Source organism: Micromonospora sp. NPDC047644 (assembly GCF_040704315.1).
In the GTDB taxonomy this organism is placed as follows: Bacteria; Actinomycetota; Actinomycetes; order Mycobacteriales; family Micromonosporaceae; genus Micromonospora.
Genome location: NZ_JBEYSY010000003.1, coordinates 218,188 through 384,457 on the forward strand (window position 1 = coordinate 218,188; position 166,270 = coordinate 384,457).

The 166,270-nt window shown below is 68.4% G+C and carries 143 protein-coding genes and 2 pseudogenes (1 of these 145 cut by a window edge); 62 read left to right on the plus strand and 83 right to left on the minus strand.

Annotated features, from left to right (window positions below):
* A protein-coding gene (locus AB0877_RS07060; RefSeq protein WP_366607414.1) for an HNH endonuclease crosses the window boundary here: on the plus strand, nt 1-239 show its end. Its footprint begins 889 nt before the window's first position; 239 of the gene's 1,128 nt are visible here — the last part of the coding sequence; its start codon lies off the left edge, out of view; it ends in the stop codon at nt 237-239.
* Here AB0877_RS07060 and AB0877_RS07065 read toward each other — a convergent pair.
* Both AB0877_RS07065 and AB0877_RS07070 read right to left on the minus strand, forming a co-directional pair.
* Nucleotides 209-622, minus strand: a complete 414-nt coding sequence (locus AB0877_RS07065) for a very short patch repair endonuclease (RefSeq protein WP_366607686.1) — start codon at nt 620-622, stop codon at nt 209-211. The two genes, AB0877_RS07060 and AB0877_RS07065, sit on opposite strands and share 31 nt — an antisense overlap.
* A gap of 395 nt (nt 623-1,017) precedes the next feature.
* Nucleotides 1,018-2,322, minus strand: a complete 1,305-nt coding sequence (locus AB0877_RS07070; protein WP_366607415.1) for a DNA cytosine methyltransferase — start codon at nt 2,320-2,322, stop codon at nt 1,018-1,020.
* Between the two features lie 145 nt (nt 2,323-2,467).
* Between AB0877_RS07070 and AB0877_RS07075 the strand changes: the two genes are divergently transcribed.
* Nucleotides 2,468-2,890, plus strand: coding sequence for a DUF4259 domain-containing protein (locus AB0877_RS07075; protein ID WP_366607416.1), 423 nt, complete (start codon nt 2,468-2,470; stop codon nt 2,888-2,890).
* Between the two features lie 230 nt (nt 2,891-3,120).
* Here the strand turns inward: AB0877_RS07075 and AB0877_RS07080 are convergent, their stop codons facing one another.
* Nucleotides 3,121-3,567 carry a hypothetical protein gene (locus AB0877_RS07080; RefSeq protein ID WP_366607417.1) on the minus strand — a complete coding sequence of 149 codons (447 nt, stop codon included), beginning with the start codon at nt 3,565-3,567 and terminating at the stop codon, nt 3,121-3,123.
* Nucleotides 3,568-4,889: 1,322 nt separating this feature from the next.
* Here AB0877_RS07080 and AB0877_RS07085 point away from each other — a divergent pair.
* Complete coding sequence (locus AB0877_RS07085; protein WP_366607418.1) at nt 4,890-5,984, plus strand: PD-(D/E)XK nuclease family protein; 1,095 nt, start codon at nt 4,890-4,892, stop codon at nt 5,982-5,984.
* A gap of 239 nt (nt 5,985-6,223) precedes the next feature.
* The gene (locus AB0877_RS07090) at nt 6,224-6,778 is read left to right on the plus strand and encodes a hypothetical protein (RefSeq protein ID WP_366607420.1); all 555 of its coding nucleotides are present in this window, start codon (nt 6,224-6,226) and stop codon (nt 6,776-6,778) included.
* Here AB0877_RS07090 and AB0877_RS07095 read toward each other — a convergent pair.
* Nucleotides 6,775-7,809 carry an ImmA/IrrE family metallo-endopeptidase gene (locus AB0877_RS07095; protein WP_366607422.1) on the minus strand — a complete coding sequence of 345 codons (1,035 nt, stop codon included), beginning with the start codon at nt 7,807-7,809 and terminating at the stop codon, nt 6,775-6,777. The two genes, AB0877_RS07090 and AB0877_RS07095, sit on opposite strands and share 4 nt — an antisense overlap.
* 706 nt (nt 7,810-8,515) lie before the next feature.
* Nucleotides 8,516-9,286 carry an META domain-containing protein gene (locus AB0877_RS07100; protein WP_366607424.1) on the minus strand — a complete coding sequence of 257 codons (771 nt, stop codon included), beginning with the start codon at nt 9,284-9,286 and terminating at the stop codon, nt 8,516-8,518.
* 946 nt (nt 9,287-10,232) lie between these two features.
* On the opposite strand from AB0877_RS07100, the gene AB0877_RS07105 reads away from it, so the two are divergent.
* The 3 genes from AB0877_RS07105 (at nt 10,233) to AB0877_RS07115 (ending at nt 21,384) form a co-directional block, all read left to right on the plus strand.
* A complete protein-coding gene (locus AB0877_RS07105; protein WP_366607426.1) occupies nt 10,233-13,787 on the plus strand; it encodes a LamG domain-containing protein in 3,555 nt (1,184 codons plus the stop codon).
* Nucleotides 13,788-14,021: 234 nt separating this feature from the next.
* The gene (locus AB0877_RS07110) at nt 14,022-20,897 is read left to right on the plus strand and encodes a polymorphic toxin-type HINT domain-containing protein (protein WP_366607427.1); all 6,876 of its coding nucleotides are present in this window, start codon (nt 14,022-14,024) and stop codon (nt 20,895-20,897) included.
* A 28-nt stretch (nt 20,898-20,925) separates the two neighbouring features.
* Complete coding sequence (locus tag AB0877_RS07115) at nt 20,926-21,384, plus strand: SMI1/KNR4 family protein (protein ID WP_366607429.1); 459 nt, start codon at nt 20,926-20,928, stop codon at nt 21,382-21,384.
* A gap of 366 nt (nt 21,385-21,750) precedes the next feature.
* Here the strand turns inward: AB0877_RS07115 and AB0877_RS07120 are convergent.
* From AB0877_RS07120 to AB0877_RS07145, 6 genes and pseudogenes are all read right to left on the minus strand, one after another.
* Nucleotides 21,751-21,999, minus strand: a pseudogene (locus AB0877_RS07120) (transposase family protein); the annotation flags it as partial.
* A 231-nt stretch (nt 22,000-22,230) separates the two neighbouring features.
* Nucleotides 22,231-23,811 carry a hypothetical protein gene (locus AB0877_RS07125; protein WP_366607431.1) on the minus strand — a complete coding sequence of 527 codons (1,581 nt, stop codon included), beginning with the start codon at nt 23,809-23,811 and terminating at the stop codon, nt 22,231-22,233.
* Between the two features lie 1,276 nt (nt 23,812-25,087).
* Complete coding sequence (locus tag AB0877_RS07130) at nt 25,088-26,785, minus strand: hypothetical protein (RefSeq protein WP_366607433.1); 1,698 nt, start codon at nt 26,783-26,785, stop codon at nt 25,088-25,090.
* Nucleotides 26,782-27,438, minus strand: a complete 657-nt coding sequence (locus tag AB0877_RS07135; RefSeq protein ID WP_366607434.1) for a hypothetical protein — start codon at nt 27,436-27,438, stop codon at nt 26,782-26,784. Before AB0877_RS07135 ends, AB0877_RS07130 begins: the two co-directional genes overlap by 4 nt.
* A 66-nt stretch (nt 27,439-27,504) precedes the next feature.
* Nucleotides 27,505-27,798, minus strand: coding sequence for a hypothetical protein (locus AB0877_RS07140; RefSeq protein WP_366607436.1), 294 nt, complete (start codon nt 27,796-27,798; stop codon nt 27,505-27,507).
* Nucleotides 27,785-31,099, minus strand: a complete 3,315-nt coding sequence (locus AB0877_RS07145; RefSeq protein ID WP_366607438.1) for a CHAT domain-containing protein — start codon at nt 31,097-31,099, stop codon at nt 27,785-27,787. The genes AB0877_RS07140 and AB0877_RS07145 overlap by 14 nt, the downstream gene beginning before the upstream one ends.
* Before the next feature lie 505 nt (nt 31,100-31,604).
* Between AB0877_RS07145 and AB0877_RS07150 the strand changes: the two genes are divergently transcribed.
* The 4 genes from AB0877_RS07150 (at nt 31,605) to AB0877_RS07165 (ending at nt 34,096) form a co-directional block, all read left to right on the plus strand.
* A complete protein-coding gene (locus tag AB0877_RS07150) occupies nt 31,605-32,285 on the plus strand; it encodes an RHS repeat-associated core domain-containing protein (RefSeq protein ID WP_366607440.1) in 681 nt (226 codons plus the stop codon).
* A 101-nt stretch (nt 32,286-32,386) separates the two neighbouring features.
* The gene (locus tag AB0877_RS07155; protein ID WP_366607442.1) at nt 32,387-32,725 is read left to right on the plus strand and encodes a hypothetical protein; all 339 of its coding nucleotides are present in this window, start codon (nt 32,387-32,389) and stop codon (nt 32,723-32,725) included.
* Between the two features lie 16 nt (nt 32,726-32,741).
* Nucleotides 32,742-32,930: a hypothetical protein gene (locus AB0877_RS07160; RefSeq protein WP_366607444.1), complete on the plus strand. Its 189-nt coding sequence runs from the start codon at nt 32,742-32,744 to the stop codon at nt 32,928-32,930.
* A gap of 878 nt (nt 32,931-33,808) precedes the next feature.
* Nucleotides 33,809-34,096 carry an NIPSNAP family containing protein gene (locus AB0877_RS07165; RefSeq protein ID WP_366607446.1) on the plus strand — a complete coding sequence of 96 codons (288 nt, stop codon included), beginning with the start codon at nt 33,809-33,811 and terminating at the stop codon, nt 34,094-34,096.
* On the opposite strand, the gene AB0877_RS07170 is transcribed toward AB0877_RS07165, so the two are convergent.
* Nucleotides 34,091-37,615: a WD40 repeat domain-containing protein gene (locus tag AB0877_RS07170; RefSeq protein WP_366607448.1), complete on the minus strand. Its 3,525-nt coding sequence runs from the start codon at nt 37,613-37,615 to the stop codon at nt 34,091-34,093. The genes AB0877_RS07165 and AB0877_RS07170 overlap by 6 nt on opposite strands.
* Before the next feature lie 443 nt (nt 37,616-38,058).
* Here AB0877_RS07170 and AB0877_RS07175 point away from each other — a divergent pair, with 443 nt between their 5' ends.
* Nucleotides 38,059-38,727, plus strand: coding sequence for an HNH endonuclease family protein (locus tag AB0877_RS07175; protein ID WP_366607450.1), 669 nt, complete (start codon nt 38,059-38,061; stop codon nt 38,725-38,727).
* 52 nt (nt 38,728-38,779) lie between these two features.
* Here the strand turns inward: AB0877_RS07175 and AB0877_RS07180 are convergent, their stop codons facing one another.
* The 4 genes from AB0877_RS07180 to AB0877_RS07195 all read right to left on the minus strand — a co-directional run bounded on the left by AB0877_RS07180 (nt 38,780) and on the right by AB0877_RS07195 (nt 40,685).
* Entirely contained in the window at nt 38,780-39,031 is a 252-nt protein-coding gene (locus tag AB0877_RS07180) for a hypothetical protein (protein WP_366607452.1), read from the minus strand.
* Nucleotides 39,032-39,160: 129 nt separating this feature from the next.
* Nucleotides 39,161-39,394, minus strand: a complete 234-nt coding sequence (locus tag AB0877_RS07185) for a hypothetical protein (protein ID WP_366607454.1) — start codon at nt 39,392-39,394, stop codon at nt 39,161-39,163.
* Nucleotides 39,394-39,552: a hypothetical protein gene (locus tag AB0877_RS07190; RefSeq protein ID WP_366607456.1), complete on the minus strand. Its 159-nt coding sequence runs from the start codon at nt 39,550-39,552 to the stop codon at nt 39,394-39,396. Before AB0877_RS07190 ends, AB0877_RS07185 begins: the two co-directional genes overlap by 1 nt.
* A gap of 152 nt (nt 39,553-39,704) precedes the next feature.
* Nucleotides 39,705-40,685, minus strand: coding sequence for a DUF6745 domain-containing protein (locus AB0877_RS07195; protein WP_366607458.1), 981 nt, complete (start codon nt 40,683-40,685; stop codon nt 39,705-39,707).
* A gap of 522 nt (nt 40,686-41,207) precedes the next feature.
* Here AB0877_RS07195 and AB0877_RS07200 point away from each other — a divergent pair.
* From AB0877_RS07200 to AB0877_RS07230, 7 genes and pseudogenes are all read left to right on the plus strand, one after another.
* A pseudogene (locus AB0877_RS07200) lies at nt 41,208-41,459 on the plus strand (hypothetical protein); the annotation flags it as partial.
* Nucleotides 41,414-41,671, plus strand: a complete 258-nt coding sequence (locus tag AB0877_RS07205) for a hypothetical protein (protein WP_366607460.1) — start codon at nt 41,414-41,416, stop codon at nt 41,669-41,671. The pseudogene AB0877_RS07200 and the gene AB0877_RS07205, both read left to right, overlap by 46 nt.
* 224 nt (nt 41,672-41,895) lie before the next feature.
* Nucleotides 41,896-42,228, plus strand: a complete 333-nt coding sequence (locus AB0877_RS07210; RefSeq protein ID WP_366607462.1) for a hypothetical protein — start codon at nt 41,896-41,898, stop codon at nt 42,226-42,228.
* Between the two features lie 606 nt (nt 42,229-42,834).
* A complete protein-coding gene (locus tag AB0877_RS07215) occupies nt 42,835-44,574 on the plus strand; it encodes an Hsp70 family protein (RefSeq protein WP_366607464.1) in 1,740 nt (579 codons plus the stop codon).
* Between the two features lies 1 nt (nt 44,575).
* The gene (locus AB0877_RS07220) at nt 44,576-46,675 is read left to right on the plus strand and encodes a hypothetical protein (protein WP_366607466.1); all 2,100 of its coding nucleotides are present in this window, start codon (nt 44,576-44,578) and stop codon (nt 46,673-46,675) included.
* 433 nt (nt 46,676-47,108) lie between these two features.
* A complete protein-coding gene (locus AB0877_RS07225) occupies nt 47,109-50,153 on the plus strand; it encodes a BTAD domain-containing putative transcriptional regulator (protein ID WP_366607468.1) in 3,045 nt (1,014 codons plus the stop codon).
* Nucleotides 50,154-50,362: 209 nt separating this feature from the next.
* Nucleotides 50,363-51,682, plus strand: a complete 1,320-nt coding sequence (locus tag AB0877_RS07230) for a hypothetical protein (protein ID WP_366607469.1) — start codon at nt 50,363-50,365, stop codon at nt 51,680-51,682.
* A gap of 293 nt (nt 51,683-51,975) precedes the next feature.
* Here the strand turns inward: AB0877_RS07230 and AB0877_RS07235 are convergent, their stop codons facing one another.
* From AB0877_RS07235 to AB0877_RS07280, 10 genes are all read right to left on the minus strand, one after another.
* Entirely contained in the window at nt 51,976-56,439 is a 4,464-nt protein-coding gene (locus AB0877_RS07235; protein ID WP_366607470.1) for a hypothetical protein, read from the minus strand.
* Between the two features lie 379 nt (nt 56,440-56,818).
* Nucleotides 56,819-57,280: a DUF4262 domain-containing protein gene (locus AB0877_RS07240; RefSeq protein ID WP_366607472.1), complete on the minus strand. Its 462-nt coding sequence runs from the start codon at nt 57,278-57,280 to the stop codon at nt 56,819-56,821.
* A 16-nt stretch (nt 57,281-57,296) separates the two neighbouring features.
* Complete coding sequence (locus AB0877_RS07245) at nt 57,297-57,665, minus strand: hypothetical protein (protein ID WP_366607474.1); 369 nt, start codon at nt 57,663-57,665, stop codon at nt 57,297-57,299.
* Between the two features lie 105 nt (nt 57,666-57,770).
* Nucleotides 57,771-58,310: a hypothetical protein gene (locus AB0877_RS07250; RefSeq protein WP_366607476.1), complete on the minus strand. Its 540-nt coding sequence runs from the start codon at nt 58,308-58,310 to the stop codon at nt 57,771-57,773.
* Nucleotides 58,307-58,918 (minus strand): hypothetical protein, encoded by a 612-nt coding sequence (locus AB0877_RS07255; protein ID WP_366607478.1) that lies wholly within the window; start codon nt 58,916-58,918, stop codon nt 58,307-58,309. The genes AB0877_RS07250 and AB0877_RS07255 overlap by 4 nt, the downstream gene beginning before the upstream one ends.
* Nucleotides 58,919-59,187: 269 nt before the next feature.
* Nucleotides 59,188-60,825 carry a VWA domain-containing protein gene (locus AB0877_RS07260; protein ID WP_366607480.1) on the minus strand — a complete coding sequence of 546 codons (1,638 nt, stop codon included), beginning with the start codon at nt 60,823-60,825 and terminating at the stop codon, nt 59,188-59,190.
* A 32-nt stretch (nt 60,826-60,857) separates the two neighbouring features.
* Nucleotides 60,858-62,018 (minus strand): AAA family ATPase, encoded by a 1,161-nt coding sequence (locus AB0877_RS07265; protein WP_366607482.1) that lies wholly within the window; start codon nt 62,016-62,018, stop codon nt 60,858-60,860.
* Nucleotides 62,019-62,512: 494 nt separating this feature from the next.
* On the minus strand, nt 62,513-62,773 hold the full coding sequence (locus AB0877_RS07270) for a hypothetical protein (protein WP_366607484.1): 261 nt from the start codon (nt 62,771-62,773) through the stop codon (nt 62,513-62,515).
* Complete coding sequence (locus AB0877_RS07275) at nt 62,766-63,908, minus strand: DUF4314 domain-containing protein (protein WP_366607486.1); 1,143 nt, start codon at nt 63,906-63,908, stop codon at nt 62,766-62,768. The genes AB0877_RS07270 and AB0877_RS07275 overlap by 8 nt, the downstream gene beginning before the upstream one ends.
* 68 nt (nt 63,909-63,976) lie before the next feature.
* Complete coding sequence (locus AB0877_RS07280) at nt 63,977-64,648, minus strand: hypothetical protein (protein WP_366607488.1); 672 nt, start codon at nt 64,646-64,648, stop codon at nt 63,977-63,979.
* Between the two features lie 206 nt (nt 64,649-64,854).
* Between AB0877_RS07280 and AB0877_RS07285 the strand changes: the two genes are divergently transcribed.
* Nucleotides 64,855-65,694, plus strand: coding sequence for a DUF4253 domain-containing protein (locus tag AB0877_RS07285; protein WP_366607490.1), 840 nt, complete (start codon nt 64,855-64,857; stop codon nt 65,692-65,694).
* Here the strand turns inward: AB0877_RS07285 and AB0877_RS07290 are convergent.
* From AB0877_RS07290 to AB0877_RS07360, 15 genes are all read right to left on the minus strand, one after another.
* Nucleotides 65,654-66,799, minus strand: a complete 1,146-nt coding sequence (locus AB0877_RS07290) for a M23 family metallopeptidase (protein WP_366607492.1) — start codon at nt 66,797-66,799, stop codon at nt 65,654-65,656. The two genes, AB0877_RS07285 and AB0877_RS07290, sit on opposite strands and share 41 nt — an antisense overlap.
* 114 nt (nt 66,800-66,913) lie before the next feature.
* Entirely contained in the window at nt 66,914-67,327 is a 414-nt protein-coding gene (locus tag AB0877_RS07295) for a hypothetical protein (RefSeq protein WP_366607494.1), read from the minus strand.
* Between the two features lie 715 nt (nt 67,328-68,042).
* On the minus strand, nt 68,043-68,663 hold the full coding sequence (locus AB0877_RS07300; protein ID WP_366607496.1) for a hypothetical protein: 621 nt from the start codon (nt 68,661-68,663) through the stop codon (nt 68,043-68,045).
* A 101-nt stretch (nt 68,664-68,764) separates the two neighbouring features.
* Nucleotides 68,765-69,442 carry a GGDEF domain-containing protein gene (locus tag AB0877_RS07305; protein WP_366607498.1) on the minus strand — a complete coding sequence of 226 codons (678 nt, stop codon included), beginning with the start codon at nt 69,440-69,442 and terminating at the stop codon, nt 68,765-68,767.
* A gap of 94 nt (nt 69,443-69,536) precedes the next feature.
* Entirely contained in the window at nt 69,537-70,451 is a 915-nt protein-coding gene (locus AB0877_RS07310; RefSeq protein WP_366607499.1) for a MarR family transcriptional regulator, read from the minus strand.
* 150 nt (nt 70,452-70,601) lie between these two features.
* The gene (locus AB0877_RS07315) at nt 70,602-70,994 is read right to left on the minus strand and encodes a hypothetical protein (RefSeq protein ID WP_366607501.1); all 393 of its coding nucleotides are present in this window, start codon (nt 70,992-70,994) and stop codon (nt 70,602-70,604) included.
* On the minus strand, nt 70,991-71,650 hold the full coding sequence (locus AB0877_RS07320; RefSeq protein ID WP_366607503.1) for a hypothetical protein: 660 nt from the start codon (nt 71,648-71,650) through the stop codon (nt 70,991-70,993). The genes AB0877_RS07315 and AB0877_RS07320 overlap by 4 nt, the downstream gene beginning before the upstream one ends.
* A 401-nt stretch (nt 71,651-72,051) precedes the next feature.
* On the minus strand, nt 72,052-72,768 hold the full coding sequence (locus AB0877_RS07325) for a hypothetical protein (RefSeq protein ID WP_366607505.1): 717 nt from the start codon (nt 72,766-72,768) through the stop codon (nt 72,052-72,054).
* Between the two features lie 480 nt (nt 72,769-73,248).
* Nucleotides 73,249-74,121 carry a replication-relaxation family protein gene (locus tag AB0877_RS07330; protein WP_366607507.1) on the minus strand — a complete coding sequence of 291 codons (873 nt, stop codon included), beginning with the start codon at nt 74,119-74,121 and terminating at the stop codon, nt 73,249-73,251.
* A gap of 209 nt (nt 74,122-74,330) precedes the next feature.
* Nucleotides 74,331-76,850, minus strand: a complete 2,520-nt coding sequence (locus tag AB0877_RS07335; RefSeq protein ID WP_366607509.1) for an ATP-binding protein — start codon at nt 76,848-76,850, stop codon at nt 74,331-74,333.
* Complete coding sequence (locus AB0877_RS07340; protein ID WP_366607511.1) at nt 76,847-78,637, minus strand: DUF87 domain-containing protein; 1,791 nt, start codon at nt 78,635-78,637, stop codon at nt 76,847-76,849. Before AB0877_RS07340 ends, AB0877_RS07335 begins: the two co-directional genes overlap by 4 nt.
* Complete coding sequence (locus tag AB0877_RS07345; RefSeq protein ID WP_366607688.1) at nt 78,634-79,557, minus strand: PrgI family protein; 924 nt, start codon at nt 79,555-79,557, stop codon at nt 78,634-78,636. The genes AB0877_RS07340 and AB0877_RS07345 overlap by 4 nt, the downstream gene beginning before the upstream one ends.
* Nucleotides 79,558-79,592: 35 nt before the next feature.
* A complete protein-coding gene (locus AB0877_RS07350) occupies nt 79,593-80,507 on the minus strand; it encodes a conjugal transfer protein TrbL family protein (protein ID WP_366607513.1) in 915 nt (304 codons plus the stop codon).
* A gap of 4 nt (nt 80,508-80,511) precedes the next feature.
* Nucleotides 80,512-80,892, minus strand: coding sequence for a pilin (locus tag AB0877_RS07355; RefSeq protein ID WP_366607515.1), 381 nt, complete (start codon nt 80,890-80,892; stop codon nt 80,512-80,514).
* Nucleotides 80,893-81,634: 742 nt separating this feature from the next.
* The gene (locus AB0877_RS07360; RefSeq protein ID WP_366607517.1) at nt 81,635-82,513 is read right to left on the minus strand and encodes a hypothetical protein; all 879 of its coding nucleotides are present in this window, start codon (nt 82,511-82,513) and stop codon (nt 81,635-81,637) included.
* A gap of 833 nt (nt 82,514-83,346) precedes the next feature.
* On the opposite strand from AB0877_RS07360, the gene AB0877_RS07365 reads away from it, so the two are divergent.
* The 8 genes from AB0877_RS07365 (at nt 83,347) to AB0877_RS07400 (ending at nt 89,421) form a co-directional block, all read left to right on the plus strand.
* Nucleotides 83,347-84,282, plus strand: coding sequence for a hypothetical protein (locus AB0877_RS07365; protein ID WP_366607519.1), 936 nt, complete (start codon nt 83,347-83,349; stop codon nt 84,280-84,282).
* Nucleotides 84,266-85,255, plus strand: coding sequence for a DNA methyltransferase (locus AB0877_RS07370; protein ID WP_366607520.1), 990 nt, complete (start codon nt 84,266-84,268; stop codon nt 85,253-85,255). Before AB0877_RS07365 ends, AB0877_RS07370 begins: the two co-directional genes overlap by 17 nt.
* Nucleotides 85,252-86,118 (plus strand): hypothetical protein, encoded by an 867-nt coding sequence (locus AB0877_RS07375; RefSeq protein ID WP_366607522.1) that lies wholly within the window; start codon nt 85,252-85,254, stop codon nt 86,116-86,118. Before AB0877_RS07370 ends, AB0877_RS07375 begins: the two co-directional genes overlap by 4 nt.
* Entirely contained in the window at nt 86,115-86,666 is a 552-nt protein-coding gene (locus tag AB0877_RS07380) for a DNA cytosine methyltransferase (RefSeq protein WP_366607524.1), read from the plus strand. Before AB0877_RS07375 ends, AB0877_RS07380 begins: the two co-directional genes overlap by 4 nt.
* Nucleotides 86,635-87,354, plus strand: a complete 720-nt coding sequence (locus tag AB0877_RS07385) for a hypothetical protein (RefSeq protein ID WP_366607526.1) — start codon at nt 86,635-86,637, stop codon at nt 87,352-87,354. The genes AB0877_RS07380 and AB0877_RS07385 overlap by 32 nt, the downstream gene beginning before the upstream one ends.
* A gap of 106 nt (nt 87,355-87,460) precedes the next feature.
* The gene (locus tag AB0877_RS07390; protein WP_366607528.1) at nt 87,461-87,841 is read left to right on the plus strand and encodes a helix-turn-helix domain-containing protein; all 381 of its coding nucleotides are present in this window, start codon (nt 87,461-87,463) and stop codon (nt 87,839-87,841) included.
* Entirely contained in the window at nt 87,829-88,965 is a 1,137-nt protein-coding gene (locus tag AB0877_RS07395) for a tyrosine-type recombinase/integrase (RefSeq protein WP_366607530.1), read from the plus strand. Before AB0877_RS07390 ends, AB0877_RS07395 begins: the two co-directional genes overlap by 13 nt.
* A gap of 18 nt (nt 88,966-88,983) precedes the next feature.
* The gene (locus AB0877_RS07400) at nt 88,984-89,421 is read left to right on the plus strand and encodes a hypothetical protein (RefSeq protein ID WP_366607532.1); all 438 of its coding nucleotides are present in this window, start codon (nt 88,984-88,986) and stop codon (nt 89,419-89,421) included.
* 145 nt (nt 89,422-89,566) lie between these two features.
* Here the strand turns inward: AB0877_RS07400 and AB0877_RS07405 are convergent, their stop codons facing one another.
* Nucleotides 89,567-89,818 (minus strand): transcriptional regulator, encoded by a 252-nt coding sequence (locus AB0877_RS07405; protein WP_366607534.1) that lies wholly within the window; start codon nt 89,816-89,818, stop codon nt 89,567-89,569.
* A gap of 53 nt (nt 89,819-89,871) precedes the next feature.
* Between AB0877_RS07405 and AB0877_RS07410 the strand changes: the two genes are divergently transcribed.
* The gene (locus tag AB0877_RS07410) at nt 89,872-90,519 is read left to right on the plus strand and encodes a hypothetical protein (protein ID WP_366607536.1); all 648 of its coding nucleotides are present in this window, start codon (nt 89,872-89,874) and stop codon (nt 90,517-90,519) included.
* Between the two features lie 9 nt (nt 90,520-90,528).
* Here AB0877_RS07410 and AB0877_RS07415 read toward each other — a convergent pair whose 3' ends face one another.
* The 4 genes from AB0877_RS07415 to AB0877_RS07430 form a co-directional block, all read right to left on the minus strand.
* A complete protein-coding gene (locus AB0877_RS07415; protein ID WP_366607538.1) occupies nt 90,529-91,278 on the minus strand; it encodes a hypothetical protein in 750 nt (249 codons plus the stop codon).
* Between the two features lie 36 nt (nt 91,279-91,314).
* Nucleotides 91,315-91,632 (minus strand): hypothetical protein, encoded by a 318-nt coding sequence (locus AB0877_RS07420; protein WP_366607540.1) that lies wholly within the window; start codon nt 91,630-91,632, stop codon nt 91,315-91,317.
* Nucleotides 91,625-92,281, minus strand: a complete 657-nt coding sequence (locus AB0877_RS07425) for a hypothetical protein (protein ID WP_366607542.1) — start codon at nt 92,279-92,281, stop codon at nt 91,625-91,627. The genes AB0877_RS07420 and AB0877_RS07425 overlap by 8 nt, the downstream gene beginning before the upstream one ends.
* Nucleotides 92,282-92,587: 306 nt before the next feature.
* Nucleotides 92,588-92,971: a hypothetical protein gene (locus AB0877_RS07430; RefSeq protein ID WP_366607544.1), complete on the minus strand. Its 384-nt coding sequence runs from the start codon at nt 92,969-92,971 to the stop codon at nt 92,588-92,590.
* A gap of 297 nt (nt 92,972-93,268) precedes the next feature.
* Between AB0877_RS07430 and AB0877_RS07435 the strand changes: the two genes are divergently transcribed.
* Complete coding sequence (locus AB0877_RS07435; protein WP_366607546.1) at nt 93,269-93,880, plus strand: hypothetical protein; 612 nt, start codon at nt 93,269-93,271, stop codon at nt 93,878-93,880.
* Between the two features lie 49 nt (nt 93,881-93,929).
* Here the strand turns inward: AB0877_RS07435 and AB0877_RS07440 are convergent, their stop codons facing one another.
* Together AB0877_RS07440 and AB0877_RS07445 are read right to left on the minus strand one after the other, a co-directional pair.
* A complete protein-coding gene (locus tag AB0877_RS07440; RefSeq protein WP_366607548.1) occupies nt 93,930-98,141 on the minus strand; it encodes a trypsin-like peptidase domain-containing protein in 4,212 nt (1,403 codons plus the stop codon).
* Between the two features lie 32 nt (nt 98,142-98,173).
* Complete coding sequence (locus AB0877_RS07445) at nt 98,174-98,485, minus strand: trypco2 family protein (RefSeq protein ID WP_366607550.1); 312 nt, start codon at nt 98,483-98,485, stop codon at nt 98,174-98,176.
* A gap of 1,389 nt (nt 98,486-99,874) precedes the next feature.
* Here AB0877_RS07445 and AB0877_RS07450 point away from each other — a divergent pair.
* From AB0877_RS07450 to AB0877_RS07465, 4 genes are all read left to right on the plus strand, one after another.
* Nucleotides 99,875-101,293 (plus strand): hypothetical protein, encoded by a 1,419-nt coding sequence (locus AB0877_RS07450; protein WP_366607551.1) that lies wholly within the window; start codon nt 99,875-99,877, stop codon nt 101,291-101,293.
* A complete protein-coding gene (locus AB0877_RS07455; protein WP_366607553.1) occupies nt 101,286-104,018 on the plus strand; it encodes a hypothetical protein in 2,733 nt (910 codons plus the stop codon). Before AB0877_RS07450 ends, AB0877_RS07455 begins: the two co-directional genes overlap by 8 nt.
* Before the next feature lie 825 nt (nt 104,019-104,843).
* Entirely contained in the window at nt 104,844-105,089 is a 246-nt protein-coding gene (locus AB0877_RS07460; protein WP_366607554.1) for a hypothetical protein, read from the plus strand.
* A gap of 419 nt (nt 105,090-105,508) precedes the next feature.
* Entirely contained in the window at nt 105,509-106,465 is a 957-nt protein-coding gene (locus AB0877_RS07465; protein ID WP_366607556.1) for a hypothetical protein, read from the plus strand.
* An 801-nt stretch (nt 106,466-107,266) separates the two neighbouring features.
* Here AB0877_RS07465 and AB0877_RS07470 read toward each other — a convergent pair.
* From AB0877_RS07470 to AB0877_RS07490, 5 genes are all read right to left on the minus strand, one after another.
* Nucleotides 107,267-108,085, minus strand: coding sequence for a CPCC family cysteine-rich protein (locus AB0877_RS07470; RefSeq protein WP_366607558.1), 819 nt, complete (start codon nt 108,083-108,085; stop codon nt 107,267-107,269).
* A 204-nt stretch (nt 108,086-108,289) separates the two neighbouring features.
* Nucleotides 108,290-109,477 (minus strand): HEAT repeat domain-containing protein, encoded by a 1,188-nt coding sequence (locus AB0877_RS07475; RefSeq protein ID WP_366607559.1) that lies wholly within the window; start codon nt 109,475-109,477, stop codon nt 108,290-108,292.
* Between the two features lie 147 nt (nt 109,478-109,624).
* Complete coding sequence (locus AB0877_RS07480; RefSeq protein WP_366607561.1) at nt 109,625-110,203, minus strand: hypothetical protein; 579 nt, start codon at nt 110,201-110,203, stop codon at nt 109,625-109,627.
* A gap of 148 nt (nt 110,204-110,351) precedes the next feature.
* A complete protein-coding gene (locus AB0877_RS07485; RefSeq protein ID WP_366607562.1) occupies nt 110,352-110,735 on the minus strand; it encodes a hypothetical protein in 384 nt (127 codons plus the stop codon).
* Between the two features lie 16 nt (nt 110,736-110,751).
* The gene (locus AB0877_RS07490) at nt 110,752-111,210 is read right to left on the minus strand and encodes a hypothetical protein (RefSeq protein ID WP_366607563.1); all 459 of its coding nucleotides are present in this window, start codon (nt 111,208-111,210) and stop codon (nt 110,752-110,754) included.
* Between the two features lie 134 nt (nt 111,211-111,344).
* On the opposite strand from AB0877_RS07490, the gene AB0877_RS07495 reads away from it, so the two are divergent.
* From AB0877_RS07495 to AB0877_RS07510, 4 genes are all read left to right on the plus strand, one after another.
* Nucleotides 111,345-112,076 (plus strand): class I SAM-dependent methyltransferase, encoded by a 732-nt coding sequence (locus tag AB0877_RS07495; protein WP_366607564.1) that lies wholly within the window; start codon nt 111,345-111,347, stop codon nt 112,074-112,076.
* Between the two features lie 71 nt (nt 112,077-112,147).
* On the plus strand, nt 112,148-112,531 hold the full coding sequence (locus tag AB0877_RS07500) for a hypothetical protein (protein WP_366607565.1): 384 nt from the start codon (nt 112,148-112,150) through the stop codon (nt 112,529-112,531).
* Between the two features lie 424 nt (nt 112,532-112,955).
* Complete coding sequence (locus AB0877_RS07505) at nt 112,956-113,555, plus strand: nucleoside monophosphate kinase (RefSeq protein WP_366607567.1); 600 nt, start codon at nt 112,956-112,958, stop codon at nt 113,553-113,555.
* Nucleotides 113,556-113,970: 415 nt separating this feature from the next.
* Nucleotides 113,971-115,167 (plus strand): helix-turn-helix transcriptional regulator, encoded by a 1,197-nt coding sequence (locus tag AB0877_RS07510; protein ID WP_366607569.1) that lies wholly within the window; start codon nt 113,971-113,973, stop codon nt 115,165-115,167.
* Between the two features lie 1,412 nt (nt 115,168-116,579).
* On the opposite strand, the gene AB0877_RS07515 is transcribed toward AB0877_RS07510, so the two are convergent.
* The 7 genes from AB0877_RS07515 to AB0877_RS07545 form a co-directional block, all read right to left on the minus strand.
* Nucleotides 116,580-116,837, minus strand: coding sequence for a hypothetical protein (locus tag AB0877_RS07515; RefSeq protein WP_366607571.1), 258 nt, complete (start codon nt 116,835-116,837; stop codon nt 116,580-116,582).
* Between the two features lie 22 nt (nt 116,838-116,859).
* Nucleotides 116,860-117,474, minus strand: a complete 615-nt coding sequence (locus AB0877_RS07520) for an EndoU domain-containing protein (protein ID WP_366607573.1) — start codon at nt 117,472-117,474, stop codon at nt 116,860-116,862.
* A gap of 22 nt (nt 117,475-117,496) precedes the next feature.
* Nucleotides 117,497-118,222 (minus strand): hypothetical protein, encoded by a 726-nt coding sequence (locus AB0877_RS07525; protein ID WP_366607574.1) that lies wholly within the window; start codon nt 118,220-118,222, stop codon nt 117,497-117,499.
* Between the two features lie 19 nt (nt 118,223-118,241).
* Nucleotides 118,242-118,556 (minus strand): hypothetical protein, encoded by a 315-nt coding sequence (locus tag AB0877_RS07530; protein WP_366607576.1) that lies wholly within the window; start codon nt 118,554-118,556, stop codon nt 118,242-118,244.
* The gene (locus tag AB0877_RS07535) at nt 118,556-118,948 is read right to left on the minus strand and encodes a YbaB/EbfC family nucleoid-associated protein (protein WP_366607578.1); all 393 of its coding nucleotides are present in this window, start codon (nt 118,946-118,948) and stop codon (nt 118,556-118,558) included. Before AB0877_RS07535 ends, AB0877_RS07530 begins: the two co-directional genes overlap by 1 nt.
* 272 nt (nt 118,949-119,220) lie before the next feature.
* On the minus strand, nt 119,221-120,129 hold the full coding sequence (locus AB0877_RS07540; protein WP_366607580.1) for a PhzF family phenazine biosynthesis isomerase: 909 nt from the start codon (nt 120,127-120,129) through the stop codon (nt 119,221-119,223).
* Nucleotides 120,130-120,276: 147 nt separating this feature from the next.
* Nucleotides 120,277-120,564: a helix-turn-helix domain-containing protein gene (locus AB0877_RS07545; protein ID WP_366607581.1), complete on the minus strand. Its 288-nt coding sequence runs from the start codon at nt 120,562-120,564 to the stop codon at nt 120,277-120,279.
* A gap of 147 nt (nt 120,565-120,711) precedes the next feature.
* Here AB0877_RS07545 and AB0877_RS07550 point away from each other — a divergent pair, with 147 nt between their 5' ends.
* The 5 genes from AB0877_RS07550 (at nt 120,712) to AB0877_RS07570 (ending at nt 124,497) form a co-directional block, all read left to right on the plus strand.
* Nucleotides 120,712-121,716, plus strand: coding sequence for a nitronate monooxygenase (locus AB0877_RS07550; RefSeq protein WP_366607583.1), 1,005 nt, complete (start codon nt 120,712-120,714; stop codon nt 121,714-121,716).
* Nucleotides 121,716-122,405: an HAD-IA family hydrolase gene (locus AB0877_RS07555; RefSeq protein ID WP_366607585.1), complete on the plus strand. Its 690-nt coding sequence runs from the start codon at nt 121,716-121,718 to the stop codon at nt 122,403-122,405. Before AB0877_RS07550 ends, AB0877_RS07555 begins: the two co-directional genes overlap by 1 nt.
* A gap of 192 nt (nt 122,406-122,597) precedes the next feature.
* On the plus strand, nt 122,598-123,212 hold the full coding sequence (locus AB0877_RS07560) for a hypothetical protein (RefSeq protein WP_366607586.1): 615 nt from the start codon (nt 122,598-122,600) through the stop codon (nt 123,210-123,212).
* 59 nt (nt 123,213-123,271) lie between these two features.
* Complete coding sequence (locus tag AB0877_RS07565; protein ID WP_366607588.1) at nt 123,272-123,703, plus strand: DUF6196 family protein; 432 nt, start codon at nt 123,272-123,274, stop codon at nt 123,701-123,703.
* A gap of 89 nt (nt 123,704-123,792) precedes the next feature.
* Nucleotides 123,793-124,497, plus strand: a complete 705-nt coding sequence (locus AB0877_RS07570; RefSeq protein ID WP_366607589.1) for an HAD-IA family hydrolase — start codon at nt 123,793-123,795, stop codon at nt 124,495-124,497.
* A 73-nt stretch (nt 124,498-124,570) separates the two neighbouring features.
* On the opposite strand, the gene AB0877_RS07575 is transcribed toward AB0877_RS07570, so the two are convergent.
* The gene (locus tag AB0877_RS07575) at nt 124,571-124,801 is read right to left on the minus strand and encodes a holin (protein ID WP_366607591.1); all 231 of its coding nucleotides are present in this window, start codon (nt 124,799-124,801) and stop codon (nt 124,571-124,573) included.
* A gap of 321 nt (nt 124,802-125,122) precedes the next feature.
* Here AB0877_RS07575 and AB0877_RS07580 point away from each other — a divergent pair, with 321 nt between their 5' ends.
* Nucleotides 125,123-125,740, plus strand: coding sequence for a hypothetical protein (locus AB0877_RS07580; protein ID WP_366607593.1), 618 nt, complete (start codon nt 125,123-125,125; stop codon nt 125,738-125,740).
* Nucleotides 125,737-126,144, plus strand: a complete 408-nt coding sequence (locus tag AB0877_RS07585) for a nitroreductase family deazaflavin-dependent oxidoreductase (RefSeq protein WP_366607595.1) — start codon at nt 125,737-125,739, stop codon at nt 126,142-126,144. The genes AB0877_RS07580 and AB0877_RS07585 overlap by 4 nt, the downstream gene beginning before the upstream one ends.
* Nucleotides 126,145-126,230: 86 nt before the next feature.
* Here AB0877_RS07585 and AB0877_RS07590 read toward each other — a convergent pair whose 3' ends face one another.
* On the minus strand, nt 126,231-127,058 hold the full coding sequence (locus AB0877_RS07590) for an SAM-dependent methyltransferase (protein ID WP_366607597.1): 828 nt from the start codon (nt 127,056-127,058) through the stop codon (nt 126,231-126,233).
* 312 nt (nt 127,059-127,370) lie between these two features.
* Here AB0877_RS07590 and AB0877_RS07595 point away from each other — a divergent pair, with 312 nt between their 5' ends.
* Nucleotides 127,371-128,564: a cellulose binding domain-containing protein gene (locus AB0877_RS07595; protein WP_366607599.1), complete on the plus strand. Its 1,194-nt coding sequence runs from the start codon at nt 127,371-127,373 to the stop codon at nt 128,562-128,564.
* A 9-nt stretch (nt 128,565-128,573) separates the two neighbouring features.
* Nucleotides 128,574-129,713: a glycosyl hydrolase 53 family protein gene (locus AB0877_RS07600; protein ID WP_366607601.1), complete on the plus strand. Its 1,140-nt coding sequence runs from the start codon at nt 128,574-128,576 to the stop codon at nt 129,711-129,713.
* Between the two features lie 71 nt (nt 129,714-129,784).
* Here AB0877_RS07600 and AB0877_RS07605 read toward each other — a convergent pair whose 3' ends face one another.
* Nucleotides 129,785-130,171, minus strand: a complete 387-nt coding sequence (locus AB0877_RS07605; protein WP_366607603.1) for a hypothetical protein — start codon at nt 130,169-130,171, stop codon at nt 129,785-129,787.
* Nucleotides 130,172-130,271: 100 nt separating this feature from the next.
* Between AB0877_RS07605 and AB0877_RS07610 the strand changes: the two genes are divergently transcribed.
* The gene (locus tag AB0877_RS07610; RefSeq protein WP_366607605.1) at nt 130,272-130,529 is read left to right on the plus strand and encodes a DUF6221 family protein; all 258 of its coding nucleotides are present in this window, start codon (nt 130,272-130,274) and stop codon (nt 130,527-130,529) included.
* Nucleotides 130,530-130,581: 52 nt separating this feature from the next.
* On the opposite strand, the gene AB0877_RS07615 is transcribed toward AB0877_RS07610, so the two are convergent.
* Nucleotides 130,582-131,877 carry a GAF domain-containing protein gene (locus AB0877_RS07615; RefSeq protein WP_366607607.1) on the minus strand — a complete coding sequence of 432 codons (1,296 nt, stop codon included), beginning with the start codon at nt 131,875-131,877 and terminating at the stop codon, nt 130,582-130,584.
* A 194-nt stretch (nt 131,878-132,071) separates the two neighbouring features.
* Complete coding sequence (locus AB0877_RS07620; protein WP_366607609.1) at nt 132,072-132,584, minus strand: MarR family transcriptional regulator; 513 nt, start codon at nt 132,582-132,584, stop codon at nt 132,072-132,074.
* Nucleotides 132,585-132,669: 85 nt separating this feature from the next.
* On the opposite strand from AB0877_RS07620, the gene AB0877_RS07625 reads away from it, so the two are divergent.
* Nucleotides 132,670-133,260 (plus strand): NAD(P)H-dependent oxidoreductase, encoded by a 591-nt coding sequence (locus AB0877_RS07625; RefSeq protein ID WP_366607611.1) that lies wholly within the window; start codon nt 132,670-132,672, stop codon nt 133,258-133,260.
* A gap of 106 nt (nt 133,261-133,366) precedes the next feature.
* On the opposite strand, the gene AB0877_RS07630 is transcribed toward AB0877_RS07625, so the two are convergent.
* The 4 genes from AB0877_RS07630 to AB0877_RS07645 all read right to left on the minus strand — a co-directional run bounded on the left by AB0877_RS07630 (nt 133,367) and on the right by AB0877_RS07645 (nt 136,594).
* A complete protein-coding gene (locus tag AB0877_RS07630; protein WP_366607613.1) occupies nt 133,367-133,726 on the minus strand; it encodes a hypothetical protein in 360 nt (119 codons plus the stop codon).
* Between the two features lie 166 nt (nt 133,727-133,892).
* A complete protein-coding gene (locus AB0877_RS07635; protein ID WP_366607615.1) occupies nt 133,893-134,756 on the minus strand; it encodes a TIGR03620 family F420-dependent LLM class oxidoreductase in 864 nt (287 codons plus the stop codon).
* Between the two features lie 87 nt (nt 134,757-134,843).
* The gene (locus AB0877_RS07640) at nt 134,844-135,491 is read right to left on the minus strand and encodes a response regulator transcription factor (RefSeq protein ID WP_366607617.1); all 648 of its coding nucleotides are present in this window, start codon (nt 135,489-135,491) and stop codon (nt 134,844-134,846) included.
* Nucleotides 135,488-136,594, minus strand: coding sequence for a histidine kinase (locus AB0877_RS07645; protein ID WP_366607618.1), 1,107 nt, complete (start codon nt 136,592-136,594; stop codon nt 135,488-135,490). Before AB0877_RS07645 ends, AB0877_RS07640 begins: the two co-directional genes overlap by 4 nt.
* A gap of 138 nt (nt 136,595-136,732) precedes the next feature.
* Between AB0877_RS07645 and AB0877_RS07650 the strand changes: the two genes are divergently transcribed.
* Together AB0877_RS07650 and AB0877_RS07655 are read left to right on the plus strand one after the other, a co-directional pair.
* Nucleotides 136,733-137,326, plus strand: coding sequence for a CDP-alcohol phosphatidyltransferase family protein (locus AB0877_RS07650; RefSeq protein ID WP_366607620.1), 594 nt, complete (start codon nt 136,733-136,735; stop codon nt 137,324-137,326).
* Nucleotides 137,323-137,793 (plus strand): hypothetical protein, encoded by a 471-nt coding sequence (locus tag AB0877_RS07655; RefSeq protein ID WP_366607621.1) that lies wholly within the window; start codon nt 137,323-137,325, stop codon nt 137,791-137,793. Before AB0877_RS07650 ends, AB0877_RS07655 begins: the two co-directional genes overlap by 4 nt.
* 69 nt (nt 137,794-137,862) lie before the next feature.
* Here AB0877_RS07655 and AB0877_RS07660 read toward each other — a convergent pair whose 3' ends face one another.
* Nucleotides 137,863-138,705, minus strand: coding sequence for a LysR family transcriptional regulator (locus AB0877_RS07660; RefSeq protein WP_366607623.1), 843 nt, complete (start codon nt 138,703-138,705; stop codon nt 137,863-137,865).
* A gap of 72 nt (nt 138,706-138,777) precedes the next feature.
* On the opposite strand from AB0877_RS07660, the gene AB0877_RS07665 reads away from it, so the two are divergent.
* Nucleotides 138,778-139,989: an MFS transporter gene (locus AB0877_RS07665; protein WP_366607625.1), complete on the plus strand. Its 1,212-nt coding sequence runs from the start codon at nt 138,778-138,780 to the stop codon at nt 139,987-139,989.
* On the opposite strand, the gene AB0877_RS07670 is transcribed toward AB0877_RS07665, so the two are convergent.
* Complete coding sequence (locus AB0877_RS07670; protein WP_366607627.1) at nt 139,986-141,188, minus strand: MFS transporter; 1,203 nt, start codon at nt 141,186-141,188, stop codon at nt 139,986-139,988. The two genes, AB0877_RS07665 and AB0877_RS07670, sit on opposite strands and share 4 nt — an antisense overlap.
* A gap of 130 nt (nt 141,189-141,318) precedes the next feature.
* The gene (locus AB0877_RS07675; RefSeq protein WP_366607628.1) at nt 141,319-142,188 is read right to left on the minus strand and encodes a fructosamine kinase family protein; all 870 of its coding nucleotides are present in this window, start codon (nt 142,186-142,188) and stop codon (nt 141,319-141,321) included.
* A gap of 98 nt (nt 142,189-142,286) precedes the next feature.
* Between AB0877_RS07675 and AB0877_RS07680 the strand changes: the two genes are divergently transcribed.
* Complete coding sequence (locus tag AB0877_RS07680) at nt 142,287-143,333, plus strand: serine hydrolase (protein WP_366607630.1); 1,047 nt, start codon at nt 142,287-142,289, stop codon at nt 143,331-143,333.
* 21 nt (nt 143,334-143,354) lie between these two features.
* Here AB0877_RS07680 and AB0877_RS07685 read toward each other — a convergent pair whose 3' ends face one another.
* From AB0877_RS07685 to AB0877_RS07700, 4 genes are all read right to left on the minus strand, one after another.
* Nucleotides 143,355-144,209 (minus strand): DUF4253 domain-containing protein, encoded by an 855-nt coding sequence (locus AB0877_RS07685; protein ID WP_366607632.1) that lies wholly within the window; start codon nt 144,207-144,209, stop codon nt 143,355-143,357.
* A 17-nt stretch (nt 144,210-144,226) separates the two neighbouring features.
* Complete coding sequence (locus AB0877_RS07690) at nt 144,227-144,817, minus strand: DinB family protein (RefSeq protein WP_366607633.1); 591 nt, start codon at nt 144,815-144,817, stop codon at nt 144,227-144,229.
* Between the two features lie 71 nt (nt 144,818-144,888).
* Nucleotides 144,889-146,094, minus strand: coding sequence for a cellulose binding domain-containing protein (locus AB0877_RS07695; RefSeq protein ID WP_366607635.1), 1,206 nt, complete (start codon nt 146,092-146,094; stop codon nt 144,889-144,891).
* 283 nt (nt 146,095-146,377) lie between these two features.
* Entirely contained in the window at nt 146,378-147,337 is a 960-nt protein-coding gene (locus tag AB0877_RS07700; RefSeq protein WP_366607636.1) for a PaaX family transcriptional regulator C-terminal domain-containing protein, read from the minus strand.
* A 93-nt stretch (nt 147,338-147,430) separates the two neighbouring features.
* Between AB0877_RS07700 and AB0877_RS07705 the strand changes: the two genes are divergently transcribed.
* From AB0877_RS07705 to AB0877_RS07720, 4 genes are all read left to right on the plus strand, one after another.
* Complete coding sequence (locus tag AB0877_RS07705) at nt 147,431-147,928, plus strand: YcxB family protein (RefSeq protein ID WP_366607638.1); 498 nt, start codon at nt 147,431-147,433, stop codon at nt 147,926-147,928.
* Nucleotides 147,929-148,048: 120 nt separating this feature from the next.
* Nucleotides 148,049-148,423, plus strand: coding sequence for a cupin domain-containing protein (locus tag AB0877_RS07710; protein ID WP_366607640.1), 375 nt, complete (start codon nt 148,049-148,051; stop codon nt 148,421-148,423).
* A 65-nt stretch (nt 148,424-148,488) separates the two neighbouring features.
* A complete protein-coding gene (locus tag AB0877_RS07715) occupies nt 148,489-148,701 on the plus strand; it encodes a hypothetical protein (protein WP_366607642.1) in 213 nt (70 codons plus the stop codon).
* Between the two features lie 99 nt (nt 148,702-148,800).
* Entirely contained in the window at nt 148,801-149,217 is a 417-nt protein-coding gene (locus tag AB0877_RS07720; RefSeq protein ID WP_366607644.1) for a VOC family protein, read from the plus strand.
* Between the two features lie 92 nt (nt 149,218-149,309).
* On the opposite strand, the gene AB0877_RS07725 is transcribed toward AB0877_RS07720, so the two are convergent.
* Complete coding sequence (locus AB0877_RS07725) at nt 149,310-150,764, minus strand: alkaline phosphatase PhoX (RefSeq protein ID WP_366607646.1); 1,455 nt, start codon at nt 150,762-150,764, stop codon at nt 149,310-149,312.
* Between the two features lie 341 nt (nt 150,765-151,105).
* Nucleotides 151,106-152,584, minus strand: a complete 1,479-nt coding sequence (locus AB0877_RS07730) for an arabinofuranosidase catalytic domain-containing protein (RefSeq protein ID WP_366607648.1) — start codon at nt 152,582-152,584, stop codon at nt 151,106-151,108.
* A 205-nt stretch (nt 152,585-152,789) separates the two neighbouring features.
* On the opposite strand from AB0877_RS07730, the gene AB0877_RS07735 reads away from it, so the two are divergent.
* A complete protein-coding gene (locus tag AB0877_RS07735) occupies nt 152,790-153,803 on the plus strand; it encodes a LacI family DNA-binding transcriptional regulator (protein ID WP_366607650.1) in 1,014 nt (337 codons plus the stop codon).
* 10 nt (nt 153,804-153,813) lie between these two features.
* On the opposite strand, the gene AB0877_RS07740 is transcribed toward AB0877_RS07735, so the two are convergent.
* The 4 genes from AB0877_RS07740 to AB0877_RS07755 form a co-directional block, all read right to left on the minus strand.
* A complete protein-coding gene (locus AB0877_RS07740) occupies nt 153,814-155,526 on the minus strand; it encodes a trehalase family glycosidase (RefSeq protein ID WP_366607652.1) in 1,713 nt (570 codons plus the stop codon).
* A gap of 56 nt (nt 155,527-155,582) precedes the next feature.
* Nucleotides 155,583-156,407 carry a carbohydrate ABC transporter permease gene (locus tag AB0877_RS07745; protein WP_366607654.1) on the minus strand — a complete coding sequence of 275 codons (825 nt, stop codon included), beginning with the start codon at nt 156,405-156,407 and terminating at the stop codon, nt 155,583-155,585.
* Entirely contained in the window at nt 156,404-157,267 is an 864-nt protein-coding gene (locus AB0877_RS07750) for a sugar ABC transporter permease (protein WP_366607656.1), read from the minus strand. Before AB0877_RS07750 ends, AB0877_RS07745 begins: the two co-directional genes overlap by 4 nt.
* 122 nt (nt 157,268-157,389) lie before the next feature.
* Nucleotides 157,390-158,628, minus strand: a complete 1,239-nt coding sequence (locus AB0877_RS07755) for an extracellular solute-binding protein (protein WP_366607658.1) — start codon at nt 158,626-158,628, stop codon at nt 157,390-157,392.
* A gap of 338 nt (nt 158,629-158,966) precedes the next feature.
* Between AB0877_RS07755 and AB0877_RS07760 the strand changes: the two genes are divergently transcribed.
* Together AB0877_RS07760 and AB0877_RS07765 are read left to right on the plus strand one after the other, a co-directional pair.
* Nucleotides 158,967-160,763, plus strand: a complete 1,797-nt coding sequence (locus AB0877_RS07760; protein ID WP_366607660.1) for an RICIN domain-containing protein — start codon at nt 158,967-158,969, stop codon at nt 160,761-160,763.
* Between the two features lie 193 nt (nt 160,764-160,956).
* Nucleotides 160,957-162,534 carry an arabinofuranosidase catalytic domain-containing protein gene (locus tag AB0877_RS07765; protein ID WP_366607662.1) on the plus strand — a complete coding sequence of 526 codons (1,578 nt, stop codon included), beginning with the start codon at nt 160,957-160,959 and terminating at the stop codon, nt 162,532-162,534.
* 81 nt (nt 162,535-162,615) lie between these two features.
* Here the strand turns inward: AB0877_RS07765 and AB0877_RS07770 are convergent, their stop codons facing one another.
* Nucleotides 162,616-163,935: a PHB depolymerase family esterase gene (locus tag AB0877_RS07770; protein ID WP_366607664.1), complete on the minus strand. Its 1,320-nt coding sequence runs from the start codon at nt 163,933-163,935 to the stop codon at nt 162,616-162,618.
* Nucleotides 163,936-164,188: 253 nt separating this feature from the next.
* Between AB0877_RS07770 and AB0877_RS07775 the strand changes: the two genes are divergently transcribed.
* Both AB0877_RS07775 and AB0877_RS07780 read left to right on the plus strand, forming a co-directional pair.
* Nucleotides 164,189-165,196 (plus strand): PaaX family transcriptional regulator C-terminal domain-containing protein, encoded by a 1,008-nt coding sequence (locus AB0877_RS07775; protein WP_366607666.1) that lies wholly within the window; start codon nt 164,189-164,191, stop codon nt 165,194-165,196.
* Between the two features lie 457 nt (nt 165,197-165,653).
* A partial coding sequence (locus AB0877_RS07780; RefSeq protein WP_366607690.1) for an endo-1,4-beta-xylanase occupies nt 165,654-166,270 on the plus strand: 617 nt, incomplete at its 3' end.

Below are 166,270 nucleotides of genomic sequence, written 5' to 3' on the forward strand. Positions count from 1 at the left end.
GACCGCCACTGGCGGAGTCCCTTCTACTGCCTACGACCGCGCCGTCTTCGCGGGCAAGGTATCTGAACTGGCACCACCTCCATGTCTACGGAGGCACGCCACCGATGGCGCCCAGTGAACTCCGTCCGCGCGCGCGGGCGGAACCCGCTGGCTTTCCGTCGCCAGTATCTGCCCGCGAGCTGGCGAACCACTCGCGCCAGGCGCGAGATCAAGACGACGGAGCGGACCGTTCCAAATGAACTCGTCGACTGGCCGCCCCCCGAACGGCGGCCGCGACGCGGTTGACAGCCTCGTGCGGATCCTCGTGCTCCCAAATCCTGATCACGGTCCAGCCGGCTTCGGTGAGCACTCCGTTGGTCTCCGCGTCACGGGCGCGGTTCCCAGAGATCTTGTCACTCCAGAAGCGGTCGTTGGCGCGAGCGGGGCGGTAATGCTCGGTACAGCCATGCCAGTAACAACCATCAATGAACACCGCGACGCGGGCCGCAGGAAAGACGACGTCAGCGGTCCGACGCAGGCCAGTCAGTGGTCTTGCGTTGACTCGATACCGCAAGCCCATCTTGTGCAGAAGCGAGCGTATTCGTCGCTCTGGGCCAGTGTCACGAGCCTTGTTCGCCTGCATGACCGTCCGCACGGCCGGGCTCTTCGCCCAGGACGATGAAGCGGTGTCTAGTGGGATGAGGAGCCCTCGGTCCCAGGCCAACCGCCATCCCTCGGCCAGGTTGGCGGCCCGGGTGGCGTGTTCGACCTCGCCGAGGTATCGAGCGGGTGAGCGGCCTCTGTCAGACCATCGCAAATAGGCCCGAATACGGCGAGTTCGAGGGAGCAGTTTGAGGTCCACGGAGGCGCGGGCTCGACGTCCATCGCCGAGGTCGACCCACCGCCGGTCGGGGCCGCCGGCGGCGCGGTCCTGCTCGAGGGATGCCGCCTTCCGGCTGCGGCCACGCCGGCCCCTCCATGCTCTCGAGTCTGGGGGCTTATCCGCCCAGGGACTCTCGGATCTGGCGGCAGTGGTGGTCACCGTTGGCTCTCGGCCTCGTCGAGGGCTGTGGCAATGGCTTTGGCGAAGAACTCGCCGAGGAGGACGGGTACAGCGTTGCCGAGCTGGCGCATCTTCTCGCCCCGGGGACCAGCGAGCACCCAATTGTCCGGGAAGGTCATGACGCGTGCCGTCTCCCGTACGGTCATGTATCGATGCCGGCAGGGGTATGGATTGTCGCCGGCCGGTTCAGGCCACAGGTCGTCGGTCAAGATCACGGATTCGCCGCCAGGGACACCATGCACCCCTGCCTTGACTGTCTTGGCAGGTCGGTCCAGCTCGTTGGGTGTGTGCCCCGCGTAGATGCGCGCGTCTGGCCAGCCAATGTGGTCGGTGAACCCACCGAGATTGTGCTCTCGCCGATCGAGGTGGTCCCACGGCACGGGCGGAAGGGAGGGCTGCCCGTCAAGTCCTTGAAGGGCATCCCGCAGGGTTCGCCACGGCAGTCTGCCGTCATCCTCGGGAGGGGTGGTTGGTAGTCGTGACATCACGCGCTCGCGTACATGTTCGGGCACCTGGGGATGCCTTTGCCAGTAGGTGCCGTCGAGCATCGATCGAATCAGCGCGGCCTCCGAGAACCGCGGACGCACCGACCGCTTGAAGCGTTCGATGTCGACCCCCAGGTCCGATCGAAACGCCACGATGATGATCCTGTTGCGGATCTGCGGAACGCCGTAATCGGCGGCGTTGACCGTGGTGGTGACGACGTCGTACCGCCGCTTGGGGTCGGGCGGTTCCTCGGCCAGACGTTCCTTGAGTACCTCGTCATGGTCGCGCCACGTCGAGTCGTTGCCACGCTCTTCGAACGGGAGCTGCAACTCGCGCTCGATGTACTCGAAGTACGGTCGGAAGGAGGGGCGCAGGAGGCCTCGTACGTTCTCGCACATGACGGCCTTGGGTTGGATCTTGCGGGTGGCGCGAAACATCTGCGGGAACATGTTCCGCTTGTCCTCGTCGCCCCTCGCGACGCCGCCCAGGCTGAATGGCTGGCACGGGGGCCCCCCGGCGAGGAGATCTACCCGATCCCATAGGTAGTCGAACTTGACCCTGCTGACGTCGCCCCGAACCAAGGGCCACCTGTCGCCGGGGGTGGGCACATGCTCGGTCTCGCCGCGGTCGATAGCGGCGTTGGCCTCAAGCGTGTCGCACGCATACTTCATTAGTTCGTTGACTAGGAGAGGGCGAAAGCCTGCGTGGTGAACAGCCATCGCCAAGCCGCCGCCGCCCGCGAAGAGTTCCACCGACGTGCGGTCCCTGACCTGCTCTCCGGGCGGCTCAGACATGGGGGAAGCATACCGCGGAGTTGTAGATCTTGAAAGCCATACCGCGCGTCGCGGGTGCCTTGACTCGGTGGCGCGTGACTCCGACCGAGCCGCGACATCCGCGCGACCTGGGGTGTGGTTGGGTATCGCCAACGTGAGGAGGGTGATGGCAACCTGGCAGTTCGGCCCGTTCGACAACGACGACGCGGTCGAGTGGTGCGACGCCCTAGAGGCCGCCCCGCTCGACCAACGCGTCGAACTTCTGCGCGACACCCTGGAGGTGGCGGCGGCCGGGCGGGCCCTTACGGCGGGGGAAGCCGCTCGAGCCGTAGCGGCGGCCGCCACGGCGCTCCAATTGCTCAGCGGCGTGCCGGTCTCGAACTCGGCATACACTCCACGCCTCCTGTTCGACAGAGAGGTCATGGCAGTCGATTCATCAATTCGAGACTTGGCCGTGGAGGCGCTCGGTGAAGTGCTCGCGGAGGGTTCAGCCTGGCGGCTGCTATGGGCTGACGACATCGAGGAAGAAGAGGCTATCGCCATCATTCAAAGTCTTCGGAGTCACCTGGTCTCGGCAGTGACGCCGTAGTCACTCATCGGTGGGTATGTTCTCACCGGTAATCAATGCGCCGCCCCGCAAACGAACTCGCCGCATTTGATACGCGCTCTCCCGCCAGTCGACGGCTGCGGGCCAGTAGCCGGCTCTCGCTAGGCGCCGCCGACGAGATCGCGATGCCGCCGCCGGGCTCGCAGGGTTCGTCACCCCGCACGTCTTGCGGGAGCCCCGGACCACCTGTAAGTGGTCCGGGGCTCCCGTCGTCACGCGTCCGAAAGCTGGTCGGGGGTGGTGGCCTCGGAGTTGCGGCGCAGCAGCTGCTGCCACTCGGCCTCGCGACGGTCATGCAGTTGGGCGATGGTGAGCATCAGGGACTCGGCGTCCTTCCTGGTGTACCCGTGCAGGTCAACGACCATGCGGTCGCTGACCTCCACCCGGACCCGCCTACCCACGTGTCGACCGATGAACGCCCCCACGGCCCCGCCCACCGCCGCCCAGACCTCCGGGGTGCTCACCGCGACGGAAATTAGTTCCATCGCGGCGCTGCCGGCAGAGAACTCGATCCCCATGCTGTTGTCGACGTCGGCCTCGGTGAGCAGGCCCTGCAACTGCTCACGGTACCCAGGAGAGACGCGGATCTTCGCGTACCCGGTGCCCGCCCACGGCTCGATCCGGACCACGACGTCGGCATCCTGATGGGCAGTTGTCATGCGCTCCAATGTGGCAGGCCGGTGCGACGACATCCGCGCGCTACCTGCCCAGCGACGGCCTGTGGTCGATGTTCAGCCGCAGCGAGAGCCGCCTGGGCGGCTTACCTACCGTGACCAGCCGGGCTGAGCGCAAGAGCGCGCGCACCGATTGAATACGCACTTCTACCAGTCCGGTCGTGGAATAAACTGCAACCCATTCGGCCGCCTCCGCCCTCGTCGCCTGCTTGAGCGCTCTCGTGAGACGTCCCTCTGGCGGCACGATGCTTGAGCGGGACCATCGGTTTGCTCAGTCGCAACTCCCTTGGAGAGGTAACAGAATAGTGGCTCTTATGCATCGACGCCTCGACGCAGGCGTACGGCCAGGTCAGACACGGTGACCCGCCACGCTGGGCATAGACGACTCCGAGATGGAGTTGCCGAACGGTTCCGGTCGGTGGTCGGCTGAGGTGGGATGCCTTCCCGTCAGCCACCGACCCAGGCGAGCCGAGCAGGCCAGGGTCAGGGCGACAAGGTCGTCCGGTAGCCCGCTCCACCTTGTCACCCTGACTCTGGTCCGCTCCACGGTGTATGGGTCGGCGGCAGATGGGATGGCATGAGTTGGTCCGGTGGGAGCCCGGATTGAGCTAGCTCTGCCAGATGACAGCATCGAACATCCGTTCTAGAAGGACACACTCGCTTCCGGGCCGGAATCTATGCCTCTACAATGCACCTCAGAGCACTGCCTGAATAGATCATGGGAGCGCTGGCCTAGTAATGGGGGCCGTCAAGTGCCGAACGAGTCAGGATCGCCTTTGGTCTGGAAACCCGGAATCCCGCTCAGGCGGGACGAGCCGGTCTACCGAGTCAGTGCAACTGATGCGGAAGCTGCCGCGAGTGCCCAATCGTGTCCGTTGGCGCTGGCGCTTAAAGTGCGTCCCCAAACCAGCCCTGACACGGGGGAGTGGGTCCGGCGCCGCGGCCCCTTCGTCCTCGGTGTTTTGGCCGACGCTATCCAGGACGTCGGGCGGCGGGTCAATCACGGTTACGACCTATGGGAGGCAGTTCGGCGACAGGCACGCCGCTTTGAGTCTCAGCATGAGGGCGTCCGCCAGTTCTTTGATCACGCACTTACGCAATTCTTCGAGTACCATGAGGCTCGCGAAGAGGAGATCGGCGCACTCCGATTCTTGGACGGATGGCCCGACATTCAGAAGGGGCCGAGGGCGTCCCTGTTTGCTTGGTCCCTGTTGTACGAGACAGACACGGGCTGCCGAGAGATACGCCGCATACGAGTCGCGACGGCAAACAGTAAGCTGACACCCTGGGCGTATGTCGCAGCCCACTTGGCGGCGAAGTATCAGACCGGCACCGAGCCGCAGCGGATCTGGGTAACCGAAATCGGGCTGAACGATGGGATTGAATTTCACCTTATTTCAGGGGAATCCCCCGATCGAGTGGAGGAGCTATACCAATCAGGCGGCCGAGATTTCGTCCTCGCAGCCACTAAAGGCGAGGAACGTGTTCCCGGACGCGCCTGCGGCAGCTGCGAGTACCTCGGCGGCTGCGACTCCCTGATCCCGCTTAACGGCTTTCTCCAAGCTAACAGCCCTGGTCCGTGGACGAGATCTGTCTCGGCATCCGACCTTGTTCTCTACGAGGCATGTCCATCGCGCTGGTACATGGAGCGCGAAATTCACCTACCGAGAGTGGAGGAGGGCAGCGAACCTCTTCTCCGCGGATTGGCCACGCACCAATGGCTCGCACAAGCGCACGGGCGAGCCAAGGCGTGCTCTGCTGATGAGTTACCAGACCCAGCGGATATCGACCGTCTGGGAAGCGTAGGAGAGGCAGCAGTAGATCCTGGCGACTACGAGTTGGCGTATCCGTTTCTGCGCTCGCATCTTGACTGCTGCCCGTTACATGATGAATCGATTAGATCGTTGACGGCTGAGCGGACGCTCTACGCGTTCGACGCCCAGGCAGACGCGGTAATCGCAACAAAGGCCGATGCCTTCTGGCTTCGCGGTGACACTCTTATTATGCGGGAAATCAAGACGGTGCAGGCACAGCCCGAAGCCGATAAGGACGAAATTTTCAGCGCCTTCCTCGCCGTGGCGTGGGACCTTGTGGCATTGGACACGGGGTTCATTGGGCACTTCGGTGCGGCAAGGGGCGAGGTCCAGCTTGAGATACTTTCGCCCGATGCTGCCGTCGTTCACACGTACTCAACTGACGACGCGGCTCTCATGAAGATGGCGCGCGGACGGATCCGTCGGCTTGGTCGAGACTGGTTGGCCGATGTCCAATGGACGCCAACGCCCAACCCGGGTTGTACGCATTGCAGCGTGCGCCGATGGTGTGGGGTCAGGGACGCATGGGCGCACGCTGTAGCCACTAAAGTAGCCGCAGGGGCTGAAGACATCTCCCTCGCCTCTTGAGGCTCCGAGGAGGACTCGTGACACCTGGTGGGCGGCGCATTTCACCCAATATGATCCCCCATCGCACTAGGTCGGTGCCTCCAGCCAGCGCAATGCCAAACCGTCGGCATGCCTTCAGCGCAGGAGTGCCGCAGCGCGGCTGGCCGAACTCGACCGTCTTCGCCGACACTGGGATCCTTCTGAGCGCAGGGCGAAAGCGGGATTGCGTCCCCAAGTTCACAGGCCACTACGCTGGCCGCTTGTACGTGGCCGAGAACGTCGCCATGGAAATTGCACGGATGGCTGCGCCAGGCGCCGGGAGGTGGGCCGATGGCAGGGCACACACGGCAGCCGCAGTCGCAAAAACCTCCATAGTGGACGCGGGTAGATGCATTGTCGATGCGGAAGAGTATGACAGCAAAGTCTTCGACGAGGTGCTACTCAAGCTTCAGAACCTGCCTAAGAAGGGTGACGGGGAGCACCATGAGTTCGCGCACCTAGGGGAAGCGGCGTCGATCGCCCTATGCGTTTTAAGAATTGCCGAGGGGCGGCGAGTGGTCTTCCTTGTCAATGATGGAGGTGCGAGCCTCGTTGCGTCCCAGCACGGTGTCCCTGCGCGTCATTTCGGACATGTGCTCTCCGAACTGTCGTGCGCAGGCCACTACACCAGCGAGGAAGCGTTTGATGTCTTCGCTTACGCGGCCGCCGTTAGCGGTATCCCTGTTGATTCGGCACCGACGGGGGCGAAGGACTTGGAGTGTCGCGGGAATTCAGGCTCGTGTGGCATCTGCGACAGCCTGGTGGGAGAGGCCTAGCGGAAGTCCGGCGATTGCACGCTCTGCTGGTACCCTGCCGCTTCTAGTTCCTGCTTGACTCCGGTGACGTCGTCTGAACGTCCAAGCACTCTCGCCACCACTTCTGAGGAGACAAGTCCGTCCCGGTAGGCATCAAGGGCCATGGAGAGCGCCCAGTGTGATGCCGACGGCTCGCCTTGGGCAGAACATGCGCGTTCCCATTCGTCCTGAAGCCGCGCCTGCCGCATGAGTTGAGATATTCGAACCTGCGTGTAAGCCTCAAGGTGGCTTCGCGGAACCCCAGCAGCTTCGACAAGGGTCTTGATACTAGCTTGGCGGCTTAGCCCGAAGCGCATCATGAACTTAGCCAGCGGCACGCCATATCCATCTATCGGCTTTTTTGGCCCGTGCTCGGCCCAGAATTGTCGGACTGCGAAGTCGGGAGCTAGGAAATGTCTCGCGAAAACTTCTGCTCGGATTTCTTCCAGATGGCCGTCCGGGTAGTCTTTCCGATTCACGAACAGTGACCGATCGTCCTGGTACAAGAAGTGGCAGAGTTCATGTGCCATTGTGAAGCGCTGTCGACCCCACCAGGTGTGATTGGTGTTAACCATGATGGCGGATCGCCAGGAGCTTTGCGAAGGGTCGCGCAGGGTAATTCCTTGAACCGTCTTGGGCATCGAATCAAAGATTACGGCTGCACCCAACGACTCAATGAACTGGGCGATATCTCCAACGGGCTCTTCGTCGCCCAGCTCTAGGTAGTCACGTAAGCGCTCAGCTGTCCTGGCGGCGGCACGCTTGTGATAAGCGTCGTGCGCTACGGCCCGACGGGCTTCCATTGCAAGAGCGCTCGTGCGGGCACCTTCCTGCGGATACCATGAGAGCAGCAGTTCAAGGTCCCGCAAAGAACTTTCGGCTCGCCGTGCGACTACGTCGATGTCGTCGTCGGTGGCTAGAACCCCTGCACGGAGGGCTACGGCAAGGCTTCGCTGAACTGGTGTATCTCCAACCAAGACGGCTAAGGGCACACCGGAGCAGACCGCCAGCATGGCGAGTTGGGACCGGCGAGGCTGCACTCGCCCCGCTAAAGCGTCGCCCAACCAGCCACCGTCCTCGGGCTCCCCGAGTGCTGCGTAGATATTACTGACCGAGGCATCCGCTCCCGCGAGCGCTTGGTGTAGGCGCTCAGCCCAATCTGGCAGTTGAGGGTACCTCGACATCGCTACCTCTCGTCTCGATGGTTACGTGGGGTAGTCGTCTTGTAGCTCTCTTGCGTCCATAGCATACTCGGCACCCCTGACAAAGACAGTCCGACTGGCGTGTCAGGCAAGGCGTGTGGGCAACGAAAGGCCACAACCAGCACGTTGTTCTTTAGCTCGAAGGATTCAGGGGAGGTGGATCGGCTGCGCGACACTGCCGCCGACCGGCTCGGCCGTCACTGACAGTCGCGCCGCATCCCCCGCCAGACGCTGGCCGAACCTCGGCGGTCGGGATCCTACTCAAAATCGGCCTTTTGAATCCGGTAGAACCAGATTCGCGGACTATGCAGGTACTTGTCACCTTGCTCTATATACGCCTTATCTGTCCAGGCCATGAGCCGAACATGGGGAGTGTTCTCAAGGCCACCGACCTGGTCACTCAGTACTGGAACAGCTGACCCCGCACGGGGAACACCATAGTGACCCTTATGCAGGCTCTGTTCACCGTTCGGAATCCTGTGCTGTCCCACAGCAGCGGCCGCTTGCAGGACGGCTTTCAGTTCGTGCGAGTTAGCCGGCCTGTCTCGTCGCCTCGGGCGTCGAGAAGCACCAGAACTTTACCGTCAAGACCGGCTCGTCTGGCCGTCGTGACCCATTGCCCGATCGGCACGCTACCGGTGCAGAACGCTAGCGTGATCGGCCTCGCGGTGGCGAGCAGGGTGCCGCCAGCAGCGGCGATCCACCGGCCGCTCTCGTCGTTGCAGCCATCGGACCCGCGCCACTCACCGTCTGCCGCGAACTCCAGGTACGCCGCCTTGTGCCCGCGTGCGGGTACCCAACGGCCAACCACCTGGCGCTGGTCTGCGGAAACTAGCGTCGCCGGTAGTGCGACAGCCGGTGCCAGGGCTCGTCGAGCTTCGTCGGTAATCACCGGCGGTTCCAGCACGGAGTCGGCCATGTCGGGCTCGGGGATCGGTGTCGCCCCGGGGATCAGCCGGGCGACAACGTGGTTGTGCCCGTTGAGGAGTACGGGTAGTCCGGCACCGTCAAACTGGTAGGCCGTCACGCGTCGTAGCCACTCCGGTGTTTCCTGGCTAGCCTGCTCGCAGCCAGGGATGCCTTCGACGGCGGCCGTGGAAGCCGTCGAGATGTCGGCGAGGAAGGTGCCATCGCTGTTGGCCTGCCAGGCCCCGCCCAGGGTGCCGCAGTGGCTGCCCATCAGGTGCAGAGTTCCGTGTGCGAGGTGCAGGATCTTGCCCGCGCCGGGGTCGGCAACGTCGACGAGCGTCCAGGAGCCAATCAGCGACTCCGGCGCCAACGGCGTCACCCGTCCTGTCGTGCCCGCGATCGGCCTCGGGTCCGCGGGCTCCGAGTAGCCCTGTCGATCGCATCCGGCGAGCAGTACTCCTGTCACGACCAGGGTTACGAGGCGGCCTTGATATGCCATTCGGCTCCCTATCCGGCGGTCTTCCGGCTCCTCCAGGCACCATCGGGGGCTGGAGACCGGGCGGCATACGGCAAGCAGATGCGCCTGCTCATTCAACGGCTAGTAGGGGTGTTGGATGTGCCCGCAAGTCTGCCGGACTGCCACTCCCCGAAGGTGACGCGAGGACGCTCTTGGCCCGGGTGTGGGCCTGCGCGCGTCCGGTCGTTCGTTGAGGTGGAGCCGCTCGCTACACGGCTGGCTGGTGGCTCCTGGCGACCGAGGACGAGCTGGGCCACACATTGTGTGCGGCCCAGCGGCCCGGCGGCCGGAGGACTCCGGTGCCGGTTTTGTTAGCCAAGAAGGGCTGCTACAGGTTCGTTAAGTACGCATGCCGTGAGGCGGGCACGGCACGCTGGCAGGGCTAGCGGGGCCGATCAGACCTGGCGGGGTTTCGTGTGGACTCCCCGTTTATCCCCCGAAAACCCCGTCCGATCATCGGCGAAAGGTGCCAAGGGCTGATCAGCTCCTGGCAGTGCCTCTACTGGCGGCGTCTGGCTACTTTCGGTCATCTTGATGTCGGACTGACAAGCTGCTGTCCGTTTCCTCCTGGCAACTTGTAACCGCTCTTTACAGCTGATCATCAAGCTTCCTACAGTTCGGCCGTTCATCGGGCGTGATCAACGGGGGCCTTGCGGTGGTTGCTGCACATGTACGTGTCGGGGCGGGGTCCGATGGGCGGGTAGGGCGACGCGCCCGACAGTTCGCGGGGCCTGGGCTTAGCCGACTGATGGCATGTCTGGGTTTGCCGGCAGCCTTGGTGATTGCCGCTGCCGGGGTTGTGCTATCGGTGGCGGCCGCACCTGCTGTGGCGGCGTGTGCGGGCGAGGCGCGGACGGAGTCGGCGGCTGCGGTGATGGCCGCCGCTTGTGACCAGGCGGTGGTGGTCGATGCATCGCGGTCTGAGTACGCGCGGGTTGTTGCGCAGCCGGACGGGCGTATGACGTTCGAGTCGGCTGTGGTGCCGCAATGGACCCGCAAGGCCGGCGAGTGGACCGACATCAACCTCGAGCTGTTTCGTGACACCGACGGTCTGTTGCGGCCACGGGCCTCCGCTGCCGATGTCACCTTTAGCAACGGCGGGTCCGGCCCGCTCGTGATCGTGAAAAACGCGGCCAAGACGATGACGATGTCGTGGTCGGGCGGGAGCCTGCCGGAGCCGGCAGTCGACGGAGACTCAGCTACCTTCCTGAACGTTCTGCCAGACGTCGACCTGGTGCTGAGGGCCACACGCGTCGGCTTCACTCACGTCCTTGTCGTCAAATCCGCCGCGGCGGCGTCCAATCCCGCAGTACGTCAGATCCGCCTCGACCTGGGCGGCGACGCGCAGGTGCGTCACAGCCCAAGTGGAGCCTTGAAAGCGACCGCCGGCGCGGTCGTGGTCGCCTCGGCGGAGCCCGCGGCAATGTGGGACTCGCGGCCCTCGGCGTTACCGGCCAACGCGACCGGTCGGAGCCAGTCGGCCGGTGACGAACCGTCGTCCGACGTATCCGCTGGCGACGCCGCGCAAGTAGCCCCGGTGGCTGCGCAGATCACGGGCAGCGGCGACCTCCTGCTGACTCCGGACCCGACGTTACTGGACTCCCCGGCCGCCCATTTCCCGATCTACATCGATCCCCAGTGGCGCTGGTCAGATCTACGCAACAAGTGGGCGTACTCCACCAACGACGGGTCGTCGAACAGCGACCACAGCGTGGCCCGGGTGGGGTTGAACCCGGACACCGGCGCCATCTACCGGTCGTACTTCGAGTTCCCGACCGTGGCTGACAACGGGGTGTCACTGAAGGGAAAATTCATCGCCGACGCGCGGGTCGAGATGAAGGTGGACCACACCCACTCGTGTGACGACACCCCGACCTGGATGTACCTGTCGCCGGCGATCGACAAGACGATGCGGGCAACCTGGTCGAAGATGGGTTTGTCGACGATGCTCACCGCCGCGGGCAGCCACGCCAACGAGGCGGGTGGATGCGACGCGATCCAGCCGGACATGACGGTGCAGTTCGAGAGTTCGGCGGTGACCACCCAGCTCCGAGCGGTGGCAGGCAACAGCTGGTCAACGATGACGCTCGGGTTCAGTGCCGCCGGAGATAAGAACGGCAGCGGCGAGTCGACGCAGAGCCGCTGGAAGAAGTACTTCCCGGGAAACGCCAAGCTGTTCGTGGACTACGACAGCAAGCCCGGCGCTCCTGCAGGCTTGCAGGTCGCGGGCGTGGCATGCAACAGCGGTGTGCTGATGGTCGGCGCGTTCACGCCGACGTTGCGGGCGACGTTCCCGGACGCCGACTCGTGGGACTCCCTCACGGCCCACTTCGAGTGGATCGAGGTGCCATCCGGTGGCATGGCCACGGTGACTGACACCTCTCCGGCACGCAAATCGGGACCCGGCGACAAGACGGGAATCACCCCGAACACGGTGGCGACCAGCGTCGCGTTGTCCGGATTAGTGAAGGACAAAACCTACGCGTACCGGGTGAAGAACACCGACACCTACTTCCAGTCCGCGTGGTCGCCGTGGTGCCGGTTTGCGGTAGATAACACGAGACCTCCGGTGACGGTGAGCATGGTGACGGCACCTTCTGGCCCTGGGCGGGCGGGCAGGTTCCGGATCGAGTCGTCGGATACGACGGTGGCGACGTTCACCTACGGCTGGGGCAGCGCGGGGGAGTTCTCCAAGCCGGCACAGGGCACCAGTCCGAAGTACGTCGAGGTGGACGCGACCGCTCCGAGGTATGGCCGGAACGTGTTCAAGGCCAAGGCCATCGACGGAACCCTGAACGAGAGCAACGAGTTCGGGTTCTCATTCACGGTGGGCCACCCGTCGCCGGCCATCGCCCAGTGGGGCTTGGAAACCTATCCAGGCATCGACCAGTCGGCGGCGCTGGCGGACAAATCCGGGGTGGGCGCGAGCACGCCGTTGACTGCCAACAGCGTCGGGTGGACTGATGACGTGCGGATGGTCGACGGGAAGACCGCGACGTTCAACGGTTCCAGCAGCCAGGCGGCATCGTCGGGGCCGGTGGTGGACACCACCAAGTCGTTCACCGTGGCGGCGTGGGTCCGACCGTCGTTGATCGATACTTCCAATGACCGCAACGTGGTGGGCCAAGACCCGGCGATGACCACCGATAGCACCATGGCAGGGGGGTTCTATCTGGGCGTCCGCCGCGACTCCCAGGGACCCCACTGGTCATTCCATATGCGGAACTCGGTGGACAAGAACAGCAGCGGCACGACGATCTACGCCCCCCCGACGCTGGGCAGCGCGGACATCGGAAAGTGGGTGCATATCGCCGGCGTTTACGACGCTGCGGCAAAGACGATGCGCCTCTACGTCAATGGCGAGGATGCTGGCGAGACGTCACGTGCGGCCACGCCGTGGGCCGCCACGGGCCGCTTCACGGTCGGGCGCACATTCTGGGGTACCGCAGGCAGTTGGTGGCCCGGCAATATCGCCGACGTTCAGGTGTTCGACCGAACGATCGTCCCGCATGACTTCACCGGAATCCTCAAGGAGGACCCCAACTCGGGCGGGTTCGATGAGCCGGGCATGCTGACGCCGATCCAGGTTGGCGGCTGGGGATTCGAGAGCGATCCTGAAGGCGCGTGCTGGGACCCGACGATCGTGAACTCGTGCGAGGCCAAAGACACCACGACGGCATGGGATCGGTGGCTGGCCTTGTCCAAGGGCGTCGAGATCGGCACCGGGCGCGGTGGGGACGGCAGCGCTGGCCTGCACTTCGACACTGGGTTGGATGACGACGCTGACCCGAACACTCCGCCTGCGCTGACAACCGAGTTCGGGCGCTCGGCCTACAAGCTCAATCCGATAGGTGAGGTGGCGCAGTGGCAGGCAACGCCGGTGCTGCGGACCGACCAGTCATTCACTGTGTCCGTGTGGGTACGGCTGGAGCACACCGATGACTACCAAACTGTGATGATCCAGAACGGGACGGCCGTCAGCGGCTTCTATCTGTACTACGGCAATGACAACGGTGGCGTGTGGAAGCTCAAAATGCTCGACACCGCGGCAACGCCAGACGACGGCAGCGGAGCCACGTTCGCGACGGCGCCAGCACCGAACGTCGGTGACACCTGGCAGCACCTGGTCGGTGTCCTGGACGCCGACCGCCGGCAACTCAAGCTCTTTGTCAACGGCGAACGCAAGGCCACGACCGCGCTCCGGACATCCTGGCGACCCTGGCAGGCAAACGGTCCGTTGGTGGTGGGTAGGAACGGCAACTGGCACCCGCTGCAGGGCACAGTCGACGACCTCAGCCTCTATCAAGGCGCGATGACAGACGCCCAAGTCCTGGCCCTACACGAAGCCCAGGAAGCCAACTAAGCCGGCTGTAGGTGCTGTGGTGGTGGTGACCAGCCTCCAGCACAGCACCCGCACGCATCGACCTTCGGCGGCCACGGTGCGCGCCGTCCTGTTGCACCAGTCCTCTACTCGAGTGGCTTTCGGTTCCTGGGAAGGGAACACATGTTGACGGGGTCCTCTCTTCGCCGGCTGCACCGGCGGATCTTCGGTACGCCAGCCCGCCGCCTGTCAGTGGCGGGGTCTCTAGCCGCCACGGTGGTCGCGTCGCTCCTGGTGGGTGTGCCCGCCGCCCAGGCCCAGCCCAATCGGCGGCCGCATCCGGTGCCGGCCGAGAAGTTGGACAACGACGGCGGGCCGGTCGCGGGTAAGGGCTGGGAGCAGCAGCGGGTGCAGTACGCGCCGGCGCCCGCGCCAGTGTGGCCGGGCGCCGGGACCGCCCACGTGGAGCTTGATACGACTGGTGCCCGTGTGGCCGGTGGCCGTGGGGCGAAGGCGGGTGATTTGCCCGTCTGGGTAGACCGCGCCGCAGGTAAGGCCGGCGAACGCCTCGCCGCGGTCGATGTGCAGGTAATGGACCGGGCGGCAGTGCCGCAGTCGTGGCGTGACGGACTTGTCATGAAGCTGAGCACCCCCCGCGACGAAGCAGCAGGCACGGCCAAGATCTCGGTGGACTACAGCAAATTCCGGTACGCCGCCGGTGGCGAGTGGGCGTCACGGCTGAAGTTGTGGCAGGTACCCGAATGCGCGTTGTCCACCCCGGATGACCCGCGGTGCCGGTCTTTCCCACTGCGCACCGCCAATGACCTCGCCGCCGGTGTCGCGACGGCGGAGGTCGCAGTGACCGCCGCGCGTCCACCGTCGGTATCCAGGACCGGCGAACGACCGTCGGGCGGTGCCGCGATCGAGCAGCAGGCGGCGTCGTTCGTGGTGTTGGCCGCAGGCGCCTCGGGCAAGGACGGTGACTTCACCGCCACCAGTCTGACTGCCTCATCATCGTGGTCCTCCGGCGACTCATCAGGCGACTTTTCCTGGTCGTATCCGGTACGCACCGCGCCGGCGACCGGCCCCGCGCCGTCGGTGACGCTGGCCTACTCGTCGTCGGCCGTGGATGGGCGATCGGAGGTGACCAACAACCAGCCCTCGTGGATCGGTGAGGGCTTCGACTACTCGCCCGGCTTCATCGAGCGCCGCTACGTGCCATGTTCCGAAGACATGAAAAACAGCGCGAACAACACCCAGCGCACCGGCGACCAGTGTTGGCGATCCGACAACGCCACCCTGAACCTAAACGGCGGCGGTGGCGAGCTCGTGTTCCAGGCGGGCAAGGGCTGGCACTCCCGCTTCGAGGACGGTGCGAAGATCGAGAAGCTGACAGGCGCGACCAACGGCGACAGCGGTGACTCGACCTACGGTGACGTGGGGGAGTACTGGAAGGTGACCACCACCGACGGTACGCAGTACTTCTTCGGCATGCATGCCCTACCAGGTCAATCGGCTAAGACGAACTCGACGCTGACCATGCCAGTGTTCGGCAACCACTCAAGCGAGCCCTGCCACCAGAGCACCTTCACCAGCTCCGACTGCGTCCAGGCATGGCGGTGGAACCTCGATTACGTCGTTGACGTACGAGGCAACACCATGTCGCTGTGGTACGGCAAGGAAACCAACAAGTACGCCCGCAACGTCACCGACTCCGACGACGTGTCGTACGACCGGGCCGGCTACCTCACCCGCATCGACTACGGCACCTACGACCGGACCGCGGCGACACACGGCGTCACCCAGCGCAACACCACGCCCTACGCCCAGGTGGTGTTCGACACCGACATGCGCTGCTTCTCCAATTGCGGCACCGAGGCGAGCCCAGTCAAGGACTCCTGGAAAGACACCCCCTGGGACCAGGAATGCAAAGCGTCCGCCACGTCGTGTCCGCAGCAGTACTCACCGACCTTTTGGACCACCAAGCGCCTAAAGACGATCACCACGAAGGTCTACGACACCACCGTGCCAACTCCTGACTGGCAGAACGTCGAGTCGTGGACCCTGAACCACACGTTCACCGCCACCGCAGACTCCACGCACACCGGCTTGTGGCTCGACAAGATCGACCACGCCGGGCACGTCAACGGAACCGTCAACCTGCCGCCGGTCACGTTCACCGCGACCACGCTGGCGAACCGGGTGCTGACCGAGCACGGCACATCGGACAACTGGCTGCGGATCTCCGACATCAAGACCGAAACCGGCGCAATCATCCACGTCGACTACAGCGACACCGAGTGCACCGCGGCCAACACCGAATCGCTGGCAGCCCACACGAACACGAAGCGCTGCTACCCGGTGCTGGTACCGGACCCGGACGACCCCAGCGGCGATCGACTCGTCACGCAGTGGTGGCACAAATACCGGGTCGAGCACATCGCCGAAAACGATGTGCAGCTCAAAGACAGCCGGCAAGCAGACGCCACCCACACCTGGTACGAGTACCCGGGCGCGCCCGCGTGGCACTACGCCGACGACGACGGGCTGTCCAAGCCGGACCGCAAGACCTGGTCGCAGTGGCGAGGCTACGCCCAGGTCAACACCCGCGTCGGGTCTGATCCGGCCACCCAGAGCTTGACCGCCACCAAATTCATGCGGGGTATGCACGGCGACAAGGCCAGCCCGTCCGGCGGAACACGCACCGTGACCGTCCCCGCTTCCGTCGGCTCGGAGACCGTCTACGACGAGGACCAGTTCGCCGGCCAGATCCGCGAACAGGTCGACTACAACGGGGTCGCGACCAAGCCGGTGTCGAGAACCGTGAACGTGCCGTGGCGGTCCCCGCCGACCGCCAGCCGGACGATCAACGGCGACACGGTTGAGGCGCGGTTCGTAAACACGCAAGCCACCTACACGTCCATCGCGCTTGGTGTGGACGGCGGGCGGGGCTGGCGTACCTCAGGGCAGACGACGAGCTTCGACGACACGTACGGCACGCAAAGGTGGTCACAAGATGATGGCGATATCTCGAAGACCGGCGACGAAAAATGTGTCAGCTTCAGCTACAACCGCAATCTGAGCAAGAACCTCACGGAAACGGTTAAACAAACGACTACCACGGCGCTGGCCTGCGGCAAGAACCCGGCCGGCGTCGATGACGTGATCTCCGACGTCAGGCTTTCCTACGACGGCGCGAGCAGCGCCGACACCCCACCAACGTTCGGTGCCGTCTCCAAGAACGAACAGCTCAAGGGCTGGGCATCGGACACGGGCACGGTATGGCAGACGGTCTCCCAGTCCACCTACGACCTCACGGGTCGGGTGCTCACCGCCACCGACATCAAGGGCAACGTCACCACCACCGCATACACCCCCGCGGTCGGAGGCCCAGTCACCAAGTTGGCCACGACAGGCCCTACATCGTTCAACTGGACCTCGTTCGCGGAAATGAACCCCTACTGGGGGTCCACCACCAAAACCACCGACCCCAACGGCAAAGTGACCGCTCAGGTGCAGTACGACGCCTTGGGCCGCACCTCCAAGGTGTGGAACCTAGGCTGGTCGATCGAAAGCAACCCGACCAAACCGTACGCCCAGTACACCTACAACTTCGCCTCCAACCGGGACACCTACCCGTACGTGACCAACCAGGTCCTCAACGCCGACGCCAACTACGTCACCTCCTACCAGATTCTCGACGGCCTGCTTCGGCCCCGACAAACGCAAAGCCTGTCTATGAGCGGTAGCGGTTCCCGGGTCGTCACCGACACCATCTACGACGAGTTCGGCCGGGCCGCCACCACCTACGCGGCCCACGCCGAACCAGGCACCCCGTCCGGAGCCCTTTGGTGGGAGCCGGAATGGTCCGTACCCTCGGTATCCAAGACCCTGTTCGACCGGGCATCCAGAGCCACCACCAGCATCTTCCTGGCAGGCGATGGCGAGATCAACCTGGTGGAGAAGTGGCGCACCGTCACCTCCAATGAGGGTGACCTGAGCACGGTCACCCCGCCGGCCGGTGCCACCCCCACCACCACCCTGACCGACATCGAGGGCCGCACCATCGCACTGCGGCAACACAACACCCCCGCCGGGGTGACAGGCGGCTATCTGGAAACCCGGTACGAGTTCAACCGCAAGGGCCAGGCTGTCAAGAACGTTGACCCTGACGGCAACCAATGGGTGTATGAGTTCGACGCCAAGGGCCGCAAATGGCGGACAACCGACCCCGACAAGGGCGTCACGACTACCACGTACAACGACGCCGACGAGCCGATCAAGACCGTGGATGCACGCGGCGAGGCGCTGTGGTACGTCTACGACGCTCTCGGCCGGAAGAAGGAACTGCGAGACGATTCCTCGACGGGCGCGCTGCGCGCGGAGTGGAAATACGACACCCTGTATACCGGTCAGCCTGGGTACAAGGGCCAGTTAACCCAGGCCATTCGGTACGAGCCGGCGGGTTCGGCGAACGCCTACAAGTGGCAGGTGCGCAGCTTCGACGCCCGGTATCAGCCCAAGGGCTTCCACTATGTGATTCCTGCGGTCGAGGCGGACCTGGACTCCACCTACGTCTACGGCTACGAATACGCCGACGCCACCGGCGCGCCGGTATCGCTCTCTTACCCGGCTGCTGGTGGTCTGGTCACCGAGCAGATCACCACCGACTACAACGCCACCACCGGCATGCCGACGAGCATCAACACCAGCCTGACCGGCTCGGTGGGCACCATGGCCACCGCCACCTACACCACTTTCGGTGAGCGCGACGGTTCGGTCTACAAAATGCCCAACGGTGTCTACACCCAAGACACCGTCTACCGGGATGAGGCGACCCGCAGGATCAAGCGCACCACCATCGAACGGCAAAATGTAGCGGGCACCGTCTCGGATCGCAACTTCGACCACGACGACGCCGGCAACATCACCTCGATCGCAGAAACCCCGCAAGTTGGTAACACGGACATCCAGTGTTTCCGCCAGGACGAAATCGGACGACTCAAGACCGCTTGGACGCCGAAGGTGGGGGTGGGCTGCAAGACCGACCCAAGCGTGGCTAATCTCGGCGGTCCGGCACCCTACTGGCAGGACTGGACGTTCACCACTACCGGCTCCCGGGTGACCGAGACCAGTCACACCGCCTCAGGGGAAACCATCCGCTCGTACGCCACGCCCACGGGAGGCCAGAACGTCGTACGCCCGCACGCCGTGACGGCCATGACGACGCGGGCCTCGGGTCAGAGCGAGGTAATCAACAGGTACGCCTACGACAACACCGGCAACACCACCTGCCGTCCGGCCGGCAACACCGCCAACGACTGCGCCACCGGAACTAACAGCCAAACCCTTGGCTGGAACGCCGAGGACAAACTAGCCACCGTCAGCTCCGGCGGTAAGAGCATCGAAACCAACATCTACGACGCCGACGGCGTACGGCTCATCCGACGCGACACCACCGGCACCACTCTGTACCTACCCGGCCAGGAAGTTCGTCGTCAAGGCGGCGTCAACACCGGCACCCGCTACTACAACCTCGCCGGCACGACGGTCGCTAGCCGCACCGCAGGCTCAGCGATCACCAACCTGACCTGGCTCTACAGTGACCACCAAGGCACCCAACAGATCGCCATCAACGCCGGCACCCAGTCCGTCACCACCCGCCGCCAAACCCCCTACGGCACCCCACGCGGAGCAAACCCCACCTGGCCCAACAACAAAGGCTTCGTCGGCGGCGATAACGACCCCACCAACCTCGTCAACATCGGCGCCCGACAGTACGACCAGGTGCTAGGCCGGTTCGTCTCCGTCGACCCGATCATGGACGTCGCCGACCCGCAACAGTGGAACCCCTACACGTATGCCATCAACTCGCCGGTCACGCTCAGCGACCCGTCGGGCCTGCTTTGGATCAATGACGGAGCCGGCACCTATGTGCCGCCTTCCCCCGCGACACCGCCCTCGAAGCCCAAGAAGAGCTTCTGGGGCAAAATCGGCAGCGGAATGCTAACTGGCGCGAAACGTGCAGTGATCGACCCCATCACCGCGACGGCGGTGCGGATCAAAGATTCGTGGGCCTCCGTCTATAACGACTTCAACGCCGTGATGGACGGCAAGATGTCGATCACGACCGCGCTCGGTAACGCAGGAAAGACCTACGCCTCAAACTGGAAATCCGCAGTAACTTCGCTGCCGATGGCTGTCGTCAACACCTACAAGGGGTTCGGAAATACCTGGAGAAGTGTTGCCAACGGAAACTGGGAAGACGCGGCGGCAAGCTGGACAGAGTCAGGCATCACGGCAGTATCAATCGCGGCGGGCGCGCGGACAGGCTTTAAGGGCAAGGGCGGGTGTTTGCACAGCTTCGCACCCGCCACCCCAGTGCTCCTCGCTGACGGCACCTCCCGTGCGATCGGTAATGTCGGGGTCGGCGACCTCGTCCTCGCCACCGACCCGGAAACAGGCGAAACCACCGAGAAGCCGGTCACCGACCTCCACGAGAACCAAGACAATGACCTCACCGACCTGACCGTACTAGACGAGAACGGTAAGACCGCCACCCTCCACACCACCCAGCACCACCCATTCTGGAGCAAAACCCGCAGAAAATGGACCGACGCGAAGGACCTCCAACCTACCGAGCGGCTACACAGCGCGACCGGCGAGGTGATGACCGTTGCCGCAGTCCGCAGCTTCACTGGCGACCAAACCATGCGGGACCTCACCGTCGCCGACGTTCACACGTACTATGTGGTGGCCGGCAAAACGCCGGTGCTGGTTCATAACTGTGGCGACACTCCTCCGGGTGTCAGCTGTAGTTGTTTCCCGGCGACGGGTGCGGGTCCGAATGTGCCGCCGATTCGGATTGAGGGGCCGTGGACTCGGGGCGATATTGGCCGCGGGGCGCATGGGCTGCGTCCGAGGCATCTAGGTGATCGTCCCGAAATTCACCACGCCGACCAAATGCCTGGATCGCCAATTCATGAACTAGACCAGGTTACGCACAGAGGGCCGGGTTCCCAGCTTCACCCGAATGCAAATAATCAAGGCGTCAGCGGTGCGATGCGGTCTGAAGACACGCAGTTACACTGGTGGTATCGCTCTCAGGAGCAAGGTTGGGGACATTATGGCCCTGACCTTTGGTACGACTAACCTTGCTGGAATAGCGAAGAGGTGAGTGATGGAGTTCGAAGAGCTTGAGGCTCAGGTTGAATCCTTCCGCGCGGGAATAGCAGGTAGGCAGTATCCGCCAGGGTTTCAACTCTTCGACTCCATGATTGCGACAGATGCGGAGCTCGCTGCCGTGGAGGCGGCGTTAGGGACGCAACTGCCGTCGAAATATAAGCGCTTCATGCAGGTGTTCGGTGGTGGCGTTTTCTCGTTCGTTGAACTATTGCCGGTCAGGTCCTCCGATGGTTCTGATGAAGATCTGTTCTCCGTGAATTTGGGCGCATACGCTGTACCGGACTTTGTTGCGGTTGCGCCGGTTGGCACTGGTGACTGGTGGGGATTCGTTTCTGAGAAGGGGGTGTGTCGCGAACAGGTAGATTTCCTCGACCACGAGGATGGCACCGTTCATTTCCAGTTCAGTGACTTTCTTCAATTTGTACTTGTAAAAGGGCTTCGCGTAGCGAGTTGACGCTGGCCGTCGAGATTGTCTCGCCGCCGTCGCCAGGACCTTAGAGGCACTACGACGCTGCGATGTCAGGTCCTGATCGACTGCGGCTGTCAATCCACGTTGCCGTCACGGTTGCTGTCGGTGGTGGTAATCCATTAAGGCTCTTCTGGATTAAATCTCCTTGTTCGCCGCGACGGCTGCCTCGGCAACTACCGCGCCGTGACGCTAGCCGCCGCCGGTGGCGGCGTCGCCGTGAGCGTGACGCCATCCACCAGAAGACGACAGCGCGAGTCGTGGCAGATCAGCGCACCTGATCTTGGCGATCGGCGGTTGGCTAAGGGACGTCTCGTAACTTGGTGAAGGCGTTGCCCGGCATCACGCCGGTGTTCAACCGGCGAGGATGATGTTGTGGAGGTTAGCGATGCCGGAGGCGGCGTCGGCCAATGTGTGGGCGGCGCGGCGGTAGTCACGCAGGATCTCGAAGCACTTCATCCTGGCCAGGGCATGTTCGACTCCTGCCCGGACGGTGCGGTGTTCGACGTTGAGGGCTTGCTTCCAGGCGGGCAGGTCGCTGCCGTCGGCGGGCTTGCGGTACGGCATGATCACAGTGGGGTTGCCCCGGTAGCCGCCGTCGGCCGCGGACGGTGGCAGCTCGGAGGTCGCGCTACGACCGAACCGCTGCCACTGCCTACCGACGAGCACCAGGAGTGGATGAGGCGTGCCTTCGGGTACCTGCTGAAGCAGGTTGCCGCACGTGCCGGGTACAACAACGAGACGACATAGTGGCATGCCGCGCATGCGCGCCCTTGACGGGGCAAGGCGGCCTGGTCGGGCCGGGCCGATTTACAGCAGCTCGCGACCCGCTCGTCATCGGCGCGGCATCGCCAGCTCAGCGGTTCGCGCGTCCAGGGCCAGATAGGTGTCCTCGGTCGCCGCTTCCAGTACATCTTGTCCAGGTTCTGGGGTGAGTCGCGCCGGACGGTCGATCAGCGACCACCAGTTGCGGCTCTGCGCCGATTCGAACGCTTCGCGCGTACGGTTTCGTGCCTCGGACCTGCCCACCTCTTGGTAGAGCAATTGCCTCCGTGCGGCATTGATCTGATCGGCGACGTCGTCAGCCTCGTCGCGGTGCGGGCGCGGGATCTCCTGATCCACCATCACCGCGATCTGATCCTGTTGCCGCGCTAGTTCTTCGCACGCGGCGTACAAGCGCCGGGACATGCCGAGCACGAGGTCGGTGCCGGGTACGGCGCCGGTGAGCATGTCGAGTCGATCTTCGCCAGGCCGCTGCAGATAGCTCGAATCCTGGCGAGCTCGCTGACGCTCCACGTGTGTGGACTCGTCGTCCTCAAGGAGCGTGACAGTGGCAGCGCTGCCGCGTCGGCTGCGCCGATCCTCGACACCCGGTCCGATCGGTAGAATCCGCAGTGATTCCGCCGGCAACGCTCGCAGCGAAAAGTATGTCAACATGCGTGACTGGGCAAGCATGAGAATCCGATCGGTAGCTGCGGCATCGGCCTGCTCCGGCCACGGGGACATCGCCGGATCATGATTCTCGACGTCGATTGTCATGAACAGTCGATCGGTGAGGCTGGTGCCGCACAGAACTTTGACGTGCGGCCCCGTCATCAGGCCGGGCCGGCAGAGCTGCGCCGCACCTTCGCGCAGACGTGGTAGACCGAGCCGGCGTCCTCCTTTGGCCTCGACGATCCAGGCAAGCCCGGTCGCGGGGTGATATCCGATGAGGTCCGGCAGGCCGAGCGACGGGGTCCACGCCGGTCCATGCCCGACTGGGGCCCGAGCCTCCGCGTGTAGCGTCGGCCCTAGGCTCATCAGGCCACGACAGGCCCACTCCGCCATCGTCATCCCGATGCGATATCCGAATGCGGACTGGGCTGTGTCCTCCGTACCGCTTGTGTAGATGACGTTTGGTTCGACGATGTGCCGGGCTACCGCGCCCGCGGACAGAATCTCGCTGCGGCAGAGGTAGGCGACCAGCGGCGATCTGCGGGCCACGATCTCGGACCAGGCAAGTGCCGGTACGGCGGTGAGCCATGCTGTCGGATCCCGGCCGACCGACAGCGCCGCGTCAAGAACATCCCGCCAAGTTGTGGTGGCCAGGTAATCGCCGCCGGCCGGGATCTGCGACCCTTGGCCTGGCCAGGGACGCCATGCCCTGGCAACCCGCGAGGGCATAGGTCGACGTGCCGGTTTAAGATCCGGGCCGGACCAGCGTATGAAGACCGGCACGTCGAACGAATCCTTGGCGGCGATGGGACTTCCCGAGGCTCCCGGCGGCGGCAACATCCCCGCATGATCGCAGGAGTTGACGGTCGTGCGCGAAGTCCCGATCTTTCGGCGGTCTCCGCCTGCCGTCTCGTCAATCTCGACGAGGTCCGCCGGGTCGACTGTTTCTCCGGCCGATTGGTCCAGCGTGTTGGGCGTCAAAGGTGATCAATCATCGTCGCCCGGGGCGGGATACACCTGTGGAGCATTGGTCTCACGCAACCCCAGCACCCAGGCCGCATGACCGGATATGCTGTCCGGCAAGTGTCCACCCCTCCGGGTGGCGTCCGCCCGTCTGGCGATGCTTCACGGCGAACTCCGGATCCGACTACCGGACGAACCACCTATAGATGATGCCAGACGGGAACACGAGCCGAATACATAGCGGTAGCTACACAGAGCGCGTGTGTCAGAGCAGCAAAGGCTTCTGCTAGTCGGAGCAGGACCTCAGTAATTGGCCCATAGGCGGCCGGGCTGAGTCCTGCGCGTCTCCCGCTCGGTCACGAACCGTAGGAGATCGTTGTGGAGAGCCACATTATGCAATCAAACCCGTTCCCCTGGGCCACCCTCATCGTGGTCGGCGTACCAGTGGCCGGTGCCGTAATAGTAGCTACCCTTGCCCTCCGAGGCTCTGACTCGGGAGACCGAGCGGACATCATCAAAGCGGCGGCCGGGTTCGCTGCGTTGACGTAGCCAGCTGGCCCACGGCAGGGCCGGGCGGCCCCCCATCTGCCCACACCGGACCTAGCCGCGCTTGCCATGCCTCGAACAGCGCCGCCCCCACGATCGTTGGGTGCGCTGCCTGCATGCAACAGCTCGAACCGATCGCGGCCGGTCGCCCCCTGACAGCCGCCGGGCACCGACCGCAACCGGGCCGCGCAGTAGCCCAACCGGCTCGTTCTTCTGATTCACCGCGCCCGAAAGGAACGCCGCCGCCTGCGCCCCGCCGAACGCCGCCGGCCCAGCCGCTAGGATCACGCCGCCGAGCAGACTGTCCAGAGGGTCAGCGCCTTCGAGTTGTGCCGGCCGAGCAGACACAGGGCGCCCTGATAAGTGAGAGCGGGGACCATCCCTGAGGCCACAACCTACCCCCACCCTCACCAAGACATGTGTCGACGCCGGCTTCGAAACCGCCTCGTCGGACACGGCGCCCAGCTCGGCATCGACGTCGACGTCGACGTCGTTAACAAGGACCCAGAGGTCAAGGGCTTCAGGATCGGGGCATCGCACCACGGCTGGGTGCTCTTCGGTGTTGAGATTCGGTGTTGAGACCTGCCGGTAGATGGGTTGCGACGGCACATTCCCGTGCCGAACCTGCCCGGCTGCTCCTGCGTGGCCACTTGATCTATTGCCGAGTAGCCGGCGTGGGGCGCAACGACCGGCTGATTGCCAGCCCGGCCAACACCGCCATGACCCGCGCGACGCAGCCCGAGGCTTTTCACCGCCAGTAGGTCGCGTTCATCAGTGGATCAGGTTCAAGATTATCTAGGCCGACCAGCGGTCGCCTGGTCTCGGCGCACCATGATTTCAACCGCCCGGTCGCCGCGTTCAGCGACTCGCATTGCGTTGGCGATAGGTAGAACGCGAGTTCGTGCACGGCGTCCCAGGCTTCGAAGATGTCGGCGAACACTGGCGGGCGCCTATCGGCGAATCGGATGTAGCGCTGGACTGCGCCGGCGACGTGCCGTCGATTCTGTCTGGGTCGCAGGTCGGGGAGAATATCCACGCCACCGTCAGCGCTGTACACAATGACGATCGTGGCTGGCGGATCGCTGTCGAGGTAGCGGACAGGATTGTTGTACCGGCTGCCCCGGGCCGGGTCGCCGTGCCCGGCCGCGACGCCGTCAAGGATCACCCCGATGGCATGGCACCGGCCGTGCGGATCGAGGAGGATCGCCCCGTCCATCGCGGTGAGCCGGGCTAACAGAGCAGTCGGTACCGGGTCCGGACGCACGGCAATGGCCTGTGGGGACAGCCGCGCCGCCTCTCCGGCAGCGTCTTGCGAGATCACTAACATCGCGCCGTGAGAGTGCTGACCAGCGGCCAGCGCGAGCTCGGTCAAAGCGCCGGTGTCGGCGTCGGGAAACAGGCGCTCGGCGAGTTCCCTGAGCCGCCCAAGGTCCAGGGCAGGAGCCGGCAGCCGCGCCTCGCCGTCGCGAATGCTGAGCAGCGCGCGATCGCCATAGCGCAGTTCCCAAGACGCGCGGCCGCGGAACGAGATCAGCAGGCCGGGCTGTTGCGATTCCCCGGTGAGCCGCCCGATGCCGTAGACCCTCGCCTCGTCGTCGAGCAGTAGCGCCGTCTCGGGGGAACTCGCCTCCATCAGCTTGCGGATCGTGCGCTTGTCCCGCAGTCCGACCGGCGTGTGCAGTTGCAGTTCGACGTCGACCATGTCTGGTTCGGGCGCGAGTAGCAGGGTGGCCTTCGCTGGGCGTCCCTCGTAAGGCAGGACCGAGAGGGCATTGAACAGAGCGTCGGGCTGACCTCCGTGCCGACCGACCACGCTGTGCAGTGTCGTCCGGATGAAGCGGGCGGCGGCGGCCCGTACGATGTCGGATTCCAGTGCTCGTAGTGGTAGAAGCAGGTCCCCGTCGATCGGAGCGCGCAGCGCGTTGCGCAACCGCTCCAGGATCTCCTCAGCCAGGGCGTGTATCAGGGACCGGTCGTGGTCACCGGACGGCAGGTGCGGGACCTTCTTGAGCGATGCGGCCTCGGTAGCCAGGACGACCTGCGTGTCGAGGCTGTCGGCGAGCACCGGACATCCGGCGAAGAACGCCCACCCGGCGCTGTCCGGGACTCGCTCGAAGACCTCCGTGATCGCTCGGCCTTGCAGCGAGTCCCGCAGGCTTCGGAGTCGACCCTCGGCGCTGGCCGCGGCCATGTGCACCGGGTGCGGGTCGGCGGCCTGCTCAAGCAGCTCGGTCACCCGATCTGGAACTGCAGCGAACATGGCCGGCTGGTAGGGGCCGTGTGCGGGCACAACTCGCGCTTCGCCGTCCCCGGACGGGAAGCCGACAAGCAGTACCTTCCAGTCGGCGTTGAAACCCACGGAGGCGCAGGCCGCCCGTATCGCTTCGCGAACCGAGGCGCGGTAGTGCTCCGGACGGGCCCATAGCAGACGGCCGGTATCACTCACGGTTGCGACCGGCGCTGGACAAACGGTCGCGGCCGGGCGAAATCGGTGGCCTGCAGTGCCGCCTCAGCGGTGCCGTAGCGGGTGGCGCTCCATTCCTGGAATCTGATCTCGCCCCGGGTGAGACGGTCGGTGTAGTAGCTCCCGACGAGCGCCTCGTCGTTCCGGGCACCGACGGCGGCGCTGGCGGAGCCACGGTGCGGTTCGCTGTGGCCTCGGTGCTCGGTCCGCGGTGTGTTGTCGTACGACCAGGTCAGCTGCCATCGCTTGTCTGGAAGCCGGACGAGACGGGCCTCCGTCGACAGCGACAACGACTCCTCGGTCAGCATCGTGATCGTGATCGTAGATGCGGTCTGGGCCACCTGAATGGCGGCGGCGACCGGAGCCATCCTGTTTCCGCTCGCGTCCGTGAACGACGAGGTGATCTTGCCCCGCCACGTCCCGGCTAGCACCGGCACGGCGGTCAAGCGGCGCACCAGCCGCCACCGCCAAACGTAGTGCTCGTAGGCAACCGCGAGCAGCGCGACAGCCGACGCCGCCACGGAGTACAACCGGAGTGGCGCCGGGGTGAGCTGCTGACCGGTGAAGACCGCCAGGACCAGCCACACGGCCGCCACGACGGCGACGATGAACTGCCGCTCCGCACGACTGGCCACGGCACCCCCTTCAGGACGCGTCCGACGTATTCTCAGTGTCGATGCCGGAAGCAACCATGGCCACCGCTACCACCGAGACTCGGCGGCGATCTCTCTGAGGCGCTCAATCGTCCGAGCCCATACCCGTGGCGTGGCCGTGGATCGGACGTCCTCGATGAGGATCGCCTCGAAGACTGGATGCTGCCGGGGCAGCACCGGTACCAGCAGAGTGACCACCTCGAACATGAGGTCCTCGTCGTCGGGCTCCTGAGCCAACGACCGCATGGCTCGTACGAGCGCCCGGCCCTGCTCAGTGCTCAGCCGCCGCTCGACGTCCGGCCAGTGCTCGGTCAGGGTCAGAATCGCGTCACGCAACGCCATCGACGACGTCACCACCGTCGGGCAGTCGGGCGCCGTACGCGGAGAACCCGCCCCACGCGGCGCAGTCGGCGTACAGACGAACGGCCGGATCGTCAGCGAGGCGGGTGAGACGCAGCGCGGCGAGTTCACGCCGCAGCCCTGATGGCAGTCCGAGCCGGCGGCCCCGTACCGGCTGGTCGTCGCCGAGCGCGAACAGGTCGGCGACCGTCAGATCGCGAAGCCACAGCTGAGCCGTTCGTAGCGCCGCAGCCGGCTGCCTGCCCTGTGACGTCTCCTGAACGAACACCGACAGTATTAGGGCGCTGACCCGGTCGCCGAGCTGCCAGCTGCTTATCACCGCGGCGCGGGCCCCGGCCATCAGCACGCCGGTGCCGAACCCGAGGATCTCGTCCGCCAGCGACTCGACCGTGGCCCCGGTGTCACAGCAGGAAGCGATGACCAAGTCCGGAGCACCTCCCCGGGCGACCAACAGGTCGGCGAGCAGAACCACGTGTTCCCGGTCCAGCTCTATCGGCGACCGTAGCGGATCGTCCTCCAACCAGCGGGCGTGACACGACAACAGCAGCCACGACACCTCGGGCAGGACCGAGAGCAGCCACTCCCGCCGATCGCCGTGTTCCGGCGGAATGTCCACCTGCTCGTACGCTAGGCGCAAAAGATCGGCTTCGTGGCGTGCCAGGGACAGCTCCGGGTCGGCGACCGCCGCGACCCCGGTCCGTCCACCGGGTGGCAGCGAATGGAGCCGCCGCGCGATCGTGGCACTCGGCAGGTAACGCACGCTCGCCTGCTCCAGCCAGCACGCCCCGTCGTCCGAAACTGGCAGAGCGTGCAGCGGCAATGCGCTGAGGAGCCCGGAGGCGACGACACCGATCTCGGTAAACCCATGCCGCACCAGCAGTTCACGGGCAGGTCCGGTGAGCTGCGGCGCCAGCAGGCCAGCGATCGCCGCCAAAGCAGTCGATCGTTGCCGGGTGTCCTGCGCCGCCCGCAGGTCGCGCACCAGCGGCCGCAGTTCACGAGCGGTAAGGCTGGACTCGTGGACCGTGGTGGGGCCATGGGCCGGCACCAGGATCAGCCACGACCCCACAGCACTGACGCCGACGTAGAGCACGGGCTCGCCGTCGCTTTCCACGCCAGGACCGAGTCTCGGGGCTGAGGTACCGAGCCGGTCCGCCAGTAGCTTGCCCCGGAATTCCTCGATGGAAGTCACTGCGGCCTCGAACGCCCCGTCCCGCAATGCTGCGGAGACGGACCAGCCCGCCACCGACGACCAGGACAGCGGCTCGCCGGGCACACCCAGCTCGGCCAGTTGGGCCTCCGGATCGGTCACGGAGCGGTAGAGCACGTCCAAGGCGTCCATCGACTGCCGGAACGCGTCACGGGCCGCCGCGAAGTCACCCGTACTGAACCGGTAGCGTCCGAGATTGGCGGCGATGACGGCGACGTGAGCGGGCAACAGATCGGCGGGGCAGTCGTCGAGAAGACCGGCGAGCAGCCGGCCAGAGCCGTCTCCGTCGCGATAGCGGACGCCGCCTCGGGCAGTCTCGTCGCGGACTGGCATACCCAGCATCGCGGCGTGGTTCAACCCGATCCGTACCACCTCAGGATGGCCCCGGGAATACCCGGCGAGGGCGGCGGTGTGGGCAAGCCCGGTCAGGTCGGCCGCCCGGTCCAGGAGGACAAGGTTGTGGAAACCCTCGTCGTGGTACAGCGAGCCCAGCACACTGCCCGCGTTGGACAAGACCTGTGGGTCTGGTCGGGGCGCCTGTACGGCCGCTATCGCCAACGTCTCGGCGACTGCCGCCACCTCGGCAATAGTCGCCGACGCCGGATCGAGCTGACGCAGCTGATACAACGCGGACAGCCGATTCGACTCGACGATCAACAGATCCGCCTGCCTCAGCAGCCCACGCTGTGCCGGATCCTCCAAAAGTTCCTGGTAGATCGCCAATGCCTTCTCGGTGGCCGCACGACGATTGCCGGGCCGCCGCTCGGCCAATAGCGATGCCAACACGAGCCGGGATCGGAGCAGCGAGTCGGGCCGCTGCGGGGTGAGCGTCCGCGCCAGGTGTAGCGCCCAGGCAAAACACTCCTCAGCATGCTGTTGGTTGACAGCCCTCCCGCCGTGCTGGCGGTGGGCATAGGCGACGCCTAGGTTGTGCACGAGGTCGGCCAGGACCGGATCCGCAGTGCCCGCGGCGCTGACAGCTGCCGCGGTCAGCAGCGTGATCGCTTGTTCCCGGGCTGCGACCGAATTACCCTCCTCAAGATCGAGCAACGCGGCGCCAAGATCGTTAGCGACCAGCAGAGTCAGCGGGTGCGCTGCCCCGAATGTCGCGGGCAAGAGTTGCATGGCCGTCAGCCCGGCGGGGATCGCGACGCTGAGATCTCCCGGACGTCGGCCTGGCGACTCGTAGAGAGACATGAAGAAGAACGCCAGCTTCTCGGTGAGGAACGCGAGCCGATCGGGCTGGTCGGAGATCATCTGCAGGAGCTGCTCGAAGGTGGTGCGGCGTTCCGCATCCGGCAGATCCGCACCCCTGTCAGCGGCGGACAACACCGCGCGGCCGGACTCGTCAAGGTGCTCCCAGGCATCCGGAGCGACCGGATCGTGCGGCCATCTCCGCCGACCGGTCTCCACCAGTCGATATTGGGCTAGCCGAACCGCCTCTGGCATCTCCAGGAGGCCGACTAACCGGCGGCCGACCACGCGGCACACCGGCGCCCAGGCCGGATCGACCAGTGCCGGGTGACGCCGGTACACCTCCAGGACGGCCGGTTCGTCCTCGGCACTGAACAGCTCGAGCACCGCCTCTGTCACGTCCGGCACCGTGGTCCGCGCCCGGACCACCTCGAAGTCCTGGCCGGTCGCCGCGGTCGCCGTACCGTCGTGGCCGACGCGGGCCAACTCGAAACCGCTGTACCTGTCGGCAATCGCCGTGATCTGATCGTGACCGACTCGCACCGGTGAATACAGCGGAAGATCGACCTGCGCATCGCGTACACGGCGCACGAGGCCAGTCACCACAGCATCGGGCACTGCGCCGCCCGGCACACTCAGCAGCCATCGGACCGGATCGCCGGGGCGCAGGACCAGGACCGGTGTGTCCAATGAGATCCCCGCGCCGCAGACCGGGCACGCCACCACCGGACATTGCCGATTGAGCAGGGCGACAGCCTCATGATCACGCCAGTCACACGCCGCCACAACCGGGTAAACCTCGTCGTGGCGGCAGCTTTTGCAGAGCAAGCGCCGCTGGTCGACCAGCCGAGGAAGCACGTCAGCCGGTTCCAGAGACATAAACACCAGTCTGTCAGGCGTACCTGATCTCATGCGTGCGGCGGTCGCCCCTCGGCCCGGTCTCAATCCGCCACCTTGTTGGGTGCGATTTCTCGAAGCGGTGACGGCATCTACGATCGACGGCTTCGCCGGCCGCGAATACGACGGCGGCCTATCCGCCGCCAACGGCCGCCGCACCGTATTCCGCTGACCCCGTGCTTGCGAATGATCGCCTTCATCGGCATCCCTCCGCCCAACGGCCACACTCACCACCAAGCCCTCCGCGCCTTGGCCAACCGCCTCGTCGGCATCCTGCACGGCTGCCTACGCCACCACAGCACCTACGGGGAAGCCACGCCTGGCCAGCCATCGAGAAACAACCACTGGTCAACGCAGCTTGACTTCTTACGCACGGAGGATGTCTATGGCGGCGGGTGGCCCGGTCCGGCCCTGCCCCCGTTTACCCCCCGAAAACTCATGCCAACGGGTGACGACTGGCGGCAGACGTTGATCAGTGGGCAGCTGCGTGGATATCCGCAGGCAAACTCCCTACGGCAGCCCGCGCGGATCGAACCCAACCTGGGCCAACGCCAAGGGCTTCGTCGGTGGCGACAACGATCCCACCAACCTCGTCAACATCGGTGCCCGACAATACGATCAGACGCTGGGCCGCTTCATATCCGTCGACCCAGTCATGGATCTGTCCAGCCCACAACAATGGAACGCCTACTCCTACGCCAGTAACTCACCCATCACGCGGAGCGACCCCAGCGGACTCATTGACACCGACTGCCTGGAAATGTCGAGCTGCCCCGACTATCGAATGGGTGACGAAAAGGGCAACGCCAGGAACAAGGCCAGTTCGAACAAGGCAAATAGCAAACCATGCTGGCCGCGGTGCTCCGGCTCCAAGCCGATATCCAAAAAGGGATCAGGCCCGAAGATCAAGTTTTCTGGTGCTTTTGCTCCCTGCGCTAATCCCTTCGTCTGTGTGGGCCCAGCCCCCGCACCTGTGGCGGTGGCAGACACCCTCCCGACCGGGCAGTGGATGTGCCTGGCAAAAAATGCGTCAACGGATCACCGTCGATGCAATGCGCCACCGAGTCCGTCTGCAGCAATGTTTACCCATACCTCGAAGGCGGAGACTACAACTGTAGTTCATCTGCCCTCTGCATCCTTTTGGGTACTGCAGAAGTTATCAATATAGGCCTGGCCATTTCCGCCCCAGCGCTCGCCGGGTCCGTCGCTGGCCTGGGCTCTCTCCGAGCTGCGGCAGGCGGTTCACGTGGCGTGAGTAGATGGGGCGGCGTGATCTCTGAGGAGGGCGTCAATGCGGCGGGTGGGCGGCTATTTACGTCCGCCGGAGAAATCAATCAGAGTGACTTCGCGGGCATCGTCAACAGTGCCCTGATGCAAGGTGACGACGTTCATATCATCTCTGGCGCGCACGGCCTCCCTGACGGCTCGTGGATTTCGGACGCTTCCATGTATGCCGATGACGTAGCGAGATTTGGTAACATTCCGGGAGTGAGAGTCCACAATTTGCCAGTGATGACGCCCGGCTCAGTCAGGCAGGTGCTGGAAGGGCAGGGAACGATCATCGGCGGCTTCTGCAATAGTGGTGTTTGTCTTGCCCCCTTCAAGTGACCGCATGGAAGGTGCTGTGAACATCGACAAGGATCCACCGCCGCGGGAATATATAGGCATGATCTGGATCGAAGACAAGCCGGGCGTTCGCCTGCGCATTCTTGCCAGCTCCCTCGACGAGGCGGAGTCTCGCGTTATCGAGGAGTACGGAGAGGGGCACGTCATCTCGATCTGGAACGAGGAGGATGCATCGAGACCGCGATAGTGTCGCGCGTTGACCCCGGAGGTGATGCCCCTCTGGGTTTCGTCAAGGAATTGGGTCGGCGTCGGGACTGTGGGGAGGGCAGGATGGCGTGGTGCGCGTTCTGCTGCGGGATGACGTCAGGTGGTTCTTCGATCCCGGGTTGATGGGGTCGTTGCCGGAGGTCTGCGTGCCTGGCGCCGTCGCTGGAGGACTGGCAGTCGGCGCGTCGCCTCATCCAGGTCCGGGTTTCCCTGGTGGCCGGGCTGAGCCCCTTTGACCTGCGCATAGGTCAGCGTTCGTCGATCGGCACCACCGAGGCTGTTCGAGCCGGCGGTTCCGCAGCGTTGGGCATTCAGTACGCATGCTTTGAAGCGGGCGCGGCATGCTTGGGGCTCAGCGGGGCGGTCAGACCTGGCGGGGGTCTGTGCGGGACCGTTTACCCCCCGAAAACCCCGCCTAATCGTTGACGAAAGGTGACAAGGGGCGATGAGCGCCTGACGGTGTCTCTGCAGCTCAGCGACCATTTTCGGTAAGCAATGACAAGCTTAGTTCGGTTACTGTTGGTAACAAGGGGTCGTAGGTTCGGATCCGCCCGTCCCGACCGATTGACCTAAGAAGATCTCCGCAAGCGGCGGTGGAGACATCCGGTAACGGATGATCTTTTGGCGGTAACCGCATGGACCGGTACAGCGGCCTGATCGCCGCTGATCGTTCTGGCCTGCCGCGTCGATGGCAGACAGGATGCCGGATGGCGTCAGGAAAGAAGTGCCTCGCCGTGTGGTCAGCGGCGTGCAGCGCTGCATGGTGTGGCGGGCATGGTTCCGCCGCGCCGACTAGGGTCGATGGCGTAACGCCCTCTGGGTCGCGCCACGGGTGAGGTGACAGGTATCGCACGGTCGGTGCAAATCCGTATCTACACAGTCCGCGCTGGGCTGCTGGATGAGTGGGTGGACAGGTGGCAGCGCTTGGTCGTCCCGCTGCGCCGTGATCTCGGTTTCGAGATTCATGGGTCGTGGAAGGACCGGGCGCGGAATCAGCACGTCTGGGTGATCTCGCACGAGGGCCCTGAGTCATTCGATGAGGCCAACGCGGCCTACTGGGCCTCGGAGCGTCGTAAGACGCTCGGCTTGGACCCGGATGACTACCTGGTGGGCGAGGAAACCCGCGAGGTCGAGCAGACCCTATGAGCCCGCGTCGCCGGGCAGTAGGTGCGCCTGCCTCTCGTCGTCGGTGAGCGCGCGGAACACCCGTGAGCGCGCTACGGCGGTCAGGTCGTCCAGGTCGACGGAGTCCGTCCAGGCGCGGGCAGTGCCGTCCGCTGAACCAGTGACGACCTGCCGCCCATCCGGCAGCCACGCGAGGCTGGTGACGCCGTCGCGGTGGACGCCGATTACTTCGCCCTGGTCGTCGTTCGCGCAGTCCCAAATTCGTACGGTGCGATCGTCGGAGCAGGATGCCAGACGCTGGCCATTGGGAGCCCAGGCCACTGCGCGAACGCGCTTGTCGTGGCCGGTCAGTACCTGCGGCTGGTTGGTGCCAGTGGGGTCCCAGACGCGGATGGTCCAGTCGGCGGAGCAGGTGGCGAGCCGACGCTCGTCGGGTGCCCAACTGATTGCGTCGACGTAGTTCTGGTGGCCGGAGTGGACCGTGCTGTCGCCGGGGTGTTCGATGTCCCAGACGCGGACGGTTCGGTCGTCGGAGCCGGAGGCGAGGTAGCGGCCGCTCGGAGACCATGCAAGCGCCCCTACCCAGTCGGCGTGCCCGCGTAGGACGCCAGCGGAACTGTCGGTGCGGACGTCCCACACCCGTACCGAATTGTCCTTGCAGCCTGCGGCCAACCGGGACCCGTCCGGTGACCAGGCCAGCGATTCGACCTCCGCGTCGAAGCGCAGGTCGCCGCCGTCGGCGCCGATCAGGTGAGCCGAGCCGTCGCGCAGGGCCACGGCGAGTACGTCGCCTGTTGGTGAGCAGGCAAGGGCCACGACCGGTTCTGGCCACGCAGTGACGGCGGCTGTGCCGTCCGGCTGCCAGGTTCGTACGGTGCCATCGGCGCCACCGGTGACGATCCTCGCCGTCCAATCCAGCGCGAGCGCAGTCACCGGTCCGTCGTGGCCAGCGAGTAGCCGTTGCTCAGCTCCATGCGGCTGGATCGTCCACACCCGGGCGGTGCCGTCACCGGAACCGCTGACCACCCGTCGCCCGTCCGGGGACAGTGCGACGGACCAGGCGACCTGGGAGTGCCCGCGTAGCTCGGCTACCTCGCGCAACCGGTTGACGTCCCAGGCGCGGATGCTGCCGTCGCCGCTGGCGAATACGACGGTACGGCCGTCGGGGGACCAGGCGACCGACCAGACCGGTGAACCCTGACCGCCGATGACGTGTCGGGTCTCGCCGATCGCCAGATCCCAGATTCGTACGGTGTGGTCACCGGAGCCGGTGACGAGTTGGCTGCCGTCGGGGGACCAGTCGACGGCCTCGACGAAGTCGCCGTGCCCCGTCAGTCTTTGCTCCGCTGTAGAGGTGGAGAGGTCCCAGACGATGACGGACCGGTCGTGGGAGGCGGAGGCCAGCCGGCGGGAGTCGGGGGAGAACCGCAGGCCCCACACGTCCCCTTCGTGACCAACCAGATGAGCGCCAAGCTCCCAGGTGGCGGTGTCCCAGACTTGGACCGTCCGGTCTCGGCTCGACCCGGCGAGGCGGGAGCCGTCTGGTGACCAGGTGACACCGCGTGCCACATCTCCGCAGGGCAGCACCGCGGCCATTTCCGCCGTTGCCGCGTCCCACACCCGGACCGTGCCGTCCCGAGAGGCGGTAGCGAGCCGGGTGGAGTCAGGGGACCAATCAACGGCGTCCACCATGCCGGTGTGCCCGCGCAGCACCCGGATGACCGTGCCGGTGTCGGCGTGCCAGATCCGCGCCGTGCCGTCTCTGGACGCGGTTGCCAGATGCGCGCCGTCGGGTGCCCAGGCGACTCCGCGGACGGCGTCAGTGTGCCCGGTGAGCACTGCCTCGCTGTGGCTGAACGCCAAGGCCGCCATCAGGGCCCGGCGGGCGACGGGCGTTGGCGGGCACTCCTGCAGGGCGGCCGCGGTCAGCAGTACCGCGAGTTCCGGGTATCGGTCGACATTGCCGAGCGCGAACTGGCCGATCGTCTCCGACACCCGGTGCAGGAACGCGGTGTCTCGGCTGCGGGAGGCGCTCACCAGGGCACGCGCGGTAGGGCTGTCCTGGCCGGCCGACTCCATCGCTTCCAGCCACTGCCCGGCCAGCGCAAGCCGTTCCCCGGTGAGCAGGTAGTCGACGCTGCGCCCGGCGTGCACCCAGTCCGCCGCCCACCGTTCCAGCTCGGTACGCCGACGCAGTTGCTCCGCCCGCGCTTCGACCTGCTGGCGCAGCGGCGCCCACCGGCGGAACAACGCCTCGTGAGCGACCTGCGCGCACGGCTGACCGTCGATCACGTCGGTGGTCAGAAGCCGAGCATCGGTGAAGACGGCAATCACCCGACGCTGATCATCGGACAGGTCCCGCAACGGCACCCGGCGTCGAGTCGGTTCGGTGCCCTCCATCGCTACCAGACGGAGCAGGGTGTCCAGGACGTCCTCGGTGCTGCTCTCGCGCCGCACTTCAGCCATGACGCTGTCGGCCTGACGACCCAGCGCCCCCGCGACGCCGCCGAGTGCCTGGTACGCCTGGCGGGTCGCCGTCTGCCCCGGGCCCGCCGCTCGGTGCAGTTCCTGAAGCAGGTACGCCAGCAGCGGCAACGCGTCCGGTGTAGCGGTGTCGGCGACGATTTGGTCGACGAGTCCGTCTTCGAAGGGCATTTCGGCGAGCTGGGCGGGCTGCTCCACAACCGTGACGAGGTCCGCCGGCCGCATGGTCCCGAGCGCGACCGGGCTAGCGAACAGCTCCGGGCGCGGCCCGGCAAGGAGATCGGCGAGGAACTCGACGCGGAGCGTCGCGACAACCCACAGCCTCCGGTCGGCGTCCAGGGCCACCGCGATCTGTTCCAGGAACGTCGCCTGTTCAGCAGGGCTGGACAGGGTTACCAGTTCCTCGAGCTGGTCGAGAATCAGCAGGACGCGCCCGCGCCGGTGGCCCTCGCGAGCCCGCCAGGCGGTCAGATGACGGGCGACGCTGTCAGGGCGGGACCGCACCTCCCGCAGCGCGGAGGCCCGGTCGACGGCACCCAGGGTGACCGCCAGGTCCGCGAGCACACCAAGCGGCTCACCCGCCGGCGTGACCGCTGGCAACACCTGCCACCGTCCCACTCGCAGCCGGGGAACCACGCCAGCATGCACCAGCGAGGACTTGCCGCTGCCGGAGGCGCCGGTGACACAGACGAACCGTTCGGACACGTCCAGACCCAGCTCATGCAGGCGTCGCACCAGCTCAGCGACCTGCTCCTCCCGACCGAAGAACACCGACGCGTCCTGCTCGGTAAAGGCAGACAGCCCGGGATAAGGGCTGCGATCCGCCCGCCACACGGGCCGCGGACTACGGGGCGCCTGCCACCACAGCACCAGGCCGTTCCCGACGATCAGCACCACCAGCAGCACGATCAACGCCGGACCGGCAACCTGACGGATCCCGGCGCTCAGTGGTGACGTGTCGGCATTGGCGAAGAAGTTCGCCGCGATCTCCAGCAGAACGGCGATGATGAGCAGCGACAGCTGAAGGGCAATGGGTGGACGTCGACTCGGCCGCACCAACCCTCCCAGCGATGATCCCCGATGGGTTTACGGTAGCGGGTCGGCGCCCGCCCCGCGCATCACGGCTGGGTGGCGCGGGCCGTAACACGCGACGACAGCCACGGCGTCAACCAGGGCTTCTGGGTAGCGCGTCACTTGACGAGCACCGCAGCTGCGCCAACTTTGGGAGAACATCGCGGCAACGCGGGCCAAGCAGGCCCCGATCGACCTGCGCTGCCGGGAGATGGGCGCGCAGTCGTTCGACAGCAGACGCCGTACTTCGCGTACCCGGAACAGACAGCCGGCGCGGCTGCGTTGCGCCGACCCGGCTCGTGCTCGCACGCCAGCCCCAGAGCGCTTCAAAGTTTCCTGGCTGCTTCCTCACCCCTTCACAAACACGCCCTTCGATGGCAACGATCGTCAGAGACGGTTGCCGTCCAGCCAGTGCCGAGGAGGCCTCCATGCGGGTAACCCCAGTCTCTGCCCGTTCCCCACGCATCACGCGCCACGCCGCCACAGTCGTTCTCGCCGCCGTCGCCGTCCTGGTCGGCGTCAGCGCGCAGCCCGCATCCGCCGCACCGCCCGGGATCCCCTCGAAGGCGACGGCCCAGTCGCAGCTCAACGCCTTGACCGTGGCGACGCAGGGCTCAACAAGCGGCTACTCGCGGGACCTGTTCCCGCACTGGATCACGATCAGCGGTAGCTGCAACACCCGCGAGCAGGTCCTCAAGCGCGACGGCACCTCCGTCGTCGTCGACAGCGCCTGCGCCGCCACCTCCGGCCGCTGGTACAGCCCCTACGACGGCGCCACCTGGACCGCGGCCTCCGACGTCGACATCGACCACGTCGTCCCTCTCGCCGAGGCCTGGCGCTCCGGCGCCAACTCGTGGACGACCAGCCGGCGGCAGAGCTTCGCCAACGACCTCACCCGCCCGCAACTGATCGCGGTGACGGACAACGTCAACCAGTCCAAGGGCGACCAGGACCCGTCCACCTGGCAGCCGCCCCTGTCGTCGTACCGGTGCACCTACAGCAAGATGTGGATCACTGTGAAGTACAACTGGGGCCTGACCCTGCAGTCGTCGGAGAAGTCCGCCCTGCAAAGCATGCTCAACACCTGTAGCTCCTGACCACGATCCGGCTAACGGTCTGCGCCTCGAGGTGCAGACCGTCAGCCGGGTGCTATGCCTGCTGTGGTGGCTGGCTGTCGCCGGACTGCTTGCGCCACTGGCCGCCCGCGTCGGCGGCGAGCAGACGCTTGACCATGGCGAACGCCTCGCCTTCGGTGTCGAACTCCCACCGGAGCACCCGGCCGGTCTCGCTGTCGCCGGCTCGGGCGGTGACCTTCCACCGGACCTCGCGGACGAGCCACACATCTCGGCGGCCCAGGCGACCCCAGATCCCGTTCCACCAGCGCGCCGCCACATCCTCCACCAGCTAATCGTACAAGTGTTCGATCAGGGAATGATGTTGGGTGCCGATGCGGCCGGGCTCGGGTGGTGTCGTTCTCTGGTCGGGACGCGGGCCGCTCCGGGTTAGGTCGGTTGGCAGCCCATGCTGACGTCACTGGTCCTGGGGGACAGGGCCGTCGTACCGGAAGGTTGGCGGGTCGACCTCGCCAGCGCAGCGGAGGTAGCGGTGCTGCACCGGCTGGCTGGGATGCTCGCGGGCACCGAGGTAGGCGCCGCTCTGCGACAGGACGATGGCCTGCGGAAGGGACCCGTCGTCATCAACCTCAATGTGGGTGAAGCGGCCGTCGGCAGGGCCGCCGAGCAGCCATGCCTCGACGGCGGGCATCAGCGACTCACCGTCAGTGTGGCGGCGGCTGTCAGCAGCCCGGCGACGGCGCCGATGAGGGCGGCCGTCGCGCCGATGAGGCCGGTCACACCGGCGAGGTGCTCGAGTGGTGTCGGCCTGTCGGTGCGCCGTGATCGGCTGCGTCCACCCCGGGTCATGGCTGCGCTCCTTCGTCGCTGGATGGGACGTGGCGTCGTCCCTGCGGAGGTACTTCAGCAGTGGTGGTCCAGCCGATCAATGCTTGATCGTGTTAGCTGTGGACATTTCAGGTGCCTGTGGATAACCAGATGATCACTGCGGACTTCTGGGATCATGCACCGCTCGTTGCCGACCCCGAGCGAGGTGGATTGATGAGAACACCGTCATGGGCCCACACGTGGTGACCGTCGCGCCATTGGATAGCTGGCCCGTCGCCGGCATGGAGACGGTCCTGCTCGTTGAGTGTGAGCAGGGTGGGTCGCTCGCTCATGACCACGGTTTCCGGGAAGGGCCACCAGGGTCCGCTGGTGAGCGCGACGTCGCGGCAGCCCTGCCAGGCAGCGCCGGGGTCCGTATCGAAAACTCTGCGGTAGGTGTCGATGGCCGCCAGGACCATGAGGTCGGGGTAGAAGCACCAGGCCGGGTCGAAGAATCGGTCGTTGAGGTCAGGTGTGCTGTAGCGGACGACGGCACGGGCCTCGTCGCTCTGGTCGACTAGCCCGTGCTCCTCGGACCAGTACCAGGCCGGTTGGAGCGTGTAATCGGCGCTGATCGCGCGGTCAATCGCCGACCACGCAGGGCTCAGGACGTGCCGGTAGGTCTGATGCACGGCGTGAAGCACGGGCCGCAGCACCGATCGCTCGGACGGCAGGACAGGCGGGCACCGGTAGGGGCGCTCCATCAGGTCGTACCGCTCGTCCATGCCGTCGTAGCGTTGCTCGCCGTAGAACCCCTTGCGTTCGAAGTAGGAGTGGAACTCGCCGAAGGCGCTCAACCGCTCGGTGTCGCTGGCCCGATCCACCAGTGGGCTGCGGGCCGCAGACAGCGCCTTGTTCAACACCGCGCGACGCACGGAATTGACGAATGGAACCTGCCCATCCTGGATCAAACTCCTGACGAGGTCGAGAGCCGTCCACGGGGACGGGCACCAGATGAACTCGGAGGGCTCGGGCCTGCCAGCGGCGCGATAGGCGGCGCGGGCTGCGGCTTCGGCGTGGCTATGGTCGGCCGGTTCGGACGTCAGGACCGCGCGGCTCCATGTGCGGCCTATGTCGTCGGCAATGGGGTGGGCGGGTGTGTTCGAGGGGTCCACGGTTCCATCCAATACGTGTTGGTGTCGTTGGCAAGAGACACGGGCTGGACGTCGGCAACGGATGTGCGGGGAGCCGCGACGGCCGGGCTTAGGGAGGACCCTGTTGCGGTCCTTCCCCGCTGCTTCACTTCGGGCCAGGCGAGCGCCGCCAGCCGAGTCGGGGCTTCCTCAAGGGGTGCCCGGTGCTCCTGGCGCCGACGGCACTGTCGTAGCTCATAGGTCATCCATGACGCGCCCTAACAGGTAATCGCGAGCGGAATAGCGGGACATGCTCGACCTATCGCCAATTCCGCAGCGGATGAATGTCGTTTGCCTGATAATGGTGAACACCGTTTGTCTCCCACGGAAACTGCACCTTTCGGCTGCATGAATATTGGGCATCCTGACCCTTGCTGGCGATTCTCGCCTGGTGCCAGCTAATTCCGTGACGGCGTCGCTAATTGTGATCTGCCGGCCCGCCTGCTGCCCGGATGACCGTTTTGTGGAATCAATTTGTAACCACGCTTTACACGGGAAGACAATGACCTCACCGATTTGACGGTTGTGAGCGAGGGTGGCGAGGGCGGGGCATTTGCCGTTCTCAACACCACGCAGCACCACCCCTTTTGGAGCGAGACCCGAAGTCAATGGGTTGACGCAGGGCAACTACAGCCTGTCGAGCGGCTCCTGACTTCTAGCGGGAGACAGCGACGGTCGTTCAGGTCCACAACTTCACGCGCTACCAGACGATGCGCGACCTCACCGTTGCCAATATCCACACGTACTACGTGCTAGCTGGCAATGCTCCAGTGCTGGTGCATAATTGCGGTAAAGACACCTACGTGGCGAATCCAAAACATGGGCCGACGGTCCGGAGTTCGGTGCGAGGACCCAACAGTGCCGAGCCGAGGAATGGTCAGGGCGCATTCGAAAATTCCATCGAATGGACCCCGGAAGCCCCTGGGCAGGCACCAAGGCGAATTGGCATGCCGACGGCGAGATTGTGATATTGGATCGGACGGGCAAGAATGCCTGTGGATGTAGTGCCCCAGGCGGAATGAATAACGAATGGCACGGCCATGTCCGAGCGTGGGATGAGTTGTCGCAGGGCATGCAAAGTGCTGTTCGGAAGGCTGGTTTGGTTGATCGTAAAGGTCGACCACTGTCGTGAATCGCGCTGGTGCTAGCATGTTTTGAAAAATGTGGAAACTCTCGCAGAAGGTGAGCTTCGATGAATCTGGATGACCCCGATGTCGTCTGGCGTGCGAAGATGATCGCTGACGTGGAGAGTGGTGTCGTGGCTCGCGCTACTGAGGCCCTACTTTCGTTGACAAACCATGAGTCCGACCGTGCCTGGATCGAGGGGGTCTTGCTTGAAGTTGTTAATGGCCCCTTCGATCTGCAGGTGCGGCAGCTTGCCGTGATCTGCCTCGGTCACGTCGCGCGAATTCATCGCGCGACATCGGAAGCGGTGATCCGAGAGCTGAAAGTGTTGGAAGAAATTCCTGAGTTCAGATCACGCGCAAAGAACGCCCTTGAGGATATCGAGGTTTTTGTGAAGTAGGTTGAGCTGCTGTCCATGCGTTGAATCTATTCGGATGGTTCGGGCCCGATTCAACGCCGGGCGACACAGCGTCCTAACGAGTGGAAGCTATCTGTCCTCGACGAGACCGTTGAGGCGTTCGACGGTGGCCTGATGGGCGGGCGTCAGGTGAACTGCGTGAGCTCGGGCAAACCGGCTTAACGGTCGGCAGTGCTAGCTGCAATCTCCCTTCGGCGCGCGGCGAGGCAGCACGCCCACCACGTGGCCGAGCGGGTCCGTGGCGATACCCAGGGTGCTGCGGTAGGTGTCGAAGGCGGCCAAGACCGTGAGGCCGGTGCAGTAGCACCAGGCCGGGTCGAAGATCGGTCGGATTTCCTCGACGAGGCCCGGCGGCGCCTCGGCGGCCGGTGATACTGGTTCGGAGCTGGCTGACCTCTGTTGGCCGTGAGTGATTGACGGGTGACGTGAATGTGATCCTCATGTTTGACTATGGACATGGGGTCGGGGGAAGCACGGTTGTCGATCGACTGCGGCAGCGCCGGCACCCAAGCCGTCCTGGCGTGGGCCGACGGCAGCGCGCACGTGCTGTCATTCGACGGGAACCCAGCCCTACACAGCGCGTCGTCGATGCCAGCGAACGGACAGGCGGCGAGGCAGCCCTCAGCGTTCATTCCGGGGCCGCGCCATCCGGTGGAGGACGCGACGGCAGGTGACGCTGGCGGCGACGCGCTGGAGGTGGCGGCGTCGCCGCTGCGCAGGGTCGCCGCCGAAGCCGAGCGGGTAGTCGGTCAGCCGGTGCGGGATGTGCGGGTGGTAGTCCCGGCGGAATGGGGGCCCCGACGGCGGACCTGGATGCGGCAGGTCGCGCACCGGGCGGGGTTGCCGCAACCGCGTCTGGTGGAGGCCCCGGTGGCGGTCGGCGAGTATCTGCTCACCACTGGTGTGCAGGTGCCGGTCGGTGCGTTCCTTGTCATCTGTGACGTCGGCGCTGGCGCGGAGGTGACGGTGCTGCGCCGAGGGCCGGCCGGATTCGAGGTCCTCGCGACCCTCGCTGACGCCGCGGCGGGCGGCACGGCAGTCGATCACGCGCTCGCCGACGCCCTCATCGGCGCGTCGACCGGGGAGGGTCAGGGCGCGTTGCGCGCGTCGGTGGCGCACAGCGTTCGGGTGGCCAAGGAAGCGTTGGTGAGCCATCCGGCTGTCACGGTTCCGCTCCCGGACCGGCCACCGGTAGTCGCGAACAGCGCGATGCTCGACGAGGCCGTCCGGCCGGTGGCGTGGCGCGTGGCGCAGTTGACGCAGGAGACAGTCGCCGCCGCCGAGCTCACGGTCGGCGACCTCGCCGGTATCTACTGTGTGGGCGGCAGCGCCCAGCTACCGCACCTAGCGGCGGCGATCGCCGAGCAAACAGGCGCCGCACCCGTCGTCGTGCCCGAGCCGGCGCTGGTCGCGGCTCGGGGCGCCGCTGACGTCGGCGCCGTCGATACCGCGACGGTCGAGCGGGTGGAGGTGCCGGTGCCGCCCGTGCGGCGGGCGGCGGCGATCGCGGTACCCGGCTTCGCGTCGCTCGCCCTGATCTGGCAGTGCCTCCTAACCGCCGAGGAGCACGGGGTGCTCGGCGTGTACTACTCGGTGAGTGTGAACTGGGGCGAATTCACGATGGCGGCGGTGATGGCCCTGCTGGCATGCCTGGCCGCGGGCACAGTCCTCGGCTCGCTGATCGCCGCCCGCAGTCCCACCCCCGGCACCCGAACCGAAGGGGGACGGGTCAGCGTCGGGATCCTCGCCGCGGTATCCCTCGGCGCGGCGATCGCAGGCCTGTACGCAGTGGTCACCAGCCAATACTTCGGTATGCCCGTCGGCCCGTACCTGAAGTGGGCGCTGTGGCCAATCGCACCGGTGTCGGTGATGGCCGTGGCGATGGCAGTCGTCGCCGCCCGGCAGTGGCGTTCCCCGCACGGCGGCTGGTCGGCGTTGCTGGCCGCACCGACCGGATCCATCGTCGCCGCCACGCTCGGCATGGGGTTGATCCAGTACTCCCTGACCGCCGACCGGTGGCCGGACCGGATCCTGTGGATCGACATAGCCGGCCGCGTCGGCGGTCTCCTCCTCGGCGTCGCCGTGGTCATGGCCGTGGTGACACCCTTGATGTTCCGCCTCATCCTCGCCGCCCCGCTGGCGGTGATCTTCGCGGCGATCGTCAATAGACGGGCCGCCGGCATGCTCGGCGTCATCTACGCCATCGCCGTCGCGACCTGGTGGGCCACTCGGCTCTGGAGCCGTGTCCTGCGCCCCGCCCCGCCCACCCCCACCGCACCGCCCACGGGACCGGTTCGGGCGGACGTGTCACCGGGTGGAGGCGGGTGACATGCGGTGGCCGCGGCAGCTGATGTCGCTGCTGTTCGTCCTCACCCTTCTGGCCGGCCCTCCGATAGTGCTGATGTCACTGATCGGAGCACCCATACAAGGGTGGCCGACCGCCGCGCAGGCACGCGAGTGGGTGCAGAACCCGCTGACCGAACAGACCCTCACCGCCGCGCTGACCATCGCGGCCTGGCTGGTGTGGCTCCTGCTCGCCTACACGGCCACAATCCGGGTGCTGACCCGCCTGAGCGCCACCGTGTCCTGGTTGCGGCGCATGCCGCTGCCGACACCCTTGCAAGCCACCGCCGGCGGCATCGCCGGCGCAGCCGTCCTCGGCGTCAGCTCCCACGCGATCACCGCACCGCCACCGCCGCCCACGCAGCCGGTAGCGGCAGGAACCCTGGATGAGGCCGGCAACCTGACGCCATCAGACGGCGACGTCCTAGTCGACGCGGGGATCAGCGTCGCCGGTGGCTGGCTGCCGCGCGACGTGGCGGAGCAGGTCAGCGCGGCGGCGGCGCTGGTGTGGCTCCGTCGCCGCCGCTCCTACCGGCCCCGCCCGCCCGGTCCACCGAGCCGCGAGGACACGGACCTGGCGCCGCTGCCCCCGACAGTGGCGGCCGTACAAGCCGCCCTCGCCGACTCGACGCCACCGCCTACCGAACCCGGCGTCGCCTCGGCGGGCTCGTCGCTGCTCGACCGGCCAACCGTTGGTGGGGCTTTCCCCCGAGGTGGGGTCGGTCTAACCGGGCTGGGGGCGCAGGACGCGGCGCGAGGCCTGCTCGTCACCAGCCTCCTAGCTGGGCGTCATCACCCGGCGGCGTCCGTGGTCGTCACCCGACCTGTCCTGGCCGGGTTGCTCGGCCCCACCGCCGAAACGCTGGGCCGGCGCCTGCCGGGGCTGGCCGTCATCGACAACCTCGGGCAGGCAGCGGAGTTCTTCTCCGGAGCTCACCCTGGTCGTGGCCTGGGCGGACGAGACCAGGCACAACGAGACACGCAGAAGGGCGCCGGCTCACCCGGACCAACCCTCATCGTCGATGTCGGGTCCGCGACGGACAACGCCGAGACCCTGGCGAGTCTGGCCACCGCCTCCGCCCCGGTGGCCGTGCTTGGACGGTGGCCGGCCGGCCAGACATGGCAGGTCGACCCGTCGGGGCGCACCCACCACCAGGACGGCAGCGGGTCAGCCGGGCCACGGATGTGCGTCCTTACCCAGGTAACGGCCACCGACCTGCTCACCGTCATCGGCTACCCCGACCCGGCACCGCCACAGCCTGGCATCTCCGGCCCGTCGCGCAACCCCACCCTGGCAGGCCGGTCCCCGCAGTGGGAGGCCACCGCCCAGGACCACCCCGGCGGCACAAGCAACGACAAGCGACGCCTTCACCTGCGCGTGCTGGGCGAACCGACAATGCTGCTGGACGGCCACCCTGTGGAGATCCGGCGTACCGCCGCGCTCCAAGTCTTGGTGTTCCTCGCCGCCCAGCCCGACGGAGCCGACACCCGACAGCTGACCGACGCTATCTGGCCGGGCCTGCCCCGCCGCTCTCTCACCGGCCGCCTGTACACCACCCTCAGCGACCTCCGCGCCACCATCCGGTCCACGGCAGGAGTGACCCTCATCGAGCACACTGACGACCGGTACCGCCTCGACCCCACCAACGTCACCGTCGACCTGTGGCACTTCCGCCACGCGGTCCGTAACGCCACCACCGCCGTCACCACCGACGCGACGACCTGGAAGGCCGTCATCGACGCCTACCCCGCTGACCTCGCCGCCCGACGGACCTGGCCCTGGCTCGACCCGATCCGCGAGGCCACCCGCCGCCACGTCATCGACGCACACGCGGCTCTCGCCAGCGCCAGCCCTGACGCCCGTCAGGCCCTGGCATGGCTGCAGGCCGGCATCCGCATCGACCCGTACAACGCCGACCTGCACACCCGCGCAGTCAGCGCACTCATCACCCTCGGCGACCACGACGCGGCCGACCACCTGCGGAAGGATTACGCCCGTCGTCTCGCCGCAGCGGGCATCCTCCCCACCGACACGGCGCTCACGAAAGCCACTCTCATGGACCATCCCGCCATCCCCACCCGGTAACGCCGCCCGCTCCGAGCGCACGGGCAACCCAGTTAGGGAAAGCCCGAACTGTGCTACCCCTGCACTTCCGGCTCCGTTTCCACTTCCGGCTTCCCCTACTCGGTCCCAGACAACCAGCTCGTCCTGCTGACGAGGTCGCGTCGTGGCCTCAGCAGATCCCGCCGGTCGCACCGTCTCGACTCCGATCGACTGTCTGTGAGCTGGGGTTGTGAGGTCGTGTCAGGTCGTGTGAGGTCCTGTCAGCCAGCGGAACCGCATCGTCTTCTGCCGCTCGCCCTACGGTCGATTCGTGGCCAACGTTTCACGGCGCCGCCAAGCCGGCTCGGTGCCGGGCGGCGTCCGGGTCCCGTCACACGGCAGCAAGGGAGGGGCGATGAGGTCCAGGGTCGCTTCGGCCGCTCACACGTCGGCGGCCACCCTGCTGGTCGTCGCTGTGCCGATCACGCTCGTCCGCCTCGGCAGATGGCCACGCCCGCAGGGCTCATGGACGACCCTGCTCCGCAGCTGGGTCGAGGAGCCCCTCAGCGGCGGCTTCCTCGCCGCCATCGCCTACCTCGCGGCGTGGCTGCTGTGGGCAATGCTCGCCGCCGCCATCACGGCCCGCCTGTACGCCCAGGCCGCCCGGATGTCACGGCGACTACCGCGGCTGCACATGCCCGGGCCGCTGCAGGGCATCACGGCGGCTGTCCTCGGAGCAACCGCCGTCAGCACAGCGGCCACCGCGACGCCCGCCGACGCCAACGCGACCACCACCCCGGCCGCGGAGACGACCCACGCACCGCAGGGCCCAGCAGCCACCGCGCGCGCCCACGCCGACGACCAGACCACCTCACCAACTAACGGCAAGGACCAGGCCAGGCACACCTACACGGTGCGGCGCGGCGACACGTTGTCCCGCATCGCCCAGGACCGCCTCGGCGACGCGGACCGCTGGCCCGAGATCTTCACCGCCAACCGTGGCACCCGCTTCCCCCACACCGGTGGGACACTGCGCGACCCTGACCTCATCTACCCGGGCTGGACACTGCGACTACCTCCCACGGTCGAAGCACCACGCCCCTCGCCCCGACCGGCGCCTGCCCCAACGCCGACGACATCAACTCCGTCAGGACCGTCCAGCAGCCCGACCGGAACGGACACCGACGATGGCCTTGTGGAGTCCGCCCCAGCGCCCACGTCTGCGCCAGCCGACCATGCTTCGGCGTCGGGACCGGCTGCCACGCCCACCACTCGCACCGCCGACGACCGAACCGCCCCGACGCCGCGACCTCAGCCGGGTGTGTCGCTCGGTACGGGTAGCTGGCTCGACATGGGACTCGCCGCCGCAGTCCTCGCCGCGGTGGCCCTCGTTTGGGCACACCGCCGTCGCCGCTACATCCCCCAGCAACCCACCGCGCGCCCACGCCTCGACGACCCGAGCGTCGAACCGATGCCGGCAGTGGTCACCCGGATCCGTCGCGGCCTACGGGCCCTGACACCGAGCACCAAGACGATCCCTGACCCCAACCCCGACCTCGACCCTCCGCCCGACGAACCCGTCGCGGATGCCGACTCGGAACCGGCAGACGCGGCGGACGACGAGACCTCCACGCTCACGGCGCACGAGTCGCAGCCGCCTATACCCGCGCCGACCCGCCCGCTGATCGAGGTATGGCCGTCGGCGGGACTCGGTCTGATCGGGCCCGGAGCCGAGGCAGCGGCCCGAGGCGCGCTGGTGTCCGCCCTCGCCGCCGGCGGACCGGACGACCCTAATAGCCGCCACCACGTCGTCATCGCCTCGGACACCCTCACCATGCTCCTAGGCACCACCACAATCACACTGGCGGACACCCCGCGGATGACCATCACCAGCGGACTCAGCGACGCGCTGACGCTGATAGAGGAGCGGACGCTGCACCGCGCACGCCTGTGCGGCGACTATGAGGTCGACACGATCGCCGACCTGCGGGACCGGGACCCGATAGCCGAGCCCGTGCCGCCGACGGTGCTGATCGCCGCCCCCACCGCTGCTCACGTGCGCGCCCGCATCGCCGCGCTGCTCACGCAAGGGCACCGGCTCGACATCCACGGCGTCCTGCTCGGCGCCTGGCCCGATGGAGACACCATCCTCGTCGCCGAAGACGGCTCCACCAGCATCATTAAGCACGACGCGAAACAGCACAGCTGTCCTTCCGCCGTCGGCCGCCTGAGCGTCATCAACCGCAGCGAGACCGCCGAACTGCTGCGGCTCCTCGCCGAGTCCCATACCGGCGAGCCTCAACCGCCAGCACCCGCGCAGCGCGTACCACTACCCGCAACCGTCAGGCACCTCGCCGAAAACAGCAACGCGGCACCCCAAAGCGATGACGAGGCTGCCCCGCAGCTCGGCCCGCGCCCCGCCAATGCCGGTCGCCGCAACGTACTTACCCCGCCCCAGAGCGTCGACATTCCTGCCGAAGTGCAGCCCAGCGAGCGCCGCGCACCGGTATCGACCGCACCGCCGCGCCCTGTCATCGGTCAGGGACCACGACGGGCCGCAGCCAGCGGTGTCATCGCCGGCTTGCCCGATCACACTGACATCGGCGACCCCGACAGGCTGGTCGTCGCCGCCGACGATCCGAACCCGACACCCGAGCATTCCGCCACCGCGCAACCGCACGAGCGCCGCGATCACGCAAGCAATGAACCGCACCCGGCGGGCGACGACCAGTCTTCCCGTACCGGCGCACTCGTCGACGTTCGAGTGTTCGGCGGGGCCCGCATCGTGGATATGGACACGACCACGCCGCTGCGGGCGAAAGCCCTCGAGCTGCTGGTCTACCTCGTCGTTCAGGACGGCGACGCCGCACAGGACAGCATCCTCGACGACCTGCTGCCCGACGCACCCGCGTCGAAGGCACCGCACCGTCTGCACACCTACGTATCGGCCCTACGCAAAACCCTCGTCCTCACCGGAGGACCCGCCACCTACCTCACTCACCCGTCGCGCCGCTACGCCCTCAACCGCGACGCCCTCGACACCGACCTGTGGCGCATGCGCGCCGCGCTGCGCGACGCTGCGCGCGCTACCACCGACGCCGACCGCACCGCCGCACTGCAGCGCGCCGTCGACGCCTACGACGGCACACTCGCCGACGGATTCGACTACGAATGGATCGAGGCATACCGCGAGGGCATCCGCCGCCAAGCCCTCGACGCCCACCTCGCCCTCGCCGCCGCTACCCCTGACCCGACACAAGCCCTGACCGTCCTGAAGGCCGCGATACGCCACGACCCGTACGCCGAAGCCATCTACCAGCAAGCGATGCGCGCCCACGCCGCACTCGGACACCTCGAGCAGGTTCGCTCCCTACGCCGGGCCCTCACCCGCCGGCTCGACGAGATCGACGCCGAACCCAGCGAGGACACCCTCAGACTCGCCGACCGGCTCATCGCCGACCTGCGCCGGCAGAAGCCGACCGGGAAGACCGACTCTCACAACAGCGGACTGCACCCATGACGCCGGACCCTTCGGCGGCACCCGACGCTCGTCGTGGCAGCCTCCACGATCAGCCCAACAGCGGCGGCCCGCAGACGACGAACTGGGACCGCAACGGCACCGAATCGCCCCTGCGAGCAGCCGTACTCACCGGCCATCCTGGGCCCGCCCGCAGTCCTCAGGGCGGATCGGCGCATCGACAAGCTACGTCCCCGGCGACCCTGGACACGGTGGACGCCGAGCTGGCCACGGCAGTCCGGCAGGCCGCCTGGCTGCGCCAGGTGTTCTACGTCCTGGTGCTGTTGGTCGCCCTCGTTGGACAAGTCACCGGCGCCGTCCACACACTGGGCGTCGCGCTGGTCGTCGCGGTCCCGGCCGTCGCGGCGCTCGAACTGGGCGGCGTGGTCGTGATGGCCAACGCCGACGTGCGACGCCGCCTCGGCGAGCGGGCAATCGGATCACGCCTGCTGTCCGCCGCGATCGCCGCCGGAGCCGTCACCTTTAACGGGGCCGCCCATCCCGACCACCTAGTTGGCGGCTTCTACGCGGGCATGTCCGCCCTCGGATACCTCGTCTGGCTGATGCACGCCGGCAACCAGCGCCGCGACCGGCTGCGCGTCACCGGGGGCCTGCCGCCCACACCACCGGCCTACGAGGTGTTCGGGCATTGGATTTGCCACCCCGTCGTCACCTCCCGGGCGCGGTCCATTGCCAAGGCTAACGGTCTCGACCTGTACGAGTCCCTCACCGCGGCCCGCACCGCGATCGACCGCCGACGCCGCGATGCCGCGATCGCCAAGGTGCTCCACCACAAGATCAGAACCGCCGTAGACCCCACCACCGCCGACATCGCCGTACACGTGTACGACCTGGACGAGATCGCCGCACGCCTCGCGGCCACCGCCGACTACAACGGGCTGACCACACTCCTGGCCGCTGACCTCGCCCCGCAGCGGATCATGACGGCCCACAGTTCCCGTTACCGCCGTCGCTGGTTCAGGCCAGAGCGCATCGCCGACGCACCACCGGCACCCGAGCCCGCCCGCTCCGCGCCGCAAGCGCCCACCGCGCCGGCGGCGGACACGCCTCGCGATGACCGGCAGGAGCCAAGACCAGAGCCAGAGGAGAACCCCGCGCCGGCCCCGAGGAGCCACCAGCAGAGTGCCGAGAGCTGCAACGCTGACCCGCCTGAAGCTCTGTCGCCGGACGATCCGGCCGACGCGGACCCGGCAGACAGGTCCGTGGACGACAAGGACGTCCTTGGCGCGAACGCCGACGAGGAGACGGACGGCGGCGGTCAGAATGCTGCCGCCGACGACGCCAACGACGACGAGGACTCGGAAGTGCCCCGGGGAACCGCGCAGGCAGTGGCCTACTGGCTGCGCAAGGAGCCGAACCTGGACCCTGAACTGCTCGCCGAAAGAATCGGCAAGTCACTGCGATCGGTCTACCGATACCTGCCGGCGGACTACCCCCGGCGACCGGGGATCGCCAGGCGACGGACCGGACGCCAGCCCGGCCCCACCCGGCGCACGAGCCGCAGCGAGTGATGTCAAACAAAAACGACCGCCTACCGGCCGTCGGCGTACAGGTCTGAGTGCGTCAGTAAACGCCGCCTCTCACAGAGATCCACATGACGTCGAGGGCCTGGCGGCCGGCGTGGAGGCTCCTATCGTGACTGGAGACGGCCTTCGTCCGGCTACATCTGTCACTGCATCGCGGGCCGGGAGCGTGGGTCGCGGCATGAGAGTAAGCGAGATCAGGGCAGTAGCCTACGACTCGCGCTCACGTCCGAGATCACGCCACAATGAAGAAGCTTCAGTTGTTGCCGGTCCTCAGCCCGTCACGACTCGAACGTGAAGCGCAGCGCCTTGGCGTCGCGGATGCCTCCCAGATTGACGGAGCCCTGCGGAAGCACGCTGAGGTGGTTGAGCGGATCCGTGATGATCCGGACCTCCGGATCCTTGACGCCTTGCTCGACGTTTCCGACCACGACGAGGAAGAACTGCTCGGTCTCCTGGGCACGGCGGAACTCGGCGCTAGTTAGCGAGACGCTCTCGGGGATCGGCCCGGCGTGGACCTTGAGTTCGAAGAAGTTGTTCAGATCGTCGATCGCGTCAGCGCCGACGTTGCGTTGATGTCGGATGTCGACAATCTGTTCCTCGTCGCCTCCAAGTACGCGCCGTACCAGCGCCAGCCCGTCAGTTTCCCGCTCTGCCTCGGTGTAGTTCTTGGTACGTCCGCCACCCACCGATGGTTTCTTGGGGTTCGAGGCGTCGGGGTTGCGAGGCTTACCAGACGATGGCGTCGACTTCCTGCCAGCGGGTTCACCGTCGCCGACAGGCGCCCCACCGACGATCTCGCCGTCCTCGTTCTTCAGCTTAAGGCTGTCGGGGTCCACCAACTGTCTGGTCGTCTTCGGCTTGGCCTCGGTAGCCTTGGTCGCGGTAGCCGCCTTGCTGCGCCTAATGTCTGAAGTGCCCTTGCTGTTCGAGCGCCGGCTCTTGCCCTGCTCGGCCAACTCCCGCAGGAGTTCCTCGCTGCGCTCGTCGCGCTCCTTCTTGCGTTCGGCGTCTAAGCTCGCTGCCGTTGTGATCTCTTCCTCGCGGTGCCCTTCGAGGGCGACCGACCAGGCGGCCACCCAGTCGTGAGCGATCCGACGGGCGTCGCCGTCGAAGACGGATGCGATGGCGTGGGCACCCGAACTCGGGGAGCCAATCGCCCGATCGTCAGCGACGTAAAATACGCCGGCGGTTAGGTCGAACCAGGTGTCAAGCTCGACGGTTTCATCGAGGTCGTAGCTTGGCTCGACCAACCGGACCCGGAGCCGAGGCGACTGCTTGATGCTGACCGCCTCCAGTTCGCCCCACGAGACGCGCAGGCTCTGCTCAGCCTTGGGGTCGCTCAACGCAAGGTCGGCCCGGAGATTAGCGACAGCGCGGTAGAAGACTTGCGTGAGTTCCGCCTGGTAGGTCGCATCGTCCGGGTCGAGCACCTGCCCGTGGGGAGCGTCGAGCCGCGTCAGCCTGTATGCCTCAACCAGCGGATCGAGCTGGGTCAGCGACCCACCGGGGCTCCAGATCGGCACTCGAGGCTTGAGCACCTGAGCGATCAGCGCATTGCGCGTCGCGTAGACAGGTCGCTTTCGCTCCCACCGATCACCGACCCAGACAGATGCCTTCCTGAGCTTGGCGAGTTCGGCCTCAGGCGCTCCGACTAGCAGCCGGAGCGCTTCGAGCATGATCAGCTTTTCGTTTGGCTTCAGCGACTTCTTGCGCGCGAGTTCGCCGAGCACGCCGCGCGCGTCCTGGGGGGTTGGTCGGTGGATGGCAAGCAGCGTCCAGAGCGCGTCGGTGGCCGAGACTGATGGCACGAAGTCGCGCATGTCGCCGAAGATCGGCGGGCCAGCAAGCACCACGCTCGGTCGACGCCAACCGCCCCGGGTTGCGATCAGGCCGTCGCCGCGACCGAAGGCGTTCCGGGCTGCAGTTGCCGGCTGCCCGCCTAGTCGCTGGCTGCGGACCTGGGCAGCGAGTGCCTGGTAGAGCGGTGCCGCGAGATCCTCTGCCGCGTTGGGTGCCGAATTGGTCTTGGCACGTACTTCTCCAAGCTTCTGGATGAGTTCGGTCACCGTTGGGTCGCCGGCGACGCCGATGCGAGCGAGAACTTCGCGATAGGCCTCGTTGTCGAGGGCCGGGTTCAGGTACCGCTCCGGGTCGTCGCCGTAGAGCGCTACGGTCGCCGAGCTCTTGATTCGGAGCTGGTCGGGCGCCGTTGCCTTGTCCTCCTCGGACGGCAGCCACGCGATTGAGGCCGCGCTGCTGATCCACCAGGCATCGACGGTGCCCTTGTCCACCCAACCGTAGTGAGGGGTGGCCGCTATGACGCGCGAACGTTCGCGCAGACGATCCCAGGCCCGTGCGAGGGCGCCGAGCACAGCGCCCGCTCGCCGGCGCCGTTGGCCTGGGTCCTTCTCCTTCGCAATGCTTGCCAGGACCGCATCGAGGTCCGGCGCAATCCAGTCCCCAAGGGTGTAGGTCGCCTGCAGGTGCTGCAGTATCTCGCGACGGCGCGCCGGTGACCTGGCAGCCAATGCAGGTACGCCGGGGCGATGGTTCGAATACCGCGCTTGGTTGGCCGGGTGGCGGTTGATGCGAGGCGCTACATCGGCACCGAGCAGGCGGAACAAGCGCTGGGCGCCGATGCCGTCACGGCCGCCGTCGGTCCGGATCTTGTCCGAGTAGCGCCGGTCGATCCAGATCAGGCCCGGCGTCTTCCCGGCGGCCACGAACCAGGTGTTGACCTCGCGCTCAATGACGTAGGCATCGCACGGACGGGCATGGGTACTGTTCCGCTGACCGCTCGCGTCGTACATGACGGCATCGACCTTGACCGCCCGGCCAACGCCAGCGCCGATTGCTGGACGCTCGGCCTCTGGGATCGCTTCGAGTGCCCGACGAAGTCCGTCGACCTGGGCATCGGTCAAGGGACGTTCCAGAGGGGTTCCCGCCTTGCCAGCGTCCGCCAGAACGAACAGTGCGCCCGCGCTCGTCGCCGACGGCCGCAGCAACTTCCTCTCCTGGAGCCAGTCGCGGATCACGGTCCAGTGCGGCCGACCCATGAACGCGGGGTGTAGCCGTGCCCCGATTCCCAGCAGCTCCCAAACCGCGTCGGGATTCGCCGGGAGCAGGACCGCCAAGCCCTTTCGGCTCGATGGTGGCACGCGGACGCCGCTGTCAAGCACCAGACAGGCTCGTGAATCGAGTGCGGTGCCAAGGCCCGCTTCGACCGCGACTGCTATTAGATCGGCGACGAACTGTGGCGATCGCTGGTCGTCATCCAGCAGGGCGGTGGCGTCGGCAACGCTCACCCGGGTCGGCGTGGCGGCTCCTACGGCACGAAGGTCGTCAAGTACATCGCGCCAGCGGCCGTCGCTCGATCGCGCTGACTGGGCCAGCACGCCTGGCTGTCCCGACACCAAGCAAAGGTCCTCGGGGGAGAGGACTGGACTGAGCTCGGCCGCCTCGTAGACTAGATCGTCGAGCTGGTACGTGGTCCCTGTGTGGTGCAGGGTCAGGGCTGCGGCGAACTCGACGCGAGCCCTACGTAGTAGATGCTCTTCGAGGCGGGCTCGGAGCCGACCGGTTGTGCGTTGGTCTGCCTCGAACTCGGCCGTCGTCGGGACGGTCGCCCAGCCCTGCGCGGGCGCTAGGCGGAAGACGTCGAGCGCCGCGTCGCGCCAGAGATCGCTGAGTAGTGGGACGAGAGCCAGGTTCCAGTCGGTATCGGCGATATCGCGACGAGAAGGTTGGGGATCGAACTGCGCGAGAAGGCGGAAGGGCAGGCCGACTGGCCGAACTGGTAAGCCAACGTGGATGTGTCCGGTATCGCCTTCGAACATCGCGAACGCGAAGGCCATCGGTGTACGAGTGCCTTGCGCCTTCCCCACCCGCTCCACCTCGGCAGGTGAAGCGGCAATGCGGCTGTAGACCAGCCACTGACGGCCGTCGGCAGCCGTGACTTGGCGCCGAGACGTGCGGCCACCGGGAAGCTCCAGTGCGTCTTCAGGGCCGGACTCGAGCTGCAGTCGGACGACCTCGCGCTCCGACTCGTCGACCAGCCGGACCGTCGAGAGGTGGCGGAGGAAGACCAAGCCCGCGTCATCCCAGTGCCTGAGCCACTTCGCGGCGTCGTCGCTGTCGACAACGCCAGGGGGGAAGGGGATAGCGAACGTCGTCGTCGAACCGTCGGCCTGCGGCCAGGCGATGTGCTCGTTCAATGGCCGGATCGTGTCGGAACTGAACCGCACGCGGAAGTGGCCTTGATAAACCTCGAGGACGTCTGAGAGCGAGTGGAGCGTCTTCAGCCCGATGCCGAAGCGGCCGAGCTTCTCCTCGTCGGCGGCCTTGAGGCTGAGCCACGGGATAGCCAGCGCCCAGACGTCATGCAGGGTGAGCGCGGCCCCGTTGTGCGAGAACAGCAGCCGTGACCCTCGGCTATCGACCGCGATAGTGGTCTCGGTTGCGCCGAGGTCATCCGCGTTCTGAATGAGCTCAGCCAGCCCCTGAAGGCGGTCATCGCTGAGGTAGGCGGCACTGTCGCCCGCCCGCTTCAGGGCGGACCGGATCGACTTCGGCAGGCTGTGTAGCCGCTCGACCAGCGCGATGACGCCGGCGTCGGCCGCCGTCTCGTCCTCGGGTAGGAGGGCGACCGTGCGCGGCGTCTCAGGGTCATGATCGGCAACGAGGTGGGCTACCTCCGATGCTTCGTGGGCAGTGAAGAAGCGCGGCGTCAGCTCACTCGCCAAATCCACTCCCATTCACGTTGATCCAGCGTTGCCTGCTCATCCTCCCGCGCCGCACCGACAAGAGAATCGGCCTTACGGGCACGGATGACTGAACCCATGATCCACATCGACGCGATCAAGAACCAGAACCTGACCAAGCGCATAGCGGGCAATACCACACCGGCCTCGCGAGGAAGGCCTCTCTCGCTAAGGGTGTTTTCGGCGATCTTGGTTAGTAGGTTTCAGCGGCTGGGAAGCGGTCGCTGAAGGTGATGGCGAAGGCGTTCAACGCGGGTTTCCAGCGCATCTGGTGCTGCCACCTTTGTGGGCCAGCGGTTCGGTCGTGCCCGGGATCCGGCGTCTGGGGCGTCCGGATCCCGGGCGGCGCCGATTGGTCGCGCTACGGCTGGGCGATCAGGGGTTGTGCCTGCGGGTCGAGGTTGTACTCGCTGTCCCAGGGGAATCGGCCCTGCTGGTCGGGCCAGACGAGCTGCTGGAGGCGGATCTGGTGGCGGCCGTAGCGGGCGATCGCCATCCCGGGCAGCAGGTCGTCGGTGGGTGGCCCGTCGATGATGATCGCGTCGTAGCCGGCGATGAGGTCGCTGACGCGCTGGCCGTGGCTGAACCGTTCGGCCCTGTCGTAGACCCGGCGGGCGAGGTCGTTGAGCAGGCTGTGGGCGACCTCGGCCGGTAGCCCGGCGGTGATCAGTTCGGGGTGGTGGTGGGCGGTGAGTCCGACGGTGTAGGCGAACGGGGTGGTGGTGTCGGGGTCGTCGTCGGTGGGCAGGACGTGCGTGACGGCCCAGCCGATGGTGTCGATGATCTGTTCTTGGCGTCGGAGGACGTCGTCGATGTTCGGCATGGTGGGTGTCTCCTGGTTACTCGGGAGTAGGGGTGGGGTCCGGGTTGGGTGGTTCGATTTCGACGAAGCCCCAGAGTCGTTCCATGACTTGGAGTTGCCAGGTGCGGTAGCGGTCGGCGAATCCGCGGCAGACCGCGGGCGGGACTGGGCTTCCGGCGTACGGCAGGGTCGAGTGGCAGATGATGTAGCCCGCGTCGCCGCGCGCCTCGCTCACCATCTGCTTGAGCCGGCCGGGGTCGAGGTGCATCGGGTTGCCGGGCTTGAAGATGCAGGTGGCGCACTCGCGGGCGAGCAGGCGGGTTTTGCGCAGGTCCGGGTCGCCGACGTTGAGCTGGGCTGGACGACCGGTGGCCGGTTCGTCAGCGGACTGGGACGTGCTGTCCATCGTCAACTCCTTGTCGTTAGGGCGCGGGGCCCGCATCCGTGGATACGGGCCCCGCGAGTCGGGTGAACGGGATGGCCGGGCGCCGGGTGGGCGCCGGTGCGGTTGTCAGAGCTGCCTCAGCCAGGTCAGCACCGCGTCGATGTCGGCGCGGCGTAGCCCGTGGAACGGGTTGACCGGACGGGGCAGGGTGGGCGTCCCGCCGGCGGTGCGCTGGTCGGCGGTGAAGGGGGCCTTGCCGCCGAACTCGTCGTCGAGGACGCCGAGTGGCCGCCGCGCGACCCAGGCGTAGAGAGGGCCGAGTTTGCTCTGGTGGCCGATGCGGATCCGCCCGCGTGGACGGGGATGTGCGGCCAGGTGGCTGGTAATCCCAGTCGTGGCGCGATATTCGGCGGCGAGGTGGTTCCAGCTGGTGCACCACACCGGCTGGGAGTGGTTGGCCAGTTCCCGCAGCCACGGCCCGTGGTTGGGTGGGAGCCAGACAGTGCCGGTGACGTGCCGGCCGTCGGGGCTGGGCCCGTCGTAGCGGTGCGGCTGGTAGCCCAGCGCCATGGCGTGGGTGGGGTCTTCGGGGTTGAGCACGCTGTCGGCGTCGACGGCCACGATCGGTGCCAGCGCGGGGCGGGCCAGCGGTGGGGTGCTGGTCACGGCCGGGTCTCCTGGATGGTGACCGGGTGCAGGGGCACGGTGAGCCGGTCGGCGGTGCGGCCGGGGCCGTCGTCGGCTTGCCAGGTGTCGGCGGCGGTGTGGGTGGGGAACGGGCCGACGGCGGCGAGCCGGCCACCAGCGCGGTCGAGCAGTATGAGGACGGCGGTGCGGGCGTCGTCGAGTGCGGGCCGTAGGGCCGCGGCGAGGTCGGTGGGCAGGTCGACCCAGCAGGTGGCGGGCAGGGCCGTGGCGGCGGGATTGTGCAGCGGTGTGGGCCTGGTCGCGGCGAGGGTGGGGCTGTCGAGCGCGAGCGACGCCGCGTGGGAGTCGGCCGCGGTGGCGCCGCTGGTGGGGCCGTGCGCGGCAAGTTCGCCGCCGGTGTGGACGGCGAGCAGCGTGTATGGGTCGCGGATCTCGAGTGAGTCGAGGATCGCGAGGGTGATCGTGTCCCCGGTGTGCAGGTCAGCCAGGGTGAGCATCACCGGACGGCCGTCCGGGTCCCGGTTCCAGGTGATGACGTCGAAGTGTTCGCTGGCGACGTCGCCGAGGCGTCGCCAGGCGCGGTTGTCGGTGTCGAAGGGGTATTCGTTGTCGGTGTCGTAGCGCATGAGGTGAACTCCTTGTGATGGGCAACGCCGTCTCGCGTCCTCGCCCGGTCGGTCAGGGCCCGTCGGGGACGCGACGCATCCACGCTTCGATGACGGCGAATGGTCAAGTCGCGGACCGTCGGCGGAGAGCCGGCGGCGGGCCGCGCGATCCCGTGGCCGGGGTACTTCATGAGACGCCGCGCGCGGCGCTGCCCGGCCGCAGCTCGTTGCAGTGCCACACGCGGGGGTGCGACTAGTTGGCCGCCCGGACAGGGCGGGTCTGGCCGGGTTCAGGCCTGGGCGAGCGCCGTGACGGCGGCGTCGGCGATCGCGGCGATGGCGTCGACCGGGTCGGTGACGGTCAGGGTAGTGGTGTGCGTGAACGTGTTTCCCCAGATCTGGTCCGGGTCGGTTGGCTCGCCCGCCGTGGGCGCGTCGGCGGGGTGAAGCCACAGCACGGCGCAGCCGGCGCGATGCAGGGTGGTGACGAGGCGTTGGCCGGCGGGGATGTCGTCGAGGTAGCCGTCGGAGACGACGGCGAGCATCCGTAGGGTGCGGCCGTGGCGCAGGTCGAGAAGGTGATCGGCGACCTTGACCGCTTCGGGGAAAGTGGCGGTGGCGAAGTCGGTGCGCATGTGCAGCACCTGCTTCGGGTAGGTCCGTGGAGGTACCAGGATGGTGGTGCGGTCGCCGAAGCCGATGGTGGTGGTCGTCGCGTCGGCGCGGCGGGCGGCGTGGGCGAAGATCCACGCCGCGGAGGACATCGCCGCGGTGTAGCGGTCCATCGACCCGGACAGGTCGACCAGGATCGCCAGGTGTAGACGGGGTTTCTCGGGAGGTAGGTGGGCGCGTTGCTGCCACGGGGCGGCCGTTGGCAGTTGCCCGGCGGCGGTTTGCGCGTCGGCGGTGATGGCGTGGCGGGTGCGCAGCCGCCCGGGTGGGATCGCGGAGGGCCGCCGGCCGGGTTCGGGGTGGCGGGTGCGGGCCTGCCGCAGCCGGTTGGCGAGGTCGCGGGCCGCGCGGTGTTCCTGCTCGGTCGGGTCCCGGCGGTCCCACTCCGAGGGTGGGCTGTGCCGGCGGTCCAGCATCGCCGCGGCGTACTCGGCCGGGGTGACGCCAGCGGCGACGGCGAGGTAGTCGACGAGGGCCGCGGCGAGGCGGCCGGGGAACAGGCCGGCGTCCGATACGGGGGTGTCGTCCTGCTGGTCGGGGTCGATGCCGAGGACGTGGCACCACCGTCGGGCTAGGGCGATCATGGTGTCGGCGTCGGTGTCGTCGCAGGTGTGGGCCTCGCGCCAGATGTCGCGCAGGTGCCGTAGGCGTTTGCGTCCGAGGACGCCGGTGACCGCGGCCCGGATGGGGCGGACGTCCTTGCTGGTGACGATGCGGGCATCGACGCGGGCCAGCAGCAAGGCGGCGAGTTGCCCGGCGTGCCAGGCGTCGTCGACGGCCGCGTCGTCGGGGTGCAGGAGGGTATGTACGACGTGGCGCAGCCAGCGGCGGTCGCCGCGGCGGCGCGTGCGTTGGCGTCCTTCGGCCCGGGATTCCTCCAGTAGGTGGGCGACGTGGGCGAGGATCGGCGGGGTGCCGGGCGGGGTGCTCCAGCGGCTGTGCGCGGCGTGCGCGGCGCCGTGCACGAGAAGCCCGTAGCCGGTGGGCACGAGGCGCTTGTGCCGGGCCTTGGACGGGTCGGTGATGTCGGGGCTGTCGGCAATGTAGGTGGCGTCGACCTCGATGCGGTTAAGGCCGGGATAGAAGCGTTCGGGAGCGGTCCCGGCGGCGCCGGGGGCGACGAGGACGGTGAGGTCGGTGCGGCCGGTCAGCAGCGGGACGTGCTGGGTCCACGCCTGCGACCAGGCCTGCCATTCGGCGGCACCGTCCGGTGCCGGCGGTGTGCCGGCGCCCAGGTGGGTGTGCGGGTGTGACACGGGTTGGCTCCTTGCCAGCGGGTCGGATGGGGTCAGCGCTTGCCGAGGGCGAGCGCGGTGATGGGCGTGCCGGTGTGTCGGGACAGGGCGGCGGTGACGTCGTCGCGGGCGTCCTCGGGGGCGATGCCGGCGAGGTTGGCCAGGGCGGCGGCCATGCCCAGGTGGTCGCGGACGGTGACGAAGCCGAGCAGTTCGCGTAGCTGCGGCGCCCACACGGTCTTGCCGGCGGCGAGGTCGGCGTTGAGGTCGATCGCCGCGGCCACGACCTGCTTGGGGACGCCGAGGTGGCGGGCGAGGTCCCAGTCGGTGGTGACGTTCAGGTGGACGGTGAACCGGGAGGCCAGGGCCTCGGTCAGGACCGCCCCGTGCACGCCCGGGTTGTGGCCGGCGACGATGTAGAACCCGTCGACGGCTTCCACGGTCTCGTTGCCGTTGGCGGGGATGGTGATGACCCCGCGGCCGTCCATGGCTGGGTACAGCACGGCCAGGACGCGGGGTGGGATGAGGGTGGCGTCGTCGACCAGCAGCACCCGCCCGTCGCGCATGGCGGTGACGAGGGGCCCGTGGATGAACTCGTATCCGCCGCCGGGGATGGGGTTGTAGGAGCCGAGGAAGTCGTCGACGACGGTGTCGCCGGTGCCGGCGACGGTGAGCAGGTCGGGGAACGCGGCCTCGACCATGGCGGTCTTGCCGGTGCCGGGCGGCCCGTACAGCAGCACCGGTACCTGCTGGGCGCGCAGCCGCCGCAGTTCCTCGACGTCCCAGCCCCGCCCGAGCCGCCGCGGGTGGTACAGCGTCCCGTTCGGGCGCGGTACCGGGGCGGGACGGGACTGACGGCCACCACCAGTACCGCCGCCGGGGCGGGTACGGGGTGCGGCGGGTGGGAGGGTGCCGGCGGCGTCGACGCCGGCCTGGGTGATCTGGAATCGGTGGTGCGGGTCGCGGTGGTGGATGGCGTACCCGGCACCGGCCATCTTCTTCAGCGCCTCGAACACCGCCCCGGACGACGGTGCGCCGATCGCCCGGGTGATCTCGCCGACCTTGAAGATCTGGTCGGGGTGGTCGGCTAGGTGCAGGGCGACCTTGCGGTAGAGGTAGCCGGATCGGCCGGAGGCGGGCTCGGCGGTGCCGGCCGGGGATGGGTCGTTCTGTGGTGGACCGGGCGGCGGGACCGACGTGTGTGGTGTGGTCATGGGGTTGCCTCGATTCCAAGGGTTGGGCCCGCGCATCCGTCTCCGGTGGCGCGGGCGGGGGATACCGCACAGCGGAGACGGGTGGGACCAACCCCTGCCAGCCCGTCGGGTCGAGCAGCTAGGCGGTCACCCCCGGTGGGGTGGTGCTCAATGGCTTACGGCGACGTGTCGGGTCGCCGCTGGTGCGTGCCGTGGGGTCGTCGATGTAGGGCCGGCGGTGTCGGCGCCGACGATGGAACCCCTCAGAACGCAATCGATCAAGTCGAATTGGTGGGCGGACGCGGGAGTGCGAAGGGCCGGCTGACCGGGCGGGCACCCGAAGGCCACGGCGACGCCGACGGACTGGTCGCGGTCAATCGGCGCGACCCCAGTCGCCTCCGGGCGCGTCGCACTGGTGCTGTCAGCCGTCCGAGCCGCGGCCCGCCGAACCGTGGCTGTTCGGGCTGGCGAGGAGGCGGCCAGGCCGCGGCTGGTGCGCGGGCGGGGTGGCTGTGCTATTCGGGGAGATACACCGTGTGTTCGTCCGTATGGCCGGATCGGATGATCCGCTCCGGTGTCACGGAAATGATGTGTCGGCGATCGACGTTAGGCCACTGGTATCCGTCGCCGCCGAGGCAAGCAAGGGTGTACAGCGGCTCGTTGAAGCCGTCGATGACGACGTACAGGTGTGCCCCCATCTCTTGGATCAGGGTGGGCCCGACGCGGACGATCTCGCCCGGCTCCAAAGGCCTCTGCTGCTCACGCTCATCAAACATCGGCTGCCTCCTGCGAGTTGCTGCCTGAGACGGTGGAATTGGTGGCTGGCGGCGGTTCGGGGATCGAGCCGGCGATACGGTCGCAGGCGTACGGGTCGACGGCCTCCCAGCACCAGGTGCGGCCCATCACCACGTACCTGCCGTCGCCGTCCGGGGCGATGCGGTCGATGGCGTCCGGGTCGTCGGACATGGTGCGCTGGTCGGCGACGATGACGTCGCCGTCGAAGGACAGGTCGGCCAGTTCGGCGTTGACCCGACGGTCCAGTTCGTCTTCGGGCACGCCTTCGTTCCGCAGGCTGTGGCGGTACTGGTCGCGGTGTCGCTGCTGGTCGGCGACGATCGCCTCGGCCACTGCACGGGTGCAGGAGAACACCGCCCACCCGTTCCAGTGGTTGATCAGGGTGCCGACGAACCCGACCGCGATGCGGTCGCCGCCGTCCGGGCTGGTGGTCAGCGCCCAGTCGCCGGAGAACACGCCGACGTCGCCGACACGGACCCTCTCGGGGCGCAGGTGGGATACGTCGCGGCCGGTGGGGCTGGTCGCGAGGTGACACAGGTCGGCGATCCGGTCGGTGGCGGCGGTGTCGAAGGCGTCGCGGTAGACGGCCATCGCCTCGTCGCGCTGCTGGATGCGCAGCCCGAACCAGCCCGTGGTGTCGCCGGTGGCGTCGGCGAACAGTTCCCATCCGGCGGTGTCGACCGCCTCTCCAGCCGGGGTGTAGCGGGGTAGGGCGTCGAGGACGGCGGGATCTCCTTCGTCGAGGCCGGCGAGGACCCGGCGCGCGGTCAGGCGGGTGTCGCCGTTGGCCTGGGCGCCGATGGTGTCTTGAGCCCACCATTCGGCGGCGGTGCGGCCGGCGTCGGTGCCGGCGGCGCGCATCCGCTGTAGTGCGGCGGCCCATCCGGTGGCCTCGTCGACTGGCCCACCGGCGGGCGGCGGGGTGGTGGTGACCGGTTGGATGCGGTCGCCGGCGTCGAGGCACATGGACAGGGCCGACCCGCTGTCCCAGGTGATCTCGACGATGTTCTGCTGTTGGTCGTAACGGCGGACGGTGCCGGTGTCGCCGGGTCGCAGCTGGGTGTGCGTGTCGCTGGTGTGGACTAGTGCGACTCGCTGGCCGGGCTGGTAGGTCATGGTGCTCTCCGATCGGTGGTTTGATGGGACGCGGCTGATGGGCGGCGGTGGTATTGGGTCGGGCGTGCTCATTGGGTGCCGCTTTCCGCGTCATCCGGCGTGGGGGAGTGGGGTGACCAGGGCTTGCGGGTGATGCGGGTGCCGAACATCGGGTCGGTGGCGACCGAGGAGCCGCAGCGGGTGCAGCTGGTGGCGGTGTCGTGGCCGTAGCCGGCCATGGACGGCACCTCGACGTGGTCGATCTCGTCGACGGCGCCGCAGACGGTGCACACGGTCATCTCCGGGCCGCCCTCGTCGAGGGCGGGTGCGGTGACGAACAGGTCCTCGACCGGGTCGAGGTGGTGGACGCTGTGCCGCAGCCAGCGACCGTGGGCCGTCGCCTCGTGCACCACCAGTAGCCGCTGGTCGGGGCGCAGCAGGTACATCCACTCGTCGAACCCGTCGAGGTCCTCCCGCAGCGACCCCTGCCGGATGGTGTTGTTCTCGGTGACGGCCGGGTAGCCCAGCCCCGCTACGGGCGGCTGCCGGTGCCATCGCCGAGGTCTGGGGTTGACCGCGAGGCTCCACCAGTTGCGGGCCAGCAGCGCGGCGGCCATCGCGGCGGTGTCGCGGCCGAACGTGTCGGCCCAGATCCGGCGCAGCAGCGGCACCAGGACCTCCGGGGCCTCGCCGAGCTGGATGGACCGTGCGATGTACCTGCCGCGAAACGCGGCCACACCGATCAGTACGGGTGTACTCACGTGCATCTCCTCAAAGGACGTGGGGGTGCGCGGCCTCCCGGGTGGGACGACCGCCGATGCTTGGACGACATGGACCCGCCGGTACTGCTCGCGGCCGTCGCGGGAGACCGCAGCACTCGAACCGCGCGATGTGCCTTCCAGCGGCCACCGGTGACAGAAGTGGCGGCTCAGGCGGGCATGTCGGTGGAGGGAACTACCGTGCTCGTATGGCTGCACGGATGGACGACGCCGGCGACATCGCGACTGCCCTGCGGGGGACTGCTCTTGAGGGCCACCGCGTGGGCGAAGGCCTCGGCGGCACCTTCCTGGTGGAGCAGGTCGATCCCGTTCGGCTACTCGACGCCTGGCGGGCTGCTCATGCGGCCATGCCGGCTACCGGTCGCTGGCCCGTCTTCACGCTGCCGGGCGACCTCGACCACGAACCAGATGCTGATGAGCTCGCCGACCTGGACCGGATGGCACGGACGCTAGATCCGTGGTCGGTGTATCAGCGATACGGCCGCGAGGACGCCCAGGACCACGCAGACGTGGAACGCTATGTTCGGGCGTTTCTGGGTGACGACATGGTCGCCTCGGCACTCGAGCAGCTGGCCCTACCCACGACCTCGACAGCGCTGCAGCGGTGGACCTATGACACCCTCCTCGCCGACCCGAAGCTCGCCTCCCGAGCCTTCAATGGGCACGAATACCTCGTCGGCACGAGCAGATGGCATACCTGGCTCGAGGTGCAGCTGGTGCTGCTGCCCACGACGTCGCAATGGCTGGCCCCCGCCTGGGTGCCCTACTTCGGAGCCGCCCTCGACAACGGCATTCCAGCGTTGGCAGCGGCCATGTGGCAATGGGATCAGCGGTGGGGCGGTGCCCTCATCGCCGCCTGGGGAACCATGCTGCAGCTCACCGCGCAACGCCGGCCGCAGCCCGGCCCGCAGGCGTGGGAGCTCGCCGGGCAACAGATGGCCGTCGGTGGCAGCGTGCAATGCGAACAGTGGCAACTCGCGATCGCCCTTACCCGAGGCGACGCATGGTTCCTGCACGACCGCCCCTGATCAGTGCCTCATCACCGTCTGCCCGCCTGAGCGGGGCGTTCTGCGCGGCCATGAAGGGCACCGGGTCGATCGCGCCGTTCGGACTCGCATCGCCGTGGTGGTGCACCTCGTAGTGCAGGTGCGGGCCGGAGCTGTGGCCGGTGGAGCCGACGACGCCGATGGGCTGCCCGGCGGCGACCGGCTGCCCGACCGTCACCAGCGGGGGTTGGTCCATGTGGCAGTAGCGGGTGAGCAGGCCGGCGGGGTGGTCGATGTCGACGTACCAGCCGCACCCGCGCGTGAGGTTGGGGTGGCCGTCGCGGTCGCAGCCCCAATCGGCGCCGGTGTCGGCGTGGACGGCGTTGCAGCGGACGGTGCGGACGGTCCCGGCGGACGCGGCGCGGATGGTGGTGCCGCGCGAGGCGCTGAGGTCGACGCCGTCGTGACCGGGCCGGTCCGCGCTACGGAAGCCCGACCCGACAGGGGCGAGGACCGGCTGCGTCCACGGACCGGTGGCCCCGCACCCGGCCAAACCGTCGGTGGGTAAGCCCGTGGTGTCGGCGATCGCGGTGACCAGCTGCGTGGCCGGTTCCTCCCATGTCGCGTAGGCGTCGGGGAAGGCGCTGACCTGCACGCCCTGGGCGGCCTCGGTGAGCGGCATCGCCTGCCAGCCGCGGATCGTGGTCAGCTTGTCGAAGAACTTCTCCGACGCGTAGTCGGGGTCCTGGAGCTGGGCGGGGGTGCCCCACCCTTGGCTGGGGCGCTGCTGGAACAACCCGACCGAGTCGCGGTCGCCGCCGGGCAGGTTCCGCAGGCTGCTCTCCTGCATGGCGGTGGCGACCGCGATCACCCAGCCGCGCGCTGGCAGCCCGTGGCGAGCGCCGGTGGTGACGATCGCGGCGGCGTTGCCGACCTGGTCGCTGTCCCAGTCACCGATCGCCGGCCACAGGACCGGCGGCCCGGTTGGTGGCGCCGTGCTGTCTGACGTGGACGCGGGAGTGGTGACCATGGGGGCGCATCCGGTGGTGGCCGAGCCGCCGGCGAGGAATCCGCTGAGCCCGCCGGCGCAGAGGATGAACACGGCGACGAGCGCCACCGCGACTGACACCAGAGATCGAAGCGTCACGTCGGCCCCCAGCAGCCGAGGGAATAGGTGAGGTCGGGCTCGCGGTAGGGCGTGCAGTGGCGCCGGACGAGGGGAGAGGCGTGAGCGGGCATGACTGGTCCTCCTCGTTGCCGGCTAGCCAAGGCGGTGGACACCGACCGGATCGCCGTCGCCGGTGTGCACGGTGACGGTGTCGTCGGCCGGGCTGATCACGTAGATCCACGAGGCGTCGAGGTCGGCCGCGCGGCTGAGTGGGAAGACGGTGGCGGGCTCCGGCTCTGTGTCGTCGAACGTCACGCCCACACCGCCGACGGGGTGCTGGTGGGGGAACGACCGGGTGTCTGGGGTGACGTCGGATCCGAGGTAGTACCAGTCGTGGCCGAGGACCGCCTCGATGAGGGCGTGAGTGTCGCGGCGGGCGGTGGTGGCCCAGATGCGACGTAGCTGCGCGATGAGCGCCAGGGGGTAGCCGTCGAAGTGGACGTAGCGGGCGTGGACGATGCTCGGCTGGGCGGGATCGATGGCGCTGACGTAGCAGATGGTGCCCACGGGTCATGTCTCCTCGTCGTCGTGGTGTGTTCGGGTACGGCGACGACCGCGCGGCCGTGGTGGGCCACGCGGTCGAAGGTCGTGGGCCCCCAGTCGGGGGTTGGGCGGAGTTGGTCGTTGCGTCAGGGCTGCCGCTACGCGGCGTAGGCGGTGGTCAGGGCCGCGCCGGGGACGCGGCGGGGCAACCGATGCGGGACCCGCGGCAGTAGGTGCGTGGCAGCGGCGGCGAGACCGTTGGCGAACCAGCCGACGAATCCGAGGGACTCGGGGGCCGGCCGTTGTGGTGTGGGTTCACGGACGGGTGATGGCTGTGGCGGTGGTGTGGCTCGCGCGGCGCGCATCGCCCGTTGTGCCTGCCTGGCGGCCGAACACGGCCCGCTCTGGTCGGCGCACTGCAGGTTGACGCACCGGTTGCCGGGCCTGGGTTGGTGGGCGGTGAGGACGTCCACGGCCAGCCGCCACAGCAGGGGGTCGGTGACGTCACGGGGGAGGACGGCGCGGTGAGACGGTCGGGTTCGGCTGCGGTCAGACATGGCGGGTGACCTTCCGTCGGGGAGTGGGGCAGGGGCCACCGTCCGGGTGAGGGTCGGTCGTGTTGTGCCTGATGGCAGCCCCGGACAATGACCTGACTGATCGACGCGTCCCTATCGATTAAGGTCAAGTCGTCTGCCTGGGGTGGTGCCGTAGGGCTTCGGGGTGAGGCGCGCGGGTGAGGTCAGGACCCGTGCTGCCGGCGTGGCGTCTGCGGCCGCCAAGGGGCTGTCGGCGTGATTAGGCCGGGCCTGCTGGTGGTCTGGACGAGACGCGTCAGTGCGCGGCGAGTTGCCGGTGCGTCGTGCTCGACGTGGTCGTCGACGCGGACCACGGGGTGCGCTTCGCCCCGCAGCCTCGTTACCCGGTAGTCGCGGCGGTCGGCGTCGACCGCGTCAACGCGGCGGATCTCGTGCAGGTTGTTGGAGTCGACGAGGACGTCCTCGTAGCAGACGGCCCAGGCCAGCAGGCGGAGTCCGGGGGTGGGATCGGTGAGAAGGTCCGTGATCAGGCCGACGTCGACGCAGGCCGCGAGGGTGGGCCGGGCGACCGGCTGGTTGATGTCGAGTGCGGTGGTGAGGTCCGGTAGGAGGTCGGCGAGTCCGGCGCGGTAGCGGCCCATGCGGGTGTCGTTGAGCGGTAGGTGCACGGCGCGCATCTGGCGTTTCGTGCCGTGCGGTGCGGTTGGGGCCGGCCGGTCCTGGACGAGTAGCAGGAGCGGCGGGCGGCCCCAGCCGAGCAGGTCGGCGTTGGCCTCAATGTGCAGCAGGCACTCGGTCAGGGTGTGAACGGCGTGGAAGGACATCACGAGGATTCGGCTCCTGACGTACGCGAAGCCCCGCAGGCCGAATGGCCTGCGGGGCTTCTGGGGTGCGGGGACGTGGTGTGGTTGGTGCCAGGGGCCGGTTACCGCAGGTCGCGGTAGCGGCGGACGATTCCCGGCGGTGTGGCGTGGTCCGGGTCGTGGGCGCGGACGCCGCTGCGCTGGCGTTTAGCCAGGTACATGGCCTGGTCGGCGGCGTGCAGGAGGTCGCGGGGTAGCATGTCCGGCTCGGTTAGGGCGTAGCCGACGCTGGCGGTGACGATCACCTCCTGCCCGGCGATCTCGTACGGGAGCTCCGAGATGCGCCGGTGGGCGGCCTCCGCGACGGTCTCGACCTCGCCGTCGTCGCCGTGCACGACGACGGCGAACTCGTCGCCGGCGAGATGCGCGGCCAGGGCCACCGACGGCCCGAGGGCCCTCAGGCGGCGTCCGACCTCGCGCAGCAGGTCGTTGCCGTGCTCGTGGCCGTAGGTGTCGTTGACCTGCTTGAACCGGTCCAGGTCGATGAGGACGAGCCCGAGCGGTTCCCCTAGCGAGAACGTGGCCTCGAGGTGGGTCCACAGGGACCGCCGGTTCGGCAGGTCGGTGGTGTCGTTGTGTGTGGCCAGCCGGTGCCAGTAAGACCGGTCACGGTCGCGGGCAGCCAACGCCCGCTGCTGATGGTGAATGATGTGCCGCTGCCGGGCGAGCAGTGCGGCGGCGACGGCGAGACCAGCGAGGACTCCGCCGGCCGCCGTGAGGTAAGAGCTCAGGTGACACACTTGACGTCGCTCCTTCGTGGTTAAGGAGCACCGGGGCGGGCGTGGTTCCGCCAAGTTCGACGCCCGCCCCGGGCTACCAGCGGTAACGGGTCTGCTAGGTGGTTGCCGGGGCGAGTTGAAACGTCGCCGGCTTCTCGACGACCTGAACGGCGACACCGTCGGTGACGAGCTTGTGCACGGCGTTGACGACCGCGCCCGCGCTGGCCTTGGCCGAGTCGGTGCCCTCGTTCGCCAGGTCGACGGCCTTACACAGCTCGCTGGTCTTGAACGGCTGCCCGGGATGGGCTTCGAGCACGTCCAGGATGGCCCCGCGCAGGCTGCCCTTGGACCGGCGCGGCTTCCCGCCACCTGACGCGCTCGGAGCCTCGAATGGGCTGCTGGACGCACCGGTTCCGTCGCTGCTCGCGGGGGCCAGACGGGGCCCGGAGTCTGCCTGACCAGCCCCGTCGGCTGCGCCCGGATTCTCGGCGTCGGCCGGGGAAGCCTCGCCGGCCTCCGCGTGCGTGGTGGTCGGTGCGTCAGGGACGTTGTTCGGGTTGGCGGGTGGGTCCTGTCGGGCTGGCCGACCCGCGACGCCGTCGGGCGTTGGCCGGCGGTCGTCGTCCGGCTGGAGACTGGTCGACTCGTCGCCCGGTCCCGCCACCATGGCGGTGTCCGCCTCCTCTGCCGGCCCGGGGGCGTCGCCCGTACCGTGAGCCTCGTCGGCGTCGTCGTCCGCCACCGCGGGGAGCGGGTCGCGCCTGGCCTCGTTCGTGGTCGCCGGCGGGTCGCCGCTGTCGGTGCTGGTCGCTGTGTTCGGCAGGTGCCGCCAGAGCGTGGGGCCGTCGTCGGCGCGCAACGATTCGGCCTGGCCTGCCGCTGCCAGGGCGCGAAGTCGTTTGGTGGCCGTCGAGTAGCCGACGCCAGCGCGCTGCGCGATCACGGCGGCCGTGTCCTGGCCAAGTTCTGCCAGAGCTGCGGCGACCTTGTCGAGGGCGCTGGCCGTCGCGGTCTGGGTCGTGTTGTCCATGGGTCCTCCCTGTGAGGGCTGTTGCGTCTGCCGGTGTGTCGTGCACTGATCCACGCTTCGACAGCGCCTCGTGATCAAGTGCGGTGACCGCATCTCGGGATGCCATCGACGCTGGGCGCCTGCCAGGCCCGAGCTGATGGAACGGTGCGGCTATGGCTGGCCGAAGACGTGGTCGCAGCGGCTCGGGTCGACCGGTAGCCACGGCAGGCCCCAGCCGATCCGGTACCGCCCGCCGGTGGGCTCTGCGAGGTGGACGCCGCCGCCGAGGGAGACTGGACGGGCGATGGTGAGGGTGTGCCCGTCGAAGCCGACAGTGCGCCAATCGCTGCCGACGTAGGTGGCCATCGCGGTGAACGTCTGGGTAAGGGCGGTCACGGCCTCGTGGTCGAGGGCGAGTTCGAAGCTGCCGTTCCACCAACCGGTCACCGTCGCGAGGTATCCCTTGTGGTAGCGGTGGAAGCTAGGGACCGGTTCGTAGCGCAGCCACCGGCCGGAGAAAACGGCGGTGCTGCCCTGAGGCGGCGTGTAGTAAGGCGTCGTCACCGCTGGCCCTCCTGGTGGTCGGTGCCGTGGGCGGTGGAGGAGGCGCCGAGGTGTCTGGCGGCCGCGACCTTGCGGGCGTTGGACCAAGCGACCCCTGACGCCTGCGCCGACTGGGCGAGCCAGTCGGCCGCGTCCTGCAACCATGCGGGGGCGTCGTCGGCGCCGTCGATGACCTCGCTGTCATCGAGGCTGGCGAGGTGTGCCTGGCGGGCCTGGTCGAGGAGATAGGACCCGATCTGTGCGTGCACCCGGGCGAGCAGCCGAGTGCTTCGATGCAGGTGCCCGATCAGGGACGCGACGTCGGAGGGTGCCGGCAGGGTGAGCAGCGCGCTCAACGGTCCGGTGGCCGTGTGCAACCAGCGGCTGAGGTGCTCGGCGGCGGTGATGGCGCTGCCCAGTCGGGCGGGGTCGTAGGGACCGTCGACGGCGAACAGGCGGCTCATCTCGTCGAGCCAGGTGTTGGTCTCACTGTCGACCGGAAGCGGGTCGACGACCAGGGCAGGCTGGGAGCGTTGCCCGTCGACAGCCGCGCAGATGGGGCTGTTGTCCGCCAGATGCCACCACGGCATGCCCCCGCGGTAGGCGTTGGTCCAGTGCGTCGCGGGTTGGTCTGCCACCGGCTCGTCGCAGACGGGGCAGACCGGAAGTTGAATCATGGAGGGTGTCCCTTCAGGCAGGGTGATGACGGCGACCAGGGCTTGGTCGCCGACGGCTCGGTGAGGTGCGAGGGGTTGGTGCCGGCGCTCGCCGGCTCACGCGCAAGAGGGAAAGGGCGGCCGTCTCGCCGGCCGACAGCGCATCACCGCCCCTGCCAGGGGGCGGCTGGCATGCCGGGGGCGAGATGCGGCGGCTCGCGGGGTTTCTGCCGACGCCGTGAGCCGGTCGCCGGGATGGTGAGCGGGGCGGTGGGTCAGTGCGTGCGGGGAACCCGAAGCTGCGCGATGAGGTACGCGTGAACGGCTAGCGGCGGCACTGCGGCGCGGGACGCAGGCGCTGACCTTGTGGAGCAGGACCGATGACGGGCCCGTCGGGTGTGTCTCCTTCTTGGCCGGCTCCGTCAGAGCGTGACCGCGAGCAGTCGCTGGTCGGGATCGATGGCGTCGAGCAGCCGGTTGGCCTGTTCGAGGTAGGTCACCCGGTCGGCCATGGCGTCGCTGGCCGGAGCCAGCTTCGCCCCTTCGGCGGTGATCAGCGCGTCGCCCGCCAGGGCGGTCAGGGCACTGTGGTGCTGGTAGGCCATACAGCCGGCCTGGTACATCTCCAGTTCGCTGAGACGGATCTGCCCGGCGCCGTAGCTGGCGGCGTTGTGCATCCGGATGGCGTTGACACGGGGCTGATGGGTGAAGTCCGCCACGGCCGTGTCCCACGGGTACTGCTGCGGGTCCGCCAGGTGGCGGGCCTCATAGACATGCCACGCAGTGGCATTGCGGGTGCCGTGCACGGCGCGGCTGAACACCTGATGGCGGATGCCCGCCCCGACACCGGCGGCGTGGCGCATGCCGGTCAGGTCGAGCAGCCGCGCTGGTCCGCCTGCGCAGTAGGCCGGGCGACCCTTGCGCAGTGCGAACATCTGGCTGCGCTGCCACAGGTGCAGGGCGGGGCTGGCCCAGAAGCGGGGCGACAGCGTGCCCTGCACGCCGAAGTTGCGGTCAAGGTGGTGTGCGGTCAGGGACTCGCGGGGCAGGTCGCCCGGCACGCAGACGATCATGGTGCGGATCGTCGCCGTCGGTGTTACAGCAGGCTCGGTGGCCTTCCGGGTCGAGTTCTTGGGCATGAGTGGTCCTCCTTGTGAATGGGCGCATCAGGGCGCGCGGAGATGACCGGCCCACTGGGTGCGTGGGTCGGTTGCGGGAGAGGTTTGGTGCGGGTTGGTGCGGTGCGACCTGGGGTCGCCGCGCGGCGCGGCGCCGACCGGCCCCGGCGGGGGCGGGTGGGCGAGGCGCACCGGTAGGTGCGGCGGTGGTTCCGAGGTGGGACCGGACCGGGGTGGAGATATATGAGGGGGCGTTAGTGCCGTGAACGGTAGCGGCCTGTTCTGTCAGACCGATCCGACGAGTTGATCGCCGCAGAGTGGGATTGACCTGCGCTGTGAGCCATTCCGTCTCGTGGCGGAGCCCTCATCGGCGCAGACGCTGTGAGCCTTCACGACTCTCACAGGCGATCTTGTTCGCTGACAGACGTCGGCGACGGTAGTCGGCCTGCCGGAGGTGCTCACTCTGGCAGGGTGTCGGCGCGCTGGCCTGCGGTGTGACTTCTACAGGTCGAAGCGCCGCGGGTTGGTGATCGTGTCGGGCCCGTGGTCGCAGGGCAGCTCGTGCAGGTACCGCCGGTGGGTGGGGTCCGAGACGAGGGTCCAGACTCTGCCGGCGGGGTCGGGGCCGTGGACGGCGGTGGCGATCGGGCTGGCGGTGCGCAGCCCGGCGAGCACTGCGAGGAGGCTGGCCTCGCGGCGCCCGCTGGGGACCCAGAACAGCACGGGGTAGCGGGGGCCGAAGGTGGTGAGGCGTTCGTAGCCGCGCAGCTTGGCCACGACCCGGGCGAGGTTCTCAGTGTCGTTGTCGTGCTCGAGGAAGAAGCCGGTCGAGGTAGCGCCGACAGTCCACACGCCGTGCCCGTCAGGGCGGATGCCGGCCTGGGCGTAGACGGTGGTGGCGTGCTGCTCGGACCACCAGCGCGACAGCCGGGCGTCGGGCGTCTGGCGGGCGGTGGCGATGAGGTCGGTGAAGAACTGGTTGACGCCGAGCAGGTGATTGACCTGGCCGCTGGCGGCGATCCGCTTGGCCCGCTCCAGGGAGCTGCGTGGTGCCTTGCCGCCGGTGCCGGTGGGATCGTGGAAAGCGGTGGGGTGTAGCTGCAGTCCGACGGGGCCGAGGGTGTAGAGCAGCGACCCGTACCGGCCGTGGGCGCCGCTGCGGCCGAATCGGTGCAGCACGTCGAGGCGGTGCAGGATCGTCAGCCGCCGTTGGGCGGTGCGCCGGGTGTCGAAGAAGGCGCTGGTGATCTGGTCGGTGGACAGCAGGTAGTGCTCGGCGAGCAGGGTCAGGAGGGCGTGGTCGCGGGGAACGATGCGACTGAAGACGGCGAGGGGATCGGGGTTGCGGGAGGCGGGGGGTACACGGGAGTACACGACGGTCGCTCCTGGGCAGGATGGGTTCCCCTCTCGATCGGGAGGGGTGTCTGGAATGAGGGGGGTCGGTGCGGAGGGCCTGTCAGGGCCGTGTGCGGCACTGACGGCACAGGTCAGAGCTGTGCTGCGGATGCTCGGCGGTCACCGGCGGCGAGCCCGGTGATGAGCCGGTGCGGGACCCGGGTGACGCCACCGTCTGACAGAGACAGTTAGCTCCGATCAATCTTCGGACGGGAGCGACGCTGTTCGGGTCTGCGGCTGAGTCGTTCGACGAGGTCGTCGACAGCGCTGGTGTCCTGGCTCGGTACCGCCGCGGCGGCGGCCCGGCGAATGGCGGTCGCTTCGCCGACGATCGGTTTCGGCGGGCGGGTCTTCATCGTGAATGCCGGGGTCTGGCGGCCGTTGACGACCAGCCGCGCGGCGGCGGTGTACGCGTCGAGGTGGGCGAGGTCGTGCTCACCCAGTTCCGGCAGGGTGTGCCGGGACAGCACCTTCGCGTCTTCCGGCGCCACGGTGAAATAGATCTTGTTGCGGGCGTTGGCCGACGCGGCGGCGAGTAGGTCGCGGGGGAACTGGGCCAGGTCCTGGTGGGCGAGCACGAGCGACAGCCGGTACTTGCGGGCTTCGGCGAGCATCGTGTCGAGGGAGTTGGCCAGGGTCAGGAAGTTCTGGGCTTCGTCGATGATCAGGGTCGCGTCGCGGCGCCGGTCAGGGTCGACGCCGGCGCGGGCGGTGGTGGCCTGCCACACCTGCGCGAGGATCAGGGAGCCGAGCAGCCGGCTGGTGTCCTCGCCGAGCACGCCCTTGGGGATGCGGACGAGCAGCACCCCGCCGTCGAGGATCCGGCCCATGTCGAAGCTCGATTTGGGGTAGCGCATGGTGCGTTTGACGAAGTCGCGCAGCAGGAACGCGCGCAGCCGGGCGAGGACCGGTCCGATGACCTGTGAGCGGAGGCTGTCGTTGAGGCTGTCGTACCACTGCCAGAAGCCGCTGAGCCCGGCCGGGTCGTCCAGGTCCACCGTCATCGCCGAGCGGAACTGGGGGCTGTTGAGCAGCGGGGGGATGTGTTGCAGGGTGACGTTGTTGTGGCGCAGCAGGGTCAGGCAGGCCACCCGCATGACGTCGTCCATCCGCGGTCCCCACGCCTTGGCGAAGATGTTCCCGAAGATCGACACGAGGTTGTCGACGACCAGGTCGGGGTCGTCGCCTTCGAGGGGGTTGAGCGTCGGCGGGTTGTCCTGGTCGGGGTCGAAGAGCACGACGCGGTCGGCGACGGTAGCGGGGAGCCGGTCGAGGATGTCCAGGACGAGGTCGCCGTGCGGGTCGATGACGACGGTGCCGCGGCCGGCTTTGATGTCGTCGAGGGCCATGTTGACCAGCAGGGTGGTCTTGCCGGAGCCCGTGGAACCGATCACATGCAGGTGATACCTCGCGTCCGCCACCGACAGCCCGACACTGTGGCCGCCGATTTCGGCGTCGCCGAGCATCTTCACCCCACGCCCGCCGCCGGGGACGGCGACCGGTGCGGGCATGGACGCGGCCCGCGCCCGGCCGAGGCCGGGCACGGCGAGGTCTTGCGGCAGGGCGGCGAGAGCGGCGAGTTCCGGGGCGGAGGTGAGGAATCCGGGTCCGAGGCGGCGGGCGGCGAGGACGGCCACCGGTGCTCGCATCCGGGCGCGGTGGCTGAGCCGGTTGCGACCGGTGTGGATGGCGAACGCCGAGGCGAGGGTGTCCGCGATGCCCCGCAGCCGGGCGGTCGGGTCGGCGCCGGGGCGCTGGTTGGTGGTGGCGACGGCGTAGCGGATGCCGGTCTGCCACAGCGGGTGTGCTGTCTTGTCGAGGATCGCCCGGACGTCGCGCTCGACGGTGGGATCCCGACGGGACGCGGGCGCCGTAGTACGGGCGGTGCTACCGCTGCCGGGCAGGAACGCGTCCAGTAGCCAGAGCAGCGGCGCGGCCGGGTTGATCGCCGGTACGGCGGTGGTGCCGGCCCGGAGCCGCCCGGCCGCGCGGCGGGCCCGCATTACCCGTCGGGGTGTGGCCGGGCGGGCGAGGATCTGCACGCAGGCGTACTCGCGGGGTGTGAGCTGAGCGCCGGCGGCCATCAGCGGGCGCAGCGGGTCAGTGTCGTGGTCGGTGGCCAGCGGCAGCCACTCCGCGTACACGGGCAGCAGGTGTCCACCAGCCGCGGGGTGCGCGTCCAGGGGGATCGGCGGCGGGGGGTTGTCGTCGGTGGTGGTGGCCGAGCTGGGCCACGCCGCCCGCACCGCGGCCTCGACCGCCCCCGGTGGAACGGTGCCGGGAACCCAGATCGAGATGAGCAGTTGCCGGCCGGACCACGTGTACTGCCACACGACGTGCGGGGCGCCGTGCAGCAGGCGCCGCCGCCGGGACGGGGTCAGCACGCCGGCCAGGTTCGCCCACAACGCTGGTGCGCTGTGCGGGTCGACTTCCGGCGGCGGTGCGATCGTCACGAGGCGCGCGCCGCGGGCGTGGTGGCGGTGCCGCCCGATCTCGACCAGGTTGCGGACCGCGATCCACCCGATCAGCCCGCCAGCGGCGACAGCCGCCAGCCACGGCCGCTGTGTGGCCCACACGGCCGCGTCAACCAGCGCAGCCGCTGCTCCAGTGGGGGGCGGAATGGGGCCGGCGCCCGGCCCGATGGTGGGGCCGGGCGCCGATGTCGGTGACAGGAGCGCGGAGCTGAGGGCTTCGGTCGGTGGTGTCATAGATCGCCCTCCTCCTCGTCGAGGTCGGCCAGCTCGACCGGATCAGTAGTGCACAAGGCGTGCTCCGCGTCGGAGGCGATCGACTCGAAGCTGGTCCTGCTCGCCCCGGAGATCAGCAGCCCTTGGCCACGGCGGGCCGCCAGCAGCAGCCGCCGTTCACCGTCGGTGAGCCCGAACGCCTCGCCGACGGCGTCAATGGCCTGCGGCGCCTGCCGCAGCAACACCTGGGTGGAGGCGTTGGACACCACCGCCTGGCCGAGGTCGGTGCTCAGCACGTCGGCGGCGTCCTGGGTGATGACCGTCAGCCCGGCGTTGCGCTTGCGTGCTGCCTTCGACATGCGGAACAGGAAGCGGGCGCCTTCGCCGTCGCGCATCAGCAGCCACGCCTCGTCGACCACCACGAGCCGCCGCCGCGACGGGCGTTGCGGGGCGTCGACGGTGCGCCAGATCGAGTCCAGCGCGAGCAGGGTGCCGACGGTGCGCAGTTCGTCGGGCAGATGCCGCAGCGACCACACGACCAGGTGTCCGACCGGTGCCTGGGTGGTGGGTGCGTCGAACAGGTCGGCGAAGCTGCCCTGCACCCACGGCGCGAGCCGGGCGGCCAGCGTCGCGGCGGCCGGGTCGTCGTCGGCGCGCAGCGTGGCGGCCAGGTCGCGTAACAGCGGCGCGGGCCGGTGGTGCGTGGCCGGGTCGGCGGTGATCCCGGCGGCCCGGTAGACGGCGAGGATGGCCCGGTCCAGCGCGGCGCGCTCCGCCGGTGGCGGCTGGTGCCCGAGGAGCACGCTGACCAGGGTGTGCAGGAACAGGGCGCGGCGGGTCAGCGTGTCGGGACGCCGGTCGCCGACTGGCAGGTCCAGGGGGTTGATCTTCACGCCGGGCAGGCCCAACCGGACGATGCTGCCGCCGACCGCGTCGGCCAGTCGCAGGTACTCGTCCTCGGGGTCCACCACCGCGACCTGCACACCCTGGTAGAGGTTGCGCAGGATCTCCAGCTTCACGAAGTACGACTTCCCAGCCCCGGAGCGGGCCAGGACGATCGAGTTGTGGTTCTCCTGCGTCCAGCGGTCCCACCAGACAATCCCCGAACTGGCGGGGTTGATCCCGTAGAGGACACCGCCGGTGGCCGGCGGGTCGCCGGGCAGCGGCGCGGGCAGGTCCGGGCTCGACAGCGGAAACGCGGCCGCGAGCGCCTGGGTGTCCATCGTGCGCGGCATCCGCAGCCCATCCGTCGCGAGGGGCAGGGTGGTGGTCCAGCCGGAAAGCTGCCGCCACGTCGCGGGCTGCACTTCGAGAAGGGTGGACGCGGCGGCGGCCCGGACCTGCGCGCACGCCTGCAGTAGTTCGTCTTCGGTGCGGGCGTGCACGGTCAGGTACAGGCCGACGCGGAACAGCTTCGCCGCGCCTCGGGCCAGCCGCTCGGCTAGGTCACCGGCGTCGTGGGCGGCGGCATCGACGTAGGGGTCGGCGAGCTTGCCGCGTTCGGAGTCGGCGCGTCGGGAGGACTCCAGCCGTGCTCGTTGTTTGCGGAGCCGGTCGGCGGCGATCGGGGCCGGCAGCGGCTCGATGTGCAATGCGAGGTCGAGCCGGCCCGGCCAGGACAGCAGCGGCTCCAGCCACGCCGGGCCCACCTCGGCCGGGTATCCGGTCACCACGAGGGTGGCGGCGAAGCCGTCGCCCACGCGCAGCCACCGGGGTGTGACCTCAACGGTGGCCGGCGTGACCGCCGATGCCAGTGAGCCCGGCCGCGGCGGTGCGCCGTCGTCGCCGGGTCGTCTGTTCCTGATCATGGTTGGCTCCTTGTTTTGCGGGTGGGGGCGGCGGCGGTGATGACGGCGTCGGGTGCGGCCAGGCCGCCGGGACACGGCGGGCGGTACGGGTCGGCGGCGCCGGCCAGGGCGGCGGTGACCGCCGAGCCGTCCAGCACCCGCGGACTGACGCCGAGGCCGGCCAACGCCCGCACCGTGTCCTCGGCTCGCCGCCGCGCGGCATGCGCCCGCTCGCCGGCCGGCGAGCGGGTGACGACCAGGACCTGCCGGCGCAGCGGGTCCCGGCGGGCGGCGAGGTCGCCGAGAAACTCGGCGTGGTCGGCGCACGCCGCGCGCAGCCGTGGATGCGGCTGGGCGTCCGCGCCGGTGGCGAGGGCCCGGCTGTGGGAGGCCAGGTCAACCGGTTGCGCGGACACGACGATCTGCGTCGGTGTCGACAGGCTGTTGAGCCACCGCCCCCACCCCTCGATCAGGGCCGTCTGCTCTGCGGGCGTGCGCAGCGCGAGGTTCACCGTGGTGGTGCCGACGATCGCCGCCCGCGTGCCACCGAGACTGATCTCCCCGTCGTCGTCGATGGCGTCGGCGGGCAGCCGCAACGGCGCCGGCAGCGGCATCCGGCCGCTGGTGGGGGTCTCGACCCAATCCGGCGTCCCGGTGTGCGCCGCGACGGTGGCGGTGGACAGTGACCGGGGGGTGCGGGTGTGGCGGATCGCGTGCAGCAGCCACACGTCCATGGACAGGCCGTCACGTCGGCCGAGCGCCAGGCCGATAAGCAGCCCGCCGAGGACCACACCAGCACCGATGAACACCGGCGCCGGCACGACGCCGTGCAGTGTGCGCCATGCGGCGTAGAACACAAGCGCGCCGGTGGCGATGATTGCCAGCTGGTGGAACGTCAGCCCGTAGGCGACCTTGTCGGGGGCGTCGACGTCGGAGGGCATCCGTGCCCTCAACGGCGCTTCGGGATCAGGCCGGGTCATCTGATGGTCCTCCGAAGGGTGTTCAGGCCGGGGACGGTGCGGGCGAGCTGTTGCACCACGACGACGCGGACGACCGCGCCGAGCATGGTGCTTGTGCCGCGTCCGGTCTGGCCCGCCCAGCGGGCCAACAGTGTGGGGATCTTGACGGTGGTCCACAGCAGCACCACCACGACCAGGAGGTTCAGCGTGCCGCCCGGGTCGACGGGCAGTCCGAACACGGGCAGCATGGTCGCCGGGTCGAGCAGTGTCTGCTGCCCCGCGGTGAGGAAGAACGCCTGCGCCACGGGGATCGCCAGGCATCCGGCGTAGGCGCGCCACCACAGCCGGGCGAGACCGTCGGTCTGCGGCAGCGCGTGGCAGGCCAGCGCCAGCGGCGCGATGCTCGTCATCACCAGCAGCGCCACGAACCGGCCGATCAGCTGAAACGCAGCCGTCACGACCAGAACGGTGATGAGCAGGATCAGGATGAGGAACAACAGCGGGACGGCGCGGTCCTGTGCCGCCGCGAGGTGGGTGCGGATCGCGGTGAACGCGCCGTCGCCGTCGTAGCCGCCCTCGCTGATCGCCGCGGTCAGGGCGTTGGCCACATCGATGAGCTGGTCGCAGGCCAACTGGGAGAAGTGCGCGGCGGTGAACCCGACGACCAGCCGCGGGAGGAGGTCCTTGACCGTGTACCGGGACTGTTCGTCGCCGCCGGCGACCATGACGAGCACGCCGGCGGCGACGAACGCCAACACGAAGACGGAGTCCACGATCCAGACCGACCGGCCGGTGAGCGCCTGCACCTGCGGCAGCACGGTGACCTTCGGGGCGGTGAGCAGAATGCCGGTGATCAGGTCGAAGATCGCGTTGAGGCAGGCCAGGATCGCCGCGGTGAGCCAATCAAGAACCTGGTCGAGGACCCATCCCATGAGGTCAGCCCCCCACGATGCCCCGGACGACCTGCAGCAAGATCGGTGCGAGGACGGCCAGGCCGTAGCCGAGCAACGCGTTGCGCAGGGCGAGCTTGGCCTTCTCGACCTGCGACGGGTCACCACCGGCGGTGGCCCAGTAAACGCCGGCCAGAACGAGGAAGAGGGTCGCGACGGCGGCAAGGATGCCCATGACCCAGGCCTGCAGGTTGGCGATCACCACCGGCAGGGAGTTCGCCGTCAGGTAGACGGCGGCGCTCGGATCGGCATACGCGGCGGCCGGGACGGCCAGTGACAGGCCGACGCCGACCAGCGGGACGGCCGCACGGAGGGTGAGACGAACGACTCGCGGTGTTCGGAGAGTGTGCTGTGGAGTGCGGGACATGGCGGTTTCTCCTCCCGCCGCCGCCGATCACGAAGACGCGTGACCGGGGCGGCGATTGCTCGAAGCGGTCAGGTGGGACCGCCGCCGGGCGCACGAGAGCAATGCGGGAACCGCGTGAGCCCCGAGAGGAGCTGGTCCTCCCTCATGGGTGGTTTGCGGTCATCAATGTGGTGTCAGCGCATCAACTGGCGCGGCACCCGAGGCGCGCGGATCGCGGCTACTCGTGTCGCCCGGCGGCGGGCGGGACCGGCGAGCGGTACAGCTCGCTGAAAGTCCCGCACCCCCAAACCGGGATTCGTGAGCCCTGGCGAACACTTGCCGCGCTCACCCCGGTCCGGGCACGGCTCACAGCACAGGTCAGGATCTTTCACCGCCGACAGCGCGGCCCACGGGCGAAGACTCACAGCCGGACCAAGACGGGCTTTCTGTCGGCGCTGCGAGTGCCGCTGGCGCTCACAGCTCTTGACACGGCAGCGTCGGTTCGCCCGCTCCGGTGCTACAGACGCTGGCGGACAGGTTGTGATCGTCGGAGCGGAGGACACGGCCGAGCGGCGCCCGGGCGGCAGGACGTAACGGCGGGGCAGGTCGGACTGGCAGTCCCGCACCGGTTCTCTCGTCGCTCTGCTGCCAGCGCAGCGCGGTGCCTTAGGAGCAAGCTCCCTACTGGATACGGGTGCTCGGCACGCGGGCACGGCTGTGGCCCGACGTGCACCGTCGGGCCACAGCCGTGCCGGGGTGGCCGTCAGGCGGCCGCCGCGGAGTGCTGCCGGGTGGCTTCGCGATGGGCGGCCGCGGCGCGTCCCGCGCGGCGACGGCCGCGCTGCTCGGCCTGCTGCCGCAGTCGCGCCGTAGTCTCCGGCGACGCGACCCCGGTCAGCAGCCCGTCCGCGAGAGCCTCGACGATGCGGCTGTCGATGCGGGACAGCCGCATGCGCAGGGCGTCGACGCTGACGCCATTGCTCGCGGCTATGGGCTCGATCGCCCGGCGACCGAGCCGCACGTCGATGTAGGGCTGCTCGTCCTCGGGGTCGAGGATCCCGAGGGTCACCGCGCGGCGGACCAGGAGGTCCGGATGCCCGTACGGCACCGGCGGGGTGCGGGAGCCGGCAACGAGGTGCTCGATGTCCTGCACCGGCAGGTACTCACGCTGCTGCAGCCGCTGGTCCCGTCCGGCTCGCCACGCCGCCTTGCACAGGCTCGCGTACGGCGCGGGTTTGGTCAGGTCCGCCCGGTCGCGAAGCGCGGTCAGGAACCCGGTCAGGATCTCGGCGTCGATATCCGCGGGGTCGCCGGTGTAGCCCTCGCACAGCTGCGCCGCGTATTGCTGTAGCGCCGGCATCGCCATGCCGACCGCGGCGATGACCCAGTGTGGCCCGTCGAGGCGGGCGCGTCGGATCAGCTCCCGCCATACCTCGTCACGCGCCGTGTAAGCGCGGGGGTGGCGCAACAGCCAGTCCCGCAGCGCGGGCAGCGGCATCACCGGCTGCGGCAGACGCGCGTCGGAGAAGAATGCCGTGCAATTGAGGGCCAGCGGCGCGGGCTCGCAGGTCAGCGCGGCGTAGGTGGTCGCCGCCGCGTCGAGGGCCGATGCTGGCCAGATCGTCGGGTCGGACGCGCTCATGTCAACACTCCTGTGACACCGAAGGGATGCGAATGCCGTCGCCGGCGTGGTCACGGCGATCGGTGGCATCGATTGCGCCACAGAGGGCTCACACCGAACTGACAGAGCTGCCCAGGGCGCTGTCCGTCGCCCTCGACCCCGGGGCTCTGTCAGTGGCCCGCCCGCCCGCGCGCCATCACCGCTGATCGTTGGCCGAGGGTCTGACAAAGGTCGGTTGACCTGCCCTGTGACACCCTGACAGTGCCTGTGGCCGCGCGGCTCGAGGGTGTTGGCACGGGCTCAGTCCGCGACCCGCGAGACGGCGCGGACGACCGCACAGGGGACCCACCTGTTCTCCTGTGACAACCGGGGTCGGCTCACAGCGCCCCTGTCACCCGCTCGCCGGGGACGGGCCCCGCGCGGGCTGCGGACGTACCTGTGACAAGTCCCGGGCAGGTTGTCACCGCTCGACATCCCGACCCGGTGACAAGCGGCGCCGCGCCCATGACAACGGCATCGCACACAGAACGCTCGGCGACCTCTCACAGTGCCGGTCGACGTCGACGCCAGGGGCGTTCTCGCCGGCCGGCGTCGGCACGGTCAGTGCCTTTCTGTCAGTAAGCCAGCGTCACTGACAGAAGTGAGTAGGGACGAAGTCGGTCCCGTCGAGGTAGCGCTTCTGCCGATGGCTGCCGCCACGTCCCACGCATCAGACAGGACCACGAAAAGCGGAACAAGTCGATGCCGGGTCGCGCGCGGTGAGCGGCTGTGGGTTCGGCGAGTGTTCGCTGAGGCTCACAAAACCCGATTTGGGGATGTCAGCGCTTCACGGCGCGGCGCGGAGCCGACAGCACATGAGCGAGCACACGCCGTACCCGCACCAACCGGCCGAGCACAGCGAGCCGGCCGACTCCACCCTCATCGACATGATCGCCGGCGACCCGCCGGTACCGATCACGGTCTGGCGCACCGCCCGTACCGGCGCCGACCCGCACTCCAGCCTGCCTACCCGTCTGGCCTACCGCCTCGTCGCGGCCTACAGCCGGCCCGGGGAGGCGGTGGTCGACCTCACCACCGACCACGTCCTCGCACCGATCTGCGCCCAGGGTCGTCGCCAGCACCACCGCGCCTGGTTCACCGACAGCTCCAGTCTGATCATCGGGCCCGCCACCGCCGGCTCGCCGGCGCCCACGACCGCAACCAACCCACTTACCGCGCCCGGCGAGCCGGAGGCCGGCGACGTGCAGGACCCGCCCGAGTTGGTCGACTGGTTCGGCGACGACCTCACCGACCCCGACCTGCCCGGTGCCGACGCCGCAGTCGTCAGGCCGCCCGACGGCGGCGCGCTGGACGCGGCCACCAGCCTGCTGGTCGCCTGCTGGCCGCTGCACGAGGCGGGCACGACGGCCCGGGTCCGCCTCGCCTGGCTCCTCGCCGCCGGCGGGCGGTTGCTGCGCCCCGGCGGCTGCCTCGTCCTCGTCGTCGGCGTCCCCGCCGGCAGGCAGCCCACGCCGGAGGACTTCGGGCCGCTTGTGGCCGCCGCCTCCGCGGCGGGACTGGGCTACCTGCAGCACATCGTCGCCGTCGAGGCCGATACCGGCGGTGACCAGTTCGTCTACTACCACGGCACCGACGAGGAACTGCTCACCCTGGCCCACGCCAACCCCGAGCAGTGGTCGGTCGCCCACGTGCGGGTGCACGCCGACCTGATGGTCTTCATCCCACACCCGGCTTCTGCCGCCGGAGCGGGACGGCGCCGTGGTCGCGACGGCGGTGAGCGCCGTGCCTGAGCACACCACCGGACAGTTCGACCCCCAAAGGCCGGACACCAACGGCCCCGCCGGCAACGAGGACTACCCGGGCCTGGCTGGCGAGTACGAAGACTGCCGCCACGTCGCCGCCGACGGCCTGTCCGTCTGGGCTACCGCCCAGTCGACCGGCCCCGTCCAGCGCCGCGGCCGGTACGTGCCGGAATCGGTCAAGCATCCCGCCCGGATGTTGCCCGCGATCGCCGCCCACGCGATCGCCGCCTACACCGAGCCCGGCGATCTGGTCCTGGACCCGATGTGCGGCATCGGCACCACCCTGGTCGAGGCCGTCCACGCCGGCCGCGACGCCTTCGGCATCGAATACGAGCCGCAGTGGTCAAACATCGCCGACGCCAACATCCGCCACGCCCACGACCAGGGCGCCACCGGATGCGCATCGGTCATCCGCGGCGACGCGACCCGGCTGATGTCCCTGGTGCCGAAGGCCCTCACCGGGCAGGTGGCGCTCGTGGTCACCTCACCGCCGTACGGGCCGACCGTCCATGGCCTCGTCCGCCCCGGCGCGGACGGGGTCGTCAAGTACGACGACCGGTACAACGACGGCGAGGACAAGGGCAATCTCGCCTACCGCGACCTGACCGGTCTCACCGACGGCTTCGCGGAGATCCTGCGCGGCTGCGCCACCCTGCTACGACCCGGCGGCGCCGTTGTGGTCACCGCCCGCCCGTGGCGCAAGCGCGGCGAGCTGGTCGACCTGCCCAGCGCCGTCATCGCCGCTGGCCTACGTGCCGGACTCGTGCCGACCGAGCGGTGCGTCGCCCTCCTCGCCGCCGTCCGTGACGGGCACCTCGTCGCCCGGCCGTCGTTCTTCCAACTCCAACAGGTCCGCAAGGCCCGCTCGTCCGGGGTGCCGATGCACCTTATCGCTCACGAAGACGTTCTGATCTTCGCCAAGACGCGCACGCCTGAGGGCGGATCCGGGGTGGTCGCATGAGCCCACCCACTTACCGCTACCTGTCCCTGGGCGCCGGCGTGCAGAGCTCCACACTCCTGCTGCTCGCCGCCCAAGGCGCGATCCCCGGGTTCGAGGCGGCGATCTTCGCCGACACCGGCTGGGAGCCGACTGTGGTCTACCGGCACCTGGACCGCCTGACCGGCATCGCCGAGCGGGCCGGAATCGCAGTGGTGCGCGTCAGCGCCGGTGACATCCGAGCTGACGCGCTCGACCCACGCCACCGGTTCGCCTCCATGCCCCTGTTCACTCTCGGCCCGAACGGTGAGCGGGGGATGGCCCGCCGGCAGTGCACCTCCGAATACAAGATCAAACCCATCAAGGCTGAGGTGCGGCGCCGGCTGGGCTACCCCCACCCGAGGCGCGTCCCGGCAGGGGTCCGGGCGGAGGTCGCGATCGGGATCAGCCTCGACGAGATCGGTCGGGCCCGCGACTCCGACGTCGCCTACATGCACAACGTGCACCCGCTGCTCGACGTCGGTTGGCGGCGCACCGACTGCCTGCGCTTCCTGGCCGAGCACGGCCTCGCGGACACCCCGAAGTCGTCGTGCGTGGGCTGCCCGTTCCACGACGACGGCTTCTGGTTCGCCCTGCGTGAGCACAGCCCGCAGGAGTGGGCCGACGCCGTCGCCTTCGACCGGTCCATCCGCAACGGCTCCGCCCGGGCCACCGCCGACGGACACCCCTTGCGCGGCCAGTTCTTCCTGCACCGGCAGCGAGTACCGCTTGACGAGGTACAGCTGCGCCCCCGTTCCCAACCCGAAGACGCGCCTGGCTGTGGCCCCTGGTCCTGCCCGAACGGTGAGCCGGTGACAGGCGACGCCGGGCGCGGGGAGGTGACGTGAGCAGTGCCCACACCACCGCCCCCCGCATCGGATCGCTGTGCACCGGCTACGGCGGCCTCGACCTGGCCGTCGAGCTGGTGCTCGGCGGCCAGCTCACCTGGTACGCCGAGACCGATCGGCACGCCCGCACCGTCTGCGAGCATCACTGGCCCGGCGTGCCCAACCTCGGCGACATCCGCACCGTCGACTGGACCCGCGTCGAGCCCGTCGACGTCCTTACCGCCGGGTTCCCGTGCCAGGACATTTCCAACGCCGGCAAACGCGCCGGCATCACCGGGACGCACTCCAGCCTGTGGAGTTCGATCGCCGACGCCGTTCGCGTCCTTCGACCGCCGCTCGTGTTCGTGGAGAACGTCGCCGCCCTCCTGCGGCGAGGATTCGACGTCGTCGAAGCTGACCTGGCCGCGATCGGGTACGACACGAGCTGGCTATGCCTACGCGCGTCCGACGTCGGCGCCGCCCACCGCCGCGACCGGCTGTTTCTGCTGGCCACACCCAGCGCACAGCGGGGCGGAGGTGCGGACGCTGCCGACACCGTGCGCCCGTGACGGCAAAGGCCCCGGCCACCAGCACGGCCTGCCCGACCTCATCGAACCGTCGGGATCCACGCACGGCTTCCTACCCACCACCGCGGAGCGCACCGTTCAGCACGCGCACACCGACGCCGAACGGTTGCTGCCCACACCGAGAGCGAGTGACACCGGCACGCCCGGACGACGCGCGGGCGCCGGGTTCCGGCCCCCGCTGTCTCAGGTGCTGCTGCCCACCCCCAGGGCCACCGACGGCGAGAAGGGCTGCCCAGGGCAGCGCGGCTCGCACGGAGACCTCACCCTCCCCTCCGCGGCGGTGCGGGTCCCGGCCCGGATCCTGCCAACCCCGCGCGCGTCCGATGGGCGCGGCCCCGGGCGCCACGGCGACGGCGGCCCGGACCTGCGCACCACCATCGCCGCCCTCGGGCAGCCCGACGAGCAGCGGTGGGGCGGCTATGCCCCGGCCGTCGCCCGCTGGGAGTTGCTGCTCGGCCGCCCCGCGCCCGAACCCACGCAAACCGGCCGGCACGGCAAGCCGGTCCTCGCGCCGCCGTTCGTGGAGTGGCTCATGGGCCTGCCCGAGCACTGGGTTACCGACCGCACCCTCGGGTTGCCCCGCACCGCCGCACTGCGGGTCCTCGGCAACGGCGTCGTCCCCGCCCAAGCGGCGACTGCCCTGCGACTTTTGCTCTGCCAGCACACCTAGCCCCTGCCAGCCGGCGGTGGCTCGTCGCGGCGCACCCACACCGTCCGCGACGAGCCACCACCCCGATCTCCAACCGCCAGAACCTCCGACGTTCGGGAGTCGACCGATGCCTGCCAACCAGTCCCGCGCCCGACGCCGACCACCACCGGCCGCCCCCACCCCCCACGACACAACCGTGGGCCACGGCGAGCAGGAACCGAGGCTTTACACGCCGGCCGAAGCTGCCGCCCGACTCCGCGTGCCGGAGTCATGGCTGCGCCGCCGCGCCGGCCGCCGCCAGATCCCTTGCACCTTCCTCGGCAAGCACCTGCGCTTCTCAGCCGCCGACCTCGCCGCCATCATTGCCGCCGCCGCGCAAGTCCCCACCGGCCGGCGTACTACCCGACGCCACCGACGCCACACCGGCGACTTGCCCCGCCCCGGCAGTCACGCGTCAATCACCACCCCTGACACCAACCGGACGGAGACCACACCATGGCCTGGGTAGAAAAGCGCGGCACCCGATTCCGCGTGCGCCTGCGCATGCCCGACGGAGCCGTCACCACTGACTCATCCCACGACCTGCGCGCCGACGCCGTCATCCGCGCCAAGGAGATCGACGTCGAAGCGGCCCGTGACACCTACATCGACCCCCGCGCCGGACGCATCCCCCTCGCCGACTGGGTTCCGATCTGGGAAACGACCCACCAAGCGGGCCCCGCGACCTGGGCCGCTTACCGCAGTCACCTCCGGCTGCACATCCTGCCCGCCCTCGGCCCGCTGCCGCTGGTCGACATCCGCCGCCAACACGTCAAAACCCTCGCCGTCGCCCTCGGCAAGCGCCTCTCGCCACGATCCGTCGCCGACGTGATGATGGTTCTGTCGATGGTCCTGCAAGAAGCCGTCGAAGACCGACGCCTACCCTTCAACCCCTGCCGGGGAATCCGCATCCCCAAAGGCATCCGCGGTGAGCGACCGCATGCCACCGCCGAGCAGGTCGCCGCGATCGTCGCCCGCCAAGCCCGCCCCAGCGACGGGCTGCTCATCCTCACCGCCGCCTACACCGGCATGCGGTGGGGAGAACTCACCGGACTCACCCGCGACAACGTCGACCTCACCACCGGCAGCATCCACGTGCACCCCGACGTCGGCGCCCTGCACGAGGTCGAAGGCAAGCTGTTCCTCGGCCCACCCAAGACCAACGACTCGGTGCGCCACATCCGGGTGCCCCGCTTCCTGACCACCCTCCTCGCCGTCCACCTCGCCGAACAACCCCACGACATCGTCTTCCCCGGAGCCCGCGGCCACCACCAGCGGCGCTCCAACTTCAACCGCCGGGCCTGGACACCCGCCGTCGCCGGCAACCCTCAACGGGGTATCCCACCGGTCCTGCCCGGCATGCACTTCCACGACCTGCGCCACACTCACAAGACGTGGCTCATCGAGGACGGCATACCCGAGATCGCCCAAGCCCGTCGCCTCGGTCATCGCCTGCCCGGTGTGCGCGGTATCTACAGCCACGTCACCGAGCCCATGATCGCCGCCGTCGTCGACGCGCTGCAACGTCGGTGGGAAACCACCCAGGCCGACGGTGCCAGCGACACCGTCCGACGACTGCGCGTGGTCGCCTAACGGGGGAGGATGAGAGTCATGCTTCAGGCCTTCGTCGCGGAACCACCGTGCGCGGTGTGCGGGCGCCCGGCAGCCCACGTCGAACTCGTCGCACCAGCCTCCCAGCCGGTGGACTGGCAGCGCTGGTCACCGCCGCAGCGCGACGCCTACACCGCCGCCCGACAGCGCCACAGCGGCCAGCAATGGTGGCTGCTGTTCTCCGGGATCGTGGCGGGCAACGGATCCGGCCGACCGGTGGACCCGGCAGAGGCACAACGGATCACTGACGCCTTCACCCAGCCGTACCGGTACGCCGCCGTGACCTCCGCGGGCTTTTACGACGACGCCGGATTCTGCGGCCAGTGCGACGCCCCGTACTGCTACCACCATTGGAACGTCTCCAGCACCGGCTACGGACGATGCCCGCGAGGCCACGGCAAAAGCCTCGACCCACACTGGTGGCCCGATGATTTATGAAGCCGAGGAACCGTCCTCCGGCTGCGGCAGCGCTGACCCAGGAAGACAATCCGCGATGACAGCCCGATCAGTCGTGGATCCGCACTGGGCGCCGGGCTGCTCGCGACAACCGAACAGCCGAGCCCTCTGTCCTTGCCCCGCTGGCTCACCGGCGTCGCATGATCGCGAGCAGCGTCCGGCCGCCCCCCACCTCCGTTAGAGTGACGAGTTCCCATCCTGTGTGGCTGAGGTAGTCGGCGGCCGCGAGAGCCTGGCTGATGTTGTCGCCGCCAGCGGCGTAGGCGACCACGGCAAGGTGCCGGTGAGGGTAGGCGCGTAGATCGACCAGTTGTTGCAAAACCGCCGCCGCGGTGATCGCACGGGAACGAGCGACAGACTCGACGGTCTCGTGGGGCATGCCTCGACGATAAGGGCAACCCACACGGGCGAGAACCTAACGAAGCTGACGGTATGGTCAACGGCGTGGAAGCGCGGTCCCGCAATCGGGCGTTAGTTGTCGGCCTTCTGGTAACGCTCGCGGTTACCGCAGGGTGCGACGACGGCGGATCAGCGAGGCCCCGTGCCGTCACCACCTCGCCGAGCGTTGGTGTTCCCGCCACCAGTAGCCCGGCACCCGCTGTTGACTCCTTGTACGACGCCACCAACCTTGACCTGTGCCGGCGCACCGACCTGGCACCCCTGGCGGACCTATCGGTGAAGGTCGCTCGGACCGACCCGAAGCCCCCGCTGGCGCGGCAGGGCTCGTCGTGCCTGTTCGAGATGCGCACCGCCGACGACCACCAGGCCAACCTGCTGGTGGAAACCTCCTCGTTGACGAGCGCCGAGGAGGCCGGACGCCTCTACACCGCGACCCAGCAGGTGACAGGCATGACGGCCGATGGCCCCGTCTCCGGCGTCGGCGAGGAGGCCGAGGGGTTCGTCAAGCGATCAGACCCTGGCTTCAAGTACACCGAGTACATGCTCCACGCCCGCCGCGCCAACCTGGTGGTGAAGGTCTGGCTCGCGGTCGGCGGCGACGCCTACCTGCCTACAAAGACACTCGCCGCGAAAGCGCTGGCGATCCTCAAGGCGACCTACACCGCCGTCCCGCACGCCTGACGACAGGCCCTACCCGCGGACGGCTTCGGGCCAACGGCCGCCGGGAAGCTTCGAGTAGTCACCGACCTGCGTCGCGATATGCCGGACGTTACCCAACGCGTCAACGAAACGCTCACCGATCCGCAGGAGGGTGTCCAGTCCCGCCGTGACAATATCGCCGACAGACTTGGCTAACGTGTCGATGGCCCAGGGAATGTTGACGACCGTCGTCGCGTCGACGGCGGCCTGGGCGAACTGACCCGCCAGCTTGGTGACGATCGTCGCCAGCTCCACCGCGTAGTCGACGTTGGCCCTAGCGATCTTGAACAGCCACTGACTGATGAACTCCGCCTTGAGAACGGACTCGTCAACCGCCGCCCGCTGCTTGACAGCCTTGTCGGCGTAGGCCCGTGCCGCGTCCCCGGTCCACTTGACCAGGTTCTGGTCGACTGGCTCGCTGATCGTGAACGACAGCTGGGAGACGGGCGTCTTCACCCCGGTGACCCACCGGAAGCTCATCGAAATGAGCGACAGCACCGGCATCCGATGCTCCAACGCGTGATCGACCCGGTCCATGACCTCCCGCAGGCCGCGGCGCGCGGCGTCAAGGTTGTGTTTGATCCACAGCAGCGCCGCAGGGCCAAGGAGCCACGCCCACTCGTTGACCTGCGAGACGACGTCGTTGAACCCCTCGACGGCAAGGTCCACACCGACGCGGATCTGGTCGAAGGCCTTGTTGAACGGCTCGCCGTATTCCAGGTCCGGCGGTGCGGGCTGCATCAGCTTCCGTGTCCTTCCAGGTCGTAACGTCCGTGCTTAGGCCTTGTAGATCGTGTTGAGGTCCAGCGAGATCACCTCGTCGGCCCGGTCGTAGGCGTCGGCGACGCGACGAAGGGCCTCACCGACCTGCTCAAACTCCGTCGCCGCCCCGGCGAGGATCCCGACCATGAAGGCGTGAAAGTCGCGGTACGCGGCTGAGTGGACGCCCGCGTTGACGTCGCCGATGTAGAAGGCGGAGACGTCCAAGCTCAGCCCCTCCGCGGCGGCCTTGACGGCGGTAGCGCTGTCGGACAGCTGCAACCACTTGCCGCCCTCGGTACGCAACACGTCCGTGATGACATTCAGCTCATCCACCTGGCCACCCCTCAACGTCGTGTTGATCTGCCCATGCCAGGTCGAAGGCGCCGAAGACGGACTGGGCTTCGAACCGCAGCTGACCGGCGTCGGCACGGGCGATCCGTCCCGTGTCGCCGGTGATACCGACAATGCTGCTCGCGCGAATCCGCAACGTCAGACAACCGTTGGGGCTCGTCATGACCTGCTCGACCGGGGAAACGCGCAGCTGTGCCACCCGATCCAGCTCCGCGTCGAGGCCCTGCAGCGTGCGCCAGGTCTCCCGCGACCACACGTCCTCATCGAGCTCCGGCGACGCCTGCACCGCGGTCCGTCGTGGCGGTGTCGACGGACCCTGCCCCTGCTGCAGTTGCGCCAAGGCGGCCTCTTCGAGTCCGGCACCGAGGGCGGCGCTGTAGGCCTCGAAGAGCGCCGCCGGAAATCCAGCCACGCCAACCTCGCTACGCCACCCGCGGCCAACCAGTACGGCTTTAACTCGCCGTTGAGCATCGACGACTACCGAAACCGATCTAGTGGCATCGGATCCGCCGGAATCGTCAGGATTCCCGCCCTCCCGCAAAACCTGCTCGACGCGCTGCCGAAGCCCGGCCTCATCGCCGAGAAAGTCGAGGCTTGCCAGCGACAGGCGTTGCTCGCGGCTGTCGCTCATCCGTTCCTCAGTTTCCTCACCAACCAGCGGGTGCCCGATGACCCGATCTTCGAAGGCGGGACCACCGTACGTGAAACCTTGTCAACCCGCAGTACCCATGCCCGCAGTCCTGCCACGCCGTCATCGGGGAACCGGGCCAAGTGCGCTGATCGGGCGGCTGCCGATGCCTCAGCCTTCGAGCGGAACGCCAGAGGTGCCTCCACTCGTCGCTCAGCCGAAGAAGGGACCATCGGTCGCCACCGACGGTGAGGTCTGATCGCGTACTACGGGCGCACCGACTGTTCCGTCGTCGAGGACGTCGATTGCTCACACGACTCTGACCAGGCTGTTCGAGGTATCGTTGGCCAGGTTGAAGTGCACCCATGTAGGGGCCAGCTCTACCGGCCGGCGTCGCAGGGCGGCGGCCTGCCTCGGGCACCGCGACCAGCGACGGATCGGCTTACCCTTAACGTCCGAGCCGATGTTCGGCGCCAGCGCGGCGCCAAGAGTCCATGGGTGACTGCTGGAAGGTGTCTCATTCGGTGGCTCCTGCAATGCAACCCGACCAAGTGGCGCATCCACGATTTCATCGCCGATGGTCATGAGATCACCGCGTGGACGGCGATACATCACCTCGGCGATATCCGTCCTGATCAGGATGTTGTTCTCTGGTTGACCGGAAGCACCGGCGGAGTGGTAGCGGTGGGTCACACCACCGGTCCTTCAACATCGGCCACAGAGGGGCGAGTCGACGATGGCTATTACGCCGAGCCGCCTGATCCTGTCGCCACGCGCTGCGTGATGCCCGTCCGGCTCACACGGCGATTCTTGGACCAGCCGGTGCCACGCACTGCCCTCGCTGGCGATCAGGACTTCGCTGATAGCGCGATACTCACGCGGCCGTGGTCTGGCAATCCATTTCCTCTGACAGACCGACAGTGGCTGGCCGTCGTACGACACTCGTTCGGCAGAGGCACCTCAGTGAACGGCCACCTACCCGCCGAGGCGATGACCGGCGCGACCGACCTCCTACGCCGCTTGGTCGGTCGGCGGCTGACCACAGCCTCAGGCCGACTCAACACCGTCATCGAAGTACGCCCACCACACGTCATCGTCAGCACCGAACGCAGCCCCAACGGCCAACCTGTACCGGTCGCCTGGGTCGACGATGCCCTCAGCCGCCTCCTGCGCGACGGGTGCGTCGAGCTTCACCCGCGTACCAGTACCTACCGGAGTGCGTTCATCGGAGCCGTGCTGCTCACCCTGCCGGGTGCCCGCGCGTCCGGTAGCCCTCCCGTGATCACCCTCGACGCTCCACCGCAGCTCGAGACCACAACCGGCGCATTCACCTTCGAAGGGGACCTCGAACGGTTCGGCATAGCCACCCGTCGTGGCGAGCAAGCCCTCCTGCGGCAGCGCCTTTTTGCCTCAGCCACGGACGCCGACTGTGCTATCTGCGGGGAGACGTACCCGGTCCGCTTCCTGCGCGCCGCCCACATCAAGAAGCGCGCGGTCTGTACCGAAGAAGAGGCACGCGACCTCGACCACATCGCCATGCCCGCATGCCTACTTGGGTGCGACGCCCTCTTCGAGGCTGGCTACCAGTGCAGACAGGCGTAGTGACGTTCGAGTACTGGCAGGCTGACGTGTTGGGAGAGGTTGCCAGCGGTCACCTGTCGCTGGCTACGAGGGCTAAGGTCTCGGTGGCAATCGCCGTGATCACCTCTGGATAGGGGCGAACGAGCATCGCGAGGGGTGTTCGGCTGCCTCCGGCCATGAACGCGTTGGCTGCCGTGCTGCGAACATCGGCGGGCGAATCCGCAGAGTAGCTGAGCTGGTAAAAAAGTCGCCATGCGGCTGGCGGAGCGAGTTCGTGTTGCGGTGGGTGTCGGACGGCTTCAGCTTTCCTCGCCTCCACTGAGGCTCGGGTGGTCGAGTCGATGCATTCGAACGCCCACCGGCGCCAAGTGGCGTCGGGGATGAGACTTGCGACGTTCGCAGCGCGATGCAGATCCCCCCAACGCGCGGAGGTTTGCACGATCAGAAGCAGGCCTTCAGATCGGAGTTCGGGAAAGCCGATCGAGGCGGCCGCGGTGACGGCCTCGTCCAGATCCCCCCGGCGCGTCAGTGCTCTGACAATCTCAAGGAATGCCTCCTCGCTCTTCCCCGGCACAGCGATCCGAGACGCAGCAGATTCCGCCTGTCGCACATCGCCAACCGCGGCCATGGCACTCACCACGTGGATCTGGAGCTCTGCGCGGCGATCCGAACTGTCGACCGTGGTGGCCGCCCGCTCCGCGACGGCGAAGTCGCCGATCGCCGAAGCCGCCCAGACCAGATCCGCGAGCGCCCAGTCCCGGCGGGCCGGAACGGGGATCACGGCGACCAGACGCTCGGCGATGGTCAGCAGCAGACGCGCGTCGTCGGTTCTGCCCTCGGCTGCGATGATCCGGGCTAAACGGGCAACCAACTCACCATGGGTGTCGTGATCTTCGGAGTTCTGGCCGGTTACCAGGGCGACTCCGCCAAGGATCTTGAGCAGGGATCGATCCTCTCTGAGCGACTCTGCCACCAAGCCGAGAACAGGCTCGAGCGGCTCTGTCTCGTTGGTAAGCCGTTTTACCGCGGTTATGAGCGCTGTCGTAACCGCCGAATCGCCGGCCGCAGCCGCCAGTGCGGCCATCTCAGACAAGATCTTCCGTTGCCAGGCCAGGTCAGGGATGGAACGTGCCACCAGCTCGGCCTTTTCGGCTACATCCTTGGCGGCGACATTGTCGCCGGCCTCGGCCAGCGCCCGTGCGACGGAAACCAAGGCGACCGCCCGTTCCTCCGGCTGGCGGATCTCATCCGCCAACGCCCTGGCGCGATCGAGTGCGCCTACTTCCAAGAAAGCGACGACGAAGTATTTGAGGATCGACTGCGGTGCTTGCTGCCCGATTAGGTGGAAAAGCAGATCACTGCTGCCGCCATCGAAAGCGGCGCTGACCAGCTCCGTGAGAGACTCCGACAACGGCAGCCACGGGCGACTTAGCGCCGTTTTCATGACCTGGGATAAAACCGCCGGATTGCTACTCATCGACGAGTGGCGAATGGCGGTGCACAGTAGTCTCACCTCGTTCCATCCATCAAATTTCTGCGACACTTCGGTGAGGCGACTGAGGCCACCTTGAGCCGCGGCGAGCATGGCGATCCTGCTCAACGGTTGCCTGCTGGATCGCAAGCGCCATTTCTCCACGCTGACCGCCCGGTTCAACGACTCTCGCGAGTCCTCGTGGTGCCCTGACTGCCATTGCGCCTCAGCCACCCGTAGCCATGCCTCCCTCTTCTGCTCGTCCTCTGTGTAGGACGAGATGATCGTAGCGGCCTTCGACCAGCGCGACGCACGAATTGCGGCCGTCAATTGCGCGTCGGGCACCTGGGTATCGTTCGTTGCTCTTCCACTGGAGGCTTTTTCCCAGTCGGTCAGTGCGACGACCTGATTGTGAGGGCCAGGGCGAGGCGGTTGCTCACGACGGAGGCGATGAAGTTCGGAAAGCTGGTCGAGAGCGGTTCTTTTGTCCTCGCCCGCAGGAGCGGCCTCCGCCAACGAATCGCCTAACTCGACTAATGCGCCTGCGTCAACGCCCTGGTATTCGCACTCCTCCGCTACGCGCAGGAGCACATCTATCTGTTGCGCGAGGGAGTCGAGCCGGCCGACAAGATACTCAAGATTCATCCGGTCGCCGTTGACAGCAAGTGCAGTGCCCAGTCGCACTACCAAGGGCGTCCGGTCTTGTTCGGCGGAAAACGCGGCTAGGATTCCGAGCTCCTGGTCTAGAAGCGCCCGGACCGGGGCATCCGGCGCGACCATTGCGGCGACGGTCGCCTCGGTTCGCCTTTTAGCGTCGGGGATCTGGCGGAGCATCCCGGCAACCCGTTCCCAGTCACGGCCGGAGACTGCCTGGATGAGCACCCTTTCGAGCGCGGCCTCGCGTCGGCCCGGATCGGTGATCGACTCAGCCAGCGTGGCCGCGCGATCCATGAGCCCGAGTTGAGCCCAGAGCTCCGGGATGTCCGGTCTGATGGTGAGATTCCGGTGCACCAGGAAGTCGTGATGTACCGCCAATCGGCCGATCGAGACTAGGTCGGGCTCTGGCTCGGTCAGCAGGGTTCGCTGTGCGGCCTCGATGTCGGCAAGTGCCGCGGTGTCTGCGTGCAGTCGGGACAACATGCAGTCGTGGCGCGCCTGGTCGGTGCCGCTGGCCACCATCCGTGGCAGGTCACGCGTCTCGCGGAGCAGGCCGGAGTAACCACGCAGGAGGTAGTCGGGTGTCTCCACGGGCCATCCCCGGCCCCGGTACCTGTCCGCCCACTGGTGAATGCGATCGCGGTAGCGAGCCAACTCGGCTGATCCGAGCCGCTCCACAGCCATCGTCCGGAGCGCGTCGTGAGCGAAGAGGAATACGCCCTCTCTTCGCTCGATGGTGCGTCCGAACACGCCGTTGAGCACGTCGTCGATCGCGTGGCGAGGAAGTGCTGTCAGCTCAGCCAGGTCGTCGAGAGCGAGGCCGCCTCCTGACGCCGTGAGCAGCCCGACCAGGTCCCGGGGGACGCCATCAGAAGCGAGATGTCGGCCGAGTTCTCGGGTCGCCTCCCGGGCGATGCCCTCGGCGTGAGGGGACGGCGTCAGCTCGACCACCCGGCAGCGGCGGAGCGGATGGTCGTCCGGAACGTCGGCCGGGATCGGCGGGTGTGGGCGCCCTGACACGATCACCTTTAGGCCCGGACCTGGACGCGGTGGCAACAGTGAGGCGATGCTCGGCACCTCGGAACCAGGTGAGGTACCGGTATCTTCGTCGAGTCCGTCGACGACGATGACCAGGCGCTGCCGTGACGCCGCCGCCCGGCACGCGGCGTCGGCCAGGAGTTGGCGGCGAAGCGCGTCGCGTGCGGCGGGCCCGGTGCTCGGTGGCAGCTCCCGACCGAGGATCTTGGCTAACTGATCCACGAGCGCCTCGGTGAAGGCGGTGCTGTTCGACTGTCCGGCAAGCCGGCCGGTGACGAAGAACGACACCACCTGAACCCCGGCCGGAGGGGTCAAGATGAAGCTGGACATCAATGCTGTCTTGCCCGCCCAAGGAGACGCCTGCCACCAGACGTACGCTTCGTCGCCGGCGCAGAACCCGGTCAGCGCATCCATCTCGAGCGCCCGGCCGACGAGGTTCTCTGGCGCGATGTCCCGAGCCTGGGCTTGATAGGCGGAGGTTGAGGTGATCGCGACGTCGTTGAGTGGCTCATCCCGCTCCATGCCCAGTCCGCCGAGGACCTCAGCCCGTTCCCTTCCGGTCACCCGGTCAAGCCATGTGACCAGCGGTATCGCGGTCAGCCGGTTGAGGCCCTCGCGCCGTTGGTGCTGCGCAACCACGGCGATCAGTCGGCCATCGGCGAAAACCGGTCCACCAGACATTCCTTCCCAGGGCGACCGCCCCTGTTCTGGATCAGTTGCCGGCGGAGCCACGTTGATCTGGAGAGTGCCTTCCCGCCGATTGGCCAGCAGCGCGGCGGTTCCAGGTTCCGTCGCCGATTCCCGGAACCGCCCACCGCGGAGCTTCCACCGGGGGAACCCGGCGACGTACACATCGAGCACGGCCGCAGCGGCATTGACCCGGCCGAGAGGCGCAGGCTCGGCCGTGTCCGTGGCCGGGCACCTGAGCAGCGCGAGATCCGACTCGGCGTCAACGTTGGTGATCTCGACGGTCGTCGCGGTCGCGGTTGGCAGGCCCGAGTTGAAGCGGGCCTCTATCCGGCTTGCCCCCTCGACCACATGGCGGGCGGTCAGCACGGTGGAAGAGGTCACCAGATACCCCGAGCCCCGGTAGATTCCGTCGGCCCGCTCGACCACGATCTCTACGAGACGATCAGGGCGCACTACCGCTATTCCTCGCTGTCCACCGCCGGACCGGACACCCAGGGCGACTCTTCCACCTCGCCCATCAGCCGCGGGCTCAGCACGACCTTGACGTGGTGTCGGGTAGTGGTCGCCCGCTCCTTACCGGCGTCCGCGTCCACGACGACGAGCTTGACCTTTGCCGCGCCCCTGGCGACCTTCATCACGGCGATCTCGAGTTCCAGCTCAACCGACTCGAGCCGGAAGCGTAGATCCTTGCCCTCGCCCTCCCACATGGCCCTGGCCAGATCGCCGCGAACCTTTCGGATCACGTCGTAAAGCTCCACCTCGTCCGACATGCTGCCCATAGTCGCAATCGAAAGCCCGCCGCGTAATCCCACTACCGACCGATGCCGATAGTTGCTGCGCCCGCAGGCCCAGCTCCCCGGCCCCTGTCGCCCCGCTTCTAAGTGCCGAAACCTCCGCACATGTATACAGGCTCACGGCTAGTCCTACTGCCCAGCCGGTCATAAGGCCAGTGGACGACCCGCGGCCCAGCCGCTCGGACAGCGCGACGCAGCTGCCCAGCAACACCAGTTGCGCGATGCCGTACGTGGCGAAGCCGAAGAACAGCGCCGCAGTTTTTTCGCCGGCGTCGAGGTCCGCGTTCGGCCCTCCACCAGCGGCGATGGCCAAGGCAACCGTGATTCCAGTGGCAAGGGCTTGCCCAGCGAGGGCGATAACTGCTCCGGCGACAGTCGCTCTGGTTATCGGCACCGCCGGAGCGTGGCACACGTCGACCGTCGGCGGTTGGGAGGATCGACACCGTACGTGTTGTGATCGCCGACGCCGCCGCGATCATCGAAGCTCAGGGAATGCGACCGACCGCTGGGCGTCCGCCTGCACCCCGGGACGATGCCCGCCGATCAGCCGCCAAGGGTCTCGCGCCGAGATCGGGGGAGCAGATTGGGAGCAGATGGGTGCACCAAACGCCGTTGAACAGCTTCCAACGGCACCCAGCGGCATTCAACTGCACCCGCTACGACCTGCACGCTTCCGTTTCCGCAGGTCAGAGTCGGTGCGGCGTCCTGCTTCCCGCGGAGTGCTCCGCGTTTTCGCAGAGCGCTCGACAGCTTTCTATGCGGCCTGGTAGAGGAGTATGCGCAGGTCACAGCGGTAAGGAGCTGCTGGGTCGCCTGGCCTTGCAAGTGGGAGCAGATTGGGTGCAGGTTGGCGAAGTGGTCACCGCTACCGAAGAGCTCACCGACGCTGGACAGAGTGAAGGGCGCTGACCTGCGGCGATGCGGGCGAGCGGCCCGGCGTGACCTCCCGGAGAACACCGAAGTGGTCAGTGTTGGCTGCTCTCCGCCTGCCTACTGCCGGCTTGTCGTCCCGGGCCCACCTACGCCAGTCGCGAGACCATCCTGCATCGACGTTTGGCTCTAGATCCGCCGTGGCGGAGTCTTGTCGGGGTTCCGTCGGCTGAGACCCGAATCCCACAGGCAACCCGCTGACCAGGGCTTTCTGGGCGGTGACCTCTTCGGCGAACCCGAAGGAGTCACCGTCGACTTGATTCTTGCGTTTCTGGTCCTCGTGTTCACGAGCTTGGTCGTCACCCTGGCTCTCACCTCGACGCTCGTCTGTGCTTGCGCCGAGTCGGAGCCGGCGGCAGACTGGCGGCCGTGGTGACTGGTCCTGCCTGGTCGTCTTCTGGATCAAGGACTTACACGGGCCGGTTTCCGCTGTCGGTGGAGCGGTTCACCATGAACGTTGTAGATCGGCTTGTCCCCGGGGTCACGACGGTTACTCTCAACGCCCGCTACTACGCGCTTCACGGCCTGATCTCTGCGGAGGCGCAGCGGCGGGGCCTGGCCCGCGGCGCGGCACAGAGCCTGTTGCGCCGGGCTGAGGTCGTCGTTGGGGCGGTGTCGGCGCGTCACTACCGCGCCGCTGGCTCCGCCCACGAGGCGCTGTCCCGACCACATGGTTACGACGAGATCCTGAGGCGGGCGTCGGACGGCGGTGTGAATGTGGCGGAATTGGCCGCGCCGGGTGTCTACGCCAAACCGAATTGGGGTTTTTGGCCGGCGTACCGGGGCTCCGAGGTTCTGCTTCGAATCGTGACCAGAGCCGACGACATCGGTCCCGGTGACCAGATGGATACCGGCCCTGTCGCTCAAGGGCTCGGCGACGTGCTCGACCTGGTCAGCAGGCGGACGCTCGACGACGCGATGCTCGACGCCTACGAGTCGTTGTGCGTCTGCCATTCGGCCACTAGCGCGGACGGCGCTTGGCTCGCCCGACTATTCGCCGCCCCGGAGGCCGAGACGCTCGCGACGCGGGCCGGTGTCCGCCGGCAGACACTGCGCATGATCGCGCGCGTCATTCAGCTGACGGAGGTCCGCCGGGTAACCCGGGACGTGTCCCGGTTTCTGGCATTCGAGCCGGAGGCGATGAGCGACCCGGTGTTGTCCGCATTGGAGCTGTCCGACGAGTGGCGGGGCCTCATCCTGCGCAACTACTCCGTCACGGCGTGGCGGAGCCTCTGGGCGTGGCTTGTCAACGGCATCCAAGGGATCACGCCCCGCGCGGAGCTGGCCGCGCATCTTGCGGACCTGCTACCCGATAGCACCGTGGGGGCGTTCCGGGATGGGCTGCCACCATCCATGGACAGCGCGGGACAGCCGGTGCCCGCCGAGCACGATCGGGGGCTGATGGGCCTGAACATTCCCGTACGCGACCTCAGCGTGCTGGCCCTCGGCGCTCGCCGTGTGCATGAGCTGGCCGGTCGGCAGCTGCACGGCTTCGAGGGACACGTGGCGCAGGATCGCTACGAGGAGCTGGCGCCGCGGTGGTTGGCCGACCAGCTTGACCGATGGCACGACAGGCCGCTGCGCGACTTTGCCCGATGGCTCACCGACACGATGGTCGACCGGTCCCAGCGACTCGCGCTGGCCAAAGCCCGCCTCGATCCCCGAAAGGGCGTTCTCAAGGTTCCCACTCGGGTGCATCTACGCGATGACCTGCTGTTCCGCGACTCCGACGAGACTGCCGGTTCCGCCTCTCTGCGGTGGGACCAAGTGGCCGGCATCCTCGCCGGCATGGGCCTGCTCGCCCGCACCGACGAGGTATGGGAGATCGGTGGCCGGGGGGACCTCATTGCTTGACCAGCCCGCCGTCGTCGTCGGCGACTATCAGAACGCCGGCGACGTTGTCACAGTGCCGTCGCCTCTGCCGTACATCTTCGCCGAGGAGAAACACGCCGATCGGCAGGCCCGGGAGGCCCTGTTCTGCACCTTCAACGCGGACCTCGGCTTCTTCGAGCGTGCCGTGCTCGGCGTCACCCAGGCGACCGGCGCCCGCGTCACGGTCGTTGGCGATCTACGCATGTCGAAGCCGGATCCGCGCGCCGCCCGAAACGCCGGCACCCGCTACATACACGGGCTCGCCGCCACCCCTACCGGGAGCGCATTCCACCCCAAGCTCACCGTCATCGCGGGGCCTGCGCGGGCCCTGGTTTCCGTCGGCTCGGGCAACCTCTCGGTCGGTGGCTGGCACCTCAACGCCGAAACCTGGACGATCGCCGCCGCAGATCGCAACAGATGCCCGCAGCTGGTCCTCGACGCGGCCGAATGGCTGCGCAGCGTCGTCCGGCTGTGCGCGATCAGCCCGCCCGCCGCCGACGCGATGGGTCGCACCGCCGCCGCCCTCGAAGCGTTCAACGACGGCCAGGTCGTCGACACTGGCCACCGCCTGTTGCACACCTCCGAGGCTCCCATCATCGACCAGCTGCCGGCCACGCCCGTGAGGTGCCTGCGGCTGTACGCGCCGTTTCACGACGAGCGCGCCGAGGCTATCCAGGAGCTGCTGCTGCGGCTGACCCCGGCACGCGTCACGCTGGCCGTGCAGTCCGGTCACCGGACCGTCGTGCAACCCGAGGCGATAGCCCGCGTGATCGACGATCTCGGCATAGACCTCGAGGTGGTGGAGGACCGTCACTGCTCCTACCGCCACGGCAAGCTCGTCGAAGCTATCGGCGACGATGGCGCCTGTTGGACGCTCACCGGCAGTCCCAACCTGTCCTCGGTGGCTCTGCTCAAATCCGTCGCAGACGGCGGCAACGTCGAGCTCGGTGTCCTCGCCCAGCCCTCCGCATCGCTGTTTCCCGGCGGCGTGCCGATCCGCCTCGACGAGGTGCCCGCCGTGCGTATTAGCGCGACCAAACACGTCGACATGGCCACCGGGGCCACGCTTCTCGCGGCGACCCGCGCTGCCGATGGATTGCACGTCACGTTCGCCTGCCCCACGCCCTGCCCGGTACGGGTCGAGGCCTCCGCACACACCGACTTCGACACCTGGGCCGACGTCGGCGCCGTTCCCGAAGGCGCCGTCCACCGCTTCATCGCTGGCGTCGACCTGCCCGGCGGATCCCGGGTGCGGACGGTGTGGACCGCGCACGGCGTCACGCGCGACGGGAACCTGGTGTTCGTAACCGATCCCGCACGCACGATGCTCCGCCTGGGTGACGAGCCACGCGGAAGGGCCCAGGGACCGATCGAGCTCCTCGCCGACGCCCGCCTGGCCGAACGGTGGCTCCACGGGGTCCGCCAACTCGCCGCCGCGCGCGCCAGCATCGCCCTGCCCGCAGTGGGTGGAACCGGCGGCCCCGCTGGCGAGTCGGATGCCTCCACCGGCACGCCGAAGCTCGACAGCGATCCCGAGGACTGGCTGCGCTACAGCGACGACGCGAAGAGCCGGCTCGGGGCGGCCATGTTCCACTTCTCCCTCGGCGGGTTCGCGGCCCTCTCCGCCGCCACCATGACCTACGGCAGCGACCTGCTCCAGCCAACCGACTTGCTCAGCGACGAGCGCGCCGCCGGACTCGACGAAGACGACGCGAATACCGTTAACGACGACATCGACCCCTCAACCGGGGAGAACGCCGAGGCCGACAGCCCTGGCAGCGCAGACGGCGAGAGCGACCCGGACGACGACATCGATGAGCGAGCGCTGCGCGAGCTGCGCCGCATCGGCCGCGCCCTAACCCGTGCTGTTCGTAACGACCTCGCCCACCTGCCCGCAGTCGACCGTCTGGCTGTGGGGACGCTCGTGCTCGTCGGCGTCGAGTTGGGTGCCTGGGAGACGCCTTACGGCGAGCACGGATGGATCAGCGTGCTCGCCGGGGTGGTGGAGACGCTCGACCTCGACGACCGTCCACCGGCCATCGAGGCCAACGTCGCGAGCGTGGCTGCAGTCGCTCTCTACCTCATCCGGGATCACCTACCCACGACGGGCCGCCCCGCCGAGTACCTCCGCTACGAGACAGCCGCCCACCGAGCCGCTCATCTCGTTGTCGCCGCCAACGCCAATCTGGTGGCCGACCACGCGGAAGCTATCAGCAACAGCCGGGGCTTTCCCATTGACCCGGACGACGTCATGCGCACTGTGGCGATGATCGTTGATGACGACCCGATCGCCACCGCCATCGACCTACTGGAGGATCGCCGGCCGGCTTGGCGGGTAAGCCGGCACGCCGACACCGCACTCCACGTCGGCGGCACCTTTACCAACCCGTTCCCCGCGGCTGCCGAAGTCCTCGACGCCATCGACGGTGCCGACGTCGCTGCCGTTTGGGCCACCAGCGCCAACGGCAGATGGGCTATCGCCGCTCGGGCCGCTGACGACCTAATGCGGGTCGAGCAGCGCGACGGAGCGGTGCAATGGTGGCATTACCGGGTCACTGTGCTCGGCGACGCCACCCGCATCGCCCGGGACAACGATTTTGCCAGCCGCGTGCGCATCCACCATGGTCCGCTCAACAGTCCCTTCCCTGAAGCGCTGACCCTGCTCGCCAACGCCGGCATCGATGTCGCGGCGGGACCACCCGAGTAAGGCGATCGTGAGGCCGCCGGGGCAACGCCTGGCCGCCTTCTTCGCGCTGAACGCCGGCGACGCTCGATGAGGAGGCGGTCCGCGAGTATTGCCGGCGTTACTTGGCCCGGTCCCTCGTGCCCGGGGTCGTCTTCGTCAAAAATCTGCCCCGACACGTCAACCGGCAGAGCCTGACCCGTGACCTCGGCCACTACTACGGCTGAGGTGGGCACTTATCGCAAACCGCATCCTATTTGCACGGATCTGGCCATAATGTCTTTAGATGCATGGGAATCTCATCGCGGCTTTCCCGTTCGCACATTCTCATCGGTGACTGTCTACTTTGTAAGGCGAGTGACGGCATGCGCCCGGTCGGACACGAACGACTGGCGAAACGCGAACAAGGGGACTGCGATGAATCTCCCGCACTACACGGGCGACGAAGGCGACGAGGCCCACCTCATGCGGTGGTGCCGCAGGCTACGGCACATCCTTGCTGTCGAGGCCCGCTCGAACTCGACAATGATCACGATGTCACATGTGTCTGGCTACTCTCGGTTATCTCCCTGACGGGATCCCGACATGCAGGCAAAGAAGAATCTCCTTCTCAAATGCTTTCTGCAACTTGCATAACTCAAGGGCAACGGAATGTCCACTTAGGTGATGATTTTGCGTCGTCGCGGAATACACGACCAGTCTCCACGGCGTCGGACATCCTGTGCGAAGAGGCGCCGGGCCCCCGAGGCGGACATCACACCCTCGCAGGTACACGCTGAGTCGTCACTCACGCTCGATCCGCCCGTTATTCATCAAGCACGGGACACTCACGTTCTTCTCGGTACACCGGTGACCGAGAAGAACAAGCAGGGGCCAGATGAGGTCCCCGAAGAGCAACGTCCCGCCGACCGAGCGTCGCAGCCAGCGCCGTCCAGTCCGGCCCGAAGGGGAGTGACGGAAGCGGCCATCGCGGCTGAGCTTGCAGCTGAACTGCTGCAAGCGATGGGGCGCGATGGCCTTGCCGTCGCCGCCAAGGCCATCGCCCACCTGCTGCACCTGATCGCCGTCTTTGGAAGGAAAGACGATCAGGCGTAGCGATATCGGTACGGGGTCGGCAGCTAGCCGGCCCCGTACCATTCGTAGTCAAGAACGACGTCCACGTCTAGTTGTAACGGACGTGGGACACCTTGACAGTCTCCGCTACTTCGTACTCAAGCGTCGACCTGGTCCTCAAAGCACACGAACCCGATGCCCGCTGGCTCAGCCCGCAAAGGTCTCGAGCGGCCGATCGTCCCCGTTCCTTGCCGTGTCCGGGCGCCGTTAGGTCCGGATGCGTCCTACGCAGCGTCCCACTGAGTCGGTCCGGGTGCCGTGCGGACGTGTCGGTGAGAAGACACTTGATCTTGGTGGCATTAGGCGCTGACAACGGTCGTGGTGTAAGGGTTGCCTGGTGAGGACGCGCGCTGGTGCGCGGCTTAGGGTGGTGGACGATCTTCCTCCCGTACTGTTCCCGCGTGCCGGACAATACGAGTTCTCTGCGCCTTCGCTGGGCGATTCTGGGGCCGCCCCTTGCGACGGTCCTCATGCTTGGCGTCGTTGTCGTGCTCGGCGCGGTGAAGGGCAGCGATCCGGCGCTGTGGATGCGTCCGGCGGTGCTGGCTCCGGGCGGCACGCTGGTGCTGCTCTGGTGGCACGTGGTGGTCCGTCCGCGGCATCGCTGGTGGGCACTTGGTGCCGCTCTTGCGGTGACGATCGTTGCCTACCTGCTGCTGTACCGGCTGATCCTCACCGGACTGCCGATCCCATGGGACGGCGTGGTCAGCTTCGCGCTCGCCGGCTGGCTGGGAGCCTTCGCCTACGTCACCGTCACTCAGCAACCCACGGCGCAGATGTCTCACGGCAAGGCCTCCGAGGGCAGCACGATCGCGCCGGGCGAGGTGTACGAGGAGCGGTTCGGCTTCACCCGCCGCGACCTGCTGCTCATACCTACCAGCGCGGTCTTCGTAGCCGTTGGCGTCGCGCTTCTCCGCGACGAACTTCTGCCCGGCTTGAGTGCCATCGTGTTTGGCGGCGCGTTCCTGCTGCTGCGGCTCGTCAGCGTGCTGAGCCGCCGTGTGGCGCTGCGCGTCGACGCGGCTGGGATCACGTTGGGTCAAACGCCACCCTGGCCGTCCTTACACACCGCGGTGGTGCCGTGGTCCGACATCGAGGCTGTCGTGCTGTGGACGCAACAGGCCGGCCCGACCACGGTCCCGTACGTCGGGCTGCAGCGGCGCCCCGGCTTGCCGCCGCTGCCGGGCTCGGCGCGCTCGCGCGGCCTGCGGCGGATGAACCATGCGCTCGTCCCGCACGTGCCGCCGGCCGTCCTCGCCGACAGCCGACCGGCGACCCTCTGGCGACTGCGCCGGCCAAGCATTGAGGCGGCGGTCCGCCACTTCGCACCCGCGGTGGAAATCGTCGACGCGGGCTGAGGGTTCCTCACCAAGCCCACGAAGGCGTTCATACGGGCGTTGATAGATAGCCGACGATCCGACGCTGGTCCGGTGCGGACCCAAGACCGGGGGAGCAGGCTGGGAGCAACAGCGTGCACTGAACGTCCTTGAACCGCATCCAACGGCGTCCAACGTCCCCCAACTGCACCCACCCCTACCTGCGGCTTTACATTTGCCCAGGCCAGAGTTGGTGCAGCGTCCTGGTTCCCGCGGAGTGCTCTGCGGTTCTGCGCAGCAGTCAACATCGCCCTATGTCGCCTGGCCAGGGAGTGTGCGCAGGTCAGGGCGGTAAGGAGCCGTTACTTGGCCCGGCCTTGCAACTGGGAGCAGATTGGGCGCAGGTTGGCGAAGAGGTCACCGCAGCCGAAGTGCTCACCGCCGGCGGACAGAGACGAGAGCTCTGACCTGCGGCGATGCGATCAAGCGGTGCGGTGTGACCTCCCAGTAGAGGTCGAAGTAGTCAGGCATGTCGTTCCGGGATGGCTGGCGTTGGCCGGTATCTCGAGTCGCCTAACGCCGTGCCTGTAGGTCTGCTGTAGATCGATCTGCAGCATTGTCGGCGAGCCTGCTGGAGTCCATTACGGTACCGTCATCTGAGACGCCGATCCCACGGGCAGCGACGTGACCAGGCCCTTCAGTCCGGAGACCCCTTCGGCAGACCCGAAGGCGTCAGCCTTGGCGCACCCCGCGGAAGCGGTAGCAGAGTCCGCACCTGTGGAAGAGCGATCCCCACGCGTCTCAATCAATTTCGCGAGCGGACGAAACATGGCGCGAGCGCCTTTACGAACGGTCCCCGCCTCGAGCTGGCATCCACCGCACGACGATCAGCCCCGTGATGTAGTAACCGTCTTCATCGACGCGGGTGGCAACGTCGAGTTCGACTGTCGTCGCCGTGGTGCGTAACCGGTGGACTTCCCAGTGGCGATACCGCAGGTCGCGTAGCCAGGCTTGCTCAACCTCTCCCGCGACACGCATCGGTGATGCCGCCGGCTCGGCGATACATACAGCCGTGATCTGCTGGGCAGGGTCGGGGCCTATCGTCACGGTCACCTCCCGGATCGAAGGGCACCGAAACAGGTAGTGGTCGAAATCGATCGACATGCCCGAGAGATTGTCCGGATCGGCCGGGGTTGCCACAGACGCGACTGCGCGGACTGCCTCGGCGAAGCCGGTTGGATCGGCGTCGTCCACTGGCGGCTCGGGGAAACCGATGGCCGGCATGTCATCCCACCAAGTCCGGCCCGTGCGTCGGCGCCACCAATACAGGACGGTCCGATCATCCGGCCAAGCCGCCAGGGCGCCACCGCCTGGCTCGAAGCGGTCCCCTTGAAGGTCGATCGTCCGCCAGTGCGGATCTCTGCCATAGTCGGCCGGGTCGGCTCGGTTCTCAACGAGGCTGTCCTCGTCACTCCCGCCGTACCTGCCGAAGTTGCGTTGCGCGTCAATCAATGAGGATTTGTTCGCACCGCCTGCCCGGTACGGCCAACGCAACTGGTAGACATCGTCCTCCCAGCGGCACACAGGGCAGATTCCGTGTGAGCCCGGCGGATCCCCCAACGTGCGGTAGCCGCAACAGACACACGGGTATGGGAGGTCCACGCGGTCAGTGTGTCCGACACCCGTGCCCGTGCCAATGTCTGCCGCAGACCTTCGGTGTGCAGAGCGACCACAGCGACGCTTCGGGCGTCGAGTGAGTCTGTCTTGCGGCCCTGACCGGTGGGGAACACCCGGGCCTTCGCGGACAGCCTCGCAGGAACGTCCACGACGGTCTCACCAGCGGATCGCTGACTGTGGGCCGCCGGGTCAGCGAGCGGTGGGGTTGGTCAGTCGGTCCAGTTCGGTGGCGGCGAGTCCGCGCAGGGTCTGATCAGGGTCGCGGGTATACCGGCGGAGGATGTCCGGGGCGGCGTCAGGCGCGACATGTCGTGCCACGACTGCGACCCGCTGACGGACCAATGGATCCGGATCGTCCACCAACTCGACCAAGAGATGCCCCCGGTGCCACGCAGCCTCGCCACCGGCGCTGGCGAGTCCGCTGAGGGTCGCCGCCCGTACTGCGGCCTCGCCGTCTCGTGCCAGCATCGTGAGTTGCGGCGCCACGCGGGGATCCGAGTCGGCCACCTTCGCGAGCGCTTTGGCGGCTTGGACGCGCAGCTGCGGGTCCTGGTCGGCAGCCAGCACCAGCAGCGTATCGACCGCCGCCGGCCCTCCGACCGAACCGAGTGCCTCCGCAGCGTCCTCGCGGACGTGCCGGTCGGGGTCGTGGAGGAGCCGTTGCAGAGCCCCGGTCGCCTCGTGACTGCCGAGTCGCCCGAGTGCGTAGGCGACCACGGACCGTACTCGCGGTGTCGGGTCGGCGGCGAGGGCAACGAGCGGTGCGACCGCGTCAGCCCGGCCCGTGTAGCCAAGCCTGCTCGCGGCCGATACCCGTACCTGCTCGTTTAGGTCACGCAACGCCAGAACGAGCGCGCCGAATGCCCAGTCGTCGCCGGCTGGGTCAGGGATCGAGCCGACCGCCATGGATCTGATCTCCGGGTCGGCGTCGGTCGCGGCTGCGGCCAGCAGGTCGACATCCTGTGCTTCGACCATGAACCCGAGCGCCCACAGCCCCACACGGCGCAGCTCCGGCGTATCACCCGTGGCGAAATCACGCACCACACCCCGGCCGGTCGCTCGATCTGTGTGCAGCAGCTCGATGATCTCGGCCTGCAAGCTGTCCTGGTCGTCCCCGAGATCACGCGCCGAAGCGCGTAGCAGCACCGGCAGCGCCGCCGCACCATCGATGCCAGCCAAGACACTGGCAATCAGGTCCCGGCCGTAGAAATTCCCCTCGTCGAGGAACCGGTCCAGTACCCTTTGCAGCCGGGGTACCAAGGCGGTGTCCCCGGATGCCGTCAGGGCCGTGACGGTTGGCGCGATGTCGTCGTAATCGTCCTCAAGCTCGACGGCATGCCGGACCACAGCCTCCAACGCCCCACCGCTGTCGATCATCCGGTCACCATGCCACGCGATCGACCGGTGGGGGAACGCCGTATCCAGGCAAGCAGGCTCTGTGGATCATGTACGGATCTGCCGCAGACAACGCGCGCTGCCCAGTGTCACCCAACCCGATTGAGTCGGCCCTCGGTCGTGCTGGTTTCAGAGCACATTCGATGCCTCAATAATGGTGGCCGTTCCTACCGCGGGCTGGCCCTCGTGCATGGTGATCGTCATGCCCGGCTGCAGGTGACGCCAGAGGGCTGGGGACAGTGGGCCCAGGCGGACCGACCCGGTGGCGCCTGGTGGCAACGCTGGCGTGGACTCCACCCAGATGCGTGCCACGAGCAGATCGGGGTCGCCCGCGGCCGTACGCCGGCCGAGGTCCCACAGTGGCCGGAGGATGCCCTTGCCCGGGATTGGTGTTCCCCGGCCTCCTTCGGTGGGCGACAGGAGCCGCAACTCCGCGCGGACGATCCCGTGGATGCTCTCCCACCGACCCCACCGGCACCACGCTGCCGCGTCGGAGAGCCACATCAGCTCGGCGCTGTCTATCAGCAGATCCCACCAAGCGACCGGCGGTCGCCAACCCGTGTCGAGGTCCGCAAGGAGATCGAGCGCGACCTCCCACTCGTCGTGGTCGAGGTACTCGCGTACGTCCACCACCGTCACGCCGGCGTCGTTGACGACATCAACCGGGACCATGCCTGCGGCCCGAGCGAGCAGATCGGCAACATCCACCTGCGGATTATTCAACGTCGCCGCAGCATCAGCGCAACAGCTCCTACCGACGCACGGATCGGCCACTAAGCGGGCGGAACCTCTCGGTCGCGCTTATTTGGTAGGCGACCTGCGTCCGCGAGCAGTTCGCCGAGTGGATGGTTGACGGCTAGCGCGTGGTCTTCGGCGTCGGCGCGGGTGGGAACAGTTGACGCAGCGTCGGACCGATGGCCGTGGCCAGCGTGCCGTCGTCGCCGGAGTGCATGACCAGGTTGACCACCCCCGTTGCGACGTCGCCGGTGCGGGCTTCGGCAGCTGCGGCCGCGATGTCGGACGGTGTGAGATGGGCGAGTAACTGCCGCACCAGAACACCTTCGCCCCAGAATGCCTCTGCAGGAATGGGGAGCCGGCCCAGCCAGGACAGCAGGATCACCGCCCTGCCGGTGGCTGAGGGCGTGGCGGCGGTGAGCCGTCGACGGACATCGTCGACGTGCATATCGGATAGCTCGCCGCATTGCTGACCGGTGGTGGCGACCAACACGGGATGCAGCACGTTAGGAACCCCACGCTCAATCAGGTACCGCTTGCCCTCTGGCCCGGTGGGGCCGGAACTGCGGGCGGCCGTCCTGCAGGTTGAGCAGGTCGGCCATGGGCGCCAGGAATGACGTCAGCTGGTCCGGTACACCGAGCCCTGCCAGAAACAGGTGAAGCGCCCCGGGATCTGCCACGACGAGGTCGTTACGGAACCGCGACCGCTCCCAACTGACCGAGCCGTGGCCATGCAAACCAGTGCTGGCGAGCACCTCGCCCGCCACATCGCGGAGCACGATCGTCGGCCCACCGTGACAACGACAAATGTCACCGATGAAGCGACCTGTCGTGGTCAACACGCGTGCCGTATCAACCGATCCAGAATTTGGGAGCTCGGCCAGAATTGCACGACCGGCAAGAGGACCATTGTCTTCACCACCGTCGACGATCTGCACGGCGTGTGCCCGAGACCAGACATCGTCGAGCCACTCGATCATGGGGACCTCCCTGCGCCGAACCAATGATCATCGTAGGCGCGCTTACGCAGACCATCCACACTCAGGACAGCGCGCACCTTTATGCCGCTGGTCGAGGGTTCGGCCGGAGGAGCTGTTCCTGGGATGATGGTGGTGTGGTCGACCAACGCGCCGGTTTCGAGTTGCTTGGCAGCGACGCCTTGGAGCAGTCCGCAGTGGTGGCGAACTGTGCGATGAACCGCGAGCGGCAGCTGTCCGGGGTCAACAGCTACACCCGGGAGTTGGGGTTCAACCCGCTTGACGTTCTCGCCGCCGGCGCTGCTGGCTCCGGCCGGCCCGAACCTATGACAGCCGCGCGCTGGTTGGATCTGTGCTGCGGCACTGGTCGAGCGCTGATCCAAGCCGCCGGGGAACTGCGGCTGGCAGGGTTGACCGAGCGGACAGTCGTCGTCGGGGTAGACCTGGTCGACGCCTTTGATCCCGTACCGGCACCACCGCTGAACCTGGAGCTGATCTGCGCCTCCGTGACCAACTGGGCACCAACGCGGACGTTCGACTTGATCACCTGTCTGCATGGACTGCACTACGTCGGAGACAAACTCGCCGTCCTGACCCGGGCGGCCGGCTGGCTGACTCCCACCGGCCGGCTCGTGGCCGACCTGGACCTGTCCAGCATTCGGCTTCCTGACGGGCGACCCGCTGGGCAGCGCCTCACCGCCCAACTCCGCGCCGCCGGGTTCTCCTATGACTCCCGTCGTCGCCGGATCAGCTGCACCGGCCGACGTGATGCTCGCCTTCCGTATGGCTACCTCGGTGCCGACGATCGCGCTGGTGCCAATTACACCGGACAACCCGCGGTGCATTCCTACTACGCCGAAGACCACTGACCGCACCAACAGCGTCCCACACGCCGCAGGGCGGGATGAACCCTCGTGCGGCCGTACTTCAGAATTACGCCATGGGCGCTTCTGACGTTGTAGCGGTCGATCTCACCGCGGACGAGCGGCTCCTCTTGAGCCGTGGGCTGGGTGAGTGGGGTGGACCCGCGAGCGCAACGGATGATTTCGCGCGGGCCATGGGGTTCGACAGCAAGGAGGACCTGTGGCGGGGCGAGGGGCGCAGTCTGCGAGAGGCGCTGGATTCCGGGGGGTCGCTGACGAGGTCGCAGTGGCGGAAGGCGTTGCTGGCCCTTGAGATCGTCTTCGCAAGCGACGTAATCGGTTCTGGCCGCGACTGGTCAATCACCACTGGCATCTCTGATGAAGAGACGATCAAGCTCCTGCGAGTGGTGCAGCGAAAGTTGGGCCGCGTAATTTGGTCGACGGCCGGCGGCCCGGTGTGAGCTCGATTTGGGGGGAGCAGGTGGGGAGCAGCGGGGTGTCCTGAACGGCCTTGAACTGCGTCCAACGGCATCGAACGGCGTTCAACTGCACCGACCCCTGCCTGCGTCTCCACGTCCCCGCAGGTCAGAGTGGGTGCGGCGTCCTGTTTCACACCGAAGAGGTCGCTGGTTCGATACCAGCATCGCCCACCATGTTCCACAGCAGGTCGAAGCCCGGTTGGACCTAGTCCAGCCGGGCTTTCGCTGTCTCGCCGCGAAGATCATGAGTCGCCTATGAGTCCTGACCGTCGGCTAGTGGACGAGGGCGTGAAGCACCCTTTCTGCCGGTGGCGCTTGTGGCCACCTCGCAGCCCTGCTGATTCTCCACGTCGATATTCTCAGGTAAGTGCCACTCTGCTGCTAGCTTGGCCCGCGGCGTCCGCCTATGGAATACAACATGCCCAACGTGGTCCTCATCGCCGGGCCGGTCGTTGACCTGGCTTCCGTTGCGTCAGCTCTGGCAGCCACCACCGGCCTGCAGGTCGTCAGCGCGGGCAACGTCGTTCGCGAGCACCTGCAGCAGCGAACCTCGCTGGGCGAGAAGGCGAACGGATATATGCAGGCCGGACATGTTGTCCCGGATGAGCTGGTGGTCGAAGCCGTCGCCGATGTCCTAGTGAACGTGCACAGCGGCTTCGTGCTTTACAACTTCCCTCGCAATGTCCGGCAGGCCGAGTTGCTTACGCAGAGCGGTCACGTCCCCGACGCAGTGATCGAAATCGTTCTGAGTGAGGACCAGTTCAGCCTCGCCGCTCACCGCCGGGTAGAACGACGGATAGAACTGGACCCACAGCAAGCCGAGCGACGGCAGGAACTCCTGTTCATGTACACGCACTCACAGGAGAACCACCAAGAGCAGAGCGAGCCGCTGCGCGCGTACTACCGGACCCGCGGCCTGTTGCAGACCGTGAGTGGCTTCGGCGACGTCGAAGCTGTAGCAGTCAGACTGGTTCCACTCGTCGCCGATGGCGGAAGCCATCCGTGAGTTCGGGCAGGTATGCCGGCAGCCGGCGGACGATCCGACCGCAGGTCTGCCAACTGGTGTGGGTCAGAACAGCGACTCGAAGGCGGCAGGTCGGTCGCCGACAAAACGTCCCGTCATGCCGATTAGCGAGCAGGGGTCTTGTGCTGGGATGCGGACGGGGTCGCGGAACCGACGCTCACGGTGCCGGGTGTAGGGCGTCGTCGTCTTCGGAGTAGCGCCCAAGACTTACAAGCGAGGGGTCGATGTGGCCCCCAGCCTGGGTGTGCCCAAGGTCGGAAGCGCTCGCCTGGCGGTTGCGGTATTAGCCGTAATGGTGGGGCGCGTCGATGCGGTGGCGGGGGTACCGTCGACTGTGGTGGCCTGCTCGCGTAGTGGCTGGTGGTCCGCTGCCCAGACCGCTACCTGGGAGACGATGATGAGCGGTTCCGCGACCTTTGGTGCGCGCCTGCGGTTGTATCGCGAGCGTGCGGGGAAGACTCGACCCGTTCTCGGCGGGCTGGTCGGGCGTAGCGCGGAGTGGGTCAAGGCGTTGGAGAACGGCCGGCTACTGCCGCCACGTCTGCCCATGCTGCTGCGGCTGGCCGAGGTGCTCGACATCTCGGATCTAGCGGATCTGACCGGTGATCAGTCGTTGCCGGTGGCGTCGGTGACCAGGGCGGGGCATTCCGAGGTGGGCAAGGTCGCTGCGGTGATGCAGCGGGCTTCGGTGCCGGTGGGCGCGGTGGTGCCGGTTGTCGTGATGCGTGATCTGGTGGATCAGGCGTGGGCCTTGTGGCATCGGTCGACGACCGAGCGTACGGCGGTGGCGGCCGTGCTTCCGGGGTTGCTGACGGATGCGCAGCGGAGTGTCCGGATGCTCGACGGCGGGGACCGTCGGCTGGCGTTGGTGGAGTTGGCGCGGGTGTATCACCTGGTGCAGTTGTACCTTGCGCACCAGCCGTTGCCGGAGTTGGTGTGGCTTGCCGCCGACCGGGCGATGTCGGCGGCCCAGGAGGCGGACGACCCGGCGGCGATGGCGGTGGCGGCCTGGTACTACGCGCACGTCTATCGGGGCGCGAATCAGGTGGATGCCGCCGAGCAGGTACTGGTCGAGGCTGCGGGTCTGGTTGACCCGGCGGCGGGTGGTGAGCAGTTGGCGCGATGGGGTCAGGTGCAGCTTGGTATCGCGTTGGGCCACAGCAAGGCCGGCCGGGCCGGTCGCGCGTGGCGGGCGTGGGACGCCGCCGACTCGGCCGCGAGCCGGCTCGGTGACGGGTACGTCCATCCGTGGCTGATGTTCGGTCCGGCGGCGTGTGCGGCGTACGCGGTTTCCATCGAGACGGACCTGTGCCGCACGGGTGAGGCGGTGCGGCGGGCCGATGCCACCGACTATCGGGCGTTGCCCTCGCAGACCCGTCGGGCTGCCGGGCTGATCGATGCCGCTCGGGCGCACATGCTGGACCGTGGCGAGGTCGCGGCGGTGCACCTGCTCGGCCGGGCGCTGCGGGAGAGCGTCGACACGGTGCGACACAACCCGTACGCCCGTCACGTCGCCCTGGAACTGTCGAACCGGCCGGGCACGGTCGGTGAGGACGCCCGAGAGTTGGCCCTCGCCATTGGCATGATCGGGTAACTCTCCCTGGGGTACAAACTCTCCCTGCCGCAGCCGGTGACCAGTCGTAGCGTCCCGGTCACTGGCGGCGGCGAGCCTGTGCCTGCTTGACGTCCGATAGAGCCGGACAGAGTCTCGTCGCCGCCCTGTTGCTCGATCGAGGGGGCGAGTCAGTGGCGATCTGGTCTGAGCTGTGCGCGTTGATGCGGTGGCTGTTTCGGCGACCTCAGCCGCCGCCACCGCCCGGGACCGGGCAGCGGTACCAGGACGTTGAGCAGGCGGCGGCGCACCAGCGTCTACTCGACCACGCGAGACAACTGCGGCGGTGCCAGGGCCATCACGAATCGGCGGACCAGTTCGGGGCATGCCGGCCGGAGGGCCTCCGGTGACCCGGCGCGCGGCCGGATCGTCCGGCCGGTCATCGGTGAGCATCCGGCGCGTGTCGTATGACGTGTACATCGCGGCCACCGCGTTGGCCTTGGCGCGGCGGCACCGGCCGGTATGGTCCTCGCAGCTCCAGCGGCGAATCTGTCGTTGTGGGGTCGACCTGCCCTGCCGTGCCCGGCATCGGATACCGATTAGTCGCGGGCACTGGCCGCAGGCAGATGAGCAGTGAGCGGTCCATCGGAGCGGGTGATCCTCGCGGTGCACATTCGAGGGCTGGACGGCTGGCGTGTCGGTTGCCTGGTGTGGCGGGCGCGCTTGGCTCCGTACCCGTGTTGCCAGGTGGGCTGGGCGACCAACCGGCAGGCGCGGTCGATGACGGCGGCGCTGCTCGGAGGCCGCGCATGACCACGCACGGCCCGGTGCTGCCAATCTGGAGCTGCGGCGGCTGCGATGGGCCCTGGCCCTGCCGCACGCGGCAGCGTGAGCTACGCGCCGAATTCGATGATGCTCCGATCTCTCCGGCTCTCTATCTAGGTGCGCAGCTGGTGCGAGCCTCCGAGGATCTGACCTGGGTGCCGGCTGGTGCGCTGCACAGACGCTTCCTGGGCTGGCTTAGGTGAGCATCCTGCGGCGTGGCGACGAGAAGTTCCACTACAGCGACGGCTCGCACAAGTGGATACGGATCCAACGCCTCGTCTGACACCAGCAGTACAGCAGCGAAGCACAGCAACGGTGCCAGTCGGACCAAGCCGAGAGGCACGCCAACAGGCCGTCTGACCTCGCATCAAGCCCGACCCGACTGGCTCGCCGAAAGTTCACACCGAAGAGGTCGCTGGTTCGATACCAGCATCGCCCACTCTCAGTTTTGGCAGTTCAAAGGCCGCTTCCCCAGGTTCGGGAGGTGGCCTTTCCGCTGTCGTACGGCAGTGACTTGTCGCAACGCCGGCGGGCGAGCCCGACGGCGGTGCCTGCTGGGAGCATGTGGAATCGGCGCTGGCCGGCCAATGCCTTGCAGGGTTCGAGGGGCCCGATCTACGCTTCGGCCGTCAGTCCGAGGTTCGGATCTGCTCCACGCGCGTCAGAGGTTGCTGGAGGTACTCCGTGAGCTCCCGCAGCGCGTCCTTCTCCGCCGTGGTGATCACAACGCCCTCCTCCCACAGGGCGCCGACGAGCGTCGTGATCGCGTGGTCCCAGGCGCCGGCGCCTCTGGCCCTCAGGACCATCGACCGGTACTTCGGGCTGATCTTGGGTGCGACCTGGTCGATGATCCGAGGGCTGAGCCGGATGTAATCGTTGACTTCCATGGGTCTCCCGTGGGTGCGGTGGCTAGGCCGGCGGGTTGGTCCTGACGCCCTCGCCGCTGATGGGGTGGCCGCCGGAGATGCTGCCGTCCTTGTCCAGGATAACGACGCAGGTGATGCCGTCGCGGGTGCCGGTGACTTCCCAGCCGTCGCCGCCGGGACGCGCCTCAGGGCGGCTGTCGGGGTTGGTGGCGATGCTCTTGAACCAGTCCTCGACCTGCTCCTTGGTGGTGCCGGGCGGGAAGAGCGTCTTGTTGGGCTCGGTGGACGAGGGCTTGTGGTCGCCATTACCCCGCCCGTCGCCGTCCCAGATCTTGTCCATCGCCCCGGCGCCCATCTGACCGAAGCGGTCCATGTCGAACTTGGCGTCGGCGAACTCGGGGTCGTCCCAGGGGTTGGTCCTCTTGGGCACCTCGGGCTCGGATGTGTCGGCGTCCTTCGGGCGGCCCTCCCCGGCGCGCTTGATGCCGTGCTGCTGGGCTGGTCCCACGCGCTTGGGCATCATGCCCGGGTTGAACTTGGGACGGTTGGGGCCATCGCCGCCATCGCCGTGCGGTGGGGTGGGGCCTGAGGGGCGCTTGTGGAGACCCGCCACAGCGAACAGGACCACCAGGACGGCGGTGGTCCGCAGAGCCGCCATGAGTTGTCTCATCGAGGACCGCCTAGACGTCGAGGAGTGCGCGAAGGCTGGAGAGGCTGGTGATCAGGCCCATCAGCCAGCCGAAGATGCGGCCGGTCCAGCGGACGACGGCGATTGCGAGCTGGGAGGCGACCAGCGGTGTGGCGAAGCCGAGGGAGAAGACCACCTCGGCCAGCCACACCACGACCTTGGCGATGCAGTCGGAGATGAAGGCGCGCACGACCTCCCGCACCGTCTGCACCAGGATCCCCGCGCCACGGGTCGCGGCACCCATGCCGGCGGCCGTGCCCGCGAAGATCCCGGCGACGTCGATGTTGATGGTCAGGATGTCGCGGTAGGCGTCGGCGGCGGCGCCCTGCCATCCGTCGAGGTCGCCGACCAGCCGCGCCTTGAGGTCCTCGGCGATGGAGAACAGCTCATTGGCCATGTTGTCCCAGGTCAAGGCGTGCGTCTCGATGGTCTCGGGATTACCGGCGAGCCAGTCGAGGGCCTGCTTCAGTGGCTCGACCTGCTCGATGGCCCACTCGATGCCCATCGACAGGAGCGTGCTGAACGGGTCGATGGCGATGGCCGCCCCGTCGAGAGCGGCGCCCAAGCCCGCGACTGAGCCGTCGATCCAGCTGCCGGAGTCGATGGCGTCCTTGATGCCCATGTAGTCGTCGGCGAGCGGCAGGCCGGTCCAGCCGTCGCGGTGCGCGGCGCTGGTCGAAGCAATGTCGGAGGTCGTGGCGACCAGTGGGTTGCTCATGAGAGGGCGCCGGGCCGGCTCAGGTCGCGGAGTGGAAGGAGTTGAAGCCGTCGGTGGTCGACTCCTCGGCCCGTTCGTAGGCGTCGGCGTTCTTCTTGATTCCCGCGGCGAGCAGCTCGATGTTCTCGGCAAGCATCCCCACGCCCTTGTCCTGGTCCCGGTGGCGTCCCTCCAGGATGGGCGGCAAGAACTGGCAGAGCTGCCCGTAGGCATCATCGGCCTGGAAAATGGTGCCGCTCGCGGCCATGACGGCGGCGAAGCGGTCGTGAATGGCAGACATGGCCGTCGCGTGCGCGCGCAGCGCCTCGACGTTGACCTCGAACCCCCCGTGCATCAGTATCGCCTCTCTTCGTCCTCGGTGCCGGCGGTCCGGAATCCGGCCAGCAGGGCCCGGCCGGTCGCCGAGTCGGCGCCGACCGTCTCCCGCACGACCTCGGCGGCGGCCTCGGCGAGCTTGACCCGCGCGTTGCGATAGGCGCCCATGATCGCCTGCTGCGTCTGCTCCAGGCTCACGCGTTGCACCCGCGCGGAGAGCCGGACGTCGGCCATCGCCCCCGTGGAGTCGACGGTGACCTCGACGATCCCGTGGGCGTCGCTGGCCGTGACCCGCAGCGCGCCCAAGCCGGCAGCGGCGGCCTGCGTCTCGGCAGCCCGGCGCACGGCGTTGGCCTGCCATGCCTCCAGGCGTTCCCGCGCATCCTCGGCGTCCAACAACGGATTGACCATCACGCCTCCGTTTCCGTAGACGAGCAGGGGAACCAGAGGCGTCAGTGTAGCCGTGGCCTGGCACACCGGGGTTCCCGAGCGAATGCGGCGTGAACCGGTCAATGTGGATTGTGGCGACGTGGGTGCTGATGACCGTCATGCGGGCAGCGGAGAGTCGAGGGTGAGCAGGGCGGCCGAACCCGGCGGGTCTGGCTCCGTACCTCAAGCTGGGATCATCCTCATGCGCTGCCGAACTATCTGGCCCGCGGGATCGCGCTGGTCGACGCTCGCACTTAGAGGCGGGCGTGGGTGCCCGTCGTGGGTGGAGGCGGCCGGCGCGTAGCTGGACGGTCGCGCTGAGGCTGGCCGAGGTCAACCACTCCGCCGATTCTGGCGACGATGCCGTCCGCGGTGTGTGTCGCGCTGGCGAAGACCGACGATGGGCTCTGGTGCGTGTCGCCCTGGTGGATTTCGATCGCGCTGATGCCGTATGTGTCGAGCAGGTGAGCGGCGAGGCAGCCGACACTGTTGGCGTTTGCGATGTCCTCGTCGACGCCGATCGCTGGGGCGAACATCCGGGCGGTGCCCGTTCTCGCGGTCGGCGGCAGCGCGTAGGTGAAGCAGCCGAGATACCCGAGTAGCCGACACTCGGTTGCCACCCAATCGAAGTCGGGCTGCATGGACAGCAGTGTGCGACGATCCCGGACGGGAACGAGGAGTCGTGGCGTGCCGGGCGACGCGACCCGTAGGTCGGCGGCGATGTCCGCTCGTTCCAGGCCGAGGGCCGCGATGATGCCACCGCCAGTCGCGCCGGCATGATCCGACAGGGCGATGACGCCCTGGTCGAACCAGACCTCAATGCCGTCATGGCGGCGGATGGCGGTCGTTGCGAAGGTGCGGCCTCCGCTGCGTTGGCGGCCGTGGTGCTCCGTGGTGCCGCTGCGGTCCAGCAGGACGGCCTGCGCGGCGATGGTGCCGTGCCCGCAGTTCGGCAGTTCCCCGGTGCTGGTGAAGAACCGCACCCTGGGTGCATCCGCTGTGCTGCTGTCGATGAACGCGGTGTGGGAGGTGCCGGCGTTCAGGGCGATCGCGTGCCGTTCGTCGTCGATGAGCACGGCATCATCGATCACGACTGTGGTGGGGCTACCGCCTTTTCCATAGCGGGTGCAGGCGTTCACCATCGCCACGTGTGGGCCGGCCATCAGGCGGCCGTGACCCGCGCGGGCCCGTCGGGCGTGAACGGCGGTTCGAGCACTGGGGTACGAGCCATGGCCAGACTCCGATGCTTCGGATTTAGAAGCACGGTAGCGACTGCGCTCCGGAAGCGCCAGGGCAGGCGTTCCACGGGTTCAGGCCTTGTCGTCCTCGCTCACGGTCGAGGCCCATGCGTCGGACCAGCGAACGAGCGGGCGCAATGCCTGGTAGGCGCCGCGGCCGAGGTCCGTGAGCGCATAGGCCGTGTCTGCCTGCTGAGCGACGAGGTGGGCGTCGAGCAGTTCGGTCAGCCGCTGCCGCAGAACGCTGGATGACATGTTGTCGCAGCGTTGCTGGAGCGCGCGGAAGCCGACCGGCCCATGCTGCAACTCCCAGATGATGCGCAGGTTCCAGCGACGCCCGAACAGGTCGAGGGCGGCCATGAGGGGTCGTCCGGTACTCGATCCGCGTACCGGCTTGCCCGGCCTGGGTGCCGTCATCGCCTGCGCCGCCCCTCTTGATGCTTCGATATTCGATACAGTACCGTCCGATGTACTGATTCGATTTCCGAAGCGAGCGGGGGCTGCTTCGTGGGGCGATTGCGCACTGCGTTGTGTGACCGGTTGGGCATCGATCTGCCCATTGTTCAGGCACCCGTGGGTTCCGCTGCGGTGCCGGAACTGGTGGCGGCGGTGTCTGAGGCCGGTGGTCTTGGCATGCTGGCATTGACGTGGCAGACCCCCGATCAGGCACGGCGGAGCATCCGGCGTACCCGGGAGCTCACCACCCGGCCGTTCGGGGCAAACCTGGTTCTCGACTTCCCGGTGGACGATCTGCTCACCGTGTGCCTGCAGGAGAAACTGCGGATCATTTCCACCTTCTGGGGCGACCCGTCGCCGATGGTCACCCGGATTCACCAGGCCGGCGCGCTGCACCTGCACACGATCGGCGACATCGCCGAGGCCGTGCAGGCTGTCACGGCCGGGGTGGACGTCGTCGTGGCCCAAGGCTGGGAGGCAGGCGGTCACGTCCGCGGCGGCACGACCACGATGTCTCTGGTGCCGGCGATCGTCGACGCGGTCGGGCCGGTGCCGGTGGTGGCTGCGGGAGGAATCGCGGACGGGCGTGGCGTCGCGGCGGTGCTCGCGCTCGGTGCCCAGGGTGCCATGCTGGGCACCCGCTTCCTGGCCGCTGCCGAAGCCGCCACCCACGAGGTGTACCGGCAGCACCTGATCGCGGCCACCGGAGCGGACACCGTACACACCCTCTGCTTCGACGGCGGATGGCCGAACGCCACGCATCGCGCGCTACGCAACACGACTCTTCAACGGTGGCAGACGGCCGGCTCGCCGCCCGCCCCACTGCGGCCCGGCGAGGGTGATGTCGTCGCCATCGACGCGTGTGGCGAGAACCGAGCTCGATACGAGGACCTGATTCCGCTGCCCGGGATGACCGGTGACCTGGCAGCCATGGCCCTGTACGCGGGCCAGTCCGTGAGCCTCGTCCGCGATGTCCTGCCCGCTGCCCGCCTGCTCCACGACATCGCCGATCAGGCCGCCGCCGCCGTCGACCTGCTGCACCGCCAGGCGACGTGATGTCCATTCCATCTGCGGTGTTGTTCGATGTCGACGGCGTGCTCGTCGACTCCTATCCGGCGTACCGTCGCATCTGGAGACGGTGGGCGACGCTGCGCCACCTCGACCCGGACCTGGTCTGGTCCCAAACCCACGGCCGCCGGCCCGTCGACACCATCGCGGTGGTGGCCCCGCACCTCGACGTCGACGCCGAATACCGGCTCGTTCGAGAGATCATGGCCGCCGAAGGCGACGCCTTCCCCGTCTATCCCGAGGCCGCCGCCGTGTTGAGCCTGCTAGACGGTCAGCCGTGGGGCGTGGTCACGTCGGGTCGAACGCCGACCGTGAGGCAGCGGCTGCGCGCCGGCGGCCTGCCGGATCCTCCCGTCCTGGTCGACAGCGGCCAGGTCCGGCGCGGCAAGCCGAGCCCCGAGGGCTACCTGCGCGCGGCGCGCCTTCTCGACACCCCCGCAGCGAACTGCCTTGTGATCGAGGACGCTCCCGCCGGGATCGAAGCAGCCCGGCGTGCCGGCATGACGGTCGTCGCCGTCCGCACCACGCACCCCGCCGACGAACTGACCGGCGCCCACCACCGTGTCGACACCCTCGGGGAGACGATCCCCCTCCTCACCGACTGGCTGAACGGGACTAGACCTGCTCGACGTGAGCGCCGCTTACGTGCTGGGGGGATCGTGCCGCCTCGCTGCTAGGCCCGACGCGAAGTGACGGCCTGCCTCGTGCCGATCCTGGTCGGCCCTCGCGCGGACGGGAGCCGGCGGCGCTTGGCCTCCGTCGGAGCGTCGGGATGGCCGGGGGTGTATCGCATCATCGACAGGCATTGGGGGTACGTGTCGTCGATGCGCCTACACCCTGGTGAGGTCGAAGCCGTTGGCTGGCACGTCGTGACCGTGTTCGACGTCGTCCGGCAGTTACGCGACGCCTCACCAGGCGTCAGCGGGCGTCCGCGGGTGATCGCCATCGACGGCCGGGGTGGTGCGGGCAAGACGACACTGGCTGGGAGGCTCCGTCAGGTGGAGCCCAACTCGGCCATCGTGCACACCGACGACGTGGCCTGGAACCACGCCTGTTTCGACTGGGGCGGCGTACTCATCGAGAACATCCTGCGACCCCTGCACCGCGGGGAGCCGGTGGACTTCCGTCCCGACGCCTGGATCAGTCATGATCGCGCCGGCTCGATCACCGTCCCCGCCGGAGTCGACGTCGTCTGGGTCGAGGGCACCGGCATCATCCGGGGAGAGGTCGCCCCGTGGCTGGACGCCTCGATTTACCTACAGGGTGATCTCGACGAACAGGAGCGCTTGTTGGTCGATCGCGACGGCGACTCTTCCGAACAGCGAGAACACGTGGCGAGTTGGCTGCGGGAAGAACTGCCCTTCATGTTGCGAGAACAGCCGTGGCTGCGAGCCACCCTGATCGTCGCGGGCCCTTCGCCGGTGGATCACGACCCGGACACCGAACTGGTCGTGGGTCGCGGATCAGGTGAGCCGAGGGGCTGACCGGTGGCCGTGTGTCGTGGGCGACTGCGTCGGCTGGCGTCGTCGGGCAGTATCGGCGCATGGTCAGCATCAGCCAGGAGTCCAGTGACGAGACGGCGCAGCGGTTGCGGCGGGTCATCGCGGCCGCCGAGCTGGTCATGTTCGATGGTGAGTGGTCGTTCTTCGAGGCGCCGCTCACCCAGCCCCCGGCCTTGACGCCTGACCTGCTGGCCGTGGTGCGCGACGAGAATCGGTGGTCCTGGCTGGCACCGGATGCCGGGACCGATGGTGAGCGCTTCGCGGTGTTCTCATTTCACTTCCCGCCCGACGTGGACAACAGCGGGTTCGTCGGATGGCTGGCCACCGAGTTCAAACGCCGGCTGGGCACCGGCGTGTTCGTCATCTGTGGTCACAACAGTGAGCGCGGTGGCATCTACGACTACTGGGGCTGCCCGACCCAGGTCCGCGCCGAGGCCGTACAGGTCCTTGCTGAGCTGCGCGCCGGTCGGTAGCCATCCGCACCCTCACTTCCATGATTCAGAGGCCGTAACCCGGGATCGCAAGCGGTCGACGGCGGCGACGGCCTCAGTAGGATGCTGAGATGTCTCGGCCGGTGATCTTCGACCTGTTCCATACCCTGGTTCACGGTGCCGATGACGAGCGTGACCGGGTTGTTGGCGAGATGGCGCTCGTGGTCGGGGTGGCTCCGGCCGCGCTAGTCGCCGCCTATCACGCAACCTGGCGTGACCGGCTGGTCCGGTGGGACGTGGAGGACACCGTCCGCATCCTTGCCGGACGCCTCGGCGGCACGCCGACCGACGAAAAGGTGGAACGGGCCGCTGAACATCGCCGTGCCCTCGCGCGCCGGGTGTTGGGCGCTGTCTCGACCGCCACCCTGGACGTGCTCGACGTGCTGCGCGACGGCGGTCATCCACTGGCCCTCATCAGCAACGCCACCTCCGAGACCGCCGAGGCATGGCCGCAAAGCCAGCTCGCCCGCCGCTTCGACGTCGCCGTCTTCTCGTGCGAAGTCGGGCTTGCCAAGCCCAACCCGGCGATCTACCGCATCGCCGCCGAGCGCTTGGGCGTCGCGCCGGCTGAGTGCGTCTTCGTCGGTGACGGCGCAGACGGCGAATTGGCCGGTGCGGCAGCGGTCGGCATGACCGTGCTTCGTACGACTGAGCATAACGACACCGACCCGAGCTGGGGCGGACGTGCGTTCGCCAGCCTTGGCGACCTGCCGACCCTGCTGCGCGAGTCGACCGTGCTGTCTTCCGCTTCCACGCCTGACGGTCGGCCCGGGTGACCACCTCAGGGAGTGAGACGCCCCCGCCGACCGAAGTCAGCGGGGACGCACCGTTCGCAGCCGGACGAGGCTACTACTCAGGGCCGACGAGGCTGGGTGAGTCGCCCTCACCCGATACTTTCGCACTCACCAGTGAGGTGAGCACCGACAGCACCGCCGCACCGGACGCGATGCCACCGGCCGCTGCCCAGTCCGCCTGCCAGGCGTTGAACACGACGTCAGCGCCCCAGTAGAGCAGCAAGCCCTGTGCGGCGCTCTTCACCGCCCGCTCGGCGGTGGCCTTCCAGAACCTCGTGGTGAACATGTTGATACCTCCAGGGGTAGGTTCATCGGACGGTCCATAAGTCAAGAATGCCTGGTCAGAGGCGGTTAGTGCTTGCCGAGCTGTCTGGGCCGCCAGCGGGTACGGCACCGGTCAGAACGAGCTGCCCGCATGCTCGAACGGGGGAGGGGGACGATCACTTCTGCGGTACGGGTGGGGCTACGGTGTTGGCTTCGATGTGTCGGCTGCGCCAGCCGGTGCAGGCGTGTCCGCGCCTCGTGACGACAGACGAAGCCGGCGGCGGAGATGGTCGAGCAGCTCATTTCCCGGGCGGATGCCGCCTACCAGCGTTGGTTGGCGTCGATGACTGACGACGTCGTCGCCGGTGGAGTGGTCGTGTACCGCGGGGGATCCCTGCCGGAACGCAACGCGACCTACGGAATCGGCGAGTGGCTCACGGGCTACCTCCTGATCGGCCAGGAGGGCGATCGGGGATTCTTCCTCAGGTGCGACGGCGGCGGCGGGCCGGTGTTCTGGGCTGACCTGGGCGGCCTCGGGGACGTCGACCTCGAGGTTGTTGCCCCCGGGTTCGAGGTGTGGCTGCGCTCCGGGTTCGACCTGCCGGCCGAACCGGAGTCGGACCTACCGTCGACCGCCGACGTCTATGTGGGCGGGATTCCGCTCGACGGGGTTCGGCTGCTGGCGCGGGTCAGGAAGCTGCTGGGTGTGGATTGGCGGTTCGGGGATCTCCGGGGCCTGCTCGCCACCCAACCGTTCCTGGCGGCGAGGTCAGCTCAGCTGTACGCGCTGCGCCGCGACCTGGAAGTCGCCCCCGAGTTGCGGCCATTCCTGCTCTACGCCGCCGACCACGGCCTGGAAGCGGTGTGGTCGACCGGCGACGCGTTCGCAGTGTCACGCCACTGTCAAAGCTGTGAGAATCTTGTCGACGGGGCCGGTGCGCGGGGCGAGGAGAAGACATGAGCGACTTCAACGACAAGATCATCGCTGAGTTTCGTGCCAACGGGGGGCAGGTCGGTGGTCAGTTCGCTGGCGCTCCGCTGCTGCTGCTGCACACGCTCGGTGCCAAGAGCGGCCAGCCTCGGCTGAACCCGATGATGTACCAGAAGGTGGACGGCGGCTATGCCGTGTTCGCGTCCAAGGGCGGTGCGCCCAGCAATCCGGACTGGTACTACAACCTGCTCGCCCACCCCGAGGCCCAAGCCGAGATCGGCACGGACAAGGTCGAGTTGATCGCCAGAGTTGCCGTCGGGGACGAACGGGAACGGATCTGGAGCGCGCAGAAGACCGCATATCCAGGCTTCGCCGACTACGAGCGGAAGACGACCCGACAGATCCCCGTCGTCGTACTGGAACCCGCACCGTAGCCAGGGTCGGTCCAACCACGTTCAGATCTGACAGTGAGCACGTCGGCGGGGGTGCCCCCGCCGACGTGCTCACGAGAAGACGGCCCCTACGGTTTGCGGGCGAGGAGCCCGACGAAGGTGTGATAGGTGTCGGTCTGCACCGTGGCCGGGGCGTCCGGCTCTGGGCGCCACTCGGCCAGCGGCACCAGCCCCGGCTCCAGCACCGTCAGCCCATCGGCGAACGAGAGGATCTCCTCGTCCGTGCGCCAGCGGCCGGTGCCGAGCGACTCGTTGAAGACCCGCTCGACCTCGCGGGCCTTGCGGGAGCCCTCCGGGTCTCGCTCACCCGGGTCGCGGAAGTGCGAGATCGCCACGTAGCTGCCGGAGGGCAGCGCGTCGATCAACGCGGCCGCCACCGCCTTCGGGTCCTCGTCGTCGCCGAGGTGATGCAGGATGGCGAAGAGCAGGAGGCCGACCGGCCGGTCGAAGTCGAGGAACCGGCGTACGTCCGGGTGGTTGAGGATGTCCTGCGGCTCCCGGATGTCCGCCTGGATCACCGTCGCGGTGCCCTCTGCGGCGAGCAGGGCCCGCCCGTGCGTCAGGACTATCGGGTCGTTGTCCACATAGACGACCTGAGCCTTCGGGTTGTGCTCGGTGGCGACCTCGTGCACGTTGCCCTGGGTGGGCAGCCCCGAGCCGATGTCGAGGAACTGGTCGATGCCCGCCTCGCTGACCAGGAAGCGAATGACTCGACGCAGGAAGGCCCGGTTCGCCTGGCCGGCTGCCGGCCCGTCCGGTGTGATCCGCAGGGCGTGCTCGGCGACCTTCCGGTCGACCTCGAAGTTGTCCTTGCCGCCCAGGAAGAAGTCATAGACCCGGGCCACGCTGGGAATGTTGGGGTCGATGCCGGGGGGTGCCGCCTTGTCGCGGGTCACAGGCGTCTCCATTCGATCGGGATTGGCGCGGGCTCGGCTCTGCGGGCGGTGCCGGCGTTGCGGCGAGTGTAGCGATCGGAGGGATTGGATTTTGCCCCACTGGTATCGCTCCCAGCGAATTGCCCGACCGCAACCTTCGGCGTCGGCCGATCACAGTGGACTGTCAGCGGCGCACGGCCACACCGTGCCGGAGCGACGCGACCCAAGCGGCGGGGGAGAGGAGTGGTGAGGACACACGATAAGCCGGGTCGATCAGTGGCCGAGGCGTGAGACACGTTGGCGATCATCGATCTCTTGCCGCATCGTCGACCTATGACAGGTGCTCCCTCGTCCTCGCTCATCCGCCGTCTGCGACCGGGCCTGCTGGCCGCCGTCGTGCTGTCGACGGCGGTGCTCGGCAGCGCCCTGAGCGCCGCGCCGGCGGCCGACGCCGGCACCGTGACGCCGGCCGCGTACCCGGGGGTCACTCCGGCGCCCGCTGGGGCCGCGGAGTCCGTCGCAGCGCCGGCCGGGACCGCCCCGCCACCGCGGACTTCGCCGTCCAGTACGCCGAGCACCTCGCCCGTCGCGCCGAGTGCGCCCGCGAACCTGACCGCCAGCGAGGTCCGCAGCGCGTCGGTCACCCTCACCTGGACGGCCGCCACGTCCGGCTGCTGCGCCATCACCGGGTACGACATCACGTACTACCAGGAGTTCGGCGACATCGTCTTCAGCGCCACCGTTGGGGCCGTCACCAGCACCACGATCACCAACTACCTCGGGCCGGGCCAGCAGTACACGTTCCGATTGATCGCCCGGGACAGCCTCGGGCAACGCTCGAACTGGTCGAATGCGCTGACGGTGGTCACCCCGGTGACGGACACCGGCCCGGACACCACCCCGCCGAGCGCGCCGCAGAACCTGACCGTCGGCGAGGTGACCGCCTCGACCGGCACGTTGTCCTGGTCGCCGTCGACGGACGACGTCGGCGTGCTCGGCTACAACGTCTACCGGTTCGACGGCTGGTTCACCTCGCAACTGGTCGCCACCGTGCCGGGTACCACGTACACGGCGCCGCTACCCGCGTCGACGCCACTGCGCAACCTGTACTACGTGCGCGCCCGGGACGCGGTGGGCAACGTGTCGATCGCGTCCAACACCGTCACTCTGCCCACGACGACGACCACTCCGCCGCCCCCGCCGCCCTCGACCTGCCAGGTGACCTACCGGAACCAGTCTCAGTGGCAGGGGGGCTTCGTGGCCACTGCGACAGTCCACAACACCGGGACGGCACCGATCGAGGGTTGGATCGTCACCTTCAGCTTCCCGGGAGACCAGCAGGTCACCTCGGGGTGGAACGCCACGATCGGCCAGACCGGGGCCGCCGTGACCGCTCGCAACGTCGACTGGAACCGCGTCCTCGCGCCAAACGGCTCTGCGACCTTCGGCATGCAGGGGCGGTGGGGTGTCAGTGACGCGCCGCCGACCGGCTTCTCGCTGAACGGCGCACCCTGCACGGTGAGCTGAAGGAGTCTCGTGAACGCCCATCCGGCCACACCCCACCGCCGCACCAGGGCTCTGCTCGGGGCCGTCGCGGTCGGCGTCCTCGCCGTCGCCGGCACGCTCGGCGGCGCGCCCGCGCCCGCCTCGGCCGCGAACACGCTCACCATGCGGGGTGCCGACGTCTCCTCGTTGCAGCGCAGCCTGGATCTGGGTGCCAGGTACTACGACGCCGGCGGCGTCGCCCGCGACCCACTGGACATCTTGAAGTCCGTCGGCGTCAACTACGTCCGGTTGCGCGTCTGGAACAACCCGGTCAGCGGCTACAACAACAAGAACGCGGTGCTGGGTCAGGCGAGGGCGGCCAGGGCGAAGGGCCTCAAGGTGCTCATCGACTTCCACTACTCCGACACCTGGGCCGACCCGGGAAAGCAGTACAAGCCGGCCGCCTGGGTCGGGCACAGCCTGAGCCAACTGCGTACCGACGTCTACACCTTCACCTACGACGTCTGTTCCAGCCTGCGGGGGCAGGGCACCCCGCCGGACAGTGTGCAGATCGGCAACGAGATCAACGTCGGGATGCTGTGGAACGAGGGCAAGGTCGTCAACAACGACTTCGCCCCGCTGGCCGGCCTGCTGAAGCAGGGCTACAACGCCACGAAGGCGTGCGGCAGCGGCATCCCGGTGATGATCCATACCGCCAACGCCGACAGCAACGCCAACGCCCGATGGTTCTACGACGGCATCCGAGCGCAGGGTGTGCAGTGGGACATCACCGCGCAGTCGTACTACTGCATGTGGCACGGCAGCCTGGCGAACCTCTACAACAACATCGTCGACCTGCGTGGGCGCTACGGCAAGCCGGTGGTGATCGTGGAGACCGCGTACCCCTTCACCCGGAACAACGCGGACAGCGAGCCGAACGCCATCGGCGACGCGACCTGTGACGGCATCAGCGCGACCTGGTCCGGGCAGGCCCAGGAGTTCGACTGGGTGCAGAACACCGCCCGCAACGCGGGGGCCATCGGGGTCTTCTACTGGGAACCGACCTGGTACGCCGTCCGTGGCAACGGCTGGGACCCGGCCAACATCAACGGCACCGGAAACCAGTGGGACAACATGGCGGTCTTCGACTGGTCGGGGCGGGTGAACCCGGGCGTACGGTGGACGCCCTGACCTCCTCGGAGGTGCGGCGACGGCTCCTGGCCACTGCCACGATCCGTCGCCGAGATCCGCCGCGGCAGTGATCAGCAGGTGCGCGGCTGCCAACTCACCTTCGTCACGAACATGGGCACGTACAGATCCCCGCCGCCGGGGCGGGCGCAGATCGCGCCGGAGAGCTGCGTCCCGAGATAGTTGTAGGACCAGGTGATCTCGGCGTTGCGGGAGGTGCGGTTGTAGTAGTTGAAGGCCGGGACGTTGCCGGACCATTCAGTGGTGGTCACCAGGGACGGAGTCGAAATGGGGCCCTCCGCCGGATGATCCCAGTTGGGCCAGATGCAGAACGTGCCCTGCGGGCAGTTCCCGGGCGACCAGTAGTCGGCCGAGGCATTGGGGGTTGCCGCCGAGGCGGCGGGGGCGGTGGCCAGCACGCCGGCGACGGACGCGGCGAGGGCGATGGATTTCCACAGCATGGTTCACCTACTTGGATAGATGAGCATGGATGCCTGCCGAAAGGCTACCGGTGGAAATTTGAAGGGTCAAGCACTTGTGGTCGTGGGCGAGAATCGGCGGATGGAAGATCTCCTGCGATTCCTTCACCGGCGGTACGAGGCGGACTGCCACGCGTACGCCGACGTGTTTCACCGGTTCGGAAGCGATGCGCTCCTCGACAGCCACCTGCCGATGCTCGACCTGGTCGACAGCCTGGCGAAGGAGTACGAGGCCATGGCTCCCGGCGACGAGCGCTCCGTTGGTCTCGCCTACGCGCTGCGGGTGCTCGGGCAGTCGTACAACGAGCATCCCGACTACCGCAAGGAGTGGCGGCCCTAGCTGCTCGGCGGGACGCCCCCGTAGCCGAACCCGATCGCGGCATCGGCAACCGTCAGCGGTTGAGGTAGGCGGTCAGGCCGCCGAGTTCCTCGCTGGCGATGAACACCGACCGCACGTTGAGGATGGCCTCCTCGACGTGGGCGGGGCAGCCCCACGCCGCATCACCCCACGAGTCGGCGACCTTGACCTCGGCGAGCGCCGTGCATCCGGCGGCGCCGCCGAGCTGGCAGTGCTCGGGGTGCGGCGCGGCGGCCTGCGCGGCCGCGGCGGCGCGCATCCGGGTGGCGAGTTCCGCCGCGACGGTGGCGCGCTGCTCAGCCTCGGCGCGCAGCTCACGCTCGACGCGCAGCACCTTGGCCAGCTCGTCACTGGCGGATTTGGCGCGTGCCTCGGCGGCGAGTTTCGCCTGCTCGATGTGGTGGCGTTCGATGGCCAGGGCGGCGGTGCCGGCGAAGAGCCGGGTGAGGGCGAGGTCGGTGTCCTGCGGGACACGCGGGCTGCGGTGATACATCGCGAAGGTGCCCAACAGGCCGCCGTCGCGGGCCAGGATCGGCGTGGACCAGCAGGCCGCCAACCCGGCCTGCTCGGCCAGCCCCCGGAAGTCGTCCCAGAACGGGTCGGTGGCGATGTCGGTGACGATCACCGGTTCCCGCCGGTGGGCGGCGGTGCCGCACGAACCGACACCTTCGCCGGTCGCGATGCCGTCGATGGCCTGGTTGTAGAAGTCCGGCAGGCTCGGCGCGGCGCCGTGACGCAGGTGCCGGGCGTCGGGATCGGCCAGCAGTACGGAGACGAGCACCTCCTGCGGTGCGAGGTTCTCGATGCAGCGGGCCATCCCGTCGAGCACCTCGGTCAGGGGCGCCTGGCGGGCGATCTGCTCCAGCAGGGCGCGGTGTTCGGCCATCAGCCGTTGAGCATGCTTGACCTGCGTGGTCTCCACGCCCAGCACGCGGACGCCGGTCACGTTGCCGTCGGCGCTCCGGCGCGGCTCGTAGGTGAAGTCGAAGAACGCCTCCCGCGCCTGCGGGCCGCTGCCCAGCACCACCCGGACGTCACGGCCGGTGTAGGGCTCGCCCGTGCGGAGGACCTGGTCCAGGAGCGCGATGAATCCCTGACCGGCCAGTTCAGGCATCAGCTCGGCGATCGCCACACCGACCCGGGCCCGCTCCTCGCCGATGGTGGCGAAGAACGCGGGATTCGCCGTCTCCAGCAGGTGCTCTGGCCCGGCCAGAGCGGCGAAGACGGCGATGGACTGCCCGAACAACGCCCGCAGGTCGTCCTCCGCCGCTTGTTCGGCAGCGGCCGGACGCGCAGCGGCGGTAGACCGTTGGCCTGGTACCGCGGTCATGGTGGGGGTTCGCCTCTCGTTTGCGGATACGGGCAACGTGTCACCGGTCGGTGCGGGTCGCCACCACCGCCCGGAAGGGGTCACCGCCGGTGCAGCGTACCCATGTGCCCGAAATTCGGGTCTTACCCCACCAGCCACCCACCGTAACCGGGAGCCCGACCGGTGGCGTGATCCGGTCAGGCGGGGTGGTCAGGTTACTCCGACGGGCGAAGAGCCTTGCGGATCGTCGGCGCGAGAGGCAGATCCGTCGTGCTGAGCGCGGCGACGATCCGGTCCGCCGCGCTTTGGAGCTCCCGCAGGCCAGCAGCGTCGAGGCCGTCGAAGAGCAGCTTGCGTACGGTCGCCACGTGGGCCGGCGCGGCCAGTTGGACCTTCTCCCAGCCCTGCTCGGTGAGGACGGCGTTGGTGTACCGGGCGTCGTCGGGGTCTGGACGACGTAGCACCAGGCCGCGCTTCTCCAACCGGGCGATCAGGTGGGAGATCCGGGACAACTCTGCCCCGGTCAGGATCGCGAGGTCACTGAGGCGCAACGTGCGGTCCGGCCGATCGGAGAGGCCGGCCAGCGCGTAGTACTCCAGGTGGCTGATCTGGGCGTCACGCTGCAACTGCACGTCCAGCGCGACCGGCAGCACGACAGCGACCGCGTGCAGAGCGCGCCAGGCGCGCATCTCGTCGGCGGTCAGCCAGGTCGGACCTTCGGTCGTCACGGCGTCGAGTCTAACGTCACATGAACGTTCACGTATCAGACTGTTAGTGTCTTACATGAAAGTTCACGTAACCAGAGGAGCAGGCATGTCCGCCCTGAAGATCGCCGTCATCCTTGGCAGCACGCGCCCCGGCCGCAACGGCAAGGTGGTGGCCGACTGGGTGCTGGCCCAGGCTGCCGGTCGTACCGCCGCCGAGTACGAGCTGCTCGACCTGGCCGACTATCCGCTGCCGCACCTGGACGAGCCGGTCTCGGCGAAGGCGGGCCCCAGCCTGTACTCGAAGGAGCACACCAAGGCGTGGGCCACGAAGATCGCTGAGTACGACGGCTACGTGTTCGTCACCCCCGAGTACAACCACTCCACCTCAGGCGTCCTCAAGAACGCGATCGACTACCTCTACAACGAGTGGACGAACAAGGCGGCCGGGTTCGTCAGCTACGGTGCCGTCGGCGGAGCCCGGGCCATCGAGCACCTGCGCGGAGTGTTGAGCGAGTTGCAGGTGGCGCACGTTCAGCAGCAGCTGAGCTTCTCGCTGTACACCGACTTCGAGAACTTCGCCGACTTCACGCCGGCGGACATGCACGCCGGCAGCGCCCGGCTGCTGTTCGACCAGTTGGAAAGCTGGGCCGGCGCGATGCGGGCCGTCCGTGAGGTCAGCCTCGTGACGGCTGCCTGATCGGGCGAGCGGCGGACGGCGTCCAGTTCGGCACACCGCGAGCTGCCGCCGTTCGCCGACGGCGGCTCACACCACAGGCCGGCCAGCCGTCCGCTCGGGTCAGGGGTCAGTTCGTGGTCTGGTTGCGCTCGGCGAGTTGCTTCAGGTTGAGCAACTGCCGTCGCGCCATGATCAGGTCGCCGACGGACAGCCCGGGCGCGGCCCAGCGGGGCGACTGCATGACGACCTTGAGGAGCAGACGCGTGGTGTTCCGCTCCCAGGGCACCAGGACGTAGGACATGAAGGCGCCCATGATGGTGCTCGTGAGCTGCCTGCCGGGGTCGACCGAGACGATCCTTCCCAGCTTCCGCCAACCCGCGGTGGTGAAAGCCTCGCCGACGTGCGGCTCCGGTAGACCCCGCAACTGTCGAGGTGAGCGGCGACCCAGGTTGTCGATCCAGTCATATGAGTACGGGGCAAGCCTCACCTGGGTCACCCACGGCCACACCGCTGCGGGGGGTGCCGCTATCGACACTCCTCGCCATGCCTGGAGAGCGGGTGAGACGACGAACTCGTCGCAGGGATAGGGCCGCGTCGTCTCGTTCCTGGTCACCCCCCACCGGTCACCGATCACGCGTTCGTCCTCCCGGAGATCAGATCAGGGCCGCGCCGAGGGCGCGGAACGCGTCGGCGGGGAACGCCGTGTCGTCGCCTCCGTTGAGCACCTGGATCGCCACCTCGTCCGCGCCGGCCTGGTAGTGCTTCTCCAACCCGGCCACCACCTCTTCGACGGTGCCCCACGGGATGAGGGCGTCGACGAGGCGGTCACTGCCGCCGTCGGCGAAGTCCTCGTCGGTCCAGCCGAATCGCCGCAGGTTGTTGGTGTAGTTCGGTAGCGCGAGATACCCCCTCGTGTACTGGCGGGCAGTGGCGCGGGCCGTGGTGGCGTCCGCGTCGAGGACCACGGCGACCTCGGGGGCGAGCAGCCGGTCGGGCCCGATCGCCGCCCGGGCCTGCGCGGTGTGCTCGGCAGGGACGAAGTACGGGTGCGCGCCGGTCGAGCGGTCGCGGGAGAGTTCGAGCATCCGGGGGCCCAGTGCCGCCAGGATGCGCCGCTCGGGCGTAAGCCCGGCCGCGTCGAGGCCGTCGAGGTAATCGACCATCCGTGAGTACGGCTTGCGGTAGTCGGTGCCGCCGCTCTCCACGACCACCGCGTGGCTGGCGCCGAGACCGAGCAGGAACCTGCCGGGATGCGCCTGCTCAGCGTCCTGGGCGAACGCCGCCGCCTCGGGTGGCGACGAGTGCCAGATGCTGACGATCCCGGTCGCGACCCCGATGCGCGTGGTCCCGTCCAGGATCTCCCGGAAGCGGGGGGCGACGTTCTCGCCGAAACCACCGGAGAACCAGATTCGGGAATACCCGAGGCCCTCCAACTCGGTCGCGGCGTCGATGGCCGCGCTCCGACTCTCGCTAGCAAGGAAGAACGGTTGCCATACGCTCACGAGTCGTTGTGCCATACCGCAACCCTACGACCCTCAGCCGCTGACCGGGTGGCGGCAGACAGGCCAGCCTGGGACGCCGGCTGGCACGCGCCCGCTCCTGAGTCACGGTGTGAGGCCGGCCTGGATCGCCAGGATGGCGGCTCCCACGCGATCACGGCTGCCGGTCTTGGCCAGCACGTTTGTCACGTGGGTCTTGACGGTGCTCATCGACAGGTAGAGGCGCTCGGCGATCTCGTTGTTGTTGAGCCCGGCGCCGATCAGGGCGAGCACGTCGGTCTCCCGAGCGGTCAGCTGGTAGGCCGTCAACTCCACCCGGGTGGCCGGCCCGGTGGCGCGGACCCGGTCGAGGACGGCGCCGGTGACCTCGGCGGAGAGGACCGCCTCGCCGGCCGCGACGGTGCGCACGGCGGCGATGAGGTCGCGGGCACTGGACCGTTTGAGCAGGAATCCGCGGGCGCCGGCGGCGATGGCGTCCAGGACGTAGGCGTCGTCGTCGAAGGTGGTGACGACGATGACGGCCGGCGCGTGTGGGATTCTGGCCAGCTCGCGAGTGGCTTGCAGGCCGTCGAGTACCGGCATGCGGATGTCGACGAGGGCGACGTCGATGCGGGAGTCGCGACGTACGGCGTCGAGGAACTGCCGCCCGTCGGCCGCCTCGGCCGCGACCTGGATGTCGGGCTGAGATCGCAGGATCAGGCTGAAGCCGTCCCGGACCAGTTCCTGGTCGTCGGCGATCGCGACCCGGATCACGGGTTCGCCACCGGCAGGTTGGCCTGGAGCATGGTGCCGCCACCGGGGCGCTGGCTCAGCTCCCAGCTTCCGCCGCGTGCGGACACACGTTCGCCGATGCCGAGCAGGCCCGAGCGGTTGGTGGGGGCATGGGGGAGCCCGATTCCGTCGTCGCTGACCCGCAGGCGGGCGTGGTCGCCGACGCGGACCAGCTCCACCCAGGCCGCTGTGGCTTTCGCGTGCCGGGCGATGTTGGTGAGGGCCTCCTGGGCGATGCGGTAGGCGGTCAACACCCCGATCTCGTCCAGGCCCGGGTCGGGGTCCAGCTCGACCCGCACCGCCACGCCCTGCTGGCGCAGTGGCTGCGCCAGCAGCTCGTCGATGTCGGACAGGCGCGGCGGCGCGCTCACCGCGATAGCCGCGTCGGGATCGCGCAGGTGCACGACGAGCGCATCGAGCTCGCTCAGTGCGGTGCGTCCGCTGTCCGCGACCGCGCGCAGCGCCGCGCCCGGGTCGTCACCGAGCTGACCCGCCTCCGCCTGCACCACCATGGCGGTGACGTGGTGACCGACCACGTCGTGCAGCTCACGGGCAAGGTTGGTGCGCTGCTCGAGCCAGGCCGCCTGGCCGCGTAGCTGGTCCGTCTCCTGCGTGAGGGCATAGCTGTGCGACCACGACCGCAACAGGGTCGCCAGGAGATAGCCGGCCGCCACGAAGACGAACGGCTGCTCGTACAGCCCGCGCTGGTTCATCAGCGCGACAGCGAGGGCGCCGGCCGCGCCGATCAGGCCACCCACCCAGCCCATCCATGGCCGTCGTGCCGGGTCTTCACAGGTCGAGACGAACACGAGGGCGGCGGCCACGAGGCCCAACTGCACCGATTCTCCGGTGCTGACCAGCGCCGCGAACCCGGCGCAGACCGCGAACACCAGTGCCCGGTAGCGGGGGCGCAGCGTTATCGCGCCGAGGCCGACCGGCAGCACCAGCCACGCCCAACCCGCCGCAACGGCGAGACCTCCGTCGACAGTGGTGACCACAGCGGCGATGATCAGGGCCGTCGCAGCGTACGCGAGCCGGCGCACCCGCCCGGGGTCGCGCAGCCGTTCGCGGATTCCAGTCAGCACCAGCACAGTCTCCGTGACGGGCCGGAAGGCCGGCCAGTACCCGGGTACCGGATCGTCCGGCACCCCGGTACCCCCCTCGGAGCTGGAACGGCACCACGGCTCGTTCCGCGAGAACGCTTACCGGACGAGTCTGCGGAGGTGACTCTCGTCGACTCCCGCATCGCCATCACCGTCGGCCCGCTTCGTACGGTTCCCAACTACATCACCGCCGTTCGCACGGTCGCCGCTGTCACCGTCGGGATCCTGGCCCTCGTCTCCGGGTCGGTGGCATTGATGGCGGTATCGTACAGTATCTACTGGCTCGGTGACGTGCTCGACGGCTGGGCCGCCCGCCGACTCGGCCAGGAGACCCGGGCGGGGGCCGTCTTCGACATCGTGAGCGACCGGGCGTGCACCGCCGTACTCTGCGTGGGCCTGGTTTCCCTGGTGCCGGACGTCGCGGTCGTGGCCCTGGTCTTCCTGCTCTCGTTCCTGGTGCTGGACACCATGCTGTCGTTGGCGTTCCTGTGCTGGCCGGTGCTCAGCCCCAACTACTTCCACCTGGTCGACCGACGGGTCTGGGCGTTGAACTGGTCGCCGCTGGCCAAGGTCGCCAACACCGCCGGCGTCATCGGCGCCATCGCGTTCGGGCAGTACCTGCTCGCGCTGGGCGTCGCCGTCGCCGTCGTGGCGGTCAAGCTGTGGTCGGTCGCAGCGGTGGCCCGGCTGCTCGAACGGGACGGCCGGGCATGAGCAGCCTCGCCGAGGCCGTGGTGGCGCTCGGCTACGGTGTCGCGTCGGCGCTCGTCCCGATCGTCAACGCCGAGGCCTACGCCGTGATCGCCGGGCAGCGTGGCGGCCACGCACTCGTCGCCGTGCTCGCGCTGGCGCTCGGGCAGACCGCCGGCAAGCTGCTGCTGTTCGAGTCGGCGCGTCGTGGTTCGGGGCGGCTGGCCCTGAAGGTCGCGAAGCGGGCACAGCCACCTCGCGCGGCGACTCGGGCCGCGCGGTGGACCGAGCCGATCCGACGCTGGCTATCCCGCCGCCGCACGGCCCTGCCGACTGTGCTGGCCTCCGCCGCGGTCGGGGTTCCGCCGCTGGCCGTCGTCAGCCTCGCCGCCGGCACCGCGGGCCTTCGACGCTGGGAGTTCGCCGTCGCCTGCCTCTCCGGGCGGGTGATCCGCTTCGCCCTGCTGGTGCTGCCAGCGGTGCTGGCCTGACCTCGGCTCCCCGTCAGAGGAGCCGACCGTCGTGGGTGAGCAGGGCGGCCGAGCCGCCCAGGCGCGTACTCAGACGAGGCGACGGAGCACGGTCTCCACGGCGTCGATCAGCGGATCACCATCGGTGCGGGGGTGCCGGGCGAGACCGAACTCGACGTCCGGCAGGACGGGCAGGGCATCGGTGTCCCGGCAGATCATGGCCGGTTCGAGGTTCGCGGGCATGAGCGCCGCCACGCCGAGCCCGGCCCGTACCGCGGCGAGCACCCCGACCAGGCTGTTGCTCTCGAAGGCCACCCGCCAACGCCGATCGGCGCGCTCCAGGGCGTCCAGCACCGACGTACGCCAGGAGCACGGGTTGGAGAAGAGCACCACCGGCAGCGGGTCGGCGGACACGTCCACACCCTGCCCGGTCGCCCAGACCAGCGGGGCGCGCACCGTCCAGCGCGGCGGCCCGGGGATGTCCGGTACCGCGTCGAGCACGAGTTGGACGCGCCCCGCGTCGTACGCCTCCCGCATGGCGGCGTTGGAGCAGCTGAGCACCTCCAGCGTCGCGCCGGGATGCAGCCGGGCGAGGTCGGCGAGGGCCTGCGGAAGGTGGGACGCGGCGAGGTCTTCGAGCAACCCGACGCCACAGTGGCCGGTGAGCGCCCGGCCGGTCTCGGCGAGTGCCTGTGCGGAGAGCGAGAGGATGCGTTCGGCGTACGGCAGGATCTCTTCGCCTGCCCGGGTCGGCGAGACACCGGTCGACGAGCGGTGCAGCAGCGGTCGACCGACGACGGTCTCGAGCTTGCGCAGCTGTTGACTGAGACCGGGCTGGGTCTGCCCCAGGGCGGTCGCGGCCCGGCTGATGCTGCCTTCCCGTACGGCGGCGACGAACGACCGCAGCAATGCGGTCTCCAGGTCCCTTGCCATAAGCAGTCATTATGCCAGCATCAACAAGATGGTGTCTTCTTATGGCATGCGGACGGGGCTAGCGTCGGACGGGTGACCAGTTACCGGCAGGTGCTCGCCGTGCCAGGGATGGCACCGCTGCTGGGTGTCTCGCTGCTCGCCCGTACCGCGATAACCGCCGACGTGATGGCGCTCACCCTCTTCGTCGTCCTCGGCCTGGAGCTGAGTTATGCGGCAGCGGGTGGGGTCGCGGCGGCCCTGACCGCCGGAGTGGCACTGGGCGGGCCGCTGCTCGGCCGCATGATCGACTCGCGGGGGCTGCGTCCCGTCCTGCTGGTGACCGCCGGCGCGCAGGTCGTGTTCTGGCTGGCCGTGCCGGTCCTGCCGTACGGGTTCCTGCTGGTCGCCAGCTTCGTGGCGGGCCTGCTGATGGTGCCGGCCCAGGCGGTGAGCAGGCAGGCGATCGCCGCGATGACGACGTCGGGGCAACGCCGGGCCGCGTTCGCGCTGGAAGCCGTGCAGGGCGAGCTGTCGTACATCGTGGGGCCGGCGGTGGTGATCCTCGGCGCGGCGACGGTGTCCCCCGACGTGGTTGCCTGGGGGGTCGGCGCCGCGATCCTGGCCGGCGGTGTCGGCATCGCCATGCTCAACCCACCGATGCACGCCCGGGACGAGGCGGAGGCCGCCGCAGCGGAACGACCGCCACGGCGGCAGTGGTTGAGCGCGAGGATGATCGCCGCGCTGACGATGGCGTTCGGGACGACGACGCTGCTCAGCGGCGTCGACCTCGCCATCGTCGCCACGCTGCGGGAGGTAGGTCAGGTGTCCTGGGCCGCCGTGGTCGTCGTGGTGTTCGGCCTGTCGTCGGTCATCGGCGGGCTGGTCTACGGCGCGCTGCCCCGGCCACTGCCCACCTGGCTGCTGCTCGCCCTGCTCGGGCTCGTGACGATTCCCGCCGGGCTGGCCCACGACTGGCCCTGGCTGTGCGTGGCCGTCGTGGGAAGCGGCCTCCTCACCGCGCCGACCCTCGGCTCGGTCGCCGACGCGGTGAGCCGCCTGGCGCCGCCCGGCGCACGCGGCGAGGTGACGGGTCTGCAGTCGTCGGCGCAGAGCGCCGGTTTCGCGCTCGGATCCCCGCTGGTCGGTGTGGCGATCGACCTCTCCGTGCCGGCGGGCGGTTTCGCGGCGGCCGGTCTCGCCGGCCTGGCCGCCGCCGGGACCGGCTACCTGCTGTCCCGCCGATCACCCGCCCGGCGACGCCGCCGGGCGATGCCGGGTACCACCGCGGGCCGGCCGGCGCTCTAGGTGCTCCGCCCAGAGAGGTCGGAGACACGGCTGGCGGGTGCGGTGTGGTGGCGACGGGTGTCCACGGCGAGCAGGGTGAGGGCGGCCAGCGTCAGCAGTCCGCCGGCGAGCGCCAGCGGGCGTGCCCCCGAGGTGGGCAGGAGCGCGCCGCCGAGCAGTGACCCACCGGCGATGCCGGCGTTGAAGGCGACGCTCACCCCGGCCGACGCGATGTCGGTGCTGCCCGGGGCCAGGTGCAGCATCCGGTTCTGTACGGCGGAGCCGAACGCCGCGTACGCGAGGCCGACCCCGGCGAGAAGCGCGACCACGCCCGGCTTGAGCGCGCCGAGCACGTGCAACCCGAGCAGCGAGGCCGTGCCGATACCGAGCGGCGTCAGCAGCGAAGCGATCGGTCGGGTGTCCAGAGTCCGGGCCGCGACCAGGGTGCCGACGACGCCGGCCGCGCCGGAGACGAACAGCAACGGCGCGAGCACCGCGTCGGCGAAGCCACTGACGTCGAGCAGGAACGGTGTCACGTAGGTCTGCAGAGTCATGAAGCCGCCGATGCCGAGGGCCGTGGCGGTCAGCAGGACCGCAAAGCGACGGCCGTCCGGTGCGCTGCCCCGGGCGGCACCGCCGGCCGCCGGGGGATAGGAGGGAAGAAGGAACAGCACCGCGGCGGCGATCGCCACCCCGATCCCGGCCAGCACCGCGAACGCCGCCCGCCAGCCAGCCTGCTGCCCGAGCCAGGTGCCGAGGGGTACGCCGAGCACCGGGGCGAGCGTCGCCCCGGTCGCGAACAGCGCCACCGCCCGACCGCGCACCGCGACCGGGAACGGTCCGATCACGGTCGCCGTGGCGACGGACCAGAACAGCGCCTGGGCGAGGGCGGTCACCAGGCGGGTGCCGGCCAGCACGGCGTACGTCGGCGCGAGCGCGGCGCCGGCGTTGGCGGCGGCGAACAGGAGCATCGTGACGCCGAGCAGGTGCCGCCGGGGGACCCGCTGGGTCAGTCGGGTCAGCGGCACGGACGCCAGCACCACCACGACTGCGTACCCACTGACCAGCAGGCCCACCTGTGAGCGGGACCGGTCCAGGTCGGGTGCGATGCGGGTCAGCAGACCGACGGGCAGCAGCTCGGTCGTGATGAACGCGAACGCGGCCAGGGAGAGCGTGACGAGCACGGCCCTGGCCCTTCGTGGCGACATCTCCGGTGCCATGATCCACCCCCCATTCCAGGGGGTCACCGTAAACGAGGGCCCGGCTCCGCTCCGCTCGTGGGTCTCGGCGGCCGTCGGGCGACATCGGCTGGCCGGGCCGGTCTCCGCCACCGGCCGCCGGGGCCTCTGATCAGCATCGCGTCCGGAACGGGGCGAGGACGGCGCGGATCTGGTCGGCCGCGCCCCAGTCGTCGTCGAACTGAGCCAGCACGGCGAGGTGTTGTCGCAGCTGGATGACCGGCATCCGAGCTTCCCAGTCGGCGTCGAGCGAGGTCAGCTCCGCGTAGACGTCGAACATCCGTCGTGCCTCGGGCGGGGGCGAGGTGGACCACACGTGCGCGAGGTCCACCTCGGCCCAGACGTACGACACGGCCGGGTCGATCAGCGCCGGCTCTCTGTGCGCGGTGGCGAGGACGTTCTGCGCCCACAGATCGCCGTGTGTCAGGCACGCCGGGCGCTCGGGAAGCAGGTCGGGCAGCCGGTCGCAGAGCCGTTCCAACGCCGACCGGTCCTCCGCGTCGAGCGCGGCCTCGACGCGGGGCTCGTCGAGCCAACGCAGCAGCCGGTGCTCGGCGAAGAAGGCGAAGCCGTCGTCGTTCCACGTGTTGACCTGACGGCGTCGGCCCAGCCAGTTGTCCTGGTGCCAGCCGAAACGGGGATGGGTGGTGTTCAGGTGCAGCCGGGCGAGCAGGTGGGCGAACCGCTCCCAGAAAGCCTCGCTGCGCGGCCTCTCGCTCAACACCGACAACACCAGTACGTCCCGATCCGCCAGGATCACCTCGGGTGTCGCCACGCCGCCCAGGTCGCGCAGTGCGGCCAGCCCCTCGGCCTCGGCGGCGAAGACGTCGTCGGCCGGCGGGTCGGCGAATGCCTTGACGAACACCGGCGGGGCATCGCGGCGGGTGGCGATGCCCGCCAGAGCCGCGAGCCCACCGGTCACCGGTCGCACGGCGACGACCTCACGCATACCGGCCAGGTGCAGACGTTCCAGCAGGGTCACGGGGACGCTCCTCATTCCCGGCGTACGAGGTCGCCCGATCCTATGTGGCTGATCACGGCCCGCTCGGCCGACGGCGGGCGTGGTGGACACTGCTGGGCATGGGTGACGTGGCGGTGGATCGGCAACGGCTGGAGCGGATCCTCCAGGAGTTCGGTGCCCGGTGGACCAGAGACGCCGCCGACATCGGGGCCTACCTGGCCGCACAGGTCGCCGACGCGAGCCACCGTGACGTCGTCGGCCCGCTGCGTGCCGCCAGCGGAGCCAGTGGTGTCGTCCGGGTCGGCGGTCGGGAGGTCGCGGCCTGGGGCGACCCGGACGTCCCGGAGATGGCGTTCAGCGTCACCAAGTCGGTCGTGTCGGTGGTGGCCGGCCTGGCCTTCGACGACGGGCTGCTGGTGCCGGACCAACCGGTGCACCAGGTCGTCGACGTACCCGAGTTCCGGGGGCCGCACAACGAGCAGATCACCTGGCGTCATCTGCTGCAGCAGTCGAGCCAGTGGGAGGGCGAGCTGTGGGGTAAGCCGACGAGCGTCGACGCGCAGAGCTTCCGCGAGCGGACCGAGGTGCACGGCACACCCCCGGGCCAGGGGTGGGCGTACAACGACGTACGGATGAACCTGCTCGCCTACGCGCTGACGCTGCTGTTTCGCAGGGCGCTGCCGGAGGTGCTGCGGGAGCGGGTCATGGACCCGATGGGCGCGTCGGACCGGTGGTCGTGGCACGGGTACTCGACGAGCGTCGTCGACCTCGACGGACGCCGGATCGAGGCGGTCTCCGGCGGCGCGCACTGGGGCGGGGGACTGATCGTCCCGGCCCGGGACCTGGCCCTGATCGGTCAGCTCTTCCTGGACCGCGGCACCCATGAGGGGACCCGGCTGCTCAGTGCCGAATGGGTTGACCAGTCCTGGGCCCCGTGCCCGGTCAAACAGGAGTACGGCTATCTGTGGTGGCTCAACGACGAGCAGGTGCCGTGGCCCGGCGCCCCGGCGACCGGCCGCAGCGCCCGGGGCAACGGCGGACGACACCTGCTGTGGGTCGACCCGGCCCGGGAACTCGTCCTCGCCTCCCACTGGACCGAGGAACCGCTCGATCTGATCCGGGAAGTCTCCCGTACCGTCACGGTCGAGGGGGTTGACGAGGGCTGAGTCGCGTGGGGACCGTGTCGATCAGGGTCGGTTGTGGACGAACCAGGCGTCACCGGCCGGCAGGGCGACGGCGACCTCCCATCGGCTCAGTTCGAGGTCCGGAGCGAGCGCCATGAGCTGACCGGCGGCAGCCCACGCCTCGTCACCGGGCGTGGGGCGACGCCCCACCTGGAACTGCAGCATGGTGTCCCACGAGGCGACCAGGCGGGCGTCCCACCGGCGCCGCCACCGCGCCAGCACCTCGGCGAGCTGCTGGCGGTCCTCCTCGGTGAGCGCACCGTGGAAGTCCACCCAGTACGCCGAGCCGCGGACGTCGGTGGTGGGCAGCAGCATGAGCAGGACGCTGTCCGGCGTGTACCAGTACTCGGTCTGCGTCACGAGCCGCACGTTGCCAAGCACCTCGGCGTGCAGGTCGGCGTCGGCGAGCAGCCGGTCGTACAGCGCCCGCTCCAGCACCGGCAGTGGTGTCGGCACCACCACGTCCGGCACCAGGGCGGTCAGGTCGACGCCGGTCGTGCCCCGCGCGTAGAACCCGATCTCGTCCTCGTCGACGTGTTGGTCCTCGCTGTAGTGCCGGAAGGTCAGCCAGGGTTCGGAAGACGCCGCCGCCTCGACGAACGCGCGCAGCTCCGACTCCGACGGACCCTGCTCGGGCTCGGACCGGATCGTCAGCGCGTCGTCGAAGTCGTCGGTGACCATGACGGGCCGGCGTCCGGTGACCGGGACCAGCGCCTCGGCGGCCTGCCAGACCTCGTACAGGCGGTCGGGGTCGACGTCGCCGACGAGGATCGTGCCCGACGGGCCGTGCCCGATCGGCAGGCCGGCCAGTGGCGTGCCCCGGAGAGCCGCTTCGATCTGGTTGAGGTCGTCTCGCACGCCGACAGCTTTGCCGGTCACCCGAAGCGGTCCGCGAGCTTCGTCAGCTTGCTGACATACGCCGGCCAGTCGTAGTCGTCGGGGATGCTGCTGCTGTCCTCCCGGAGGCCGACCGCCGTGTCGTGCTGTTCGCGCATGATGTCGGCGTGCCCCGCGTGGCGGGCGAGATCGCAGGTCACATGGAGGATGATCCGCTGTAGTGTCACGTCCTGCCGACCTGGCTGCCACCACGGCACCTGCCCCGGCGCGTCGAGCGGGAGCTGGTCGATCGTCTGGTCGGCGAACGCGCCGACCCGGCGGTACAGGTCGATCAGCCCGTCCTTCGTCTCGTCCTCCCGGGCGTACCAGTCGGCCTGCGGGTCCTCGTCGAACGCCGACAGGGGGACCAGCTCGTCGGGCGTCGGGAACTCGCGGCCGAAGGTGACCCCGAAGTAGCCGGCCTCGACGTTGAGGCAGTGCTTGACCGCACCCAGCAGGTTGTTGCCGGTCGCCGTGCGGGGCAACCTGACCTCCCGTTCGCTGAGCCCGTCGAGCTTCCAGACGAGGCCCTCGCGCTGCCGCCGGAGGTAGTAGTGCAGGGCGGCCTTCGCATCACTCAGTTCAGCCATGCGCGCCAGTCTTCCCCATCCGGCGGGGTTCGGCGGGCCGGTGCCGGGGCGCCCGCCCGCCGAACCACTCGTCAGCTTGCGGCGCAACTCGCTGTGGTTCCGCTGCCGCTGCCGCTGCCCTGGAAGCCGAAACTGGTGGCCTGACCTGCGGCCAGTCGTCCGTTGTAGCTCTGGTTCGCGACGGTGATGGTCCCACTGGTGCCGCTGCTGACCCCGTTCCACAGCGAGCTGACCGATGCGCCGCTCGGCAGGGTGAGGGTGACCCGCCAGCCGGTCAGCGCGGCGTTCCCCGCGGTGACGCTGACGTTGGCGACGAAGCCGCCGTTCCACTGGTCCTGGACCGCGAAGACCGCGGTGCAGCCAGGCGTGCCGGTCGGCGGGGGCGTGGTCGGTGGCGGTGTGGTGGGCGGGGGCGTGGTGGGTGGCGTGCCGTCGTCGAGCGTCAGGTTCTTCTGCTGGACGCTCCACTGAGTACGGCACAGACCGCAGTCGGCGCCGACGAAGTTGCGGCCGGCGGTGGTGTCGCCCTTCAGTCGCCACTTGAAGTAGAGGGTTGCGACGCGGCCGAACTCACCGCCGTTGGTCTGGTCGTAGGTGCCGCCATGACCGACGTTCAGGTTGCCCATGAAGGCGGGCAGGCCGGCGGGCAGCTTGCCCCAGTCGTCGATCGCGTTCGGGTAGGCGATGTCGCTGGGCCCGCCGACGAAGTAGGCGATCGGCTTGGTCAGCCTCCGGAGCTGGTAGTCGTCGGCGTCGTTCAGCAGACCGCTGCTGAAGATGCCGGTCGTGGTGACGCGCGGGTCGTTCGAGACGGCGTACGCCTCCAGGCCCCCGCAGGAGAAGCCCGCGACCGCGACCTTGCTCGTGTCGATCTTGTTGTAGTACTTGCTGCCCTGCCGGGAGTTCTCCGCGATCGCCCAGTCGATGGACTGGGTGAGCATCTGGGAGTTGGTGGAGCCGGAGGCGTTCGGGCCGCCGTTGGCGATGGCGAGGAAACCGTGGGAGGCGATCTCGCGCAGGAAGTTGCCCTGGGAAAGCCCGTTGGCTGAGCAGCCACCGTTGCCCCACACGACGATCGGGAGGCGCTCGGACGGGAGGGTCTGCGGCCGGAAGATGGTGTGGTTGGCCAGGGTCGCCGAGGTTTCGTAGTCTGCGGGATAGGGGCCGGAGCCGCCGATGGCCGCGGACGCCGGGGTCCCGCTCAGCGCCATGATCACGGAGGTCACCGGGACGATGGCGGCTGCCAGCCCCGCGTAGATCTTGGTTCGCCTTCTCATTGAATCCTCCAGGAACAGTCACGGTGGCGCTCCCTGCGGCGGCGGGTGTGTCACTCGCGCCCCGACGAGAGGTGGTCGGCGCTGGCCACGGATCCGATCGATGTGAACGCGTCGCGGCCCGCGCGGCGGCCGTGCCCTCGGTCGCCACTGCCCGCTCATTCAGCGCCGGCGACCGCCCGGCCGCGGTCCCTACAGGCGCTCCGATGGGAGCTGTATGCAGTTACTATCACTGTCGCAATGAAAAGTGTCAATGTCTGGTTGACCCTGACCGGCCGCGGCGTCGTCAGCCGGCGAGTGGGCCGCCGCCGTGCTTTCCGCCGGTCGGCTCCGGCCGCGAAGAATCCCTCGACGCCTGAAAGTGGGTGATCCACGAGGCGGCATCCGGCCAGTGCGGAGTTGCCACTTCGATCAGACGCGCCTGAGCGAGCGAGCCGAGCGTGGTGTGGATGTCGAGGAAGGTCTCCCTGGCCTCCTGGCGGGGCCAGGGCTGCGGCAGCAGATGCGGGGGGAGGTCCGGGTCGACGTCGGCGAACTTCCGCCAGGAATCCATCGCGGAGGTCCGGGCCACCAACGCCCGGGCCGGGTCCACCTCCCCGTTGCGCGCGGCCGCTCGCAGCTCCGCGTACTGCTCGACGAAGATCGAGTACGCGGACGCGAGGCTCGTCAGGTCGTACGCGGAGGCCGGCCCGTGCAGCCCCGCCTCCTCGTCGAACCGGGCGTGCAGGACCGACCACCGGGCACCCTCGACGTGGTGCAGCAGCGCGTGCAGCGCCTCCCGCGCTGGCGCGGCGTCGGATCCCGGCCGGATCCACACGCTGTCGTACAGGCCCACGAAACCCAGTGCGGTCAACGACCTGCGGAGCGCGTGACGGGACGCCTGGCCGGCGTTCGGAACGGAGAAGGAGGCCAGCACCCATTCGCCGGTCCAGGGCGTCGGGTGGGAGCCGAAGTTCAGGAAGTGCCGCATCCGGGAGCGGTGCTTGGCGATCGCCTGCGGTGTGAGGTGGTAGACCGGCGACCGGCCCTTCCTCCGCGTCGCGATGAGACCACGCTTGACCAGCCGGGACAGCGCGGCACGGGCGCTGGACTCGCTGATCCCGAACTCCCGCAGAATCGCGATGACCGCGGCCGATGGCAGGTCGGCGTCGGAGGAGTCGAGGTACTCGCCGAGCACTGTCGTCAGCAGATGCTGCGGGCTCGACCCCGCCTGGGCCCGGGGCACTCTGACGTCGTCGGCGTTCACCTCATCAGACTGCCGCACCCGGATGACCGAGGCCGGCCAGGTAGGGCGGGGCAAGGCGCTCTCCCGGGCCGGCGGAGGCACTATCGTTCTGGCGTGCACATCCGTTTCGACGTCCCCGCTGATCCCGCCTACCCGAGCCGGGTGGCCGCGGCGCTCGGCAACGTCCGGCTCCGCAGATTCGGCTACATCGGGGCGGTCCTGACCGCGGTCGGGGTCATCGGTCTCGTCGTCTCGCGAGGGCTCGGGTGGGGCGAGCGGAGTTCACCGCTGTGGACCGCGCTGGTCGTGGGCGGCGTGCTGTCGATGCTGTACCGGCCGTGGGTGCTGGCCCGCGCCCGACGCCGTTCCGGTAACTACGCCGTCGAGGGCGCCTACGACATCACCGATGACAACATCATGATGCGCAGCGGCTCGGAGTCCGGCGGCATCGCCTGGGACGGGGTTGCCCAGGTGCGCGACGCCGGAGACTTCTGGGTCGTGTACGTCGGCCGGATGCCGGCGACCGTGATCCCCCGTTGGCTGATGTCCCCCGGGGATGCCGAGACGCTGCGCGCGTACATGACCGAACGAGGGCTGCTGCCCCGTCGGTGAACCCGGCTGCCGCCTCCGTGTCGGCATCTCCGCCCCTGATCGCCTGCGGCTACCTATTCTCGACTGGAATGCACCGGTTCGAGCAATGGCCGTCGGCCCGACGGCTCACAGGAGGCCGTCATGAGCACCAAGGGTCGACCCGCGGGGATCAGCCCCACAGCGGTGGAGTCAGCACCAGGGCTGTGGCGGATCGATCTGCAACGGCACGACCTCAGCATCCCCGGGCGGGAGGTCATTCAGACTCGCGTCGAGTTCACTCCGGATTCGCCTCCGTTCAAGCATTTCCACCCCGGCGAGGAGATCATCTGCGTTCTCCAGGGCACGCTGGAATACCGGCTGGACGGGCAGCCGCCCATGGTGTGCAATCCCGGCGACGCGCTGACGGTGCCGTACGGCGTGCACCACCAGGCCCGCAACGTCGGCGACGGCATCGCTGTCGAACTGGCCACGTACGTCGTCGAGAAGGGCAAACCACTGCTCACCAAGGTGGAGTGAGCACCCACGGCCGGTCATCGATCACCGCCGTTTGCGCGATCGGCGCGCTGGGCAAAAATCACACCATGACGAATGAACGGGCGAAGTCTGTCGGTCGTTACACGATGCGGGTCCTCGGCGTACTGGCGATCGTCGTGGGCGTGCTGGGGGTCGTCTCCAGCCTGGCCCAGAACAACCTCGTCGGGGTGATCCTCGGCGTCATCTTCGTCGCCGGCGGAGCGGTCCTGGTCAAGCGCTCGGGCGTGGCGGCGACACCGAGAGCGCAGAGCACGCACTGACGTCTGCGGGGCCGTCGTCGGCGTCCTGGGTGTGGTGCGCGTCCCCTGCCGCCCGGGGTGAGAGGGCAGCGGCGGCAGCGCGACTCATAAGGTGAACGAATGTCGGTCAAGCAGGTTCAAGTGACGTTCGACTGCGCCGAGCCGGTGCGCGTCGGCCGCTTCTGGTGTGAGGTGCTGGGCTACGTCCCGCCGCCGGCCCCGGAGGGGTTCGCCTCCTGGGCGGACGTCAATTCCGAGCAGGGTTCGTGGTTCGCGTGCAGTGATCCGTCGGGGGTGGGCCCGCGCCTGTACTTCCAGCGGGTGCCCGAGGGCAAGGTCGTCAAGAACCGGGTGCACCTCGACGTGCGGGTCGGCACCGGGCTGGTGGGGGAGGAGCGCCTGGCCGCCCTCGAGGCCGAATGCGCGCGACTGATCCCGCTCGGCGCGGTCCGCGGGCAGTTGTTGCTCGCCGACGGCGAGAACGAGTCGTGCCTCAACATGCAGGACGTCGAGGGCAACGAGTTCTGTCTCGACTAGGGCCGCCCGCCGCCCGCCGCCCGCCTCGTGAGCGCGGCCGAGTCGGTGGGGGGCCGGGCGGGGTCGCCCGGCCCCCCCACGCTCGGGCTCGCTCAGCCCAGGTACTTCTCCCAGGGGCCGGTGATGGCCAGGGTGAGGCCCGGGTCCTGCATGTTGACGAAGAGCACCTTGCCGTCCGCGCTGAAGGTCGGCCCGCAGAACTCCGAGTCGTTGAGCTGGTTGCGGGCGATCGCGTACGTGGGCCCGCCCGGGATCGTGCTGAGCACGTGCGAGGCGCCGGACCCGTCCTCGGCGAGCACGAGGCTTCCCCACGGGGTGACCGTGACGTTGTCCGGGCCGTCGAAGGTGATGTCGGTGTACTTGACCGGCGTACCCTCCTCGGACTGCGTCTGGTGCGGGAAGTACGTCACCAGCTGGATGGTCTGGTCCTTGAAGTTGTAGAACCAGACCATGCCGTCGTGCGGTGCCGCGTCCGCCGGCAGGTCACCCTCGTCCCAGGCGTACGAGTTGACCACGTACACGCCCTCGTCGGTGGCCCACACGCCCTCGAACTTGCGTCCGCGGGTGACCTGGCCGTCGGCGAACTGCTCGCGTACCGGCGTGGTGCGCGCGTCGCGGTCGGGCACCTCGATCCAGCGCACCGGGAAGGGGCGGCCCAACTGGGCGGAGGTCAGGTAGGCGACGTCCGGCAGCACCGAACCGTCATCCATGATGATCTGCATCGCGGCGAGGACGCCGGCGTTCGGTGCGAGGCGGGTCAGCACGCCCGGGCCCAGCTTGACGCCGTGGGGTGCCGTCCAGCGGTAGAAGAGGCCGTTGGGCTCGTCGGCGTCCTCGGAGAGGTAGACCCGGGTGCGGTCCTTGTCGACGGCCACTGCCTCGTGGGAGTAGCGGCCCAGGCACTTGATCGGCTTCGGGTCGGCGCTGCCGTCGGCCCACACCTCGAAGACGTAGCCGTGGTCCTTCTGGTAGACGCCGGACCGGCTGCCCTCTTCCCACGTGTCGCCGGCCCGGTCCTCGGCCTCCTCGCAGGTCAGCCAGGTGCCCCAGGGGGTCGGCCCGCCGGCGCAGTTGGAGATGGTGCCGGAGAGCGCCACGAACTCGCCGAGGTTGCGGCCCGCGAGGTCCGTCTTGATCACGGTGCAACCGCCGGCGTCGACGGCGCCCGCGTCGTAGACAGTGCCCTTGACGTGCGGTACGCCGAACTCGGCGCCCGGGTCGATCTCGTGGTTCTGGATCAGCGTGTACCGGCCGTGGCCGCCGTCGTAGACGGCCATGCCGTCGTGGTCCGACGGGGTGGTGCCCTGACCGCGGTCGAGCCGGGTGACGCCGGTCCGGGTGACCACCGTGTACCGGAAGCCCTTGGGCAGGGCCAGAATTCCCTTGGGGTCGTCCACGAGCGGCGGGAAGGGCACAGTGCCGGGCTTCACCGGCGGGTGCGGCCGGGCCGGGCTGGCCTGGGCCAGGGACGGCAGGCCGCCCGCGACGGCAATGCCGACGCCGGCGGCGGCGCCACTGGCGAGAAAGGTACGGCGAGACGAAGGCACGTGGATCAACTCCTGGTCAGGGCAAGTGCGACGACTGGCAGCCAACTCCTTCGGGTGGACAGCGACACGTCACCAGCGGGATCGGGTGGTGACATCGGAGTTAAGAATCAGGGTCACGCACGCGTCGGCGGGCCATCCGGATTGACCGACGGCCGAGCCGCCACCTGATCGAGGCAGTCGGCGTGCTCGGCGTCCTGGCGCGGCCGGTGACGAGTTCGAACTGCCGAATGACCTCGGCGCGAGGTTGCCGTGGCGCGGGTGATCCGCCGCGATTGAGTCGTCGATGGTGCCGCCCCCGGCGGTTGTGCGGGGGCGGCACCACCGATCGATCGTGCGGTGGGTCAGCTACGGGTGGACCACTGCTGGTTGGCGCCGCCGTTGCACGCCCACAAGATGATCTTGGTGCCGTTGGCGGTGCCGGCGGCGTTGGCATCGAGACACAACCCGGACAGCACACTGGTGATGGTGCCGTTGCTGTTGACGTTCCACTGCTGGTTGTTCTGGCCGTTGCAGTCCCAGATGATCACCTGGGTGCCGTTGGCGGTGCCCCGGCCGGAGGCGTCCAGGCACTTGCTGCCGTACACCTGGAGTTGTTTGCCAGCGGTGTAGGTCCAGCGCTGCGCGGTGCTGTTGCTGATGCAGTCCCAGAGCTGGACCTGGGTGCCGTTCGTGGTGCTGGCGTTCGGCACGTCGACGCAGCGGCTGGACTGGCCACCCACGACCTGGACGTTCTGGTGCGGGTTGCCGCCGCCGGCCGGCGCGTAGGCGGCGGCGTTGATGTTGGCCTGGACGGCGTTCTCGGTGGCCGCCGTCGGGTAGCCGGAGGTCAGCACGCCCTCGAAGAAGGTGCCGCGACCGGTGATGCTGTTGTCACCGCCGATGCCGAGCAGGATGGCGCCCTCCTTCTTCATCGGGTGGTAGCCGTTGGGGCGTGGCCCGTCGAAGTAGGTCGTCAGACTGCCGGCCTGGGCGTTGCCGCCCCGGATCGCCCAGTGGTTCGGCTCGCCCTTGACCATGGCGGTGACGAAACGGTGGTTGATCGACGCGATGTTGTTGTAGCCCGCGTTGACGCCGGAGAACAGTCCCCACTCCAGGTCGGCCATGATCCAGGGACCGGCGCCAGCCCCGTAGCCCCACTGCTTGTTGGCGCCGAAGTAGACGGTCTCCATGATGGCGCGTTCGTCGGCGAGGTTGTTGGTCTGCGCGTTGCCGTAGTCGAAGCAGCACCACTGGTTGTAGTGCGTGCCGTCGACGACCGCGTAGATGCCCTCGGGCTGGTCGCCGGTGGCGACACCGTTGGTGTTGTTGTTGCGGTAGCCGGTGCCGGGGGCGATGTAGACGCCGTACGCCTTCTGCCCGCCGACGGTGACCGGGGCCGCCTTCGCGTCGGCGAGGTTGTCGAATCCGCCGGGAGCGGGGCCGACGAAGTGTCCGGGTGGTGCCTGGGTGAGACGGTTGTTGCGGCCGGACTGGTCGTAGATGATCGTGATGACGCAGGTGGTGTTGGCGCAGAACGTGTCCTGGGTGGTGGCGTTGGCGTAGCCGCCCTCGCTGAGCACGCCGACGTCCCGGGTGGTGTTGTCCGACGATCGTCGGACCTGGTAGAGCGGGCCGCTGTACGCGCCGTACAGCGCGCGGGTGGTGCTGTGCGCGGCCACGCACGGCGAGCCGCCGGAGGCGTAGATGTCGCACGGACCGGTGCCGGCGGCGTGGGCGACGCCCGGGGCGTCCGAGACCACGTAGGCGCCGGCGCCGACGACGAGGACGACGAGGGTCCCGGCGGCGGCCATCAGGCGACCCAGCTTTCTCTGCACGTTCATCGGGTCCTTTCGGGTGCGTGGTGGGGGTGGGTTGCGGCGACGGAATTGACGTCACACGTCATACCTGTGACATTAATGGTCGTCCATCTATTGACGCTAGTTGGCACATGTTGGTCATCGATCGATGAGCCTGAGGACGGATATGCTGGTCGGCGGAGGAAGGTGCGTCCCCGTGTCGGGGCAAAAATCGATTCGAGGGCGATTGATGAACATCGGGGAGATCGCTCGCCGGGCGGGGGTGTCCCGCAGCACCGTTTCCTACGTGCTCAGCGGAAAACGCAGCGTGTCGGCGGCGACCCGGCAACGGATCCAGTCAGTCATCGACGAGTTGGACTACCGGCCGAACGCCAGCGCCCGTGCACTCAAGGAGGGGCGCACCCGGACCCTCGGGCTGGTCATCCCGCCGGCGAGCCAGCGGTTGACCGACATGCAACTCGGCTTCGTCGCCAGCGTCGTCGAAGCCGCCGCCCGCCACGACCTCGACGTGCTGCTGTCCCCCTCCGGTGGCGACCATGACCGGTCGTTCGAGCGGATCGTCACCGGGCGACGGGTGGACGGTGTGGTCCTCATGGAGATCCGGTTGGCCGACGACCGGGTGACCCGGCTGACCAAGGCCGGGCTGCCGTTCGTCACCATCGGGCGGACGGCTGAGCCGCACGGGATGAGCTGGATCGACATTGACTACGCCGGGCTGATCGCCCGGTGTGTGCAGCACCTGGCCGACCTGGGGCACCGGCACGTGGCACTCGTGAACCGGTCCGCCGAGTTGGTGGCCGCCGGGTACGGCCCCAGTCATCGCGCGCTGACCGGCTTCCGCACGGCCGCGGCCGAGCGGGGGTTGACGGGCGTGGAGGTGTGCAGCGGCGATGACACCGCCTCCGGTGAGGCGTGTATGGAGCACCTGCTCGCGACGCACCCGGAGGTCACGGCGGTGGCCACCATCAACGAGGCCGCACTGCCCGGAATACAGCGGGCGTTGACCGGTGCCGGGCTGTCCGTGCCACGCGACTTCTCCGTCACCGGAGTCGCCGCGCAGCACTGGGCGGAGGATTTCCGCCCGCCGCTGACCGCCGCCGACGTGCCGATGGTCGAGATGGGCGCCGAGGCGGTGTCGCTCCTTCTGGAGATCATCGCGGCTCCCGGCGCCGTGCCACGACACCGCCTCTACAGCCCGCCCATCTCGTTGCGTTCCAGCACCGGCCCGGTCCGGGGCCGCTGATCCGACCCGGCTATCCGCCCCTGACCCGCCGCTGCTCCTGGGCGGCGGCGAGGATGAGATAGCTGCTGGCGGTCCAGGTGTAGGCGCGGTCCCGCAGCCCGGTGCCGGTCTCGGCGTCGAAGTTCTCCGCGAAGCCGGACTTCTCACACAGCGCGAGGAACCGCCGGCTGATGTCGTCGGCGATCCTGGTCTGCCCGGCCCGGCGCAGGCCGTCCTCGACCAGGACGGTGGAGGGTGCCCAGATCGGGCCGCGCCAGTAGCCGTCGGCGAGGTAGTGGGCCGATTCGGTCGGCTCGGTGGCCAGCCCGTGCGTGGTCAGGTGGGTCTCGACGCCGCGCGCCAGCGCGGCGGCGACCGGGGCCGGAAGGTCGGCCCCGAGCGCGACCGGCATCAGGTCGAGCAGGCTGCGGCTGGCTCGCCGGTGCCCGGTGTGGGGGTCCCGGGCGTGGAAGCGTTCGCCGTCCCACAGGTCGCGCAGCATGGCGCCGTGGATCCGGTCGGCCTCCCGGGACCAGCGGGTGCCGGGCTCACCCAGCTCGGTGGCGAGGTCGGCGAGACAGCGAAGCTGCGAGACCAGGAACGCGGCGAGGTCAGCCGTCTCGAGGACCCGGTTGTCGTCGAAGGTGGTGGCGTTGTCCCAGCCACTGTCGTTGCCGTGCTGGTAGTGCGGCAGGTCGTGGCCGGGGGCGCGTCGCGCGTCGAGCCAGAATCCGGTCCAGCGGGCGAGCCGGTCGTACGTCTGCGCCAGCGCCGCGCGGTCCGGCGGCTGGGGAAGGCGTCGACGCAGGTGCCGCAGGGCCCAGCCGTGGATGGGGGGCTTGACGTAGTTGTGCAGGACCTCGGAGTGGGTGACCGAGTCGGGGAGGGCGCCGGCCTCGTCCTGGTGGTCGAAGGGCAGCTGGAACTGGTGCCAGGCCAGCTCCGGCTCGCCGGCCGCCAGGGCGATCGCGTTGAAGCAGTGGTCCCAGCTCCACACCTTGTCCATCCAGTGCTTGGACATCAGGACGGCGGGTCGGGTGACGAAGCCCGCCGGGGCGACGGTGGCCGACCACAGGACGTACGCGGCCAACTCGGCGGCCGGAGTCTCCGGGCCGCGCCAGGGCGCGATCGCGTGGACGAACGCGGTGAACTCCGCGAACCGGTCGCGGCACAACTGCTCGAAGGTGACGGATCCGCGGTACGGGCGGCGAGCGGTGGCGTACTCCTCGATCGCGATCTCCCAGGGCTGGTCGCCGGGAAGGTCCAGGGAGCGGTCGGCGGTGCCGAGCGCCTGCGTGCCCCGGGTCCGCGGCGCAGCGCCGGAGAGCACGGTGATCCGGTAGCGGCGACCGGTCTCGTACGAGGTGAACACATGTGATCCGTCGACCGGGTCGGCGTACAGGTAGGTGCCGCTGAAGGGGGTGAGGGTGTGCGCGGCGGCGGCCACCCGCAGGCCGAGCCGGTGCCCCCGGATCCGCAGGGTGTCCGGCCCGTCGTAGACGGCCTCGATCCGGTCGTTCCCGTTGCGCCAGGTCAGCAGCGCGGGCGTGGCGACGACAGTGGTGCCGGCGACCGTGGGGGTGAGCCGCAGTACGGGGTGCATCCCGCTCTGGTGCGAGACCAGGTGCAGGTCGTCGGCGTACGTCTTCTCGGCTACCACCGGGGAGATGTTGAACCAGGATCCGCGGTAGCTGAACGGGATGTCCTGGATTCCGAACTCCGGACCGGACGGGGCGACGGTCATGGGTGGCGGGTGCCTTTCTGTGGTGCGGGTGGTCGGTCCTGGACCGCCCCGGTTGGTCAGTCCTTGACGGCGCCGGCGGTCACGCCCATCGAGACGTAGCGCTGGGCCAGGACCAGCAGTACGGCGGCGGGGATCGAGGCGACGACGGCGGTGGCCATGATGGCGTTCCACTGCTGGTTGTTGTTGCCGATGTAGTGGTAGATGCCGAGGGTGATCGGCTGGTGGTCGCCGCCCCCGGCCAGGGTCGAGGCGAAGATGAAGTCCGACCAGGACCACAGGAACGCGAAGAGCGACACCGTGACGATCGAGTTGCGGCTGACCGGCAGCACGACCGACCAGAAGGTCCGCAACCGACCGGCGCCGTCGACCACGGCGGCCTGGAGCAGCTCGTCGGGGATGCCGGACATGAAGGCCGTGAAGATCAGGACAGCGAACGGCACCGCGAGCGTCGTGTCGGCCAGGATCAGGCCGGGCAGCGTGTTGAGGACGCCGAGGGTGAGGAAGATGGCGTAGAAGCCCATCGCCATGATGATTCCCGGGATCATCTGCGCGATCAGCAGCAGGAAACTCAGCGCCGGGCCGCCGGGTGGCCGGAGCTTCGCCAGCGCGTATCCGGCGGGGGCGGCCAGCGCCACGGTCAGCGCCACAGTGCCGAGGCCGACCAGGAAGCTGGTGCCGAGGTACGGCAGTTGCTGGTCGAGCACCGCCCGGTAGCCGTCCAGGGTGCCGTTGGTGGGGAACAGGTGCGGGGGACTGGCTCGCATGTCCTGGTCCCGGGTGAAGGACACGTTGATCATCCAGTAGACGGGGAAGAGCATCAGCCCGGTCAGCACCAGGCCGACGCCGGTCTTCCACCAGGCCCGCGGCGTGGAGGTGGTCATCGCAGCTGCTGCCTCCGTTCGATCCGGATGTAGACGAGCCCGGCGATCAGGGCCAGCACGATGAGCAGGTTGCCGACGGCCGCGCCCGGCCCGAACTCGGGCAGCAGGTTGCCGAAGCCGAGCCGGTACGACCAGGTGGCCAGCGTTGCCGAGGAGTCGGTTGGACCACCCTTCGTCATGATCCAGATGATGTCGAAAACCTTCAGCGTGTAGATCAGCCCCAGCAGCAGCGTGATCAGGGAGACGGGACGCAGCAACGGGAAGGTGATCCCCCAGAACCGCTGCCACCCCGTCGCGCCGTCGAGCGCGGACGCCTCGTACATCTCGGTCGGTATCGCCTGCAGGCCGCTGTAGAGCACCACCAGGTTGAACGGGATGCCGATCCAGACGTTCGCGATGATCACCGAGGTGAGTGACCAGCCCGGCGAGGTGAGCCAGTTGACCGGGTCGACCCCGACGACGCCGAGCGCCGCGTTGACCAGTCCCGAGTCGCTGTTGAGCAGCCACGACCAGGTCGACGCCGAGACGATCAGGGGCAGCAGCCACGGTACGAGGATCAACGCCCGCAGCGTGCGCGACAGCGGAAAGTGCTGGTGGAAGAAGAGGGCCAGGGCCATGCCGATGGTGAACTGGAAGGCGAGCGAGGTCGCCGTGAAGACCACGGTGTGGGTCAGCGTCGGCCCGAAGGCCGGGTCGGTCAGGACCGTCCGGTAGTTGTCGAGGCCGGCGAACGGCGCCCCGCCCTGCACGAACGAGCGGACCGTGTACTCGCGCAGGCTCAACTCGACGTTGCGGTAGAGCGGGTAGGCGTAGAAGGCCGCCAGGTAGATGGTGACGGGGGCCAGAAAGCCCCACGCCATCCATCGATGGGGCCGGCGGGCACGGGACGGGGGAGGCCCGGATGGGGCGGCGGCGGCCGCCCCATCCTGGTCTCGTACGGCAGTGGTCTCGGTCGTGGAGGGCATGGTGTCGGTTGGGCTCGCTACCTGGAGGCGGCGGCGGTCTGCGCGGCGGCCAGTGCCTCCTGTGGCGACTTCCCGCCACTGAGGGACGACTGCACCGCGGTCCACAGCGCCTCGGAGATCTTCGGGTACTTCGTGCCGAGGTTGTCACCGGTGCGGCCCTTGGCTGCCCGGACCGCCTCCACCCAGACCTTGAGCTTGGGGTCCGCTGTGGCCTGTCGATCCTGCACGGCGGCGACGGGTGCGACGTAGGACAGCGTGGTGTCCGTGGTGAGGAGGTTGTCGGCGTTGGTCAGGCAGGTCACGAGCTTCTGCGACGTCTCGTACCGGCCGGTCTTCTTCTGCACCGGAATGGAGACGAACTCACCGCCGGTGGGCGCCGGGGCCGGGCCGCCCGCGCTGGCCGGGATCGGGATCGTGCCGTACGAGAAGCCGAGCTTCTCCGCGTTGGCCAGCTGCCAGGTGCCGTTCTCGGCGAACGCGTAGTCGCCGGTGGCGAACTCCTGCCAACTCGTGGTCTGGGTGTTGTTGATGACGGAGTTCGGGGCGTGGCCCTGCTTGAGCCAGTCGGTCCAGAGCGTCAGCGCGGAAACCGCCTGCGGTGAGTCCAGACTCGTCAGTTGGGCGCCCGACCCCCAGAACCAGGGCAGGAACTGGAAGCTGCCCTCCTCGGTGCCGATCGCGGAGAAGGTGATGCCCTTCTTTCCCTTGGCCTTGACCGTGGTCAGTGCCGCGGTCAGTGAGGCCCAGTCCTTGACGGCGGCGGGATCGACGCCGGCGGCGCTGAGCAGGTCCTTGTTGTAGTAGAGGGCGAGGGTGTTCGCCCCGATCGGCACCCCGTAGGTCTTTCCGTCGCTCTGGCCGGCGCCGAGCAGGTTCTTCTCCATGGCCGAGACGTCGAGCTTGTTGTCGTCGGTGGTGGTGAGCGCACCGGCTTCGGCCAGGGTGGAGATGACCGGGTTGTCGACGATCAGGACGTCCGGCGAGTTTCCCTGCTGGGCGGCGAGCAGCGCCTTGTTGGTCAGGTCGGTGGTGTCGTATCCGGTCCGCTCGACGGTCACCCCCGCGTCGGTGCCGCACTTCTTGAGCAGTGCCACCCACTCGGAGTCGTCGGCGAACTGTGGATACGGGTCCCAGACGAGGTAGGCGCCGCTGTCCGCGGGGCCGTCGTCGGACGACGAGCAGGCGCTGCCTGTCACTGCGGCGAGAGCTATCACGGCGACGGCGGCCAGGCGCCGCCGACGACTGATTCCGGTCATGTGGTGCCTCACTTCAATCGATCGTCAGGTGGGGTTCGTCGGTTGATCGTCGCGGGTTGGAGCGGCCCAACCATGAGGCGAACCGATTCGACGAATCGGTTCGCCCGAAGATAGGTCTGGCCGTGCCCGGAGGTCAAGGGTCAGTTGACCGCGCCCGGAGGAAGGCTGGGCAACATGGGCGTTACCGCGCCGTCATTTCATTGACATCGTTCAGTCCCCGGTCCTACGATCCGTGCGAATCGATTCGCAAGCGCTGCCCTCCCGGAGAGCGTCCCCCGCGCCCCACCAAGGAGCCGCCCGTGAAAACCCCGTCCCCCGGCCGGTCAGGACGAGGCCGCGTGTTCGTGGCCCGACTCGTCGTCGGCCTGCTCGCCGCCGCTGCCGCCGTCACCGTCGTCCCGTCCCCCGCCCAGGCTGCCGACGAGTCGATCAGCGTCAACTTCGCCACCACGAACGGTGCGCCGACCTACCGCGCCTCCGGCTGGATCTACGGCATGACCGAGAACGCCAGCGGTCCGGCCGACCACTTCTACCGGGACGTCAAGTTCCAGTACATGCGCGCCGGCGGCGCGCAGTTGCCGGGCAGTGGCTGGGTCGGCGGCACCTACGACCGTCGCTGGAACTCCACCCTCGCCCAGGCGCGTCGCACCACAGCCCTCGGCGGAAAGTTCATCATCCTGCCGCACGACCTCTGGGGTGCCGACGGCGCCGGGATCTCCCGCTTCCCCGGTGACAACGGCAACTGGACCGACTACGACAACTTCCTGACCCGGCTGATCAGCGACGTCCGGGCGTCCGGGCTGTCGGTGCAGTGGGACATCTGGAACGAGCCCAACATCACCATCTTCTGGAACCGGCCGATCTCCCAGTACCTGGAGCTGTGGCGGCGCACCTACCAGCGCATCCGCGCGGAGTTCCCCAGCCAGCTCATCGTCGGGCCGAGCTGTGCCTGCGTACCGTCGACCAACCACGCCTTCTGGAACCAGTACCTGGACTTCGTCCGCTCGACGAACACGGTGCCGGACATCATCAGCTGGCACTCGCTGCCCGGTGATCCGGTCGCGAACGTCGCCGCCGCCAACGCCACCCTCGACCCGCGCGGCATCGCCCACCCGCGTCCCTACCAGATCAACGAGTACGGCGCGCCCGACGAGCAGAACCCGGCCGACGGCGCGTGGTACATCGCGCGCCTGGAACGTGCCCGGGCCGACGGCCTGCGGGCGAACTGGGCCAGCGGCGGCAGCCTGCACAACGACCTCGGCAACCTGCTGATCCGCAACTCGGCCGGCCAGCACCAGCCCAAGGGGGAGTGGTGGAACTACCGCTACTACGCCTCCCAGGTCGGGGAGATCGTCGCCGTTACCCCCAGCCAGTCGTACGACGCCTACGCCACGAAGACGGCCGGAGTGGCGAAGGTCCTGGTCGGTGGTGGTCGTACCACCGGGAACCTGACCGTGAACCTGCAACGCCTGGACACCACCAGCGGGATCGTGCAGAACAACCAGGTCCGGGTCCTCACCCAACGCATCCCGCACAACGGTGGCGGTGCGGTGGCGGGGCCGGTCACCGTCTCGAACAGCGTGGTCGGGGTGTCCAACAACAACGCCACGGTGACCCTGCCGTACACCAACCAGACCGACACGTACACCGTCACGCTGCTGCCGCCGTCCGACGGTGGCTTCCAGTCGGTGGCGGTGGCCCAGCACTCCCAGCAGTGCCTCAACAACCCCGGCGTGGGCACCGCCGACGGCAACGTCCAGCAGCAGAACTACTGCGACGGTGGTGACCAGCAGCTCTGGAACTTCGTCCCGGTCGCCGGTGTGGCCAACACCTACACCGTGGTCAACCAGCAGAGTGGCAAGTGCCTCGACGTCAGCGGCGTGTCCACCGCCGACGGCGCGGCGGTGCACCAGTGGACCTGCCTCAACAGCTCCAACCAGCAGTTCGCTCTGCGCAAGGTGACCTACTCGGGCAACGACTCGCACGACTATCAGCTCGTCGTCCGGCACAGTGGCAAGTGCGTCGATGTCAACGCGGTCTCCACGGCGGCCGGCGCGCTGGTTCACCAGTGGACGTGCAGGGCCGTGAACCAGGGCAGCCCGTTGAACCAGACGTGGCGGCTCCTGGGGCGGTAGGCGTTCCGAGGAGGGTGACGCGCCGGCTGATCGACCAGCGGTCGGCCGCGTCACCCCTCCGTTACCGCATTCATTGACATAAATAAAACAAAGGTCATACGATTCGCTGCGAATCGATTCGCCACCGCCACCACCCTCCCCGTGGCGCGTCGACACATCCCCCCGCGCTTCCACGACTCCGAGGAGCCGCCTCGTGCGAAATCCGTCCCCCGTCGGGCCCGGAAAGGCCCCTCACCTCATCCCGAGGCGTCAGCGCGCCCGCCGTCTGAGCGCCCTGGCGGGTGCTCTCGTCGCCGTTCTCGTCGGCATCGGCGCCGCCCCCGGTGCCCCGTCGCCGTCCGCCGAGGCCGCCGCCGCCCCGATGGCCGCCGCGATCGAGCCGGGGCAGAGCACCCGGATCATCGGTACGCCGTCCGGACGCTGCCTCGAAGTGCCCAACTCCAGCACCACGAACGGCACCCAGACGCAACTCTGGGACTGCAACGGCGCTGCCGGCCAGACCTGGACGTGGACGTCGAGCAGGCAGCTCCAGGTGTACGGCAACAAGTGCCTGGACGCCTCCAACCGGGGCACCGCCAACGGCACCCAGGTGATCATCTGGGACTGCAACGGCCAGAACAACCAGCAGTGGAACGTCAACAGCAACGGCACCATCACCGGCGTGCAGTCCGGGTTGTGTCTCGATGCCAACGCCGCCGCCACCGCCAACGGCACCAAGATCATCCTCTGGGCCTGCAACGGGGGCGCCAACCAGCAGTGGACCTCGCCGACCACCACCACCCCGCCGCCGACCAACCCACCGACCGGCGCGCGCCCGTGCGACATCTACGCCTCCGGTGGCACCCCGTGCATCGCGGCGCACAGCACCACCCGGGCGCTCTACGAGGCGTACGCCGGCAACCTCTACCAGGTCCGACGCTCGTCGGACAACACGACCCGCAACATCGGGCTCACGGGCATCGGCGGCACCGCCAACGCCTCGACGCAGGACTCGTTCTGCACCGGCACGACCTGCGTGGTCACCGTGGTCTTCGACCAGTCCGGGCGCGGCAACGACCTCTGGTACCAGGGGTCGAGCGTCGTTCCGGGCTCCCCGCAGAGCAGGCCGGCGATCGCCACCTCGGAGTCGCTGACCGTGGGCGGCGCGAAGGCGTACTCGCTCTACATCAACCCGGGCAACAGCTACTGGCGCGACGGGCACCTCACCGGAGTGCCGACCGGCGCGGCGCCCGAGGGCATGTACATGGTCACCAGCGGCACCCACGTCAACAGCGGATGCTGCTTCGACTACGGCAACAGCGAGACCACCCGCAAGGCCGACGCCGCCGGGGCGATGGACGCCATCAACTTCAGCAAGCAGTGCTGGTTCGGCGGCTGCTCCGGCAGTGGCCCGTGGGTGCAGGCGGACCTGGAGTGGGGTCTCTTCCCGGGCGGCAGCAGCTCCTGGAACCCGAACCAACGCTCGTTCACCAGCAAGTTCGTCACCGCGACGCTGAAGAACAACGGCACCACCCGCTTCGCCATCAAGGGCAGTGACGCGCAGGCCGGCAACCTCTACACGCTGTACGACGGCTCGCTCCCGCCGGGATACAGCCCGATGAAGAAGCAGGGCGCGATCATCCTGGGCAGCGGCGGTGACTGCTGCAAGCCCGACGGCGGCGCCAACCTGAGCGCCGGCACCTTCTACGAGGGGGCGATGGTCGCCGGCTATCCGTCCGACGCGGTCGAGAACGCCGTACAGGCCAGCGTGGTGAACGCCGGCTACCGCTGATCTGACCACGCCGAACGAGTCGTGCGCCGGTCATCACATCGTGGTGACCGGCGCACGCTCGGGTGGACGTCGACCCCGCTCTCAGGCGACGGTGCAGGACGCGCCGTTGAGGGTGAACGAGGACGGCCGGGCGTTGTTACCGCTGTGGCTGGCCTGGAAGCCGAAGCTCACCGAGCCGTTGGCGGGGATGCCGCCGTTGTAGGCGACGTTGCGGGCTGTCACCTGCCCCGAGTTGGGCGAGTAGGTGGCGTTCCAGCCCGAGGTGATGGTCTGCCCGCTGGGCAGGGTGAAGACCACGGACCAGCCGTTGACGGCGCTGGTGCTGGTGTTCGTGACGGTGATGTTCTCGGTCAGACCGGTGTTCCAGGCGTTGATGGCGACCGTCACCCGGCAGGCGCCGGAGGTCGGCGGCGGCGTGGTCGGGGGCGGGGTGGTCGGCGGCGGGGTGGTCGGGGGCGGGGTCGTGGTGTTGGTCAGTCCGAAGAACGCGATGGCGGACGCGGCCATCCCACCGGAGGGCAGGCTGTGCCCGGCGCCCTGGATGCTGTACGCCTCGACCTGGACGGTGCCGCTGCTGTCGGCGTACCGGCGCCGGTTCCAGTTGGCCTGGGGCGTGTCGGTGGAGGTGGGTGTCTGGCTCAGCCCGAACACGTTGGTCCACTGCTCGATCGTCTCCTGCAACAGCGAGTACGGCACGAGCGTGTCGTTGGTGCCGTGCCACAGCTGCACCCGCGGCCGGGGCCCGGAGTAGCCGGGGTACGCCTGGCGCACCGCGTCGCCCCACTGCTGAGGGGTCCGATTCATGTTCCCGCCGGTGCACTGGCTGCTGCCGGGCGGGTAGTCCGCCGCGTTGGCGAAGCAGTTGTACGGCACCCCCATGAACGCGGCGCCGGCCTTGAACACGTCGGGATAGAGGGCCAGCATGTGGTTTGTCATCATGCCGCCGGATGAGCTGCCGGTGGCGTAGACCCGCTCCGGGTCGGCCGAGTACTGCTGTTGCGCGTACCGGATCATGCTGATGATCGACACCGGATCGCTGCCCCCACCACGCCGTTTGGCGGCGTCCGACCAGGTGTCGAAGCAGTTGCCGAAGCCGGCCTGCTGGGTCGCGGACGGGTAGATCACGATGTATCCGTACCGGTCGGCCTGGCTGGCGAACTCGCTTCCCGAGTAGAACCCGGGGCCGGACCCGCCGCAGCCGTGCATCGCCACCACGACCGCCGGCCGGGCCGGGCGGTTGTCCGGCACGTAGACGTGCATGCGCATCCGGCCCGGGTTGTCGCCGAAGCTGGTCACCTCGGTCAGTGACGCCGCGTACGCGGGCCCGACCGTGGGGGCCACCAGGCCGGCCGCGACCAGTGACGGGGCCAGCGCGAGTAGCAGTTTCCTTCTGATTTTCACCGCACGACTCCTTCGATTGCCTGTGCAGGCTGGATTGGTCGGGCGATCCGGTCGCGGGTCTGCCCGACTCCCGCGGTGATCGCACACAATGCCCGCTACCTGTTGACTCGCCCAGCCCTGCTCCGGATGGCGTCGCGTGGCAATTAGTGTTCCGCTCGGACCAGCAAGTGTCAATCGAGGAATGTCTATTTGCAGCACGGCGCGCCCGTCCGTCTACAGTCGTCATACCGTCCCCGAGGAGCACGGAGCGCCTGTGGCAAGCCTCTTCGACATCGACGAGATCTATCCGGACGACGGCGACCACACCCTCCGCCTGCCCCGCCGGCAGGTCGGCAACTCACCCCAGGGTGTCGCGGTGACCCTGCTGGCCGACTACACGCTGCGGACCCGGGTCGCCCTCCCGTCCGCCGCCATCGTCGCGTTGCTCGGGGAGACGGGCGTGACGACGGCCGGAGCGCGGACCGCGATCAGCCGGCTGGCCCGCCGTGGCGTGTTGGAGGGCAGTCGACTGGGGCGACGCAGCTCCTACCGGCTCAGCCGCGCCGCGGCCGCCAACCTCTCCGCCGGAGGACGCTGGATTCTCGCCTCCACCGCCTCGACGGGCCGGTGGGACGGTAGCTGGACGATCGTCGCCTTCTCGCTGCCGCAGGACCGCAGTACTCAGCGCCGGGCGCTGCGGGCGCAACTTCGGTGGCTCGGTTACGCGCCGCTGTACGACGGGCTGTGGATCTCGCCGCAGACGTTGACCCCCGCGGCTCGGGCCCAGCTCGACCAGCTCACCCTCGGCGCGGTCACGGTGTTTCGTGGGCGGCAGACCGCGCTCGCCTCGACCATTCACCGTGCGCCGATCGAGGCCTGGGACATCGAGGCGATCAGCCGGAGCTACGACGTGTTCCTGCGTCGCTGGACGCCACTGTTGCCCGCCGTGGCGTCCGGGCAGGTCGACGGCGCCGCGGCGGTGCGGGCCCGGACCGAGGTCATGGACACCTTCCGACGTTTCCCCGTCCTCGACCCGCAGTTGCCGGTGGAACTCCTTCCCCGGGATTGGCTCAGGCAGCCGGCGCGGGAGCTGTTCGCAGCCGTCTACGACGGCCTCGCCGCCCCCGCCGAACGACACGTCCGGGCGGTCGTCGAGCGGTTCGCCGACGCCGCGCAGCCGGGCATCAGGGCGCACACCACCGCCGATCTCGTCGCCGGCGTACGCGCCGATGCCGAACCGGCGCACCCATCGTCGAGTGGCACGACCGCCGGGTGTTCGTGAGCTGCCCGGCAGCCACTGCCGGGTGACGACTGTGAGCGATAACAGGATTGCCCTCTGAAGTGATCCCGGCGGCCCGGCGGTACGGCTCGTCCGCTGGTCGCGCGCCGTTGAGCACTGTCACCTCGGGCGTTTGGGCCCGGGCGAAACGCGGCGTTCCGGGAGATCGGCGTGAACGGCCCGTTACGTCTTGACGAACGGCATGTTATCGCTCACTCTCGATACAGAGGACGATCGATGTCTTGGCTCACCGGGCGAGCCGTACGGGTCGTGCCTCCGATAACGACGTCCGCAAGGGCATGCGGCCGTCACCTCGGGTTCCGGCAGATGCCGGCGACAGCCCTCGCAGACCTGCGTGCTGATGCCGGACGCCAGGAAGACCGTCCCGACCGGTCGCCCCGAGCGAAGTGGCACATCACCACCACCGATGCAACCACTGAAAAGGAACGCCATGAAACCCATGAGAACGATGCTGGCGGCGGCGACCATGGCCGTCGCCCTCACCACCGGCATGACGGTGGCGCTGACCCCCGCATCCGGTGCCGGCACGACCCTGAAGGCGGCCGCCGCCGAGAAGGGCCGCTACTTCGGCGCGGCTGTCGCCGTCAACAAGCTGTCGACCAGCGCCTACACGACGATTTTGAACCGTGAGTTCAACAGTGTCGTGGCCGAGAACGAGATGAAGTGGAGCTCGACCGAGCCGCAGCAGAACACCTTCACCTACTCCAGTGGTGACCGTCTGGTCAGCCACGCGCAGGCCAACGGCATGAGCGTGCGGGGTCACACGCTGTTGTGGCACGCGCAGCAGCCGGGCTGGGCGCAGGGCATGTCGGGCAGCGCGTTGCGTAACGCGATGATCAACCACGTCACCCAGGTCGCCACGCACTACCGGGGAAAGATCTACGCCTGGGACGTGGTGAACGAGGCGTTCGCCGACGGTGGTTCGGGTGGCCGGCGCGACTCGAACATGCAGCGCACCGGAAACGACTGGATCGAGGCGGCGTTCCGGGCGGCGAAGGCCGCGGATCCGGGCGCGAAGATGTGTTACAACGACTACAACACCGACGGGATCAACGC

Coding starts and splice junctions, on each gene's coding strand:
- AB0877_RS07065 (WP_366607686.1), bottom strand. CDS start 622: ATGCAGGCGAACAAGGCTCGTGACACTGGCCCAGAGCGACGAATACGC.
- AB0877_RS07070 (WP_366607415.1), bottom strand. CDS start 2,322: ATGTCTGAGCCGCCCGGAGAGCAGGTCAGGGACCGCACGTCGGTGGAA.
- AB0877_RS07075 (WP_366607416.1), top strand. CDS start 2,468: ATGGCAACCTGGCAGTTCGGCCCGTTCGACAACGACGACGCGGTCGAG.
- AB0877_RS07080 (WP_366607417.1), bottom strand. CDS start 3,567: ATGACAACTGCCCATCAGGATGCCGACGTCGTGGTCCGGATCGAGCCG.
- AB0877_RS07095 (WP_366607422.1), bottom strand. CDS start 7,809: ATGCTGGCGGTCTGCTCCGGTGTGCCCTTAGCCGTCTTGGTTGGAGAT.
- AB0877_RS07115 (WP_366607429.1), top strand. CDS start 20,926: ATGGAGTTCGAAGAGCTTGAGGCTCAGGTTGAATCCTTCCGCGCGGGA.
- AB0877_RS07140 (WP_366607436.1), bottom strand. CDS start 27,798: ATGGCGTTGCGTGACGCGATTCTGACCCTGACCGAGCACTGGCCGGAC.
- AB0877_RS07145 (WP_366607438.1), bottom strand. CDS start 31,099: ATGTCTCTGGAACCGGCTGACGTGCTTCCTCGGCTGGTCGACCAGCGG.
- AB0877_RS07175 (WP_366607450.1), top strand. CDS start 38,059: ATGCGGGTAACCCCAGTCTCTGCCCGTTCCCCACGCATCACGCGCCAC.
- AB0877_RS07185 (WP_366607454.1), bottom strand. CDS start 39,394: ATGCCCGCCGTCGAGGCATGGCTGCTCGGCGGCCCTGCCGACGGCCGC.
- AB0877_RS07190 (WP_366607456.1), bottom strand. CDS start 39,552: ATGACCCGGGGTGGACGCAGCCGATCACGGCGCACCGACAGGCCGACA.
- AB0877_RS07205 (WP_366607460.1), top strand. CDS start 41,414: ATGCGCGACCTCACCGTTGCCAATATCCACACGTACTACGTGCTAGCT.
- AB0877_RS07210 (WP_366607462.1), top strand. CDS start 41,896: ATGAATCTGGATGACCCCGATGTCGTCTGGCGTGCGAAGATGATCGCT.
- AB0877_RS07215 (WP_366607464.1), top strand. CDS start 42,835: ATGCCAGCGAACGGACAGGCGGCGAGGCAGCCCTCAGCGTTCATTCCG.
- AB0877_RS07220 (WP_366607466.1), top strand. CDS start 44,576: ATGCGGTGGCCGCGGCAGCTGATGTCGCTGCTGTTCGTCCTCACCCTT.
- AB0877_RS07240 (WP_366607472.1), bottom strand. CDS start 57,280: ATGCCGAACATCGACGACGTCCTCCGACGCCAAGAACAGATCATCGAC.
- AB0877_RS07245 (WP_366607474.1), bottom strand. CDS start 57,665: ATGGACAGCACGTCCCAGTCCGCTGACGAACCGGCCACCGGTCGTCCA.
- AB0877_RS07255 (WP_366607478.1), bottom strand. CDS start 58,918: ATGCGCTACGACACCGACAACGAATACCCCTTCGACACCGACAACCGC.
- AB0877_RS07265 (WP_366607482.1), bottom strand. CDS start 62,018: ATGACCACACCACACACGTCGGTCCCGCCGCCCGGTCCACCACAGAAC.
- AB0877_RS07270 (WP_366607484.1), bottom strand. CDS start 62,773: ATGTTTGATGAGCGTGAGCAGCAGAGGCCTTTGGAGCCGGGCGAGATC.
- AB0877_RS07275 (WP_366607486.1), bottom strand. CDS start 63,908: ATGACCTACCAGCCCGGCCAGCGAGTCGCACTAGTCCACACCAGCGAC.
- AB0877_RS07285 (WP_366607490.1), top strand. CDS start 64,855: ATGGCTGCACGGATGGACGACGCCGGCGACATCGCGACTGCCCTGCGG.
- AB0877_RS07300 (WP_366607496.1), bottom strand. CDS start 68,663: ATGTCCTTCCACGCCGTTCACACCCTGACCGAGTGCCTGCTGCACATT.
- AB0877_RS07310 (WP_366607499.1), bottom strand. CDS start 70,451: ATGGACAACACGACCCAGACCGCGACGGCCAGCGCCCTCGACAAGGTC.
- AB0877_RS07320 (WP_366607503.1), bottom strand. CDS start 71,650: ATGATTCAACTTCCGGTCTGCCCCGTCTGCGACGAGCCGGTGGCAGAC.
- AB0877_RS07325 (WP_366607505.1), bottom strand. CDS start 72,768: ATGCCCAAGAACTCGACCCGGAAGGCCACCGAGCCTGCTGTAACACCG.
- AB0877_RS07335 (WP_366607509.1), bottom strand. CDS start 76,850: ATGACACCACCGACCGAAGCCCTCAGCTCCGCGCTCCTGTCACCGACA.
- AB0877_RS07340 (WP_366607511.1), bottom strand. CDS start 78,637: ATGATCAGGAACAGACGACCCGGCGACGACGGCGCACCGCCGCGGCCG.
- AB0877_RS07345 (WP_366607688.1), bottom strand. CDS start 79,557: ATGCCCTCCGACGTCGACGCCCCCGACAAGGTCGCCTACGGGCTGACG.
- AB0877_RS07350 (WP_366607513.1), bottom strand. CDS start 80,507: ATGGGATGGGTCCTCGACCAGGTTCTTGATTGGCTCACCGCGGCGATC.
- AB0877_RS07355 (WP_366607515.1), bottom strand. CDS start 80,892: ATGTCCCGCACTCCACAGCACACTCTCCGAACACCGCGAGTCGTTCGT.
- AB0877_RS07360 (WP_366607517.1), bottom strand. CDS start 82,513: ATGAGCGCGTCCGACCCGACGATCTGGCCAGCATCGGCCCTCGACGCG.
- AB0877_RS07365 (WP_366607519.1), top strand. CDS start 83,347: ATGAGCGAGCACACGCCGTACCCGCACCAACCGGCCGAGCACAGCGAG.
- AB0877_RS07375 (WP_366607522.1), top strand. CDS start 85,252: ATGAGCCCACCCACTTACCGCTACCTGTCCCTGGGCGCCGGCGTGCAG.
- AB0877_RS07390 (WP_366607528.1), top strand. CDS start 87,461: ATGCCTGCCAACCAGTCCCGCGCCCGACGCCGACCACCACCGGCCGCC.
- AB0877_RS07395 (WP_366607530.1), top strand. CDS start 87,829: ATGGCCTGGGTAGAAAAGCGCGGCACCCGATTCCGCGTGCGCCTGCGC.
- AB0877_RS07400 (WP_366607532.1), top strand. CDS start 88,984: ATGCTTCAGGCCTTCGTCGCGGAACCACCGTGCGCGGTGTGCGGGCGC.
- AB0877_RS07405 (WP_366607534.1), bottom strand. CDS start 89,818: ATGCCCCACGAGACCGTCGAGTCTGTCGCTCGTTCCCGTGCGATCACC.
- AB0877_RS07410 (WP_366607536.1), top strand. CDS start 89,872: ATGGTCAACGGCGTGGAAGCGCGGTCCCGCAATCGGGCGTTAGTTGTC.
- AB0877_RS07415 (WP_366607538.1), bottom strand. CDS start 91,278: ATGCAGCCCGCACCGCCGGACCTGGAATACGGCGAGCCGTTCAACAAG.
- AB0877_RS07425 (WP_366607542.1), bottom strand. CDS start 92,281: ATGAGCGACAGCCGCGAGCAACGCCTGTCGCTGGCAAGCCTCGACTTT.
- AB0877_RS07435 (WP_366607546.1), top strand. CDS start 93,269: ATGACCGGCGCGACCGACCTCCTACGCCGCTTGGTCGGTCGGCGGCTG.
- AB0877_RS07445 (WP_366607550.1), bottom strand. CDS start 98,485: ATGTCGGACGAGGTGGAGCTTTACGACGTGATCCGAAAGGTTCGCGGC.
- AB0877_RS07475 (WP_366607559.1), bottom strand. CDS start 109,477: ATGATCGACAGCGGTGGGGCGTTGGAGGCTGTGGTCCGGCATGCCGTC.
- AB0877_RS07490 (WP_366607563.1), bottom strand. CDS start 111,210: ATGATCGAGTGGCTCGACGATGTCTGGTCTCGGGCACACGCCGTGCAG.
- AB0877_RS07500 (WP_366607565.1), top strand. CDS start 112,148: ATGGGCGCTTCTGACGTTGTAGCGGTCGATCTCACCGCGGACGAGCGG.
- AB0877_RS07505 (WP_366607567.1), top strand. CDS start 112,956: ATGGAATACAACATGCCCAACGTGGTCCTCATCGCCGGGCCGGTCGTT.
- AB0877_RS07510 (WP_366607569.1), top strand. CDS start 113,971: ATGAGCGGTTCCGCGACCTTTGGTGCGCGCCTGCGGTTGTATCGCGAG.
- AB0877_RS07515 (WP_366607571.1), bottom strand. CDS start 116,837: ATGGAAGTCAACGATTACATCCGGCTCAGCCCTCGGATCATCGACCAG.
- AB0877_RS07520 (WP_366607573.1), bottom strand. CDS start 117,474: ATGGCGGCTCTGCGGACCACCGCCGTCCTGGTGGTCCTGTTCGCTGTG.
- AB0877_RS07525 (WP_366607574.1), bottom strand. CDS start 118,222: ATGAGCAACCCACTGGTCGCCACGACCTCCGACATTGCTTCGACCAGC.
- AB0877_RS07530 (WP_366607576.1), bottom strand. CDS start 118,556: ATGCACGGGGGGTTCGAGGTCAACGTCGAGGCGCTGCGCGCGCACGCG.
- AB0877_RS07535 (WP_366607578.1), bottom strand. CDS start 118,948: ATGGTCAATCCGTTGTTGGACGCCGAGGATGCGCGGGAACGCCTGGAG.
- AB0877_RS07540 (WP_366607580.1), bottom strand. CDS start 120,129: ATGGCCGGCCCACACGTGGCGATGGTGAACGCCTGCACCCGCTATGGA.
- AB0877_RS07545 (WP_366607581.1), bottom strand. CDS start 120,564: ATGGCCGCCCTCGACCTGTTCGGGCGTCGCTGGAACCTGCGCATCATC.
- AB0877_RS07555 (WP_366607585.1), top strand. CDS start 121,716: ATGTCCATTCCATCTGCGGTGTTGTTCGATGTCGACGGCGTGCTCGTC.
- AB0877_RS07565 (WP_366607588.1), top strand. CDS start 123,272: ATGGTCAGCATCAGCCAGGAGTCCAGTGACGAGACGGCGCAGCGGTTG.
- AB0877_RS07570 (WP_366607589.1), top strand. CDS start 123,793: ATGTCTCGGCCGGTGATCTTCGACCTGTTCCATACCCTGGTTCACGGT.
- AB0877_RS07575 (WP_366607591.1), bottom strand. CDS start 124,801: ATGTTCACCACGAGGTTCTGGAAGGCCACCGCCGAGCGGGCGGTGAAG.
- AB0877_RS07580 (WP_366607593.1), top strand. CDS start 125,123: ATGACTGACGACGTCGTCGCCGGTGGAGTGGTCGTGTACCGCGGGGGA.
- AB0877_RS07585 (WP_366607595.1), top strand. CDS start 125,737: ATGAGCGACTTCAACGACAAGATCATCGCTGAGTTTCGTGCCAACGGG.
- AB0877_RS07595 (WP_366607599.1), top strand. CDS start 127,371: ATGACAGGTGCTCCCTCGTCCTCGCTCATCCGCCGTCTGCGACCGGGC.
- AB0877_RS07605 (WP_366607603.1), bottom strand. CDS start 130,171: ATGCTGTGGAAATCCATCGCCCTCGCCGCGTCCGTCGCCGGCGTGCTG.
- AB0877_RS07610 (WP_366607605.1), top strand. CDS start 130,272: ATGGAAGATCTCCTGCGATTCCTTCACCGGCGGTACGAGGCGGACTGC.
- AB0877_RS07615 (WP_366607607.1), bottom strand. CDS start 131,877: ATGACCGCGGTACCAGGCCAACGGTCTACCGCCGCTGCGCGTCCGGCC.
- AB0877_RS07625 (WP_366607611.1), top strand. CDS start 132,670: ATGTCCGCCCTGAAGATCGCCGTCATCCTTGGCAGCACGCGCCCCGGC.
- AB0877_RS07635 (WP_366607615.1), bottom strand. CDS start 134,756: ATGGCACAACGACTCGTGAGCGTATGGCAACCGTTCTTCCTTGCTAGC.
- AB0877_RS07655 (WP_366607621.1), top strand. CDS start 137,323: ATGAGCAGCCTCGCCGAGGCCGTGGTGGCGCTCGGCTACGGTGTCGCG.
- AB0877_RS07660 (WP_366607623.1), bottom strand. CDS start 138,705: ATGGCAAGGGACCTGGAGACCGCATTGCTGCGGTCGTTCGTCGCCGCC.
- AB0877_RS07670 (WP_366607627.1), bottom strand. CDS start 141,188: ATGGCACCGGAGATGTCGCCACGAAGGGCCAGGGCCGTGCTCGTCACG.
- AB0877_RS07680 (WP_366607630.1), top strand. CDS start 142,287: ATGGGTGACGTGGCGGTGGATCGGCAACGGCTGGAGCGGATCCTCCAG.
- AB0877_RS07690 (WP_366607633.1), bottom strand. CDS start 144,817: ATGGCTGAACTGAGTGATGCGAAGGCCGCCCTGCACTACTACCTCCGG.
- AB0877_RS07695 (WP_366607635.1), bottom strand. CDS start 146,094: ATGAGAAGGCGAACCAAGATCTACGCGGGGCTGGCAGCCGCCATCGTC.
- AB0877_RS07710 (WP_366607640.1), top strand. CDS start 148,049: ATGAGCACCAAGGGTCGACCCGCGGGGATCAGCCCCACAGCGGTGGAG.
- AB0877_RS07715 (WP_366607642.1), top strand. CDS start 148,489: ATGACGAATGAACGGGCGAAGTCTGTCGGTCGTTACACGATGCGGGTC.
- AB0877_RS07720 (WP_366607644.1), top strand. CDS start 148,801: ATGTCGGTCAAGCAGGTTCAAGTGACGTTCGACTGCGCCGAGCCGGTG.
- AB0877_RS07730 (WP_366607648.1), bottom strand. CDS start 152,584: ATGAACGTGCAGAGAAAGCTGGGTCGCCTGATGGCCGCCGCCGGGACC.
- AB0877_RS07735 (WP_366607650.1), top strand. CDS start 152,790: ATGAACATCGGGGAGATCGCTCGCCGGGCGGGGGTGTCCCGCAGCACC.
- AB0877_RS07740 (WP_366607652.1), bottom strand. CDS start 155,526: ATGACCGTCGCCCCGTCCGGTCCGGAGTTCGGAATCCAGGACATCCCG.
- AB0877_RS07745 (WP_366607654.1), bottom strand. CDS start 156,407: ATGACCACCTCCACGCCGCGGGCCTGGTGGAAGACCGGCGTCGGCCTG.
- AB0877_RS07750 (WP_366607656.1), bottom strand. CDS start 157,267: ATGGCGTGGGGCTTTCTGGCCCCCGTCACCATCTACCTGGCGGCCTTC.
- AB0877_RS07755 (WP_366607658.1), bottom strand. CDS start 158,628: ATGACCGGAATCAGTCGTCGGCGGCGCCTGGCCGCCGTCGCCGTGATA.